Genomic DNA, 230,686 nt, shown 5'->3' on the forward strand with positions numbered 1-230,686 from the left:
ATTCGAATTCAACATTATTCAAGGGTATTGTTAAGCCAATGGGTACAGTTACGTTAACCCTAATGCACTTAAACCTACCCCTACCGCCAATGTAGGTTCCGTATATGAAGCCATTAGAGGCTAGGAAACCGGCAATAGCCCTAGCCTGCTTACTTAAAACCCTGAAGCTAACACCCTCCACGCTTAACCTCCCTTCATTTGATTCAAGGCTGTATTGGTAACCTAGGTCGATTGAAATGATCCAGGGTGCCTTAAGGAGAGGTATGATGTACGTATTATCCTTCTTCCTCGCCTTAAATAACTTAATTAAGTCACTTGGATTTGAGTTAATTAACTTCCTCAGTTGCTCAAAATCACCTAGGGTAATGGTTTCAACGCCCACGTGACTTTAGATATTTTAAATTTATTAGTATTACTATGGAACCTCTATGTTAGCGTGCATGTTTCTTAAATCCTCCTCAGTCTTATTCAACCTATGCATTAACTCCGCTATTACAGCGTCAAGGAAGACGATGGTGGTATCCTCAAATAACGTACCCAAGGGGGCTAGCGGCTCATGAAGACCAAGTATTTGCCTGGCGAAGTAATCATCAATCCTAGAAACCTTAGTCCTACCCGGTATGACAAGAACCATGTCAGCTATCTTAGCCAGTGGTGAATCCGGGTAACTGGTTATTGCAACAACCTTAGCCATCATGCGTTTAGCCGCATCAGCTGCAGCAACAACAATACTTGTTGTTCCACTTCCACTTATCGCAACAACCAAGTCCCCTGAACCAACACTTGGGGTTATTGTTTCACCCAATACGTATGACTTATACCCAAGGTGCATTAACCTCATGGCGAACCCCCTAGCAACTAAACCTGATCTACCAGCCCCAACAACCAGCACCTTATTACCCCTGTGGTAGAGCTTCTCAAGCTCATCGATAAACTCGTTGACTTGATCCGGGCGTATAACCTTAATCGCCTCCTCTATAAACCTACTTACCTCATTATACGCCATCATGAAGTATGGGGGGAAATCTAGATTCATTACTTAAGGGTTCTTTTTAAAAAATTTAAACATTTACCCTTTTTAAACAAGGGGGTGGGGCGTCCTTAAAATCACTTTAAATCGTCACCAGGCTCCTCGCCGTCGTAAAGCGACCTATCACTTATGTTAACGCTATACTTCTTAGCCTCAAGCTTTTGCGCAATGTACTCAAAGGCCACCATGGGGTCTGTATGGGGTCCACAGGTGTAAACATCAACAGTCGCATACTTATGCTCAGGCCAAGTGTGAACTGATATGTGGGATTCAGCCACAATAGCCACCACTGATAATCCACCACTTGGCGTGAACTTGTAGTAGAATAATGAGACCACTGTGGCGTTAGCCTTCTCAGCAGCTTCCTTAACTATATTCGTTAACTTCACTTCATCTCGAAGCACCTCCTCATTGCAGTCATATAAATTACCGTACACATGAGTACCATATACAACTGCCCCAATCCCCCTCACGTGTTTGGGAACTTCTTCTCCCAATGTGAGGGGATTGGTTTGGGTCTTCATTGCTTCATTTTTTAGTGGGTTTTTAAAACCATAATATTTCCTTGCTTAAAAACTTTACCCCCCGTTTAAACCCATATCCCCTATATTACGGCCACGTAGCTAACAATAGTTTACTATGACTTAATCACCAACAGTTATTACGAAATCCCCATTATCATTATTCTTCCCACCGCTAACCAGCTTCGCTAATAATGCGGCAATGATTATGATTACGATTATAAGTAGTATTGCGGCTAAGTAACTCCAGTTAATGTAATATAGTACGTTAACTGACGCAGAATTACCCACTATTGGCACTGTATAGGAGCCAATTGCCGCGTGTACTGTAACGTAGTTGACGCCAATTGGGACGCATATGGTGGCTGAGCCATTAATATTGAAGCTTAAACCACCTGCATCAACAACAGCACTTATTGGTGAGCCTAAGAGCCCAGTCACCTTAACATTAATCACCCTCACCGGTATGCTCACGTTTATTTCACTTGAATTAACCTTAATCATTGATGAACCTACTATAGAACCATTAATCACTGCGTTAATGAGTATACTGGACCCATATTTAACGTTACTTAAGGTAAACTTAAACACATTATCATTACTACTGATTAAATGCGCGGATGAATTCATAGTAAGCATTACATTGCTGCATGAGGGGGGTAATTGAGTTAAAGTAGTGCTTAAGTTAACTACGTGAAATAACGGAACCTTGACTATGGTTGATGATTGGTTTATATTAACCACAAGCCTATAATAACCTGAATCACTCATGATAACCATGGAATAGAGACCTGGGACTAGGCAGGTATTGTTTCTTAAAACACTGTATGCTCCATGGCCTAGGAGTAGTATTGTTGCGTTTAAAGGATATCCATCAAGTGTCTCAACACTAATTGAACTCCCAGTTATAATATTGTTTAAGGTAACTGTAGCCTTATTGTTGGCTAACCCAAGCACAATAAGGTTAACCACGGGTTCATTACCTACATAAAGCGTTTCATTGGATGGAACCGTTACTATTACGTTACCTCCACTGACCTGGGTTGGTATTAGGAGGTTACTGCACCATGGGTTCAAGGACACTGAGGCCGTGGATTCAATCCAATTAACTGATCCACTTAACTTAACTAATTCCTGCCCAGGAATGAATATGGGTATGGTTGCGTTTAGCCTCATTAAGGATCCAGTCAAGCTAACGGTGTAGTAGGCTGTGTCATTGCTTAATAGGGCTAAGCCACTCCAGGGAATGCTTGAAGTAGCTGGTATTGAGTATGTTGTGTTAACTGAGTAGTATACTGTGGCGTTATTAACCCTGAAGGTTGGGTTAAGGGTGTAAGATATGTAAACGTACTTATTCATCACTATGGGTATACCATTAGTATTAATAGTGTAGGTGCTTTTATTAACCAGGAACGTGAATGGTGAAGCCGGCTTCACTGATCCCCCAATGACCACTAACCCAATAATAGTATATAGGGGGGTTAACCCAAGGCTAACAGTATTATTAATCGTAAGGACACCGGATCCACTATAGCTACCGGTGATCACTGGACCATTGTAGAGGTAAAGCACTGGGGGTATTTTCATGTAACTGGAGACAAACACTATTACCCCGTATGTGCTCCTGCAGTTAACCCAAGTACTCATGTACTTAGGGGTGTTTAAACCAGTTACTGGGGTTATTGATCCATTGCTCAGAACCAGTGATGCTGAGGCTAAGCCTAACTGAGACCTTGGGTCTATTACAAGGGTTAAATTAACTAAGCCATTGCAATTCAACGGTATTATTGATGAACCATTAATAGGCAGCATCACTGGTATTGAGGAACCATTAATGTAGATTAAACCATAATTAACAATGTAGTTAGGTACGGCTGCCAACACAGGCATCATGGCTATGAATGCCGTTAAGAATGCGATAAGCCTCCTCATCACAAGGACGCCTTTTCATCCTGAAGCTATTTAACCTATTGTTTACTAAAGCATTAATACCAAGCATTAATGCCTCATTACAGGTTAAAATGAGTTAATGGATCCATGGGTTGGTTAATAATACTAATTACCTTACCTTACTTGCTTGAGGATTTTGACTGAGCCGCGGATTTAGCACGCCTTATTTTCCTAACCCAGGCCTGCTTCTGCGGGTTCTTACCCATTTTAACCATGCTTACGAAACACCTCCTACTGCAGAACCGTAGGACAACCCCATCAACCCTAACGTACATTATCCCATAGCCAGGCGGTATTGGTCTCCCGCAGTATGAGCAATTGTAAATCCTCACAATCCCCCTTAATTCCCTATTCTTTTAAATTTGACGCATTGATTATGTAATTACTGGCATTAACGTGAATAAGTATCATGCAGTGATGCTGATTAAGGCCCATAACATTAATTAGGAGTCGGGTTACGGTAAGTTTAACTTAAAAGCTTCCAGGCGTATCTAAGTAGTGGTGCAGGGTGTCTTCGTAACAGGACCACCTGGGGTTGGTAAAACTACCCTTATTGTTAAGGTGACCAGTAGACTTAAGGAGAGGGGTATTAGGATTGTGGGCTTCTATACAGTGGAGGAGAGGGAGGGGGGTGTTAGGGTTGGTTTTAGGCTGGTTAATGTTAGTAATGGTGAATGGAGGTGGCTGGCTCATGTTAATAAGGTGCAGGGACCAATGGTGGGTAAGTACCATGTTGATGTTAATTCAATTGAATGGGGCTTAACACTACTTAACCAGGAGGGTGACCTATACGTTATTGATGAGGTTGGTCCAATGGAGATGAAGCATCCCTCATTCCTAAGGAGAGTGGAGGACGTGGTTAACTCCAGGCGCTTTCTCATAACCATTCACGTTAAGATGAGTAACTGGGTTAATTCACACTTAAACCTAGGTAGCTTAATTAGGTTAAGCTACGTTAATAGGGATGCTGCGGTTGATGAGGTGCTTAACTACCTGAGGACTATACTTAATATGGCTTAATTAGTCCTAGCGGAGACCGTTAAAGTACCCCTACTGGCTGGCTTAAACTCAGGTAGCTTCAAGTAAGCCACAGCGGCTCCAGCCCTAGCGGCTGCATCAATCAACAGGAGGTACTTCACAGCCTCCTTAACCCCAACCATTAATTCAACTGCTGATAATGATGCACTACCTATGAGTGAACCAACCAGTGTCCCAGTACCGTAGACTGCATTATATATAGTTATTGCGCTTTTCTTATCCCTTGAATTATCGAAGAGGTAAGCCATGTAGGCTGTGTTTGATACTGAGTTAGTGAACCCAGACACCACGTTTATTATGAATAATTGATAGACACTGGTGCTGAACACGTACATTAATGGGAACGTTATAAGGAGGAATCTACCTAGGAACATCATTATCCTCCTATGCTTATCCACAAGTGAACCCACAGGCCTCTGTAGTATTAACGTTGATGCGCCACCCACTATGCTTAGTATGGCGACTTGCTCAGTAGTCATACTGAATACGTAGTATTGAGCCACTGGGAATATTGGCCATGCGAAGGACCAGACAACAGCGAATATGAATGTTGCACCCAGGAAATTCTCAATACCCTTAATGCTCTGCCTAAGGTTACTTGAATTCACTCCATCATACTTAACGTTATCCAGCCTCATCACCACAGTGAAGTTACTGGCAATGAGTAATGCAGCTGTTATGAAAACATACTTAGCTAAGGCGTAATTACCCCTAACCACTAGTCCAGCGGTTAACGTAGCCAGTAAACCACCTATTGACCCAAAGAAGCCGTATTCAGCAAGAACCCTACCCCTAGAGCCTCTGCTTGCCCTCTCTAGTAATAATGCCCATGCGTATGAGGAAACACCACCAGTGGCGGCAATGGATAGGTAAGTAACCACGTAGAGTATGGGATTAGTGTATGAGATGAACGCCATTAATAACCATAGGATGATTAATGATGCAGTTGATAGCTTAAGTAGCTTAACAGGTTCACTGAGTTTCCTTAATGGTAGCTGAGTCACCCCTGCGAAGAAGCCGTTGGCTGATGAAATTAAGCCTAAGCCAATATTAGGTACCCCGCTGGCAACCGCCAGAAAGCTCATGAATGGTTGCGTTAAACCATTAGCCAGGTTCTGAATTAGTACGTATAATCTCAGTTTATCCACGGTTAAACCGTATTAACCATTGAATATTTAAACCTATCTATACATTAAATTAAAGAATGATACTAGCATTCACGGTATTTACGCACATATTTCACACCTTTAATCATACACCTATGCTTCACCACGTATTCATGGCTTACATGAAGAATAATTAAGTTATCCTGGTTAATGCTTTAAAAAGTCCCACTCATTAACTAACGGTGAAGGTGAAATAATGACTCAGTATTACTTAGGTGTGGATGTGGGTGCAAGCTTCATTAGGATAGGGGTGGTTAACGTAAATGGTGAAATTATTGATAAGGTTAAGGTCCCCATGCCCCAGGAGGGTGATGAGGATACTGTGGCTAATATTATAATTAAGGGGGCTAGGGAGAATTTAGGCAAATACCTGCCCTCTATTTCAGCGGTGGGTATAGGTTCAATAGGTCCCCTTGACTTGAAGACTGGTAATGTTCTAATAGCCCCTAATTTAAGGTGGAGGGTTAAGCGGTTTAGGCTATATGCCCCATTAAGGAGGGGGCTTGGTTTACCCATAGTAATAGGTAATGATGCCATGGCGTCTGTTTGGGGTGAATACTTGTTTGGTCAAGGTGCTGGGAGGAATAACGTAGTCTACGTAACCTTATCCACAGGCATAGGCATGGGTGTTGTGGTTGATGGACACCTCCTAGTGGGTAAGGATGGTAATGCCCATGAAATGGGGCACGCTGTCGTTGATATTGAATCCGACTTACAATGCGGATGCGGTGGCTATGGGCACCTGGAGGCTATTGCAGGTGGTGGTAATATCCCTAAGAGTGCGCGGTGGTATCTTGAGAAGAGGTATAGGGGGCAGATGAGTGAATTAGCGTTAATGGTTAAGGAGGGTAAAGCCACTACGCCTGATTTATTTAATGGATTCAAGAGGGGGGACCCCTTTGCAGTGGAGTTCATTGATTATGTTCTTAAGGCAATCGCAGCTGGGGTGGCTAATGTCATAAATGCCTATGACCCTGAAGTAGTCATACTGGGTGGCAGCATCTTCCTTAATAACGTTGACGTAATAATGAATGGGTTAAACAAGTACGTTAAGAGGTATGTGGCTAATAGGATGCCTGAAATAACGGGAACACGCTTTGGGGATGATATTGGTATAATTGGTGCCGCTGCATTAGCCCTAAGGGTGCCTGAATCACTTAAACCATTCATTGAGTCACAGGAAAAATCACAGTAATCCTAAATTAGTTAGTAATTCAATGGCATTATTCTCGCTTGATAACCTTACGTAAGCCTTCTTCTCCCCCTCCATTGTTATTAATGTCCTCACATCAATGACCTTAACCTTATAGGCCTTCTCCACGTAATCCTTAATCACCTTCTTATTAACACTCCTAGGCACCACTATGGTTAATGTATTCTCCTTCTCAGCTAGCCTAATGGCCTTTTCAGTTAAAACAAACCTAGTTATAATTGGTTGAGTAGACATGCTCACTCACCCACTGTGAAGAGCTTTTCATTACTTAATCTTTCAATAGCCCCCTGGGTCCATAATGTTAACCTACCTGGCACACCCCCTGGCGCTAAGTGTAGTATGCTTAGGTTATCAACGTAGACGACGTCGACTCCAGCCATGTTCCTAACAGCCCTAATTACTGGTGCATCCTTCCTTGAAACAACCACAAGAATGCTCTTAGGCTCCTTATACCTCCTACCCCTCATCTTACCCCTCCCAGCCCTAATCCTTACATTACCCTGGGCCTTAACTACATCACTCCATACTCCAAGGGCCTTAAACACATTCTTAACGTCAGCAGCCTTACTGATTCCCTCAAATTCATTAACCACTACGAGCGGTATTGCCTTAACATCCCCCACCAAGTGTCCTCTCGCCATTATAAGCTCCCTAACCGCGGTGGCCGCTATGGCTGACCTAATTGCCAGAAGCCTCTCCTTCCTATTAATCCTCTCCCACAGCCTCTTCTCAACTTTAGGTGGGTGAGCCCTCCTTCCCTTAACCACATTTGGCGCAATCCTAGCCCTCGGCCACATGTTACCCTTAATCCTAGGAACCCTGGCTATACCTAAGCCAGTACCGAAGCTTACCGCAGACGTCCTTAACCCAGCCTCCTTATCAGTACCCTTTGGTTGAAGCCTAGCAGTTAATGCACTTAAGACAGCCCTCCTAATTAAGTCCAGTCTTATCGGTGTCTTGAAATGCTCAGGTAAGTCAACCTCACCAACCGCCTCACCGTTAAGGTTCAGTAACTTAGCCTTAGCTGGAACCTCATACTTATTCTTAAGTAATGGAGATAAGTCAATACTCACTTCAACTCACCCCACTAACACCCATTACGCTTACCCAAGTCACGCTTGGTGCCTGAACCTGCTTAAGATCATAGTTAAACGGCGGCCTAATGGGGTACCTGAAGGCTATAAGCCTCTTAACCACACCTGGTGTTGAACCTTCAATAAGCATGTAACCACTCCTTACTATGCCGTAGTGCTTAAACCCACCCTTAGGTGTTATTTCAGAACCATTATCACTTATTTTAAGTATCCTCTTATTATACTCAGTGCGCCTATGGAACCCCATCTGCCCCATCCTTGGTTGAGTATACATTACAGCGGGCTTAGGTCCAACGGTCCCAGTCCTCCTAGAACCCTTCCTATGCTTATGCCACCTAGGCAACTCCTTAACACCAAACCTCTTAATCACGCCCTGAGTCCCCTTACCCTTAGTGACCCCGATAACATCCACCAGTTGACCGGGTTTGAAGACGTCAGTGGGCTTAACCTCCTTACCCAATAAACCTGAGGCATACTTAAACTGCTCATCAATAGTTGGTACACCACCCACTGGTATTTCAAGAACCTCAGGGGTCTTCTTACCCACACCAGCCTTGTAGGGCTGGGTCATTGCAATAACCTTAATGTAACTCACTGAGTCGAGTAAACCCTGTAGGTCTGCAAGAGCCTTATCAGTATCAAACTTCTCAGGTAGTGTAGGTATCCTCCTCGCAATATACTTCCTCACCTCATTGGGGATGTTAACCCAAGCCTCACCAACACTTACTAATTCAGCCTTAAGGGGATTAATTGCGTAAGCCCTTAAACCAACCACGTAAAGTGGTGGAGTCTCCACCACTGTAACGGCCTTAACGAGTTCCTTACCGAAGAATGGACTCGTCTTCCTATCATCCACCACGGTAACGTGAACCATGCCTGCCTTATATCCTACGAATCCAAGGAGCGTTGGTTTACCTAAGTCAATTACAGGCCAATTACGTATTCTAGGCACTATGTCACTGGCCCTCTTCCTAGGGTAGTAGGCCATGGATCCTCTCCTAGGCCTATGAATCTTCAACCCCACTATAAGACACCTTAGCAGTGGGTTAATGAATGAGGCCTTTTTAAGCTTTATAGATGATGACCAGTGTAAGTTAAGTTCCCCTCCTAAGGCTCAGGGTTTAAACTTTAAGTCACCTATAATGATAAGAAATATTAAGCAATAGGACACAGCCCCCTTAGTGAATATTGAGGAGCTACCGCTACCAAGCTTGCTTAGGGATTTTCTAATAAGTAAGAGGGGCATTAGGACACTGTACCCGCCCCAGGAGGAGGCTATTAGGGCTGGTTTACTGAATGGTGAAAACATACTCATGGTTTCAGCCACAGCCTCAGGTAAGACGCTTCTAGCTGAAGTAGCTGCTGTAAATAATGTACTGGTTAATGATAAGAAGTCACTGGTGGCTGTTCCCCTGAAGGCATTAGCCTTCGAGAAGCTTAATGACTTCAACACGTACAGTGAATTAGGCATTAGGGTGGCTGCCTCAACAGGTGACTATAATAGTGAGGATAAGTGGTTAGGCTCTTATGATGTAATAATAACTACGTACGAGAAGCTTGATAGCCTACTCAGGCTTAAACCGAGTTGGATATGGAATGTTGGGCAATTAATAATTGATGAAATACACTTCATTAATGATGATGAAAGGGGACCAATAATAGAATCCATTGTGGCTAAGTTAAGGATGCTTAACCTTAACCCGCAGATCATTGGATTAAGCGCAACAATAGGCAACCCGGAGGAGTTGGCTAATTGGCTTAACGCTAAGCTGGTTAAATCAGATTGGAGACCAGTTAGCCTAAGGGAGGGGGTTTACCATAAGGGTGTAGTAACGTACGTTAATGACGGTGAAAAGAGGATCAGCGGGCAGGGTGATTCACTAATCAACCTAACAGTGGACACGTTGAATGATGGTGGGCAGGTACTGGTGTTCTCATCATCAAGACAAGGCGCAGTGAGGATTGCTAGGAAACTGGCTGAGTATATATGTTCATCCCCAGTCAGGTACATTGATCCTGGTGAGGCAGGTAAATTAGCTGAGGAGGTTAGGGAGACTTCATCATCAAGGATACTGGCTGAGGAATTAACAGGCTTAATAAAATGCGGCGTATCCTTCCACCACGCGGGCCTTGAGTTAGAGGTTAGGAGGGTTATTGAGGAGGGGTTTAGGAGGGGTGTATTAAGGGTATTAGCCTCCACAACGACCCTAGCGGCTGGGGTTAATTTACCTGCACGTAGGGTTATTGTGAATGAGTATAGGCGTTATGAACCAGGCTACGGCTTCATTGAAATACCTGTAATGGAGTATAAGCAGATGGCTGGTAGGGCAGGTAGACCAGGCCTTGACCCCTATGGTGAAGCAATAATAATTGTTTCCAGTAAGGATGAGGTGGATTACGTCATTGATAAGTACATTAAGTCCCCGCCGGAGTACGTTAAGTCAAACTTCATGAACCCTACATCACTTAAATTCCACACACTATCAGCGGTGGCAAGCCAGTACGCTGAAACCATTGATGAATTAGTTAAATTCACTTCAAACACCTTCGCTGGGTTTCAGGGTAAATTATCAGCAATGATTCAAGCTAATTCAGTGAGGAGGATGATCAGTAGGATCATTGATGAACTGGTTGATTACGGCTTCATAATAAGGAATGGGGATAAACTAGAGGCCACTGAGGTTGGTGCAGTTGTTAACAGGATGTACCTTGACCCAGATACTGCACACGTATTCATAATGGGTTTGAGAAACCTCAACAGTGACGCTGACTTAAACGCCTACTCACTGATGCTTGTGGTTAAGTCACCTAAGATACCTAAGGTTAAGGTGAGGAGGAATGAGCTTGATGAATTAGCTCAACAAGCAGCCTCAATGTGGTCCTCAATACCCCTTAAACCCAGTGATGTGGATGAGTTAGTTAATTACCCTGAGGATTACGAGGACTTCCTATCAGAGTTTAAAACAGCCATGGCGCTCCTTGAGTGGATTAATGAGAGTAATGAGGATCAAATTATGAAGACTTACGACGTCCAACCTGGGGATTTAAGGGTGCTTTCAGACCAAGCCGAGTGGTTAATAGGTGCACTTCAGGAATTAGCCAGGACACTGGGGTTAAGTGGGAATGTTGTGAATGGGTTGAGGGCGCTTAGGTATAGGGTGAAGTACGGTGTTAATGATGAACTCCTGGAACTGGTCGTTAACCTTGAGGGAGTGGGTAGGGTTAGGGCAAGGGCCCTCTATGCCGCAGGCTATAGGTCAATTGAGGACTTAGCTAAGGCAAATGTAAGTGACTTAACCAGGATACGTGGAATAGGGGATAAGATTGCTGGTTCAATAATTGAACAGGCTCATCAATTAGTTAAGGATGGCAGGGTAATTAAGTTTAATGAATCCACGGTTAAGGGAAAGACTAGGCGTGGTGGAGGTGGCTTACTTGACCACATGTATTGAAGCCATGCCTTGAATACTTAATCCCATTAAGCCTTAACCTTACTTATCCTTGATATGGTTGATAATACAATTATATTACTGGTTAATCATTGGATTACACTTTAAACCCGGGGATACGTAGTAGCCTTGATGGATTTATTCAAGCCATTAACATTAACTGACGGTGCATTACTGGTTAAGCTAGCCAGATATGCGATAGAGAGTAGGTTAAGGAATATTGAGAAGATTCCCATTACTGCCGATCACCTTAAGTCAATGAGCCTAGGCGTATGGGTGTCTGTGGAGAAGATTAAGGTGAGTAATGGATTCAGGTACAGGGAGCTTAGGGGTGATGTTGGTTCACCATACCCCATTAGGAACCTTTACGATGATGTCATAATGATAGCCAGGTATGCAGCCTTCAATTCACCTAAATATAGTCCATTATCTTTAAGTGAGGTTAAGAGAATAGTCATTGAGGTTATTGTTAATAATCAACCCAGGCAAGTGAGCATGGATAATTTAGCTAAGGTATTCATACCAGGTTACCATGGCTTACTAGTTAAAAGACCTGACGGTAGTATTGAGGCTTACTTGGCGCATAAGATTATTGAAGCCGCGGCTAAGTTCCATGAGGAGAAGGGTAAACCCCCATCAATGGATGAATTAATTTCACTAATATGCAGTAAGGGGTGTAGTGAAGTCAGGATCTTTGAGACGCAGATATTCTATGAACTTGAACCTGAGGGGGAGGTTATAGAGAGGTTACTCTACATGAATAAGTACCTTAGGGAAATTAACGCCGCCTCCCCCTTAGAGGGTTAATTCAACGCTTCACTACTTATGAAGAAGGCTTATTAAGGGTTTAGTGGACTCTACATGCTTAAACGTGTTGACGTAAGGTTAAACCCCTTGGCGAAAGATTTATAAAAGACTAAGGGATGATGGAGGTAGATGATAGATATATCAAGGGAACTGCAAGTTGTAGCTAATACAGGTAGGTTGACGATGGGTGTTAGGCAATCAATAAAGGCTATACTTAATGGTGACGCTAAGTTAGTTATAATGGCCGCTAACGTACCGCCAAGCATCAGGCAGGATGTTGAAAGATACGCTAAGTTATCTCAAGTACCAGTATTCACCTACGCTGGGACAAGCTGGGAACTGGGAGGCGCATTAAGGAGGAGTCATAAAATAGCAGTTGTGGCTATTATTGATCCAGGTGAGAGTAGTATAATGTCCCTTGCCGGTGGTGCCAATGTCTAAGAGTAGGGGTCGAATCATACTAACTGATGATGAGTTAAGGTACGCGGCGCTCTTCGAAAGCGTCACTGGGATAACGCCTAGGGATGCAATATATGATCCTGAATTCAATAGGATAATATTCATTGTTGATAAGAATTTCGCACCATTAGCCGTTGGTAAGGGAGGTATAAATGTTAAGAAGCTTAAGAATCTACTCGGTAAGGATGTTGAAATAGTTGAGTACGGTGATGACCCCGAGGAATTACTAAGGAATGCACTCTACCCAGCTAAGGTGGTGAACATAACCATTAATAAGCTTCCCAATAATGGTAAAGTAGCCATAATTAGAGTTGAGGAGGGGGAGAAGGGTATAGCATTAGGTAAGTACCATAGGAACCTTAAAAGAGCAGCCCTACTGGCTAAGAGATACTTCGACATTGATAACGTTAAGATACCATAACGCTTATTAAGGCTAACCCAGGGGGCACATTGTGAGTGGTAAAAAGAGCCCATTAGGACTATATGCCGCTAGGAAGCTTAGAAGAAAGAGACAGAAATTCAGGTGGAGTGATATTCAGTATAAGAAGAGAGCGTTAGGCTTTATTAAGAAGTATGACCCACTGGAAGGAGCCCCAATGGCAAGAGGAATAGTACTGGAGAAGGTAGGCGTAGAGGCAAGAAAACCCAACGCAGCAGTGAGGAAGTGCGTAACCCCAGATACATTAATTAATTTAACACCCAGGGTAGCAACTAGGATAATTAACCTCGCGGGTAATTGGCATGAAGTTTCAATAATCCACTTCAATAAGGGTTCTAAGGTAATTGAACCAACTAGGCTCATTGACTTCTTCCACATAGAGCCCGAGGAGTTTAGAGAGGATGGTGTGTATGAGTTGAGGACACTCTACGGTAGGAGAATAATAGCGAGTGGTGATCACCCAATATACACTGGGAGAGGCATATTACCCCTTAAGGAGGTTAAGCCAGGTGATTACGTAGCCGTATACCCAAGGGAGCCCATTGAGGCTTACACGCTTAATGATGATAGAGTAATACTAACTGAGGATGACATAAGAAGGGAGGCTCCACCAAACGCCAAGGTTGATCAAATTATTAATAGGCTTAAGGAGTTAGGACTGATACCACTTAAGTATAGTAATAGTAATATTTATAGGATTGCACGATTAGTCGGCCATCTATTTGGGGATGGGTCACTAAGCTACGTTAAGAGTGGCAATGGTTATGAGGGTAAAGTGGCATTCAGTGGAAATCCCAGTGACCTTGAGGACATTATAAATGATTTAATTGAATTAGGATTTAAACCATCAAAGATTAGGGAGTACCACGGCGAAAGCATTGTTACCTGGAGTAATGGATTAATGAATGTAATTAGCGGTAAGTCAAATGTTGCCTTCGTCACCTCAATAACGTTATTCACGCTACTTAAGGCATTGGGGATTCCCGTTGGTGATAAGGCACTGCAGGCATATAGAGTGCCTGAGTGGGTAATGGAGGCTCCATTGGACGTTAAGGCGGAGTTTTTAGCCGCGTACTTCGGTAGTGAGTTAGAGAGACCGCGGGTTGAGAATAACGGTAGAACATTCCAACCACCAACACTGGTAATACACAAGGCTGAGAACCTGGCTGGGAATGGTATTGAATTCCTAAACGATATTAGGAAACTACTTAGTGAATTCGGTATAGAGACAACACCCGTGAGCGTTAGCAGTGGCGTCATTAGGAAGAATGGCATTAGGACCGTTAGGTTGAGGTTTTCAATAATTAGTAACACTAATAACTTACTAAGGTTCTTTGGAAGGATAGGCTATGCGTACAATAAGGAACATGACTCACTGGCGGTATTAGCGTATGAGTATCTACGTAGAAAGGTTTTGCTTTGGCAGCATTACGCTGATGCTTATGAATTAACGAGGAAATTAATGAGCGAAGGCTACGACGGACCCAGTATAGTTAAGGCCCTTAGGAGCGCCGGGTATAGGGTTAGTAGGGCCACGGTGTATAAGTGGTTAAAGGGTGTTAAGAATACTAAGTACATAGGTAGAACAGCCAGAATACCATCATTCAGTGATTGGATTATTAAGGCCACACTAGGGCTGGGGAACTCGGGGCTGGTTTGGGATGTGGTCACTGAAGTTAAGCCCATTGAGTGGAATGATAGGCTTTGGGATGTGACCACTGAAAGCTCATACCATAACTTCATTGCAAACGGCCTGGTAACCGGCAACTGTGTCAGGGTCCAGCTTACGAAGAATGGGAAGGTGGTTACGGCATTCGTGCCGTGGGATGGTGGTTTAAACCTCATTAATGAGCATGATGAGGTGATCATAGAGAGGATCGGTGGCCCAGAGGGTAGGGCTTACGGTGACCTACCTGGCGTGAGGTTTAAGGTAACTAAAGTTAATGGAGTCAGTCTTAAAGCCATACTACTGGGTAAGAAACAGAAACCAGTTAGATAATTAGCCATTAACTTAAGTTACATTATTAATTCACTTAATTTAATAATAATAAGTATAAATGCGGTTTGCAAATGCCTAATTTCCCAGCAGTTAATGGTAGTATCACCTACCCTACTAGTCATTCGTGATCCTATGTTGAACACTATGTATGAATCCTATGAATTGATGGATAACAAATTCATGAAACCCAATGATAACTTCGTTCATGTGCCACAACAAACTCCTAGGATCAATGCAAGGATTAGGCGATCGTTGAGCGGGAACTACGTGGGTTTAGAAGAGGTAGCTTGATCCGCCTAGTTACTCCATGGATAAGTTATTCATGGATTACTTGGCCGGCGCATCATAAGCCTCTACACTATTGCCGTTAAAGGTGAGGTGCCACAACATAAGGGCACTGTATGAGCCAGGGATAAAGAGTATGATCAGCCTCAACATTAGGAGGTAGATTTAAGAAAAATAGGTAAATTACGCCTTAACTTACCCTAGCACACTTAACCTAATATTACCCAACGTAAAAATTCAACCTCACTGATACAGTACCATAAAGCCTAGCGAATCCAGTGGGTAAGATGTATGGTAGGAGATTAAGTGAGTTAATAAGGCTCAGAGTACTAGTTGATTAATAAATCAACTCAGTAAAAGGCTAGGTGGTGTAAAGGTTTCCGGAATAATTATCTAGCAAATAATTATAAATGAGTGCAATATGTGTATCTAGGGTTATGAATCCAATAGATGATTATATAAAGAACGAGGTCAAGGAGTTAATGGGGGAATCCGCATTCACATACCTGGCTAAGGCACGTGAGGTAAGTGAGAGGAAGGGCATTAGGGTAATCTCCTTCGGAATTGGGCAGCCGGACTTACCCACATTCCCCAACATAATAAATGCTGCTAAGAGGGCACTGGATGAGGGATTCACCGGCTACACCGAAACACCGGGCATTAAGGAGCTTAGGGAGGCTGTGGCTGATTACCTAAACCATAGGTACCAGGCAAAGGTGCTTCCCGAGGAGGTGATAGTGACGACTGGTACAAAGACAGCCATATTCCTAGCCCTGTCAGCCTATGTGAGGCCAGGCGATGAGGTGATAATACCGGATCCCTCATACCCAGCATATGCGGAGATAACGAAGTTCAACGGTGGGAAGCCCATTTATGTACCCCTAAAATTCAGCGTGGAGGATGGGTTTAGACTTGATGTTGAGGGTATTGAGGGGGCTTTGACTGATAAGACCAGGGCAGTGGTTATCAATAACCCGCATAACCCCACGGGTACTGTATTCGACGCTAGGGATGTGATGAAGGTTTTGGATATAGCGAAGGATCATAGGTTATTGGTAATTGTTGATGAGATATACGATAACTTCGTGTACGAGGATACCGTATTTAAGGGTATCCTCGAACTTGAGCCCGAGTGGAGGAAGTACATAATCTATACCAATGGCTTTAGTAAGACGTTCTCCATGACCGGTTGGAGGCTCGGTTACCTAGTCACTAGTAGGGATGTGGTTAAGTACCTGGAGAGGTTAGCTACAAACGTTTACAGCTGCCCACCATCCATAGCCCAGTGGGCGGGTGTGGAGGCCCTGAGGAGTGGGATGTCGTGGCGTGAAAGTAGGAGGATGGTTGAGTTATTCAGGAGGCGTAGGGATGTTATGTATGAGGAGTTAAGGAAAATACCCGGTATCGAGGTGTGGAGGGGTAATGGGGCATTTTACATGTATCCCAGGGTAGCCCCACTGCTTAATAAGCTGAGTATGGACGTAGAATCCTTCACAAACTGGCTCCTTGAGGACCACGGCGTGGTGGTACTACCAGGTACTGCATTCTCTGAAACACGTATGGGTAGGGAGTTTGTGAGATTTAGTTATGCACTGGATGAGGGAGACATAAGGGAGGGTGTAAGGAGAATCCTCAATGCGGTAATGCAGAGGCTAGGTAAATAAAGTGCTGCGTTGTGGAAATTAACAATATGGAGCATGTATACGTTGATGCGACAATATACGGGGAGGGAACCAAGAACCGTAAAAGCCCTTGTGGATACGGGCGCCACGTACACGGTCATACCCAGGAAACTGGCTGAGGAACTCGGTATAAGGGGTTTGGGAACCTTCATTAATGTACTCGCGGCAAAGGGGTATGTAAGGCTTGAGGAGGCCTTGGTCACCATGGAAATAATGAATGAAAGGAGGAATCAAGTGGTGCTGTTATCGGACAATGCTGACATGGTAATTGTGGGGGTCATAACACTGGAATCCATGGGGTTTATCGCGGATCCAACCACAGGTAAGCTCGAGAGATCAGGGGTCTTCCTACTCTAGCAGGGAAGGGCTTAAATACATGGTGGCTTTACACAGATTTGGTACGCCTAGCAATGGTTCACTAATAAAGGCTGTAAGGTTAGGAGCCAAATACCCAGGATACCATTAAAATTCAAGAAGAACCTAACCCCAAGACGCAGAAACAGCCGAAACTACTATACAAACTGGGCACTAACAGGCAGCATAATAAGTCCCGAGGATGTTGGCTACGCAGGTGCAGTTGGGTGGTTGTGTTGGGGTCTTGGTTCGTGGTTTGCTGTTTTGTGGTTAGTTTTTTAAGTGTTGGTTATTGCCTTGTGTGTGGAGTCTTTGTTGGGTGCCGTTATTGATAAGTCGCTTGAGGCTGTTTTGAGGAAGTTGGAGAAGGGTGAGAGGCTTAAGACTGAGGATTTGGTGGTTTTGGTGTTATCTACGGTGAGGGAGCAAAACAGGAGGATAGATGCGCTTAATGATCAAGTTAATAGGAGGATTGATGAGGTGAGTAAGAGAATTGATATGCTCAATGACCAGGTTAATAGGAGGATTGAGGAGTTGAACAAGAGGATTGATGCGTTAGCGGATCAATTAAATAGGAGGATTGATGAGACCAACAAGAGAATTAATGAGACCAATAAGAGGATTGACTCATTGAGTGAGCAGGTTAATAAGAGAATTGATGAAACGAATAAGAGGATTGATGCCTTGAGTGATCAAATAGGTAGGAGGTTTGAGGAGTTGAATATGAGGATTGATGGTGTGTATAATGTGCTTGGTAATATTCAGAGGACCCTTGTTGATATGAGTAAGATTCTCATGGATCTTCAGAAAGTCATGCTTAGTATTCAGGCTTCTATATCGTCTCAATCGCAGAGGCAAACCCACTAACGCCCAGGGAACCCATTATATCCCCAACCACGTGAGTACTAGGCTTCAGGAAAGCTAAAGCGAAGACCAACCTATCGAAACTCCTCCTCACGGGATCCTCTATAAGGCTCTGCCAATGGGGGATCACTGAACTCATTATAAGCCATATATCAGTAAACCCAACCTCCCCTCAATATACCTAGCCATGGAGGATATGCACTCCCCATAGGAACCCCTCCTGGAACCATGACCAACAATGATCACCGCAACATTACTCATTAACATATGATCAACATCCAATTAATAAGCATTACGAAACCAAAAACCACAACAACGAACCAGAAACACCCAAGGACCCACGCATGATCATTTAATGGTTCTGAAAAATTAGGGGATAATAATAGACATGCAAATTATCATTAAAATAACTAGACAGGATAAAGCCGTAGTCAGGAAGTACGTGGAAAATAATGACACCAATTAGTAATGAAACTCCGGAGTAAAATATACCACTGACAGTAAAATCTAGAGGAAACATCCATGCTACCCAATGCATGTCTATGCTAAGTAAGCTGGAATTTAAGATGGATGACCACATACAGCGCAATCATCACCATTGAGTACAATGCACCTAGGGCCTCAGTATATTTACCCCCTGTATTTAGTTCCTCCTCGCATTGAACTTATACTCTATTCCCCTTACCGTTTCTAGGATCCATTGCTTTTGAAACTCTTCGAAAGTCACGCACCCCGTGTCCCTGCATCCCATAACATTGGAATCCATGGAGATTCATCACAGACCCAGTGGTAGTGGCCGTGAGGCTTGCCAAGGGTGGGTTCAGGACCCCGGATACCTTAATTAATTTAACCCACTAAGGTTAATGAAGTTAACCTTAAAGCCATACTACTGGGTGAGAAGCAGAAACTATGGGTGTTTAGTGGGTTCGCGTGTTTTATGCTGCTTGTTGAGTTTTGTGGGAATGTTTAAAAGTAGGATAATTATCCTAATTCCGTGACCCTAATGACGAATGATCACTGGGGTGAAGCACACACCGTCGCATTCACGGTGTTTAGCCTAAGCACCACGATTGAAGCCTACATATACTCAATCTCATATCTAGCCACTGGCTGGGTGGTTACACCAAGGTACTTAACAGCATTATTAACGGTTTGGCCACCACTATGGTTACTAATCGGCGGCGCCGTGGCTGGTCCCCTCTCTGATGCGCTTGGTAGGAGGAGGGTACTTTACTTAACCCTACTAATGTATGTCGTCGGTGCCGTTGGCTTAATGATTAGTCAAGGGTATGTGATGCTTCTAATATTCCTAAGCCTACTACTGGTAGCCACTGGTGGTGAGTATAATACAGTTATGACTGCTGCCCATGAGTACTTCCCAAGTAGGCTTAGGGGTAGGTTAGTTTTCCTAATACTTAACTTCACTAATCTAGGTGGCGTATTGGCTGCAGCATTAACGCTACTTAACGTTAACCCGATGATGCAGAGGGTGGCGTTGGGGGCTACGTTAATAATCATACTACCTCTACTGTATGCGCTTAGGCGAATGCTCCCTGAATCCGTACTGTGGCTGGAGGCTGTTGGTAAGGTTAATGAAGTAAACACCATTGATTCACCCCATGAGTATACTGTGAGGATTAGGTTGCCTCCAACGTGGTTAAGGGTAATGGTGGGTGGGTTAATTGGATGGGCTTATACGGCTGGGTTCAGTTTACTGGCGTTAACCCTTGGACCATACTTCCTACCAAGCTTAACCAATTGGTTGATTCTCGTGTTTTCCACAGCGGCATTAGTGTCAGGGGTGGTGATAGGTTTATTGGCTGATTCAGTGAGTAGGAGAGTGATGCTTGCTGCCTCGTCACTGGGGTCAACACTCATTACCTTAATACTGGCGTTCACCACAAATACATGGATGCGTAACCTAGGCGTGTTCTGGGGCTTATTCACAGTATTCTCAATACTAATTAACGCATACTTCCTAACCGAGGACACGCTTAAATCAGAGTACTGGAGGGTGATTAGGAGGGGAACCTACACTGCATTGGTTAGGGTTATTTCACTGGGTGGCTCAATCCCAGTGTTATTCGCCTCAGCCTACATACCGATGAAACTATACCTACTTGTCGACTCAATAATACTGGGGGTTGGGGCTGCTGCAAGCATAGTCTGGTACATTGTGGGTGTGGAAACAGGTAAGGGTATAAGCGTGAGGGCTTGGGGTCTTGAGGATGCTTGATTTACTAGTGGTCTCAGACTGCGTCCTAGACATTTACTACAGGGTTAAGAGACTCCCCATAAAGGCATACGACATAGTGGTTACTAATGAACCAGTACTCTCACCTGGAGGCGCATGTAGTGTTGCTGTTGTAGCCAGTAAACTTGGCTTAAGGGTGGCTGTTGTTGATAAACTTGGTGATGACCCATTCTCAGTAATCCTCATTAACATGCTTGAGAAGGCCAATGTATACACAGGCTTTATAAAACGTATGAACGGCTCCTACACAACAGTCTCAAATAACATAATTGATGAATTAGGTAGATACGCCTTCCTAGGCTACCTAGGTGCCGGAGCCCATTTAACGCCCAGTGATATTGATGAGCAGGTGGTAAAGTCCTTTAAGGCAGTGTTCATAAGCGGCTTCAACATAGCGTACTCCAGTGATGTTAAGGAAGCTGTTATTAAAGTCATTAAGACTAGCGTTAATAATGGGGTAATGGTGTTCCTGGACCCAGGCCCCGCGGCTGGGTTTGTTAAGGAGTTGGTTACATTGATTAAGCCACCGGGGGCGGTCTTACTTAATAGTGATGAGGCTAAGGCCCTCTATGGGTTAAGCCTTAAGGATACCATTAAGGTAATGAGGAGGAGCGGGGGGAGCTTCATCATTAAGCTGGGCAGTAAGGGGGCCTTACTGGTTAATAATAATGTTAAACACTGCCCCACACGAGTGGTGAAGAGGGTGCTAACAACTATTGGAGCTGGTGACGCCTTTGATGCAGCATACATTACTGGGTTACTAAGGGGGCTTAGTGGCTATGAGGCGTGTAGGTTAGCTAACCATGTGGCCTCCTTAAGGTTAAACGTATTGAGCACCATGGATATGCCTGATATGAGGGGCCTCATTGAGCAATGGATTAAGGGATCCAGTGCGGATTAATCAGTGGTGAGGGCGTCGTCAATCATGGTGTAGACTAGGTAAAGTATTATTGATAAGGCGAGTACGTAATCCAGGATTAATGATGAGGATACAGCAACCATACCACCCACTGAGGTTGGCCTAGTACCCATTGTGAACAGGGAGAGTAACGCTAAGCCCTCCACCAGTGACGCCGTGACCGCGAATATTGAGTGCTCAGTACCCTTCACTATTGACCTAACCCCAGCAGCTGCAATAGCAACCACAACCAGTATTAAACCGGTTAATGATATTGAGTAACCGAGCAGGCTTAGTAGGCTGTATAGGATAAGCAGCATTAATACGTCAACAGTAATATTCAGTAGAACAGACCTAACCCTACCTGGCATACTCAACACCAAGAGTTATGTTGAATAAACCTAGGCCAAGCGTTACATTACTTAGTAATTGAGTTGAATTAATAATGAGGCATCCATACTGCCCCGGGTTAATTAAAGCCTCACTGGAGCCAGCCATTAATGTTACCTCCAGTGGCGTCTTATTGCTTACGCACACCTTAGTACTGTATATGTTACCTACCTGGGAGACTGTTAAGGTTAGGTTCTTCACTATAACCATTATTGAGAGAATTACGGTTAATACCTCAATGACCAGTATTAGCATTATGAACGCCTCAATGACCTTGCCCAACATAGGTTTGAACACCCCTAGCCATTATCATTGAACCAACCCACGCTATTATCACTATGAACACTGACTTATAGGTTACGTAGCCTATTAGATTAAGTACACCGCTAATGCTTGTGCTTGAGCCAAGGTACCTTGTTAATGGTGAAGCATTAACGTACTCTAGGTAAGCCAACACCACCGCAATTATCATTAGGATTAAGCCAATTACAATTAAAGCTAAGGCTAACCCACTCCCCCTACGCCTAGGGGGTTGTTGATAAGGGTAATTGTAGGGTGGTTGCATTGAATTAAGTTGACGTGGGGTGTTAAAAGGGTATCGTGAATTTAAACCATAGATACTTGTTCATTAAGCCGTTAGGTTTATAAGAGGTGCATTAATTAAGCTTCATGACTGCCTTCATATTCATTACAGGCGGTGTAATGAGCAGTGTGGGTAAGGGCATAGCCACAGCATCCATAGCTAAGATCCTCCAGGCTAGGGGGCTTTCAGTAACGGCGATTAAGGTGGATCCGTACTTAAACGTTGATGCTGGTACAATGAATCCTTACCAACATGGTGAAGTCTACGTCACCGCTGATGGTGGTGAAACGGACCTGGACCTGGGTCATTATGAGAGGTTTCTCGACGTTGAATTATCCAAGAGCCACAACATAACCTCTGGTCAAGTTTACTTAAGTGTGATTGATGGTGAACGAAGGGGAGTTTACCTTGGGCAAACGGTTCAATTAATACCGCATGTGACGAATGAGATTAAGGCTAGGATTAGGGCTATTGCCAAGGAGGGTTGGGATGCCGTGGTTATTGAGATTGGGGGAACTGTTGGTGATTACGAGAGTCTACCATTCCTTGAAGCCGCCAGGCAGATGAGGCTTGAGGAGAATGGTAACGTGGTGTTTGTTCACGTAGCCCCAGTGCCAATCCTAGACGTAACTGATGAATTCAAAACTAAGCCACTGCAGCACAGTGTCATGGAGCTTAGGAGGGTTGGTATTCAACCTGACATAATAATAATAAGGTCCACTAGACCAATAACCAATGATGTTAAGGCCAAGGTATCCTTATTCACCAATGTGCCTCAAAACCTAATATTCAACTCCTTTAACGTCGACACAATATACAGGGTACCGTTAATCCTTGATGAACAGGGATTAGGCAGAATGCTTACTGAGTTACTTAAGGTTAAGGTGAATGAACCCAAGTGGGATGATTGGGTTAACCTAGTGAACTCAATGGTTAACGCCACTGATGAGGTTAAGGTAACACTCTGCGGTAAGTACGTTAAACTAAGGGACGCCTACATAAGTATTGTGGAGGCTATTAGGCATGCGGCCGCTTGGCTGAGGGTTAAGCCTAGGATTATTTGGTGTGATTCAGAGGAGGTGGAGAAGGATCCCGACTTACTACCTAAAATGAATACTGACGCCTACATAATACTACCCGGCTTCGGAGCAAGGGGTGTTGAGGGTAAGATAATGGCCATTAGGTATGCTAGGGAGAATAACATACCCCTACTGGGCATATGCTACGGCATGCAGCTCTCAGTGGTTGAGTACGCTAGGGATGTTCTAGGCCTTAAGGACGCCCACACCACCGAGGTTAACCCAAACACCACCCACCCAGTGATAGACATAACCCCAGAGGAGAAGAGCATTAACAAACTAGGGGGCACTATGATACTTGGTGATAGGGAAATAAGTATTACCGAGGGGAGTATTCTTCATGGAATCTATGGTTCATTAAGGATTAGGGAAAGGCATAGACATAGGTATGAGGTTAACCCAGCCTACTTTAAGCAGCTTCAGGAGGCAGGCTTAGTCTTCTCAGCCATGAGGATTGATGTACCTAGAGTGGAGGCTATTGAACTACATAACCACTACTTCTTCATAGCAACCCAATTCCACCCCGAATTCAGAAGCAGGTTAACTAGACCACACCCATTATTCACCGCCCTACTAAAAGCCGCATTAGCAAGGAAAATGGGCCTTGAATCACCATACACCGGTGTTAAACCATAACCAAAACACATCCTAATTCCTTTACTTTCAATCCCTTATTCTTTCTCTTTCTAATCCCTTTTGGGATTTACATGCAAATTCCGAATCAGAAGCAAACATTAAAGAAAATACTAATCTTTCTAATCCCTTTTGGGATTTACAAGCTCAGGAAACCAGCCACGATTCAAGAACTCATTTTACTCTTTCTAATCCCTTTTGGGATTTACTGATTCATTAGCTTTTTTAGGGTTTTTAAGTTTTACTCCATGGTTTGCTTTGTTTACCATCAGCACAACCATTCCACCATCCCACACCCCCACATCACTGTGCTAATGGTGTAATGAAGCCCCTCAATGGTTGTGCTAATTGAAAGAAATGAAGAATGAAAATGAAACTGTGCCGATGAAAATATATAGACTATATAGTGGATGTGCTTTGGATTAAGAGGTGGGGGGTTCATTATTTTAGTGCGTTTGTTGATTATGGTTGAGGTAAAAATCTAGAGGGATGAAGGTTATTTTAAGTGGTCATTAAGGCTTTTCTTCAATAACTGGGTTTCTTAAAATACCTATGCCCTCGACCTCGGCTTCGACTAAGTCACCATGCTTTAGGAACTTGCCCTTGGGGAATCCAACACCAGATGGGGTGCCTGTGGATATGTAGTCGCCTGGTTTAAGTGTTATGCCTTGGGTTGCCCAGTGTATTAAGTCAGGTATCTTGAATATTAAATCCCTTGTATTACCATCCTGCTCCACTGATCCATTAACCCTGAGCGTTAACCTTAGATTATGTGGGTCATTTATCTCATCCTTAGTCACAATGTATGGGCCCACTGGCATTGCCCCATCCATGGATTTACCGTGTATCCAATCCATACCGAATTGATCCATTGAGGGGAATTGCCAATCCCTCATGGAGACGTCGTTAGTTACCACGTAGCCGAAAACGTGGTTGAAGGCATCCTTAACATCAATGTACTTACCCCTCCTACCTATCACGACACCAAGTTCCACCTCCCAATCCATCTTATTGGAGGCCTTAGGCTTAACTATGGGTTGTCCATTACCGATTAAGGCGTTACGGAACTTCGGGAAGAAGTATGGCCTCTCAGGGGGTTTAGTGCTACTTTCCTCGCCGTGAGCCCTGTAATTAACTGCAACGCACAGGATCTTCTCAGGGTCAGTGACTGGGGGGAGCCAGTTGATTGATGATGGGTTAAGCAGTAAATCCTCTCTACTTGACTTAAGGGTCTTATTAATTAAATCATTAACAATGCTTAATGCTGGTTCACCATTCTCAATTAGCTTCCTCATGGAGTAGAGGAAGTCTGGGGCTGATTCAGCCTCATAAATTGTGACGTATGCTTTAGGTAAATCAACAACACCCCTACCAGTGTATGCCCCAACCCTAACTACGCCGCCCTGTTCGAAGGTTAATAGTCTCATAGTTAGGCTTAGTTACCTGGATAAATAAGTATTAACCATACTTTAATTTGAATAATAGTTAAATACGGTTAAGTGCATTGCTTAACCGCATGATAAACCCATTGACCGCGGTGGTTATTGTAGTAACCGTATTGATGATTTACCCAATACTAATACTCATTTATGATATTCATAATTACTTAGCCTACAGGAGGAGGGGGATTAGGGATGAGGCGGTGGAGTGCATTAATGGGCTTGGAGCCTTAAGTATAATAATACCCACGTGGCATGAATCAATGGATGCCGTTGTGGATGCTGTTAAAAGGGCGTTGGGCTTTAATTGGCCTGGTCCAATTGAAGTAATAGTGGTTTCGGATGATGATGAGGATTACGTTAATGAACTTAAACGTAGGGTTACTGGCCTTGGGGATAACGTTAAGGTACTTAGGAGGATTAATAAGAATGCGGGTAAGGCAGGGGCTATTGATTACGGGTTTAGGCACTCCAGGGGTGATTACGTGTTAACCATGGATGTTGACTCACTCATAGACTCAAACTTCCCCCTTAAGGCCTGCGGCTTAATGACTAAGAGTAATGCGGCTGCTGTGGCTGGTAGATGGTTTGGTTATAATACTGATACACTAATCTCCGAAGCCGTCACGGCATCAATGAACCTAGCCGTAGACACTATACAGGGTGGTAGGAGGGCGAGGGGTTTACCTGCCTTAGTGGTTGGGACGGGTACGATGTTTAAGGCTAGTGCGCTCAGGGAGGTGGATGGGTGGAGTGGTAGTGGGCCTCAGGATGATATATATATCTGGCTTAAGTTAATATCAAGGGGTTTCGATGTAGGTTTCATTGATGGTAAGGTTGTTGGTGTTGAGAACCCGAGGACGTACAGTGTCTTTAAGTTTCAACAAAGTAAGTGGGCTTATGGTGTTGCTGATGCATTAAGGAGAATGATTAGAAGACTCATGAGTAGTGGTGTTAGTGCCAGGGTTAAGTTTGATGCCTTACTATTACTAACCCAATACGTAACTCCTGCATTATTCATTTTAAGTAGCCTAATTATTGGGGTTACTTCAATACTCCTGGGGGGTTTCATAGGCTTAGCCACACTACCCCTACTCACCCTATATGGTGCACTCGCCTTAGCCTACGGCTACATACCATTAAGAACAGGGAACGGGGGGTTGACGCCTTACTCTGCGGGTAGGTCGTCAGCCATGGTTATGGCTATGAGTCTGCAGGTTCTTTACTCATACATTAAGGGTTCCCTGGGACTAAGCTTTAAGGGGTGGGATGTTACACCTAAGGGTGGGTTAACGGTGATTAAGGCTTTACCCATTGAAACAATAATGATGATGACCTTCACGGTGCTACTAATCCTTAACCTAATCCACGGTTACTTATCATCATCACTATGGGTGGCTGTGGGTGATGCATCATACATATACGTTCACTACAGGTTCGCCAGGGAGATTCTTTAATTCACCTAGAGGAAAGCATTTAAGCACCTTTAACTTAAGCCTGCGTGTCGGATAAATTCAATGATGTTGTGGCGGAGTCAGGCTTCTACTGGCCTAGCTTCGACGTATATAGGGGTAAGGTTGAGGCCGGTGGATTCTACGACTATGGGTTGCTCGGCGTCTTATTGAAGAGGAACATTATTGAGAAGTGGAGGAGAATGTTCATACTACCTTACTTGGAATTCACATACGAGGTTGAAACCCCAGTGATAATGCCCAGTATAGTCTTTGAGGCAAGCGGCCATGTTGAACACTTCACCGATTACCTAGTAACCTGCAGTAAGTGTGGGCGTAAGTATAGGGCTGATCACCTAGTGGAGGAGGAGCTTGGTAAGAGGGGGATTAAGGTTAAGACGGAGGGGCTTAATGAAGTGGAGTTAACGGGCTTAATAAGGAGGAATAACATAAGGTGCCCTGCCTGTGGAGGTGAGTTGAGTGATGTTCAGAAGTTTAACCTACTCTTCAAAACCACCATAGGGCCGTATAGTGAGAACGTGGGTTACCTAAGGCCTGAGACTGCTCAAGGAATGTTCGTTAACTTCAATAGGATATACAGGATAATGGGGAAGTTACCCATGGCTATAGCCCAGGTTGGTAAGGTTGGTAGGAATGAGATTTCACCAAGGCAGGGGTTGGTTAGGCTTAGGGAGTTTTCCCAAATGGAGATTGAGCTATTCTTTGATCCGCAGGATTCATCATGCCCATACATTAATGATGTCAATGACGTTAAGTTAAGGCTACTCACAGAGGAGGATGTGGCTAAGGGGGTTAATGAACCCAGGGTTGTTTCAGCTGAGGAGGCTGTGAGGATGGGTTACGTGGCTAATGAATGGATGGCCTTCTACATGGCCCTCTCAGTTAAGTTCCTTAAAAGCCTAGGCGTACCCGAGGAGAAGCAAATGTTCATAGCTAAGCTACCTAATGAGAGGGCTCACTACGCCAGGATGGTTTACGACCACGTAGTCTACACTGAACGCTTCGGTTGGCTTGAGGTTAGTGGGCATGCCTATAGGGGGGACTATGACTTAAGTAGGCACTCATCATACAGTGGTCAGGATATTTCAGCGGTTAGGAGGCTTAAGGAGCCTAAGGTTATTGAGGAGCATAGGGTTTACCCTAACCCATCAAGGATAAGGGAGGTTTACGGTAATGAAGCACCCCTAGTCCTCAAGGCCTTAGCCAGTGTTAACCCGGAGGAGTTGGTTAGGGAATTAACCAGTAAGGGTGAGGTGGTTATTAATGGGTTTAAGGTAACTAGGGACATGGTGTTCATTAAGACTGAGTCAAGGAAAGTGAGTACGGAGAACTTCATACCCCACGTTATTGAACCATCATTCGGCATAGATAGGATACTCTACGTTACGCTTGAGAACGCATACGCATTAATTGATGGTAGGATTGTACTTAAGTTACCTAGGGATGTAGCCCCCATTACGGTTGCGGTACTACCAATAGTGAGTAGGGGGGAGTTGATTAAGGTGGCTAAGGACATTAGGATTAACCTAATTAATGAGGGTATCACAGCTGTTTATGATGATGGCGGAACCATAGGGGCTAGGTACGCTAAGTGGGATAGCTTAGGTACACCACTGGCAGTAACCGTGGATGCTGATACGCTTAAGGATAATACGGTTACAGTTAGGGATAGGGATAGTAGGGTTCAGGTTAGGGTTAAGGTTCAGGACCTTGTATCCATTATTAGGGAGCTCCTGAGGGGTAAGTCAATTAATGAGGTTGCTGTTGAAAGGAACCTACAACTCATAGTAAGAAGCCAGTAGACGCTATAGGCATAAATACAAGTACTGAGGAATACTTATAATTCACTGAAGACGCTTAGGCACTGTGGTTAATCTTCAAGTGAGGGAAATAGCGGTAATAGGTAGTGGAACCATGGGTCATGGGATAGCTGAGGTTGCTGCAATAAGCGGCTTCAGTGTTCATTTAAATGATCTAACACTTGATATACTTCAGAGGGCACTTAATAACATAAGGTGGAGCCTAGATAACCTTCATAGGAAGGGGCAGTTAAAGGAGGAGCCTAGTGAAGTAATGTCAAGGATAAGTGTAACCACATCACTTGAGGATGCAGTGAAGAATGCCGACTTCATTATTGAGGCTGTCTTTGAAGACTTCAACGTTAAGAGCAGCATCTTCAGGAGGATTAGTGAATACGCTCCACCTCATGCAATACTGGCCAGTAATACATCATCAATACCAATAAGTGAATTAGCCTCAGTGACTAATAGACCTGATAAAGTCATTGGAATGCACTTCTTCAACCCACCAGTATTAATGAAACTAATTGAGGTTGTTAGAGGTGATAGGACTAGTGATGAGACAGTTAACGTAACCGTTGAACTGGGTAGGAGGCTTGGTAAGGAGCCTGTTGTGGTTAATAAGGATGTACCAGGCTTCATATCCAATAGAGTATTCATGAGGCTTATTGAGGCAGCTTGCCTAATGGTTACTGGTAATGAGGCAACCATTGAGGCTATTGATAGTGCAGCCAGGTTTAAGCTGGGGTTACCGATGGGTGTCTTTGAGTTAATCGACTTCGTAGGCATTGACGTGGTTAACTCAATACTGAAGGCCATGGTTAACAGGGGCTTCAGGTTCAGTGGCTGTGGGTTAATTGATGAGAGGGTTAAGGAGGGTAAGCTTGGGTTAAAGACTGGGGAGGGCTTTTACAAGTACCCTGAGGTCGGGAAGTATAGTAGAGTTAATGTACCTAAGGAGGCTGGGGAGGGAGTTAACCCAGTTAGGTTAATTGCCCTGGCTGTTAATGAGGCTGCCTGGTTAATTAGGAGTAATGTGGCGTCCGCGGTTGACGTGGATACGGTGACTAAGCTAGGCTTCGGCTTCCCAAAGGGCCTACTGGAGTACGCCGACTCCTACGGTATCGGAGGCATCATGGTTGAGTTAATTAAGCTTAAGGAGAAGTACGGCACCATTGAAGTGGATCCATTAATAATGCAAATGGTGGCTGAGGGTAATATTGGGGTTAAGGCTGGTTCAGGATTCCACCAGTACGGTGGAGGGGGTTACGAAACCATTAAACTAACCATTGAACCACCAATAGCTTGGATTACCTTAAATAGGCCTGAGAAATTGAATGCAATAAATAGGAAAATGATTAGTGAATTAATGGAAGTAATCAATAGACTGGAAGCTGAACCATTCGATAGGGTTAGGGTTATTGTAATCAGGGGTGCTGGTAAAGCCTTCTCAGCGGGTGCTGACTTAACAATGTTCAGTGAGGAGGAGCCCACTGAGGCTTATTTAACAAGCAGGATGCTTCAGGAATTAACCAATAAACTGGAGACGCTTAATAGGCCTGTAATAGCCATGATCCACGGCTACGCCCTTGGAGGCGGGCTTGAATTAGCGTTAGCCTGTGATCTTAGAATAGCCTCAGAGGATGCTGTGCTCGGGTTACCTGAAGTTACACTAGGCCTAATACCGGGCTCAGGTGGCGCTAAGAGATTGGTTAGGTTAATTGGATTAGGTAAGGCTAAGGAACTAATCCTAACCGGGGCTAGGTTAAATGCAAGGGAGGCTGAGGAACTAGGTATTGTTAATAGGGTTGTACCAATTAGTGAATTAGAGAATGAGACTAAGGCCATTGCACTTAAACTAGCTGAGGAACCACCAATAACCCTCATGGTTGCTAAGGGAATCCTAAACATGACTGGTGAAGGATCATTAGAAGGCGTACTCACAGCTGAATCAATGGGCTTTGGCCTACTATTCTCAACAAAGGACTCAAGGGAGGGGATTAAGGCATTCCTTGAGAAGAGGCAACCCAAGTACCAGGGTAAGTGAGGGCTCTTATAAATTCATATAATGTTAAAAATTATCATAAGTAGTAATTAAAATAATAGAAATATTTAAAAAGAAGAAAGCTAAAGTTATTATTATGGCTATTTTCAGAATACTCAGGGTAAATTTATCAACCGAGACCTTTAATGAGGAGGTTGTTAAAGATGATTTACTGAAATCATTCCTAGGTGGTAGGGGTTTAGCGGCGTACTACGCCTTTAAGGAGATACCAAGGGGCATTGACCCCCTTGACCCCAGTAATAAGCTTTACATTTTCTCAGGCCCACTCAGTGGAGTCGCCACCTTATCCACAAGTAGGGTTAACGTTACCACAAGGTCCGTGTTGAACGGTGTCTACACGCACTCTAATGCCGGCGGCAACTTCTCCTACTGGTTAAGGAGATCTGGTTACGATGGGATAATTATTGAGGGTAAGGCTGAGGAACCAGTCTACCTAGTGGTTAAGAATGGGGAACCATCATTAAAGCCTGCTAAACATATTTGGGGCAAGTGGACTGGCTCAGCCACTAAAATAATCCTAACTGAGAATGGATTCCCACCTGATGAAACTAAGGCCGGTGTAGCCGTAATAGGCCCCGCTGGTGAAAACCTGGTGAAGTTCGCTGGTATCAGGTTCTCAGACTATGAGAGATTCGCAGGACGTGGTGGGGTGGGGGCTGTTATGGGTAGTAAGAGGCTTAAAGGCATACTAGTGTGGGGGACGAGGGATCTGTATAGGGAATTGGTTGATAAGAATGCATTCATGAAGGTTAATAATGAGATTGTGAAGAGACTTGTAACACATGATACAACTAAGGCTCTACACGCCTACGGTACCAATGTCCTCATGAATCTTGTTCAAGCCGTTGGAGGCCTACCCCATTATAATTTCGCAGGTACCGGGTTGATTAAGAATGTTGATGATGTTAGCGGTGAGTTAATTAAGAGTAAGTACGTTGTGGAGACCCACGGTTGCTTCAATTGCCCAATAGCCTGCACTCAAATAACAATGGTTAAGAGCGGCCCATTTAAGGTTCCTGGTGAGAAAATTAAGTACGAGTATGAGAATACCTGGGCACTGGGACCTAACATTGGTTTAACTAATGCTGAGCCTGTCCTTAAGCTTGAGAAGCTTGCCAATGAATTAGGCATGGATACTATAAGCCTAGGCAATACACTGGCTGTTGCAACTGAGTTAAGTAAAATGGGTAAGCTTAAGCTTGATGTGGATTGGAGCGATGCAGCCTCCTACATTGACTTAACCTACAAGATAGCCTACAGGGAGGGTATTGGTGATGAGTTGGCTGAGGGTGATTATAGACTTGCCATGAAGTATAATGCCCCTGAAACCTTCACTGGGGCTAGAGGACAAGGATTACCTGCATATGACCCAAGGGCGCATAAGGGCTTTGCACTTGCTTACTATACGGCAAATAGGGGTGGGGATCATTTAGAGGCCTACACGCCTACATGGGAGATACTTAGTACTGTCTTCGGTAAGCCAGGTAAGGTTGATCCACACGATGACTCACCTGCCGGTATTGATCTTCAAGCTAGGTTGGTTAAGTGGAACCAGGACTTATTCGCAGTGGTTGACTCCTCAATTTTCTGTAAGTTCGAGAACCTCGTACCCAATGTTAACACTGAGCAGGATATAGCTAACCTATATAATGCCGCCTATGGCTGGGATTTAACACCTGATGATGTTTTAACCATTGGTGAACGCATATTTAACATGGAGAGACTCTTCTGGGTTAGGGAGGGGAAGTGGGTTAAGGATGAGTTACCACCTAGGATGAGGGAACCAATACCTGATGGACCTGCTAAGGGTCATACAGCTTCAAGGATGTTTGATGAGGGTATTAAGAAGTACTATGAGTTAAGGGGATGGGTTAATGGTAAGCCCACTAGGGATACATTAAGGAAGCTTGGGCTTAGTGAATTTGAGTACGTACTTTAAACGAAGGGGTTACGCATTAAATTACTGCTAAGTTTTACCTAGTAAGTTACCTCAGTAATCCTGTAGTTTGATTCATAGAGAAGGTCCAATACATCATCCATTAAGCTTACGCTTCCACCCTGGTATATTGCGTGTATTTCACCCATGGCTTGATCAAACGTAATGAACATTACCTTAGATAAGTCGGGTCTTTCACCCTTCTCCGAATTAAGGAAATCAATCATGCTTTCCCTAAACCTAACACCCAGTACTATAAGGCTCCTTACCCCATAGTGTTTACTTATTATTGACTTATAGTGGGGTGTCCAGGGGCATAGGTAGACTACTAGGCTCCTTGAACTATAGGTGAACATGTAGTTGACACCGCAGTATATCTCCTTATCGAAAATGTACTTACCGTACATTGATAATGAATGCTTAATCACCCTAGCCCTAGTGTTCTTAGCCCTAGCTAACCCTAGTCTAAGGCTTCTTAAATCCATTAATGGGTTAACTAGGACTTCATCACCATGAAGCCTAGCCACTTGATTAAGTAAACCACTGGTTAAGGTATCTCTAATACCTTGACCGTAGAAGGCCCTTATGAAGCCTTCAATGGGTTTAAGGTTCCTTGCAATGGTTTCCAGGGTAACCATGTATATTGGGTTATCAATATTACCGTACACTATTGATGATGAATCCAACTGCTGTGGTGGATCCTCCTTGGATAAGTAACCTGCTAGGTATTCAGGTATTACTACTGTTGACTTATCAATCCTCATGAGGAAGCCACCCTTAACGTAATCATTAATGCTTACTTCATAACCAGCCAGGCTTAAGAGTACCCTAAGCCTATCTATGCGTTCACCATTACCAATGTAGTACCAGGTTATTAATATTGGGTTAAGGCTTAGGTTCAAGGAACTTAACCTAGCCTTAATGAGACCCTCAACCCTATACTCCATTTCATCAACTATGGTTCTCCTAACCTTAACCTTGCTGTCGAGGTCTAGGGAATACACTTTAAGGGCCTCATTAAGCATATGGCTCATTCTATCACCATACCTAATACTGAAGTCAAGCTCAAGAGCCTCCCTACTCCTAGCCACTGTACCCTGGTACTTAGCCTCAAGTAACTCCAACTCCTCCATCATCACTTCAGCACGTTAAGTACCTGTAGGTGAATTTATAAGCCTTGTTAATGCTCATGCATTAATTAAGGGCTAGAAAACCAGCCCCTTAACCCTACTCATTATTAACCAACCGTACTCAAACCTACCTAAGCTACCCTTACTGGCGTTAACCTCATTAAACGTTAAGCCATCCGCCTTAACCCTACTTGACTTCAACATTATCGGCACTGGGTCATCGCTATGCGCCTTCAGGGACCACGGGGTTGCATGATCACTGGTAACCAGTATTGAACCATCCCAATTACCCTTAATTAACCTAGCCACGTAGTACTCATCAATATCCTCTATAGCCTTAACCTTACCCTTCAAGTCACCGTCATGACCCGGTTCATCAGGTCCCTTTAAGTGAACGTAGGCTACATCAACCCTCTCCAGAAGCCTCATTGTGGCTTCAAAGCGTTCACTAAGAACCTCATCCTTAGGGGCGTTGTAGAGCTTAACCTCCTCAATATCCATTCCAAGCGCCCTAGCAATACCCCTCTCCACCGGCATCTCAGCCACTGCACCGAATTTAAGCCCATATAGTTGGTTTATTGGTGTTACCTTAGGTAATGAGTCACCGGCATCCCTCATTAGTATTACGTTAGCCTGAAGCAAACCCTTCCTAGCCCTCTCCTTATTTAATGGGTGATCCTTAAGTATGCTTATTACCTTATCAACAAATTCATTAGCTAACCTAGCCGTTAATGAAGACGCCTCATCCTGTGGGTTTAAGGGCCTTATCTGGGCTAACTTATTATCAGGATTCGGTACAGCAACGGATACCTTACCAACCCTAACGTAGGCTGGGTCATTATTGGTAACATCCCCACTGAGGCGCCCTGACTTAACACCAATAATCACCACAGCCCTATGACCAATGGTTGCCATAACCCTAGCATACCCTAAGCCACCCCCGAGTTCAATACCATCCACTGCCTTAGCTAATTCCTGGGCCTCCCAGGATTCAAGACTCCTACCAACCCTCCTATCAAGGATAATCCTTGATTCAGGATTAATGGTGGCGAAATTAGCCCTAAAGGCAACCTCATAACCCTCCTTAACCCTGTAACCAACCCCAAGGGCCTCAAGGGGACCCCTACCTGTATAGTATTTATCTGGGTCGTAACCAAGTATGGATAATACGGCTGCATCACTCTCAGGAGCCTTGCCTACTCCTAATGGGTAGTGTAAGCCTAAGGCTCCTTGAACAGCCAGTGAGTCTAAGTTAGGCTTCTTAGCCATGGATAACGGAGTCTCACCCCTCTCATTAGGCCTATCGGCGGCTCCATCCAGTACCAGGAAAAGCAGCTTCATACCTAGACATGGAGCCTATGCTTTTTAAGCGTTCGCAAATCCACTTAACTAGAATTAAGGGGAAAGGAGCACACCCTTTGAAAGAGTGAGGCGGAATTCACGTTGCCTTAACTTAAAACAGTAAATAGTGAATCAGTGGCTGGAATACAGTATTATTTAATTGCCTTGCTGGGGATGCTGCGAAAAGCATTTTTAGTCAAGTAATCTTAGGCAATTATGGCCACTGAGATTCCGCCAGCGGTTAGGAATGACTTGGATAGGTTAAGGCAGTTGGAGGATCAGCTTCAGGCAGTGCTGCTTAGGAAGCAGCAGTATGAGGGTGAGTTGAGGAATGTGGATAAGGCCCTTAATGAGTTGAATAAGCTTCCACAGGACTCGAAGGTGTATAAGGTTGTGGGAACCTTCCTACTTTCAACCACTAGGGATGAGGCTATACAGGACCTTAACCAGAGGAAGGAGTTACTGGACCTTCATCTTCAATCCCTTGTAAAGCAGGAGAATATGCTTAGGAAGCAGATAAGTGAGTTGGAGAATAAGGTTAAGCAAGTGCTTGCTGCAGGTCAAGGTGGGCAAGTTCAATAGGAGTTAAGCTTAATCAATAGTGATTTAAACACTTGCTTGAAATTACCCATAATTAACTTAAGCTCACTCATTAAAATGAGTCCTAAATTATGAGTAAAGCAATGTAAATCATGTAATGTTGATGCATGGGTTAATTAAAACACCTTAAGTTAATCCTCGGTTGAATCAGGATTGTTTCCAAGTAAGTTTTAAGTATTATTGGTTAATTTGCTTAAGCCTTAACCCCCTCATCCTTAATCGACTTAAACACCCCCTCCCTATAATACCTCTTAGACACCTCCGGTGGTATGTTGGAGAATTCATCATCTGGGAGAATGCTTAAGGCATCCCAGGCTATATCCAGCGTCTGTTCGAAGGTTCTCCTCTCATAGAAGCCCTGGGCTATGAACCTCCTCTCAAACTCATCAGCGAACCTGAGGTACCTCCTTTCACGCCAACTTAAATTACCCTCACCAACCAGTACTGCTAGGTTCCTGACGTCAAGGGCCCTTGAGTATGCTGATATTAATTGGTTAGCCACGTACTTATGATCATCCCTAGTCTTCCCCTCACCCACGGCGTCCTTCATAAGCCTTGATAGGCTCATTAAAACATCGAACGGTGGGTAAATACCCTTACCCCACATTGACCTTGATAGGACTAATTGACCCTCTGTAATGTAGCCTGTTAAGTCTGGTACTGGGTGGGTTATGTCGTCGTGAGGCATTGTTAATATTGGGAATTGAGTAACACTACCCTTCCTACCCCTAGCCCTACCAGCCCTCTCGAATATTGAGGCTAAATCAGTGTACATGTAGCCTGGGTAACCCCTCCTACCGGGTAATTCACCCTTGGCTGATGAAAGCTCCCTAAGTGCCTCAGCGTAATTAAGCATGTCACTTAGAATAACTAACACATGGTAATCCCTTTGCCAAGCCAAGTACTCGGCTATGGTTAAGGCAACCCTAGGCGTGAGTATCCTCTCAGCTATTGGGTCACTGGCCAGGTTCATTACCAGTACCAGCCTCCTCAAGGCACCAGTCCTCCTGAACTCATCAATGAAGAATAAAGCCTCCTCGGTCCTAAGCCCAATGGCCGCGAAGACTATTGCGAACTCCTCCTCACTACCCCTAACCGTGGCTTGTCTAGCAACTTGGGCTGCAAGCATATTATGGGGCAGTCCAGTGCCTGAGAATATGGGTAACTTCTGCCCCCTAACCATGGTGTAGAGTCCATCTATTGCACTAACACCGGTCTCAATGGGTTCCTCCGGGTAATCCCTGGCGTATGGGTTAAGTGGTTCACCGTTAACATCAAGGAAATCCTCCGCGGGAGGCATTGATAATGAATCCCTAGGCACACCCCTACCGCTAATTATCCTACCCAGTAAATCCTCTGATACCGGAAGCCTTAGGGTGGTTCCATAGAATCTAACCGTTGAGCCACTTGCCGGTAAGCCTAATGTGCCCGTTAGGACTTGGGCTATGGCGTAGTCAGGTCCAACCTCTATGACTTGAATAAGCCTGGGTTCACCATCAGGCCCAGTTACAACACCCATTTCACCGTAGGATATCCCCTTAGTCCTCTCAATAACTATTAAAGGCCCCTTAACCTCCCTAACAGTCCTATACTCCTGTATCCCCCTAATCTCAAGAAGCTTGGACATTAATTAAACCGTACAGTGATTAGTTTTTAACTATTAACACAAATACCGGTTAAATGAAGCTTAAGGATGAGTTAAAGAGCGTTATACCTCAGGATTTACTAAACCTAGTACCCTCCGGTTTCGACATAATTGGATCTAGATCCGGGGCAGTGGCCATTATTGAAATACCCAGTGAACTAGAGGATTATAAGTACGAGATAGCTAAGGCGATAATTAGGAATAGTAGGAATGTTAAGGCAGTGTTAAGGAGGATTGGGCCTAGGAGTGGTGAATTTAGGCTATACAATTACGAGAAGTTAATCGGTGACCTCACTGAGGTTATTCACGTTGAATCTGGGGTTAGGTTAATGCTTGATCCAACTAAGGTATTCTTCTCCCCTAGGGATCAGTATGATAGGCTTGATTTAGCATCAAGGGTTAAGGATAATGAGGTAATAGCCTACTTATTCGCTGGGATAGCGCCATACGCATTCATAATACTTAAACATAAACCCACGGTACGCATAATATATGCTGTTGAAATAAACCCTGAGGCCATTAAGTACGCTGAAATCAACGTGAAGCTAAATAAGGCTAGGGGTAAGGTAGTGCCCATTGAGTACGATGCCTCAGCCTTCTGTGAGAGAATGAGGGATAGATTCCATAGAGTAATAATGACCCTACCCCTGGGTGCTCACCAATACCTGCATGATGCAATAGGATGCGTGGCTAATGGAGGTGTGGTGAACTTCTATCACACTGGCCCAGAGGAGAATCCCTTTAAGGACGCTGAGGAGATTGTCATGAGGCACTGCAGTAATGCTAATGTTGACTGCAGGATAATTAATGAGAGGGTTGTCAGGGAGTATGCACCCAGGGTGTATAAGGTTAGGGTTGATTTTGAAGTGAGTAAGGTAAGGAATAATCTAAAACTTAATTAATTTTAATCAAGTTTTCACTCAGACTAAGTATTCATTAAAAACATGCCTACTTAATCACAGGAACCTAGGCATCTCCTCCCCTCCCCTCTGCTGCCCACCCTCCTGTGCGCCACCAATCCTATGCTCAAAGTACAGTCTCAGTATCTCCGGTACCTCACCAGCCGCATCATACTTCTTCAGTAAGTCAAGGTACTGCCCAGTGTGCTCAAGGTCAATCTTTATGAAGTTAACAGCCAGTTCACGCAGCTTAGCCTCAAGTTCCTTCAACATATCCGGCGTCATTATTGAGGTTATGAGGGGGTTGTTTAACCATGACTCAAAGTCCTTAGCGGTACGCTCTATGTAGTATATCATGGCCTGAGCCGAGAGCAGTAAAGTGTACCTATCCTGGCTCTTAACGTAGTCTGCGTACTTCTGTAAATCATCTATTAGTTTCCTTTGGCTTATTAACCAGCCATCAAGTCTATTTATTAATCCCTTTATGTGAGCCTTAACCTGACTCTCCACGCTCATGTTTAACACTGATTCTACTACATAACCGCTATATTTAAACCTTTGCCCCAGCATTATACGCTACTTAACCATAATTAGCGTTTATATAATGTAGTAATTAATCATGCATTAAGTTAAGAACCTAAACCTATAATATTAAATTTATTATAATTAATTCGCAGAATTAACACAACCACTGCCTATGCTGAATAAGCGCCGGCAGCTAACTTAGCTGCATTATAACCTGGTACACCAGTTACCTGTCCACCTGGGTAATTACCGGCACTCCCCTGGAATAGGTTAAGGAACTGGGTCCTGTACCCTGGCCTCCCATTAAGCACATATGGTGTCCTCATTGGTATATGATTAACGTCACCATTAGGTACATTATACGTAACCTCAGCATCCCTGGGTGTTAACTCATCTATTACCAGAGCCTTCTCACGGATGTCAGGCATCATGTCTAGTAATGAGCCTAAGTCACCCATAAACTCTAAAACAACCCCACCCCTAGTTTCATCAAGTATTGATGGTATCACCAATTCCCCAGCATCAGTATCTATTATTGAGTGAGCGTAGGGCCTTAATTCAGGGGGGATTCTTGGGTAATCCTTAAGCACGATATTATACTTCCTCCAACCAGGCCTAGGTATACGCCAACCACTCCCCCTACCCTTAATCCATTGATCAAGCAGTATTGGGCTAACTGAGGAGACAATTACATCACCCTTTAAGACACCTACATTCGTGGCAACGCCAGTCACTATGTCTCCCTTAAACTCTAATCCATTAACCCTAACCCCTAGGCGTATATTAACGCCGATGCTTAAGGCATACTTCAACATTACATCACCCACAGTACCCATACCTCCTTTCACAAAGGACCAGTCAGGTGAGTAGAAGTAGGCTATTAGGTATGCTGGGGAATTCTCCATACCCGGGTACATGAAGGTGTAGTGGAGGTCTGGGGATAAGTATTCACTCAGTACTCTACTGCATGATTCCTCAATAAACTCCTCAACACCAAGCTTAACAGCCTCATCCCTAATCTCACTCACTGAGGGTGGTTCATTAACGAACGTGAACTTACTCTCCATTAACTCCTTGAATTTAAGCAACTTATCCTCGAATTCAGGGAACTTAACTTCACCAGCCTTAACCAACGCCTCAACCCTCTTATCCCTATCCCTCCAGAAGGGTATTAGCCTACCGTCAATGTAAACTACTTGAAATGGATCCTGCCTAATCACGGGTATGTTGAATTTATCCACGAATCGCTTAGGCATTAGACCTAGTACGTATGAAGCCCTACTAACCTTCACACCCATAATGGTTTCAGTATCAGCCATACCACCAACCTTACCCCTAGCCTCAATTAATGTAACATTGAATCCACTCTCCCTAAGCGTTACAGCAGCCATTAACCCATTATGGCCACCACCAATCACTAAGGCGGTCTTAACCATGGTTAATGAACTATGCTGCAATATATAAGAGTATCCTCATGTCCACGGAAGACTTTAATATGCCGCTAATTAAACTGTAATTACCTCATGGTGAATATACTATTAATGCTTTACTCATGTACAGTGGTTGAGAAGCCTTGATTCTTCGTAATATAAGCATTATGCTAAATGTAGTTGGCGGATAAATTTATAATTCTGGGTTATTAGGTTAAGCTAATGAATCTAAGTGACGCCATTAATGCGGTAAATAGGGTAAAGGATATAATAAATAGTCATAATACGTGGAGGAGGAAGGAGACCATAAACCTTATACCAAGTGAAAACGTTATGTCACCCCTGGCTGAGTACTTCTACATAAACGACATGATGGGTAGGTACGCAGAGGGCACTATAGGTAATAGGTATTATCAAGGTGTTAAGTATGTTGATGAAATTGAGGCGTATTTAGTTGATCTCATGTCTAAACTATTCCACGCAAGCTATGTTGATGTAAGGCCTATTTCAGGCACGGTGGCTAACATGGCTGTTTACTTAACGTTAGCTAAGGGTGGTAAGATTGCTGCAGTGCCAAGGCAGTGTGGTGGGCATATTAGTCATGATGAAGTTGGTGCCCCAGGGGCATTTGGGATTAAGGTAATTCACCTACCTTGTGATGAGGAGAACTTCAGCATTAACGTTGACTCAGCGGTAAAGGTCATTAGGGAGGAGAAGCCTCAATTAGTCATACTGGGTGCGTCACTTTACCTATTCCCGCACCCAGTTAAGGAGCTTGCCCAGGTGGCTCATGAGAATGGGGCCTACTTAATGCATGATTCAGCTCACGTACTCGGGTTGATAGCTGGTGGTCAATTCCCCAATTCACTTAATGAGGGTGCAGACTTAATGACATCCTCAACACATAAGACCTTCCCAGGGCCTCAAGGTGGTGTAATATTCACTAATAATGAGTCTATCTTCAAGAACATTCAGAGAGCAGTCTTCCCACAGTTAACATCAAACTACCACCTGCATAGGTACGCCTCCACCGCGATAACGGCTATTGAAATGATGACATTCGGTGAATCCTACGCCTACCAAGTAAGGTTAAATGCGAAGAAACTGGCTGAGGAGTTAAGCAAGTACGGTATACCAGTGGTGGCTGAGGCTAGGGGCTTCACTGAGACTCATCAAGTTGTCTTCGATGCCTCTAAATTCGGTGGTGGAGCTAAGGTTGCTCAACTGCTTGAGGATGGTGGAATAATCGTTAACAAGAATATGCTACCCTGGGATAGGAGCGCAGTGAGGCCTAGTGGCATTAGGATGGGTGTTCAGGAAATGACCAGGGTGGGTATGGGTACTCAGGAAATGGCTGAGATTGCTGCATTCATGAAAGCGATACTGATTGATGGTAAGGAACCAAGCTCAGTTAAGGGTGAGGTTAAGGAGTTTAAGGCCCATTACACTGAGGTTAAGTACGGCTTCAAACTGAGTGACGTAGGCATTAAATGTGATTGCCTACCACTTAATTACTAGTTGCTTTTAAGTTAAGAAATGGTTTATTAAGCCTACTCACCATATGGTTAAGGTGTCTTCAACATTAAGCGTTAGTGAATTAAGGAGACTGGGCGAGGAGGCTCTTAGCGAGATTACTAGGCATGGTCAATTAGTGGTTGAACCAGTCTTCAAGACACTTAACAAGGACTTAGCTAACACGGCTGATAGGGTTAAGGTCTTCTACATGAACTTCATTGATAAGTATAGAAGGGGTAAGATAACCTTCGGGGAGGGTTTGAGGAATTACTTATCCATTGATGGCGTGGAGAACTTGGCTAGGTATCTTACGTTAACCGCATCAATACTTTCATCAATTAGGGTTGTTAGGGTTACTAAGTTCTATGATTCAATAAGTGGTGTTGCTGATTACATGGTTAAGTTCATTAATAATCCTGTTAAGGATAATGGGGTTAAGTTAGCTGAGGAGTTCGTTAAGAATTATGGGGAGGCTGAATTCCGGCAGGTTAATGATGCCGTTAAGAACTATGCCCTAAGCCTAAGGGCAGTTGCAAGGAGGGGTGGTTTAGCTAAGGAGTTCGCAGTCATTAGAAGTTACATTAACCTGGAGAACTTCATAAGGAACTTCATGACCCCCTACTCCACGGCTCATAGGAATAAGAGTGTTAGGATAATGATAAGGTGGATTGCCCATGAATCCGGGGCGCCGTTGGCACTTAAGGTAATGTTGAGGGGTCAGAATAAATTATACATACCCATTGGTGACATGTATACTGCCTCAGCGGTGATAAGGAGTGGGGCTTACCTTGTGCTTATAGATGATAATAGGGTTAAGACACTGTACGTTAATTTAAGTAAGGGTGAGGTTAAGATACCTTATAAGGTGGCTAGGGTTATTGCAGTTAAAACCATTAGGAGGAGCAGTGACCCAATAGCTGCTGAGAAGGGGGCCTATGACATCGGGTTCAACTGCTCAAATAACCAATGTACTGATTGCCCAATAGATGGGTACTGCTTCAAATTCACATCATTCACCATTAACCTTGATTAATGAATAAACTACGGGGTCCACCACTCGAACCCTATTAACTTAAGACTATTCATATGCTTAACAGCCAATACGAAGGTTTTCCTAACCGTATGACTCAACCTAGCCGCCCTGGTAACATCCAGTGCAGTTATGTTGCGTCCAGGGTCAATTAAGTGAACCAGCATTGGTGCATGATCAATACCAGGCCCCTTCTCATAAACTGCGTATAGTGAACCGAATTTTAAACCACTCCTAACCACGTAACCCCTATCCCTAAAGTACTTGTATAATTCGTAAACCAATTCCCCATGCTCATACCTCCCCTCCACAAACTCCTTAAGGGTACCCCTACCCACCACTGAACCATTATCAACAACCTCCAGTAGACCTAATTCAACTAGGTAAAGCGCCTCAAGCGGCGACAGGTGTAGTGGGGAATCCACTGAATCAACTTCCTCAATCTTAATCTTATCCTTACCTAGGAATTTACCGAAGAAGCCAAGCTTATAGAGTGCCCTGGATTCATCAATACTAGGTATAATAACCTTATCACCCTTAAGTACCCCCCTATACTTAGCAATAGTCCTCCCTCTAGCACCCTGAGCCATATAATTCAACTACCACTATAACATTTTATAAACCTATACTTAATCAGCAGCCTTAATTTGGAGTTGAATGGCAAATACTGGCTAGGGACTTTATCGGTTAATTTATTAAAAGGCATCAGTAATGTAGGAAGCATGGTTATTACAGGGGAGGAGCTTAAGGCAATACTTAGGAATTATCCAACAGGGGTCACTATTGTAACCACTGTTAATAATGGGGAATACTATGGATTAACCGTTAACTCATTTACCTCAATTTCCCTTAACCCACCACTGGTTCTAGTGGCGTTGGATAAGAGTGTGGCGTCGCATAAAGCCATTAATGAGTCTGGGGTTTACGCAGTTAATATACTGCCTTACGATATGAGGGATTTAGCCATTAAGTTCGCCACAGCCCCAAGGGAGGAGAGGTTTAAGGGGTTAAGGATCATTACCGCTAAGACTGGTTCACCAATTATTAATGGTTCAATAGCCTACCTAGACTGCAGGGTTGTGGCTAAGTATGATGCCGGTGACCACACTTTATTCATAGGGCAGGTTGAGGACGGCAGGGTACTTAACGCTAAGCCACCGTTAATATACTTGAATAGGAATTACTACACTATTCAATCCCCATAACCCTACATCCACACCAGGTGAAGTAATACTAATTTAAGGCACAATACTTAATTAGCTTAAGTAACGCCTCTACTATGGAGGATTGGTTAAGGGGACTTAGGGCAATTATGGTTAGGAGCCTAAACTACAATAAGTTACCCATACCCGTTGAGAGAAGCGTATGCAGTGAATGGGTTAATGGAGTGAATATTCCTGAATCAGGAGACACATTACTCTACACCTCATGCCTCTACCAACTCGTACCATACATAAACGCATTCACGGGCCTAATGGAGAAGGCGTCGCCTGAATCATTAGGCCCCCTAGTCAGTAGGTTTAGTGGCGCGGTTATCACTATGGCTAGGGTTATTTTAAAGCCACCTAGAAGTGAGATTGATAGGGTTAATGGGATTGTTAAATCCATCGCTAACCTACTCATTAAGAATGGTGTTGAATTCACCTTCATGCCTGATGAACCCTACTCAGGGGCGTTACTATATGAGTTGGGGTTTGAGGATGACTTCAAGGACTACTTCTCATCAATTGTACTTAATTACTTTAAGAGTAAGGGAATTAAGACAGTTATAACCATTGATCCGCACACTCACCATATATTAACGGTAGTGGCCCCTAGATTCTTCGGGGATCTGGGTATTAGGGTTGTGAATTACATGGAGTTAATTAAGGGTGTTGATAAGGCTAAGTTGAGTAGAGTGGTTATTCATGATTCATGCCTATACTCAAGGTACCTCGGTATGAGGGAAACCTACAGGAGATTACTGGAGCAGGCTGGGGTTGAGCATGTTGAGGATCCCTACGTAACAGGGATTTCAACATCAATGTGCTGCGGTGGTCCGGTGGAATCCATTAAACCATCATTATCAAATAAGGTTGCTAGAAACAGGGTTGAATCATTATCCAGGTTGTCAAATAATGTAGTTGTGGCTTGCCCAATATGCTACGCTAACCTATCCAGGAACAGTAACGGTAGGGTTAAGATACTTGACTTAGCTGAGGTACTAAGTGGTGCTCAGTAGCCTAATCCTCAATAACGTTAATACCCCTTGAGCGAGCATACTGCAGTAGCCTACTAATACTACTCCATGACTTAGCCTTAACCAGAACCACGTCACCAAGAACCTCACTGATGAGCCCAAGTTCCCTCACCTTATCTTCAATGAGCCTAAATACCTCAATACCCATAGCCACTGTGAAGAAACCGTCTGGTCCACGTATCTTACGGGCGTTAATTGAGTCAAGCCTTAAACCACGCCTCACTTAACCACCCCCATTTTAATTAAGGCGCTATTAATAATCCTCATAACCTCCACTGCCTTATCAATTAAGTCCAGGTCCTTGGGCATTATGGTGAAGTTCTCGTCACCAACAGCGTACTCCACATTGCATTCAGTGTCTTCACATAGTATTGATATGAATACTGAAAAATCCTCGGTTAACTTAACCATAATAAGCTTCTCTGATCCATAATCCTCAACGGTAACCTGCCCGTAATTCCTAATCTCATTAATTAATTTACCAATAATTTCATTAACATTAATAGGCATCATGATGCTTCCTATCCCAAGAATATAAAGGTTACTCACGCTTGTTTTAAAGGCCTATTAATGAGCTAACTCATGGTTAAGGTCACTTTAGGTAAACTTAAATACTGGTATTACATATTACTAAGTGCTAATGAATCATATTGGCATAATGTTTAACGTGAGGTACCTGGATCCCCTAAGGGATGGTGAATTGGTTATTTCCTTCTATAAGTCATTAAGTAGGCAGTCCATTAGGTCAAGATTCCTATGCATGATGAATGATGTTGAGGAGTGCGTTAAGTCACTATTATCATCGAAACCAATAATATATGGTGTTTACAGTAATGATGAATTAATAGCCGTTGGCGAGGCCTATAGGGTTAATAACGCCTACGAGATAGCCCTAGCTGTTAAGGATGAGTACCAGGGTAGGGGTATTGGTAAGTGGCTTGTGGGTTTAATGCTAAAAGACTTATTCAATAGGGGTGCAGTGAGGGTTTACGCATACATGAGTCTTGATAACATTAAGATGGTTAGGATATCCAAGTACTATGGTGGTAAAGTCTTATTCAATGGTGACTCATATAAGGTTGTTTTCGATTCAGTAAACCTAAGGCTTGAGGGAATTCAGCAACTCAGTAATATCGCCTGAAAGCCTCCTAAGTTCACCCACACTTACACTACCAGTTACTTCAAGTTTAATTAAGTAAGTTAACCCATTAGCCTTAAGTTCAAGGGTTAAGTAAACCTTATCCCTAACTAAATCCACTTCAATTACTGAGGACGAAGCCTTCTCATTACTTTCCCCACTCATAGATACTTTAATATTAATTATCTTACAGTTCAGTGATGAACATGGCCCCTCCTTAATCCTCCTAATCAACTCCTCAGCAACCACAGGGTTACATTAATTCGGACTTATTAGTGTGAGCCCTAAAACCAATGATTAGGCATTCTTCATAAAAGAAAAGCTTATAACCCATTCACTTTGATTCCTAGTCTAGGGCCGGTAGTCTAGCCTGGAAGGATGCCCAGGAGCCTAGCCCTCAGGAAAAGCCTGATCAGATGATGGCAACTCATAACTTTTAATCAATTCTTGAAGTTAAGTGTTTAAGATAATATTCTTAATATGATACCGCAAGGATACTTGCCAAGCTATTATGTTAATGACACTGACTCGCCAACATTTAAATTAACAGCATACGCAATTATAGTATCCTCCATTGGGTTATAGATTCCTGCTTTTTAAGGTGAGTGATGAGTTTTTGAGGAGATGTATACCCTGTGAGAAATTTAGCCTATTCCTTAATGAGAGGAGTGGAATGGAGCTGTTGTAAACTAGCCTAGAAACAAGCAAACCTAGCGAGAAAGGTGGCTTACAAGTAATGATAAACATATGTAGTTGCTGGGACTTGGGGAAATATTCATTACTAATACCACTAATTGTATAAGCATTCTACTCATTTTCACTACCCATTTATTAGTTTCATCGCATTTAATTCTAAATTAACTTATGGTCTCGGTAAATGTATCACACTAGTATTAATGCATTTAAGCCTAGTACTAGGCTTACTGCCTTAACGCTTTCTCATATACCATATACCTACCATAGTACTCATGGAAGCTGCCATCCTCGGTAGACATGGTCTCAAGCCTATTAGGTACCGTGGGTGGACCCACTGAGAACTCACCAAGTCCAATACCCTCACCAAGATACACTTCACTGATAATTGACATTACGTAATCCTCATTGGCCCTGGTGCATAACCAATGCCCCCTAGTGGTGCAGTAATACCCATTACTCCTTTTCAACGCCTCCCTAATTAACCCCCTTGCCTCCTCCCCACGTAACACATTAACCTTACTAGGGTTAGCAACACCAGTGTGCAGTGTGAGTACTTCCTGGAATCCCAGGGACTTAGCTAATCTACGGCTTGCCTCATTCCACTCAGCAATCATTAACATGACGTATCCTGCACCTAGCCTAATAGCCTCATTAATTACGTGTTCCGTCAATGCCCTACCAATTCCCCTCCTTCTGTAATCTGGGTGAACTCTAATGCCCTCAAGCCAAGCAATGCCCGTTTGTAGGGGCACCATATTAACCATACCCACAACCTTATCATCAGTAACAGCCACGTAAACTGAACCATCCTTAATCCACTCGTGAATAACACTAGGTATGTAATCACCCCATTGGTAAGTATTCTTAGTGAAGCTGATTATTTGATCAACATCACTTGAGACAGCTCTCCTAATAATCATTACACGGCGCCACTGATTCAGTGAATTTAAATCTAACACACTTCATGAATTATTCTCACATGGGCATTAAATATTCGTGAACATGCTGTGGATTGATTAATAGTGCATGATGTTCCACAATCCTTTAAACAGTATATTGAGGAATTAGTGAAGAATGGTGGACCGGCCGGGACTTGAACCCGGGATCTCCCGCGTGCAAGGCTTATGCGGAGCCTAGCCCTCAGGATCATTAAGTTTCTGCCTGTTTATTTTTAAGCTTTTCACACTTAAGCCTTAATCAAGTATTCCTGAATCATGCTTAACTATACTTCTCAATTAATTGCTCAAGGCTCAATACCTCATACCTAATCCTCCTACCTGACCCAGCGCTCTCCCTAAGACCCTCAATAATGTCATGGACTAGTAATGCATCGTAGATTGACTGCTCAGGTTTACGGCCTTCGGCTAAAACATCATCTATAAAATGCCTTACAATACCCTTAAAGGACTCCACGTAATCCACTGTCTTACCCATCATGAATGAGCCTGCTTGAAGTGATGCAACCACATCATCAAAGGAGTTAATAGTCACAGTACCCTTAGTCCCAATAACCTTGTCAAGCCACATGAATGGGTATGATGATAAATCATCCGCAGCCCAATTAGCCACAATATTGCCTAAAGCCCCATTCCTATACCTGAAGGTTGCCACAAAGACCTCATCACTCTTAACCTCCCTATAAGTTAACGTACCCCACATTGCCTGGAACTCAATGGGTGGTCCAAGGAGGTAGTTTGAGGTGTATATTGAGTGGTATGATTGAGTGAATAATGCGCCATGATGTCTCCTAGCCACTTCCTCACTTAACCTTTGGGTAACAATGAATAATGCGTAGGTTGGTTCACCAATAGCCCCACTCTCAATGAGTTCCTTAGCCCTCCTAACCTTAGGCCTAAAGACGTAATTATGCACAGGCATTAATACTTTATTAGTCTCAAGGCTTACCTTAGCCATGTCCGCAACCTCCCTGGCACTTAAGGCTAGGGGCTTCTCAACAAGCACATGCTTACCAGCCCTCATAGCCTCCACTGCCTGATCATGATGATGCTCATCGGCACTACATATTATTAAAGCATCAATACCAGGATCATTAATCAACTCCTTGAAGGAGTAGTATGGCCTAGTTCCCCAAGCCTTAGCCACCTCCTCAACCCTATTCCTACTATGACTAAACACACCGGCTAATTCACCATACCTAGTGCTCCTGAGAGCATTATAGTGGTTTAGAGAGACTTCACCAAGTCCAACAATAGCAACCCTAATTCTCCTAACTGAGCTACACATTGATTAAGATAAGGGCCAAGTGTTTAAAACTAATTACGCTAACGCTGTATCGTATATTAATGCATTAATATAACCATGAGTGAACACCCCCTGAATTAATATGAAATAGGTTTAAGGAAAGTTAAAAACAATAAGAATTTGAATCAACATTAACCTAATACCCAGTAGTCTTAACCATACCAGGGCGTCCACTTAACCCAACCGGCCGTATGCTCAAAGGTAGCTCCCACACCTATAATGTAGGCGATAAGCCCAGCTAGTATCAATATTACCATCACTACGTAACCCATGTACCTACCCATGCTCCTACCATTAGTCATGTACACTAGCGGTGACAGTAATGGTGCTAATCCAGTTAAAATGTATAATGCAGCCGCTAACGATGGTTCAGTGGTTAAATGATACTTAATTATATCAACACCATATACTATAGGTATGATGCCTAGGAACGCTAATGGTATTGAGGCTGCGTTTAATGAACCAGCGAAGTATAATGCTAGTCCAACTATTAATGCTGCGACACCGAATAGAGCCCATGGATCCATTAAAACTATATTATATGAACTAGGTAATGGCCATGTAGCTAAACCCCAAATACCGGTGGCTAATGCAAAGGCACCCACACCCATGTAGTAGAAGGATAATGCCTTAATGGTAGCAGGGCACTCAGTGGCGCTTCTTCTTGTAGTAACCTCACTCCTAGCTATAGCCTGCTCACTAGGTGGATCCTCTTCCTTAATCGGCCTTGTGGTTAACCAAACAGTGTAAGCTGTACTAAGTAGTGTTGCCCCCAGTATCATTAGGAATATATCCAGGGGATCCATGAAGAGAGCCATACCTCCTCAACACTAATGTATTTCACTTCACAAATAAAATTTACTAATGTGTAATTTATATCGAACTACAACATTGTATAGGTTTATAAATGCATCTTAATGCATCGTTAATACATTTTGGTATTTCACCTATACTACACTACTTTAATGTATTGCGTTATAATTGCTTAGAGTTAACTTAGTGGATTTACCTTTAACTTAATAATAATTAGATTCAATATAAGTTAACTAAGGGTAGGGCCCGCATTATGTTGAATTATGATTCCCGTAACTCAACACGTAGTACTTCACCTTCTTTTTTCCAACAACCTTAACCATAACAGTGGCTAAACCCCTGCTGGTTAATGAGTCCAGTGCCTTATATACTCCAAGTAGTGATCCCTCACCAATGGTCTTCCACACCCCATAGGCTGTTAATGGAACACCCTTAGGTACCCTTGTTAATATTACATCCTGGAGACCCTGGTTTCTACTAATTCTCCCCACCTTAGTACTGAGGCCAGCCTTAACCTTAGGTGAACCAGATACTACTGCCACTGATTCATGAATTTCCTTGGCTGCCACGTAGGCTGAGGCTGAAATCGGTCTGGCGAAAACTGAGTGCTTGGCTAATTCAACCACTGCGTTAATAGTGTCCTCAGGTTTAACACCCATGAATTTAATACCCAATTCCCTTAATTGATCACCTATTGGGCTTTTAAGTGGACCCACGTGGACGCCTATTATTTTAGGCATATTGCTGATAATGCCTTTATCCTCAAGCTCCATGAAGCCCTTAACTAAAGCAAGGGCTAATGCACCCCTCTCCACGGGTACTGTGACTGCCCTTAAGTCATTAAGCTGCTCAATTAATTCATAGGATATTGTCTTAAAACCCTCAATTAGGAGCGGGTCAAAGTAATCCACTGAAGGGTTCTTAACGCAATTAACGCACACCCTAGTGCTTAACTTAGCCAGTATGAGTAAGTCCCTTGGATCAACATTGGAGTCAACGCTAACAGTAACCTTAGCACCAACCATGGATAAGTATAATGCCAGTGACCTGGTTAAATCCTCCTCGAAGGTTAACTCAACATCACCATTATTACTGACACTGGCTAAGACCGCTGAACCCCTATCATAATACGTACCGGTGGGGTTATTACCCTCGTACTTAATTACTACACCATTAATCCTCCTAATCCTAGTGAAGCCTTCACCAAGGCTAATAAGCCTACTGGGCTTCGGTAACTCATTAATGTACCTCCACACCCCAGGTAGGTTACTCCTATGAAACTTACTGAAATCAACCCTATAAAGTAGTGGTAATCCACACCTTGGGCATACCCCGGGTTCACTACTCCTGTAGCCGCATAGTATGCATGTAAACTCCACGCGGTTACTGTATTGAATTTAGTTATATTAGTATTGCGTCGTAATCATCAACACTTATGGATTAATTATATAATGGGGTAGCATGAGGGGTGGCTGTGGCTTACGTATCCTTCGATATTGATGGTACGTTAGTGGATTCAACCAGTAGGCTTAAGTTATGTTACGTTAACGGCTTCATTGACTGGGATTGCTTCCTAGACTGCAGTAAGCTTCACCTTGACTCACCACTGGTTAACGCCATTGAGTACGCTAATTCACTGGCTAGGAGGAAACTGGGTATACTACTGTTGACTGGGAGACCTGAGAGAATGAGACAATGCACCGTTAAGCAGCTCACCGGCTACGGGTTACTGGGTTTCGTTGACTTAATCATGAGGCCTAACGATAATCATGACCCAGACCCAGTCTATAAGGCTCAGGCCTTAGCTAAAGTACTGAGTAAGTACCCTGTGGTGGTGCATTTCGACGATAACCCGGACACGGTGAGGGCAATTAGGGGTATAGGTGTTGATGCAGTATTAGTGTGAATCAATGAGGTTTTACAGCAGCATGAGGACTTAGGGTTAATTACAGTGCTCATTATGGTTCATAGCGTAAGAGATATTAAAGCATAAGACTTGTTATAAGTGTGTTTAAGCCGTATAACCTTGAACAGGGAAAATTCCTAGTTAGGTTAGCTAGAAGGGCGGTGGAGGAGTTCATAAGAAGTAAGCGTATTATAAAGCCACCTGAGGATACGCCCAGTAGGCTGCTTGAGGATAATTACGGGGTCTTCACAACTATAGAAACCATTAGGGAGGATGGATCAACTGAATTAAGGGGATGCATAGGTTTCCCAAGGGGTAATGTTAATACGGTTAAGGCTACTATAAACAGTGCCCTAGCCGCTGCCTTTGATGACCCAAGGTTTGCGCCACTTGATGTTAATGAACTTGAGTCCGTGATATTTGAAGTAAGTGTATTAAGTCCCCTTGAGGAGGCTAAGTTTAATTCCCCTAAGGAATTAGTTAACTTAGTTAAGGTTGGTGTCCACGGCTTAGTAATAGAGAGGGGGATGTATAGTGGGTTGCTTCTTCCTCAAGTACCCGTTGAGTACTGTTGGGATACAGTAATGTTCCTTGATGAGGCTTGTGAGAAGGCTTACCTAAGGCCTGAGTGCTGGGCTGAGAAGGGTACTAGGGTTTACACCTATGAGGCTCAAATATTTAGGGAAAAGGGGCCTAGGGGGGATGTTTATGAAAGGGATCTTATTGAGGAATTAAAGAAGTGTCACCTTGATGAGGCATAATTACCCACTAGTCTTTTAATTACATTAACGTCAACATTAGATAATGGTTTACTGGACACTATTATGGAGTACAGGGTGTCCTCAACAATGGGGACTACGTAAATACTGACCCCATCCTTAACTATGCTCATGTAGCTTAACTTATCCCTACTCACCATGGTTACGTAATCATTCAATGATTCAAAGGGGTAGTCGCCATCCCTCTCAATCACCTTGTGGCTAACTGCATCAACTAGGGCTAAGGCATCCACATTAACCATATCCCTAACCTCACTTAAGCTTGAGGGAGCATAACTAATCATCATCACTGGGGATTCCTGCTGAGTGAATTGACGTGTTGCTAATTCACTCACCCTCTTATTAATCTCACTGATCATTAACGTTAAGCCCTCTATCCTACTGATTAACTCATTCCTAAGCGAATCCACTGAGGATTGACTGGTTTGTTCATCAACCTGTTGGGTACCCATGCCCTGACCCCCTGGGTTTTGCCGTATATTTATGTTGCTTAAATTACCGGTTGAGGATGATGAATCCTTAACCCCGCCCCTCCTACCCCTTCTAACAGCCAGTAGGATGACTACTAAGGCCACTATTACTACAGCAGCTATCAGTACTATGTTTATTATGCTCATTGTGTGTTAGTTCACTGTATTAAATATAAAAATATTGCCCTACATCCTAATGGGGGTAATGGTTAGGAGGGGTATGAGGAATAGGCACATGATTGATAGGCCTAGGCCAATACTATGAATAACCTTACCGGTTAACATTGATGTAGTTAACGCTGAAGCCAGTAGTATTATTGATGGTACATGGTAATTGAAGGGTGAAGCCAAGGAGGCGTTAACTGCTGTTGCTGAGATTGTGCTATTTATGAATTTAAGGAACTCAATTAACGCAATGTAGTTAATGGGGATTAATAACCCGTAAACCACGTTATCCCTAAACATTACTCTAATTTGAAAAACCAGTGAATCAACCACCCTAGCCGCCCTGGTTACGAAGTATGGTGCACCAATACTGTAGGCTATATCCCTTATCCTCGAGAACTCGCGTTCAATAATTGATGAACCCGTAATCTCCCTTGGATTAGGATTCCACGTTAACTCAAGTATAGGCTCCATGATCTTCCTCTCCAGGTTAGTGATGAGTCTTATGAAGTTGAGGAATTGAGGCATGTATAGTATTGAGAAACCTAGGGAGAAGGCTAATATTGTGTAACCTAGGGAACGCGTACTTAAGTACAATATTAATGCTGATGCAAAGCCAATTACAGTGGGCTTAACGTAGTCATAATCATATAGCTTCAATTGATTAACATGAATAAGGGGTATTAGCATTAATGGAGCTATGACAAGTATTGAATCAGCTAACCCAGCACCTATTAGCATTATCATTAAGGCCTCAAGCATAATTAATGCCGTTGTCAGCATCAGTACGCTTAAATTAACCTCACTACTCATCCTCCTCCAATCCTCAACCATATTACTGAACCTCTGATTAAGGAATTCAAAGTAGGCGTCGTAGCTTATACCGCTTTGCTCATAATGCCTAGCCATTGTTAACAATGCCTTACCACCCTTAGTTAACTCAACATTATCACCAATCAACCTAATAGCCTCCTCATAACCAACCAAGGGTGACATTAAAACCAGTAGAGTTAAGTTGACTAATTCCCTAATTCTCACACCCTAATTACTGAGTATCTTAAATCCACATGCAGGCATGTAGGTTAATGTTTAAAACACCATAACCCTACATTACATTACGCTTATTAATATTGAATACCCATGAGACTTTAAGCGCAATGAATTTACGCATGCATCCTGGTTTAATTCAAGTTAACTTTAATAACATTGATTCAATACTAAGGATTAATGGTGATTTTAATTAGGCTTCACTTAGGAAGCGCCAAGACAGTACTATCCCTATAGCCGAGAACACGACTGCGAATATTGTTAAGTATAGGAAGTCCATGGGTACACTGAATGATGATGCACCCAGTAGTAATCCCCTGGTTACATCATTAACGTACGTTAATGGGTTTATGTAGGCTATTGGTCTAAGCCACCAGGGCATCATCTTTATTGGGTAGAAGGAGTTGCTTGCGAACATTAAGGGCATGTTAAGTAGATTTATTATAGCCATTTGGGACTGCCAATTAGTTGAACGAAGTGCTAGGGTTAGGTACAGTGATGAGAATCCTAGGGAAAGCAGCGTTAATGCAGCGTAGACGCCGACTACGCTTAAGGCGAATTCAAGGGGGGTTAACTTGGTGTTGAACTTCATGCCTAGGAGCACGGCTATTAGCAGCACTATGGTGGCTTGGGCAAGTGACCTTATCACTGAGTTAAGTACCTTACCCATTATTATACTACCCCTAGGCACTGGTGTTGTAAGTAACTTACCCAATACACCCAGTCTCCTATCCCACACTATACTCATTCCACTATTCATTGCTGTGAAGAAGGTTATTTGAGCAACCATTGATGCAGCTAGGAAGGAGAAGTAGTCCGTTGTCCCGAAGGTTGACTTTAAGTAGGCTTGGGCTATTTGATCAATAATCTGCTTAGGTATGTTTAATCCAGGTATGTTAACGCTACCGTTAGTGAATATTGAGGTCATGTTCATTGACTTACCGAAGAATGCTAACCAAACTATTGGCTGAATTAACGTTACTATTAGGACCACTGGCGCCTTATACCACTTCTTAAGTTCCCTATCAGTTAAAGCCCATAGACCATGGAGTGGATTACCCATTCCCCATCACCTCCTGGCAGTACTTATAATCCTCCTCATGGCCATAGCCTCCTCCCTACTACCCCACTCATCCCTTAGACTATGGCCCGTGTACTCCATGAAGACCTCATCCATTGACGGCTCCTTAATAGATATACTCATTACCCTAATCCCAGCCTTACTCAATATATCGAAGATTACAGGCACAGCTCTGCTCCCATCCTTAACCTTAAACCTAACGTAACCCTCAACAACCCTAACATCACTTAAACCATCAACACCTTGAAGCACCTTAACCGCAAGTTCAGGATTACCAGCGACCTGTATCGAAACAACATCACCACCAATACTCTCCTTTAAGTCCCTAGGCGTCCCCATGGCAAGTATCTTACCGTGATCAATTATGGCTATCCTATCACAGTACTGGTCAGCCTCCTCAAGGTAGTGGGTGGTGACGAATATTGTCGTACCCAATTGCTCCTTAAGCTTATAGACATATGACCATATTGCTGCCCTAGTCTGTGCATCAAGACCTAGTGTTGGTTCATCGAGGAACAGTATTTTAGGTGTATTAATTAGACCCATGGCTATCTCAAGCCTTCTCCTCATACCACCGGAGTATGTTTCAACCTTCCTATCCGCTGCGTGGGATAATTCAACTAGGTTAAGTAACTCAGTAGCCCTCTCCTTAGCCTCCTTCTTAGGTATCCCGTAGAGACTAGCTATTAGCATTAGGTTCTCCCAACCTGTTAAATCCTCATCACTAGTGTACTCCTGGGGAACAACACCAATTGATTCCCTTACCTTGGCAGGTTGCTTAACAATATCGTAACCATTCACTAATGCAGTACCTTCAGTGGGCCTAGTCACGGTGGTCAGCATCTTTATGGTGGTTGTCTTACCAGCACCATTGGGGCCTAGGAAACCGAAAACCTCACCGTACTTTACATCGAAGTTAATGTGATCCACGGCTAATATTGGGCCATAACGCTTAGTCAGGTTTATAGCCTTTATGGCTGAATCTGATGACATAGCTACTCGATATCGGTGCTGCAACTCAGCTTATAAACGTTTCTACTCAATTAATGCATGGCAGTTAACCAGCCTCCTTATTCTCAATCCCCCTTGAGCCGAATAGGTTAATATTCCTTATCCTCATCCTAACAGCACTATCAACCCAATGCCAATACATTACCTTAGGCTCATTGAATCTATAGCATAGTAAAGCATCATAACTACCCCTATATAGTGTTGGGAAGTGAATGATACCGAGCCTAGGGTTTATGCTGAAGCCAAGCCTGTGTGATAATTTAATCAACCATCTTGACTGTTCACGTATGATGCCTAGTTCACCCTCCTTATACGCCTCCATTAAACCCCCTAATACTGGTTTAATTTCCATGACTATTGCATTAGCCTCATTAACCGTGAAGACGTGGGTGCCTCTACCCATGACTTAACCTTAACTACGGCTGCATTTAAGCGTAATTAATCTAGGGATTACTGGGTTTATAGAGTTGACTAAAAGTATTAAACCAGTAATTAACATTGCAAGATTAGTGATCATAAGCAACGCTTATTATTCCCAGTCAAGTACCCCCACTTATGCTTAACGTTACTGATAGGATGATAGTGCTGCCTGGGGATTTAATTGGTGGGAGGAGTAATGATTACGTCATAGTTGGGTCAGTGTACTGGGAGGGTGATAAGGCGTACGCCTCAACAGTAGCTATGATTAATATTAAGGGTGACGTGAAGCCAATGGAGGTTCAAGTAATACCACTGAATGGAGCCTATAAGCCGAGGCAGGGGGATATAGTGATAGGCTACGTAATAGATATACTGGTTAACGGGTGGGAGATTGACATTAAGTCCCCGTACTCGGCCTACTTACCCATTAATGAAGCCACATTGAAGCCTGTTGATGTCGTCACCGCAGATTTAAGAAACATACTTAACATAGGTGATATTGTTCTCGCTAAAATAAGCGACTTCAATCTAGCTAAGGATTACCCAGTGACATTAACCATAAAGGAATCTAGGCTAGGTAGGATTGAGGATGGGACTGTTATTGAAATAGACCCAGTTAAAGTACCCAGGGTTATAGGGAAGAGGGGATCTATGGTGAATATGTTTAAGGATGAACTTAACTGCGACGTAACGGTGGGCCAGAATGGTAGGATATGGGTTAGGTGTAGGAATAAACGTGATGAATTATTCGTATCACAGACTATTAAATTCATTGAGAAGGAGAGTCATCAAAGTGGATTAATGGATAAGGTTAAGGCAATAATACAGAATTATAAGTCTACATCAGGGTTACCGTAACATACTCAATAACCATAGGTACGGTGGCTAAGGGTTAAGCACTTAAGTAAGTTTAAATACTATGTTACTCAGCAAGTTACTGAAATGGGTAAGAAGGATTACTGGGTGGTGTGGAGGATTAACATTGATTCAACAGTAAGTAGGAGTAATGGTAGGGTGGTGCCCAGGCAGTTGGCTGTTGATAAGCCTACATTAGAGGAAATAGCTAAGGCAGCCTCAATGCTTGGGCTTAAGTATGAAGCCCACCCTGAGAAGAAGCATCCTAGGCATTGGTTTGAGGAGGATTACGTAGGCTGCATATACGTTTACAAGGTTGATGACTATAGTAGGAGAAGCCTTATTAAGAAACTAGCCCAAATAGTGAAGAGTAGTAGGAGGGGTGGTTAACATTCTTGCAGTATTCATTACCGGCACAGCGGGCTCAGGGAAGTCAACCTTAACCTCAGCCCTAGCCGACTACCTGGAGAATCAGGATAATTACGTCAGTATACTTAACCTAGATCCAGCAGCCGAGTACTTACCCTACACTCCTGACATTGATATTAGGGATTACGTATCGGCTAGGAGCATAATGAGGAAGTATAAACTTGGCCCAAACGCATCATTAATAGCGGCCGTTGACCTAATGGTGACTAGGATTGATGACATTAAACAGCAGATAAGTGACCTGGACCCAACCTACCTAATAGTGGATACACCTGGTCAGCTTGAAATGTTCGCCTTCAGGGATACGGGGCCCTTAATTGTGGATAGGTTATCCATGGATAAGTCCATGGTCCTCTTCGTAATAGACTCAGTGCATGCAAGAACCCCACTTGGCCTTGCCTCAAGCCTACTCCTATCACTATCAGTGCAGTTAAGGATACAGAAGACCCAGATTAACGTGCTTAATAAGGCTGATTTACTTACTGAGGAGGAGATTGAGGATATTGAGAACATGATTGAGGACCCAGATTACCTGGAGGTTAAAGGTGGGTCAGAGTTAGTGTCAAGGATAGGTGGGGTGATTAGAAGCGTCAACATTCTGCCTGAGCCAATACCCGTGAGTTCAGTTAATGGGCAGGGATTAGATAGGCTTCACGCCATAATGGAGCAGGTACTGACCGGTGGCGATAAGCCCTCGTAGGATTACACCAGGCTACTGGAGTAATTCTGAGTGAACATGCAGTATGACTGCATAGCTTAATACCTGGGTTAAATGAACCCCTATGCTTGACTTAGTGGCACTGGGTGAACCACTGGTTCAGTTTAATGCAGTAACGGAAGGTCCATTAAGGTACGTGACGTACTTCGAGAAGCATTCAGCGGGTTCTGAAGCCAACGTATGCGTAGCAGTCTCTAAGCTCGGGCTTAGGAGCGGGTTAATAACTAGGCTTGGTAATGATGAGTTCGGGTTCTTCATATATGAGTGGCTAAGGGGGCAGGGCGTTGATGTGTCTAGGATTAGGTTCGACCCTGAGAGGCCCACTGGAATATACTTTGTTCAGAGAAGCTACCCGGTACCAGGGGTTAGTACTGTACTATACTATAGGAAGGGTTCCGCTGCCTCGGCTTTAAGCCCCAGTGACCTGGATGAGGGGTATATTGCTGATTCAAGGGTCTTCCACACAACCAGCATAACAATGGCTATAAGCGACTCAGCTAGGGAAGCGGTTGTTAAGGGGATTGAGATTGCCCATAGGCGTAACGTAATGGTGTCCTTTGATGTAAACATTAGGAGACTTCTCTGGCCAAGCATTGAGGATGCGGTTAAGGCTGTTGAGGGGGTGTTGAGGAATGTTAATGTACTTTTCCTTGATGAGAATGAGGCTGAGCTACTACTCGGAACTAAGGACCCACAGGTTGTTTTCAGAGAGGTGGAGGCTAGGTTTGGGATTAGTAGGGTTATCTTGAAGATGGGGATTAAGGGCTCAGTGGCTAGGTGGGATGGGGAGACCGTTAACTCAAAGGCATTCCAAGTACCAGTCAAGGATCCAATAGGTGCAGGGGATGCCTACGCAGGTGTCTTTCTAGCATCGGTACTTAAGGGGCTTCCACCATCTAGGGCTATAGTTAGGGCATCAGCCGCAGCGGCAATGGTAGTAATGGTTAGGGGCGATGAGGAAAACCTACCGAGGGAACAGGACTTGGAGGTCTTCCTACGTAACTATGGGTTAAGTGATGTGGAATTAAGGTGAAGCAACCCCTTAACTTTAACCCATATTTACGCCTCCCCTCACTTAATCACCTTAAGTTAGTGATGAGTTTAAAAAGCGTCCTCAGTTAAGAAGCCATGCTCAGTGTTCCGCAAACAGTTGAGTTGGGGTTGAGGATCATTAATTCAAGTGAGGAGAGGGGATTAACCGTGAGGCTACTTGGTGGTGTGGCAGTCTACATACTTGCCTCAGACGTATACCCTAAGGTGCCTTCATTATCAAGGGTCCCTAAGGACATAGACCTAGTGGCTCATGTTAAGGATTCAAGTAAGTTAACCTCATTAATGGAGGATATGGGTATTGAGGCTGATAAACGCTTCAACGCCCTTCACGGCTACGAGAGATTAATGTTTAGGAATCCTAGGGATGGTACTAGGATTGATGTATTCCTGGATGTGTTTAGAGAGAGCCATGTCATAAACCTTAAGGATCGGTTGGAGGTTTTTAAGCCCACGATACCGCCAAGTGATTTACTTCTAACGAAGCTTCAAATATGGAGTATTAGTGAAAGGGACATTAAGGATATAGTAGCCCTCCTGTTTAAATTCAGGATCAGTAATAATGACTCAATGAATGAACTAAACATTAATAGGTTAATTGAATTAACCTCAAATGACTGGGGATTATACAAGACCATTATGGTTAATTTAAGCAGGGTAACTGAGTACATTAGGAGTAAGGGGGAGTTAAGTAACATTAGTGGTGACGTAATTAGTAAAATTAATGATATTTCCCTCAAAATTGAGAAGGCGCCTAAATCAATGAGGTGGAGGCTTAGATCCATCATTGGTGAAAGGGTTAAGTGGTACGAGGAGCCTGAGGAGGTTAATTAATTTCTTAACCACCGGTGAATACTTAGCAATCTTTATAAACTAGTACTTCATGTAAGTATTATGAGTAGTAGTGAAACTGGTAGTTCTGGTAGTGAGGAGGAGAAGAAGCAAGTTACCATTAAGGGTGTTGATAAGGAGCTTTACGATAAGGCGCTTCAAATGTCAAGGGAAATGGGTATAACGGTTGGTGAGTTGATTAATAAGTCATTGAAGGCATTCATATCGCTGGCGGATGTCACTAATAAGGCTGTTACATCAATGGCGCAAGCAATATCTGAGTCAAGTAAGGCGTTCGTGGAGGGCGCCAAGGGTGCTAGAATAATATCTAATATTGATGAATTAATAGTCACTAGGGAGGATCTTGAGAACCTTGATTCGCAAGTTACCTTCAGGGGAATTAAACGCCTAGTCTTCAGTAATGATGTTACCTGGGAGTTATTTGATAGTAAGGTTAGCTCAATAGTAATGTGTGATGAAGTGGTTTTACCTAAAACCATACCTAAGCTTAAGGCTGTTGAGAAGATGAGGTTCGTTAAGAAGATAACAGTGACGCAATAGCGAACTCACCAATATTTTAAACACAATGTTTTATTAAAAAGTTAAGCCAGTTCCTAATAATGGAGACCCTTCAGTTAAGCCCATTAAGTGAACTTGTGCAAACGGGGATACCGTATGGTTACCTTATACTGATTAGAGGTGACTTAGGTATGGGTAAGACACTTATGGTTAAGCGCATTGCAAGGGAAATACTTTCAAAATACCCTGTACTATACATTACATTCGATGATGATCCTAATTCAATTAAAGACGAGCTTAGCGAATACGCGTCTAGATTATTCATAGTGGATGGATTCAACCTAGGTGAAACCACTGGTAGGGTAATGCCTAATGTTGTGGGTAATATAACTGAATTAGACCCAAGGCAGTTAATTAACGTAATGATGAGCACTTTACCTCAGACTAAGGCTAGGGGAGTAATAATAGATTCGGTTAATGACATGCTTATGAATGTTGACCCAAGGAGCCTCCTATTCCTCCTAAAGGAGATTAAGATGATTACCAGGCGTTATAATGCCGTAGGCGTCATAGTTGCCCACACGACCACTGAGGACTTGAGTGGGATGATTGATAATATGGAGTACGTGTTCGATGGAATAATTGAGATTGAACTTGATCCAAACCTAGCTCAATTGGGTGTTCCCGTTAGGAGACTCAGGATTAAGAGACTTAAGGGTACAGCCCACTCAATAGACTGGTTCTACTTCACAATATCTAAGGGCAATATGATGCCGATTAACATAGACGATATTAAGAAAGCCCTAAGCACCACACTTAACATGCAGGGGGAGAGGTAGGGGGTTAATGCCCGTGATTTTACATATATAAATATATAATAGTAGTGAAACTAATTAACTATTAAATGATAAGTGCTACCCCTTAGCTAAAAAGCCTATTAATGATAAATACTTTATATCGACTATTTTTAATACGTTAATAGGCGAAATAAATAAATACCCTAACTTGTCAAATATTCTATGAGCAACTCCGGTGAGGATCGAACAAGGAAGTGGTATGATACGTCAATTAAGGTTGCGAAGGAATACGGTGGTAAAATCTCAGTAATGCCTAAGGTTCCCGTTACAGGCCTAAGGGACTTCTCAATATACTACACTCCTGGAGTCGCTGGTGTATCGCTTGAAATAGCCAAGAACTCTGACCTATCCTTTGAATTAACCTGGCGCTGGAACGCAATAGCAGTATTAACTGATGGAACCAGGGTACTGGGCTTAGGTAATGTTGGACCTGAAGCAGCGTTGCCAGTAATGGAGGGTAAGGCGCTTATATTCAAGTACTTAGGCGGCGTGGATGCTGTTCCACTTCCAATTAGGGTTAAGTCAAGGGAGGAGTTCGTAGCCGTAGCCAAAGCCATTGAACCATCCTTCGGTGGAATAAACCTAGAGGATATTGAGTCACCCAAGTGCTTCTACCTGTTGGAAACCTTAAGGAAGGAGCTTAATATACCTGTGTGGCATGATGATCAACAGGGGACTGCTGGCGCAATCCTGGCAGGCTTGTTTAATGCCCTTAAGATTGTTGATAAGAACATTAACGATGTTAAGGTGGTGCTCTTCGGCGCAGGTGCATCAAACATAGCTGCAGCGAGAATACTCCATGCAGCAGGCGTTAATTACGGGAACATGATCCTCATAGATAGTAAGGGTCCATTACACGCCGAGAGGGAGGATATGGATAAGCTGATGCTTAATAACCCATGGAAGTACGACCTAGCCCTTAAGACAAACAAGGAGAGGAGTAAGACAATTGAGGATGCCATGAAGGGTGCTGACGTATTAATCTCAGCATCAACACCAGGGCCTAATGTAATTAAGAAGGATTGGATTAAGGCAATGAATAAGGATGCCGTAGTCTTCGCCTTAGCCAACCCAGTTCCTGAAATATGGCCATGGGAGGCTAAGGAGGCTGGAGCCAGGATTGTGGCCACTGGTAGGAGCGATTTCCCTAACCAAATAAACAATAGTTTAATCTTCCCATCAGTCTTCAGAGGTGCCCTAGATGTTAGGGCTAGGGGGATTTCAGATGAGGTTATTGTGGCTGTGGCTAGGGAGATTGCTAAGTATGCTGAGGAGAAGGGGATAACTGAGGATTACATTATACCAACAATGGAGGAGTGGGAGGTTTACCCAAGGGCAGCGGCTGCGGCAGCCGTGGAGATTGTTAAGGAGGGTTTAGCCAGAGTCACCACGACTTATAATGAGGAGCTTGAGAGGGCTAGAAGCATAATAGCTAAGTCCAGGGCATCAATGGAGAAGCTTATGAGGGAGGGACTTATAAAGGAGCTTCCAGCTGAGTTAATGAGGTGAAGGTGATGGTTAAGGTCAGGAAGGCGGAGGAGAAGGACTTAGAAAACGTGGTTGAATTAGTGGTTAGGTTAAAGAGACTGAACAGTGAATTCGACCCATTACTTAAGGTTAGGGATGATGTTTACGTTCAGGTTAAGAACTGGATAAGCGGGTACTTGAATAATAAGGGTAAGCTACTGCTGGTGGCTGAGTCTGATGATGGTAGGGTAATTGGAGCCTTAGTGTCTGAGGTTAGGGAGAGATTATTCTATGAACCACGCATGGAGGGCGTCATAATGGACTTCTACATTATGCCTGAATTCAGGAGGAGGGGTATTGGTAAAATGATGATGGATGAAGCCATTAGGATGCTCAGGGAAATGGGGGCGCATGTAATATCAGCGGAATTCCCAGCCCAGAACCAAATATCAGTAGCCTTCTATAGGAAGTACGGCTTCAGGCCAATGACGAATGTTTACGTTAAGGAGACTTAGGAGGCTAGGAAAACCTTAATAGCCACTAATTCCTTATTAAAAATGAATAAGTCCTGGTTCTCCATGCTTAAAACCCTTAAACCACTGGTGAATGAGCTTAGGGGTGTATCTTTTATCCTGCTTAAGCAGTCCTGTAGGTATGATGATAACTCCTTCAGCTTACCGGGTTCATTAACCTCAACGTAGGCTACCCACGTGAACTGCTGCCCATTATCAATTATAATAACCCTCTCAGCAGTATTCTTAAGTAGGCACTCAAGGGTGCTTCGAAAGCTGGCTTGAGTAGGTGTGGATACTTGACTAATGCACCTATCTAGTTGACACTCCTTCATGATTAACTACTCATCAACCCATTTATAATTATTACTAGTAAAGTAACCATTAAAGGTAATGAATGCCCCTAATCCTCAACACTTATTAAGTATAATTCACCATCATTAGCGGTAACCCTCCTAACCTTACCCATTACATACGCCAATGCAACTAAGGCGCATACGGCAGCATCATAGGCATCCTTACCTCCATTAATAACCAGCTTCCTCACCCCTAATTTACTGGATAATTGAGTTAAATCCATGTTAAGCCAGTGAAGTACACTCCATGGGTGAGTTTCAATGACCCTAATACCCAATTCCTCAAGCCTACCCTTAATTCGAATAGCCCTCTCACTTAACTTAATCATCCACCTCCAGTTAGCTGGCATAACCTTAAGCCCCATCTTAAGCATGAGTCTATCAACATCCCTATACTTACCTACCCCACTAAGTGGTGCATCAATAGCCACCACTGATGCATCATTCAACTCATTAATTACCTCATCATCACTCTCAACAAGCCTACTAACCAGTACCCCATCATTAACCTCAGCTACCCCACTCACCCTCTTCACTGATAAGTCAACACCACCAAGCTTCACTGCCTCTGCTGGCTCTGACACTGTTTAACCAATTCCTCGTACTTCCTTTTAATCTCCTCGAACTCGGCCTGCTGCCTCTTTAAGTGCTCAGCTTCCTCATCAAGCTTCTCCTTAAGCTCCACGAGCATACTCTCCCTAACCACAAGGGTCCTCTGGTAATTAATCAACTCCCTCTCCCTCTCCAGTAGCTTCCTCTCCCATTCAGCCAACCTCCTCTCCTCCTCAGTTAACCTAGTTACTAGAGGCTCCAACTTACCCTCAAGCTCCCTTCTCCTGGCGTCGAGTTCATTCTTAATGGACTCAAGTTCCTTCTCCCTCTTATTTAACTCATCCCTATAATTATTCAACTTAGCCTCAAGCTCACTGAGTTCCTTAGCCTTCCTCTCCCACTCAGCAGCCAACTTATTAACCTGCTCCTCCCTAGCCTTAATCTGGCTCTCCCTATTGGCTAATTCCTGGAGCCTAGCCTTAATCTCCTCCTCCTTCTTCTCAAGCTCCTTAAGCCTCTCTGAATTAGCCTCAATCCTCGCTGCCTCAAGTTGTAGCCTAGCCTCAAGGTTCTTTAGGTTAATTTCCTGCTCCCTGAGCCTAGCCTCCCTCTCCTGAAGGTCCTTAAGGGTCTTCTCGTAGTTACTCAACCTATTAACCAACTCACTTATGACGCTTCCCATGTTGTTGGATAAACTGGATAAGTCATTCATGAGTTTTGAAGCAGCATCAACTCTACGCTTCTCCTCCTCCAGGGTAGCCTCAATCCTACTTAACTCCTCCTCCCTCCTCTTAAGACTCTCCTCCCTAACCTTAAGCTCACTCTCCTTATTAGCTAACTCAATTATCCTACTTTCAAGCTCCCTCTGCCTACTAATGGCCTCATCACTGGCTGCCTGAAGCCTAGTGGCAACCTGCTCTATTTTAGAGAATTGATCAAGGAGTTGACTTGACCTCTGGGAGACGTCACTCAACTTACCATCTATTACACTCATCATGTTTAAGCCACCTTCAAGACCCTTACTCAATTCATTAATCCTAGCTGTTAACCCATTGGCAGCATCCTCCATCACCTTACTCAACTGCTCAACTCTACCGAGTAGCGCTGAGAGGGCGTTTAGGTAACTGTCCGTGGCCTGTGAGAACCTCTGGTATAATTCACTTATGTCATTTATCCTCTTATCCTGAACCGAGACAATATCCCTAATAATACCGCTTAAATCCTGAACAATCTTACTAAGCCTACTCACCTCACCCCCAATACCCTGAAGCATACCTCTAACGTTACTAACCTCATTCATCAACGCCTGCTGCTGCTTATTAAGGTTATCAACAGTTAAGGCAATCTGCTCAATCCTCTGCACAACACCACTCACCTGATCCTTTCTACCACCGAATAGTGACATACTTTATAAGCCTTGTTAATTATTTTAAACTTATCGCGTATTAACTCTTCCCACCCTGAGGGTGAACGTTCCCTGAGCCTTGGGGTTACTTACCTTTATGGAGACTGATAAAGTAATACTGCTTAAAAATTTATAAAGCAACTTAGTTATTCATGATTAAGTTTTTCCTCATCATTACGCTTAACCACAGGAGGCAAAGCATTAGGAGTCTCTTAGGTGAATGTTAAAGATCTTAACCGTAGTATCCATGTGCTTAGCGTTAATAGTATTGAACCTGGATTAAAAGGCGTAGAGACGGTGGTGTTACGTTAATTATCATGGAGTAATTACATCATGTTGAATGAAATCCAGTGAAATATGAGGGAGTAAAGTAGCCAAGGCACTTGATGAGACTTGGCGGGCCCGGTGGGATTTGAACCCACGCCCTACGGGTTAAGAGCCCGCCGCTCTGGCCAGGCTGAGCTACGGGCCCCTTTCATCTGCTATTAGCGGTGGGTTTATAAGGTTTTACCTTAAGTCTAATAAACTTAAAGATTAAAAACCCAACTTAAGATTACCTTTCTGTGAAGCTAATTGTTGTTGCCGTTCCTGGTGCTGGTAAGTCCACTATACTTGGGATTGTTAAGAGTAAATTACCTGACGTGACCGTTGTTAATTACGGTGACTACATGTTTGATGTCGCCAAGAGGCGGTATGGGATTACTCATAGGGATGAGATGAGGAGGAAACTACCCCTTAGTGAGTATAGGAGGGTTCAGGAAATAGCCGCTGAGGAGATTGCTAAACTACCCGGTGACGTCCTAATAGATACCCATGCCGCAATAAGGATGAGCGGTGGCTTTTACCCTGGCTTACCCAGTAGGATTGTGGAGAGACTAATGCCTGATGCAATAATTGTACTTGAGTTTAACCCAATGGATATTATTCAAAGGAGGATGAAGGATGAGGCCCTTAGGATTAGGGAGAAGGAGACCCCCCAGGAGATTGAGATGCATCAATTAGCTAATAGGCATTACGCCTTCGCTGCGGCTAATGAAGCTGAGTGCCCAGTTTACATACTTGACTTCCATAATAAGGTTCAGGAGAAGCCGTTTCAGCATGCTGAGGAGGCTGCAGCATTCATAGTTGACTTACTGATTAAGAATAGGCAAAGTAGCCTAAACCCACCTCAGCCTTAATAATGAGGGTATTAAATGATACACTAATAAAACGCCAGTAAGCTTGATTTAACGTGCCGATTAATGAGAGGAAGCTAGCCATAGTTTCAGGCATAGTGCTTGGGGAGGATTCTGAGACCGGTGTTAGCGTTAGGTTGAGTGAATTGAGGCAGGTCTTATCTAAGAGGATTAGTAATCCTGATGCGGTAATAGGGAAACTCGCAGAGGAGGGTGTGTTTAAAATAGAGAGGATTGGGGGTGGCTTCAGGGTCATTATTCAATACACACCCGAGGTAAGGGGCATATATGGTTATGTGATTGAATCCGTAATAACCTTCGATGACTTCATTAAGGAGTTAAATAACGCAATAATGAAATACGCCAACCCAGCAACAGGTTATGCAGACCTCGGTGTCGTTATGAAGCACGTATGCAGTAGACTGGGTATAGGGGATTTGGATTTCGATCAATTATTCCTTAAGGCCATTAGGATTAATGGGAGGAAGTATGTGTTGAGTTACGGTGGATCACATAGGGTTAAGGTTGGTTCAGGTTACTATGGGTTAATTAAGGTGATTCCATAATGCAGAGTAGGCTACTGGCCACACCGGAGAGGGCTAATATACTACTTGGGCCCTCCTGGAGGACTGTGAAGGAGAAAGTAATGGGCATGATTAATGATTACCAGTTAATGGCCCTAGTGGGTAGGGCTGGGTCGGGTAAGACTCACATGGCCTTGAACATATGCAGTGAACTTAGGAGGGAGTGGTTATGCATGTACCTTGATGCCGCCCAGTTAACCGATAAGAGACTTGGTCAGTTACTGGGTGTGGCGGTTAAGAATAATGAGGACTTCATTAAGGGAGTTATGAGGCTGGCTAAGTCAAAGAGGCTTAATGGCACTTTGTCCAGGTTCATTAAGCTAAGCATCAATGACCTCATATCAGCATCCCTAAACTACCCGGTGGACTTCCTAACAATGCTACATGACCTAACCCTAGCCGTTGGTTTAAAGGGCCTGGTGCTGGTTATTGATGAAGGTGCGTTAAGCCAGGATGACCAATCAATAGGAGGATTCATAACCGCGGTGCATACCTTGAGGAACACTATGCCTAGGTTAAGTGGATTAAGGGTTATTTTAACCATGCTCCCCGATGTGGTTGATTACATTGCTAAAAACGACCCACCACTCTTCGAGATACTAAACATGGGTGTAGTCAATATGCCTGACTACGTAACTGAGGAGGATTTAATGGAGGTAGCTGATGCATATGATCTGAACGGTGAATTACTTGAATTAATTAAAGCAAGTAACCTATCAATGAGGCAAGTAATATGCGTCGCCGAGTTAAAGGACCTTCAGAGGTGTGGGCTTCAGGGTGAGGTTGAGGTAACCATAACTTAATACTTTAAGTTAACTATAGGGAAGTATTTTACCTAATTCCCTTATAAGGCTCCCAGCTTAAACAGTATTAGGCATGCCATCACTGTTATCGGTCATTTCAACAGCCGTATCGGGGCAGGGGATTAAGGTAATCGTCAATAGGGATATACCTAAGGTTGAGGTTAATGAAATAACCTTCGGAGGTTACTCAACAGGTGACTTAGTCACATTACCAGTACCACTGGTTGAGAGACTTCTTAGGCGTAGGTACGTTTCACTAACTCAACAGGACCTGGTTACAGTGGATGATGTTAAGAGGATTCACTGGACTGAGGGTAAGGAGGCTGAGTTAACTAAGCTTGATAAGTTATTCTACGTTAAGGCTAGGTTAAGCGCATTAGGTAGCGGTCAAGGGAATTCAAGGGAATTAATGATTGCCCTAAGGGACCTAGTCTCCATTAGGCTTAAGAAGATACTAAACATGATTAGTGTATCACCATCAGGTCTACCTCAGGAAATCATGGATAAGTTAACCATTGAGGAGGAGCTACTCGTTAAGGAGTTGACTAGGGTTATTAATCCATGGTTCAACATGGTGATTAATAATGAGTAATGAGGAATTACTTCAACTGAGTAGGGATGAGTTGATTAATAGGGTTGAGAAGTTTCTGAGACAGGTTGAGAAGTATGATGAGGAGTTAAGCCTAGTAATAGTGAATAGGAGGAGGTCACTTGTAGTGGATTTCAATGATCTCCTACTCTACGATAAGCAGTTAGCCGACTACCTAATTGAGAAGCCTGATTTAGTGATTGAAAGCGCCTCAGAGGCCGTTGGTAGATTAATAGAGGAAAAGGACCCTGAGTACGCTAGGCTTGTTCAAAGATTCCACGCCAGGTTTAGGTTAAGCCCAATGGAGAGGATGAGCATTAGGAGGCTTAGGAGCGAACACTTGGGTAGATTCGTCTCAATTGAGGGTATTGTGCTTAGGCAGACACCGCCAATGCACTACGTTAAGATGGCTAAGTTCAGGTGTAATCAATGCGGATACGAGGTAACGGTAACCACGGACACCTATAATTCACTTCAACCACCTAAGAAATGCCCCCAATGCGGTGCAGTGAACTCAATGGTATTCGTAACTGAGGAATCAGTGATAACTGATTGGCAGAAGATACTTGTTCAAGAGAAGCCTGAGGAAACCCCCTCAGGTCAATTACCGAGGAGTATTGAGGCTGTCTTAACCGATGACTTAGTTGACACAGTTAAGCCTGGTGATAGGGTTATGTTGAGTGGGGTACTTGAGATAAATCTGTTTGAACCAAGGAGGGGTAAGTTACCTGTGTTCTCAAGGTTAATTAACGTTAATTACATTGAGAGCCTACAGAAGGAGTTCGCTGAAATAGAGATAACCCCCCAGGATGAGCAGGAGATAAGGAAGCTAGCCATGCTTCCAGACGTTAAGGAGAGGATTATTGCATCAATAGCACCCTCAATTTATGGTCTTGATGACGTTAAGGAGGCTATAGCCTGTCTACTCTTCGGTGGTGTGCCTAAGGAACTACCTGATGGGACTAGGATAAGGGGTGATGTCCATGTTCTACTGGTTGGTGACCCAGGTACGGCTAAGTCGCAGCTGCTTAAGTACGTGGCCAGGATAGCGCCAAGAGCAGTCTACACCACTGGTAAGGGATCCACTGCGGCTGGTTTAACAGCGGCTGTGGTTAGGGATGGGTTAACCGGTGAATTTTACCTAGAGGCTGGTGCATTAGTCTTGGCTGATATGGGGGTTGCTGTGGTTGATGAGATTGATAAGATGGATGCTAAGGATAGGGTTGCTATGCATGAGGCCATGGAGCAGCAGACCGTCTCAATAGCTAAAGCCGGCATATTAGCCACACTTAACGCTAGGGCAAGCGTCCTAGCCGCCTCAAACCCAGCCTTCGGTAGATACCTACCCAATAGGACTGTGGCTGAGAACGTTGACTTACCCGTAACCCTATTGTCTAGGTTTGATTTAATATTCATAATTAGGGATGAACCCAATATTGATAGGGATAGGACTGTGGCTGAGCATGTGGCTAAGCTACACTCAGGTGAGTTGACTCAAGGCTTCAGGAACATGATTAGGGTTGACTTACTTAGGAAGTACATTGCCTACGCCAGGAAGTACATTAAACCAGTCCTAACCCCTGAGGCTAAGGATAGGATAGTGGGCTTCTACACCCAAATGAGGGCTAAGTCAACCCAAGAGGCTGGTTCACCAGTGGCCATTACAGCTAGGCAACTTGAGGCATTGATTAGGTTAACTGAGGCTGAGGCTAAGATGAGGCTAAGCAGCATAGCCACCGCTGAGGACGCTGAGAGGGCTATTAGGTTATTCATGAGGTTCCTGCAGAGTGTTGGCATTGATATGGAGACAGGTAACATTGATATTGACGTAATCATGACTGGTAAACCCAGGAGTCAGCAGGAGAAGATTGCACTATTAATGAGTCTAATAGCTAAGCTTGAGGAGATTAATAATAATAAGCCAATCAAGGTTGAGGAACTTTACAGGGAGGCTGAGAACGAGGGGCTTGATAGGGCTACAGTGGATAAGATACTGAGTATACTTAAGAGTAATGGGGAAATATATACACCTAAGCAGGGTTACATTAAGAGAACCGTTTAATCAATCAGCCGGTACGTGAATACTTCACTCCTCCGCCACGAGGGCTCTCATCACTGTTAAATTAGGCTAAGGGCCTCTTTTAAAATTACCTAGGAGGCAGGTTAAGTACGGTTATAGGAACCAAGGGCCATTAACGCCGAGTGCACTTTACCGTTATAGAACCTCGTCTTAACCCCATTAATCCTCAAGGTTGCATCAACAATATCGCTACTTAACTTAATTGGGTTAACCCCCTTGGTCGCCAGTATGAAGCTTTCAGAGTACATGAATGATGGTACCCAAACCTGGTACTCAGTGACTAGAGGGAATATTAACTTAACAGTGTCGTAAACAAGCCCATATTCCCTAGGGAATAGGAAGCTTGAGCCAGCCTGTACGATCAAGGCCCCATTATCATTAAGCATACTGTAAATACCCCTAATCACATCAACTGAGTAAACCTTAGCACCAATCTCCGAGCCGTATGGGTCCGTTAAATCCATTATAACCACATCAAACTTCTCCCCAGTGGTTACGGTATTCCTAACGTAGTCAACGGCATCCTGGTAAATCTCCTTAACCCTCGGGTCCTTGAATGAGTCATTGTGGAACTCCTTAAGGTACTCCTTAACGTAATTAATCAACTCGTAGTCTATATCCACTGTAACAACCTCCTTAACACTACTATACTTCACAACCTCCCTTAAGGCAGCACCCTCACCAGTACCCAGTATCAGAACCCTCTCAGGATTACCAACAGTCACCATGGCTGGGTGAACCAGTGACTCATGGTAAATGTATTCATCAACCTGAGCCGACTGCAGGATACCGTCAAGGAAGAGTGCCTTACCGAAGTCCTCAAGCTCAACTATGAGAACATGCTGGTACTTAGTCCTCTCATTAACAAAAATCCTCCTAACACTCATGTAGACCCAGGTGTGGGGTGCAATGTATTGAACACATTGGAGAGGGTTGTGTATCACGTATCCATTACTCATAGGTTTAAGGTGAAGCAGTGGGTTTATTACTATACCTAAGCATCATTCATTAACCTACACTTATTATTGAACCATGGTTAACCACTAATACCCTCATCCCCTAGTATGGGTAATCAACGCCTCCTACTTAACCTAGCAAGCACCATTAGTGCCATTAGGAATTCCACAGCGGAAACCAGGAACATTATGAGTGATGGTAATGCGTATCCACCAATCATTATGTGGGCTATTATTAAGGCTGCTGCAGGTAAGCCTTCAATAATGATCATCACTAGGGCGTAGATAATCATCAATGAGACTGATGATACGGAACCCTCCCTAATATTTAACTCGAAGAGAATAGCCATGACTCCTGTGGCAGCCATGGGTAAACCGAAGGCTAATATCACTACTGCCTGGAGGCTAATCGGTAATCCATATATTATCATTAACACGGATATGGGTACCATGGCTACGTAGTAGGCTATTAATGTTACCAGGAGCTTACTGGCTAAGTTCCTTAATGGGGTTATGGGTAAGAGCCTAAAGACAACAGCACCCCTTAATTCGCTTAAGTAAAGGGCGTATGGTATAAACGCTATAATGGCACTAAGTTCAATAACGTAGGTTAACAGTAACATTGGGTTCAACCTAACACCCCCTGCAATCACCGTGAACACTATTATAACCCAGTAACTTACTGGGATTGCCCATATTCCAGCCATTCTTGATCTAAAGGATTGGGTTAAATCAACCCTAACAAGCGCCATGAGTGGGTTCCTAATCCTAAATCCCTTGAATTCACTAGCCTTAATGACTTGAACCTGCACATTGGATTCAAGAATCCTGTCACTAACCCTCCGCAGCATTAGGTATGCGGCTAGGGTGAAGGCAACAGTGTAAACTATGGTTAAGTAGAAGGATGCGTTAAGGCCATTAATGAATAGGCCACTGGTTACTGGTATTAGGGATAAGGCTGGGTTAAGTTGACTTGGATTAATGTTAACTGCGTAACCGAGAATTAATACCGCGAGCATTATTGGAATCATTCCAATAATCCTGGAGACACTCCTACTTATTGTGCTACTTGCCCTCTCAGTAATTATTATGAAGCCTGAAGCCACTATTACGCCTAAGGAAATTCCCTGGAGAGTACCTAGGAGTGGATAAGGTATACCACCCATTATTACTGATATTAGCGTTGATACTGCTATTGAGACGTAGGTCGGAATATCCATAATCATGAAGAGTGATAACGTTGAGGCCGACTTAACAATCCTTGGTTCAAGGGGTAGTGTAGCCAGTAGGCTTCTAACATTATCAATTTGCTGAAGTGAGAAGGCGACGTTTAATAGGGATGAGAAGATTATGAAGAATGAACCAGTTAAAGTCTCTATTAGACTTACACTGGGTCTTTTAAGGGCGTAGGGTATAATACCCATTAGACCCACGTAGAAGCCCATTAATGCGCTTAGTATTATCTTATTAATCCTAGCAGCCCTAACAGCCCTCTCAATGTTCATCGGCCTTAAGCCACTTACCCTAGATGCAGTGTAACCCTGGTACATTAACTCCTTGGATAAAACCGAGGCCAGCCTACGTACACTTACCATTAAAGACCCTCCAGTATACTTCTAATCTCCTCCTCAGCATGTATAGCCTTCAGGAACGCATCCTCCAATGTGCCTGCATTAGCCTCCTCCTTAATCCTACCTGGAGTACCCTCAGTAACCAGTACACCATCATTAATTATACCTATCCTACTACACACCCTCTCCGCAACCTCCATTATGTGGGTTGAAAATAATATTGAGCCCCCTGACTCAATATGCCTCTGCATTATCTCCTTAAGTATCCTAACTGACTTTACGTCAAGGAAGTTGAATGGTTCATCAAGAAGCAGGAGCCTTGGCTCATGCATTAACGCAGCCACTATAGCCACCTTCTGCTTATTACCAGCTGATAACGCGGCTATTGGAGTATTAATGTAATCCTTCAATTCAAAGGCCTCCAGAAGCGCCTCAACCCTCCTAGCATTGAATGTACCTCTAACAGATCCAAGGAACTCAAGGAACTCCTTCACAGTTAATGCCTCTAAGACAGCTGGAGTCTCCATAACAACCCCCACGTGATTCATGACCACTGGTGAAGGGGGGCCGAGGCCAAGTACATCTATTAAACCCTCATACTTAACTAAACCTAATACAGCCTTTATCGTTGATGTCTTACCGGCTCCATTAGGGCCTAGGAGACAGTAGACTTCACCATTATTCACAGTGAAGCTTATACCCTTAACGGCGGTTTTTTCACCATACTTAACCACAAGCTTCTCAACTTTAAGTACATCATTATTACTCATTAAATATGCGACTTGAATTAAGTCTTAAAAACTTAACTCACTGAAGACTAGGCGTAAGGTATTTGACTTAAAAATAAGCCTCAGCGTGGTTTATAGATTTTGTGCAGGAAATCTTGTCTTTCTGAGGTGGGGGTGAATGCGTAAGGTTTTTTAAAATCTGTGCAAAAATAATCTTAATGCCCACCTTGGGGTTTCGTTTTAGAGCTTACACTAGTGAATTAACGTTGAGGGCGTTAAAAGCCCAGTTGAAGTTAGCGTGTGAGATATATAATACCCTAAGGTGGGCAGACATCTACTTCTACCATAGGGATGGGGAGGGTTTAACACAAACTGAGTTAAGGCAACTGGCGTTAGATCTCAGGAAACAGGACGATGAATATAAGCAACTATATTCTCAGGTAGTTCAACAGATTGCTGACCGTTACTATGACGCAAGGAGCCGTTTCTTCAAAGACCTGGCGAGATTCCCCAGGGAGAAGAAGCCGCATAAGTACTATTCCCTAGTGTATTCTCAGTATGGCTGGAGGATAATCTCAGAGAGGGAGGTGAGGACAAGGAGCAAACATAGGGAGAGGTTACTCACACTAAGACTCAGTAATCTCGGCGTGTTTAAGGTTCTTGTGCATAGGGACTTCCCATTAGATGAGGTGAAGAGGGTGGCTGTTAAACTGACTCCATCAGAAAGAGTTTTCATAACTTTTATCGTCGAGAACGTTGCATTAGATGTAGGTATTGAGAAGATGTTAACGTCCAGTGATGGGTGGTTTATTGAGAACTTGAAACCTTACGAGAAGGCATTAAACAGGCTCAGAAGACTGCATAGAGCTCTCTCGAGAAAGAAGTTCCTCTCTCATAATTGGCAGAAAACCAAGGTGAGGCTTGCGAAGGCTTACGAACACTTGAGGAATCTGAGGAGAGATATTGCATTCAAATCAGGTGCCTTCCTAGCTAGGCACTACGACGTTGTTGTGATGGAGAATATTAACGTGAAGAAATTAGTGGGGGAATCAGTCAGAAAACTGAGGATGAGGCTACTTGACGTTGGTTTTCACGAACTAAGAGAAATAATACGCTACCAGGTGGAGAAGTATGGTAAAGAATTTAGGACAGCAAACCCAGCGTATACTTCGAAAACATGTGCTAAGTGTAGTTACGTTAAAAAGGACTTAACTTTAAAGGACCGCGTGTTTATCTGCCCCAAATGCGGTTGGACAGCCGACCACGACTTTAACGCCTCCCTTAACCTCTTGAGAAATGCGGGGTGGGAGCCACCCAAAGCGCCTGCTGAACCCCACCCCCTACCCCTATTGGGGCAAGGCGGGGCAATGAAGCAGGAAACCCCACCCATTAGGGTGAGGTAGCTCACATGGAGTCTATAAGAGTCATGAGGGTGCTCATATTATTCACCACTTCATTAGCCGCGTTTCAAACCCCCTTCAATTCAACAGTCCTATCCTTCATAGTTCCTGTACTTGGTAAATACTTCCACGCCTCATTGTACACGCTGGTTTACGTGCCTGTGGTTTACTTAATACCATTACCGACATTAATGGTGCTACTGGGTAGGATTGCTGATATTTACGGTAGAGAGAGAGTCTTCAGGATTGGTTTCGCATTATTCATAGTGGGTTCACTTATGGGTGCTTTTTCACCAAGCATCTATGTTTTAATAGCATCATCATTAGTGATGGGGCTTGGGTCATCAATACTATCACCAAGCTCCACAGCCATAGTTAGCCAAGTCTTCCCAGAGGGTGAGAGGGGGTTTGCCTTAGGTATTAACGCAATGGCCGTCTACATGGGCTTAACCTCAGCACCATTCCTAGGTGGGTTAATTACCCAATTCCTCGGCTGGAGATTCGTATTACTGGTTACCACATTACTCTCAGTAATTGGCTTAGCGGTATCATTCGTATCCATGAGGGGTATTGACTTACCTAGACGCGGCATCCCCATTGATGCAGCTGGCGCAGCCTCATTCTCAATAGCCCTCCTCTCAATAGTAATATTCATGATACTGGCGGCCACGGGTGATTGGTTAAATTACCTTTACCTACCAGTAATTAGTGCGGCTTCATTTGCTTTATTCATAGTGATCGAGGGGAGGGTTAAGGATCCTATGCTTAACTTAAGCTTATTCACCCGTAACATATCATTCATGGCTGGTAACGTGACTGCTTTACTAAACTACATAAGCACGTACTCGGTACCATTCCTGTTCTCACTCTACCTACAGTCAATACTCGGCTACACACCCTTTGAGGCAGGCCTAATACTAATCCCTGAACCAGTATTCATGGTAATACTCTCACCCATTAGTGGTAGACTCTCCGATATCTATGGTTCAAGGGAAGTGGCTGCATTGGGAATGGGGCTCATAGGCTTAGCGTTCATAATGCTACTTATCCTTAACCTAAGGAGTGTAGTTAACGTGGTACTGGCTTTATCGGTATTAGGCGTAGGCTTCGGCTTCTTCTCAGCACCCAACACTAACTCAGTAATGGGCTCAATAACACGGGATAAGTACGGTGTGGCATCGGGGGTATTGGGTACCATGAGGTTCACCGGCCAATTACTAAGCATAACCCTAGCCAGCGCGATACTGGCTAAGTACCTGGGTAAGTACACTGCATTATACCTATTCACTGGAGTACCATTAATGAGCACTATAGTGTATGGTTTATTCACAGCGGGGTTGAGGATAATGTTCATCATAGCTGCTGCATTAAGCTTCATAGGTGCATACACGTCACTACTTCGTGAAAGGTAAATGCATGCTTATGCTTAACTACAGGAAATGGAAAGATGAGTAATGAGTAGATGAAGGCACTGGTGCGGGGGGTGGGATTTGAACCCACGCAGGCCTACGCCAACGGATCTTGAGTCCGCCCCCTTTGACCAGGCTCGGGCACCCCCGCCATTAGGTAATGCACTATTGGGGCTTTTAAACTTTCACGATCTAGAGGCCATTAACCATTTTTAACCTGAATAATTCTATTCCACATATGAGGGATTTTAATTCAAATCCCAACTGGTTTACTGTAACCCTTCTATTATCTAAATACTAAATAATGCTCGCTGCGACTTATAACGCACTTAAAAGGTTTAAGGCAAGGAGGAGATTAGTGGAGAGTTTATATAATGAAGTGTAGTGTAATTTAATCATGAGTAGTATTGAGGAGCTGATTAAGAAGTTAACCAGCAGGGGGATTGATGTCACTGAGTTACTGCTTGATGCCCTCAGCATGCAGGATCCTGAGGAGAGCATGAGGGAGAGAATTGCCGTGGCTGAGAAATACCTAAGTGAGGCGAAGCAATACATTGATAAGGGTGATGCTGTTCAAGCCAGTGAGAAAGCCTATAAGGCTGCTGAGGAGGTTATTAAGGCCCTTGCCGAGAAGCATAGGACCCCAGAGTACCAGGAGTTTCTAAGGGAAGGTAGATGGTATACCTACATGCTTGGCATGGCTAGCAAGACCTTAACTAAGGAGTTAGGCTATTGGGTACTTGATGGCTGGAACACCGCATACGACCTACACGTATGGGGTTTCCATGAAGGAAAATACACAATCAATCATGTGAAGGTAAGCATTATGAAAATAGAGGAAATAATCAAGGAAGCTAAAAAGCTGTTCTAACTACTCCTCCACAAGATACCCATTTCAGTCATTAGAAACATAGTCACAATAATATACTTAAGATCTCATTATTTATGGTTTGTGTTTATTCATTGGGTTTATCATGGTTTGTATTTCACTTAAAGGGTTGTATTGAATAATCATTAATGAATGTTATGGGTTGGGGATTAAAGATGAAGGAGAGGTGGGTTTTTAATTAATATTATTATTAATTCATCCTCATCTTCTTCTTAATGCTATTACAGCAGCCACTACTGCTATGACTATTACTATTATTACTATTCCTGCTATTAGTGCTGTTGATATTACTGGTTTTGTGACTGTTACTGTGGATACGGCTGTGGTTGTTGCTGTGCTAGTCACTGTTGATACTGCTGTACTGGTTACTGTGCTTGTAACAGTGCTAACGGCAGTAGTGGTTGAGGTAACGGTACTAGTTGTTGTTGAAGTAGTCGTTGAAGTAGTAGTCACTGGTGTAGTAGTCGTAGTGGTTGTGGTTGAAGTAGTGGTTGATACTGGAGTATACGGTATATGGAAGTACGATGCCACAACCTCCTGCAGAGTAGGATCAGGAGTAGGTAAACCAATGAAGACAGCCCACTGATGCAGATACGGATTAGTCCAAAGACTACCATTAGCTATAGCTTGAGCAATGGGGGGTACAGTACCAGGTGGTGTTACAAGGCCTAGAATAACCATTGGCGCAAAGCCCATTGGAGACCACCCGGTGGTAAAGCCCCATACTGTGTAGTATGGTATTGATAATGCAACTAACCATGGGTAGTTATTGAGTATGTATGGTTGATACAACCATAATGGATCCATGGCATTCTTAGCGTACTCAAGTGATTGAATCTTGTATCCAATTGGCATTACTGGTACCCAGTAGTGATACCATGCGAAGATAACTTCTATTAATGTATCGTAGTCTGATGTACCTGGGTAGGCTTGATCGAATGCCCAGGCCCAATTAGTTAAGTTAATGTAGCCGGATGTTGAGTTAATGCACCAGACAATGGTCGCGTTAAGCGTTGGTATATCACCATATGGATTGTGAATATACGGCATATTCACTGGTGTGCATGTTCCATTAGGCCACTGGAATAGCCACGCTTTAGATGTATTAAATGTTGAGATGGCCCAGAATGGCCAACTTAAGAATGACCAAGCTGAGTAGTATGATTCAAGGTGATATGTCACCCACATAATAGCAGCCTCATACTCACCACTGGAGAAGGTAGAACTCCAAAATACACCAGTATCCTGCCCTATTAGGCTTGTTTTAATGCCGAATTCTGATAATTGCTCAGCAGCCACACTAATCATGGTCATCCAATCAGTCTCACCAGAGGGGCCGATTATTGTTAGTGTTAGTGGTGTTGCATTGGGTAGATACCATTGACCATGCTTATAGGTTAAGCCGTATGACTCAAGGATTTTAACAGCCTCACTTGTATTATATGAGCATGGTATTAGGAACTGCCTAATGCTGGATGGAAACTCATTAACAATGTATGGTTCTATGGGTTCTGGATAGTAATCTGGGTAGTTTAATCCCCATGCAGCCACAACTGTACTCCTATTAATAACATCACATAAGGCCTCCCTAACCTGAGGAATATTCCATGGGTAAGTATTAGGCTCTACTGCTATTCCAAAGGCAGTATAGTCAGGCCATAGGTATACGCCTACACCGCTCTTATTAAGAACAGCAACCTGCTGCTCTGATAATGCTACACCACCCCATGTAACCTTACCGGCGAGGAAGGCACTCATTGCCTGAGTATTACCGCCGAGGAAGAATGCTATTAATGTTGGGTTATAGTATTGCCAAGCATGGAATGGGAATACTTTACTCCAAGTAGCTAGTAATGGAACGCCATTAAAGTAATCAGGCTCCAATGCAACATCAATATATGTTGGACTTATGTACGTTAAGTAGTATGGATTTAAGCCCCAATAAGGTGGTGCATACTCCGTTATATTCTTCTGTCCAAAGGTATAAGCCTCACTGGTGTTCATTGCCTTTAATGCATCCACTATTGGTTTCCATACAGGGTATGGTGTTTCAATCATACCTGTGATCAAGTATATCCACTCTGTTGGGCTCCATTTCTGGAATAGGAATTGAATAGTGTAATTATTGATTACTCTAACATCATCATCAGCGTACTGAGGCTGCATGTATGGCCAATACCAGCTAAACGCCTTAACAGCAATATAGTACTGTGCGTACACGTCCCATGCCGTGAAAGGCATTACCGCTGAACCATTAAACCAGTATAAGCCAGGCCTAAGATAAATAGTCAAAATACCTGATCCATTAGGGAGAACTTGAATAGTCCAATTCTCAGCAAGAATAGGCCAGAATTGACCAGTAAATGGATTATAGAACGCCAAGGGAAGCCACGTACTAACAGAACCCAGTAGATTACTGGGTACATAAGGATTGTATACAGGTATTCCAGGGGTATATATAAGCGTACTTGGGATTGCATTAATAAGTTGTGGTGCTGATGCTGCATAAGTTACAACATTGAATATTACCATCACTGCTATTGATATTATTAATACGTACTTAACTGCATTCCTATTCATATTTGATCTGAGTTCATGCATGATCGCCCAAGGTATAAAAGTTTTACTGTACATGTAGTTATGTTATAATGCCGTATACTTCACTGCCTTCTGATTGAGCTGCTTCAAAGTTAGATTAATGCATCTGGATGTTGAATTAACGCATGTAGCAATGGGACCATTCGGTATAGGTGATGTAGTAATCATTACAAGTTAACAGTTCCATCCAGTTATCTGGCTATTACCTAATAATAGGCCGTATAAATGGCCAAGGCTTAGAGAAGTTAAATGAACCAAGTAACATAGAATTAATGGATTAAGCCGAACCACTAATTATGTTAACCTGGTTCTTAATCTAGGTACTGGCAATGCATTATACAGTGTTGATAAAAACATGAAGTACTAAGAACCACCTATGGGTTACTTTAATCAACCTAGGAGTGTTAATGCACGTTAATTACTGGGAAGCTAGGTGTTAGTAAAGTTGCATTACTACATGAATTAAGAAGCATTATATGTAAGTTGATGGTTAAGGAACTTATCAATGCTTTTAAACTCATGTATTCCTTAGCATTATGGTTAGTTTCCCCGTTAGCCTACCCTCTGGTCCCTTTGAGGCTGATTGGGAGTCCTTGAGGGGTTTTAGAATCCCTGGTTGGTTTAAGCATGGTAAGTTTGGAGTCTTCATACATTGGGGTGTTTACTCAGTACCGGCCTTTGGTAATGAATGGTACCCTAGGCACATGTATATTCCAGGTAGGCCTGAGTATGAGTACCACATTAAGCATTATGGGCCTCAGGATAGGTTCGGTTACAAGGACTTCATACCAATGTTCACTGCTGATAAGTGGGATCCCAATGAGTGGTGCAGCTTATTCAAGAGGGCTGGGGTGAGTTACGTTGTACCGGTGGCTGAGCATCATGATGGCTTCGCCATGTGGGATAGTTCATTAACCAGGTGGAACGCTAGGAGGATGGGGCCGCGTAGGGATGTGGTGGGTGAGTTGGCTAAGGCCTGTAGGGATCTGGGCCTAGTATTCGGTGTATCTTACCATAGGGCTGAGCACTACTGGTTCTTTGAGGGTGGTAGGAGGATTAAGTCTGATGTGAATGACCCAGAGTATCAGGATTTATACGGGCCTGCTGCACCAATTAAGGAGCCTCATGAACAAGGTAAGCTTTGGCCACAGCCTGTTGAGCCACCGGGTGAGGCTTTTCTGAATGATTGGTTGCTTAGGGCCATTGAGCTTGTTGATAAGTATAGGCCGCAGTTATTTTACTTCGATTGGTGGATTGAGTACCCGTCCTTCGAACCATATTTAAGATTCTTCACAGCCTACTACTATAATAGGGCTTACCAATGGGGCCTTGAGGTTGCTATTAATTACAAGCATAATGCAATGCCCTCCTGGGCCGGTGTGCTTGATGTTGAGAGGGGTAAGTTGGCTGGGATTAGGCCTACCCCATGGCAGACTGATACATCAGTTTGCTTAAACACATGGGGCTACACTAATGATTGCCAGTACAGGACCACTGAATCAGTAATAAGGGATCTTGTGGATATTGTCAGTAAGAACGGTAACCTACTACTTAACATCGCACCCAGAAGTGATGGTACAATACCTGAGGAGCAGGTTAAGATGCTTAGGAGTGTTGGGGATTGGTTAAGCATTAACGGTGAGGCAATTTACGGTACTGAACCATGGTTAACGTACGGTGAGGGGCCGACTAGGGAGCCTGCTGGGGAGTTTAAGGAGTCTGAGTGGCTTAAGGTCAAGTACACTGGCAGTGACTTCAGGTTCACTAAGAGGGGTAACTCATTATATGCCATAGCCCTGGAATGGCCGGGTGAGGAAGCCGTAGTACAGTCATTAAGCTTAAACCTAAGGTTAATTGAGGATGTTAAGGACGTTGAATTACTGGGTCACGGTAAAGTAAAGTTCAGTAGAGAGGGGAGGGGATTAGTAATTGAGATACCGGGTAACGTGCAGAGGCGGGTAATGCCCGTATTCAAGGTAGTAACGAGTTAATGCTTAAAGTGAATTCACTTAAACCTACTTAAAGTAATCACTTAACGCTTATCACAATGAATTAGCACCTGCGCTTAGATGAATGAATTCATTAATTTGAATCAACCCTACTCCCCACCATCATTCTCCAATACACCTAAGTAATCGTAAACCCACCCCTTCCTAGCGTACTCCTCGTAAATCCTCCAAATCCTCTTAGCGCTCACTAACCCAGCGTAGTAACCCCTCTCCTCAAGTACCCTCTTAACCTCATTAATGAAGTCAATGGGTTTAACGTAAGGCTTCTCATACATTACCCTGAGTATTGCCTGTGCAATATCCTTATTATGAGGGTAAGGTTTCTTACTCTTCATAGTGACCAAGTTCATAATAACGCTTAACTTATTAATAAACCTTAATTAGCCTAAGGGCATTAATACGCATGGCCACTAGGCCCATTGTTAACGGTAGGGTATACCACCTAGTGCTTAAACCCGGTGAAACCACACCATACGCATTACTCCCAGGTGACCCAGGTAGGGTTGATTTAATAGCCTCAATGTGGGATGAAGTTAGGCTTAAGGTTGAGAATAGGGAGTATAGGACCTACGTAGGCACCTACAGGGGTGTACCCGTGATGGCTACTTCAACAGGGATAGGTGGGCCATCGGCCTCAATAGCCATTGAGGAATTAGCATCATTAGGTGTTGGAACATTAATTAGAGTTGGCACCACTGGTTCACTGTGGGCTAGTGTCAAGGTTGGTGACTTAATAATAGCCAGAGGTGCTGTTAGGCTGGATGGGGCAAGCAGTAACTACGCACCCCCAGGTTACCCAGCGGTTCCTCACCCTGATGTGTTGAATGCCTTGATTACAGCCGCTGAGGGCTTGGGTGTTAGGTATCATGTTGGGTTAACTGCATCAACAGACAGCTTCTATGTTGGTCAAGGTAGGCCAGGGCTTGGTGGTTACTTACCCAGTTGGTTTAAGGGTATTATTAATGATCTTAAGGCTGTTAAGGTAATGAACTTTGACATGGAGACAGCTACAGTATTAACAATCGCCAATGTTTATGGTTTAAGGGCTGGTTCAGTAATGGCTGTGGTGGCTAATAGGGAGACTGATGAATTCAACCCTGAAGCCGGAGTTGCAGATGCTTGCCGTGTCGCCAATGAGGCTGTTAAGGTGATTAATGAGTGGGATAGACAATACCCCGATTATGAGGTTAAGTCTGGGGCAGTGTTGAGGAGGGCTTATGAATCACGTTGATTAAGGTTAATACTTAATTAATTCAGGCGTTATGTACCATTCAATAACCCATTGACCATTAGTTAAACTCAACTTAACCACGCCGGAGTACCTAAACTTAATTAGTTGAGTATTTGGGTTACCTGTAATTAGTAATGAGGCTAGTTTAGATAAGTGAGGCAGGTGACCAACAATCATTACCCTATCACCTAATTCACTTAACCTACCGGCGATTAGGCTTGGGTCATCATTAGGGTTCAAGCCCTCAATAGCCTTCACTGATTTAACACCAAGGTGCTTAGCCAGTATCTCAGCTGTTTGAAGGGCCCTCTTCTTACCACTATGCACTATTACATCCACTGAAACATTAATCTTAGCTAAGTGCAAGGCTATGGCGGTGGTTTCACTAATACCCTCTGGTGTTAGGCTTCTCTCAGGGTCGATCTTCTCGTCGAAGGCCTTACCATGTTGAATCAAGTAAATCGATTCCACGCTTCATTAATCCCAACTCAACTTTTAAACTTACCCAATTAAGCCTAGGGTAATTTAGTTAACTTAGCCATGAAGAAGCCTGGTGTATCTTGGATATGTGGGTGAAACCTCCTTGAGACTCCGTCAAACGCCCTCTGACCGGCAGGTACGTTAACGTACTCTAGCCTGAAGCCTAACTCAGTGGCCCATTTAACATTATCCTCATTCTCCATTGGTGGTAACGTACATGTGGAGTATATTAATGATCCATTAGGCTTAAGTAAACTGTAGGCAACCTTAATGAACTGCCTCTGGTAGGCCACTAGGTTGATTAAGTCAGTCATGGTTAACCTATAGTATAGTTTAGGCCTAACCCCAGCGTCACTGCAGGGTGGGTCAATGAGGACTTTATCAGCCTTACCAATAAACTCAGGGTGGTTTAAGTGAAGGAACCTACTATCCTCAATGTAAGTCATTAACCTAACCCCCAGTCTAGCTGCATTACCCTCAATTTGCCTAACCTTACTCCAACTCCTATCAACCGCAATGATGATTGCCTTATTACCGGATAATTGAGCCACGTGGGTTGCCTTACCACCTGGTGCCGAGCATAGGTCTATAATGGTTTCATTAGGCCCTGGGTCAATTAATCTACCAACCCATTGAGCCGGCAGGGACTGTTCATAGAATAAGCCGAACCTCCACTCATCAAGATCCCTTAACTTAGGTAACCTATAAACTGACTCAGTGGTTTCAACAACAATACCCCTGAACCCCCTCCTGAATTCTGATGCATTAATTTTAGCGACCCCTAAGGCAACTACGTCACCATTTGGGGATACTACGTTGACTTCATCACCGGCATGAATGTCATTAGGCATGTAGAGTACCCCTGGGCCGTATAGGTTGGAGCCTAGGTAAACGCTCTCTGAGGCGTACTTATCAGCAACAACATACCTCCTACTAGCCCCAACCCTATTAGGTCCCTCCGTTGGGAGCCATATGGCCTCATCAAGTACCTCATCCCTGTAAGCGGTTATGCCATGTTCCTTAAGCCTCCTTAGTAATTCATCGGTACTCACCTTCAGTGTATTAACCCTAACGTAGTATCTTCTCGGTGGCTTCCTAATGCTTTCAAAGTAGGAGTCTAATTCACCATCATCCATGTATTGAAGCAAATGCCTGTAAACCTCTTGGTCAAGCTCAATACCCCTAGCTACCTCAATAATCTTAACTCCTCCCTCAGTATGATGCTTAGGCATGGTTACTATGGTCCACTTAACTTAGCCCTATTCTTAAACCTCTCCAGTGACTTAAGGATGGCCCTGGTGGCATCCTCAGGGTTAACCTTTGATATTCTCCATAAGTCCATTTGATCATCAACCACATACATTATTGACTTAGCCCTAGATACCTTATCCTTGAACTCAATCTTAATAATCCTCTCCTTAGATAGTTTACTAAGCATCTTAGCTGCCTTAAGAATGTTCCTATGCTTCTCATCAAGGCCAGCTAACCTCACTAATGTGGCTGTCTTAATAGTAACCCTCCTACCCCTTGAGCCACTGATGAGCTTAACAAGGGCCTTAGCCAGCTTCTCCTCAATATTCACACTATCCGTAGCCACCACCCCCGTTTATAACCCTATTCACATTCTTATCGAAGGGTGGGTATATTATACCCTTCTCCGTTATTATCGCCGTAACGTACCTGGGGGGTGTTACGTCGAAGACTGGGTTATACACCTTAACGTCACTTAGAGTTATTGGAACCCCCCTAATTAACCTAACTTCATTAGGGTCCCTCTCCTCAATCTTAACATCATTCACATCACTGGTTAAGTCGAAGGTTGAGGATGGGGCAAGGGCGTAGAAGGGTATTCCCAATTCATGGGCTATCACAGCCTCCTTAAACGTACCCACCTTATTAAACACGTGTCCGTCCTTTAAAATCCTATCTGCCCCAACCATGACGTGGTTAACCATGCCCTTATACATAACTAACCCAACCGCTGTATCCGTGATTAACGTGGTGTCGATACCCTCCATCACTAATTCGTAAACAGTTAACCTAGCTCCCTGCAGCCACGGTCTGGTTTCAGGTACGAACATTGAAACCTCCATACCCATTAACTTAGCCAACTTAACAGGAGCCAAGGCAGTCCCTAAGCCAGTACCTGTTGCTAAACCACCTGCATTACACTGAGTCATAATTGAGTCACCATTGTTAAGCTTCTCCATGCCGTAGATACCCATGGCTATCTCGGCATCGTACTCCTCATTAAAGACGGCGTCAGCCTCGGCCTTAAGTGCATCCACCAATTCCTTAACACTCCTAACGCTACCATTACTTATACTTGACTTAGCCTTATTAAGCATCCTACCTGTAGCCCAGGGTAAGTTAACTGCAGTTGGCCTGGCAGCATCCATAATCCTCTTGGCATTCTCAAGAACCCTTAAGGCGTCATTAAGGTCACTTACCTTACTCATGCTGCTTAATAGGCTGAGTAACATACCGTACGCCGCCGTTATGCCTATTGCAGGCGCGCCCCTAACCTTCATTGACCTTATCGCATCAGCCACATCCTGCGGTGTATGTAGTTCAACGTAAATTGTCTCAAAGGGTACCTTGGATTGATCAAGGATGATTAACCTATTATCCCTCCACTCAATGGGTTTAACCTTAGGTTTATAAATCCTCTTAACCTCATCAATACTAATCCTCATTAATAATCACTAACCGTCACCTTCGAATTCAACTGGGTTTTAAAATTTACTCACAAATTGTTAATGCTGGAGGAATTGCCTAAGCAGGTCTGCAACCTCCCTACTCCTAGTCACCAGTAGGCTAACCCTTGGTTGCTCATTGATTGGGACATCATCGATACTGTAGCCGTCCATTGCTATTATTAATGAGTTAAGCTCCTTAGCTATAACGTAGGCTGCGGCTATGTCATAAAGCCTAAGCCTATTCCTAACATCAAGGAAGAAGAGAAGCTTCCCTAGGGCAGCCATGGTTATCTCCAGGCTGGCTGCACCAAGGCTCCTTATCTTAAAGCCATTAAGCCTCCTGTATAATTCAGCCAAGCCATTTAACACCCTCTGTTCAACAGTTGGCTCAATGTATATTGAGGCCACTGGCTTATCTAGGACGCTTGAGTCGAAGGAGGCTGGTTCACCGTTTATGAAGGCTCCCTTACCCCTCTCAGCATAATAAGTTACGCCACTGCTAACATGGTGAATAATCCCAGCCTCCACGTCTGATAGCGTTAGGTTGCTCTTAAACCTAGCCACTGCTATTGATATTGAGTAGAAGGGTACGTCTAGGACGAAGTTAAGGGAGCCGTCAATTGGGTCAACTATGAATAGGTAATCGGGTTCACCATCATTAACCTTAACAACACCCCTCTCCTCAGTAATAACTAGTGCCCTTAATCCCTCAGCCTTAATTCTATCAATTATGGCACCCTCCGCAACCCAATCAATACCCCTAGTCACATCACCCTTCCCTGACCTCATTATCCTCTTATAGGATGAATCCTTAGACTTCTCAATTATCATGGGGGATGTGTTCTTCACAATATCCATTAACAATGATTGAATATTCACTTCACCCACATTTATCGCAATAGGCTCAACTCCACGTTTTAATGCTTTTCCACAAGGCGCTAAGCTAAGCTGCAGGATCACCTATATCTCACTAAACCTAACTAATCTACTCAACTCACTGGTAACTTGATCAAGTAGCCATGGATCTATTCTACCGAATGGGCCACTCACAGTAACCCTAACGGTTGCTAGGGCGACAGCCTTAATGAAGGCGTCAAGTGGGTTAAGGCCCATCTTTAAGTAGCCTGTTAATGAACATATTAAGACATCACCCGCACCAGTTGGGTCAATTGCATTAACTTTAACGTTACCATCAAACCAGTAAACCTTACCATTAGTGTACATTTTAGCTAAGTTACCACCCATTGAGACCACAAGTACCTTATCCTTAACGCGCCTAATCCCATGGTTAACCTCATCTGCACTAACTTTAACGACATCGGAGTGGGATAGGGCTAATTCAATAATGTTACTGGGGCTATCATTAATGACTAATCCATTATCGAGGAACCTCCTCGTGAAGCCTTGAAGATCTATTGAAACCAACTTAGCCCTCTCCCTAATAGCCTCAACAAGCCTCCATGATACTTCACCAGCCACTGGATTAATAACCACTGCATCATCGTTCACAGTAATGTCACTGAGCTCAATATCCCTACACCTACTCAGTAACCATAGTTTCCTATTCATGAACTCATCATACCTTATCCTAAACCTAGTTGTCCTACAGGATTCCTCAATCTTAACCCCGGTTAAATCAATACCTAGTTCCTCATAGGGCCTTAAAGCCGGCTTAAAGTCAACCCCAACCACCGATATTGGCTTAGCAATGAACCCAGCCTGCTTCAGGTATGTGGAGCAGAAGGTTGGTGGCCCACCTGGACTTATCCTACTAACCCCCGGGAACTCCAATTCATCAATAGTCATGTGACCTATAACTAACACTCAACGGCTACGCGTGAATGCATTTAAGTATTTAATTTTGAGAAAGATTTATTAAAAAGTACCTGGCCAAGTGTTAATTTACATGGCTATAAAATTCTGCCCTAAATGTGGATCAATAATGAAACCATATAGGAACGGTAATAAGGTTACTTGGAGGTGCCCTAAATGCGGGTACGTTGAAGACTCCTCAACAACAGTCCCATTGGTTGAGAGGACTGTAATTGAGCATAAGCCTGATGAGAAGCCGGTGGTCTTAACTAAGGCTAATGATAATTTACCCAAGGTTAAGGTAACCTGCCCAAGGTGCGGCAACAATGAAGCGTACTTCTGGATTCAGCAGACTAGGGCGGCTGATGAACCACCAACAAGGTTTTACAGGTGCACTAGATGTGGGTATACTTGGCGTGAGTATGAGTAATGGTGAGTTTAATTGAGGATACTGGTAACCAATGATGATGGATTAACCTCAATGGGCATAGTAACCCTAGCCAATGAATTAGCCAAGGAACATGAGGTACACGTAGTAGCACCTGAAACTCAACTAAGCAGCATAGGTGCCGCCAGGACGTATAATAGGCCAATAAGGATATGGAGGTGGAACGGTGGCCTTTACAATGGTCCAGTGGACGTCTATGCAACAGACGGCACACCCTCTGACGCAGTCTTCATGGGTATTAATATGTTTAAACCGGAAATAGTGGTTAGCGGTGTTAACCTAGGTGAAAACGTGGGCCTTGAGTCACTGTTCATAAGTGGTACAATAGGGGCGGTGATTCAATCATCATTAATAGGTGTCCCAGGCATAGCAGCCTCAATAGAGGTACCGCCTCATAGTAAATTCATAATACCACAGATCAATGGAGATTACTTCAGCGGCATTGTTAAGGTGATTAAGGGTATTATTAATCACATTGAGGCTGAGGGATGGGTTAAGGGAGTTGATGCACTCTCACTCAATATGCCATCACCAAGTAGGTGGAGTGGGGGATACGTGGTGGTTTCACGTATGGCTAAGCGACTGTTTAAGGAGACTGTGATTGAGTCAAGTGACCCAAGGGGTAATAAGATATACTGGAGATGGGGTGAGGAGTTAATGCCGTTAGACACTGATACTGACGCCTACGCATTCTACAGGGAGGGAAAACTGACTGTGACACCGTTAATCCTAGGTGATTCAAGTACTGGGCTTAGTGATATTGTTAGGAGTATTGAGGAATTAATCAGTAAGGTTATTAGGGCTTAAGCCGTAAATGGATTCAACCAGTAATCAGGGTGAAATTTAACCCTGCTTACTTGAAGCCTCTGAGCCCTGGGGCTGCCCATTACTAGGCTTCACTGTGGTTAGGAAAACCATGCCGTTAAACTCCATTTCCCTAACCACACCCCTATTAATCAATTCTGCATAAACCCGGGGCCACTCACTTCCAGTCATCTTTCTCAGTAATTCCTCGAAGGCTGGCTTAGGCATGGGCTCCTTCAACTCACTTACAATGCGTTCAGCAACCTCATTCACGTTGACTGAATCCTCATTAACGGTTACTTGCCTAACCTTAACGTAAACCTCCCCTGAGGCTAAGTCAACGTAGGTGTCTATTAAGCCACGTCTACTTAATTCAAGTAGGTCATTGAACGTTAAGTTGAATGGAACCCTATACCTAATGCTTCTTAAACTAACCCACTTCCCATCACTCAATACCCTTAATGACTCAACTAAGTCACTAAGCCTACTCCTCATAAACTGAACCTACCCTAAACCCTATTTAACTTAACAGCCAATATAGAGCCATGTAATGCATTTAGGTATAACATTTATTAATTTCAGCTGATACACCATTCCGATGGTTGAGGAGGTTACTGTTGAGGAACTTATTAACAGGGTTATGGAGGGTAATAACCTTGAGATTATTGATTACAGGGGGGATTTAATCGTGGTTGATTCCGTTAAAGGTATTGTTAAGGGTGATGTGGGGGATTTAGGGGAACTTAAGAAGAGGAGACCCAGGGGAGGACCCACTAAGAGGCAGGTTGAGTTAATTGCAGCCATAGTTAGGGCGCTGGTTAAGTCTAGGGTTAAGTTTAAGGTTGTCTTTGGGCCCAGGGAGGCTACGGTTAGGTTTGATGAGGATAGGTACGTTAGGGTTACTGAGAGTGATTCAAGGGTTGTGGGCTTTAATTCAAGTAGTGAGGAGCCTTTAAGCATAATCTACGGTGAATTAAGTGGATACGGTAAGGTACTCTTCCTTAAGCCCCTTAAGTGACGTTACCATTGAAAATAATTAATTAGTATTAAAACCCTTAAACACTATGATTTAAACGTGATACCTAAGTTCATACTAACCCATAGGCATCACTGCGCCATAGTTAAGTCAAGGAGCGGTGACTTAGCCTTAACCATAGATAGGGGTGGGAGGTTAATTGTTAGTTCAAGCAAGCCCTGTACCGGTGACTACATTAAGCTTCAACCCTACCTCCGCATTGGCCCAAGTAGTGAGGTGATTAAACCATTCATGGTTTACGACTATGAGTACGTGCCAATCTACGTAATATACAGGGATGTAGTGGCGCTGAATCAATTAACAATATCAGGCGGTAGGGTAAGCCTACAGTTGGAGGATGCTGATGAAACCGTGTTAAGGGGCCTTGTGGTTAATAATGAGGATTACGTTAGGTACATGATTGATGTACTAATAAGCAAGTACCTTGAATCCCCAATACCCATCCTAGCAATGTCAGTTAAGTTAAGTAATAACCCTGATAAGGTTGAGGAGCAGGTGAAGGCTTTAACAGATGGGGATTACCACGTGGCTGGGGTTAAGATTTACCATAAGCCAGGCTTCATGGTTAGTATAAGGAGGATATCACCCTATAGGGTTAACGTAGCGTTAATGTGCAGCATAGACCTAGTGGATGACTTCAAGGGATTAACCAAGGCGCTATTACTTTCATCAACCATAATTCACGATCTAAGGCTAGGTAGGGTGGGGGAGTTACCCATGGGTATGGATGTCTTCTACCCAATAGCCAAGAGGAGCCTAAACAATACTGCATAATACTTTAAACACAGATTAAGGAGGGGGACTCATGGGTTTAACCTACAGTAGGGTAAGAGGTGGTGTATCCTTAACCATTGGTGAACTTAAGCTTGAGGTAACCTTCCCTGACACTAAGATTGCTAGAGTCCTCTATACGCCAGTGACCAGGAGTAGGGGGAGGTCCCTTGTAGTCACCAGTGCCTCATACGTGGAGCCAAGCCTAGAGGAGGTTAATGGAGCTTTAAGGCTAAGTACGGGGGAATTAATCATTGAGGTTAACCCGGATTACTCCATATCATTCATGAATAGTAAAGGTGAATTAATGGCTAGGGAGGTTAAGAGGGAGATTAATGATAATGGGCTCGGCGGCTTCTGGAGCAGCCAAGTGATTACCGCTAAGGGTAAGGGCTTTTACGGGCTTGGGCAGCATCAAGGCTTATTCAACTACAGGAACCATGAGGTTCACCTGCTTCAAAGGAATCCAACCGAGACCGCATTACCAATACTAGTGTCCAACGTGGGCTACGGCTTAATGTGGGATCACTACAGTTTATCCAGGGTGAAGGTAAGTGAATTAACCAGTGGTGAATCAAGGATTGAGTATTGGTCCGAGGACGTGGATGCAGTGGACTACTACTTCATACTGGGGCCCAGTATTGATGATGTTGTTTCAGGGTATAGGAAATTAACTGGTAAGGCACCCATGCTCCCAAAGTGGGCCTTCGGGTATTGGCAATCCAGGGAGAGGTATAGGACGCAGGAGGAGTTGATTAGCATTGTTAAGGAGTTTAGAAGTAGGGGGATTCCCATTGATGTTATTGTACAGGACTGGCTCTACTGGGGTAAGTATGGCTGGAACGCCATGAAGTTTGATGAGGCCAATTACCCTAATCCAGTTGAGATGACTAGGGAGATCCATAAATTAGGCGCCAGGGTCGTAATATCTATTTGGCCCATCTTCGGCCAGAGGACTGATGTATACAGGGTGTTTAAGGATAAGGGTTACCTAATACCTGGTTCACTGAACTATGACCCATTCAATGATGATGCGAGGAGGGAGTATTGGAGGCTTATAGAGGAGAACTTCGCCAAGGTGGGTATAGATGGGTGGTGGCTGGATGCCTCAGAACCTGAATTAGATAAGCCTAGGGATCCATCAACAGATAGGGGTACGTGGACCTTCTACACCGGGTTACGTGACTCCACCACGGCAATGGGTAGGGGGTCGAGATTCATGAACGCCTACCCATTAATGCACACTAAGGCTGTTTACGAGGGACAGAGGGGGAGTTTCAATAGGCGTGTGGTGATATTAACTAGCTGACCTCCTCCCCGTCTTAAAGGGTGGGGTTTCCCTTTGGGTGGTTCATTGGTTTGTGGTTTACCGCCTTCATCCTCATCGCTTCATTGCTGGTGGAGGATGACCTCCACCCCGCTCCGTTCGTCCAGCGGTAGACCACGGGCTGGGTCTTCAACCCAATTACCCCTATCCCTCCACGGGAGTAGCCCCCAACACCCGCCTCACTGGGACTTGGGGATATGTGCATGCGTAGTATGTTTACTGCCGCATTCAAGTCAGCATTAATTACCTTCCCCATGCGGGGACACTTGAATAAGCCACGGTGAATCCTACCATTTGGGTGAGTTTCCCCGCATAGGGTGCATGTTTTAGATGTGTACGCTTCATTAACCTCAATAACCTTAATCCCCAACTCCTCACCAACCTCTTTCAACCTTCGTATAATGAGCCTATAATTCCAGAAGTTCACAGTTAGTTTATTCCCATGGTTCTTTGTAATCTCCTTAGGGTAACCAACTCTAACCTCTATAACCCCCTCTTTACTAAGTATATTCATTATCCTCCTCACCATTGAATTTACTACGTGCCTCATGAATAGGCTTCTTTTCCTATATAACATGCTTAATCTCCTACTCCTCCTCTGCCCATGCAAGGCTAATTTCTTCTGTGTTATGGCTATCTTTTTGCTATAATACTCGTACTGTGAGAGAATAGAACCACCTTTGAAGAGAAACCATTTTCCATTCTCTATGAACATTGTTACTAAGTTCACTATCCCTAAATCAATAGATGCCTTTAATCCACTCTCCTTTGGTTTAACGTCCTCAACACTCATTGGTATGAATGCGTAAAACCTCCCCCTAACTTCATCATAATGTATTTCAAGTCTGCCTTGTTTCCCTTTCCATTTCAACTTACCGGCGTACTTTAACCTCATCTTGAAGTCCTTAAGGTAAATCTCACGTTTCTCCTCATCAATAGTGTACCTATCATTTCTAACAAGAATGATGCCTTGCTTCCAATAGCCCGGCGGTCTTGGCTTTAAGTTCTTGTTTTGCCTCTTCTCTTTTATTAAAGCGAAAAATGAACGCCAAGCCTCAGCATTCTTCCTAGTAACCTGCTGTGCATTGACTTTTAGGATTCGCTTAAACTTCTCATATGTTTCTTTCTCGGTCTCTCCGAAGCCCACTCTTTCATGGTTTTTAAACTGCTGCATCCTAAGCCAATTAACAGTATTCCAACAAGCCCTATACACTTCCAATAGACCAAGCAACCTCTTCTTAGTCTCTTCATCCACAATCAGTTTAACAATGTTACTCCTCTTCATTCTCCCACTATTTCCCTATAATACTTCTTAATTACCTCATCTGAAACTTTAAAAGCTTTACCCCGCCTTAGAAAGGTGAAACTTGTCGTTCATTTTGTCAGCCTTCCTGGGGCAGCAGAGGCACTCAGCCATAACCTGGTCAGGTGATGTGCATCATGATTGGGGTGTCTTAGCTGGGCAAATACCCGCTGGCCTAAACTTCAGCATATCCGGCATACCTTACTGGACCACTGATACAGGTGGCTTCTTCAGCGGTGACCCATCAACACCAGCCTACGGTGAAGTCTTCACCAGGTGGCTGCAGTGGAGTACCTTCTGCCCAGTAATGAGGGTTCACGGCACCTGGTACGCTAAGGAACCTTGGATGTTCCCTGAACCATTTTACAGTATTATTAAGCAGTACATTGAATTCAGGTATAGGCTACTCCCATACATATACTCAGTGGCCTGGATGGTCACCAGTAGGGATTACACAATGATGAGGCCCTTGGTAATGGATTTCCAAGATGATGAAGAAGTGCTTAACATAGGTGATCAATACATGTTCGGCCCATTCATAATGGTTAGCCCAGTTACTGTACCGGCTAGGAGGCGTAGGGTCTACTTACCTAAAGGAACACAGTGGTTTGACTTCTGGACTGGTAAAGCCTATGTTGGGGGCTCGTACATTGATGCTGATGCCCCATTGGATAGGATACCGCTTCACGTTAAGGCAGGCTCAATACTACCCCTTGGTCCTGTTAAGGCTAATTCCAGTGAACCGGAGAACCCCATTGAACTCAGGGTTTACGATGGCGGTGACTCGGAGTTCACGCTTTACTTCGATGATGGGGAATCATATAATTATGAGAATGGGGAGTATTGCCTAATCCCATTGAGGTGGCTTAGCGGTGAGGGGAGGTTGATAATAGGGGATGCGTCAGGTGGCTATTGCAGAAACCTTAATTCACTGCAGTTCAACGTGGTTTTGGTTTCAGAAGGCCACGGTACTGGTGCGTCACCATCAGGGCCGGATTACTCCATTAACTACAGTGGACGTGCAGTTGAGGTTAAGGTTAAGTGAAGGTTAATTAGCTGAAAACATTTAATATACTGAAGCATACTCCAACCTGTGGCAACAGAGTATACTCCAGAATACGTGTATGAGTTAATGAATAAGCTTGATGAGGAGGTTAGTGAATTAAGGAACACCGTGGGCTCATTGGTTAATACAGTGAAGGAACTGGATAAGAGGTATGGTGAATTAGCCCAGAGGATTGATGCAGTTGCAAACGCGTTAAGTGGGGGTAGGGGTCAGTCTGATATGGGGAGTGTGTTGAGGGAGATAGCCTACATTGAGACAACGCTACTGAATTACAGGGATCAATTGGGTAAGGTCAGGGATCAACTTAACGATATGCTTAATCAATTGAATAAGACAATGGGTGAGTTAAGTGACGCTAGGTCAATGATATTCGATGTTGTGAATAACCTAAGGAACCTACTCTCCAATTACCAGAGTAGGCTTGAGGAATTATCAATAACCATAACTGAATTATCAATAATGCTCAGCAGTAGGTTAAGTGACCTTGAGAGGGAGATTAAGGCCATGAGGGAATCAGTGTTATTAAGTAAAGGTAAGCAGTAGGAGGAGTCATGAATACTGGGAGGGAGGCTAGGCTTAGGGTTATTGAGGCAGTGTTCATGTTGACCTCAGAGGGTAATAGGGTATTCTCAGTAAACTCACTGGCTGTGATAACTCATGGTGAGTACGCTGAGGCCCTTGAATGGTTGATTGAGGAGGGTGTAGTGGATAGGGTTAATGATAAGTACCTTAAGGTAACTGTACCTAGGCTTCAATTACTAATGATGATGGGTAGTGAATCAGTGATTAACTACATTAATTACTTATCCTGGAGTGAATTCGAGGAATTCATCTCATTTATAATGAGGCAGGAGGGTTATGAGACACTTAGGGGGATTAGGTTAACTATGGGTGGTGTGAGGGGTGAATTCGACGTAATAGGGTATAGGGGTAGTGTTGTGATTGTTGTTGAGGCTAAGCATTGGTTAAGCATAAGTGGTAGCGAGTTGGAGACTATTGTGAGTAAGCATATTAGTAAGGTTAAGGCATTAGCGGATAATTGGGGTAAGTTCACTAGGAAGGTTAAGTTAAGTATGATCAATGCCTCAATATACCCATTAATCGTAACCCTTAAGACGCCTCAACTACAGTCGTACAGTAACGTACCAATAATTGCCTCACACCAATTACCAAGCTTCCTAGAGAACCTTGAGTCACTGAAGGATAATATCCTCTGCTTTAAGGCAAGTCAAGCCACATTGAGCACTGGTTAATTCACCTCCTTAATGACCTAGTGGGTGGTATAGTGTTAAGGTGCATTAACTCCTCTGGTATAGCCTTAGATTTAGCAATCTCCCTGTAAACATAGGCTGATGGCCTCCAGTACTGCTTCTTAGTGGAGTAGTCTACTTGAAGTAAACCAAACCTCATGCTGAAGCCTGAGGCCCACTCGTAATTATCAGTCAGGGACCAGTGTAGGTAACCCTTAACGTTAGCCCCCTCTTGAATAGCCCTATAGACTTGGTAAATGTGGCTAACTAAGTAATATGGCCTCTGGTAATCAGCCGCATCAGCAATACCATTCTCAGTAACGTATATGGGTAAGTGATAGCGGCTCCAGTACTTCATTATTACATCATAAAGACCCTCCGGGTAGAATTCCCAACCGAAGTCACTGCATGGTCTACCATCAGGGCTAATTGAATTCCTCTCGCAACCATACCCATACCCAGGTATGCTCACGTAGGATTTCTCACCAATAAGCTTAACCACTGTTCTAGAGTAGTAGTTTACCCCAATCCAGTCAAGCCTACCCTTCAAGTCATCCCTAGTAACCCCCATTAATTCACCCTTAATTATTGCATCGAAGAATATCCACCTTGAATCATACTCAGCCAACTCAACGGCCTTAGCATCCTTATCAGTTAGCGGTGTGAAGGATGAGTTAGCGTATATTATGCCAATGGGCTTCTTGGAAATAGCCTTAACAGCGTCATAAGCCCTAGCATGGGCCTGTATTAAATTAACCATGACTCTCCTTGATAATTCAAAGTTAAGGTAACTTGGTGGGAAACCTGACTTAACCCACATGTAGCCATTACTGTGAACTACATTGGGTTCATTCATTGTTGAATACTCATCGGCAAGGTCATCGAACTTCCAGGCAGTGTAGGCTGCAAACCTAGCGAAGTTAATGACGGTCTTAACATCAAGCCAACCAGTGGGTCCACTTAAGTCACCTTTCCTAACCCTGATTGGGTCATGGACCCAAAGGGGCAGTGGCCAATGGTAGAAGTTCAGTATGAAGTGTATTCCCCTAGCCTTAAGGTCACTGAAAATCTCCCTATAATGCCTCACAGCCTCCTGGTTAGCGGCTTCATCAAGCCTCTTGAGATCATTCTCATCAACATGCACGGCCAACACGTCATTACCCTTAACCTCCACGTTACCCTGCGGTGGGTCAGGCATTGGCTTAGGGAATATTCGAGACCACTCAACATTAATCCTAGCGATATCAAGCCCCATTTTAACCGCATTATCATGAAACATCCTGTAAAGCCCCCAGTAACCTGGCCCATGTTCAGGTAAATCACCGCTAACTAAGCCCGAAGCAATGTTCTCAGGATCATGAACCCACACGTACCAGTCGGTGTTAGGGTCCTCACTACCTGGAGTACCCATTTCAGACTGGAACCCCGCCTGGGACCAGCCGAACCTGAAGGATTTTGGAAATGAGATATCCATTAATTATTATCTAGTTTAGATACTTTTAAGCATTAAGGTTGAATGCCCCTTAAAAGTGTTGTTAAGGTTAAGTCCCTAATCAGGTTGACTAAGTCACCATTCCCAGCGAATCCAGTAACCTGCTGCTAATAATTCATTATTCCCGCATAGTAACCTTCACTTAACTGCATTAACGCATACGAAACCATATCTACCTGCATCAGAATTATTAATAACACTTGGTGCCTCATAATACTCACCCACACCCCTACTGAGGGTTGCCACGTACCCAGTAACCCTTACTCCAAGCCTTATAAGCGCCTCAGTAACCTGCTTAATAGTTAGGAACCTGGCCCTGGAGTAGTACGGGTGTCCCCTTGAACCAAGCTCACTATACAATGCCCCCCACTGGCTTTCCAAGGGTACTATGCAGGCCACTAACCTGCCATTACTTTTAAGCACCCTAATGCTTTCCCTCAGTATGGCTTCAGGATTCATCGCAAAGCATAATGTGACCACTATTATTACGTAGTCCATTGATGAATCCCTAATAGGCATCAACTCTCCAACCCCCGAGACCACGGCCCAGGTCCTATCCTTAGCTAGCTTAATCATTCCTGGTGATGGTTCAAGGGCAATGGCGTTAATTAGCCTTGTGAAGAAGCCGCTTCCAGCCCCAACATCTAGGCCTAGGCCACTTAATCCAAGCGCCTTAATAGTATCCTCCTCTGACTTAGCCAGTAACTGGTGTTTACTGTACCATGAGTCATATTCATTAGCCCTATTGTTGAAGAGGTCAATAGTGTACATGATTAATCACCTTAATGGGGTCTTTTATATGTTATCCACTTATTTAATCGAGGGCGAAAGGTTTATAAATTCCGATATCGGTAGTGTTATCGGTGACCGGAAATACTGGGTCGCGTAATAGCAATAGGTGAGTGGACGATACTGCAGGAGTTAAGTAAGGGGAGGAGGAAGATAAGTGAATTAAGGCAAGTCACACCACTATACGGTTCAGCACTGGACTTCGCGATAAGTGACCTATTGACCCTTGGATTAGTTAGGAGGGTTACTGAGGGTGGGGAGGAATACTTTGAATTAACTGAACTTGGTAAGAACATCACAACCGCACCCTGGCCATGGGGACCATGGGGTTGGAGAGGCCCAGGACCTGGACCATGGGGCTTCGGCCCCTGGGGCGGTAGGAGACGTGGTGCACCGCCTTATTGGCCTTGGTGAATTAGCCAACAACCTTGATTAAATCATTTAAAATCCTCCTTATTTTCTCCTTATCCTCCTGAGGTATCTTATCCCAATTATCAATTATGTACCTTGCAGCTGACACGAATTCATCAATATTAAATGGTGAAGGCGGTGGGGGTGGTGGATTAATACCACCAATTAACCCAATGGCCCTCTTCCCCTCCTCAGTGAGTGAGTAATACTTCTTAACACCATCAATCCTAGATATCTTAATTAAACCCTCCTCCTCCAAGTCATCTAGGAGTGGGTATATTGATCCTGGTGATGGCCTCCAGAAGCCGAAGCTCCACCTCTCAATCTCATCAATTATCTGGGCACCCGTTAACTCACCCTTGAAGGCTAGGATATAAAGTACAATATCCCTCAACGCACCCCTCCTCCTCCAAAACCAGCCCATGAAGTCATGAGGCATAGGCCCCCTTCTCCAATCCATTAACGGGGTTACTAATGCATGCAATTAAATTTTACTACACGGTATTAAAAATAGAATACACTAATATTACCGGTACCTGAAACCATGTAACTAACTTAACTGCATTAGGTGCGTCCAGCCCTACCAAGCCTCTCATGAGCCTTACCCAACTCCCTCCTATGCTGGGCAATGAGTAAGTTAAGTTCACCAGCAAGCACCGCTGCGGCTATTATTTCAGCAAGCTTTAATGCATTGGAGCCAGGTGGATCACCACCCCCCTGCACCCCAAGCATCTGCAATGCCTCCCTCTGGGTTGGTAAACCAGTACCGCCACCAACAGTACCCACCTCTAGGCTTGGTAGCGTTACTGAAACGTATAAGTCACCATTATCATCAACCTCAGCCCAAGTAATACCCATGCTTGATTCAACAACCTGGGCCACATCCTGACCTGTGGCTATGAACATTGCCGCCACTATGTTTGCGAAGTGGGCGTTGAAGCCGTAGGAGTGGGCGTAGGCTGAGCCAAGTAGATTCTTCCTAACATTAACATTAACAACCTCCTCCGGGGTTATGTTGAAGCGCTCCATTAGGTACCTCCTTGATACAGTGGCCTCACTGATAACCGTCTTCCCCCTACCCAGTAGGAAGTTGACTGCATTGGGCTTCTTATCAACACACATGTTACCGCTAACGGTAATTAACTTGGCCTTAGGGTAATTACCCTCAATCCACTGCGCAACTCTCTCAGAGGCTATGGTAACCATGTTCATACCCATGGCGTCCCCAGTACTGAAGACTAATCTAAGCCATGCATTGTTACCATTTATGAATGGTTGAATCTCCTTAAGCCTTAAATGCCTACTACTGGACTCAGCAACCTCCCTAATCTTATCAATATTAGTGTTAATCCAATTAATGAAATCCACAGCATCAGTGGCTGTGGGTAATCTGAATAAGGGTGCCCTAGCCATACCATCCTTAACAACAATACTCCTGGCTCCACCATTCTCAGTAATAACCTTAGCCCCCCTATTCACAGAAGCCACCAAGGCACCCTCAGTTGTGGCTAAGGGTACGTAGTATAAGCCATTAGCATAAACCCCCTTAACTAAAAGCGGACCAGCTACGCCTAATGGTACTTGAACAGCCCCAATGGTGTTCTCAGTATTCCTACCATAAACCTGGTTAAAGTCAATTACCGTTGAACCTATGGCATTAAGCTTAATACCAAGCCTCCTCTCAAGGAACAGCCTCCTAGCCCTAGTGGCTGCGTTAGGATCCTTGAGCAGGCCCTCAAGCTCATGCATCTTAACCTTACCCTCCTCAAGCATTTTAACCACATCCTCAAGCTCCATGCCCTTAAACCTAGACTCAATTATTAAACTTTATGACCCCTCCCATCTTGAGGAGAGTTTCATACGAGCCTATTCTTAAGTTAGCTAAGTAAACGTAGATGGAAAGCTTACCCTTAAGGTGAAGTGCGTTTCGATTTCTTCCATCAAAATGATCTAATACCTATACCTGATCAATCCATGCACATGAGGGTTGAAGCTGAAACACCAGTAATACCAGGTGTAAAAGTGATCTTGTATAAGGAATAAATATGCAGGAACCCAACAGAATCCTCACTCCCTCAGGGTGAGAGAAGGATTAATGCTAAGTTAAATCACCCTGTGACTCATTTTAGGTAATAGTTATAAGCCTTAAGGATTCGCCTCATTAATGGGCTTCATATCAAGTAGAGCAAAGGTAGATGAGGCTGTAATTGGATTAAACTCAGTGATACTGGGGCCATCGGTAATTGGTAGGGGGAGTTTCATTGATGATTACGTGACTGTAGGCTACCCTATTAGGCGGAAGATTAAGACCATTAAGCATATTAATGAACTTGATTCAGTTAGTGACGGTGCCAGGATTGGGGAGGGGTGTGTGATAAGGAGGGGTACGGTTATTTACGAGAGTGTTGAAGTGGGTAATAATGTTGAGACCGGGCATAACGTGTTAATTAGGGAGAACACGGTGATTGGGGATGGGACTAGGTTAGGTACTTTAACTGTGATTGATGGTGGCGTTAAGATAGGTAGGAATGTGAGCGTGCAGAGTATGGTTTACATACCCATAGGTACTGTAATAGAGGATGAGGTCTTCATAGGGCCAAACGCAGTGATAACTAATGATAAGTACCCACCCAGTAGAAGGCTTCAAGGCGTGGTTATTAGGAGGGGGGCTGTTATTGGTGCTAACGCCACTTTAATAGCTGGTATCGAGATTGGGGAGGGGGCTGTGGTGGCTGCTGGGTCAATAGTGACTAAGGATGTTAAGCCAGGAACTGTTGTCGCTGGTGCCCCAGCTAGACCCATGTACGGTGTTGATGTGTACGTTGAAAAGAGGAGGGCTTATGAATCAATGGGTTAAGTTACTTAATCTGCCTATGAGCTCCTTATGAAACCTCTCATCATCAATAATGCTCCTTATTATTGACTTAATAACCTCCATTCTAGACATCTCCTCACTTGTTAATACCCTTGATGATGACTCATAACTACTCAATACGTACTCATACATGCTTAAGGCTATTGACTCATAATCCTCAAGCTCCATTAACCTATTAGCCAAATCCTTAGCCACACCACCCCTAACCATTGCCGCACACTCCCTTATCCTACTAAGCCTCCCCTCCAGTTCCCTATTCATGGATACAACACCCTCAACGTTAAGTGAACCCTTAAGGCCACTGAGCAGAGTCTCCTCAATACCCTTCAATATATCCCTATGCTTAGCCGAATCCCTGCTTATTAACTGCAGGCTAATTCTACTTAATTCATCAGTGGCTAATTCACTTAATTCACCGTATAATTCAGCTAACTCATCCTCAACCTCCTCAAGATTCCTCAACATACTGATTAATGCAGCATTAAAATCCCTAGTAACCATAGGGCTTATGCATAAGCCGTGTTTTAAAGCATTCGATGATGAAAAGGACCGTAAGGTTAATTAATTTAAGGGCATTAACGCATTAATGAGGGTTAGCTTCCTAGGCGTCGGTGGTTGGGTTTCAATGCCCTGGCTAAACCACCCCTCAATACTTGTTGAGGCTAAGGGGGTTAGGCTACTTCTTGATGCCGGGGAGGGTTCATATAGGCAGTTAAGGAGGTGTACTGGCCTTGATGTTGACTCAATAGACGCAGTCATAGTTACTCATGGGCATGGTGACCACATCCTCGGCTTACCCTCATACGTACTAATGGCTGGTTCAAGGGGCATTAGGCTAAGTGTAATAGCCCCAAGGTACGTTATGGATGATTTAGTAAGCCTAATTAAGGCTACACACATTCAACAGTACGTGAATGCGCTTAACCCAATACCCGTTGATACGCCGAATGAGCCATCCTTCATAATGGAGTTTAAGGGTATTAGGATTTACGCTGTTAAGGTTAACCACACCGTGGAGGCTATGGCTGTTAAGTTAATTGACTCAGATGGATCATGCCTAACCTACAGTGGCGACACAGCACCCTCACGGTCACTGGTTGAGTTGGCTAAGGGCTGTGGTGTACTTATTCATGAGGCGAGCGGGAATCCAGGCTTTGAGGAGGAGGCTCATAGGCATGGCCACAGTACCGTTAGGGACGCCGTTAATATTGCTAGGGAGGCTGGTGTTAAGCAGTTAGTGTTAACCCACTTCTACACAGTTAACCCAATCATAAGTGAACTGGGTGAGGGGTTAAGCCTAATGATACCTTACGAATGCTCAACTATTGAAGTTAAGTAAGGGATCTTAAACACCACTATTCCTAATCTCCCTCAGAAGCCTCCTAAGGAACTCCCTCCTACGCCTAATCCCCCTCAGCCTACCCTCCACGTTACTCAACGGCACCCCCATCCTCCTAGCCTCAGCCACAGCCCCCTGGACATTAGCCTCCTCAATACGCAGCCACTCATACATAACCCTAATCCTCCTAACCTCCCCATAAGCATCATAGCCCTGCGGCTCAATATTAATGCCTAGGTAATCGCTAAGCCACTTAACCCTAGCCTCCTCATTATCCCTAAGCGCCCTTGATGCATCAATACCCCCAAGGAACCTAGAGTACTTGGTGGTAAGTAGCTTAATTAAAGGTGACTCACTGCTCATTAGGCATCAGCCTCTCCATAACCCTCTGCCCAAGGTACTTGTCCTCAACCCTACTTTCAACATTACCCACAACCTCATCATTAACCTCAACAACCTCAACTTCATTAACCTCAGCCACCTCATCATTAATGGGCCTAAGCCTACTCACTGCAGTGGCCATGTTTAAGTCAATAACCCTTAGTATTGAGTAGAGGGAGTACTTATCTATTTTATTATTATATGCGTAAATTAAGGCTAACTCAAGAATCCTCCTACTTGCATCATTAGCAAGCCCCAAGGCCTTAATGCTACTTAACAGTAACTGCCTACTCTTACCCATGATTACTGATTCTCATTAACTACATTAAAAACTAACGTGTAGAATCTGTACTCACCATGAGTTTAAAGTTTAAGCAAATAAGCTGCTACGTAAATTACGCAATAATTTATTGAGGTAACAAACATTAATTCTTAGTACTACCTGCATTAATAACTTGATATAAACCAATGCATAAAACTTAAAAAACATATATCGATGGGTAATACATGGATTATTCAAGTAAAAGAATGAGGAGGGGTATTGAACCCATAGTGGCCGCAATACTATTAATAGTGATAACTGTGGTGGCTGCAGTACTACTTTACTTCTGGTTCTCAGGATACTTATCGGCAACCACGACAAGAGTATCACAAATATCGGCACCGGAGGAGGCTCAAATAATTGGAGTTAACTACGCCCCCACTAGCAATTATTTAGTCGTATTCCTTCAGAATGTTGGGCAAATACCTATAACCATAGCGCAGGCATATATATTAAATAGTACAACACTCAATGTAGTATGTTCACTAGCAATAAGTGGGTATACGCCATTACCTAGTTCAGTCTCCAGTACATCGGGCCCAGTATCATCAGTATCCACTGTAACCATAGGAGGCAGTGGTGCGGTAGCTATATTTCTTGGTTTATCAGGCTGTAGCCTAAGTCCAAACACCATATATGTGGTTAAGCTTGTTACTGCTAGGGGTACTCAGATAACTTACGAGTTCTCAACGTAAAGGCTTAAATTTAAGCCTGTGTTTAAAATAATCATGGTTTCTTTAAGGCTTGGTTCAAGTGAAATAACTGGAGCCGTGCTTATTCTAGTAATCTCAGTGGTACTTAGTGTGGCTTTACTAGCCTTATTCATAAACTACATTAATAATTCACTGCAGAGCCTTTACAGTGGCCCATTAGGCTACCACTGTGAATTCACCGTGATTGGTTATGCAATGAATGATACGGCAGGTACATATGAAGTGGCCCTTGCCCTCTATAATTACGGTTCAGCGACATGCATTATTAATGGTGCAGCCATCATTAATGCAACAACCGGTAATGTGATAATGATTATACCCTACAGTAGCCCCATTAAGTTCAGTAAATTCACCATAGTGACCATTAAGGTTAATTCAATTAAACCACCCTTCATAATTAGGTTCTATGCAAATGACGGGTACACGGGTGACGCCATTGTCGAGTAGGCTTGGGCTTGGTGAAATATACGTATTCGCAATATTCATGGTGGCTGCTGTGGTACTTCTACTCTCAGTACTGTATATGGTTAATTCAGTGAGGGGATTCATTAGTAGGGAGGCCACCTACGCTGCATTAGCCTCATCATCAAGCATAAGCCTAATACCCCAGTCGCCACCACTGGTTAACGGTGGCTTCATCTACGTTAACGCATCCCTTGAGGGTAACTTAGGCGTATTCAGCATAGGCTCACTACCAGGCTACGCCCTCTGTACAGTTAAGTTGATTAATGGGACAATGTACTATGCCCAGGGCTCAGTATCATATGATTCAATGAATGGGGTAATTAATGTTCATGCTAAATGCCCACTATCAGTAAAGAATCCAAGCAACTTAACTCAATTAACCCTAACCCTGCCAACACCATTGGGTTCAAGCATTCAATTAACCTTCAACTACAGGCCAAGTATACGAGTATTCGAGTACCCACAGTACACTAGCCTAGGCTCTAATGCTACGATCAGCCTATACGTTTACAATAACTCCACTGGGTGGGTTTACGTTAACGCCTCAGTGATCAGCGGCGATGGTTACGTGGTTAAACTCGGTAGCGTAATGATACCGCCCGAATCCTCAACATTACTGGTTAACTACACGTTAATCAATTCACCCACAATGACGCTAAGCTACACCATTAATAACCTAGCTACAATTAATAAAACCATCACCATAACACTAATTAGCCAAACAACCACCACAACCTCAATACCAACATACTGCACACCCGGTAAAACCGCATTCGCTTACCTGGGTAACGGAACAAGTAACATGCTTAAATCCGGGGCTACAAGTGGCCTTTACTGGAATTACATGATTTATAATGGCACCATTAATGGGCTTGTTAACCCAATATACATGTATGCAATAAATACAGGTGGCTTAAGTAATACAAATGGGTATGTATTAATCCTTTACTATGATTTATCCACCCTAAACATCCACATATCTAACTACCCCATAGTATCAGCTGTTCTTTATCCAACCCAATACACGATTAATGGAACCTTATTCTTCATATTCATAGTAACCAGTAACAATAATCTCATAATGGTTTATAAGTCATCCAATGTTAATCCATCATCAACAGCCCCCAATACAAACGCCGCAACCAACGCCAGTAACCTAGTAGCTTCAATTCTTGGTACTAATAATAAAAATATATACATGATATCAAATGGTTCAATATTTAGTAATGCATTACTATATTACCATGTTAATTTAGCTAATATAATTAGTGGTAACCCTAAGTATAAGTATATCGGTATCGGTGTGTATCTTCCTAACTACTATTATCCTAATTATGGAATCGCCTATTGGGATTACTTATGTATTTCCAGTTCATAATTCATATTTTACCTAAATCTAGTGATTAATCAATTATGAGCCCCTAACCTATTTTCATGCCTGAACTTGGAATTAATTCTAAAATAGGATACGCCTAGATTCAAGGCTAGCCGGTAAGTAATGGAGTATTAATGTTAATTCAGTGAACATGATTAATGAGGCTTAGTGCTACATAAATTAGCAACTGGTATCACTGTTTAAGCATTTTTAAGGCGACTTCCCTTAACCCAAGCTTCCCCTCTCTAAATAACTCAGGTTCCATTTGCCTTATATTCCTTGACAACTGTGGTTTAAACTCCATTTTACTTAAAATATCCCTCTCAATATCCACACCTGGCGCATACTCCTCAAGTAGCAGGCCTTCAGGTGTTAACCTGAATACTGCCCTTTCAGTTATATAAAGCACCTCCTTGCCTGCCTTTAGGCCTAGTTCAGCGTTGAAGGCTATTTTATAGGGCTTCTTAACGAACTTAACAATATCACCATCCCTCCCAATTACTAACCTACCGTTCTCAATCCTAATATCCCTCTTACCTGCGGTGAAGGCTCCGGCGAAGTATATCCTAGGTGCTCCATGGACTATTGATGGGAATCCACCAGGTCCAGGTAGTCTCTCAGGTAGGAAGCTTGGGTTAACGTCACCCCTTGGTCCAACCTGCATGAAGCCCAGTGAAGTGGCGTTAATTGCCCCACCCTCGTATATAGTGAATTGATCAGGCATTGGTATTACTGCGAATGGGGCTATGGCTACGCCGAAGTCGTCGCCATTTAGGGCTATTCCACCCCATGGACCTGACTCAACTGTGGTGAATATTAAGTCCCCAAGCCCCTCCTCACTAATAATCCTAGCCACTGTTGATGGTATCCCAATACCTAGGTTAACTATGAGGGGTTTACCCACCTTACCGAGTAGGTTAACTAACTCAACCGTAACCCTCCTGGCTATAACCTTCTCAAAATCCATTTTACCATCCTGCTGGAGGCAAATGTTACTTGGGGTTACGCGTCCACACACCCTTGGATCATACTTTATGGATGCTGATTGAGTGTGGTACTCCATGGGTGCCTCAACAATGTAATCTATTAACGGCCCTGGGACGTGAACACCCTTAGGTCTTATTGAACCAGCCTTAGTAACGTACATTACCTGAGCCACCACCATGCCTGGGTTGGGCATTGCCTTAGTGGCCTGGGTTATGGCTAATACGGTGCCGTATATTGCCTCATCCTCCATGCTTAAGTTACCTAACTCATCGGCTGTTGAACCCCTTATTAAGGCGGCGTTGGGCTTTGGGCAATCATACATTAAATACTCCTCCCCCTTAATCTCAATTAACTCAACCCTACATGCCTTACGCTCCCTGGCTAATTCATTAAGGTAAATCCCATCCTGCCTGGGGTCAAGGAATGTGCCTAAACCAACCTTAGTGATAACAGGTAGGCCAAGGGCCTTACTCCTAAACCAATGCACTGATACACCTATTGGCCAGGTGTAGGCCTCAACCCTATTCTCAAGGGCTAGGCGTTGAAGCCACGGTGATTGGCCTAGGAATGGGAGCATGAAGCCCCTAATGAAGTTGAAGTCACCCTCATCATACATTGATTTAGCCACTAGGTCAAGACCATGGTTATTAGCTGCGGGCAATGTGTCTGATACTATGAATAAGCCACTGGGGTGCCCGGTCCTCCTGTATAGGTCGAAGAGCTTTATTATGAGGTATTCAGGCATTGTGGCTGCATTAAAGCCTGAAATAGCCACCACTGAATTATCCTTAATATTGCTTAACGCCTCCTCAGCATCAGTAATCTTAACGATAGTCACTTAACTCCCCTAGCTGGGACTAGATGTTCAAGCTTAAATCACCTATTTCATTTTATGTTAAGCAAGAATAAAACGCATATTAGGCAAATGTCGGATACTAAAAATTCAACTCACATTTACTCTAACCTAACTCTTAATAGAAGTACACTTTAAAAACCCTCCCATATGATTAAAACCCTACTACTCGAGTTTAATCTCATTAATGTTAATCCTCTCCGGAATCTTAGCTCTCTCAAATCTCCAGGCTTCCTTACTTAATGGCCTAGTGGCGTCAATACCCATCTTTGTTGTTAAGCCTATTGATTGATCAATGGCTGCTGGATCAAGGCTTGAACCCCTAACACCCTCAATGATCACCAGGTCCTCGTCAGCCCTAAACCTGGTTGCAATTGCCCACTCAACCTCATTCAAGTCATCAATGTTAACATCATCATCAACAACCACAACATGCTTTAAACTTGGGTGGGCGGAGAAGGCTGCCAGTATTGCGTTCTTACCCTCACCCTCAATTGTCTTCCTAATAGCCACAATGGCGTGAAGCCAACCCCCACCACCCCTCGTTAATCTAACGGCCTTAACATCAGCCACAGTCCTAACTGCATTCCATATCCTGGCCTCCTTCTCAAAACCCATTAAAATAGAGTTCTCAGCATCACCGGCGACAAGTACATGCACTATTGGGTTAGGTTTAACATAGATTGAGGTTATTTTAACCACAGGCTGCCTCCTAACTACATCGTATGTACTCATTACGTCAACGCACGGACCCTCATCATGCTCAGCATCCTTAAGAATGAAACCCTCCATAACCACTTCCGCATCAACTGGAACTGGAACACCGTTACTCAGCCTAAAAACCCTTAATTCACCGTTCATGAGCCTATTGGCGACACCTAATTCACTGACACCATACGGTGGGGAGGAGGCTGAGGCGAGGAGGAAGGCTGGGTGAATTCCCCAGACTATGGCTATTGGTGTATCACGCCCCTTAGCCTTATTATCATTAAAGATCCTGTAGAGGTGCCTTGGCACAAGCCTAATCACGAACTTATCCCTATCAATAACTGTAAGCCTATGGAAGGATGCATTAACGTAGTCACCTAAACCAAGAACCACACCACTGGTTAAGCATGGTCCAGGCTCCCTCTCAAAGAACCTCGGCACTGGGAGCTTACTTAAATCAACCTCACTTAGCCTAATGAGCGGGAAGTCATTAACCTCCCTTGGTTCAAGGGGATTAGCCTCAGCGTTAAGAAGCTTAATGTAAGCCTCCTCAGCATTACTGACCCCTAGGGCCATCATTAACTTAACCCTAGTATCCACTATGTTGGCCACAGCCCTGAAGCCTGGGTGATCCTTAATGTTATTGAAGAGTATGGCTGGCCCAAGGCCACTGAACCTATGAGCAATTAGCGGTATATCGAACTCCACCGCCATGGGTGAGTTAACTACCTTAAGTAAACCAGCCCCCCTTAATTCATTAAGGTAATTACTCAAGTCCATTAAGTACGCACCACCAGGCCCTTAATTAAGTATTAACCGTATTACCCCGGGTGATTAATTAGCTATATGTGCATTATTTGAGGCATGTATAGGTTAAGCACGTAGTTAAGCGCCACAGCGATTATAGTCATTATTGATGAGTGCATTAACCCAACGCCAAGATTCCTGTAAACCACCTTACCTATTATCATGCCTGTGAAGATTGATTGAATCATAATGCTGTAGACGAATAGGGAGTTTATGACGTTAATACTTAGGCTACCGAATGATATTAGGCCAGTGGGTAGTGAACTCACTATTGTTGAGGTTACTGAGATTAACCTAGGTATTAGTATAGCCAGTATCACTGAACCCAGGAACACGTATATTATTATTATCGTGTAGGCTAACGCAATGTATGGTTTAAGGGAATTAACCTTATCAAGCTCATTAACAACAACATTATCAAGCTCCCTATAGGCTAAGTCAAGAACCTCAGCAGCCTTAGTACCACTCCTCAGGGCTGATTCAAGAACTATTGAGGCTAATTCAAGGTACCTATTGTTAAGCTCATGGGCAAGGCCCATTAAGGCAGCGCTCAGTTCACCGGGCCCTACTACACTTAACCTAAGCCTACCACCAAGCTCCCTAGCCAATACACCACCCTGCTTAAAGGTTAAGTTAATGGTCTCAGTTATGGTTAAGCCTGTGCTTAACCCATCCCTAATCACCCTAATGAAGATGGGTAACTCACCTGTAATGTAATTATTAATCCTCCACCTACCGTATTCAGGTATTGATGCTATTAATATTACTAAGGCCGCTGAGGCTACGTACACCGATACGTAAACGTAGTTACTGGGTAATGGTATGTTAAGGGAGATATTCATGAAGCTTAAGGTAACTAACACCTTAGGTGCCGTTAAGTAACTGAGTGCAATAATTATTGTCACTACCAGTGCAGTGGTGTACTTAATAATTATGTTTAACTTAACCACACGGTGCATTAATTCTTAGAGCTTTTAAACATAATACTCATAGTCAGGTTTTTAAGGTAAGGGATTAAAATACTGTAATACTAGTGAACTTAATGCACGTTACTGATTACGCTGCATTAGATGGATTAGTCCAAGTATCGATACTAATGAGTAGGGATGGCCAATACATTTACTGGGTTGAGGAACCTAAGTTAAGTAAGGAGGAGGAGAAGCTACTCCTAAGGATTAGGGATGAGTTAGTGAGGTTAATGAGCGCTAAGAATGCGCCATCAATATACGATTACGGTAATGTTAAGGAGTACGTTAAGGGTATTGCTGAATCATTAATTAGGCGTTACGCACCCGGTATTAGCACTGAGGGGGTTAGGAGAATAATGTACTACATATTGAAGAACACTGTTGGCTTCGGTTCCATTGAGCCTCTTGTTAATGATCCTAGGGTTGAGGATATTCACATTAATGGCCCAGATAGGAGTGTTTACGTGTGGCATAATAGGTATGGTCATATTAAGACTAATATAAGCATCAGTGATGATGAGTTAAACAGGTTAGTGACCCTCCTCTCCCAGAGGATAAGGAGGAACCCCAGTTCAGCGTCACCAATACTTGAGGGACTTCTAATACCTGAGAACCTAAGGGTTGAGATACTGCTTAGGGATGTTGCCTCAATAGGCCCAGTGATTACTATTAGGAAGTTTAGGGAAGCGCCTTTAACCGTAGTGGAGATGATTAAGCTAGGTACCTTAAGCAGTAGGCTGGCTGCCTACCTATGGTTCATGCTTGACCACGGAGTCAGCATACTCATAATAGGACCCACTGGCGCAGGGAAGACCACACTACTTAATGCACTACTCTTCCTCGTCAGGAATGGGCTCAGGATAATTACAATTGAGGATGCTAGGGAATTATATCTGCTTCACGACCACTGGGTGCCCCTGGTGGCTAGGACCTCTGAGGCTCCCGGTGTAGCTAATGTTGATCTGTATGAATTGGTTAAGGTATCCATGAGGCTTAGGCCCGATTACATTGTTGTTGGTGAATTAAGGGGTGAGGAATCATACGTCTTCTTCCAGGCATTGGCAAGTGGGCACACTGGATTATCCACACTTCACGCCTACTCAGCTGAAATGGCGATTAGGAGACTGTTGTCTAAACCCATGGAAATACCTGCAACACTATTAACGTCACTGGGCGTTATTGTGCAGATAAGCGTCGTGGCTAAGAATGATGAGATAACCAGGAGGGTTACTAGGGTTGAGGAGGTTATTGATGTTCAGGAGGATAGACCTGTGCTTAACAGGGTTTTTGAATGGAGGAGGAGTGATGATAGTATAGTTAATGCGAATGATTCAGTACTAGTGAGTAGGATTATTGAGAACCACGCCCTACAACCTGATGAGGTTAAGGCTGAGTTGGATAGGAGGGAGAAATTCATATCACTCATGGTTAAGAACAACATAACATCCCCCAGCAGTGTCTTTGAAATAATAAATAAGTACTACATGAACCCTGAGGAGGCCTTCAATGAGTTGAATAAAGGCAAGACCAGTGAGGGTAAGTGAGGGTCAGTAACTTCATTACAGTACTTAGGAATTGGCTTGATTCATATTCACGCCAAGTCAGCGTTAAGAGCGGGTATACGATATCATCTGAGTTAATTAAGGTTAGTATGCTTTACCTATTCACCCAGGCAGTTGCATCACTTGCCTTAGCCATTATTCTAGTTAAACTGGGGCCTAGGATTTCACTACTCTTTATCCTGATCTCAGCATTATCATTAACGGCGATAGGGATGATTAACGCCTACATCGTGATTATGCTTAGGTCAAGAGCCAGGAAATTCGAGAAGTCGATGACCACAATACTGCTAACCATGATACCTTTAATGGCCAGTGGGGAACCATTAGTTAACGTATTCAATTACCTAGCTTTAATTAAAATTGAGCCTGAGGTTAATGAGGAATTCAGGAGACTGGTGAGCGAGGCTTACAGCGGCTTCGACATAGTGAGCGCAATTAAGAGGAGTATTGAAAGGGTTCCATCCAGGGTGTATAATGATGTAATGAGCATACTTGTTGAATCATATGGGGTAAGTGGGAGTATAGCCGATGTGCTTGCGCTTAAGTTGGATTCAATAATAAGGAGGGAGCAGTCGACGTTTAAGTCAAGGACCCAGGCCTTATCACTAATGATGGAGGTTTACGTGGTTTCAGCTCAATTACTGCCAATACTACTCATAATACTAACCATATCACTGGCCCCATTGGGCTCCGTTCCAATAAACCCGGAGGCCCTAATACTACTCATGTTCCTAATCTACGTACCAGCAATTGGCTCAGTCTTCTATATAATAATGAGTGGGTTACTGGATTAAGAGGTAACTCACTAGAATTTAGCCGTAGTCTCAAGTATGGGGGCCTCTTAATGCCTCTACAGGCTCTTTAATACCCTTAACGCTAGTTTATTCAAGCTAAGTTCCCAGAACCACACCCTAGGTAGGTTGGGGACGGTAAAGCATAAATACTAAGCCTAATAGCCATTAATATGGCCTACTGGGGTGTATTGGCTGCGGTGCTTTTCCTAGTATTCATAGGGCTTGTAGTGGATAGGTTAATACTACTTATTAGGAGGATAATTAAAGTTAAGGTAACGAACCCTGTTAAGGTCATGAGGTTTGAGGCTGGTAATGTACCTGTGGGGCCTGTTAAAAGCGCCTTACCAATGCAGTACGTTGGCTTCCTACTCATGTTCCTATCAGTGGAACCCATTACGGCGCTTCTACTAGCCTTATCAATAGCCTTCACGGGGCCCCTCAATACCGGTTACATAATGCTTTTCACAGCCTTCATAGTAACATACTCACCGTTAATCTACGTAGCCTACAGCGACGTAAAGTACATGGCCTATGAAGTCCCCCGTAGAGTTATTTTGAGTGGAAACGCTGAATAGTAATTTTTAAAAACGTAACAAGTCCAATAGGTTGTGAGTAATTATGGGTGATACAACTGTTAATACGTTGAAGATAACGTTAAAGTCCATTGGGATGGATATTAAGCTACTACCGGACTCATTGGCAAGCTGGGGTACTAAATTCTCAATATGGCCAGCCCACTTGGTTACCGCATGCTGTGGAGTGGAGTTCGCCCACGCATCAGCTCCAGGTTATGATGCGGAGAGGTGGGGGTTCCTGCCTATATTTGGGCCTAGGCAGACAAACTCAATAGTAATAGAGGGTACTGTAACAAGGAAGATGGCTAGGATTGTTAAAACGGCTTACGAGCAGATGCCTTACCCCAAGTTCGTGATAGCCATGGGTTCATGCGCCATGGAGGGTGGGGTTTTCTGGAACTCATACCACGTTGTTAGGGTTAATGAGATTGTTCCGGTTGATGCATGGGTCATGGGTTGTCCACCAACCCCTGAGGCTGTTATTAGGGCTATTAGGATGGTTCAGAGTAAGATTGAGGGTAAGGAGGTTAAACCCAATATAAGGCCAAACCCAGTTGACTTATCTAAGGTGCTTAAACCCGATAAACCCCAAAGGCCACCTAACCCACCCCATAGGATTGAGTTTGAGTTGATTAAGGATATTAATGTCTGTAAGCCGGCTGCTAACGTTAAGTGGGAGCTTGGGCAGAAGCTTATTGATGGGTTTAAGGAGTCTCTTAAGGATGGTGTTAAGAATACTGCAGTGAGGGGTGTTAATGACTTATGTGTAATGTTGAGTAATCAGAATCACCTTAAGGATGCTGTATTATCAGCCTTTAAACTAGGCTTCGACCACGTTAAGTCAATTAACGTAATAGACCTCATAAACGCCGGTGTCTTTAGGATGGAGTACGTGCTTGGCTCATACTCAAGCAAGGAACTTCAACCAGTCCTACTAGCAATATACTTTGATGTACCTAGGGATGAGGCTAAGGTACCCTCAATAATTGATATCTACCCAGGCGCCGATTACCAGGAGAGGGAGCTCCACGACTTATTCGGTGTCTGGTTTGATGGAAACCCATGGATGGGTAATAATTTCCTCCTAGACCCAGACACACCTGTTAAGTACCCACTTAGGAAGGAGTATAGAATCCCCTCACTTAAGGGGGTTGTGGTGGAGAGGTGATTAATGTGACTGAGCGTGAAGTCTCAATTAACGTACCCGTGGAGGTGCCTGCTGAGGTTAAGTCACTCTTCCTACCCATCCCCAAGAACATGGTTGAGGAGGCTTATAAGTCTGATGAGTACCTAGTCCTCATTGGCCCAGCCCACCCGGGTAGTGGGCATATGAGGATTATCCTAAGGTTGAAGGGTGATTATATTGTTGAGGCAGTACCAGACCCAGGTTACGTGCATAGATCCGTGGAGAAGCTTGCTGAGACGAGGCTCTTCGTGCATAATATACCGCTTGTGGAACGCCCCACAATAGCTGAGTCATCAATAATGGATCACGGTTACGTTAGGGCCATTGAAGAATTAGGCCAACTAGATGTACCTCCAAGAGCCCAGTACCTGAGGGTCATCATGGATGAGTTAAGTAGGATAGGTGACCACCTCTATGATACAGGAATACTAGCAGTATTCCTTGGCCACTCCACAGGATACATGTGGGGTTTCGGGCTGAGGGAACTCATAGTAGACGCCTTAGCCAGGATGACTGGAGCCAGGATAACAGTATCCTTCGTAATACCCAGTGGCGTAAGGTGGGATGTTCACCCAGATGTCTTAAGGTACATCTACAATATGACCTTCTTCATTGAGAAGAAGATTGATGAACTAGGCACAATATTCACCAAGAACCCAGTCACAGTAAGCAGGATGAAGGACGTGGGTGTTTTAACCAAGGACCAGTGCATTAAACTAGGCGCCGTTGGCCCATTCCTAAGGGCCTGCGGTGTTGAATATGATAATAGGAGAGCAAGACCATACGCCGTTTATGATCAATTAGAGTGGGAGATACCTGTGGCTGATGAAGGTGACGCATACTCAAGGTTCCTAGTTAGGGTTGAGGAGATTAGGCAGAGTCTTAACATAATAAGGCAGGCTGTTAAGAATATTCCTGAAGGACCCGTGATTGGTAATAAGTTAATGACCAGGGTACCACCTAAGGAAAGGGAGAAGGTTGCTAAGGACATTAGGAATTACTTATTCAGGCTATTAATAGGCTTAACGCTACCTGAGGGTGAGGCCACCACGTTAACTGAGGCCGCCAGAGGGACTTTACTCTATTCCCTTGTGAGTGATGGGAAGTCCAATGTACCCTATAGGCTTAGGATGATTACACCATCCTGGTATAACCTTAAGCCATTCATGGAAAGCCTAAGGGGGTATAGGTTAATGGATCTACCAGCCATATACGGTTCATGGGGCTACTTCCCACCTGAGGCTGATAGGTAACGTTAAACTAAGGGTTCTTAATTCCCCTCATAGTGTGGAAACACTTTAAAGGGGTATGTATAATTGGTGCTTATGGCCATTGAGAGGACGCTCGTAATAGTTAAACCTGATGGTGTAAGGAAAGGGTTAGTGGGTGAGGTTATTTCAAGGCTTGAAAGAGTTGGCTTAAAGATTGTAGCCATGAAGATGACTTGGGCAAGTAGGGATAAGATTGAGGGATTTTACCCAAGTAGTATTGACTGGTTTAGGAGCGTTGGTAATAAGACGCTTAATAGTTATAGGGAGATGGGTATTGACGCCAAGGCTGAGTTGGGTACTGATGACCCTGTGGAGATTGGTAAATTAGTTAAGAAGTGGCTGGTGGATTACATGACTGAATCACCCATAGTCCTAATGGTTGTTGAGGGTAATCACGCTGTTGAGGTTGTTAGGAAGCTTGTGGGTAATACACTACCATATAAGGCGGAACCAGGGACAATTAGGGGTGATTACTCAGTGGATAGCCCTGACTTGGCTAATAGGGAGAAGAGGGCTATAAGAAACATCGTACACGCCAGCGATAGCCCAGAGGAAGCTAGGAGGGAGATAGGCCACTGGTTTAGGGAGGATGAAATATACAACTATTAACCACATGAGTAAAATGAAATCGCACCCCTCATAATCCCTTTAAAACAACATAAAATAGATTAAAGCGCAGAAAGGGAAAAAGAACCCTATAGGAGGTGTTTACAGTTAAGTAATTACCTATGCCCAAAAACCGGCTTAGGCTTATATGGTTCCTCAAGGTACTTTACCTCATCGTCAGTTAACTTAATACTAATAGCATTCACAGCTTCTTCCACGTGCTCCGGCTTAGTGGTTCCTATTATTGGTGCTGTAACACCCTTATGCAGTAGCCATGCGTACGCTATTTGCGTTGGCGTCGCTCCCTTATTATTAGCAACCTCAATAACCCTCCTCAGTATCTCAGCGTTCTCAGGGGGTTCCACGTAAATCCTATAATCACCACTACCTGGCCTAACCCTAGTCTCGGTTTCAGGCACAATTATCTTACCATCCTTATAGTACTTACCTGACAGTATACCAGCTGCAGTTGGGCTCCATGGTATTATACCGATTCCATGAGCCTTGCAGAATGGTATCATTTCCCTCTCCTCCTCCCTGTAGAGTAGATTGTAGACGTTTTGCATACTTACGAACTTCTCGTATCCTTTCATTTCTGCTGTGTATATCATTTTTGCGAATTGCCATGTCCACATGCTTGATGCCCCAATGTACCTTACTAATCCTTGGTGTACTAGGTCTGTTAATGTGGATAAAGTCTCCTCAATGGGTGTATCGTAATCAAACCTATGAATCTGGTAGAGATCAATGTAACCAGTATTCAACCTCCTCAAAGACTCCCTAACCTGCCACATAATATGCTTCCTAGACAAACCCCTAGCATTAGGGCCATTACCCATTTGCCCAAAAACCTTAGTGGCGATAACCACATCCTCCCTCATACCCTTAACCAATTCACCAACAATCTCCTCACTCCTACCCCTCGAATAAACATTTGCAGTATCAATGCAATTAATACCAAGGTCCCAGGCCTTCTTCCAAACCTTCCTAGCATCCTCAAGCTCAACCATCCATGGTGCTGTATTACCGAATTGCATGGCACCAAGGCATATTCTTGATATTTTCAAACCCGAATTACCTAAGTTAACGTACTCCATACTAATTCTAAAAGGGTTGATTAAACCAGTTTATAAAAGTTGCCCATTAATTAGATTTAATGAGGTAATACTTATAAGTAGTGTTTAATTCAAGCCTTTAGATCAATTATGTCTACAGTATCCACCTCCACTGGGTCTCAGATTGTGAAGGTCGGTTTCGTGGGTTGTGGTGGTATTGTTCAGGGTGCTCATGCGCCTAGCCTGGCTCAATTACCTAATGTTAAGCTTGTGGCCTGTGCCGATGTTGATAAGGCCCGTGTTGCTGAATTCCTCGAGAAGTATAAACTCAACTTCTACACGGATTACAAGGAGATGCTTACCAAGGAGACCCCTGATGCAGTAATCATTGCAACACCCAATGCCCTACATGCTCCAGTGGCCATTGATGCCTTGGAGAGTGGGGCTCATGTGTTGACTGAGAAACCCATGGCTATTAGTGTTGATGAAGCTGTTAAGATGGTGGAGACTGCTAGGAGGAGGCAGAGGGTGCTTATGGTTGGGCATCACATGAGGTTTGAGAGGAGTATTCAGGTTGGTAGGAAGTTCGTGACTAATGGTAGGTTGGGTAAAATATACCACATTAGAGCCCTCCACCTTAGGAGGAGGGGTATTCCATCAACCGTAACCTTCCTTCAGAGGAAGTACTCCGGTGGTGGGCCTATGTGGGATATTGGTGTTCACACAATTGATGCAACAATGTTTATGACTAATTTCCCAAGGCCAGTATCCGTGGTTGGTAAGGTTTACTCAGCCTTCTCCGATAAGGCATACATGAGGATGAATTACCCAGTTCCAGTGACTTCGCAATTCGCCTATACGGCGCCCATGGATGTTGAGGACTTCGCAATGGGGCTTATTAAGTTTGAGGGTGATTTAACAATGTACATTGAGGCCACTTGGGCAACTTACATTAAGGAGGATAAACATGAGGTAGCAATAATAGGTACTGAGGGTGGTGTTCATTATGAGGGTGGTTCATTAAGCTACATTCATAGTATTGATGAAGAGTTCATAACATCAACACCCCTAATAGGTCAACAGCAGTCCGCCTATGCCCAGGAGGATAGGGCATTCATTGATGCCATAGTTAAGGGTGCTGTTAAGGCTCCCTACCCAGCGTGCACTGGTGAGCAGGGTGTGTTGGATGTAGCTATCATTGAGACTATTTACAAGTCCGCTGAGAGCGGTAGGGAGGAGGCTGTTAATATTCCTAAGTCAATCATTGATTCAATGGGGTGGTGATTATGGCTAGTTTAAAGATTGCCCTACAACTCTACTCACTTAGGGATGACATGCCTAAGGACCCATTCGGCACCGTTAAGGCTGTTGCTGAGGCTGGCTTTGATGGTGTCGAGTTCGCGGGCTTCTACGGTAAGTCAGCCTTGGAGTGGAGGGAGTTCCTTGATAAGCTTAGCCTTGAGGTTGCTGGAGCCCACATTGGTGTAGGTGGTTTCATTGGTGATGAGTTGAATAAGACCATTGAGTACAATAGACTACTTTGGAATAGGAACCTAGTAATACCTGGTGTACCGGAGGAGTGGAGGAGGGGTAAGGCTGGCTGGTTAAGGTTCGCTGGTATGCTTAATGACTGGTCCAGGGTGTTGAGGGCCTACGGCATGAGGATTGGTTACCATAATCACTGGCTTGAATTCCAGCCCATTGAGGGTGAATTACCATTCCACTTAATCTTCAGTAACACTGACAGCAGTGTCATGGTTCAAATAGACATAGGTCACGCCTACAGGGCAGGCTTAAGTAATAGTGATATTGTTGAGTTAATTAAGAGGTATGGTGGAAGGGTAGTTTCAGTGCATGTTAAGGATTACTCAAAGGAGAAGGGGTATAATTTGGCTGTGGGTGAGGGTGAATTAAACTGGCCTGAAATACTGAGTGCCTTAAGGAAGTATGGGGGAACTGAATGGTTAATAATAGAGAATGAGGAGTACCCGTATAAGCCACCCATTGAGACGGTTAAGGTGAGTATAAGGAATCTAAGAAACATATTAAGCACAGTAAGTTAACCCTAAGCTAGGTTAAAAACCACCACTTACTTCCTTAAATTAAGAACCTTATCAGCAACCCCAAGTTCACTCAGGATACTTACAATACCCTTAAAAGACTCCCTAGTCCCCTCCTCCTTACTACCACTGGGTGGTACGTAGTGTGTTTCCAGTGAGACCACACCACTATAGCCGCTGTCTATAAGTGCCTTGAATTGGCCACGGTAATCAATCATACCTCCACCCACTGGTTTCCAGGCATAGTGCCCATTCTCCACTGCGGCATCCTTAACATGGATATGCATTATTAAGCCCTTGACTGCATCATACCCATGCGGGTATGGGGTTTCACGGGCGAAGAAGGCGTTACCTGGATCCCAAAGAACCCTAACGTACCTGCTCCCAAGTCTATTAATGAATTCCTTAGCCTCCCTACCTGTACCAACTATGCAGCTGTACTCATTCTCAACAACTAGGTGGAAGCCCTCCTTCTCAGCTAATTCCACCGCTGGTTGGAAGCGTTCAATTAATTGATTCATGAAATTACTTAACTCTCCCTGCCACCAGAATGTGAATACCCTAGTGTACTTTAAATCAAGCTTCTTAGATAACTCAATTACCCTCCTTAGGATGTTAATGTGCCTCCTATGGGATTCTGAATCATTAATGTATATTTTAAACGCAGGTGAATCTAGATTAGATATCTCTAGGCCATACTTCTTAACCAGGTTACTTACCTCAGTAATCTCTGAGTCGGATAATTGTGATGCGTTCCTTCCCCAAATATCCCTAATCTCAACGTGTGTTGCCCCAAGTTCGGAAACAACCCTAAGCGCGTGTTCAAGATCCTGGGAAATCTCATCTGAGATTACGCCTAGCTTAAACATACTGACACTACTTTAAGTATGCGGTTCCGCTTTAAATAAACTTAGTCTAACAGTTTTTATAAGCATCATGTTTCAAACATCAAGTAATTATAATTAAGTGAACTTTTAGCCGCTGAATAATGCTTTAAAGTGAGTAAGGTAATTATTAGTATGCCCAGTAAACTAGGTGTTGGTGTCGTTGGACTAGGGGCAATTGGTGTGGTTCATGCGAGAGCCTTAAAGGAACTGGAGCAGGAGACTGGGTGGATTAAGCTCACTGCGGTTGTTGATCAAATTAAGGCTAGGGCTGATGAAATTGGTAGACAACTTGGGGCTAAGGCGTACTACACGTTGGATGAATTAGTGAAGGACCCTGATGTTGATGTAGTCACCATAGCCACCCCCTCATACCTGCACGCCCCCCAAGCCATATACGCAATGGAGTATCATAAACATGTGATAGTTGAGAAGCCAATGGCAGTTACACTTGCCGGGGCTAGGGAAATGGTGATGAAGGCTGAGAGGAATCACGTTAAGCTTGGTGTAGTCTTCCAGGAGAGGTACGCGCCCGATATTATTAAGGCTAAGTCAATAATCAGTAGTGGGGGTTTAGGTAAGGTGTTTCTGGTTGAGGCTAAAATGATGTGGTGGAGGGATGAGAGGAATTACTACAATAGGGATGAATTAGCCAGGAGTTGGAGAGGAATGTGGGAGACTGAGGGTGGGGGTGCCTTAACTAACCAGGGTATTCACACAGTGGACCTAATGTACTGGTTCGGTGGGGAGGTGAGCGATGTCATGGGTTTCTACGTAAATGCCTCACACCCAACAATAACAGTGGAGGATACCGCCGCTGCGGTTTTAAAGTATAGGAGTGGGGCCTTGGGTTCACTGGCGGCTTCAGTGTCAACTCAGCCAAGTGACTTCCAATTCAGGGTAATTAGGGTTTATGGGACTGAGGGGCAGTTGGAGATAAATGATAGGGTAATGACATTACTAGCAACAAACCAGGGTGGGGTTCAGAGAATTAGTCCTGAGGCTAAGAGGGATACCTTAACCCAGACTGAGAACCTTCATAAGACCCTCCTAAGGGACTTCCTCAACGCGCTACGTGATGACAAGGACTTTCCAATAAATGGTTATGAAGGTATGAAGAGCCTTGAGGTAATTAAGGCAATATACTTATCATCAAACACAGGTCAAGCCATTAAACTACCGCTTAACCAGGTGTACGTGGTATGAAGCTAGCCTTCACCAGCCTAGCCTACCCTGAATTAACGCTAAGTGAGGTTCTTGAGAGAGTTAGGAGGTTTGGCTTTGATGGACTTGAGTTAAGGGTTGCTGAGGATGGACAACACTTGAAGCCAATATACCCAGTACCTAAGCAGGATTACGAGTTAATTAAATCCTCAGGAATCAAGTTAAGTAACCTAGCCGGCTACGCCTCCTTCGCCATGCCTAATGAACAGGAGAGGGCTAGGAATGAGGAAACCCTGAGGACACTCATATTAATTGCCAGGGAATTAGAGGCCACTGGGGTTAGGGTTTACGGGGGTAGGGTTACTGATGATGTTGAAAAGGCCGCTGAGAGAATAATTACTTCACTTAATAGGGTTGTCAAGTTCGCTGAGGATAATGGAGTTGTCATAATGATGGAGACCCATGATGACTGGGTTAAGGCAAATAACCTCAGGAGGCTTCTCAATGGTCTTGATGAGGGCATAGGTATTTTACTCGACTTCGCCAACGTGGTTGCAGCTGGGGAGAATCTTGATAATGTCCTTGAGTTGGTTAAGGGGAGGGTAAGGCATGTTCATGTTAAGAACTTTAAACTAATTAACGGTAAGATCAGGTACACTACACCAGATGACCCAGCTGGATTAGTGCCGATTAAGAGGGTGGTTGATTACTTAAGGGGTATTGGCTTCAACGGCTACTTATCGGTTGAGTGGGAGAAGAAGTGGCACCCTGAATTAGAGCCTGCCGATGAAGTGCTACCCAAGTACCTAAGCTACCTGAGGAGTATAATTAACGCCTAAGTATTGCTTAATCCTTATAAGTTAAAGGTAGGCACAGTCGTGGGTTTAAATGAGGGTTGGTGTTTACGTTGGAGTACCATACGGCATAGACTCCGTTAGGCAATTCCTAAGTAAGCTTATTTCATTGACTCAGGGGGTTCAATGGCTTTCAGTGGATGATTCAGTGGAGACATTAAGTAGACTAGAGGATAGTAACGTGGACATGGTCATTGTGTTTGGTGGTGATGGATCATTACTAAGATTCATCCACACTCACCCTGAGTTAATGGGGAAACCTATACTTCACGTTGGGGCAGGTAGAATCAACTTCCTAAGTGAAGTATTAGTAACTGAGGAACCCTCCAGTGTCTTGAGGGTATTTAAGGGTGACTACTACATTGATGAAAGGGAGCTGCTATCAGCCTCATTTAGTAATTCAAAATGCTATGCGTTAAATGAAATAGTGGTTAGGTGCACTGATCCTGGGCGTATGGCTACAATAAGCGTCACTGAGGAGTATGGTGAGGAATTAATGAGCGGTAGAATGGATGGTTTAATAGTGGCTACACCAACAGGCTCAACAGCGTACAGCCTAGCATTAGGTGGACCTGTGGTGGATTATAGGGTTAAGTCTAAGTTAATAGTACCCATAGCGCCATTCTCAAGAACCCTCGTACCAATAGTTCACCCATATGATGTTAAGATTAGGGTAACTTCAATGGATGAATCCTACGTTATTTGTGACGGATTTATAAAGGGTAAGGCAGTGAACCTACTGATTGAGCCATGGCCAGAGAGGGTGAAGCTAGTGAGGTTAAGGAGAATCATGATGTACGAGAAGCTGAGGACAAGGCTACTAAGGCCATGATACTGGATTCAAGCGGCTTATTCCACATAAGGAACGCCTACATCATAGGTGAAATCTCTAATGGAGGCTACAGGTTAGTTACAACAAGCCTAGTTGCGGATGAGGTTAAGGACATTAGATCCAGGGCATTACTGGATTTAATAAACGTAGAGATCCTTGACCCAGACCCAAACATGATTAATGCAATTAAGCTACGTAACCCTAAGTTAAGTGATGCAGATGCCTCAATAGTAGCCTTAGCATCCTCAATGGCCACCAGTGGCGTTGAGGTTAGTGTAGTAACTGATGATGTAGGCCTCATAAAAGCATTAAGGAAACACGTGAAGAACACTAAGATTATTACAATTAACATTAAGGAAAAGAGTAAATAACGCACTTAGCTTTTAAGCACTGAGTAATTGATCTTATACACCAATACCCATCCATATGGCCTTGAAACGTAAACCAACTGGAAGCCTGGCGGTGAAATTAACCAATTACCGTAGAACCATGTGAAGTAAAGCTGATTCAACAGAGTAGTGTTAGTGCCAACAAACGGAGGCGGTACTAGGCTTTGACCTAGTATCGGCTGGAATGTCAATACTAGGTGAACTGCAGAGGATGAGGATGATGACTGAGAGTAGGTTGGCCAAGTATTGAATAACCACAGGGGTAGTGTTAATGGTGTCGCCGACGTGGTTGTCCTTATCTGAGTCAAGCACTGGTCAACGGTAATTGAGTATGCTGGGGCCTCTAAGTCAAAGAGGAGACGGTAAAGCGTGGTGTTGGTTAAGGGTACGTACAGGTTATATGTAGCTGTTCCACCACTGGGTGTACTACTGATTATCTCAGCGGCACTGAGTATGTGGGTGTTGGTGTATTCTGGTGAATTACCGGATATTGTGCTCATCCAGTAGCTCTTAACGAAATCACCACCAGTAGGGTACTCTGGGTAGAGGGCGCAGAGGGCTAACATGCTTTGGGATGATGAGCCAACGCTTAACGCTGACATGGGTGAGGGGACGGTTATGGGGAATGGGTAGTATGGTAGGAAGACAACAACGTAATCAGCACCAACACTACGCAGTAACTTAAGGGATTCGGTTACATTAGTTGACGTGAAGGCGGTGGCTATGAGCTTAATCTGAGTACCATTAACCGTTGAGTTATCGGCCAAGCTAGTCCTATTACCCATTATCGCCAACCAGTAACCGTAATCCCACCAGGAGGCTAGGACTGAATTATGAGGAGTATTGTATTGAATCCAGTAGAGTGCATCAAGCCAGTCACTGGATGGTATTGCAGGCTCAGTGGTTGAGACAATCTGCTGAGGCGCAGCAGCAATAGGTACACCTGATTGAGCAATAACTACAACCGATATTGCGAATAACGCAGTCACAACGGCCACGGTCAGTAGCCCAATAACATCAATACCACGTCTAGCCACGAACCTAATTACCAGGTAGAGGCCGTAGGCGGCCACGGGGAGCCAGGCAAACATGAGCATTGTTAACCAAGCCTCACTGGAGGCGAAGTATACTGATAAGACTGACGTAATGGATAACAGTAAGCCAGCCACGTCAACCGTGGATAAGGCGTACGTTAAGCCAGCAATCTCGAAGGGAAGGGTATAACCTGTTGTTGAGAGTAATTGATGAGCCGTTGATGGGGAATGCTCAGCGACGCTTTGAACCAAGGCACTGCGGGCTGTTGGGAATAAGGCAGCCAAGTACTTACCACCAGGTATATGTATGAGGACTGAAACACCGGATAGGGCTAAGGCAAGAATAATCACAAGGAACACCACTGCGGCAGCTATAATGTACTTGGATGCGGTAACTAGTTTACGTGCACCAAACCTCTCCAGCAGAACAACTATAATCGCCACAACAGCCAGTAAAGCCGCTAAAGTACCTAATGCACCAAGACTAAGTACTGCATGCAACTTATACCTCGGCGTCATGGCTAGGAAGGCTGCGAAGCCAAGGTAAGTTAACGTGTAGGTGCCTAGTGCATTCACTGGGTCAACTGAGATACCGTCAGTAATGCGGAGTGGAATAACCCTACCTCTATAAAGCCTGTAAAGCACATATATGGAGAGTAGTATGGCGTATGCACCATATGCGTTCAACACGAAGGTGAATGAACCCCAGAACCATACTAGTGAACCATTCACCACAGCGGCTAAGACCGCGTAGGGTATCCAATTCCTCTGCCTAAGTGCCTCAATGAATAGAGCCATGCCCAGTGGTGCTATGAATTGAAACAGGGTTGCATCAGCGTACCAACTGGCCTCACCCCTCTGTAGGAATATTAGGGAGAAGGCAGTCATTAATGCGGTTAAAAGACCCACGTACCTGCCTCCGAACCTTGAACCCAGGTAATACATGGATAAGACGGATAAGGCATTCACTATACCCGGTGTGTAGACGGCTATTGATAGTAGGGTTAAGTGAAGGTGTAGGTGCTTAACCAAGATATCGTAAAGTATTAGTCCAGTGAAGGATACGCCTGGGGATAGGGTTGTAGCCCAATTAATCCCCCATGGGTACCAGAAATGGGTGTTTATGTAAAGGTTACCATTAATTAAACCCCCGCTGAGCCACCATTCAATACCCTTAACCACCCCCATTTTAAGCATGAATTCCGTTAAGTAGTATCTAATGTATGGGTCAAACTCATTAATGTAATTACCCCATAGGAATGCTGGGTAAAGCCTAATGTAAAGCCCAGCAGTGAAGGCTGCGGCTAATGCTGCCAATAAGCCAAACCACTGAGTTGACCTTAATTCCCTCAACTCGGCATCAGTGAGGCTTACCCTAGTCTTAGTTGGCGCCTTAGCGGCACTACCTCTCTTCCCTCCCCCTGCCTTAACCATGTGGACGGTCTACGGCGCATTTTAATAAAGATTTCCCAAACGATGCAGTTGAGGCAGTGTCAACGCCTCCTCTCCCTAATCTTCCTTGTTAAGACTGGGAGGAACCTGTATAAGTCCTCGACAACACCGTAGTCGCAGTACTTGAAGAAGGGGGCGTTCCTATCATTATTAATCACAACCACTATACCTGACTCCATCATGCCTGCTAAGTGCTGTGGTTGCCCACTTACCCCAACCGCTATGTATAATCTTGGCTTAACCTTATGTCCACTTAACCCAACCCAATGATCCTCACTCAGCCACTTAAGGTCAGCCGCCAATGGCCTTGAGCAACCCAGTTGAGCACCTAAGGCCTCAGCTAACTCAATGGCAAGCCTTAAGTCATCTTTACTCCTAAACCCCCTACCCACAGTCACTATTACATCAGCCTCCTCAATCCTAACGTTACTTGTTGACTTACCTTCAACATTAATTAGCGTTAATGAACCAGGCTCAATGCTTACATTAGTGACAGTGACTACATTACCTTGGGCATACTGCTTAGGCTTAAACCTAGTAGCTTGAGCAACGATTATTACCGGTGGTTGAGTCTCCAATTCCTCAATAGCCCTATTACCAAGTGCATTAACTCTGAATGAAGGTGGCTTAACGTCAGTGGGGTTAATTACAACTGGTGTATTCATTAATCCACTTAAGTAACCGCTAAGTGACCTATATGCCTTATTATCCGGCATTACTATGTATTTGGCTTCCTTAAAATTACTTGAAATGAATCTGGCTAATGGAGCTGGGTCAATTAACCTACTGTTATTAATAATGTATACCTTTGACACACCATAATTACTTAGGTTAATTCCTTCACCGCTACCTAGGAGGATTGCATTCATCGTTAAGCCTGTGGCCTCCATCATTTCCTGGGCTAGGCCTAGGATGCTTAATGTCTCTTGATCAAGGATCACCAGGATCATTACCCTCACCTCAAAGCATTATCCTTAATTAAGTATTCAATGAGTTTATCAGCCTTCTCCTCAACACTGCCTGAATCAATAATAATACCTCTCCTACTTACTTGAATAGCCTTAATACCCTTAACGTTAACTACCTTATTAATCCTTACGCCAATGTCATTAAGCGTCAGTAACTTAATAGGCTTTTTGACAGCTAATCTTATTTGAATAACAGTGGGTATTCTAGGTGTGTTAATCTCCCTTGTTACTGAAACCACCAGTGGTACCTTTGAACCCACAACCTGGGTTTCATTATCTAAATCCCTCCTAACCGTTACGACGCCATTATCAACCTTAAGTTCCTTAACGTAGGTTACCACTGGTATACCTAACCTAGCTGCAATCATTGCTGGAACCTGGCTACTGTAACCATCAATTGATGCTTCACCAGTGATTACTAGGTCGTAGCCATTGGCCTTAAGTAACTCTGAGGCTACTATGGATGTTGCCATTGGGTCCGTTTGGATTAAGGCATCATCAGCAATCACGTAGGCTTCATCAGCCCCCATGGCTAGTAACTGCCTAATTAACCCATCAGCCTCCTTAACCCTATCCTTGAGTGGAGGGTACTTGAGCACTGTAAGTATGCTTACTTGTTTAGCAATACCCTTTTCCTTAAGTCTCACAGCCTCCTCAACGGCATTCCTATCAACATCATTTATCCTCAAGGGTGTTTCCTCAATTAGAACCCTATCCCCACTGAACCTAAGCTGGGACGTGTCTAGGGATAGCTTAACCAGGGCCCAAACCCTCATTACTATATACTTCTATTTAGTGCTTTTTAAACAATATGCTTCACCTATTAAAGAACCATTAAGCCGAGCTGTAATACTTAATTAACCAACCCAGTAATCCTCTAATGCTAAACGTGAATGACAGTAGGGTTAAGGAGATACTGAAGAAGTATGAACCAATCTGGGCCCTTGACCACGCATTAGCGTTAATGGGTTGGGATCTTGAAACCTACATGCCCAGGAGCGGTGTTGAGTATAGGGGTTTTGCAACATCTCAATTAATGCTGATGAGGCAGAAGCTGATGCTTGAGTTAGAGGGCTTAGTTAATAGTGTGGATGAGGGGGGATTGAATGATTATGAAAAAGGCATTATAAGGGTGCTTAGGCATGAGTTAAAGTTCTACACTAAAATTCCACCAAGCCTAATAGAGGAGTTAAGTAAAACCACAACTAAGGCTTCAGTGGTTTGGAGAGAGGCTAAGGCTAAGGCAGACTTCAACATGTTTAAACCCCACTTAGGTAAAATAATTGAATTAACAAGGCAGGTCGCGGATAAATTAGGCTACAGTGGCCATCCCTACAACGCGTTGCTTGACCTTTACGAGGAGAATTTAACCGTCAATGACCTGGACCCCCTCTTTAATAGGCTTGTCGGGGGCATTAGGCAGTTGATGAATAGGATTGATAGGGGAGTTTACCCTATTAAGCATGAGTTGGAGGAAACTAAGTATAATGTTGATGAGATGAGGATTATTAATGAGGAAGTGGCCTTCAATGTGCTTGGAATGCCGAGGGAGAGGTTCAGGATAGATACCTCAGCCCACCCCTTCACAGTAGGTGTAGCTCCAGGAGATGTTAGGATAACCACTAGGTATGAGGGGGTTGACTTTAAGGCGACATTATTCTCAGTAATACATGAGTCAGGGCATGCACTCTACGAGCTTCAAATAGACGAGTCCCTAGCCTACACACCACTGGCCAGGGGTGCTTCAACTGGTTTTCATGAGTCTCAGTCAAGGTTCATGGAGAATGTGGTTGGTAGGAGCAGGTATTTCGTTAGGTTAATTTACCCAATCCTTAAGTCAAGGTTAAGCATACTTGGGAAGTTTAATGAGGATGATGTATACGGTTACTTCAATGTTGTTAGGCCAAGTTTAATAAGGGTTGATGCCGATGAGGTAACGTACAACCTCCATATTGCCGTTAGGTATGAGTTAGAGAAGAAAATACTTGAGGGATCCATGGAGGTAGGCGACTTACCTGAGGCTTGGAACACGTTAATGGAGAACTACCTAGGTGTGAGACCGAGGAATGATAGTGAGGGGGTTTTACAGGACATTCACTGGAGCCAGGGTTCAATAGGCTACTTCCCAACCTACACCCTCGGTAACGTGATTGCGGCAATAATACTGAGTAGGATTGAGAAGGAACTTGATTTCAGGAACTTGGTGGAGCATGGGCACCTGGATCCAATTAAGGATTGGTTAAGGGATAGGATACACAAGTGGGGTGCTGTGTATGAGCCTAAGGAGCTTTTGAGGAGGAGCCTAAATGAGGGATACAACCCAGAGCACCTACTTAATTACCTGGAAAGCAAGTACGTTAAGCAAACCTACTGATGATTCAGTATGCCTTAACTAACTCAAATTAAACCAAGTCCCCTAACATGGATTAATTACCTGCCGCCATAATGCCTTTAACCTCATTAAGTACTAGGTCTAATGCCTCCGAGGCACTGCAATGCAGCACCACGTCCGCGTAGTCATCGTAATCAGTGGGTTCCAGGTTAATGATTATTAATCTACCACCATGCTCCTTAACCACGAGGGGTACGTAGGCTGCAGGATACACCGTTAATGATGAACCAACCACCAGGGCTACGTCACTTAAGGCAGCTATCTCAAGAGCCCTATTAATCTCATTAACTGGTTCACCGAAGAGAACCACATTGGGTCTAAGGATTCCACCGCATTTTGGGCACCTTGGAGGATTCTCACCCTCCTCATACTTTCTTAAGGCTAATGTAAACGGGTACTGGGTCTTACATCTCATGCAGTACACGGTTGTGTAGTTACCGTGAAGCTCGATTACATTGATTGATCCCGCTGATTGATGAAGATTATCAATGTTCTGAGTTATCACGTACTTAATAATACCTAGCTTCTCCAATTCAGCTAACGCTAGGTGAGCCTTATTGGGTCTCGCATTATTAAGTACACGGAACCTCTCAATGTAGAATTCCCAGAAGCCCTTGGGATCGGTGTTTAGGTAATCAATGGATGCTAATGCTGGGTCAAACCTCCTCCAAAGACCCTGAGGACCCCTGAAGTCTGGTATACCGCTTTCAGTACTTATACCAGCGCCAGTGAATGCTATCGCATGTCTACTGCTAGTAAGTATCACTGCAGCCTTCCTACCACCTTCTAAGCATTCCCCATTACCCATAATTATGAGTGGTGATTACCTTGATTTAAGTATTTCATTGCTAGGTAATACTTTAATACGTTATAATTAACCTAAAACTCATGGTTAAGCCCACTTTTAATGCAGGTGATAAGTTAGTCTTCATAGGTGATAGTATAACTGATAGTGGTAGGAGGGATGCAGCTCCTCCTCTGGGTAATGGTTATGTAGCCTTCTTTAAGGATATTGTTGATTCACAGCACCCTGAACTAATGCTTAATGTAATTAATAAAGGTATTAGCGGTAATACTATACGTGACCTTAAGGAGAGGTGGGAGGATGATGTGATTTCACTTAAGCCGAGGCTTGTTTCAGTGCTAATAGGTATTAATGATGCCCACAGGTTCCTGGGGGGTGACTTAGGGTTATCTCCTGATGATTACTATAAAATGTACAGTGAGGTGCTTGACTTAACAATTAAGAGAATTAACCCGGTGATACTGTTGATTGCGCCATTCTATGTGAGTAAGGCTAATGAGTTAGACACCTTTAGGAGGAAGGTGCTTCAACTGGTATCCGAGTACGTTAAGAGGGTTGAGAGGCTTAGCGCCGAGTACTCGACACTATTCATTAATCTTCATGAGGAGTTTCAAGCGAGGTTAAGTTACATTGAGCCTGAGGCTCTAGCCCCTGATGCAGTTCACCCAACTAGGAAGGGGCACATGCTCATTGCGTTAAAGATCTATGATAAGCTTCTTAGTTAACGTATTTACCAATTAACCTTAGCCCTCTCCTCAATTATTGTTTTATAGAGTTCATAAGTTTTCTTAGCTATAATATCCCAAGTGTACCCCTTCATTATCGTTCCCCTAGCCTCATTAGCTAACCTACGGGCTAAGCCCTCATCCTTAAGCAGCATCTCGGCGTAGTAGGCTATTTCATCAGGGTTATCTGGGTTGATTAATACCCCATTCTCCATATGTCTAATGAAGTCCGTTGGCCCACCCCTATTAGTTGCTATTAATGGTTTACCAAGCGCCATGGCCTCAAGTGCACTTATACCGAATGGCTCATATCTACTTGGCAATATGACTAGATTTGAGTGAGCTATTATGCTGTATAACTCATCGTCACTCACCTTACCTGTGAAGTAAACCTTACTACCTAACCCAAGTTGATTAGCCAGGTTAACTAAGTACTCCCTCATCGGCCCATCACCAATTATTACGAGTTTAATGTTACTCATCCTGCTCATTAACTTGGCGAAAGCCCTAATCACAGAGTCAGGACCCTTCTCGTAAACTAACCTACCGTAGAACACTATTAGTAATTCCCAGGGGTAAGCGTACCTGGAGCGGTCGTACTTAGGCTTAAAGCTGAGTAGCGCCTTATCTATGCCGTTAGGTATCATAACTATTTTATCATCAGGCACACCGAAGACGCTCTTCACCTCATTGGCCATGTAGTTGCTGCAGACTATGATCTTCCATGCCTCATAGGCAAGTAACCACTCCCACTCATGAATATGCTTGGACTCAAGGCTATGCAATCCACCCCTCCTGCCGTATTCCGTGGCGTGTATTGTGGCTATTAAGGGTATCTTAAACCTATGCTTAAGCACAATACCTGCCGGTGCAGTTAACCAGTCGTGAACGTGAATTGCATCAACCTCACTTATGTGGCTTAAATCCATCATCATGAATATGTTGAAGGAGTGAACCCATGATGAGAAGTCAGGTACCCTAACCTTGAATGCGTCGATTAAATGCACGTTAACACCCTCATCAATAACGTGGGTGTCTTCATAACCCACAGTGGCTACATCAATATTAACACCCAGTTTAATGAGCTCATGGGTTATGTAGTACACGTGCCTACCTAAGCCACCAACTATGTGTGGTGGGTACTCCCAGGAAAGATGAAGTACCCTCATTTAACCACCACCCTGGCTAACTCATCAATTGTTGGTACGTAGTCGGCGTTTATATTGAACCTATTCTTAAAATAATCCACAGTCCTCTGCTTAAGCCCATAAACCCTATCACACTGCCTAAAAACCCACCCCTCAATGCTTGCTATTGATGAACTAATAATATTTCCATCAGGGTCACCACGTTCATACTCTGTGGAAAGCGCTATGCAGTTAACATCAGCGTTTAGGCAGCATGGTTGAGTAACCTTAGCCAGTAACCCCATTACACAACCACCCCACTCGAAGCATATTACTTTATTGAATTCACCATTAACCCTATACCTCATGTTAGCTATGACTTGTACTGATGAACTGAGGCCGTACGACACCACGTTTGGGTAATCCTTAATGGGCAGGTCAAAGTTAATAACCTTAATGCCGTCAAAATCCGGGGTTTGGCCACCTCCCTGTGTAATAATTACTACTTCATGCCCCAGTGCCTTAAGGGCTGAGGAGACTGATGCTACTAGGTATTGAAGATCAGTTAACGGTGAACCTATCCTAGGATACTCCCATGAAAATCCTATAATGCGCATTCATTAGCAAAATCTATAGCCCTTTTTAAAGGTTTAAGCAAAATAAATATGCTCATAGGGCTTTGTTAACGGTATTAAAGTACTGGTTTAAATCAATGAGTATTAACTCTATAATAGTATTGATTATTCAATAGCGACCTCAGCTGTATTATAACCTGGTAGTTTAGTTAAGTGAACCTGAAGTACACCATCCTTATAATACGCCTTAACGTCATCAAGCTTCACGTTAAACGGTAACTCAACCCTCCTATGTAGCTTATAGTTACTAAACCTCTCAAGCAGTACTGGTTTCCCAGTGGCAATATAGGCGGTGGGTTCAACATTAACCTCAATGTAATTCATACCAATTCTAAGCTTAATCTGCTCCTTACGTACACCAGGCATGTCGAAGAGCACTATAACCTTATCCCCATCCTCATATATATCTATGGGTGGTTCCCTATCAATATCCTTACTACCTGTGACTACTAGACTACTTATTATCCTCCTCAGGGATTTCTCAAGTTCAGTGATTTCCCTACCTATGTTGGGTGGGTTATTAACTACCTGCTGCTCCTCCTTAACAATCTGAACCTCCATAATGTTTATTTAAACAGTGGTGGTAATAACCTCCTCGTTTAAAATAGGGCGCTGTGGTGTAATGTGTAATATTTAGGTGTAAGTTTTTAATATAAGTAAACGTTAATTATCAATTGGTAATTGATTTAGGGTATTAAGCATAAAGTATTTATAGGTGGGTGGGGTAGGTAATGTGACCTATAGTGGCGCTTGAGTCCGAGTCCAGGAGGATTCAATTAACAGGCGGCTCAACGTTAATAGTTTCGTTGCCTAAGGAGTGGGCTAGGCAATTAAACCTTCAACCAGGTGATGAGGTTGTACTACTGCCCCAGAGGGATATGTCACTTCTACTGGTTCCCAAGAAGGCTATTAAACCATCCTACACTGAGGCTAAGATTGAGGTCACTGAGGAGCTGGCTAAGGGGGATAGGTTAACCAGGGTAACCCTAGGATACTACCTAGCCGGCTACGATGTGTTTAGACTATTCTTTAACCAAAACGCTATAGGATTGAAGAAGGATATTAAGGATGTTGCCAGGAGGAAGCTGACTGGGGTTGAGATAGTTGATGAGGGTAGGAACACGTTAACGCTTCAAAACCTCATAAACATACCCGGTGACATAAGTATAAGCGACATAGTGTTGAAGATTATTAGGGTTATTGAGAGTATGCTGGATGATATTAAGGTTGCGTTAAACACAGTAGATAAGAATATCCTAGTCGACATAGTGGAGAGGGATAATGAGGTTGATAGGTTCTACTGGCTCCTTAACAGGATACTTAAGAAACTAACCACAAGCAGTTACTATGCCTCAATGTCAGGGATCAAGGATCCAAGAACAATACTTGACTACGCCTTAATAAATAAGTCACTGGAGAGGCTTTCAGACCACATAGTCCAGATAGCTAATGAACTAATACCGGTGGGTCAACAATACATTATGGGTATCCCCAAGGAGCAGAGGGATAAGGTTATTGAATACGTAGATAAGGTAATGGAGTTAATAAGCGTATTAAGTAAGCCTATTTCATCCCAGGTAACCAATAGTGTTAATGAGATAAATAACCTAATTGACTTAGCTAGGGAGAAGGCGCATGAAGTTCGTGGGCTTCAGGGGAGTTTAAGGGAGTATGAAACATCACCAACAATAATAGCTGCATTCGATTCAATACTATACAGCATAGCCAGGATGCTTGAATATATTTCAGACATTGGGGAGGCACTGTTAAACATTATGATTGAGGTGGCTTAATTTCAGGCGTTAAATGCACTGTTACAGTATCCTCAAAAAACATATGACTATTGAAGAGTAGGTCAATGAAGTACAGTGGCCTAATACTCCTGATTAATGATATTAAGTACTCTAACCCATCACCACTAATGGTGAGGATGAATTCACAGCAGCCAGTCTTAATAACGTTAAGTAAGTCTACTAAAACATCACCCCTGTAATTCCTGCAGATGGACACGTAAGCTGGGTCACCGCTGTTTAACTCATCATCACTGCAAGTTAAGTATGGTGTATTGAACACTATTAACGAGTTATTAAGACTCCTTAAGCAGTCGGTAAGGTTGCAGCAGACTGCATCAATATGAAGACCCTCATCCTCAGCATGCTTAATCGTCTCCCTAACCGCGGTGCAGTTAACATCAGTGGCTATTAACCTCTTGAATGAATTAAAACTCCTTGCTACGTTAATTATTATGTAGCCTGAACCACTACCCACCTCAATGAAGTAATCATACCTACTCCTTAATTTAAGTAGGGTTAGGGTGACGTTAAGTGTTTGATAAGTGTCGTCTGATGGAGTATAGGTGAAGTTTGGGAAGTAGCCTATCATCCTATGGGTTCAGAGAGCTTAAGCTTCGGGTATATGCCTAGGCTTATTAACTCCTGTAGCAGTAGCTTGAAGGCGTAGGGGACAATGACCTTGGCTATCCTCCCCTTATCACCGTGTATTGGGCATATTGGCCTCTTCTTGAAGTCATCCCACCAAGCCATCATACCACAGTCCTCGCACACGTACATCACGTACTTATCACTTGACTCAACCATCCTCTCGTGAAGCAGCGCTGCGGCTCCATGGGCTATTAAGACATCCCTCTCCATTTCACCAAGCCTCAACCCACCCTCCCTGGATCTACCCTCTGTTGGTTGCCTGGTCAGTATCTGCATTGGTCCAGTTGCCCTGGCATGTATCTTATCAGCAACCATGTGGTGTAGCTTCTGGTAATACACTACTCCAATGAATATATCTGCATCAAGCCTAGTACCCATTAACCCACTGTACATCGTCTCCCTACCACTCCACCTGTACCCAGCCTTCATTAACATGCTTCTAATAGTGCCTTCAGGAACACCCTCAAAGGGTGTTGCATCAACCAGTGTACCGTATAGTGCAGCAGTCTTACCTGCTATGGCCTCAAGCAATTGCCCAATGGTCATTCTGCTTGGTAGTGCATGCGGATTAATAACCACATCCGGTGTTATACCGTTCTCAGTGAAGGGCATATCCTCCATGGGCACTATCATACCCACTACACCCTTCTGCCCATGCCTTGAAGCGAACTTGTCACCTAATTCAGGTATCCTAAGTTCCCTAACCTTAACCTTAATTAACTTAAAGCCCTCACTGCTTTCAGTTATTAGGACTTGGTCAACAATACCCTTCTCACCCCTCCTCACTGTTATTGAATTATCCTTCCACTCACCGGCAAGTTGACTCTCAGCCAATGCACTGTAGAACCTTGGTGGGCTTATCTTACCTATTAAAACCTCCTTACTTGATACAAAGACCTCTGGAGGCACTATGCCGTCCTCATCCAGGTGGGCGTAGGCCTCAGCACCCCTATAATCCCTAACTGTGGGTGGTGGTATGGTTATCCTATCGTTCTCACCCATGGGGTACCTCATGGCTTCGGTTTCATATGACCTGTAGAAGATGCTTCTAAACATACCCCTCTCTATGGCTGCCTTATTAATCATGACTGCATCCTCTATACTGTAACCCATGAATGACACTAACGCAAGCACTGCATTTTGACCTGATGGCCTCATACTGTAGCCTATTAGCTCAAGACCCCTTGTGGTCACCAGGGGTCTTTCAGGGTAGAGTAGTAAATGACCCCTACTGTCAATCCTATACCTGTAGTTAGAGTAGGGGAATCCTAGGGATTGCTTAGCCATGGCTGCCTCATAAATGTTCCTGGGTGATTGATTATGCTCAGAGTAAGGTATTATATGCGCCACAGCGCCCAGCATTATGCTTGGTATAATCTCCATGTGCGTGTACTTGCTTAAGTCAACATCCTTAGTATCACCTATGGTTACCATGGCGTTCTCCTCCTCATCAGCATCAAGGTACTCCACTATACCATTCTTAACCAAGTCGTCCCAAGTCCACTCCCCACTCCTCAGTTTCTCGATATGCTCCTTAGTTAACCTTAACTTACCATTACTTATAATCAACAGTGGCCTCCTTAACCTACCACCGTCACAGTTAACCCTAACCTCATTAAGCTTCTCAATGTAACCAACGTTAACCTCACCATTAATGTCACCCCTCCTCCTGGCCTCCCTAATGGCGTTTACGAGGGCTTGTGGATCCCTATGAATACCTATTAACCTACCGTTAAGCAGTACATTAGCCCCCTTAATCTCATTCCTTCTGGCGTCAAGAACATTAATAACACCCATTTCCCTCAACATAGCTTCCACGCTGGCTTCATCAACACCCACTGTTACAGTGGCCATAAGGGCCATGTTCTTAACTAAACCACAGTTCTGCCCCTCAGGGGTCTCTATGGCGCATAACCTACCCCATTGAGTTGGGTGAAGGTCCCTTGCCTCAAAGTGAGGCTGAGTCCTGCTTAATGATGAAACAACCCTCCTTAGGTGGCTTATTGTTGAAACATAGTTAGTCCTATCAAGCATCTGCGTGACCCCAGTCTTTCCACCAACCCAATTACCTGTGGATAAGGCGTGCTTAAGCCTATCACTAATTATATCAGCCCTAACTATTGTCCTTAATTCAGGTATCTTACCCCTTGAGTACTGCTTCTCCAATTGATTCCTAAGATCCTGAACAAACTGGGCGAATATTGACCTAAATAATTGGGCCAGTAAGTCACCGACAAGCCTAACCCTCTTATTAGACATGTGATCCTTATCATCAGGCTGCCTCCAACCCTTGTAAAGCTCAATAACACCAGCCACTGCTTGACCAAGCTCAATGGCCTTGCTTAACCTAACCTTATCATCAGGCGTAGTGCCCAGGTGAGGTAGGAAGTACTTATCAAGGTATTCAAGGGCCCTCTGAATCCTTATCTCCCTGGGATGACCAAGCACAATCCTCCTACCTATGTAGTCCCTAGCCTCATCAACGGTTGGCGCTATTTGAATAGCCATCTCGAATGATGCAAGCAACTCCCTTTGAATCTCATCATTATCACTCACAGCTAGAGCAATGTCCTGATCCTTCTCAAGGCCGAGGGCCCTCATGACCACTGGGAAGGGCATTCTAGTGGGTATCTTGGGTATCTGGACGTAAATTACACCATCCTTATGGTACTCAACAACCACCGTAGTCCTGTAGCCTGGACCCATGGATATTATCTTAGCCCTAGGTATCCTTGTGGCCCCCCTCTCATCGTAATCATATATTGGCTTATTAAGAGCCAGGTCCTCCTGGGAAACCACAACCCTCTCGCTACCGTTTATTATGAAGTAGCCACCTGGGTCATTTGGGTCCTCAAGCTTCTTAACTATGGCCTGGGGCTTTAAGCCGTATAGGTTACAGTACTTTGATTTAACCATAATAGGTAAGTCACCTAGGGGAACAGTCTCAGTGTATTCTTCACCATTTATGTAGAGCATGACCTTAAGCCGCATGGGTGCTGCGTAGGTTATGTTCCTTAACCTAGCCTCCATTGGGTATATTACATTCTCCACCCCAGTGGGTTCCTTAAACCTCGGTTTCCCAACCTCAACATCAATGAACTTAACCTTAACGTCACCCAGATCTATGTTAAATTCCTGAACTATCTCCTTAAGCTTCCTATCCACGAAATCATTAAATGAATCTATCTGATGCCTAACCAACCCATAACTCCTCACGTATGATTCAACAAGAGTCCACCTATCCTCACTGGCTATGTATCCTCCTGAATCCTCCGCTCGGAGTATCGGCAATGGCAGTAATGACGTTTGAGAATCCCTCCTAACACTACTCACAAGGCTGCATCATCACTGAGTAGGTTTATAAACTTTCATCTCCAGTGGAGTGGGCTTGGCTTGTAGTGTAATGAGACAATCCTCTATGCAATCTGAGAGACAACTCTCATTAACCCTAACGTCATTATCGTAGCACTCAGCCACGCAATGTCGAACACATTCCTTATTCATAGACTTCTACATTCAGCTTTAGTATTTTTATATTTTTCTCCCCGGAATGACAGGTATGATACTGGGATCACCGTGTAGGAACCCTGGATCCCCATTTACCGGTTAATTGATGTTAATGATCCTTAACCGTGTTTGATGCATCATTACCTATGTGGATACTTTTAAATAATCAGCACCTACGTGAACCGTTGAATGAGTAGGAGGTTTGAACGCGGCTATGGGATACTCTTCGGCATACATGCAGGTGGCTTAATTAGGTTAATAGGATTAGTGCTAATGGTGATTACCCCACCGTTAATCCTTAGTAGAGTAGGGTTGAATCCACTATACGCCCTCCTGGTCTCAACCTTCTATATTCTGGCTTCAGTGGCATTAGCCTTAATAACAATGAGGATGACTAGCGTGGGTTCATTCAGGATATACTACACGACAGTGTTAGTAATAATGATTGAGTCAATAGTAATAGACTCAGTAATGAGTATTATTGAAGGTAAACCAGTGGTCATGGCCGGTGCCTTAGCAGCATTGGCGCCATTATCATTAATGGTATCTCTACTTAAAGATCCTGTTGGATCAAGATCAACGATAGGTTACTTAACGGACCTGGCGTTGCTCCTAGTCATAGTGATAATTATTCAATTACCCGTTTACCTAATCATAGGTGCCTTAACCCATGACACCATAAGCATGCCCAGGGTGCTATTGCTTGACTTGGTTCTCTTCATAATATCCATACTGATAATGCTCTCCATGATAATCATACATAAGGTTAAGGGAACATTATATTACTTGAAAATGTTTGGAGCCTTCATATACACCATGATAACGGGTGATGGATCATTCATGGAGTTTCATCTCCTAAGGTCGTCAAAGGATTCTGACGTCAGGATCCACGTGATACATGTAATTGGAGATAATGGTAATGACTCATTCATAGTCGTGCCATATATTCATGCAGGACCATTAAGCCACGTGGGTGGGGCAGACTTAATACCCATTTTAGTCAAGGTCGCTAAGTCAATGAAGACTAGGTTAGTGTATTTACATGGTGTCGGTGGTCATGAGGTTGATCCAGCTTCATACGATGACACCATTAACGTGGTTAACAGTATTAGGCAAGCCATGATTAAGCTTAGGTCCAGTAATCACACAGAGGTTATTAGGGCTAAGCCAATTATGAACGTGGAGTCAGGGGATATTAGGCTTATGGTTCTACCAATAGCTAACGGTAAGAACCTGGTCCTGGTATCCCGTATAAGGAAGTCCATGGATGATATACCATCATATGTTTACAACAGTGTTGCTGAGGAATTGGGTGATGAAGTTAATAGATTCATAATAGTTGACTCGCAGAACAGCTTCAGTAGTGATAACTCCTGGAGTGATGATGATGTACGGGATTTAATTAATGGATTAAGAAAAGTACTGAATACCCCTGACGTTGAGGGTGAGTTGAGGTTAAGTGTTATTCACATACCTAGGAGTAAGGTGCCTGGCTCATTCATGGAGATTGGGGATAATGGAATATACGTATTATTAATGAATTTCAACAACACTTCATCAGCCTTAGTGGTTATTGATGGTAATAACATTAAGCCGGACCTAGCTGACGAAATTAGGAGGAGACTAGGGGAGGTGGGTTACCTGGCTGAAGTAGTGACGACTGATAACCACCAGTACACTGGCTTCTTCGGTAAGGTTGGTTACCATGTTGTTGGTGATTGGGTTAGCAAGGATGATCTAATAAGGCTAATACTGGATGCTGTTAATAATCCTAAAATCCCAGTGGTTAAAGTCAGTTACACGGAGGCTTCAAGTAGAATACGCGTAGTGGGGTCTGATGGATTCTACGGCATGGTTAAGGCAGCCTCCAGTGCCGTTAGTTTAACACCAATACTCGCATCACTACTATTCATCGCCCCAATAGCACTATCAATAATAGCAACATACATAATACTTTAACCCCATAATAACACTAAGGGTTGCTTACCCCAGCATAATTAATGGAAGTAATGAGCAGTATTAAAAGATAAGGGAATGCGAGAAAAAACAAGGTGTTGGGTTTATTTAATTAAATTACGGTAACATTTACTTACTGCTCCTATCAACAATAGTCTTAGTGAAGGTCTTGGGGTTAAGTTGCTTTATAATGTAGTCGTAGGCGTCCCAAGGTCTTGAATGCTCACCACAGGTGTAGACATCAATTGTGGCGTAATTATATGCAGGCCAGGTGTGTATTGCTATGTGTGACTCCAGTACTAAGGCTATTACTGATACCCCACCCTTATCCCCACCTCCAAAGCGCCAAACCTTAACATCAACAAGATGCATATTAGCAACCTCAGCTGCTTTAATCACAAGGTTCTTCAAGTATTCGTCATCCTGAAGCAACTTATCATTAACCCCCCATACTTCACCAAATACATGTCGACCAACCACACCCTCTTCCCCAACCCCCAGTCGGGGGATTGGACTTTCCTGCTGTTGCAACATTTTTCCAATTGCCCGATTAATCAAGGAACTGACCTGTTTTTAAACATTTCCCACCATTAACCACCGCTATATATATCTAATTTATTAATTAACATAGGTAAGTTAGCCCTAGTCAAATCTAGGAAACGTAATTATCATGAGTGAAGAAGTATATAGATAATTCACAAATCGAGTGGGATAATGTAATGAACCCAACTGATTATGGGTATTACAGCATTGATGCTGAGTTAACCATATTAACCACTACTTGGGGTTAGGCTTAGTGATGAGGAGGCATTTGCATGAGTGAGTGATTACTGCTGGAACTGCTGATTCAGTAGTAGGCTTAACCATAATTGAATTAATCCTTAAGGTGTGCAATAATAACCATGTTATGGGTAACCTATAGTAGTGTTTATTAAGGTGATTAACCACCTTTAAAACATGGCGGTTAAGTTACCCAAGGCATTAACAATAGCAGGCCTGGACTCAGGGGGTGGGGCTGGTATTACGGCTGATTTAAAGACATTCCACGCCATGGGGGTTTACGGCATGGTTGCGTTAACCGCTGTCACCGCTCAGAACACGCTTGGTGTTAAGGCAGTTCAGGAGATTGAACCCAGTATTGTTGAGGCCCAGATTAACGCTGTTGCTGAGGATATTGGTGTTGATGCGGCTAAGACCGGTATGCTGAGTAGTTCACCTATAATGGAGAGCGTGGCTAAGGTAGTTAGGAGGTGGGGATTCCCATTAGTTGTAGATCCTGTAATGTATGCTAAGAGCGGGGACCCATTAATGAGGCAGGATGCCATTGATACCTTAAGGAGAACCATAATTCCCCTAGCCAAGGTGGTAACCCCAAATATCCCTGAGGCTGAAGCCTTATCTGGAGTCAGCATTAGGAACCTTAATGATGCTAAGGCAGCGGCTAAGAGGATTGCGGAGGAGTTTCACCCCGAAATCGTTATAGTTAAGGGTGGGCACCTTACGGGTGCTGAGAGCATTGACGTGGTTTACTTTAGGGATAATGGTGAATACAGGGAATTGAGCGCACCCAGGATTAGTACAGGAAACACCCACGGTACTGGATGCAGCTTCTCAGCAGCCATAGCTGCTGGTTTAGCTAAAGGTATGAGTCCTTGGGACTCCATTAAGCAGGCTAAGGAGTTAATAACAATGGCTATTCAGTACTCCCTACCCCTGGGTCATGGTCATGGTCCAGTTAACCCAATGTCATGGATTGAGTTAAGGGCTTATAGGTATGATGCTGTGATGGATTTAAGCAATGCAATGAGTATTATTAAGAATAAGGTAGGTGAGTTAATTGACTCTCAGGATAATGGTGGCATAGCCGTTACTCCACCACAACCCTACGCCATTGATCCAAGTAATGTGATTACAGTAACCTGGAGGAGTATTGAGGAAGGGTTACCAATCAGCATAATTACGCGTAGCGGTGGTGGTCGCCTAGTTAAGTACGCCTTAGGCATGGTTAACAGTAATCCGGAGTTAAGGGCGTTACTGCTCATAAGTGGTTTAAGTAACCTAATAAGTAGGGTCAAGAGAGTGTTAAGTACGTATGAGTATGGTTTAAGCAGAGATGAGGCAAGACTCATTAGTAGCGCGCTCACTGAGGCTTTAAGGTCATTGAATAGAGTACCTGACGCCATTCACTTAACCAGCTTTAATGATCTCGTTATAATGGGTGAATCAGCCACCGCTGTGGTTAATAAGTTAATGAAGGCGCTTAGTTAATGGCCTGCCGGCTCCCTATTGGGGAGACTCAGAGAACCCCTCCCATTAACATTAGATCTCCAATCGCTTATTTAAAAATCACGAATAATCATGCCTTATTCCTAAAGGATAAGAACTTCCATCACTCAGTGTGCAGTTAATCCAAGGGAGTAATGGGAAATGTGCAGTGTATGCGAATACTACTTGCCCTAAGTATAGTTTGCTGTTCTTGACTGTGTACGTAAAAATCTATGACTCAGTAATTTATTAAACCAGAAGCCGTGAATTAGGCTAGTGAATGTATAGAAGTAGAGACTATAAGGATGTTAGGAGATTATTGGTTTGGCTGCTTTACGCGTCTAGGGGTGGGGAGACTAGGCTTAAGATACTTACATTGCTTAAGCAGAATGGCCAATTAAACGCCAGTCAATTAGCTAAGGCACTTAAGGTTAATTACAGAACCGTGACTTACCACTTAGATATTCTTGAGGCCCATAATTTAATTGAAAGAGTCCAGACTAGTCATGGAGTATACTATAGGTTAAGTAGCGCCGGATTAACTAACTGGGATTTAATAAGTAAATTACTTAAATACAGTAAGGATAATAAGAAGAATTAAGAATTAACCCTTAATATAATTCCTCATTCCCGTTCCCCACTCTATTAAGGTGACCAGGCAACCCACACATAGATAGAAGTGAAACCATGCGTATGTGTGGCCTCGGGAATCCGGTTTCCGGCTGATAAATCTCCTCTTCACAAATCCAAAACTAAGAACTCAATAAGCAATATAATAATTTAACCCTACTCACTACGACAGTAGAAATAATAAGAAAGCAAGTAATCCTAAACGGCTAGAGGGTTAACCTTGAATTAAGGATTACCCATTAGCCTTCTCATTATGGAGTTAAGCATCCTCAGTGTTCCCTTATCCAATACAGTTGATCCAGCACTTTCAATGAATGCCTTTAACGCATTAACATCATTCCTATAATTCACCGTGAACTCATCCCTGTAACTCAACACAGTGGCTCCACTCCACCCTAATGCAGTCAATATTCTCATTATTTTCAAGTAGTCGATGGGACCATTCATTATTGGGTAACCACCCTTGCCATTCTTAATATTATGAGCATAAATGAAACTCACAATATTAAGATTAGGTAAGAGGAACTCAAGTAGTTTCCTTAAACCCTTAAATGATGGTACATCAACTGTTAAACTAAACCTATGGGGTGGAGGAACAGGAGGTATGTCTGACTCAGTCTTCACGAACCATGATAATACAATATTATACTCAGCAGCTATATTAAGGAAATCATCCAGGTTTCCCCCCGGGGGCCTTATTATTACTTCATTTAAGTTTAGGTAATTGGCTAATTCCATTATCCTAGTGAAATCCCTAATCCTCCTTGGTGTTGGTACCCTAATCGTTAATGGCTCATATTCCTCCAGTTCAATGGCTAATTCAGGCAGTGACTTACCCCAATTACCCTTAATGTAATCCACTGTATTCAAGGTTACCTGCAGTCCACTAACCTCCTCAGGCTTAACCCTTAATGGATTAACCTCAACTAACACATCCATTGATGCTTAATTCAAGTTAACGTTAATTAATGTTTCCCTAAACTAACCTAATTGACTCAAGGTGGTTAAGCATTACTGTATCTATCTTATACTTTAACTCTATGCTTAAAGCCAGGTTCATTAACTTACTTGGTTCACCGTGAACAAGCATAACCTTATGTGGCTTAGGCTCAATCCTACCCACGTAGTTCATTAACTGCTTCCTATCGCTGTGACCTGAGAAGCCTGGTTCATGGAATACATTCATGTTAACATTAACGGTGATATCCTGGTCATAGTACTTTAAGTTAACCTTACGCTCACCTTGAATAAGTCTCCTACCCAGGGTCCCCTCCCCCTGGTATGATACGAATATTAGACTGTTCTTGGCGTCATCAGCCATATGGACGAAGTAATCCATGGCTGGCCCACCACTAAGCATACCATGCGGCGCCAGTATTATTGATGGTGGACCCTGCAGTATATCCATGACTTGTTCCTGCCTCTTATCAGGGTTCCTAGCCCTCTCCACTGGTTTAACGTACTCTGAGATAAATGGGTTAACCCCATCGTATATCAACTCCTTAACATTATTATTCAAGTAATCCGGGAACATTAAGTGGACGTTAAGTGTCTGAAGAACCATACCATCAACGTATATTGGGGCCTTAGTTAACTTACCCGCCTGCATTGAATCATTAAGTAGGAATAATATTTCCTGAGCCCTACCTGTACTGAAGACTGGTATAAGCACCTTACCACCGTTTTCAAGGGTCTTACCAACCAGTTGAATTAACTCAGCCTCAGCCTCCTCCCTAGGCTTCTGAACATCATCCTTACCACCGTAGGTTGACTCCATTATGAGTAATTCCACGCGCTTAAAGATACTGTGGGCTGGGTTAAGTAACCTAGAGGGACCGTACTTGAAGTCACCGGTGTAAACTATGTTATATAACCCATTACCAATGTGAAGGTGGGATAAGGCTGAACCAATCTCATGACCAGCATCATAGAGCGTTAACTTAATGTCAGGTGAAATATCAGTAACATCACCGTAATCCACCGTGACGCTGTGGTATAGGCTTGAAGCTAATTCACTTAACCCATAGTAAGAGTAACCACGCTCAGAGGATAAGTCTATGTAATCAGTTAAGAGAATCTCCATTAGGTACTTGGTTGGCTCAGTCATGTATACTGGACCCTTGTAACCATACTTGTATAGGTAGGGTAGCATACCTATGTGATCCAGGTGAGCATGGGAAATCACCACAGCGTCCAGGTTATCAACATCTATTACGTCAAAGAACGGAGCCTCATCCATACCCCCACTGGGCTTAACACCCGCATCAAGTAGGACCCTGCTTTCACTGGTCTCAATAAGCAACGCACTCCTACCCACCTCGAAGCATGCGCCTAGGCAAGTTACCTTAACGTACTCATTCTTATACACCGGTAGCCTATGTATCCTTAAACCAATGCTCTTCAGGAACTCCGCCCTCTCCTTACTCATCAACATATCCACATTGTTAACAGCATCAATGTCATCCCTAGGTAAACCCTTAGACATATCTAGGGCTGTTGTAACTATTACTGGTCTCCAACCTGTTTGAGATAATATAGCTTTATCAAGACCCTTAATTACCTGGGGTTTCCTAAGGAATATGTAGACATCACCTAATTGATCATTGAAGTAAATTTTATCAACCTCATTACCACCATCAGTTATCATCTTTCTAATAACCTTCTCAACCTCCTCCTTAGGTGCCCTAGCCTTCTCATCACCCTTAATTATAATGTGCTTCTTAAGCTCCTTAGCAAGCATCTTTATTAACTCACTATTACTCATGATGTAGCCTGGGTTAAGTGAGTATATGGATACGTGAGGCCCCTCAAACTCAATCCTAGTTACCTTAGCCTCCTCAGGCAGCATCTTAATAATCTTCTCCTCTATATCAGGTCTAAGCGCCATTCCATAAACACCCTCAAGACATGTCTCATTACCCTAAGGTATTTATAAACGTTATGCAAAAGCTAACTCAACACCCTTCTTTAACCCAATACACCCTATCGCTTAATCCCATTTATTAGAGTAATGAATTAATTGCCTCACTTATGAATCACGTTAATTAACCCAGTCCTTACCTAGGAATACCTTACGTATGCTGCATTATTTATATTTAAAATGCATCGGTAATCAGGAAATTAATTTAGGAATAATGATCCATGAGCCTATTTTTAGAGGGAACTAAGATTAAGATAATGATTTAATTATGAGATAGGTATTTCCCTAGGTGGTTAAATACTTAAATACCCATTATGATTAAGATAACGCCGCGGTGAAATAATGCCTGATTTCTCAGACACGCCGTGGATTAATGGTAATCAGCTTGTTGTAGCTCATAGACTAAGAATGTGGTATACTGTGCGTACAGGCTTATTCTCAAAACCCAGGTACGTTAAGGCTGTTGATGATGTAAGCATTAGTATCGGTAATGGTGAAACAATGGCAATAGTTGGCGAATCAGGCAGTGGTAAAACAACGTTAGGCAGGGTCCTCATTAGGCTTCTTAAGCCCACTGGGGGTGAATTATTCTTTGATGGCAAGGATATTGCCCATGAGGATGATCATAACCTACTTTGGTTCAGGAGAAGAACCGCGATTGTTCTCCAGGACCCATTCTCAAGCCTTAACCCCTACCACAATGTTAAGTTCATTGTTGAGGAACCATTAATAATTAATGGTATAGACCCCAAGGAGAGAGATGAATTAGTCCGCAGGGCTCTTGAGGAGGTTAAGTTGACACCAGTTGATGATTACCTATACAAGTATCCTCATCAACTTTCAGGGGGCCAGAGGCAGAGGGTTTCCATAGCTAGGGCCATTGTCACTAGGCCCGATTTCATAGTTGCTGATGAGCCTGTCTCAATGCTTGACGCCTCAGTGAGGGTTGAGATACTTACCATTCTTAAGAGTATTCAGGAAAGGGATAAGATTGCCTTCGCCTACATTACACACGATATCTCCACCGCAAAGTACTTCAGTGATAAGATACTGGTGATGTATGCTGGTAAGATGGCTGAGATTGGGTCCTATAGAGATGTGGTAAAGGAACCTCATCACCCTTATACTCAAGCCTTAATTGAAGCTATACCTGACCCGGACCCCAAGAATAGGTTTAGTGAAAGGAAGGTTGTTACAGGCGAGCCGCCTAATTTAGCTAACCCGCCTCCGGGTTGTAGGTTTCATCCAAGGTGCCCATTCGCCATGGATATTTGCCGTAGGGAGGAGCCGCCCATGATTGAGGTTAAGAAGGGTATATACGTTGCCTGCTGGCTATACGCCAAGAGGTAAATGAGTACTCATTGGGCTTGAGCCTTCCAGGTGCTTCTAAGCTTCATGAATTCCTCAAGTACCTCAACTTCATCACTGCTTAAGTGATCCTTATACTGCATTATTAATTTAACAGCATGCTCCAATGGTACGTTAACGTAGAGTACGTCACCCTCCTTAATGTGCCTACCAACAATTACATTACCCTCTATTGAAATCGCCACACTCATACCCTTCTTAGCCACTTGAATCGGCTTACCCTTATCCTGAATCTGCATTATGACGCCGACCTCCTTCCCATTAGCCTTAACCAACCTGTAACCTGGCTTAATTAAACCACCCAACACCTCAACACCCACTATTGCTGGGTCACTTCTCCTGAATACGTAGCCTGGTATTATGGCTATTTTACCTGGCCTAACGTACTTACTTAACTCACTCTCAATAAGCCTACTCTTCTCCTCGTTAAACCACTTGGTGAATTCCTCAACAAGCCTGTAAAGGATATTGTTTTGGAATATTGTAACTAATTGAACCTTAGCCTCCTCCTCAACCTCCTTAGGGACCTTAACGTTAAACGCCAGTACTACACCATATAGTGGATTCTTCCTCCTAACCACTGAGGCATCTATAATATCCCTCCTTGTTACTGGGCCAATATCAGCCTTCCTAACAGGTATTCCCTGTGACCTTAGGTAAAGCACCATGGCCTCAAGCGTACCTAGTGTGTCTGCCTTAGCCACAACACCTATTTGATCAGTTTCAATTTTAACTGATGCAGCATCCTTAACAACCTCATCAATGTACGGCTTAGGATCACCCTGAACCACGTACACTGATGAACCTGGCACAACATCATCCAACCCATCCGCAATCACCTTAACCCCAGCCGCTGCCTCAACCTCATTAATATGCATGTACTTATCCTCCGGGTCCCTCATTTCATCAAGCGGCTTAGGCATCACCATCATTCTAATCCTAGTAACCACAGGGCCGTTAAGGCCCATGGCCACTATGGTGTCTCCCTTCCTCATGACACCATCGTAGAGGACCACATCCATTGTGGTTCCAAGCCCCTTCTCCTCCTTAACCTCCATTACAACACCCTTACCTGGACCACCAACTAACCTTAACCTATCTTTAACCAGTCTTTGGGTTAAACCAGCCATTAGAACCAGTAAATCCGGGATACCCTCACCTGTCACTGCACTGGTGGGCACTATGGGTACTTGCCTACTGAAGTCAGTTATCCTATCAAACCTCTCAGCCTCAAAGCCCTGCTTATTAAAATCCATTATTATATTGGCTAAAGCCTCCTCAAGCCTACCCTGGGTCTCCTCATCCTGGGCATTATAGGAGTCTAGTATTGAGGCATTGGGTATTGGCTTCCACCCATATATCCTATCAACCTTATTAGCCGCCACAACGAAGGGTATATTCCTACTCTTAAGCAGTATTAGGCTCTCATAAGTCTGCTCCTCAAAACCCCTAGTTAGGTCGATTACAAGTATGGCTAAGTCAGCCACTGAACCACCCCTACGCCTAAGGTTAGAGAAGGCTGCGTGACCTGGGGTATCAACCATTAGGAAGCCCTTAACCCAAACCTTACCCTTCAACCTATACCTCTCAATAACTGGGGCAGCGTACTTCTCAATGATAGGCCAAGGCAAGTAGGATAAGCCAATGTGCTGGGTAATCATACCTGGCTCCCTGTAGGCTACCATGGTGTTCCTAATCTTATCCAACAGTAATGTCTTCCCAACGTCCACATGCCCAACAACAACCACTATGGGTGCCCTATAATTCTCAGACATGGTATCAGAAGTAAGGGTTAATCCTATTTAATAAGCTTTTCACAAAAGGTTACTCGGTAGGGGGAATGCTCGAGTTCTTGAAAGCTTGATGGGATTCATACCAGTTGATAAATGTATAGTGAGTTTACCAGCAACTGCGTTTAACTTAAGTAGCATTGGAGTCCTTAGGACAGTATCCATCATGGGCCCCGGCTAAATAATAATTGGTTTTTCACGAATCCAAGTTAACTTTTAATACTATGAGCGCCTACATGAGGGTAATTTAGAATACTGTGAATAAGGTCATTAAGCTTCTCTCTAAGCGAGGATACTTGACTAGTTTTAATACGAGGAGGATAATGAGTAAACTTGTTTAAGCCTGTACTTCCCTATACCCAGCCTCCTTAGTTATGGTTATGACGTCAACACCCTCTCCACTTCCTGGGTCATGAAGCATCGCCGCTCTAACCGCCCTGGTGGCTAGCTTAACAGCATCATCAAGGCTCATGTCATCCCTATAACCATCCTCAAGCACACCGAAGGCCGTTGGTGAACCACTGCCCGTTGACATGAAGCGTTCCTCCCTTGTGAAGCTACCGTACCAGTCAACCGCATATAGGACCGGCCCCTCCTCATTATCCACTCCACCTATTATCATGTGGGCTATGTATATCATCGGCCTGCTGTAGAACATGACTACTGAGGCATAGTTAGCTAGCGTCTTAATTGGTACTGGGGCTTGGTGCGTTATCCTATAGTTCATTGCTAAGTGGGTTAATTCATTTAGTATCATTTGTACATCAGCCACTGCCCCACTCATTGTTGCTGCCGCGTGGTTATCAATCTTCCATATCTTCCTACCCTTCCTATGAGCTATGTAGTAGCCTGCGGTAACCCTCCTGTCAGTGGCTAATACAACACCCTCCTTAGTAACCACACCCACTGTTGTTGTTCCAGTTAATAGGACCTTTGGATCATTATGAATCCTACTCACTGGAACCACCCTGAGTCTGCTGAATCTGCTGCGGCTGTTGTGCAGCCGCCTGTGCCTGTTGAGCCTCCTCCTGAGTAGCCTGTGGTTGCTGGGTTTGCTGCTCCTCCCTTGATACCTCAAGTTCCTCCACGTACACTATCTTCTTGACGTCAGTGAACCTCTGGGCTAATTCCTCAGCTATCCTGAACTTAACGGTGCCGATGCCCTCAATGAATAGCACCTCTGAGGGTAGCTTTATGGTTACTTGACCATTCTCATGCTTAGCCTCAACCCTACTCATGTCTAACCTAGGTAAGTACTGTCTAACTATCTCCTTAACCTTCTCCTCATCAGTGGTAAGCCTCTTAACAACCTTAGCGTTAACCACAATCACCTTACCCGCCAATGGGTGATTGAAGTCCAGGATAACCCTACCACTTGAGACTGAAATAACCCTAGCCCTCTGATTATTGTACTCAACAATGTCACCAACCCTAGGCACCTTACCAGCCCTGTAGAATTCTCTAATTGAAACAACCTTAACCTTACCTTGATCCCTTAAGCCAAAGGCCTTCTCAGGGGGAACCTCCACAGTAACCTCAGAGCCTTCGTCACTCTTCAGTAGGGCCTCCTCAAGGGGTTCGAAGATCTTTGTTTCACCAAGTATTATTAACCTTGGGCCGTAGGCTTGATTAGGGTCATATATGTTAGCCTCCTTAGCCTTCTCCTCAATAGTGGTCTCAATAACCTTACCATCCTCCTTCGTAAGCATGGTGTAGTCCAGAAGTATGTAGTCACCCTTCTGCAGAACCATTAGGAACCACCCTCACTACTGGTTTTTACACTTTCACTTTCCTCAACCTCTTCCTCCTCGCCAGCAGTCTTAATGCGCTTAACCTGTGATGTTATGTAGCCTGCAATCCTATTCCTAACCTTCTTCGAAACCCCCTCAACTAATTGACCCACCACCTGCTTATTATGCTCAAAGTCCTCAGTAAACCTATCAGGGTACTGCTCCATAAGCATTCTACCAACCCTCTTAATGTAAGCTGGCCTAACCTTACCCATTAAGCAACGATGTTGAGTCGGTGGTTTTAAGCGTTTCTTAGCATGAGGATTAATTCTAAACACCCCTTAACCTCAAAATCATTCCACCTAACCTAATAACCCTTAGGTGGTAAGTAAGCCTGCGTGATTCCTAATTTACTGAATGCGCTAAGGTATCTCCACTACTTCGCTTAAAAGCTCATTAACATCCTTACCCTTGTACTTACCTATTACATCACTGACGTAGCTTATTAACCTCCCGTAGAGCCAGTGATTACTGCAGGCTGAGGAGTCGAATACTGCATCAGTTACGCTAACTTTACCATTATCAACAACCACGTAGCCACCCCTCCTCAACTCCTCAACAGTATCCAGGAAGTCTTGACTAACCGGGAAGTAATCCTCAATACTCCAGGTGAATACTGAGAAGCCGCTTTGCTTATCCACTATGTACATTAATAAGGCTAACTTATCTATGCTGCATGATCCATCAAGCATCCTAATTGAGTCAAGCAGTATGCACTTCCTTATATCCTCCATCACTGTAAATATGCGTAACCCCCCTTTAATAGTTATCCTCATAAACCTCATTAAAGCATCCATGTGGTTGAAAGCCTTGTTAACACGTAGTTAAGTTTATAAAGGGCTTAATTATTGAAGACAGGCATGTCAACAATCGACGAATTATACTCTTTAATTAGGGATGGTAAATTACCCTACCCACCCCGAATAACTAAGTACGAGTTCGCTAAGATAATTGCAGTTAGGACTAGGCAATTAATGGATGGTGCACCACCATTAGTTAACCCAAAGGAGATAGGGACCTCAGACCCAGTGGCAATAGCCTTCGAGGAGCTTAAGAGGGGTTTACTACCCTTCATAATAATTAGGAGACTACCCAACGGTAAGAGGGTTGAGTACACGCTTAAGGAGCTGCAGGAACTTGAAAGAAACGTTATGACATATTAAACCACAACTCCACGCCCTAGATGCAGTTACTTACCGGGGACCTTACCCATTAATTAAACAATAATGCACTTACCGATTTGTAAACAGTGGATTAATTATTACTTAACCTTAGTCCTAGCGATTAAGGCTACTATTATTATTAATACAATGACCCCCACAGTAATAGCCACCACTGTGGACTCGGGGATAATGCTCCTAATGATGGTTGACGTTAATGTACTTACCTCAGTACTTACCACAGTACTAACCACCGTGGTAGTCACCACAGTAGTCACCGTGGTAGTTAGGTTAACTGGAACAGTGACCGTGGTAGTGGTTACTGGGGGAGGCTTAGCCATTATTAATACGGCATACTTGCTTAAGTTAACCCCTGTTACTGAGGGTACCCAACCATAGGGGGTTAATGTGGAGTTAAGGTTCACGTTAAGTAAATATGATTCACCGTTGATTACATACCCATCACTAATAACGTATACGTTAAGCACTAGGGTATAGCTATTAAGCATCAATTGATACATGGGTACTTTAAGGTTGATGGTGAAGTAACCACCATTACTAGTAGCCTCACCGGCGGCAACCGACTCATACACTAGGCCATTGCTTGTGAATTGCATACCTGCTTGAGTTAAATTGGGGTGTATTAATGCAATAATCAGGTAATCACCCTTAGGTGAAATTAACCCATTAATATTAATGTTGAAGACCCCGGTATCGTAATTGTAGCTTGCGTTAACGCTACTTACATTAACAATAATGTTAACCGGATTAACGGGTATTATACCCACCATAACTGCACTCTGGGTGTAGTATAGGTTAATGTTGAATGAAGCCAAGCCTCCAGTGGTTACGTTAATTAGGTCGCCGCCATTAAGGTTAATTACAGCGTACGTGCCGTTGCGTAAGCCTAATGCTGTTAAGTTAACGTTAACGTGAAGCGTGTTAAGTGGATTACCGTAATTATTTAGGGCTAGGAATACTGAGTCATTGTTAATTATTGGGAAAGCCTCCACTGAGGCGTTAGTAGTTATTACCGGTTCCTCAATACCACTGAGGGCACCACCTAGGCCGCTGCTTAACCAGTTTGAATTAAAGGGTATTAGGACACCACCCCTACTTCTCCATTGATTAATAATACCCCGCACACTACTTGGGATTAGTTTTTCAGGCACCATTAATATAATGTACCTGTAGTTGGATAGGTTAACTAAGCCTGCGGCTAATTCATTAACGGTTATTATGTTGAATGGGTAGTAGGCGTACTCATTATTCACGTTGAATAAACTAGTGGGTATTAGGCCTGTTTCATGAACTAAATAGCGCCAATCACTGTAAGTACCCCCGAACATGGTCATGTACAGTAACGCAACCTTAGTGCTTGGGTAAGTTCCATTAATTAACTCATAGATTCCAGTGGCCATGGTATTTAATTGGACTGTTGGGTAGAACCAGTCTAGGCTCCTTATGAAGACGTAGTAATCACCGCCTATTAACCATGGGTAACCGAGGATTAGGTGGGATATGTATTTACCGTAGTATGAACTTGAACTGGGTACAGGCGTCCACTCCATCATTAAGTGAACATGGTAAACCCTGGCTAGGTTACCGAAGAACACTGCAAAGTTAGTCCAGTCAGCGTCATCAAGTACAATGGTTACGTTGTACCTTTCAGCTAATTGGAAGTATAATTCAGGCATCTGTAGGCTGTAAATATCATCTATTGAACCACCCCAGTAGAATAAGAGTAACCTATTGGGCCCAATAATGCTCCTAATCATACTGAATAATTCACTGTAGGTCTCATTAATGCTCCAAACCCTGAACTCCTGGAAGTAACGCCAATCACCAATGAATGGCAGTGTAGGTGGATTCACTTGACTAAAACTCCTGTAATCAGTCCCCCACTCCATATTGAGTAGAGTTATGTTATCGTGGTAAACCTGCATTAACCAATGCTGAAACATCACTATATCACTCTTAGCATAGCCTGGAGGTAAGCCATTAACACCAGGACCCCAGTCATCGTCAAGCCAACCATAGTCCACAAGTACGCCTAGGAAGTTACTGTAGTTAACGTATCTTGAAACCACGGTCTTAATGAAACCGAAGTAATACTGCCTATCAGTTTCATTCCACCAAGCCAAGGCCGGTGGAGACTGGGGGTGGCCATTTGAATTCACCTCAAGTTCACCATTATTAATAAGCCAGGGCGGTGTGGCGTTAAAATCACCGGTGGCGGCTGGCACTGAGTAGAAGAAGACTAAAATGACCCTAATGCCTAATGCCCTAGTGTAATTCATGTACTGGTCAAGCACATGGAAGTCATACTCATTAGGCCCATACTCAACAGCACCCCATGGAACAGTTAGGAAGATGGTATTAAATCCAAGCTCCTTAATATCCATGAAGTACTTGAAATCATGAGGTGCACCACTGGGATTCAAGTACGGTACCTGAGTTGACCAAACCATTGGCGGTGATTCCCCGTGAACAGGCGGAGTAAACTCAATTAGTATTAATAATACCGCAGCCACCAGTAGTATTTTTGAGATCCTCACATTAATTCATGATGCATTCGCGCTTTTTAATTTTACGGTATTAAGGAGGGTAAACATTATGCAGTGTTTACGATTACTAGACTTAATTAGCATGAAGCCTTTTAGGAAATTCATAGGGAATAATTTAAATATTGTTTAATACCTTGCCGTTAACCTACCTCCTCCTAACCAGCAGCGCCGCAATGACTGCTATTACGATTACTATGATTACTATGCCCACTATTACGCTTGTCCCAATAACCTCCTTAGTAACTGTTAAGGTACTGGTTAAAGTGCTTACCAATGTTGCGGTACTAGTGGTGGTTAAGAGTGATGTGGTTGTTAACGTTGTCGTACTAGTCACAGGTGAAGTAACAGTGGTAGTGCTAACTGAGGTTGTGGTTGAGGTTACAGTGGTAGTGGTTGTGCTGGTTACTGTTGATGTTACGTAGGTTGTTGCCGTGGTGGTGACTGTGGTTGTTGTTGTGTTGGTTACCGTGATTATCGGTATTAATGGCTTAGTTAACTCAAGGTAATACTTATATACTGTTATGTTCTCGAAGACGTTACTTAATTGACTTGATGTACCGAAGTCGTTACCAAGCTGGAATAAGTAGTAGTTCAGTAACCCAGTGAAGTTCCACTGCAGCGGCCAATTGGTAACTAGTATATTGAATAAGTCGTAGAGCATACCAGTTATGTTTAATCCAACGTAGCCGCTTGGCTGATTAATACTTGGTACAAACCAAGCTATAGTCCACATGCTTGATCCACCGTAGTAAACCCAAACCTGCCAACTCTCATCAACAATACTACCGTTAACAAACGTAGGCACAGTTATAGTACCCATATTTGAACCACCCGGGGCCATATTATGCGTATAGTAGTATATTATCACCTCTAAATCACCTGGCTGGGCTCCACTGGTCTCATTAGGCGTTGCCCCCAGCCAAACCTGTAGTGATAAGTCAAACTGCAGGTTACCGGGAGTGAACTTAACCGTACTGTAGTTCACGTAAGCCCAAATACCTGGAAGCGATATGACTTGAGCTGGAAGCATTAGTAATGGACTCATCTTAGGATATAAGCCACCCCACTGTGAATGACCATAGAATATTGCAGGGTAACCAAGAGTGACATCGTATGAATATGTAGGCTTAATGAAGGTGTAATTCCGTATATAATATGCCACTCCCTCAGCAGCATTATACATTAAGATAGTTGAACCCGAGGTACCTGAGCCCATGTCCCAAAGATTAGTAAAGAATAAGGCGTAACCAAGAAGCTTTGAGACGTATTGACTAGACATATTGCCAATAACCACTACGTTTGACGTAGTGTTAAAGGCTGGAACCAGCGGCACCACTTGCTGGGCATATGTAACTAGGAGACTGGCTGCGATCATTATTGCTAATAAGAACGTAACCCACTTACCTATTGCCGGCATATGTTATGTGGCTTAAGGTTTTTTAAGTTTACCCTATAGCTTACTTAACACTAAAATTAGCGATAGTATTTTAATTCAAGTATATAAGCATCTTACATACATTTTATTAATCATTTTAAACCAACTACGGTACTATACGTACTTGAATGCGGCTAATCAGTTGCATAGTAAGTTAACATACTGAGTTATAGGGGAAGCAAAGAAAAGCCTTGTTAATTTAGAGTTAGTGAAGGGAGAGTTTTAATCATATTTTCTAACTTAAGGATCCAGTTGACGCTGGTGTGTGAGGTATATAATACCCTAAGGTGGGTATGCGTTTTCATAGTAGGATGGTGAAGAAGTAATGCAAAGTGAGTTAAGGCAATTGGCTCTGGATTTAAGGAAGCGGGCAAGGGGATTAACGGCGTTGGCTAAGTATCCTAGGGAAAGAAATCCACAACAAGTACTACTCGCTTATTTACATTAAATGTATACTCATTATTAATGAATATATGATTAGGTGCATAATGCTTAAAAGCCGTTAATCCAGGTAATTAACATGGTTGTTAAAGTGGGGATACTTGGTTCAGGCTTCGCGGCTGAATTCCACATGCAGTCATACGCCGAAATACCCAACGCTAAGGTTGTTGCAGTTGCATCCAGGAGTAGGGCCGTTGAATTTGCTGGCAGGTGGGGGATAGGAAAGTACTATACTGGCGATGACTTCATTGAGAAGCTGTGCAGTGATAAGGAGGTGGATGTTGTTGATATTATTTTACCCAACTTCCTACACCTTAAGGCTGTTCAATTATGTGCTGAGAATAGGAAGAACATAATTATTGAGAAGCCCCTGGGTAGGAACCTAACTGAGGCTAAGGAGATGCTTAACGCAGTTAATAGGTATGGTGTACTCCACGCCTATGCTGAGAACCAGGTCTTCATACCCCAGATTGATAGGGTTATGAACATGGTTAGGAATGGGGCTATTGGTAAGGTATTCTGGGTTAGGAGTAGGGAGGCCCACTTCGGGCCCCATAGCCCGTGGTTCTGGGACAAGGACCTATCCGGTGGTGGTAGTTTACTGGACATGGGGTGCCACTCCATTGAGGTTACCAGGAAGTTGATTAACGGTAAGGCAAGTGAAGTTTTAGGCTGGGGTGACTTGCTTGTCCACAGGGATAAGACTAAGGCCGAGGATAACAGTATAGTTCTAGTTAAGTATAATGGGGGTGAGTTGGGGCAGGCTGAGAATAGTTGGGCAGCCCACGGTGGCTTGGACCTGAGGTATGAGATATACGGTAGTGAGGGGGCAATCTTCGTTGATGTAACCAGGGAGACTGGGATAAGGGTATTCACCACGGCCCCAGAGGAGAGGGTTGGTTACGTGGTTGAGAAGGCTGAGGTGGCTAGGGGTTGGCTTTACCCAATTTGGAGGGAATTTGAGCTATATGGTTACTTATATGAGCTTAGGCACTTCATAGACTCCTTTGAGAGGGGTGAGTTACCGAGGGAGAACTTTAATGATGGTGTTGAGGTTAATAGGATAATTGATGCAGCCTACAGGTCCTTTAAGAGTAAAAGGTGGGAGCCTTTGAGCGATTAATGAGTTAACCGTGAAGTTTAATTTAAATAATTAAACTTAAATTATTCAAATAATGAGTGAGTTTAAGCAATCCATAGTGGTTAGGGGGGATTTAAGGATGAGCAGGGGGAAGTTGGCTGTTCAAGTGGCTCATGCAGCGGTCTCCGCGGTGCTTGAGGCGTTGAGGAATAGGGGGGATTGGGTTAATGCCTGGGTTTCAGGGGGTCAGAAGAAGATTGTCCTAGTGGTGGATAGTGTTGAGGATTTAATTAGGCTTAAGGCTAAGGCAGAGTCCCTAGGCCTACCCACAGCCTTAATTGAGGATGCAGGCTTAACTGAACTACCACCAGGTACTGTGACCGCATTAGCCATTGGACCTGGGCCAGAGGAATTAGTTAATAAGGTGACCGGTAGCCTCAAGTTACTTAAGGATTAGGACTAAGGCATTAAGTCCATGATTAATTAACACCAGTGAAACAGTACTCAAGGCATATTAACCAGGGCGGCGTGAACTTGAGGAAAAATTATTTAACCAGTTAAGTGGTTTTGGTGCAATGGGTAGGTTAACCCTTAAGTGGCTTGGATTATTCATAGCCTTCTCAGTGGTTGGCGTATTCTCCTCAGGGGTAGTGTTATACACATACTACTACATCCACAATGCACCCCCATTATGTACACTGAATGGGGAATCCACACCATTCCCAGGGGTTACGGTTAACTGCATAAGGGTTCTCTCAAGCCCCTACGCGGAGGTGGCTGATGTACCCCTTGATGTACTCGCTGTTTTCTGGTTTATAATAAACATAGTAATGGCCATAGCATACGATAGGAGCGGAGAAGCGGTGGCTAGTAGGCTTTTCAGGGTTTTAATGTACTGGAGGTTCATTGGCCTAGCAATAATACCTTACCTACTTTACGTTGAATTCGCCATACTGCACGCGTTATGCCTATACTGCACTATAATGCACTCAATGATTATAGCAGACTTCATAGTGGTAACAGTCTACGCCTACTTTAACCATAGGGCTAAGGCTAAAGTGGCGGCGGTGGATTAAACCAGGGTTAATGAGGCTGCCCTTATTGAACCAGGTTCCCTAGCCCTATACCTAAACCTAATTAAGGCGGTGTACTCATTAATACCTAATACAGTGGTTCCACTACTCAATGCTTGACTCCTGGCCTCAACCCAATTACCCTCAGTGAAGTACTCTATGGTTAATTCACCACCTGGTGCATTCATGATAAGTGTCTTCTCGCCAATACCAGGTAACGGCTGAGAGAGTAATTCAACCCCAGGGTTAACGGTTAAACCAGCCCAAGTCTCCTCTGAACCATCCCTATAGAGCCTAATCCTCACGGGTTCCTCGGCATCACCGTTGGATACCCTTAAACCCCATGGGTTTAGGCCCTGCCAATGAAACTCAACCTGCGGTGCAGCATCAATATCAAGGAGTACTGCCAATTGAGGTGAGGGTGCGTCAGTGATCCATGATGCAATGTAGGGTGGCTTATCGTAAACTACCCCACCATCCTTAACATCACCATTACTTATTGAGGCTAATGCCCTGAGTTTACCGTCAATGTACCATAAAGCCAAACCCCTCCTGTACACTATACTGAACCAGTGATACTTCTCTGAAACATCCTGGGGTAGAAACCTGGTTAAGTCCATTGAAACAAGCTTAGTTATCCCACCAATATTCGCAGTTAATGCACCTTTACCTGAAAACCAGCAGTAATGCACAGCACCCCCAGCGAATAAGTCATCGGTCTCGAAGCCGAACCAGAGCATTGGCCCACCCTCAACCCTAGGTAACTTGGTCATTAGCGTGAAGTGACCGTAAGTGAACGTGACCCTGGACCTCATGGAGACCGTTTGAAGACCCTTAGGCTTGAAGTAGTCGGACTGCGAGAAGTCAGTGTACTTAATCTCATCATAATTAACCCTCCAATACTCACTGGCTTTACAAGCCTGAAACTCCTCCTCAAGTCCAGGCCTAGTGGATGGAACCCTCCTCCAACAGTAGAATAGGGAGTCTACACCACCCTCTATTGCAGGGGAAGGCCTAAGTGTTTCACTAACCATGCATTATCCTTCACTGGTGCTTATTAAGTATTGAGTTAAATAGCCTTGGTTCAACCTACGGTGAGGCTGCATCTACATGATTACTTAAGGCTAATCATCTTAGCCCAGGTCATCACTTAATCAGGCCTTGCAAGCCTAATCACTCTAAGGGGGCCTAATCAACTTAAGCCTTTTAAAGTGAACGCCCCTTAATTATGAAGTTAATACCAAATGCCGCATGTGAATTTCTAAGCCCAAACTATTCTCAGGCGTATTAACTAGTTCATTCCCAACGCCACCAGAAGTATGTTGAGGTGGGAACCCTATCACCGTGCTTAATTATGAGCTCACCGTAATTAGCCCGTAGAAGGAGTAACCTTCATTACTTCATGGTCATGTTAAAGGTATTAAATGGAAATGCATTAGGGTGGAATGCATCCTAGTGTTGAAGTCTTCATAAGGATCCTATGGGCTATTAACTACCGCTTTATTAATCCTACTGCGTAATGGTCTTGATAAGAAGGCTATCAACGCAATTACTAATGCCACTGCGGATAACAGTATTAGGCTCAGTCTATATCCAAGTGATGCTATACTATAGCCCATGCATAGTGGGGCTATTATGTTGGCTAATGGGAATACTGAATTATATATTCCATAGGCTAGGCCCCTATTACCCCTACTTATTAGTGGCGCAATCATTGAGCTTGAGACACTGTATGATGCCCAAACTAATGAATACGAGGCCATCGCCGCAAACGCCGATAACGTCCCCCTAACCAATAGTGCATTTGCAACTAGGTAAAGAGACCCTAATGCTAGGCTTAGGCTTAGGGCAGTCCATGAATCAGCCTTATTCCTCCTTATTAATTGAACGAACATTACTATAAATGGAACCTCAAGGAAGGCTTCAACACTTAGCGTTGCAGTTGCGTAGGCCATATTAACGTTTGCCTCATAAACGTAGAACATTGGCATGTATAGGTTCTTAACTGCATCAATGAATAATAGTATGAATACTGAGACAATGTATAATGCACTTAAACTCAATGTGAATGATTCATCGTTAGTATTCAGGGGAGTAGCGTGATCACTGGGTTTGCGGTGTGTTGAGTAGTTAACTATGTTTAATAGTATAGCCGCTGAGGAGACGTATATTATGGCTGATATTATGAATAGCGGCCTTATACCCATGTGCTCAAGAACGTAACCAGCGAAGCTTGTGGTTATGGCGTAACCTATGGATCCACCAGCCCAGAAGTAACCCATATGCTCAACACCACCGGTCTCGCTTATCAATGTCATTACTGTTGGGTAAATCCCACCTGCAATAATACTCAACACCACCAGTGCCGCTATTATTGTTAATGTGCCTTTAATGTAGGCTAACGTTAAGTACCCTAAACCACCTCCAATGGTACCTATTAATACGGCTATTCTCCTATTCTCAGGCCTATTAATCACCCTACCCCACATTATTGATGATGCAAAACCAGCAATATTCATTGAAGTTAACGCATAGCTTGTGAATTCAACATTGAGGCCACTCATCCTTAAGTACAGTGGGAATGATGGGTATATTAATCCACTTACTAGGCTGTAGAGTACATTAACCATGAAGTAATTGAACCCCCTATTATCCACCATTAACACACCACTCATTAATATCAATAAAGTACTTGATTAAATGCATTACTTTACCCCAAGTTCCTCAAAAACCTTCCTGGCTATTGATAATGCTGTGCTTGCCGTTGGCCAACCTGAGTAGAAGGCTAGGTGTGTTATTAATTCAATTAACTCATCTTTACTTACACCATTCTCAATAGCCCTCCTTAAGTGAAACGGTAACTCATTAACCCTATACAACGCCACAAGTGCAGCCACAGTTACTAGGCTCCTATCCCTTGGTGAAAGACCGGGCCTATTCCAAACATCACCGAAGAGAACATGGTCAGTGTAGTGGGCTAGGGCTGGTGCTATGTCTGAGAAGGGGGTGACTTGGCGTTGCGCAGTGGTAGGCCCATGTTTAGAATACTCTTCATCACTAACCCTCTCCATTAACTCAACAACCTTACCATTAAGTGGCTCAGTAACCTCAATGTAGCTTACCGGTGAATTAACGGTTGCACCCTGCCAATGCTTCTCCCCTGGTTCAACCCAAATAACATCACCTTGATTAACCTCACTAATTGACTCACCCCAACGCTGCACTAAACCACGCCCATGCATGATCACAATGACTTGGCCAAGAGGGTGAATGTGCCAAACAGTCCTAGTACCCGGCTCAAGGGTAACCATGGTTACGTTAATCCTCAACGCATCAATGAGCTGGTACACGTGTGCGCTTCCAGTAAAATACTCCACTGAACCCTGTTCCGATACCTGGGAACTACTGTGTTTAATAATCATGAATAACCCCATCTAGTTAACTGGGTTTACTACATGGGTGGTGGAGGTATGTGAAGTACTGGCTTAGGCTTATATGGTTCCTCAAGGTACTTTACCTCATCGTCAGTTAACTTAATACTAATAGCATTCACAGCTTCTTCCACGTGCTCCGGCTTAGTGGTTCCTATTATTGGTGCTGTAACACCCTTATGCAGTAGCCATGCGTACGCTATTTGCGTTGGAGTCGCTCCCTTATTATTAGCAACCTCAATAACCCTCCTCAGTATCTCAGCGTTCTCAGGGGGTTCCACATAAATCCTATAATCACCACTACCTGGCCTAACCCTAGTCTCGGTTTCAGGCACAATTATCTTACCATCCTTATAGTACTTACCTGACAGTATACCAGCTGCAGTTGGGCTCCATGGTATTATACCGATTCCATGAGCCTTGCAGAATGGTATCATTTCCCTCTCCTCCTCCCTGTAGAGTAGATTGTAGACGTTTTGCATACTTACGAACTTCTCGTATCCTTTCATTTCTGCTGTGTATATCATTTTTGCGAATTGCCATGTCCACATGCTTGATGCCCCAATGTACCTTACTAATCCTTGGTGTACTAGGTCTGTTAATGTGGATAAAGTCTCCTCAATGGGTGTATCGTAATCAAACCTATGAATCTGGTAGAGATCAATGTAACCAGTATTCAACCTCCTCAAAGACTCCCTAACCTGCCACATAATATGCTTCCTAGACAAACCCCTAGCATTAGGACCATTACCCATTTGCCCAAAAACCTTAGTGGCGATAACCACATCCTCCCTCATACCCTTAACCAATTCACCAACAATCTCCTCACTCCTACCCCTCGAATAAACATTAGCAGTATCAATGAAGTTTATGCCTAAATCCCAAGCCCTCTTAAGGACTTTAAGGGCTTGATCCCTACCGGCAACCCAACTGGAGCTACCATGACTCTGTAGGTTGGGGTCACCGATGGACATTGCACCGAATGCTATTTTAGAAACCTTAAGACCAGACCAACCAAGCTTAACATACTCCATGCATACCCACTATGCTAGCTCACTTATAAGCATTACTAGAATTACAATAATTTACTGGAGGAGTTATGAATAATCATTAATCATTAACATTGCTTTTATTATTAATTTAACTGAGACCACCTTGATTAGTCTTCCTCTGGCTAACTGATTAGCTTACGCGAGTCCTTGTTCATTATGTTAATTTCCCTTGCAACCTCCTTACCTTAAACCTCAATTAACCTAAGTGTGAACTCAAGCTCACCTCTGGCTAAGGGCCTTCACTCGAATAGAGCGCTTGCAATAATAAGCACACTGGGGATTACGGTGCATTAAGTGCCTAAAGTAATGGATGTTAGCATTGTAGAACCACTGCAGCTACTCCATGGGCTGCTGCATGATGCCTATTGAAATCCATTACCCTACCCCAGTTATCAAGGTATAGATCTTATAGTTAATGCTGTGTAAATGGTAAGGTGATGGTTAATTCATGGTAATTAATTACACCTATTGTTAACTTTCCTTGAAATAAACCCCGTTTCAGCTTAAATTTATAAAGTGGTGAATAGTAGTTACTCATGGAATATTCAATCCTTGGTAATGACTTACAGTTGGTTAGGGTAGTTATGGGTGAGGGGGAGAGCATTTATGGTGAGGGTAGTCACCTACTTTATAAGACCCCCGCCGTGGGTTTAACCACTAAGGCTAGTGGTGGTATATTGGCCGGCTTGAAGAGGACTTTAACAGGTGCATCATTCTTTGTACTTGAGTTAACTGGCCCAGGTGAGGCTGCCTTCGCTGGTAGTACGCCTGGTAAGATTACTCAAGTGACTCTTAATGAGGGGGAGTCCATAATGGCTGAGCATGGTTCATTCCTATTCGCTGAGAATAGCGTTAAGTATGATGCAAGCCTCACGCGTCTATCAGTGGGGTTGTTTGGTGGTGAGGGCCTCTTCTTAGCTAAATTCACTGGTCTAGGTAATGTGTTTCTTCATGGGACTGGACATGTCCACATGATTCAACTTAATGAGAGTGAGGAGTTGAATATTGAGGCAGGTCACTTACTGGCCTTTGATGCTGGAATGCAATACACGGTTGGGAGGGTTGGGGGCTTAAGGACAATGCTACTGGGTGGTGAGGGATTATTCTTCGTTAACATTAAGGGGCCTGGTAGAGTTTGGGTTAGGAGCATTAGCCTAGCGGCCTTAGCCTCAGCGCTATCACGTGACATGCCTTGCCCAGCCAGCTGCCGTAACAAGGAGGGTGAGGCTAATGTACGCTTCGGCTTCACGTAATGTGGGTTAATTGCTCATAAAACGGGTCACTGAATTACATATATGCCTTAATTATTTAATTACCTTACCTCCCCTTGTTTAGCGTCTTGTAGAATATTTTCTCGTTTAACCAATTAATGTTGTTAGCTACGTAGTCGACTTTCTTCCTCATTTCGAAGTCCCTGAACTCCATGTAGAGCATGTCTAGGTAAATATCCTCCATGGTTTCCTTAGCCTTAAGGGCGTAGTCCAAGTTATCCCTAATCAACTCCTCAGTGGCCTTCCTCGATAATTCACCCGTGAACTCCATTAACCCGTTTAAGTAGGCTAATTCATCAACCCCAACCTCCTCAATGGTGGGTATTTTACCATTCTTATTGAACTCATACATTATGTAGGCCTCAGCGTACTCCTGGAAGCTTACTGCAGCCTTATCGTAGTAGAATGGGTACTGTTTAATTAAGCTCATTAATGACTCTAACTCCCTCCTCATGTCATTTAAGTACTTGTCCGCTGCCTCCCAATCATTCCTAATAACCGAGTATATTACTGATTTAGATAACCTATTTAACCTAATGCCAGTGTTAATCACCTTATCCCTGGCGTCCTCATACTCCCTTAACTTAGCCTTAATGGAATCCCTATTAGGCAGCATGATTCCCAGTGGGCCACTGGGGCTTACTTAATATAAGTTGCTTAACGTTGACTTAATGAGCCTCATCCCTCGTACTTAACCCCATATGTTTCCTCAATTTCATTAACCATAATTCTAAACGCATCATCTTCACTCAATAGGCCTTGGTTCAAGGCATTATTAATCCTACTCAGTATCCTCCAGGGTGGTATAACCATACCTGGTCTCCTTGGGTCATCAGCGTAATCACTCTCAACCACTAGGGCCTTAGTTAACTTAACAGCCTCCTCAAACTCACCCCTCCTACCCACTGGTATTGAGGGTTTTAGTTCATTATCCACAGCTGGCTTAACCATGCTTGGTGAGGCGTGGTGGAGGATGATCCTCCCCTTATCCTTAACCCCAGCCTTATTAGCCAACTCCACTATTGACTTAACAGTGGCCTCACCCTTCCTCTCAAGGTGTAGGTGAATAATGGCGTTGAGGTCCCTTGCAGTACCCATGGCGTACTCAATGATCTCATTACATAAGTCAACTACACCCTCATTAACGCTCCAATGAGGTCTACCAATCTCCCCAATACCCACTGCCTCACCCCTCCTAATGTACTGTGCAGCTAAGTCAATTGTCTTAATCATGAATTCCTTAACTTCACTGAAGCCCCAACCTGATTCAAGCAACTTAACGCACTCAGCTGGGTGCACGCCAACTACGGCAACTGCCTTAACTCCCTCCCCTTGAATAATCTTAGTTGACTCAATGGTTAACCTATACATTTTATCAACATTACTCAAGTCACCTGGGTTTAAGCCTAGGTCCCAGGTTAATAGGGCTACAACACCCATGAACCAACCCCCAGTTCTCTTAAACCTCCTAGCCACTTCCCTTGGTCCAAGACCCTTAACCGGGTTAACGTGGGTGTGGTTATCAGCTATTGGTAATGCCTTACTCATCCCTGAGGCACCTCAAGCCTATCCTCCTTAAGCCTACCCTCCCTACCCGGTGGTGGCTTAATTATGCTGTTTCCAGTAGGGTCCTCTATGATTAATGTGAATTCCCTGAACCCATTAAGGGCCTCATTAGCCTCCCTAATGAATGCCAGCCTCCTTGCCTCAGCCTCCCCCTCAAGCCCACGCATGGCTTCAGCATACTGTATTAACCTATATATTAGGCCCTCCAGGGGCGTTATCATGGCCTCACCCGCTGATCCTGGAGCCAGTGTGAAGCCTAGGTCGGGGGAGTAGACCTTAGCCTCAGCTGACCTAATTACCCAAGTCCTCTCAACATCAACCCTATCCGTAACCCTGTATGTTAATTTAACAGGCCCCTTACTGTCAAGGTAAGTAATGTCCATGTACCTGAAACCGCAGGTTGAGCAATTCATCACCTCCAGGAGGAGCCTACCGAAGTAGGGCGTATTATAAACCACACCCCTAATGGTTAGTGTCCTATTACCGCAGACTGGGCACTTATCCGTAACCTCATAGACTCCCTCAGCATAACTGCTTAAACCCTCTAAACTCTCCATGAATCCCTTTAAAGGTGATTAAGTAAATAAACCTTAAGCGTTGATTCGCTTTGAGGATTAATCCTTCAATTAGTCTTCCTCATTGAACTTAAGGTCTCAAGCAATGCCTGAACCACCTGCCTATAATCACCAACTATGCCGTAGTCAGCGTACTCGAAGATTGGGGCATTGGGGTCACTGTTAATGGCGACTATTATCTTAGACTCCTTCATACCGAAAATGTGCTGAATAGCCCCACTGACACCAACACCAATATACACAGTGGGCCTAATCGTCTTACCGGTTTGCCCAATCTGCCTATCAGCAGGTAACCAACCAGCATCAGTAACCTTCTTACTACCGCCAATAGTGCCTCCAAGGGCCTTAGCCAACTCAATAAGCAGCTTAACACCCTCAGGCCCAGCCACACCCCTCCCAGCCACAACCACTAGGTCAGCCTTCTCCACTGGTGGTAAGTCACTATCCCCCTTAATTACTGGTTTAACACCCAGTAATGAACCATTGGGCTTAGGTAATTTATCCAGGGACTCCCTAATAACCTCACCCTTACGGTTAGTGTCCCTTGGTGGTGTTGGGAATACGTTAGGCCTAACGCTCGCTAATTGAGGCCTCCTGTTGGGTGTCCTAATGTGGGCTAGTATATTGCCTCCATATGTTGGCCTAACTTGATCAAGATCCCTCGTCTTAACGTCAATGTCTAAGTCAGTGCAGTCAGCGGTTATACCGGCTCTAAGGGTGTTAGCAACGTATGGGGCTAACTCCCTCCCCCTCTTTGTTGCTGCGAATAAAACCACCTCAGGCTTATACTTATTAACAAGGTTAACTATTACTGAGGCGTAGAGGTGAGGTATGTAGACTGATAGGGCCTCATCATCAATGTAAATAACCCTATCCGCCCCATAGTATATTGGTTCCTTAACCAAATCCCCTAGGTTATGTCCAATCATTACTGCTGAGACATCCACATTAATCTTCGCGGCTAATTCCCTAGCCTTACCAATCAACTGGAGGCTACCGTCCTTTATTACACCATTCTGATGCTCAATGTAAACCCAAATACCCTTATACTCACTCTTATTTACCTGAGGCCACTCTGGGCATATTCTTGCACTACTCATAGCCTAATCACCCCCTCCTTGGTTAAGTTCTCAATAAGCCACTTAGCCGCCTCCCTTGGATCACCCTTGAATATCTGCTTCTTCCTAGGTATTGGCTTAGCGTCTTCAATCTTAGCCACTATTGTTGGTGAGCCCCTTAAACCAACGCAAAATGGATCAAGCTTAAGCTCATTATTAGTCACCGACTTAACTAGGTTGCTTAACTTAGCCTGAATCTTACGGCTTAAGCTAATGTCCCTGGGTGGGTTACTGTCCTTGTAGACGCTGATTATAACTGGCATATTGTACTCATATTCCTCGTAGACTCCCTCATCCTCAAGGTAACGGGTTAACCTAATGGTCCCCTTCTCCAGGTTAACTTCACCGTCAACAACGTAGTATAGGTAAGGTAGGTTAAGCCACGAGGCCACTTGGGCAGGCATGTGGGCTGTTGTAGAGTCCGTGGTCTCCTCACCCATGACTATTAGGTTGAAGCTTGGGAAGAATTTCTTAACAGTCATGGCCACTGTGTAGGATGTGGCTAAGGTATCTGCCCCAGCGAAGACCCTGTCTGTTATTAAGTACGCCTCATCAGCACCCATGCCTATTGTGGATTCAAGGAAATCCTTACCGCTGGGTGGAGCCATGGATAATGTTACGACTCTCCCACCGTACTTGTCCTTAAGCCTAAGGGCGAATTCAAGGGCGTTCCTATCATAGGGGTTAAGCATCAGTGGGACACCCTCCCTAACTAAATTATGGGTGACTGGATCAAGCCTAACAGCCGTTATATTGGGTACAGCCGCCTTAACGGGCACAATAATTGTTAACTCCTTACCCATGGTTAAGCCCGCATTTGCTGAACTTATAACAGTGGCGCCCATGAATCATCACCCAAACCTGTACTGAACACCGTAACCACTCCTCGGGTAAGTCCACTCAATTGCATTATGTGGGCAAACAATCCTACAGGTCCCACACTCCAGGCAGCCTTCATGTGAGAAGAGCACTGTTCCATCTGGTGATAAGGTGTAGCACCTTGCTGGACATAGGTGGGTGCAGGGCTTTGCCTCGCATTTACGGCACTTATCAGGGTCAATTATCCTAATATGCGGCCTCTGGCTAACATCCCAGGCGTTTGAGTTAAGCCTCTCCTCAATGGGTATTCTCCTATTATCCATACTCATAGGTTCATCACCAGGCTTAAGGCGTCCTTAGTTAAGTCAACTAGGGTTAAATTACCCTTAGCCTTCATGAAAGTGTCCCAAATCCTCCTAGGTGTCCCATCAACATCAAAGTACCTGCTCATGAATGCGTTAGCGAGCATAACGTAGTCACTGTACAATCTGGGGTTATTTAAGACCTTGTGGGCATTCTTAAAAGTGTTGAACTCCCTGAGTACGAAACTTTCATTAAGCAACTGCTGGTAAACGGATAGGGCCTCCTCATCATATTTACCCTGGTCATGAGCCTTAATAACCGCCTCAGCGGCAAGTCTACCACTCTCCATTGCGAAGTCAACACCCCTAATTAAAACACCCAGATGAAGCAGGAAGCCTGCGGCATCACCGACCACTAGGTAACCGTTACCGTATAGCCTAGGCGGCATCGCCTTTAAGCCTGCTATGGGCGTTAAGTGCGCTGAGTACTCCAGTAATTGACCACCCTTAAGTAGCCTACTTATGAATGGGTGTAGCCTAAACTCCTCTATTAGGTCGTAAACAGGCACGTCAAGTTTATTACCATGCTCAAGGTAAACAACAATACCCAGTGTTACCGCATCCTTATTAGTGTATAGGAATGCTCCACCGGGTACGTAGTGGGTTGGGTACCCTGCCAGGGCCCAGGCTAGGCCCTCATCCTCATCTAGGTTAAACCTCTCATTAATCTCACCCCTACTCAACTTAATAACCTCCTTAACCCCAAGTCCAACCACGCTTGGTTGAAGCTTCGGGGCTAGGCCGCTTGATTCTAGGACAAGCCTATTAATGCCCTCAGCCACAATAACTACGTCACCGTAGACCTCATCGCTCCCGGACCTAATACCAATGACCTTACCATCCTTAGTGATTAAACTATCCACAGGGGTTTCAGTAACCACAAGTGCCCCAGCGGCCTCAGCCTTCCTATCCAGCCACTCAGTGAAGCTGGATAGGTATGCTGTGAAGGACTTATGCTCAGTGGCCTTAGTCTCAAACTCAACAGTTACCCCACTATCCTTAGTCAGCATTGTTAAGCGCTCCTTCCTAACCCAACGCTCCACTGGAGCCTCCTTAACGTACTCTGGGTAGAGTTTATCGAGGACGTGGGCGTATATTCTACCACCGTAGACGTTCTTACTCCCAGGCCTACGACCCCTCTCAACCACTAGAACCTTAAATCCCCCTGAGGCCAACCTCTGGGCAGCCGTTAATCCACCTGGCCCGGCGCCCACAACTATGACGTCAAACCTTTGACTCACAATGACCCCTCATCACTGGTTGTTATTAAGCATTATTTATAACAAAATCAACATTTGACTAATATGAATTCGCTTAAACTAAAACAAGTAAACCTCTAATCAAGTACCATAAGCCGGAGGCAATGGCAATACTGGTTAAAAACCAGTCAAACACCCCTTAATATTTATTAAGACCCTGCATGATTACGTATTCAGTAACCTTAATCGCAACATGCTTAATTAACCCAATAATCTACATTATCTACACCATGATGCATCATTTAATTGCGGGTACTTTAAATACTAGGCTAGCTAATGTAGGGTAATGTTACCTTACTCATTATCCTATGTTTAATTACCTTAAAAATCATTAAGAGTTAAGGCAATGTAAGATAATGCGTAAATTAACATTAATTCACATTCATGTTGATTTTAAAGGTCTTGGTTCCATTGTTTCACGTCCTAATTGATTAGGGGTTTGGGTTTATTGGCCACTTCTCCATCCTGTAGGCACTGTCCCAGAACATGTACTCGTATATTGAGGCTAGTCTGAATGCCTTAATCATGTCATTTAATTGACTCTCAGTAACGTTCATTGAGTCTACTATACTCAATACCTCCCTAACGGATGCCCTATACTCCTCCCCACTGTACGTTGAGACCCATAGCCTGTAATTCTCATTACTAACCTCATGCTTAGATAACTCAACCCCAACCTTCTCGTAAATCCAGTAGCATGGTAACACTGCCGCAATGGCCTCGTAGTAGGGTTTAGAGTAGGCTTCAGTTATGAGGAAGCTTGTGTACGCCCTATTAGTGGGTGACATTACGTACTCCGCTGGGTTAAGGTTCCATATCCTCATGTAGTGTTCATGAAGCCTCCTCTCAACCTCAATGGCACCTATTGAGTGTCTTAGGAATAATTGAGCCTCCTCAATCCTAGGTGCCTTGGCGGCTATTATTGACAACGCCTTAATGTACTCCCCAAGATACATGTGGTCTTGGATAATGTAGTACTTGAACATATCCTCACTTAATGAACCATCAGCTAAACCCCTAATGAATGGGTGCTTAATTATTGCGTCATAGACATCCCTAATACTTGACCAGAGGACTTCACTTAACTTAGTCATTATTAGGAAGTATTAGGTTGCCTATAAAAGTGTTATTGCTGGGCCGCGTACTTAAGGGGTTAGTTATGCATTAATTAAAGTATCATTAATTTTAGGCTTTGAATTTTCAAGTACATTATATATAATTAAAATTATACTAACTATGAGACAATACTTAAAAATACCTAAATTGAGCTATTTATGTGATTAATCCCTTAATAGCATACGCCTTATTGGCCGGTGACCCAATACCTGCGGTAGTGTGGGCGGTAATATACTTCGTAGTCACTGTAATAGTTGGGTACATTATAGCCCTCATAGCCGCAGTAATACTTAGGAGACTACTACCTGGATTAGCTAAGCAGATTGGTTTAAGCATGGATATGGTTAACACATCCATAGGTGGGGTTGAGGCAACAATAATGTTAATATCCATTGCAATAGCCTTAACCTACATAACACCCTACCTGGGTATGGCTTCAACCTACGTCACGATGATTGCTGATTACTTACCGTACCTAGCAGGCCTAATAATACTCCTAACCCTAGGCCTACTTCTTGTCGACGCCTTAACCCTCTATATTCAGAGGAGGGTTGGGGCTGAGGAGTACATAAGCCTAGTAATGAATATTCTCAGGTTCGGGCTCTACGCAGTGTTAATAACCATTGCAGTGACGTGGGCTATATTCCACTGGATTACTGCAATTAATCCATACTTATTCTACGACATAATAATAGGCTCGGTGGTTCTTTATGCGGGCATAAGTATTGTTAATAAGGCTGTTTCAGACATTTCCAAGGCTCACCCTGAAATGAGCGGGATGCTGGATTACGGGAAGCTGGTGCTTTACGCGGTGATAATACTCGTGGCAATAGCCATAATTGTTCAACCCTTCCCCAATGTTACTCAAGTCCTCTACGCATTGGCCTGGGGTTTAGCAATTGCCTTTGCAATAGTGGTTGCGCCATTAGCCTATGCAATGGCTAAGAAAGCGTTAACGTAAGCAACGTCTTTACCGTATTTGAATTAAAATCATTATATTTATTGGTTCATGAAGATTGAGAATCTACTTCATTAGTCATAATTAAACATCAATTATTCTATGGAGTATGCTTTAAATATGGTTAAGCAGATACTCATACTATGTCTGAGTCAATACCCCTTAAACCCCTTGGTAAGGAGGATATTAGGAAACTTGAAAGCGCCCTACTGGCCATGGTGTTATTCTCCCAGGAGACCCTTGAAGCCTTAAAGAACCCCCATGAGAGGTTAACCTGGGTTGACAGCCTATACACGGCTGCAGCCGCCTTCGCCAGGGAGAAGGCTGGTATGCCCGCCTCCCAGATAGCTGATGAGATCGGTGTTACTGAGGCTACTATTAGGAAGCACATTAAGGGTGAGACTAAGGCCGGTCAATTAGTCCTGAAGGCCTATGAGAGGCTTTCCAAGGAGGGCTTTAAGGTGGATTTACCACCTGAAATAGCCGCAACATCAATGCAGGAGTTAAGTAGGCTGAGGGAGAAGGTGGAGAGGGTTAGGAGTCTTCTTAATGAAGCCTTAAGCGAATTAAGTTCATGATGGGGATTAGTTATTTTTATTTTTAATTAAAAACTAAGCAGGTCTTAATCCTCCTCTTCCTCCTCAACACCGCGGGTTGGCTTAACCTCCTTACTGGCCTTCTCAGCCTCCTCCACAGCCCTCCTCATCTCCTCAACCTCCTCCTTACTTAATGGTTGAGTCTCCGCTGAGGTTGCGGTTAACTTAAGGTACTTATCCCAGTGAACCACAATGCCTTCATCAGTTATGTCCATTGGGTGCCTAACCATGGATATCTTAGTGTCCCTCATTTTCCAAACTATAAGCGACCTGTAGAGTTTACCATCAACCTCATCTAAGTCAAGTCTAATTATACCGTCAACAGCATGCTCAACACCAGGTCCACCGAAGCCCCTCTCCCCAACTGATACCTGGCTTATGAAGAACGCCGTAGTACCTAAGCCGGCGATAACCCTCTTAAGAAGCATCACAGTTGACCTGGCTATTGACGGCTTAGTTAGGTAGAGTGTACTCACTGAGTCAACTGTTATCCTCCTGGCCCCTGTATCCTTTATGGCTTGCCTAAGTACGTCGATTAACTCATGGACGTTATCAATATCCTTAACCACATACCTCTCCCTCTGGGACGCTGAACCAATACCCGTAGTGAAGGCGTCAATGATAGCGAACTTACCCTCCCTCTCAAACTTAGATACATCCCAGTTAAAATGCCTAAAACTCCTCCTAACAGCCACAGGATGCTCCTCAAGGGTAACGAAAACAGCCCCCTCACCCCTAGTTAACCCATTGAATAGGAATTGCTTACCTAGAATGGACTTACCTGTACCAGGGCCACCTGAAATAAGTACAACACTCCTCTCCGGAACACCACCGTAAAGCACTTCATCAAGGCCCGGTATATAGGACCTAACCCTAGGTATTGTCATTACTTAAAGAGTAAACTAAAATCCTTAAAAACTTAACAACATTAAACAGCAATAAGTGATGAACAACCCCGTCACCGAATAAGTGAGGGTGTTTTAGGGGAACTGATGAATTAAACCTTAATCAACCTTACTTAGCATAACACGGTATTGTGGGGGAAGCCTAAGTACAGGAAGAGAGTAAGGAGGAGTAAAGGGTACCGGTAAGTAAAGAACCCAACCACGTTGATTAAATCATTACTTGGTGGACCGGCCGGGACTTGAACCCGGGATCTCCCGCATGCCAAGCGGGCATCCTTCCAGGCTAGACTACCGGCCCAGTCACCTAAGCTGAATACCCCTCCCTTTTTAAGCCTATTTATCATTCTCACTGCACTGAATTATGGTAATGTTAAAATACTTGACTGTTTAAGTTAAACAGTGATGAGTTGAACCACCGGGTGAGTTAATGATCTAATCCTGCAGGTCTGATTACAAGTTAATTACGTAAACAGTATTTCACGAGAGTGAGCTTAATAAGCTTTTCCATCATTAATCCCCATATTTGCTTTACAATAGTTACCTTTCTATACTGTAACTCTATTTCACATTTGACCAGTATGGGAGGTGAAAGAATAAGTATGATTGTCTTCTCGGGTACAGATGATAGGTTAATACCAGTTGGCGTAATAACCCAGGCCGCCGCAGCCCTGGGTTACGAGGTTAACATATTCATAACCGGTTGGGCCCTAATGAAGGTCCTTAGGAAGCCGACACAACCCACTTGGCCTAAGGAGTTTGAGCAAATGGTGCCTGCCCTGCAGCAGGGTATGGCTAGGATTAAGGCACCGAGTTGGGTTGAGATGGTTAAGCAGGGTAAGCAGTTGGGTAGTGTTAAGGTTTACGCATGCTCAATGATGGCTGAGGCCATGGGGCTTAAGAAGGAGGACTTTGACCCAAGTATTGTTGATGATGTGGTTGGTGTAACAACATTCCTTGAGACTGCTAAGGGTGGGCAAATACTCTTCATATAGGTGATCCACATGGCTCAGGGTGGTAAAATAACCGTGGATGCAAGGGGCATTGCATGCCCAGGCCCAATAACGGAGTTGATTAAGGCTTATAGGAACGCTAAGAATGGTGACTTAATAGAGGTCTGGGCCACTGACCCAGGCTTCGAACCTGACTTGAAGGCTTGGATTAATAGGACTGGTAATCAGCTTGTGGAGCTTAGGAAGGAGCAGGATAAGATAATCGCCGTAGTTAAGGTTACGGCCAAGAGGTGAGTAGGCGTGAGTGATGGTAGAAGAAGAGTTATCATTATTGGTGGGGGGACTGGTGGATTAGTGTTGGCTAATAGGCTACCTAAGGATGAGTTTGAGGTTACTGTTATTGATAAGCAACCCTACAATTACTTCCTACCCTGGCTACTCTACATTGCCTTTAAGGGATCTAGGAGGAATATTAAGAGGGAGATTAGGGATCTTATTAAGCCTTGGGTTAACTTCATTCAGTCGGGAGCCAGGTTAATTAACCTTAATGATAGGTACGTTGAGTTGGATAATGGTAAGAGACTGAGTTACGATTACCTAGTAGTGGCCACTGGGGCAACGGTGGATTACTCTAAGGTACCTGGATTAGACCAGTTAACTGAACTCTACGGTGACTACCATAGTAGTGAGGAGAACGCATGGAGAGTGTGGAGGACTGTGAACAGTATTAATGAGGGTACGTTAGCCTTCATACTATCCTACGAACGCTACAGGTGCCCTCCAAGCCCACTTGAGGGGGTTCTTTTAGCTGATGAACTCCTCAGGAGAAGGGGGGTTAGGGATAGGGTTAACTTGGTTTACGCAACATCATACCCAAGGCCATACCCAGCTGAACCAATGAATGAGGTGGTGGAACCCATACTTAAGGAGAGGGGTATTGAGACTGTTACCTTCTTCACCCTAGATCACGTTGACGCTAAGGATGGTGTAGCCTACTCCCTTGAGGGTGAGGAGCTTAAGTTTAATGCAGCCATAGTAATACCACCCCACGTTGGTGTGGGCATAAAGTATAACCCAGATAATGTGCTTGACCAGGATGGATTCGTACTGGCTGATAACGCCACCAATAGGATTAAGGGCTTTGATGATGCCTTCGTAATAGGGGATGCGTCAGCATTACCAGTGGCTAAGACTGGTGTAACAGCCCACCTGCAGGCCACCGTTGTGGCTAAGATACTCACCGGTGAGGATGCCTGCAACACAGGTAGGACTCATTGTCCCTTCGACATGGGTTATGGATTAGCAACCTTCGTGATAAGTGATAGTAAGCATGGTGTAGTTAAGTATCCGCCCAATAGAATTAACCACTTCCTTAAATTAACCTTCGCTGCATCATACTGGAGTATGCTGAAGTACCCTGAATTATGGGACCCATTAATGGAAGCTTACTTTGAAGCCACATCCCCTGAGAGGTTAATTGGTTTATTCAGGTGATTGACATGAATGGTTTAAAAACTCAGGCGGGTGAACTGATAATGGTTAATGAAACCAGTGAGGATAAGTTAGCGAACCTAATTAGTATTGAGAACCTCGACTCAGTGACTAAGTTGGTTTCAATAGCCAGGAGGCTTAATGAACTGGGTTTACTTGACCTAGTAAATGACTTACTTAATGACGAGGACTTCATTAAGGAATTATTCAATCAACTACTAACCACGGACAATGTTATGCTTCTAGCCAACTTAGAGAACCTCGTTAGACTATTGGTTAAGTTAAGTGATAAGAGAACCGTGGAGAATACCATTAAGTTAATTGACTTAATCAACACAATAGGTGGCAGTGGGTTAGCTGAATCACTAGGCGCCTTCCTAGGCAGTGAGGATAACGTGAAGATTATTAACGAAATTATCCTAAACCCAACGTTAAGGAACCTACTTAAGTCATTGAACGAATCATTGAACCTAATTCAGGATATTAGAATTAATGAGGCTGTTAAGGCCGCGGTAGAGGCCACTAAGACCGGTGAATCAGCATCAACAGTGAGCTTAATTAGGAGGCTTATGACTGATGCAAACGTTAAGAGGGGGTTACTCTTCATTATTGGGTTACTTGAGGGAATTGGGAAGCAGCTTAATCAAACTAGCTAAAGTCAGTTAAACATTAAACATACTGGTTATTAATCCCTTTTATGCAGAGGATTGTGCTCTACGATGAATTCTCAAGGGACCTGGGGCCTAACGTAGCCTCCAGGATTGGGGCTGAGGCCAGAGAGATTACACGTAAGGTTTTCCCCGATGGTGAACAATACATTAGGGTTGAGGCTAATGTGAAGGGTAGTGATGTACTTTACGTAACTAGGCTTTACCCCAATCAGGACCAAGGGCTAATTAGGGTTATGCTACTGCTTGACGCTGTTAAGGGCCTGGGGGCAGCCAGGGTGGGCTTATTCATACCCTACATGCCCTACGCCAGGCAGGATAGAAGATTCCTTGAGGGTGAACCCATTAGCATTAACGTAATACTCAACGTGCTTAAGGGCCTTGGGGTTGATTACCTATACGTGGTTGATATCCATAAGCCACAAAGCCTTGAGGGTTACCCAGGCTTCATTAACCTTAAGCCATTTAAACTATACGCAGAGGGACTTGGAGGCTTAAGTAAACCAGTTGTAATTAGCCCAGACTTAGGCTCCCTATGGAGGGCTGAGGAGTTGGCTAAGGCGCTTGGCGTTGAGTATGATTACCTCGAGAAGCATAGGGATAGATACAGTGGGGAGGTTTCATTCACCCTAAGGAACCTTAACGTTAAGGGTAAGGACGTGGTTATTATTGATGATATAATATCAACAGGAGGCACAATAATAGGCGCAGCAGGAATGCTGAGAAGCATGGGGGCAACCAGCATTAATGTGATAGCCACCCACTGCATAATGATCGGTGACGCCGAGGCTAAGTTAACTAAGGCAGTTGATAAAATACACTGCAGCAACAGTATACTGGGCAAGTACTCCCAATTCGATGTCTCACAATTAATAACCAGTAATGGTTAGTTAAGAGTAATCTTGAATTAACTATAAAGCTTATTAACCATTTGCATAAAGCTAAACTATGGAGCCACGCAGTGAACCACTTAGCAGCGTCCTTAGTGAGGTTGGTAATGTGTTTGGGCATGTGTATAGGAGTATTTTGTCTTCTCCTAGTGGTGTGTTCATATTCTTCATCACATTACTCAATAGGCCCGGTGCTTTGGCTAGGTTGGCTGCTGCTTTGGCTGAATTGGGTTTGAATCTAACATTAGCCTACTTATACACTATTAATGAGGAGTTAGCCATGGCACTACTAATCTACGAAGCCAAGGAAGGCTACTTCCAAAAAGCCATAGAAGAATTAAGAAAAGGAGGAGCAGTAGTAAGAGAAGCATACGAAGTAAAGGTTACAGAGAGGCATTAAGTGGGAGTTAATTAATCCTCATCAGTATCCTTAAACCATATATGAAGATTAATACAGGTACTATAATAATCGATGCAAAGTACACTAATGATAACTCAAGTACTGCACTGTAACTGTTAATAATGCCGTATAATACGGCTGAATTAAGGTATGCATTAAATGAATCCATGTATACGTGGGCAGTGATGGTTACGGCTAATCCCCTTAACCCATGCTCACTAGCCTGCATACCCCTCAGCATCATTGATGCCCCTGGGTGAAATAGGAAGGAGACCAAGGGCTGCAATAATAGGCCCACTAGGCTAATAACCCCAACCATGGTAATGGGGGCGGAGGCACTGGGGTTAAGGCTGCTGGGTATTATTGATATGACCAAGATGTCGATTACAGCCACTGCAATGTCAATTAAGGCAAAGCCGTAGCCTATGTACAATGAAGCCTCCACAGCTCTATCCTTAACCGCAAAGTACCTTGCCACCTCCTGAAATACACCTGCTAATGAGCCCACGTATATGGAGACTAAGAATATGTTGGACTTAATGATACTGGATACAAGTTCATTAAACTTCATTATATCCCTTAAGTGACCCAGCAGTAACACTATGAAGGGGGCTTGCTGCGCCAGGTACTGAAACACCAGGGCTAGAATCATGTAACCAATCCCAATGAAAACCCAGTCACGTTTACCACGCCACAGTAGCCTGCTTAGAAGTATGTAGGCTATGATTGATGCCACCACCAGGTAAGCTACTGATAATTCCGCTTCCCCCTGCATTTAATACACCTTAATCAATGGTAATGCCAGCGCCTCCACCTGCCTCAGGTTGAACTACTACGGCTGTGCCGTAGGCTATTATTTCATCCATGTACTCACTAATCTCATTTGAATCCAGCCTAAAGCTGATTATGGCATTGGCACCAAGTTCCTTGGCATGCTGAATCATCCTCTCAATGGCCTGCCTCCTAGACTGCTCAGCAAGCTCCGTGAACTCACTAATCTCACCACCAGCCAGTGATCTTAAACTAGCTAGGAACCTACCACCAAGGCCCCTTGATCTCACTGTGACCCCAATGGCTACGCCAAGGACCTTAACAACCCTATAACCTGAAATATACGGTGCAGTGGTGATTATTACGTCGCCTTCCCGAATAGCCATGGTTACTCTTCATTAATTTGGTTTATAAGTATTACAATTATAAATCTTCATTAAGGATCATTAATTATTTACTTAGTTAGGTTGATTAAGGTTTTTTGTTTTGGGTTTTTGTGGGTGTTGGGGTTTATTCATTGGCTTTGCTTAGGGTTGGTGGTGTGTTGGGTGGGAGGGGTGTTGGTTTTGTTGTTGTTGGTAGTTTGATTCTTCCACTTGCCTATGGTGTTGATTGGGTTGTTCATGATGTTGACTTATTCCTAACTAATAAGAGTACTTTAACTGATGCTGAGTTCTTTGAGGGTATTGCTAGGGAGTTTGATTGGGATTACGGCTTCAATGCCTTTGGTGGAATGTATTATGAGGTTGTTGTTAATGGTGAGGTTGTTAGGGTTGATTTAATGGAGAATCTACTGGACGTCTACATACCTGAGGCAATAATTAATGACTCATTAAGCTTCAGTGTTAATGGCAGCGTCTTCAAGGGTATTAGGATTGAGGCATTAATAGTACTCAAGGCTAGGGAGGCCACTGATGAGGCTGAGGAATTCCTAGAGAGGCTAGCGGAGAAAATAATAGACCCAAGGACAGGAATAGAATTAGACAAGGCAAGAATAATAAACTACATAAACCAATACCCAGAGGAGGAGAGGGAAAGCATAAAACACAAAATACAAACAACAGGAATATACATAGAATAATGGCTTAAGGTAAAGGTGGCCTTATGCTCAGCAGCATTGGTGCTGTTAAGGGTTTCCTAGGGTAACCCTTGGTTTCCTCATTTAGCCTATTCAGTAATTCCTCAATACTCATACTAACCTGACCCACACCCCTAACCCTAACGCTTAATGAACCAGTCTTAGCCTCACGTTCACCGAAGACTACAATGTAGGGTACCCAGAGGGTTTCAGCATCCCTAATCTTCCTACCAACGGTCTCATCCCTATCATCAACCTCAACCCTGAAGCCAGCCTCCTCAATTCTCCTAGCCAACTCAATGGCCCCCTCATTATAACCACTGGACACTGGTATAACCCTGACTTGAACTGGGGTGATCCAAGTTGGTAAAGCAGGTACCTTACCATTAGCCTCATTAATTGCCGCTGTGTCCAGTAGGGCGAATATGAATCTCTCAATACTGCCTAATATGGCTGTATGTATTATTACCGGGTACTTAATGTTATTGCCCTCATCCCTGTACTTGATTCCAAACCTCTGGGCGTTACCAATGTCGAATTGGAATGTGGCTATCTCCCTAGGCCTCTTAAGCTCATCAATAATATGGTACTCAACGTTAAGCACCCAATAGTACTTCGCCCCCTCAAGGACCCTAACCAGTATTGGCTTACCCTCCCTCCTAGCCAACTCCACTAGGTAATCCTTATTCTGGTCGAAGAACTCCTTACTAACATTGTAAAGGCTTACGTAATCCCTCCCAATCCTCCTAATCTCCTCAAAGATCTTGGCGTGAAGCCTTAAACCAACATCCATGGCCTCCTTAAGATCCTTAACGAATATGTGTAGGTCAGGCATGTAGAAGCGTCTAAGCCTAAAGCATAACACTGTTTCACCAGGCTGCTCATACCTGTAACTATCAGCAATCTCAAGCATGCCCAAGGGTAGGTTCCTGTAGCTTAAGACCCAGTCCTTAATCATTGCGAATTGCTGGAAGCATGCGGCGTACCTCATGACAAGCTCCTCATCAGACTCGGTAATGTACATCCTCTCCCCGAATAACCCAGCATGCTCACTAATCGCCTTATCCGAGAGCCTAAACATGTTGGTTCCCTTAACCTTGAAGACGGGTATGCCCAGTGACTTAGCCACTTGGTATGAGTAATCATCAAGGAGCTCAAGCATAACAGTGGCGTAGGGCCCATACCTCATATGACCCACATCCGATAAAGGCTCCCACTCGAAGCCGAATTTAAGGCAGTAGTCAATGTACCTAGGCTGCTCCTTACCCTCAAGCTCCCTCTTGAAAACCTCCTTATCAACAAGAACCTTCAAGTCAGCATCCCTCTCACTGAAACTGTAACTGGCTGGGTCATGGATTGAACCATCCGGTGAAACAATAACGTAGTAATCCCTAGTGTAGGGCTTCCTCTGTGGGGCAGACTCCTGTGGTGTAATGGTTCTACTCAACTCTGATAATGGGTGACCTAGGCAACTTATGTTAAAGGCCTTATACCAACCGAAGGGAGCCCTGTAGACAGGTATACTGGCCTTACCCTTAAGAGTCTCATAGAGGGCGTTAAGTATGGTTATGGCCTTAGGCGGCGGCGCCAGGTTGGGGCTTAGGTGGGCGTATGGGTATAGGAAGACTGAGGATGCCTTAACCTTACCTGCAACATCAAGTACATCATCAGCAACCCTCTCCAGGAAGCTTGGTGAATCATTATCATTCTCCTCAACCGTAGTGAATACAACTAAGGTATTATCAGCACTACCCCTCTTCAACTCCTCCGTCAATGGCTCAGGGTTCTCAACCGCCTTATCCCTAACCTCGAAGGAAAAGGACCTTGCATGTATTAAGAGCAGTCTCATAACAAACCCCCCGTGGATTACTTTTTAAATTAAATGTGCGTTCCACCACTTAATGGTTGGCTTAAACCAGGATTATGAGCTAATGCTCCTTAAAAACCCTACCACCCCAGTAAGGTGTAGTTTATTAACCGGCTAAGGTTAAATAATGGGACACAGTTGGTAAGAGGAACGTGAGGTATAGAGTACTTGGGGGAACTGGGTTAAAGGTGTCTGAGATCGGGTTGGGGGCATGGTTCATAGGCGGCATGTACGGTGACGTTACTGTTGATGAAGCTAGGGCCATTATTAAGAAGGCTATTGACCTGGGTATTAATGTCTTCGATACCGCCGATGTGTACGGTAATGGGTTAAGTGAAAGGATTCTTGGGGAGGAGTTAAGGGGTTATGATGCGTACGTGTTCACTAAGGTGGGTTATAATATTTATGAAGATAAGGGGAGTAAGCATACTCAATTATTCACGCCTAATTACATTAAGTACGCTGCCCTACAATCAATTAAGAGACTGGGTAGGAGAGTGAGTCTGCTTCAGTTACATAACCCACCCCTTGAGGTGATAAGGAGCAGTGGTATTCATGAGACCCTACTGGGATTGGTTAAGGAAGGTTACGTTGATCATATTGGTGTTGCCCTTGGGCCTGAGGTGAATGTGCTTAATGAGGGCTTAGCCGCTATTGAATCCGGGTACGAGTCAATAATGTTTGTTTTCAATATTCTTGAACAGGAGCCAGCTAGGACACTGGTGAGGCTGGGTAATGGTAGGGTTGGTTTAATAACCAGGGTGCCACATGCATCAAACCTGCTAACCAGTGGCTTTACGCTTAACTTTAAGCCCGGGGATCATAGGAACTTGAGGAATCGTGAGTGGTTAATTAGGGCTAAGGCCATTGTTGATAATTACATTAAGCCTATTAGCGATCAATTAGGGTTAACGTTAAGTCAACTGGCCTTGAAGTACGTTCTCTCATACCCAATCTCCACGGTAATGGTTACCGTAACTTCGGTTAATGAGCTCGAGGAGTATTGTGAGGCAGCGGATGGCTCCTACCTTAACTCAAGTTTAGTGAAGAGCCTTGAGGAATTGTACGATAATGTTATTGCCAAGACGGCTTCAACATAATCATATCTTGCCTTCAACATAATCCTTACCCTTACCCAATGCATTAAGTATCCTAGCAATCATAATCTCATCGGCCCACTCCATTAGGTAAATGCTCCATTTATCTAAAGATAAGTTATCGTTAACACCTAGATAACTATGCCACCATGATACGCTTTCACTGAGGAGATTCCTGATGAACTCCTTATTATACTGATTGGTTTCAACATCATCACTAACCTTAAATATAATTACCATGTACTTCTTACCCGTTAACACACCCCTTCTACTCAACCCCATAGTGGTTAGTTACCTAGATTACGCTTAAAAAACATACTAACTAATTAATTAAATCGAACTTAGGAGTTAATGAGAGAGCGGTAATGAATCAGTGTGTATTTTAAGCACTAATCATTATATTATTTACCCGGTAAACATTGGAAGGGTGATGAACTACCTGGCTATATTACCGGCTGCAGGCTCCGTGTTAATGGCCTACTACACCTACGAGAACTCAAGGAGAATTAACGCATGCTTACCCGGTGTCTTCAATTGTGAATTATTCAGCTTTCTAGTCCCCAGGAGAATTAGGTTAGCTATGGCTGTTGGAGCCATGGTTACCCTAGCCCTAATGGCTTTCCTAATATTAATTAACCTATACCTCTACGTCATAGTGCTATCATTAATAGGGCTGGTTATTGGCATGTATGGTGTTTACCTACAAGTCCGTAAGGGTGCCTACTGCCTCTACTGCTTAACCACAGATGTAATACTATTCGTAATGTTTATTTTATCTGTACTTAGGGTGGTTTAACGCTCTCCTTACCCTCCTTACCCTGAACCGCAATTAACCAATTATGCCTCTCAACACTGCATGCATCCCAGTCCACGTGATTCATATACTTCTCAACCCTGTAATCATCCATGGGTACATCACCCTTAATTAATAATTCAGCCAACCTCCTTGCTAAGGCCGGGCCACTCATTGAACCATAGCCATCTAAGCCTCCTAACACATATAAATTATCCTTAACCATACCGTAGACTGGGCCACCGCTTGGTGAAACCTCGCATGTACCTGACCTAGTGAATATTGGTGCAGCCCAACCAAACCTACTTGAGATTAACCTAGCTATACGCTGGCCGTAATTAGGAGGCGGTTTCTCATTAGGTTTACCGCACCCGTCACCGGCTATGAATAGTCCAGGTATGAATGGCCTACTATACCAGCCTAATACGTCATCACCAATGCTTAGGTTCATTACCTTAACTGGACCAGTCATAACTGAGGCATAGCATTGGTAGCTCTTCAAGGGTAGTTTAATACCTACCTGCATGGCTAATTCCGTGTTTCCAGGTCCAGCGGCCAGTACTATTGAGTCCCCTATGTATCTCTCACCATTAGCCACCACTGTTAATGACCCGTTGATTAGCTTTAAGGATGCCTTAGCCTTAATCACATTCATCCTCCTCCTTAACTCACCCACTATGCGCCTAATGGGTATCATGTAATCCGTGGTCACCACCATGAACTCATCCCTACTTAACCTAACCCAATCAGCCTCCTCAATAATCCTGTACTCAACACCAGCGGTTTTAAGAGGGTTTAGGTTAATCCACCTGGGCATAATGTCTATTGAGGTTACTGGCTTAGGTTTAGTGAACCTCCTATACACTTCGAGGCTTTCCCTAGCCAGCAGTATGTCGTCAACATAGGGCATTGATTGGGTTAAGACCAGGGAGGCAAGGGGGTACTTGGGTTCCTCCCCAATAACCACTACATCAGAACCCATGGACTTCAGGAAGTAGGCTGTAAATAATGCAGCTATACCGCCGCCTACTACCACTACCCTCATTGAATGATTCCTGGACTTAACCCTAATAAATTTTAATTATGCGGCATAGGGAATGCTTATTAACGTATAATTAACTCTCATTAACTGTGCCTGATGAATCTAAGATTGAGAGGGATAGGATTGAGAAGAGGAGGTTTAGGATAAAGGATATTGATCAACTTAAGTTAGTTGACGATGTATTCAATGAATACACATTGAAGGCGCTTTATGAAATAATGAATAGGAGAATTGTGCTGGAGGTTTATGGACCCATTGCCCAGGGTAAGGAGGCTAAGGTAATATGGGGTAAGGATTATGATGGTAAGGACCTGGCCCTTAAGGTTTACTATACTTTGGCTAATAGGTTCGTTAACAGGAACCCATATATAATAGGTGATAGGAGGTTCAGCGGTAAGCCCAGTAATCCATTTAAGTTAGCAAGCATGTGGTGTAGGAAGGAGTTTAGGAACATGAAGAGGGCCTATGAGGCTGGGGTGCTTGTCCCAAGGCCAATAGCCTTCTACAGTAATATACTGGTTATGGAATTCATAGGTGAGGAGGGTGTACCAGCACCATTACTGAAGGATGTGCCCCCAGATGACGTACAAGCGGCTTACATTGATGTAATACTCAATGTGGAGAAGGCGTTCATAATCGGTAAGCTTATTCACGCTGATTTAAGTGAGTATAATATATTAAATTGGAATAATAAACTATACATAATTGACTGGGGTTCAGCTGTGGATTCATCTCACCCAAACTTCATGGACCTCCTGTACAGGGATGTTAGGAACATTAACAGGTTCTTCAGTAAACTAGGCGCATCAGTGGTGGATGAGGGTAAGATCACTGAGGCGTTAATTAAGAGGAGTAAGGGGAGTTACATTGTTAGTGATGGTAGGGTTATTGTTGATGGTAAGGACCTATTAGGCTACTTGAGTATAAACTAGGCTTATTCCTTAATTGAATACGGGTAAGTGCAGTTAGCTTAAATCTAATAGTAACCATTAACCCACTCAGTATTTCACTTTAGGTAATACAATATGCAGTAGGTTTAAGTAAATTCGCAATACCATAATAAATATATTATAGTTATTGATGAGAAGTACAAATTTTCAAGATATGTTTCTCTTTAAAGGAGTAATGTTTAAAAGGATTAAGTTAAGTGAGGCGTAATGGCTAGGAAGTACGTATTAACGTTCGAGGAAGCCAACCCTGATGATGTTAAGCTCCTTGGCGGTAAGGCAACTAGCCTCGTACTAATGACTAGACTGGGTCTACCTGTGCCGCCGGGCTTTACAATAACCACAGTGGCCTGTAAGGAGTATTATAAGAGTGGGGAGAAGCTCCCTGAGGGATTAATGGATGAGGTTATTGAGGGTGTAAGGTATCTTGAGTCTAAGACAGGTAGGAAATTCGGGGGAGGCGATACACCATTACTTGTTAGCGTTAGGTCAGGTGCCGCGGTATCAATGCCAGGTATGATGGATACTGTGCTTAACGTGGGTCTTAATGATAAGACCCTTCAAGGCTTCATAAAGTTCATAGGCAGTGAACACGCAGCCTACGACGCCTACAGGAGGTTCCTGGCAATGTTCGGTAGGATAGTTCTAGGAATCCCCGAGGAGGAGTTTAATAAGCCTCTTGATGAGATAAAGAGGAAGTACGGCGTTAAGGAGGACCCTGAAATACCACTACAGGGCCTTAAGGAGCTTGTTGACTTGTATAAGCAGGTTTACATAAGGAGGGTGGGTAAGGTTATTGATGATCCATGGGAGCAGTTAAGGCTATCAATAGACGCTGTGTTTAAGTCCTGGAACTCACCTAGGGCTAAGTTCTATAGGGAGGCTAATAAGATAACACCCGACATAGCTGACTGCACTGCTGCATCAGTGGTAACCATGGTTTTCGGTAACGCTGATTGGAGGTCAGCAACAGGTGTGGTGTTCTCAAGGAATCCAGCCACTGGTGAGGATGAGTTATACGGTGAGTACTTACCGTATGCCCAAGGTGAAGATGTGGTTGCCGGTATTAGGACGCCTAAGCCTATAAGTGAACTTAAGAAGGAAATGCCTGAAGTCTATCAGCAGCTTTACGAGGGTGTTAAGAAGATTGAGAGGTATAAGAAGGCTGTACAGGATGTTGAATTCACCATTGAGAAGGGTAAGCTTTGGTTCCTCCAAACCAGGAACGCTAAGATGAATCCACTGGCCATGATTAAGGTTACTGTGGATATGGTTAAGCAGAATTGGATGACTAAGGAGGAGGCCATAATGACCATTAAGCCACAGCATATTCTACAGGTCCTATACCCGAGGATTGATGAGGCTAAGGCACCTAAGCCAATTGTTAAGGGTATCGCCGCATCACCCGGAGCAGTTAGTGGTCAAGCAGTCTTTGACCCAGATACGGCTGTTGAGTGGGCTAAGGCTGGTAAGAGGGTTATATTGGTTAGGGAGGAGACTAAGCCTGATGATGTTCACGGATTCTACGCCTCAGTGGGTATATTAACCAGTAGGGGTGGTGCCACAAGCCATGCAGCGGTTGTAGCTAGGGCAATAGGTAGGCCAGCTGTAGTGGGTGCTGAGGGCCTTAAGATCGATTACTCCACTAGGACTGCTAAGGCTGGTGACGTGGTGATTAAGGAGGGTGATTGGTTAACCATAGATGGATTCACTGGTAATGTGTATGTTGGGCAAGTCTCAACCATTGAACCAAAGCTACCGCCTGAATTCTACGAGCTACTTGACATGGCTGACTCAGTCTCAGTCTTCGGCGTTAAGGCTAATGCCGACACACCTGAGGATGCCACAATAGCCAGGAGGTTTGGGGCTAAGGGCATAGGCCTACTTAGGACTGAGAGAATGTTTAGAGCCCCAGGTAGGCTTGAGTTATTTAGGAGTGTAATACTGTCCACTAACGCCAATGAGAGGAGGGATGCCTTGAATAAGTTAGCTGAATTAATGAGGAGGGACTTTGAGGAGATATTCGAGATAATGGAGGGTTACCCAGTGACGGTGAGGCTCTTCGACCCACCGCTTCATGAGTTCCTACCCAATGTTGAGGAATTAGTGGCTGAGGTCACTAGAGCTAGGACACTGGGTAGGCCTGACCCCGAGAAGGAGGCTTTACTGGCTAGGGTTAGGGCTTTAATGGAGGCTAACCCAATGATGGGTCATAGGGGTGTTAGATTAGGCATAACTTTCCCAGACATATACATGGCGCAGGTTAAGGCTATTCTAGAGGCTGCCCTTGAATTGAAGAAGAGGGGTAAGAATGTTCAGGTTCAGATAATGATACCGCAGGTGTCGGAGTATAAGGAGCTTGAGTACGTTATAAACAATGTTGTTAAGCCAACCGCCGAGGAGGTGTTTAAGAATTATGGTGACCGCATTGACTTTAAGATAGGTACAATGATGGAGACCGTTAGGGCCAGTTTAACCGCTGATAAGATAGCCAGTGTTGTTGACTTCATGAGTTTCGGAACCAATGATTTAACACAGGCAGTCTTCAGCTTCAGTAGGGATGACGTGGAGAATAAGTTCATGAGCCAGTACCTTAACCTAGGCATACTGCCCTACGACCCATTCGTCACCATTGACCGTGACGGTGTGGCTAAATTAATGAAGATTGCCGTTGACTTAGCTAGAAGCGTTAAGCCCAATATAGAAATCGGCATATGCGGTGAGCATGGTGGTGACGCCGACTCAATAAGGATACTGGCTGAGGTGGTTGGTAGGGGATTAGACTACTTCAGTGCATCACCATACAGGGTTCCAGTAGCTAGGCTTGTGACTGCCCAGGAGTCACTTAAGATACTTGGTAGGGCACCTAAGGTTGCTGAGTACTAACCCGTTAAAGAATTCTTATTCTTAAACTTGGTTCTTATTCCCCTCAATGAGCTTAGTTAAGGGATCCTGCAGGAAGTCGATAATGCCTGCGAAGACTTCACCACCCCTTATTGATGCCGTTATTGCCCTCGCTTCACTCATGTAGCCCATGAATAATCTATAAGCCTCCTTAAGCGGGTCACTGAAGCCCTCCGCTTTAAGTGCATCAATTACGTTAACGTCAACGCTCCTTAAGCCCTTTGGATTATCCTTATCTAAATTGAGGTAATCTATTATGTCGTCCCTTATCTGGTACGCTGCGCCAAGCTTCTCCCCAAGGGACCTAAGTAGATTAATCGTGTTGCTATCGGCGTCAGCCACGTAACCACCCAGCACTATTGCGGCTGAGATTAGGGATGCTGTCTTATTCTCAATGATCCTCATGTAAATATTCATATCCACTTTACCGTTCAGTTTATACTCAAGTTCATAGGATTGCCCTATGGCTAGTCTTAAGGCTGCGCTGGTTAACTCCATTGTTATCCTCCTAGTCTTGGATTTCAACGAGTACTCAATTGCCTTAGCAATCAATAAGTCACTGGCTAATATAGTGTACTCGGTTCCATACCTCTTGAAGGGTGTTTCAGAGCCCCTCCTCATTAAGTGCCCATCGATTATATCGTCTTGAAGCAGGGTAGCTACATGAACCAGCTCCACTGCAATAGCTGGGTTAACGGCATCCATTAGGTTACCGCCCAGGGTGTGTGTTGTTATCAGGGTTAGGAGTGGCCTAATCATCTTACCCTTATTATGAATGTAATGCATTGCTGATTCCCTTAAGTTAGGAGGCATGTTGACTCCATTAAGTAGATTACCAAGCTCATTAATGATAAGGCTCAACACGTCGTTTATTTCCTTAGGTAGCTCAAAAATGAAAGCCATAGTTAACTTCACTAATCACCGTGGGTTAACCATTTTTATAGTTTTTCCACGAATCATTTTAACTAATTTAACCACTAATACACCCTATAGCCTGACCTATAATTCTTAAGCAGATACCTGACGTCATCCCAGGTGTAATCCTTCAGTATTGGTCTTATTGACCTATAATTATCCACTAGGCCTGGGTCAATTTCAGCAACCACAGTGTCCTCCTCATAGTACTTAGCCTTAGCCACAACCTCCCCCAGGGGATCCACTATGAAGCTTCCCCCGAAGAAGCCTAAACCATCGTACTGACCAATGGTGTTTACGTAGATTACGAAGGACACGTTCTCCATGGCCCTAGCCCTAATGAATGTCTCAAAGTGAGGCCTTGACATATCCGGGGCCGCACTTATGTATACTTGAACCCTAGCACCCTTAAGCATTAGTGACCTGGATACCTCTGGGTAGAAGGCGTCGTAACATATTGCTAACCCAGCCTTAGTTCCATTCATTGAGAAGACCGGTGCATCACCCCTACCTACCCCGAAGTACCTTGACTCATCAAATACACCGTAACTGGGTAGGTGCCTCTTCCTGTAGAGTGCCATTAAGCCGTTCTCACCAATAGCCACTGCTGAATTATAAACAACCCCAGTGTCCTTATCCCTCTCAGCAATACCAGTGATTATGGTGCACTTACCCTCCCTAGCTATCTCCGTTAACTCACCTATTGACTTACCATCCAGCGGCTCAGCTATCTGGAGGAGGAGGTCCCTAGACATGTAGCCTGGGATATATAATTCAGGGGTGATTAAGACGTCGTTACCATCACCCCTGCAGTTGGCTTTAGCGTAATTCCTTAACCTATCTATATTATACTCAGGATCACCCAGCCTACTGGCGTACTGAATTAAGTGTACTCTCAGCATTGAGGAAGGCTTAATGAGGAAGTTAATAAGTGTTATTCAATGGTTGATTAACCTTGGCCACCCTCCCCTCCACCGGCTCCAGTGGGCGTTCTCCTACGTTGAACACCAGCCACCGGCCCAAGCCTACCCGTTGTCCTAGTCCTCTGCCCCCTAACCTTTAGGCCTAGGTTGTGCCTAATTCCCCTCCAGGATAGTATGCGCCTCTCCCTCTCTATATCATTCCTAGCCGTTAATATTAAGTCAGCTCCTATTAGGTGTATGTTTCTTCCTGTTTCAGGATCCTTAGGCCTATTAACGAACCAGGCTGGGGCTGCTTGGTGGAGGTTCCTAACCGCCCAATCTATTTTCCTAATCATCTCCTCATTCAATTCCCCCAACTTAACCAATGGATTAATACCCAGGTTCCTGCATATGGCTACTGCAGTGGATACCCCAATACCCTTAATCCTAGCTAACGCGTAGGCAACGGCCTTAGAGCCATCTAGGTCAGTATCCCCAATATGCACTATTTGCCTACCTTGACTAGCCTCAGACATTAGGGAGCAGGCTAACCTCCCTTTATATGCATTTTCACTTCATTTAACCTTCTTCTCAACCTCATTTAATGCAAGCCAAAGAATAATCATAACCACTATAGCCAGTATTAACGTGGGGGGCTTCCTAAGAACCAGGGTTATTAAACCCACGTACTGCATGCTTAAGCAAACAACCCCATACACTTGATTAATAGGCGTCTCCCACGGGTCAGCAACTTGGTTTGCATCACCCTTAGTAACCACGTAGTAGGTGTTGGCTGATGGATAAACCTCAATGACCCTATGTATTATATACTCACCGTAGTGATCATAAACAACCACGTGGCCGAGGAGCGCAGTAACATTACTTGGCACTGGGCATAGGACAACCAATGTACCAGACTCCAGGGTGGGTTCCATGCTGAAGCCACCCACTGTGGCCCAGGGTATCTTAACGATGCCGGCTATGCTCAACACTAGGTAAATTAAGATTACTGTTAAGGCAACGTAACCAGCAATATTTAATACCTTGCTAGAGTCCATACAGGACCCGTGAAGGCGCATTATTAAGTGTTTTTCAAATAATAGCCACCTGCCTCCTAGACTTAACCCTGGTGAAGACCATGAATACTAGTATTGATACGGCTGTTAGGAAAGCCTCAATTATAAGGGAGTTAGTTAAATTAATGGTCCTCAGTAGTTCAGCGAATACTACACTACTTATTAGGGCTGATACGAATTTACCATTGTAAAGTATACCGAATAGGAAGGTTGAGTTAACTGTACCGTATTCATCACCCACAAGGGATGCGAATAACGTTATCACCGAACCCCCGAAAATACCTGTAATTACTGTTGAGGCCATGTAAGCTATGGGTGAGTGAATAAGCAGAGTGAGCATTGAGACCGTTAAGGCGACACCAGTTACGAGAATAGTCTTCCTCCTACTTAACTTATCTGATATTGAACCCATTATTGGCCTACCAATACCACTGAATAGGGGAAGTAGTGACGCCGCAGTGGCAACTATAATGTAACCGTAACCCTCACCCAGTATTGAGAGACTGGAGGAGAGTAATTGAAGTGGAATACCCATTAGTGAGAATGATGCGAAGACAAGCCAGAAGCCTGGGGGTATTTTAGTAAGCCTCATAGCCTTAACCTGGCTTGGAGGGTACTTGGCCGTCGCCATTAAGGGTATGACTACGGCCAGTATTAATGCGCCTATAAGCATCATCGGGTACCTGTACTCACCCTTAATAATTAATAGCGATATTAACGGGTTGAAGAATGTCGCCCCAAGTCCAAAGCCCATGTTTATTATACCTGTGGCTAAGCCCCTAGTCCTACTAAACCACTTAACCCCCAGGTTTATTGATACACCGTAGATTAAGCCAACGCCAATGCTCCCCATTGACCACAGGGCGTAGAATTGATTAACCCCATTAACAAGTGGTGAAGCCACCATACCTAAGCCAGCCAATACACCACCGGTTACGCCAACTAATCTAGGCCCTCTCCTATCAGCAATGTAACCCCCAAGTACCTGTGAAATAGTGGAGAATAGGACGAATAATGAGTAGGCTACTTGAATTGCAGGTAAATCAACGTTGAGACTCCTCATTAATGGTGTTATGAGTAGGTTCCAGCTGTATTGGTAGGCTGATATAAGCATCATTGGTAATAGTCCTTGGATTATTATGAACCAGTTCCTCATTGTTAAAACCCCAGCCTAACCCTATTAAACAGTATTCACTCAACAGCCGGTATTAGGTGAATCAGGTTGGGTGGTATGGTTAGGGTAAGGGAATCACCCTTACTGGGCTTTGATTGAGTAATAGCAGTGAAGAGTACTCCATCAGCGTTAATCATTACCCTAAAGCCCACGCTAGTCCTCTCAACCTCAATCACTGTGCCCTTAATCACATTACCCTCATCCCCATTATCCTCCCTAAACCACTCAGGCCTAATGCAGACGTAAACCTTACCCTCGACACTCTCCGTTGAGTATAGGGTGTGATTCCCAACACGCACCATTGAGCCTTGAGGAGCCTTAACTGCTGTTGCAGGTATTATATTGCTGAAGCCCACGAATTGAGCTGTGAAGAGCCTACTGGGTCTTGTGAATATTACCTCAGGTTCATTCTCCTCAATTAACTGTCCATTATTAAGCACAAGTATCTTATCGGCTAGGGCGTAGGCCTCATTCCTATCATGAGTCACATGCACAACCACAGTGTTGAACTTACTCGGTATACTTCTTAGGAGTGGTATTAGGCTCTCCCTGGTGCTGACATCCATCATTGACATTGGTTCATCAAGTAGGAGAACCTTAGGCTTAATTATGAGCGCCCTTGCTAAGGCAACCTTCTGGCTCTCACCACCACTTAATCCCCTAACCCTCCTGTTAAGTAGGTTAAGAATACCTAAATCCTCGGCAATCCTACGCACCTCAATAACCCTAATCCTCCTAGGCACACCCCTAACCTTAAGCCCATACTCAATATTCTCGTAAACAGTCATGTGATCGAAGAGGGCGTAACCCTGGGGAACGTAGGCTATCCCCCTTAATTCAGGGGGCTTACCTGTAACATCCTCCCCATTAATGATCACTGAACCTGAATTAGGCCTATAGGCTCCAGCAATCACTTTAATTAAAGTTGATTTACCACTACCCGTCGGTCCCATAATCACATTGTATGTTCCATTATTCATTGATGTTGTTATTGGGCCCAGTTTAAAGGAACCAAGCATCAACTCAACGTTAATTAGCTTAAGGGCAACCCCCACTTAATCACCCCTCCTTATGTTTAAAATAACCCTGTAGACTATGAATATCACTAGTACAACCACCAGTAGGGCTGCTGAGTACTTGACTGCATTACTTAACCCAATTCCAACGTAACTCTCATAAATGTAGACTGAGGCTGGGTAAATGTACTTACCGTTGAAGTATATGCTGTACGCCACTATGAATAATGCGCCCGCCTCTGATACTGAACGGGCCCATGATAATAAGGCGCCATTAGCCATTGCCCTCCACACCTTAGGTAACGTTATTGATATGAATACTCTACTTGGACTAGCCCCAAGGGTCCTGGCAACTATCTCCATTTCAGGATTAACCATGGATACTGCAGCCTCAGTAACCCTAATGTAGTATGTTGATGATAGGAAAGCCACAGCCGCCACCGCACCCCAAAGCGTATTAATGAATTTAATACCCACCACTGTTGATAAGGCGTATATTAACGCATCAACCATAGGTGATAGGAGGACGTGGAGGAGACCATAATGGAGTAGTGTTGAATTAAAGGCCCTTAGGTGCAGGATCACTGTGTTAAGTGAATTAAATAATGCACTATACTTAGATGCAAAGGCTAGGACTATCATTATGCCGACTATCACGTGAGGTATCATTATTGGTATGTCTATTATTGAGTCAAGCAACTGCTTAAAGCGGAACCTATACCTAGCCAGTAGGTAGGCTAGGGGAGTGCCCATTATTATTGCCACTAGTGCTGATAACGTTGACATGATTACTGTGATCTCAATGGACTCTAAGAAACTACCCACTGATAGGGCTGAGGTAACTTGAGTTGATCCTAATGCTATGATTAGTATTAATGGGTAGATTATTAGAATGGTTAATATAAGTAGTGAGACTGCTAAGGCTACTTTAAGGGGAAGCTCACCCATGTAAACCATATTAAAGGCACCTAAAAGTCATTATTTTAATAGGGGTTTAAAGTTAACTAAGCAGCTCAGGCTTATGGGAATATTGGAGCATACTGCGGGTACTGGCTGACTGGTGCCGTGAATGGTCTTAAGATGGCTGGTACATTACTGTAGTTACCGTACACTATACCCGGCACTATTGGTTGAATACCATTCTCCTCAAGTATCTTCTGCCCTATTGGACTGTAGAGTAGTGTTAGGAAGTATAATGCGGCTGTTGGATTAGGTGCATTATTGGGTATAGTTATCGTGTAAACCACTGGGTTGCATTTGAAGGTTTTAGTGACACCTACCTCAGTCCAGGTTGTATTAACCTGGTGGTAGTAGGGTACGTAGCTTAAGTTACCTAGGTTAATCATGAAGGGTAATGTAATGTAGGCTGTCCCCTTATACTCCTGGGTCTGCGGTATTGCATTACTTAAGTAAGCTGATAGTATGAATTGAACCTGGCCGGCATCCATTAACGTGAATAAATCCACCTCAGTATTCCTCATGAAGTACTTGCTTGGATTACTGTAAATAGCGTCATATAGATATGAGGCATTGTTGAAGAATGTTAAGCCAGCTAACTTAATCATGCACTGCGCTTGGTAACCTGACGGATCAGTGAATGGGTTTGAGACACCCACCACGGTGCTTGAGTTTAAGGCTATTATAGTGAATATCTCCCTCCAAGTGTTGTTCCACTGAGTTGATAAAGGTGGGTAACTCTGCGCCTCCTGCCAAAGCCTATAAACCTCCTGTCCAGCTGTTGTATTTAAATCAACTATAATAACCATTTGAGTTACACCGAAGGCAATCTCATAATCAGTGTAATTATGAGCGAAGAGCACTGATGGTATTGTTGTGGTGTCCGCTGAGGCCATTATGCTGAGTTGATTCGTATCAAGCTCATACTGAGCCACGTCGCCACTACCCTTGAAGTATGGTTGACCTATGTTTAAGTTAGGGTACATGCTCTTCATTATGTTTAGTAAATCAGTGAAGGCGAACTTCAATGTTCCAGCGGCACCAACTACGAAGGGTTGGCTAAGTGATGAAGCATAGGTTGCAGTAACCGTTACTGGTGAAGTGGTCGTTGTTGTAACTGTTATTGTTGAGGTTAACGTCGTGGTTACTTTACTTACATGTGTTGAGGCGACTCCATATCCAGCGGCAATACCCACTATTAAAGCCACAACTACGGCTGTGGCTAGTATTGAGTTTGATGCCATGCGTTATCCGTAAAATAATAATGCTTAAAAATTTTACCCTATGAAATCAACAGCAAATACATCTTCTCCCTAATACTCCTCGGTGCATTACTCCAAACAATGTTATATATTGATGATAGTACCTGCGCCTCAAGGTCCCTTAAGTGAACCATAGCCAATGCCGAGGCTGGGGAAAACTCAGTACCCATGTTAAGTATGGTTGAGGCGAATCTCCTATATGTTGTGAAGTAGGATACGTGAAGATACCTTACCACGTCGCTTAACTCATTGAATCCACTAGACAGTATACGCGACACTATTGGGTCACCTGCAAGGTACTCAAGTATCCTAGGTGTATCCTCCTGAAGCCTTCTCTCTAACTCAACCCCAATCCCACTCGATATCATTAAGGCCCTACTCACCTGTACCGGTAGGTTCCAGAGCTTGCTCCTTAAGGCTACATTAATGTTGAAGAAATCAACCATGAAGCTGGACACTTGCGGTATTGGATCAGCAGCCTTCAGGAGGGGTTCAAGCCAGGACCTGTCCAGCATCGTCTCAAAGATAACCTCATCGAAGCCTGGGTTATTCCTAGCTATGTCCATTGCCTTAAGCAAGTATTCATGAGACTGATGCCTCAATGCGGCTAGGCGACTGGCTAATTCATCCACGTTACTTGCATTCAATAGATCCACTAGGATGAATCTCCGACCTAATGCATCCTCAAAATACCACCTAATCACCTTTTCAGCCCTCTCGCGGCTGAATTGGCCAGATACCATTAACCTAACCACAGCCTTAATGTTCTCTATCTCGTACTTGAGTAGGTAAGTCTTCAAGGCATCCTTAACCTCAACAGGCATTGTGGATGCCATACCCCATAACTCATTAACGACTAATCCCTGTATTAATTCAGAAGCCACCTCAGGTGGTGTTTCCCTAGTTATCTTATCGGCAATACCCCTGTATGATGTTTGAGCCAGTAGGGATAGGAAATCATCCACACTGGTTGAGAAAATCATGTTCCTTAATTGATCCATTGAAATTAACCTAGCCTTAACACCCCTAACCCTGGGTCCAATGTAAGGGTTCCTTACAACCCACATCACGTACACTACGCTTTATCGTTTATTAAGCATTAGCACTTAATCGAAACATTAACCCAAGCCTTAAACCTACTTAAGGCTGATGCCGCTTAACTTAAAGTTATCTACTCATTGATTAACTGGAGTAGACTGAATCATGATGCCGCCACTTTCCTCCTAAAGACAAAGCCGCAGACTGGGCACGTTATTTTACTTGATGTTGATGGTACTATCACTGCCCTGCATTGAGGACACCTAGTTTCAACAACACCGAGTAATGGGCCCCTTAGGCTTATGTGGTATGGTGGCTTACTTGATAAAACCCTCGCCTTAATTAAGTCCCCTAAACCCACCGCATCATAAATAGTGCTTAACCTCTCCTCGGAGGCATAAGTTACGTAAAGTATACCCGTCTCAGCTTGAATCCTCCTAACCCCATCCTGATGTTGAACAGCGAAGATCCTAACCATGGCGACCTTATCGTTTGGGAAGTAGTACACCTTACCGTACACTATTTGCCCAGGCCTAATTAGGCTTAATTTAAGTGGCTTAACGTTAACCACGTGGTTAACTCTATCCCACTCAGCAATGCCAAGAACCATTGATTTAACGTAGCCTGAATCAACGTACGCATTATCGCCTGGAAGATACTCCTCCTCAACACCCAATTCCTCACCAGGTGTGACTAAGGCTTTACTTACTGAAGACCCCTGCATCGTTCTGCTAAACTAAGCACTATTAATAACACTAACCCTAATATGAATGCGCCGTGGATTAAGGATCCAGTACTCATCTTCTACCTGACCTTGTAGTTATGGTTACTGCTTCATCGAACTTCCTGGCTATGTAATCCCTCTTCTCCCCCTCACTTGAGAAACTCCCCCTAACCACGTGGGCCATGTTGGCTAAAACCTCCTTCTTAAGGTCACTTAAGGCAGGCTCCCTCCTCTCTATCCATGCCTTAGCCATGGTGTTGGCTAAGGCGTATATTGAAGCCCTTATGCTTGGTGAAACCTCAATTATCCCGTCCTGATTCATCAACGTTATGAAGTTTGTTAAAACCTCAGTCAACATGCTTGGAGTCTTAACACCAATGTGGCTTAAGGTTAAGTTAGCCTTCCACTCCAGTATTGCCTTAAGCAACTCCCTGTCAGGGTACTGAATCTCAACAACCTTCATTCTATCGGCCAAGGCTTCACTAAGCTCATAAACACCAGAGTACTCAGCTGGGTTTGATGTTGCTATCATCAGGAAGTCACTCCTAATCCTGAAACCTCTAATGTAGACGTAGTGCTCTTGAAGAACCTGGAGTAATGATGCTTGACTATATGGGTTAAGCCTATTTATCTCATCCATTATAAGCACCTTACCATGGGAGAGAACAAGGGGACCAGGTATGTAGGCTAGGGGGTGGTCTAGGCCTGCTTGAAGAGCCACAGCTATATCAATATCCCCAGTGAGCTCGGTAGCCGTCATGTGGCTGTGGCAAGCCACCTCAATGTAAGGTGGGTTGTCTAGGGCTAGGATACTGGCTATCTCCTCAGCTAGGGTTGTCTTACCAACACCCACGGGGCCCATTATCATCACATGCCTACCCACTGATAAACCGCTTAAAACATCAAGAGTAGCCTCACCAAGACCCCTAAGGCTGGATTCAAGTGACTTAAGTATATTATTAACACCCTTCTCCCTAATCGCCTTAACCACCTTAGTCTCCATGCTTATTGGATCACGCTTAAGCAGACTGGATAATGTCGGTAATGATCCAAGTAAATCCTTGGAATTACTTTGCATCAGCATTCTCCTAAAACCACGGAATATAAACCTCTCTCAGTACGTGTATTACCCCCTTCCCTCACTCCTTAGAGATGAGGAATCATACTGAGGAGTCTTCTTTAATGGCTCACTTAAGTGTGGGAACAAGGGGAAGTACCTAAATTAAACCCAACAACCATTAATAACGAGGCTTCAAGTACATCACTGTAAGTTTATATTTTCAAGGAGGGATGGGGAACGTGTGGTTAAGTACCATGGTGGATTAGCTAAGCAGGGTGAATTAGACTTCAGCTCCAACATTAACCCCCTAGCACCCCCGGGCTTCGTCATTAAGTTGATTAAGGGGTGTGAGTACTCAATGTACCCGGACTACACCTACGCCAACTTAAGGAGGACTGTGGCTGCTTTTAATGGGGTAAGTGATGAAGAGGTTACTCCAGTTAACGGAGCCTCTGAGGGCCTTTACGCATCACTAATGGTTGCTAGGTTACTTGGGATGAGGAGGTGCCTGATTGTTTCACCAAATTACGGTGACCTTGAGTTTGAGGAGTATTGCAGGTTGATTGGGCTTAGGGTTAATCACCACTTAATGCCTCACAGCGACTCATCATACATGCTTGGTGATGTTAAGGCAGAGGGAAGTGATGTTGTCCTCCTCAGTAACCCAAGTAACCCAACGGGTATCCTGCATAGTAGGGGGGAGTTAATTGACGTGATTAATAATGCAGGCCTGGTGATTGTTGATGAAGCCTACATTAACTTATCCGTAAACCCATCAATGAGCCTAATGGGTAGTGGGTACGGTAACCTAATTGTGGTTAGGTCCTTAACTAAGGAGATTGGGTTACCTGGATTAAGGATAGGCTACGTCTATACGCCTAATGCCCAAGTAATGAGGTTAATGCGGACGGTACTGCCTTCATGGAACGTCAATAGTTGCGCAGATGAAGTGGCTAGGGGGGTTTACGGTAGGTATAGTAGTGAGTACGTCTCGTTTCTTGAGGAATCTAGGAGGGAGGTGGCTAGGTTGAGGGATTACTTGGTTAATGGTCTTATTGAATTAGGGTTTAGGGTTTATGAATCAGCAGTCAACTTCATACTGGTTGAGGCACCTATTGAGGCTAATAGGCTTTACGAGGCCTTACTTAATAAAGGCATAGTGGTGAGGGTGCCTAAGGGCTTTGTGGGACTTGGGGGTAAACACGTTAGAATAGCAGTGAGGGGGATTAATGATGAGGAGAGGCTTATTGAGGAGATTAAGAGAATTCTCAATGGGGTTTAGGGGGTTAATCTCCTTCCTAACAATAATACCTGCAGGGGGTAAGTTTGAGTACGCACCCAGGTACTTCTACCTAGTCCCCTTAATTGGCTTAATTGAAGGGCTCATAGCGGCGTCACCACTACTCATCAGTAAGCCCATTGGGGCTGCCTTATCCACTGCATTAACCTACTTAATTAACGGGTTCCAGCACATGGATGGATTCCTAGACTTCGGTGAGGCATTACTAACAGGTAGGAGGGGTGAGGAGGCTGTGAGGGTTCTTAAGGATCCTCATAGGGGGTCCTTCGCATTAACCCTAGGCCTAATTGATGTCCTGCTCGTCTACTCATCATTACTATCAATGGGTAAGGAGACGTTAATTACTCTACCCATTACTGAAGCTGCGGCAGCCTACGTAATGTTCACCACAGCCTACTTAGGTAAGCCAAGTGAGGGTGGGTTGGGGCGATTATTCATAATTGAGGCTAAGGGGAATGTTAAATTAACCTCATCCACTCTACTGTATGCAGCCATTATAGTGGCGGTACCGTTGCTTTACCATTGGGGTGCATTAATCATCCTCATCACTATTACCGTTAACGCACTGATAAGTGAACTAGTAGCCCTTCTTACAGTTAAGCTAAGTCACTCTAGGTTAGGGTTTGTTAATGGTGATGTGTTAGGCTTCTCCTTTGAGTTAAGTAAGGTTACTTTACTCACAATTTACTCCGCACTGGGTTACCTACTTACTGTGCATTAACCCTCCTAACAAGTCTCCTAAGCCCCCTGGGAGTCACTAGTATTATGCAGTTGTTTAACCAAACGTAGTACCTGCATGACTTAACCGGTATAATCAACACCCTCCCAGTCTCAGTGAGGAGCCTAATGGTGCCTTCAGTTTGCCCAATCACTAAACCCCTTAACCCATTCATGTTACTGTTCCTGCAGTCAACCAACTCAACCCTAAGGGGCATGTTAACTTAAGCCACTTACCCTTTAATATGCGTTAACTTACCTCAAGGAATGTACCCCGCCCGGAGGGGCTGGGATCATGGGTGGGGTTAAATCCCCATCTCACCCTTACCCACACCTACGGGGCATTTTAAATTAATAAACTTAACCTTATAAAGATTCCCAGTAATGGCATCCATAATGAGTCAGCCTCGATACGTGGATACGTGGTTTAAGTAAGCTAAGACCTTAGGTAAAGGTTATAAAGGTGAACCTATATTGGGTTAGTAATGTCTAAGAAGCCTGAGGGCAAGGTTGAGGCTAAGCCAACTGCTAAGGCAACTGAAGCCGCCGCGGCAGCTGCGCCTGCGGCTGCTGGTGCGGAGGAGGAGAGTAGTGCTGAGGCTGGTAGGAGAGGCTGGATAATGCCTACTCCAATCCCCCAGGAGGAGTGGAAGAACTTTAAGTACAGGGGGTTTACCTTCGATGAATTAATGAAGATGCCTATGAATGAGTTCATTAAGCTCCTCCCAGCCAGGCAGAGGCGAACCCTTAAGAGGGGGTTGAGGCCATGTCACAGGCAGTTGCTTGAGAAGATTAGGAAGGCTAAGGCCTTCGCGGCTAAGGGTAAGAGTATACCAGTTAGGACTCATTGCAGGGACATGATTATACTGCCTGAGATGGTTGGTTTAACCATATTTGTTTACAATGGTATAACCTACATTCCAGTACCAATATCACCATGGCATATTGGGCATTACCTAGGTGAATTCGCAATAACCACTAAGATAGTGCAGCATGGTGAACCAGGTTTGAAGGCAACTAAGTCAACACTACACATAGCTGCTAAGTGAGGTGAGTGCCCATGGCTCAATCCAGTAGACTCGTGGTTGAACTTCAGGAGAGACCGAGACCAGGGGAGGTTATTATGCTGCCCAATGGTGAACGGGTTAGGGTTAGGCACATTGGGGTGCCGTGGCTTCTCCCGCCCAAGGCGGTTTGTAATGATGATAAGTGTCCATGGCATGGTCACGTTAAGGTGAGGGGAACAATACTTGAGGGTAGGGTTGTGAGTGTTTACATGGGGCAGGTGGTTATTCAGCATGAGTGGCTGCATTACTCACCCAAGTATAAGAGGTATATTAGGAAGAGGAGGAATATTCATGCTCACCTACCGTCATGCATTAAGGTTAACGTTGGCGACTACGTTGTAATAGGGGAGACTAGGCCACTGGCTAAGTTCATATCCTTCGTTGTACTTGGTAAGAGACCTGATGACGTAACCTCAGTTAACCCAGAGGTTAAGGAGATCCAGCAGCAGTAATGTTAAACCTTAATTCAACCGGCTAATCTCCTCAACTCCTCGGTGTAATCAGGTAGAGGCTTCATACCCTCGCCGCTAACCCCCTTAGCCAACTCCCTAATTGCCTTATTTAACCCAGGTATGACTAAGTCTGGTTCAAGCTCAAGTAAAGGTAGGGTTAGGAAGGGCCTACTACCTATCTCCGGGTCAGGTAAGGTTAATTCATTACTCTTAATTATTAAATTACCGTAAAGTATTAGGTCTAGGTCAATGACCCTTGGGGCATACTTATCACTCACCCTAACCCTACCCATCTCACTCTCAATCCCCCTTAACGCGCTCTTAACCGATACTGGGCTTAGGGCTGTTTCAGCCTCTAATACGCAATTGTAATAGGGGGGTTGGTTATCTGGTATTGGTTTAGTTAAGTAAACCGTGGATACCCTTAATGGACCGAGAATCCTCCTAACCCTAATAACAGCTTCCCTAACATTGTACTCGGGATTAATGTTTGAGCCAACGGCTATGAATACCTTAGCCAATTTACTCATCCTCCTCCTAAAAACCTCCACTGCAGCCGCCTCGGCACCGGTTAATGCACCCGGTTTCTCAACCCTAACCTTAACCATCCTAACCCTATGATCCTGCAGGCAAACCTTAGCCAACCTATCAGCAAGGGTTTCAATTAATTTAAAATCACTACTACTAACGTATGAGATTAACTCATCCTTAAGAACCTTATAATCAACCGTGCATTCAATGGAATCCTTAGCAGCCCCCTCACTTAAGTCAGCCCAAGCCTCAACATTAATAACCACAGGCTGGGGCCTTGCCCTCTCACTGGGCTTCACCCCAATGATTGTATTAACCTTAAGCCCCCTAATCTCTATCTTGAATAAACCCATGCTCATTCATAAACCACCCTGGGCTTAAGATGCTCCCCACCGTCAACATATATTACTTGACCAGTTACGTAACTACTCTTAAGCAGAAACACTACGGCGTGGGCGACATCATCAGGTGATCCACGTCTCCTTAAGGGGACTTGATTAACCATAGCCTCTATGCGTTCAGTATTCTCATCCTTAGCTGGAAGTATAATGCCGGGGGCGACGGCGTTAACGGTTATCCTTGGGGCTAATTTAAGGGCCAGGGATCTTGTTACTGCATTAAGCATGATCTTGCTTAGGTAGTAGGCGTACCTCTCGAAATTATACCCATCCACTATTGAGTCCAGTACATTAACTACCTTACCTTCATTAACCATACTAGCGAACCTCAGGGTAAGCATTAATGGTGCCCAGGCATTCACCTGCATGATCCGATTTAAGTCACTAATGCTTAAGTCGCTTAACCCTATCTTAGGGAATACTGAGGCATTATTAATTAGGAAGTTAACCTCACCGGCCTGCTTAAAGGATTCATTAATTAATTCATTAACCTCACTGGGCTTGGATAAATCCGCTTTAATAATCCATGATTCAACCCCTAAACCATTAATCTCCTCCTTAACCTTAAGGGCCTCCTCCATGGATGAATTATAGTGAACCACCACATTAACCCCCTCCCTAGCCAGGTAATTACAAATCACCCTACCTATTCTACTTGAGCCACCAGTCACTAGGGCTGTCTTACCTTTAATTGAATCCACCATAACCAAGCCTACTAGGTGTACTCATATTTATTCCGCTACTAGTAATGCAGTAACTAGATGCTGCTTCACAATGAGTTAATTCATCATTCAAATATACCCCTTGACAATGCATTGAATAATGGGAATAGAAGGGAAATGTAATGAGGCATTTAGCTATTGTGAGAAAGGTTTTTAATCCCTAACATTACATGAAGCATATGGATTGGGAGTTGGTTAAGCTTAGGTTATCCATGGCTGGTGTAGCAGTAGTCATAATAGGACTTGGATTAGCAATAGCCCTGGGAGTATTGGCATCAGTCACCAGGTCTTTTGCAGCCACAGTATATACAATAACCGGTATACTGATATTCATAATGTTCATAAATATCATACAGTGGCTCTTCGGCCCATACATTATAAACGCCATGTACCATGCCAAGGAGGTTAGCCCAGATGACCCCAAGTACGGTTGGTTAGTTGACATAGTTAATGAGGTTGCTGAGGCTAATGGCATTAAGACACCTAAGGTCTACATTGCTGAGGCACCCTTCCCAAACGCCTTCGCCTATAGTAGCCCAATAGCAGGTAAGAGGGTTGCTATAACCGCTCCATTGCTTAAGATACTGAATAAGGATGAGATTAAGGCTGTCCTAGGCCATGAGTTAGGTCACCTGAAGCATAGGGATGTGGAGTTCCTAATGTTCATAGGCCTAATACCAGCGTTAATATACTGGCTTGGCTACAGCCTGTGGTTTAGTGGAATATGGGGCTCATGGTGGGGTGGCGGACGCAACTCTGAATCACCATTCATATTAATGTTAATCGGCCTAGGCCTATTAGCAGTAAGCTTCGTCTTCAACCTCTTCCTACTAGCCCTCAACAGGATGAGGGAAGCCTACGCTGACGTAAATTCAGCGATAACAATACCAGGCGCCGCTAGGAACCTGCAGAGGGCTTTAGCTAAAATATACTTAAGCGTTGACCCAAGGGTTAGTAAGGTTATTAGGAGTAATGCTGGATCTAACCTAAGCCACATGCTATTCTTCTCACCATTACCGAAGGATTGGAAGGAGATTCCTGAATCAGATGTTGATGAGTTAATCGAGTACTGGAGGAATTATAAACCATCGGTGCTTGAGGAGTTATTCTCAGATCACCCGCATCCAGCTAAGAGAATTAGACTCCTTGATAAGTACGCTACTGAGGGTTACTGAGTTTAAATTCATTTTTTAAAATCCACGTTTCCTCAAATCCTTGATATTATTACGGCTAGTAGGAATAGTAGTAGGATTGGGCTCGTGGCCTTGAACATTGTCCTGAAGGATTCATTACTCGGCTTAATAAGGGCCTTAATGGTTACTATGATTCCTGCAAGTGTAGCCGGTATAACTAGGATATAGCCTATTAACTTAGCCATGTATAATTGGTAAAGCACCAGCATGTATATTATAGATACTAGGTTAAGTATGGATATTATTCTTACGCTTGCCTTCTCATTAACCATGGTGGGTAGCATGGGTACGTTAACCCTCTTGTAATCATCCCTAGCGTAGTAGGCTAGTGACCAAATATGGGCTGGGATCCAAACATATATCACCATTGATAGTAATATAGACTCCAGGTCAATGGGCTTAGCCATAATCCACCCTGAGAGTAATGCGGCATTCCCCGCGAAGCCGCCGATCACTATGTTTAACCATGTCCTCCTCTTAAGCATTATGGTGTATAGAACTGCGTAGAAGAACCAACCTAGTGCAATCATTAAGGTTACCCATGATCCAAGCCAAAGGTAAGATAAGGTAAAGCCGCTGAGGCTTACGGCTATTGAGAACGTTAAGGCGTTTAATGGAGTCACTTTACCACTGGGTATTGGACGCTTCATTGTCCTAACCATTAGGCTATCGATATCTCTCTCATAATACATGTTGAAGGCTGCTGAACCACCCGTGGATAGGAAACCCACCACAGTTAATTCAATTAACTTAATGGGGTTCACCAATGGGCCTGCAGCAGCAATGTAACCAACTAATGCCGAGAGCACCAGTAGCCATATTACGTGGGGTTTCATTAGCTTCAGGTACTCGTTAATCATACGTCTAACACTCATGCGGGTTATTAAAATACCTTACTCGATTGAAATAGGTGAATTAGATTACTCATGTGAGGAATTTATTAAGCCTAAATGGCCTAATGTACTCCAGGAACTCTAGTCTAAGTGAGGAATCATTGAACTTACCCTTATAGGCCATTGAAACAAGGGGTGATGCACTCCTAACACCTCTAATCATCATGCAGGTATGGTATGCCTCGGTGAGAACCATGACATCCCCAGAACCTGTGGCTGAGGAAACCTCATTCATTATCTGCCTAGTCAACCTCTCCTGTAGTTGAAGCATCCTGGAGTACTTAACCACTATTCTAGGTATTTTACTCACTCCAATAACCTTATCACTAGGTATGTATGCTACGTGAGTCACCCCAAGCATTGGCAGTAGGTGATGCTCACAGAGTGTTGAGAACCTTATACCAGCCACAATAACCATGTTACTAGACCCCTCAAAGAGAGTGTACTGGACATTTTCCTCACGGCCGTTAGTCAACTCCTCAAGCATGTTGGCAACCCTATCAGGCGTCCTCCTCAACCCCTCTCTCTCAGGGTCCTCACCAATGGCTACAAGTATCTGCTTAACTGCCTGCTTAATCAAGGCCTTATTAACACCCATAGAATCAAGCCTTCACAGTATTTCTTTAAAAAACTCACCAGCAAATGAATTTCAATCTATTACTGCTCAGCGAGTTTAAGTAATTCCCTCCTCTTAGCCTCAATGTACTCAATAATCCTACCCTTAGCGTCCTGAACCCTTACGCTAACCTGCTTCTTAGCCTCCTCAAGCCTACTATTAGCCAACTCCTTAACCTTACTTGAAACACTCATAGGTGGCTCCTAAATGGGATGCTTATATAAATTACCTTAATTAAGCTAACATTAGAGTTAACCTAAGCCCCATTACCCCAGTGCTAATAGTTATAATGTATTCTAAATTAACTTAAACCCATGGATCCCTGCATGATTAGTAGGGGTGTAAGCCTCGTTGACTTAGCGGATAAGTACGATACCCCATTAATAGTCTATGACCTTAACTTAATTGAGGGAAACTACAGGTCCATTAAGGATTCCCTCAACGCTAAGGTCCTCTACTCCATTAAGGCTAACCCAAATCTAGCCATACTTGCATTCCTCAGGAGGCTTGGTTCAGGGGCTGATGCAGCATCACCAGGTGAAGTATTTTTAGCGCTTAAGGCTGGTTTTAAGCCAAGTGAAGTACTCTACACTGGTGCATACTTATCGAACAATGATATTAAGTACGGTATAGACTCAAGGGTGGTACTTAACTTCGACTCGGTGAGGGCTTTTGAGAGGGCTATGGCTTTAGGCTATAGGCCTAGGTTAGTTTTCTTTAGGATTGACTTAGGCTATGGGGAAGGCTTCACACCCGGTGTCACATTGGCTGGTGAGGAGAGTAAATTCGGCATGTTCCTTAATGACGCCATTAAGGCCTATAGGCTAGCTAAGTCAAATGGCGTTAAGGAATTCGGCATACACGCAATGATGGGTAGTAATGTGCTTAACCCAGACTACTTCCTTAAGATAGCTGAATTACTTAAGGAGCAGGCCAAGGTAATAGAGGGGGAGGTTGGCATTAAGATAAGTTACTTCGACATGGGCGGCGGCTTCGGTATACCTTATAAGCCTGGTGAGAAGCCCCTTGACCTTAATAGGTTAAGTGCACTTAGGGGCTTCTTCCCCGGTGAACTATGGGTTGAGCCTGGTAGGTTCATTGTGGGTAACGCCGGTTACTTATTAACAAGGGTTACTGAAGTTAAGAAGAAGGGGAATCGGACGTATATTGGTGTTGACGTAGGCATGAATGTTTTAATTAGGCCAATGCTCTACAATGCATACCACCACATAATTACATGCAATGAGGGTGAGGGCAGTGAGATTGTTGATGTGGTTGGGCCAATATGCGAGAACACTGATAAACTAGCCATTAATAGGGAGTTACCTAGGGTTAAGGAGGGGGACTTACTGGTGATACTTAATGCTGGAGCCTACGTGTACTCAATGAGCAGTAACTACAATGGTAGGTTAAGGCCGGCGGAAGTAGTGGTCTATAATAATGAACACGCAGTGAGCAGGTTTAGGGAGACCTTGGATTCATTAACCATGCTTCAAGTCATCCCAAGCTTCATTCAGCAGTAGAAACGAACCCCCTTTAAACCCTGTATTCTTCATATAGATAGGGGAGACCCATTAAATAGCCTACTAAGCATTCTTAAAGTGCAACCAATGACGATGGAACAGATAATGAGAATAATTGAGAGGAACAAGTTAGACGCAGAGATCCTGGATTCTTTAAAGGGAATGACTAAGGAAGTGGTCTTCCATGATATTAAATACCTCGTCTACTCCGGTGATCAATAACTTCAAGGCATGATCGCAAGCAATATATTAGACCATGAATTAAGTTAATCATTAACTTAATCCATAACAATAGTAATGACACTTGTGATACTTATCAGCGTGAGACAAGGCTCCTCACTACTCAGTTGCTGCCACGCATCATCACTCATCAACTTACTAACCCTTAATGCTTATAAGTCTTTAGTGTATTAAATATGATTATTCATTCCTAGAGAGCCCTTCCCTTACTCCTCCAATCACTGCAAACCCATAAGGAAGCAATGAGCCCTACCCCTCTAGGGAGGTTTTAAGGAGTCGCTGTTCATTATGTTGATTATCCTTTCAACATACTAGTGTTAATCCATCATTCATTAACTCAACCCCTCATGCCTAAGCAACTAGTAATCCCATGTCCATTAGGCAGCACACTACAGGACATTAGTAATGACTGACTCATATACACTATTACTACAATCCATACCATTACTAAGGGTAATTAGTCAAATAGACTCCTCCTTGATATTGGCTAGTGTTCAATTCCTTAATAATTAAGTATTAATGTGGGAGGAGGATGGTTTATTGGTAGCCGGGCCCGGATTCGAACCGGGGTCAGTGGGTCCAAAGCCCACCATCCTTGGCCGCTAGACGACCCGGCTCACTGAAGACAATGAGCAAGCCTTTATAAACACTACCCAATGAAAACAATGGTTTTAATTGAATGATGAAGACAACCATGAGCAGGCATATTCATTCAGTGCGGGTTAGCGGCAAATCCTTTTTAAGTAGGCGCCTTAATGAAGTTGAATACATGGGGATTGGTCAGGATTACGGTTACTTTGAGCAGTTCGACGAGAATGTGGCTAAGTTCTACAAGTACTTTGATTTCATCTTCTATTGGGCATATAGGAGGGTGTTTAAGTTACTTAGGGAGACTGTTAAGAGTCCGGCTAGGGTGCTTGAGATTGGTCCTGGTACAGGTAGGTTAGCCAACATGGTTAGTGGCCTAGGTTACCATGTTGTGGGTGTTGATGTGAGCTTACCTATGGTTAAGCAGGCTAGGAGGTTTTGGAGACCAGACTTCATTAATGGAGGTAGCTGGAGGTTACCGTTACGGGGTGGTTCCTTTGATGCTGCCGTGGCGGTCTTCACAATGCATCATTGGGGTAATAATGAATTATCAGTGGTTGGTTTACGTGATTCCCTTAAGCCGGATGGAGTATTCATTGTTGCTGAGGTTGATGGGGATAGAATAAGCGCCCATGGTCATTCATGCACCGTTAAATGCATTAACAACACCCTATCACCGTACTTCACGCTTAATATTAAGAAATCCTTCCCACTAGTACTGGCTGTAGCTAAGAGGAGGTAGGTACTTAACTGCATTCACCCTTAAGCCCCTTAGGTGGTGTTACGCCTCTTTGCCCAAGGTACTTGCCCTGGTACTTGGCTTCACCTATGGTTTTAGCGAGAACCACGTGGAGGAACCTCATACCTGGTCTAAGAACCACATAGTTTCCACTATTGTTAATGACCTCAATGGTTATGTTACCCTCAAACCCAGTATCTATTATTGTGGGTGGTACCCCTAGGCCGTATCTGGCTAGGGTTGAGCGTAGGTTGCAGAAGCCTATTACATCCCTTGGGAATTTAACGTACTCCATAGTTGTCAGTAAGGCGAAACTCCTGGGTGGTATTATTATTCTACCGTCCTTAGCCTCCACAATACTGAATAAGTGCCTAGTGGATTCAAGCTCACATGGATCAATTACCTGGTTCTCGAAGGCGTATATTGCGTACTCGTTACCAACCCTTAAGTCGAGGCCATTCTCCCTAACAACATCCTCAGTGAAGGGTTCAATACCTAAGGAACCATCCTTAATAAGCTTAAGTATCTCTCCCCTGGCAAGTATCATTAATGCACCTTAACTGGTAGGTTATTAAAAGCTATTACTCAACGTGAGCTTAATGTTAAAAGCACTAAGAGTAATAGATTAATCATGGTTAACTCCACTAATCCTGAGCGTAGAAAAATCCTAGCCTCATTAGCCCTCGGTGGTGGTGCATTATTACTGGGCGCCGTGAGCGAGTACATGAGTAATAAAGCGTTAATGCAGGTTAATGAATTGAAGCCTCATTTAAGGCAAGTTGAGTCAACAATCCAGAACTCAGCCTCATACATAATTTACCAAGACCCATATGGTAGGGTTTACGCAAAGAATGGAAGTAATGGGAATGTAGATTACGAGGGCTTAGATGCCAGTAATGTTATTCAAAGCGCAGTAAACACCATAACCAGTGAAAACACCCAGGGTGTAATATACGTGAAGGCCGGGCAATACTCACTCTCCAGACCCTTAACATTAAGCCCAGGGGTTTCTATAATTGGCGTCTACCCAGTGAGGAGCAACGTGTACCCAGCCCCGCCTGACTGGCCTAATAGCGTTATTTACGGTGGCACAGTATTCACTGGAGACGGCACCTTTGATGCCTTAGTTGGCAATAACGTAATAGGTGCAGCCTTAATTAACCTGGGTTTCAGGAACTTTAGGAACGCGATTAATTTAGGTTCCCCTGACTCGCTTGGAATTTCCTTCTCAGTCATAAGTAACATATTCATTGACTACCCCAATGAGGATGGGTTAAGGATAATGAACTTTGAGCACTTACTAATAAGTAATGTACAAGGTATACTTAACCCAAGCAGTAAGCTACTTCATTTAATAAACAATAACAGTAATTGGGACGGAGGCAACTCAGTTATTACCGAGGTTTACGCAGTTGGGAACCCACTGTACACTGAGGGTGTTATTCACCTTGAGGCCGTGGAGAACGCCCTCGGGTTCATGGTTTTCATAAGGCCTCAGGTTAATATGCTTAATGCCGGTGGTAAGGGTATTGGTATACTTCTTGAGAATAAGACCAGTAGGAGTGATGGGTTATCTAAAATATCAATGTACAGTATTGATGTTGAAGGACCTGTGGAGGAGGCATTGAGACTTGTGGGTGTTCAGGACAGTTACTTTAACTTCCACTTCTCCTGGTCTGGTCAAGCCTGGACGGTGCACTTCATGGATAATGATAATGGTGTACCATCAATCTCAAACATAGTTACTGCGCCATTCGGCAGTATACTAAGTGATAGTGCTTGGGAGAACATAATCATAATGCCTTGGATAACTAGGATAAGCGCAACCCCTCCTAAGACCGCAGGCATTTATGGTTTAACAATAGTTAAGCACCCTTTAACTGGAGCCACTAGACCAGCCATATACGCTGGCGACGCATACTCTGTTTTCGACAACATGTACTCAATGTATGAGCCAGGTAGGGGCATTAAGGGCTACGTCACAATACCTCCCGGTCAGGTTAGGGTCACGGTTAACCATGGGTTAAGGTTAAAGCCAGCATACGTGTTATTAACCCCCCATGTAGTTAATGGAACAGTACCTAGGGTTGCTGTTGATAATGTTAATGATGAATCATTCGATGTAGTTCTTAGTGAACCACAGGCAAGTGAAGTTAAGGTATATTACTACGCTGGTACATTCCCGCAATCAACCTAACTACATGCAGAAGCCTACTTCCTTAACCTTGATGTTAATAGCCTATTAGCTGTGGCTTCAATTAATACTTATTGTTACGCATCACGGGTATTGAACCATCTATGGATTACTCATATTAGCTAGTAGTTTAGGTAACTCCGTTAAGTTACCTATAATGTAGTCTGGCTTAACCGTCAGGTTAATTTTCCTCCTATTCACGAAAACCGTCTTTATTTGACTCAACTTACCTCCTATTATATCCTCAATTAGCCCACTCACTATTAATGCATCATCCTTACTAATCTTAGCCCTATATAATGCTGCATTGAATATTCTTGCATTAGGCTTACCGGCTCTCGTTAAGTCTGAGCTTATTACGCCCTTAAAGAACCTTAGTAGACCATTCTTGAGTAGAATCTTCTTAGCTATGTCATTATCCAGGTTAGTTAATATGTACATCTGAACCCCAAGATTACTTAACTCATTTAAGGCTGGCTCAACATCATCATAGATCTTAGCCACGGTAACGAAGGCGTTGGCTAAGGCATCACCCCAGTACTCAAGCTCCCTACCACCTAGGCCTAGGGAGTATTTTCTAGTGACCGTTAGCATTACGTCCCTGGCAAGGCTTCTAAGCGACCTATAGTTGCCTGAGGTCACTAATTGATTATATCTACTTGACCACTCATTGGCTATTAGGGCGGCTACCTCATCCTCATTAGCCTTAATATCCACCTCCCTCTTAATTAGTGAGGCCATTTCCTGGGCGAAGCCCTCTAGGCTTGCTAAAGTGTCCATAACCTCCATGAATAATACTACCATATGTTAGATCACTGATGGCTTAATTTATAAAATTATTCCCTCAATAAAACTTAGGATAATAATCAGCACTCGGCAAATTCGCCACCAATCCGGCGAGGTCTCCCACTCATCATTCCTTAGTTAAAGTACCTGGGAGTTTATTAAATTAACTAGCTTTAACTCAAGGTAAGTTTAAATTAATGAGACAAGCAGGGGGACTAGTGTGCGGTATTGTAGGTGTAGCCGGTAGTATTGGTGAGAGGCTTGGTTCAGCGCTTAAGAAGTGCCTTGAGAGACTTGAGTACAGGGGTTATGACTCAGCAGGTATTGCCGTGACTGGGACTGGGGGGATTACTGTTAGGAAGGGTAAGGGGAAGATTAATGAGGTTGACGCTAGATTCAACTTCACTGCATTAGATGGCTTAAGCGGCATCGGTCACACTAGGTGGGCAACCCATGGTAAGCCAAGTGACGAGAACGCCCACCCCCACGTTGACTGCACCGGTGAGGTTGCGGTTGTACACAATGGCATTATAGCCAATTATAGGGAACTTAAGGAGCAGTTAATGGCAAGGGGACATAGGTTCATCAGTGATACTGACACTGAGGTAATAGCACACTTGTTTGAGGATTACGTTAAGGCTGGTTTACCAGCCCTAGTGGCACTGAGGGAGACTATTAGGAGACTTAAGGGTTCATACGCCATAGCCCTACTATACTCCCATGAGCCTGATAAGGTTTTCTTCGCTAGGAATGTTTCACCATTAGTAATAGGGGTGGGTGAGGGCTTCAACTTCCTGGCAAGTGACATACCTGCATTCCTAAACTACACTAATAGGGTCATAACGCTTCACGACGGTGAGTACGGTTACTTAACACCAAGCGGCATTTACGTTGAGAGGAATGGTGAACCAGTTAACGTGGAGGATAGGGTTAGGGTGATTAATTGGAGTCCTGAATCAGCGGGTAAGGAGGGTTACCCACACTTCATGCTTAAGGAGATTCATGAACAACCCAGGGCCCTCAGGGAGACTTGGGCTGGATTAGACATGGATTACGTTAGTAAGTTGGGTAAGGCCATTGCTGAGGCTAGGAGGGTTTTCATAACGGCCAGCGGTACATCATACCATGCTGGGTTAATTCTGGATTACCTACTGGTGAGTTTAGCCGGTTTAGATGCTCATGCATTCAATTCCTCCGAGTACAGGAAGTACATTAAACTGGTTAAGGAGGGTGACATACTCATAGCCATTTCTCAATCAGGTGAAACAATAGACACACTAATGGCTACAAGGGTCTTTAGGGAGCGGGGCGCCAAGGTTCTGGCTGTTTCAAACGTGGTGGATAGTACAATACCCAGGGAGAGTGATTACCAATTATACACCAATGCCGGGCCTGAGATAGGCGTCGCAGCCACTAAAACCTTCACTACTCAATTAATGATCCTCACCGCATTAGCCGCTAATGCAGCATTACACAGTGGGGGTATGGGTAAGGAGGCTTATAGCCTAGTGTTGAATGAGCTTGAGCAGGCGCCTGATCTCGTTAACACAACGATAATTAATGTTGAGGCCAGGGTTAGGCACATTGCCGGTAAACTCGCTGTTAAGACCAATGCCTACTACTTGAGTAGGGGAATTGGATTACCCATAGCCATGGAGGGGGCGCTTAAGATGAAGGAGGTTGCATATGTCCACGCCGAGGCTTACCCAGCGGGTGAAAGTAAACATGGCCCAATAGCCCTAGTTAACCAGGAATTCCCAGTAGTATTCACTGTGACTGATGATGATTACCTAGACCCCCTTGAGGGTAATGTAATGGAAATGACCGCTAGGGGGGCTTACACAATAGGTATCTTACCAAGCAGGCACTACGCTAAGTTGGGTAAGGTTTTCACCGAGGTTATTCAAACACCTGATGCTTCACCTTACCTACTCACCATTATTCAATCCATACCACTCCAATTACTAGCTTACCACACTGCAGTATTAAGGGGTTATGACCCTGATAAGCCAAGGAACCTGGCTAAGACAGTTACCGTGGAGTAGCTTAAGGAGGCGTAATATTATTAAGACTTAAGCAGCTTAATGCGTAATGAAGGGGAGTCTAATAGGAGTGGTCTTTGCACCTAATGGAGGTGAATTAAGAAGCTTAAGTAATGAACCTAAACCCATGGTTAACGTTATGGGTAAGCCTCTTCTAATCCACGTTGCGGATAATTTAAGGTCAATTGGCGCTCTTAGAGTCATCGCGGCTGTTGAAGATAATGTTAATGTCGAGGGGGTTGAATTAAGTAGGTTAAGCAATGACTACTGGGGTACATTAAAGCTAATCATTAAGGAGACCCCAAGGGGATCCACTGTAGTATTCTCCTCAACGGAGTATTACGTACCAAGGGAAGCCTACGAGGCCCTACTTAACACACACTTATCAATGGGCTATGACGCAACAATGCTTGTTACAGCAGTTGAGGATACCTCCAGTGGAGTAGTGGTTCACGTTAATAGTGAGGGTAGGGTTACGGGCCTAAGCAGAGGCATGGGGCCTGGTTACCTATTCCTAAACCTAATGGTGATTGAACGCAACGTATTTGAAGATTATGGTGAGTTAAACTGGGGTAGCATTAAGGCTGGTGTCCACCTGTGGAATGGCTGGTTCACTAGGGTTAACTCACCGTGGAGTTTACTTGACTTAACCAGGAACCTGCTTTCAGGCTTAAGGGAATCCACAATATCCACTAAGGCTAGGATATCACCGAAGGCATCAATAGAGGGCTTAGTGGTGATTGATGATGATGCTGTACTTGACCATAACTGCACACTAAGGGGACCAGTGTACGTTGGTAAGGGGGCTTACGTGGGTACTGGGGCCTTACTTAGGAACCACACCTCCATTGAAGAGGGAGCGGTAATAGGCGCTAACGCTGAGGTAACTGAATCACTGGTGGGGCCTAGGGCAACTGTGGGCAGGGGGTCATTCATAGGTGCATCATTAATAGGCCCAAGGGCTGTCGTGGAGCCAGGTGTCGTAACTTTAACAACAACAGTGGATAGGAAAATTGGGGCAGTAATAGGTGGAGGTGCTAGGGTTGGTGCTAATAGCGTCATTAAGCCAGGTAGTGTGGTTAAGCCGAGTGAATTAATTAACCCTCTAACGTACTATGGTTAAGGAACCCTTAAGTATACTTCGGTTCACTTAACTACCTCAACGCAGGCACGCAGTTGTTAAAATCCCTAAAGCCAAATGCGTTACCCGTGAGCAGTATTGGAGTAGTCTTCAGGGTAACCACCTTCGGTGAGAGTCATGGACCAGCGGTGGGTGTGGTCATAGATGGTGTCCCTGCGGGTATTCAGTTGAATGAGGATTACATTAGGAGGGAACTTAATAGGAGGAGGTTCTGCCACATACCTGTCTTAAACCCAAGGTGTGAGGATGAGGATTTTCAAATACTTTCAGGGATTAAGGATGGGTTAACCACAGGTACGCCTATAGCAATAGTGGTGTGGAATAAGAGGGCTGTGTCGAATTACTACATGGATATTTGGATGAAGCCAAGGCCAGGTCATGCTGACTTAGCCTGGTACCTGAAGTTCGGTAAGCTATACGACTTCAGGGGTGGGGGTAGGGCAAGTGGTAGGGAGACTGTTGCAAGGATTGCTGCTGGGGCTGTGGCTAAGGCGATACTTAAGCAAACTATTGATGTTGATGTTTCAAGTCACTTAATTGAACTTGGGGGTGTATCCATTAGTAGGGATGATTACACGTTCAATGATGTTGCTAAGTCCTGGGAAAAACCCCTACCAATGATTGATGATGAGGCCATTGAAAAGGCAATCAAGGTATTAATTAATGCCGCCACTGAGGGTGATAGTGTCGGGGGTATTGGTGAAGTATTAACCACTGAGGTACCTCCTGGACTTGGTGAACCAGTCTTCGATAAGCTTAAGGCTGATTTAGCTAAGGCAGTAATGTCAATACCAAGCACCACAGGCATTGAGTTCGGCCTAGGCTTTAAACTAGCTAGAATGAGGGGTAGTGAGGCTAATGACCAAATAGTGCTCAGGAATGGTAAGCCAAGGCTTGAGACCAATAGGGTTGGCGGTATGCTGGGTGGAATGAGTATTGGGGAACCAATTAGGTTTAGGGTAGCCTTTAAACCAACCCCAAGCATTAGGAGGCCTCAAAGGACTGTTGACCTTGAGAAAATAACTGAAACAACAATAACCTTCACAGGCAGATACGATATATCCACAGCCCCAAAGGCAATCCTAGCCGCTGAGGCGATGACGGCAATAATCCTAGTGGATCATGCAATAAGGGCAGGCCTAATACCCAGGATTATAAGGAAGTAACCCTTAAGACTAAGTACATTATAAACTCAGGTTAATTACTTAATTCTTAAATCTCAATGGTTAATCTTAGTTAATTACAGTCACTTAGTTAAGGAACATGAAGCCTCATGTACTTCATTCACGTATAATCAATATTTAATCTCACTCAATCAATGGGATGCTGACGCTAGTATTTTCTCAGCTTCCTTAATCATCTTCTCAACCTCACTCATATATACAGCTACATCATCCACAGATAACTTAGCTTCATGAAAACCATACACATGAAGAAAATACGCACTACCCCATCCACTCAATACCCAATCGCCTAACGCCTTCAGCTTACTAACAGCGGAGCCTAATCGGTAAGTGTACCATCTACCCTCCCTCACGGCTGATTGGTGTTCAGGTAAATTATACTTCTCAGCTAATGCTTTCACAGTCTCCTCAGCAGCCTTATAGGCTTTCTCACTGGCTTGAACAGCATCACCCTTAGCTAAATACTCCCTAGCTTCACTAATGTATTTCCTAGCCAAGTCTAGTCTTATCCTCATGCTCTCTGACGGATCACTTTTAGATATTTCACTTAGCACTAAGTCAACTATATTAATACCCTTCTCCTCAGCTATTCTTATTAACTCCTTAGGTATTTCCACGGTTATTAAACACCTTGGGAAGTTATTAAGCTTTCAGTATTAATGTATTAATGATTATTAATTCATATCGCATGAACGCTGAAGAACTCCTAATTTTCATTTACCTTAAATGCACTATATAATGCATAAGTAGACTTTACTCTGGATTAAGGCTATTGAATATGACTTAATTGATGCTGAGATAAATGCTTAAGGCGCCGTTCTTCATTATACATGGAGAAACACCGCCTAAGAGACATAATTTTCACACCGCTAGTAAAGTACCATACTATCATGCGTTATCCCGATGTGGTAAATGGATTACTCAGCGAACCTGTTGATTAGTTTAAGACCGAGGAGTCTTAGAGTTTGGCTAAGAGAATGGTTAAGTATGAAGCAATACACCTGAGGAGGTTCTTAGAAGACATTGAGGCATTCTTGAGGGAAATTAATTAAGGAGCTGGTTAAGTATGAGCGATTTAGTATAGTTTCCAGGGATTTTGAGGTAATGAGTTTCTTGAATAGTCTTTTATGTCCCTAATAAGATTCGGTGGAATTTTGGACTTATGTATTTCATTGAGGTAATTCCATTAACGTAACTGGAATTCCTAGAGAGACTATAGGACTAGTTAGACTGAATCTATTGAAGGCTTAATTATTGATTTATGCACGGTGTTAGGTGTTCATCTACTTAAGTAACTCCTCCTTAGCCCTAATGATCATTTCCTCAACATCCTTAATATACTCCTTCACTGAATTAACATCGAGTTTACCCTCATGAAAACCCCAGACGTGGAGTAGGTATGTTGAGGACTATCCTCTCCTACTCCACTCATATTTTGAAGCAACAGAGGATAAGTGATAAATGTACCATTCACCCTCCTTCACGGCCATTTGATACTCAGGTAGGTTAAACTTCTCGGCAATAGCCTTGATAACCTCCTCAGCGGCCTTATACGCCTTCTCTGAGGCTTGAATTACGTCACCGGCATTTAACCTTTCTCTAGACTCCCTAATTGATTCCTCAGTGATACGCATTAACTCCTCTATAGGATTACTCATAAAGGATTCTAATGCCTTTTCTTAAAAATACTTTCCACATGAATCCGTATTCACCTAGGCATAGTTTTAAGGCTGTGAGTCACATTCTTCTAATCATCTTAATGAGCGCCTTAACAGCCTTATTATACTCCCTGCAGTTTATTGGTTCCCCAGCATATACGTGTCTCTCGTAGGTTGAAATTACATTAAGCACCAATTCACGGTCACTGGTGTAGTAGGATATGTATTTAAGTAATTCACTTCTCGTTAAGTCAGGCTTATATATTTGAAGAAACTTGTTCAACCTATTAACCACCCTCCTCATTCCGTTAACGGCGCAGTCCTCATTAGTACTTAATTCACTAATGGTTAGGACGATTAGGATTATGGAAATTAAAGCTAAGGCAATTAATACTATTAACTCAGGTGAGGCGAATTCATTAACCACACCGCTTACCGTGGTGGTTACTGTGACTGAGGCATTAAGGTAAGGCTCACCACCATACCTATTTGCGCCAGGTGGTAGAAAGTGACCAATCATTGTTGTGTTACCGAGGTAAGGATTAATAGGATTCAGTGGGTTAACTAACTCCTCACTGGTTTCGTTTAATGAACCTGAGGGTAAGGATTGATTAGCCTGGGGACTTGCTGGTTGCTGAGTAGGCTTGAGGGGTGAGGCTAAGCTAATGTAAACTATGAGTTTAGTTAAGTTAACAGCCTCATGCTCAACCTCTATTACACCATAGGCTAGGTACGGCTTATTATTAAGTATCAGGAATCCACTGAATTCCACTGCCTGAGTGAAGTTAATTGTGGAGTAGGCTTGAGCCTCATTAATTAGGCTTGAGGCAGTTGGCTCAGTTAATATGAGGACCCCCATGGATCCATTATACTTAACGCTCAGGGGAATGAGCTTAATAAGGGAGTAGTTAAGGGGCGTTAACACTACACTGGTCTCATTCTGAGGCATTAGTAGTGGTGAGGAGGCTACACTGATGGCTAATACCACTGTAATAAAGTATATATAACCTTTCTTAACGTTCACACATTAGGTGACTGAAGAGGTGTTAATATTACTTTCCCTAAAGCTCATGGCTTACGCCCTATTATCCATCATGGGTAACGCCTCATGCGTAATGGTTCCCAGTATAAATAATACTGTAATTAACCTAACCCTTAACGGTACAGGCTTTGAATTAACATTAATTAAAAGTAATATTACTGTTACCGGCCTTAATTTAACTTTAAATAATTACTATAACGTATCAATAATGGGTAAATACGCTGAGGAGTTCATGAAGCTTGGTGAAGCCTATTGTGAGGGATCCTTCGGTAAAATGTACATTATTGGTAATAATGCTTACTTTATTAATTCAACAAGCAGTGGATTAATCGTCGGCGTCACAGGTAACTTAACCATTAATGAGGTGTCGATGACCTGCCCCATGGTACCTGCCTTGAATACTCCATATATTAAGGTTATATATATTAATGGAACTGGGTGCCTAATTACTACTAAGTTAGGTGGAGGCGTGCACATGGCGCGTAATATGACTTCAGTTAATTTAATGCTCAATGGTTTCATGCCAATACCCTTTAAGGTCACCTTCAGTGGAATCTTCAATACATACACCTACGGGGGTGGGTTGGGGCTTGGGAACGCTTTCCCAACAAGCGTACTACTGGTAACTAAGTCCGCTGAATTAGTGGCTAGGGTTGAGTCAAGTGCACCGTTTTACCTCAGATTCTATGTTTTCGATAATGTGACTAAAGGCTATAGCCTTAACTATACATTGAAGCCTATAGTTTCCTTCGAAACCATACCTTACACAGTGGTTATGTTCACTGGTAATGTAACAGACTGCAGGGTGTATAATGTTACCGTCTACTTAATTCACCCTGAAAACATTATACCTATACCGATACCTGTTAATGAAAATGAGTCATTTGTGGTTGCACGCTATGTTGAAATCGAGTACACTAATCCTCCCTCCAGTCTACTTTACTTGATTGAACCCGGTAAGGTACTTATGGTAAGTAACCCAGTAAGTGAAGTAGGGTATAGTGTTGAGGCTTGTAAAGCAACTAGTGTGGAAGCTGCAGCCATTAATGACCCATATGCACTCCTATATAGGTCCACGGTTAAATTACCCGTAACCATTAACGCTACAACACCCATGAAGGGGGCTTTAGCCATATTTAAATTATTCAATAATGATACTGTTAAGGAGTTATTAAGTAATGCCTTAAATTACCCATGGAGCCCACTGGTGGCTAGTGCCGCAGCCATGTACCTCTATAGGGCCTCAGGGTACCCGGCTAGGGTTATCCTAGGCACTATACCCGTTAAGTATGATGGGGAATACTTAGAGTACGGTTACTTGCCTTGGGTTGAATTATACTACGGTGGTTGGATTGACTTCAAACCCTACAGGGGCTTACCAGTATCACCCAATGGTGGTGGATTAGGTGCATTATTCACTAAGTATGGTATAGTTAACTACGTGGGTGTTAGCGTACTTTTAGTGCTACCGGCGTTACTAATTTATTACCTATACCTTTACTTAACAGCGAGGGGTGTTTACAGTGAGTGATACTCAAGCGGTAGGTACGGTACTTAGTAGGATGTTGACTGAGTTATCTAAGGTTATTGTTGGTTATGAGGAGGAGGCCACAGTAATGTTCGCCACACTACTGGCAAGTGGCCATGTCCTACTTGAGGGTGTGCCTGGGGTTGGTAAAACAACGCTGGCTAAGGCATTCGCCAAGACCCTTAGCCTAAGCTTCAGTAGGATTCAATTCACCCCTGACCTTCTTCCAAGTGATGTTGTTGGTACTGTGGTTTATAACCCTAAGATTAATGACTTCGAGGTTAAGCTTGGGCCAATATTCGCAAACATAGTGCTTGCCGATGAGATTAATAGGGCTCCACCTAAGACCCAGGCTGGTTTACTTGAGGCAATGCAGGAGGGGCAGGTAACCATTGGTGGGAAGTCCTTTAAGTTACCTAAACCATTCATGGTTATTGCAACCCAGGACCCAAGGGAATTAAGCGGCACTTACCCACTCCCTGAGGCTCAATTAGACAGATTCATGACTAGGATTTACTTAACTTACCCAAGCTTTGATGAGGAGGTTCAAATAAGCATAAACACTAACCTAGGTAGGGTTGAGTTAGTTAGGCAAGTTATCTCAATTGAGGAGTTAAATAAATTGATTGACCAGGTTGATGGAGTTAAGTTAACGCGCCCAGTGGCTAATTATATAGTTAACGTGGTTAGGGCAACAAGGGAGTATAAGGGTGTTAGGCTTGGGGCCAGTACTAGGGCTATTCAAATGCTTAGTAGGTTAGCTAGGGCCTGGGCATTGATTCATGAGAGGAATTACGTAGTCCCAGAGGATGTAATTAAAGTTGCACCATACGTGCTAGCCCACAGGATCTTCTCCTCATCAGTTGATCCGGAGAAGGTTATTGAGGATGTTTTAAAGGGTGTTGAAACCCCTGAGGCTAGTTTAATAAGGAGGTAAGGTAGGTAAGTAACCGTGGTAAGTGCAGCAAGTAGGGTGAAGGCAGTATTAAGGACATTAACCAGGCGACAGGTAATTGACCAGATTAGGGCTGTGGCTCAACCGCTGATAATGGTTGTTGTGTCCTACATCGGCTTCATTAATGGTTCACCTCAATTAACCATAGTAGCCTCCCTAGCCCTACTCTTCTACACATCCTACGCGCTCTCATGGTATGTGTCGCGTACAGTGGAGTTAAGGAGCATTAAGGTTGAGTTACCATCCCATGCAATACATAGGGGTGAGGGTATTAGGGTTAAGGCGCCTATTGGGGTTGAGGTTAAGCCTATTGTATCAAGGCACGTGGTCGTTAAGGGTGATGAATTAATCTTTAAGTGGAGTGGTGTCGCTAGGCTGCTTGGCTTCCTATTAACCGCTTACGACTCCCTAACTGGGTTAACATTATCTAGGTTTCAGCAATTGAAATCAACAGTAATGGTTCTACCAGGGCCGTTGGAGGGGGCTGGGATTGGGGCCTCAAGGCTTCTTGAAACTGGGGCTGAGGAGTATAGGGGTCTTGTTGAGTATGATTACTCTAAGCCAGCCTCAAGGATTCACTGGCCATCCTCAGCTAAGGTTGATTCACTCATAGCTAAGGATTACAGTGAGGAGGCGGCTAGGTTAACCGTATCCATACCCGCCTTACCTGAATTATTAACTGGAGGTGATGTTAGGCCTATTGATAGGGTTCTCATGGTTCTTGAGGAATTGGCTAGGCAACATGGGTTAATTAGGGTTCTTTTAATTGGACCAGGTATATCGGAGAGTATTAACGTGAGCGTTAATGAAGTACCCATTATTGAGGGCTTACTTGTTGACGCCTACTCATGGGCTAGGGATGAGAATGAGGTTAGGCGGCTAAGTAGGTTAATTAATGCGCCAAGTGAGGAGGCTGCCTGGGTCGTGTACCCTAACCCTAAACCTAATGAGGAGGGGTGGGATTACTTCATAGTTAATGCCACAGGTCACTTAGCGATAATACCCGGTGAAGAGGCTAAATACGCTGTTCAATTAAGGAGGAGAGGTATTGAGACCCTGGTGGTTTAACATGGATTATTGTAGACTTACGTTAATTTTAATGATTATTACCGGTATGGCCTTAATAATAACCACCGGTTACCTACCGTTAATACCATTAGCGGCATTACTACCGCTCCTACTCCTTATTAAGCCCAAGTACTGTGAATACACCACGCTTAGCCTAGCTGCATTACTACCCCTTGCCCTACTTCCCTCACAGGGCCCACTGCCCTTAAGCCTAGGCTTAATCGAGGAGTTACTCTACGCTTCACTGCTTATTACTAGGTTAACTAGGGCTGGTGAATTAACCATGATACTTAACATGGTCTTATCCATAGCCTTATTCACACTATACTACTTTACTGATGCCTGGAAACCGCTTGTGGATTACGTTGTTAGCCTAATACCCTTAACCAGTGGTCAAATTATAGGCATATCATTGCTAAACTCAATGATGTTAACCGTTGTGAGCATAATCATAATTGATTACGCATTATTAAGGGTGTGGCTTAAACGTACTATATAATGCTTAATCATTCACTAGCACATTACCTCCGCCTAACCGTAGTAACCAATCCATAGGGCTGTGGCCAATACATGATTCTTAATCATACTTACTAATTGAGCGTAAGTGTATTTACCATCCTTAACATTAATCGTTGAGTTTAATGCGTAAACTATTATAATGTACATGTGCCTGCTGGGTGGGCAAGGTCCATTGAAGCCCACGTTACCGAAGTCATTAATCAACTGTTCACCGAAACTAGTGTTAAATGAGTGAGGTAGGTTAGGGGGTATTAATGATACTGGTGGCGCGTTTACTAGGGCCCAGTGTATGAACATGTTGGCGTCGACATCAATCATAACAACCATGAGTGACCTAGTGCCTGAGGGAATGTTACTTATGATTAAAGGGGGTGATGATGTGAAGTTAACCCCGTTGCAGGCGTATGAACTGGGTATTGTTGATTCATTACCGTAGATAGGTACCTTAATGCTGAAGCCCCCTAAGCCTAGATTAGGCTCATATACAGTAACCCCACCACCAGAGCCCCCGCTAAGGGTCATTATTACTACTAACGCCACCATTATTATCACCAGTATTACCGTAGTTATTATATACGAGGGCTTTATCCTCATCCTAATCTTTAACCCGGTGCTGTTTTTAATACCTTATCCTAGAACGATTTATTAATCCCCACAGTAATCAGTAATGCGTGAAGGAGGCTGAGCTACAGCGCAACTTAAGTGGAGGAGTAGTAATGTGTACTGCATGTGCTAGGCGGTGTAGGCTTAATGATGGACAAGTAGGATTCTGTGGAGTTAGGGCTAACTTCGGTGGTAGATTATTCCTTGTTGTTTACGGTAAATTATCAGCCATAGCTGTTGATCCAATTGAGAAGAAGCCCCTCTTCCACTTTAACCCAGGCTCAAGCGTCTTATCAATGTCCACCTACGGCTGCTCCTGGGCCTGTCAATTCTGCCAAAACTTCGATATTAGTCAAAGACGCCTATGGGAGGGTTTCGAGGTGACGCCTGAGCTTATTATTGAATTAGCTGAGAGTTACGGGGTACAGGGCTTAACCTATACTTACAATGAACCCTCAGTCTTCGCCGAGTTCGCGCATGACGTTGGCTTATTAGCTAAGAAGAAGGGATTATTCAACACATTCGTCACCAACGGTTACTTAACTGATGAGACTGTGGACTACTTATCAAAGTTCCTTGACGCAGCCACGGTTGACATTAAGGGTAATGCGAATAAGGAGTTCCTGAGGAAGTACTCAATGGTTCCTGACCCTGAGCCAATATTCCAATCGATCAAGGAGATGAGGGATAAGGGGATTCACGTGGAGATAACTGACTTAGTTGTCCCAGAGATTGGGGATAGGCTGGAGGACGCTGAGGTAATGCTTAAGAGAATCATGGATTACCTAGGACCCGACGTATCAATACACTTCCTCAGATTCCACCCAGACTACAAGCTCAGTAACCTACCTCCAACACCTGTTAAGACTCTTGAGAAGCATGCTGAGTTAGCGAGGAGGATGGGGTTCAGGTACGTTTACCTAGGTAATGTCCCCGGGCATAAGCTTGAGAACACCTACTGCCCTAACTGCGGTAACGTGGTTATCAGGAGGTATGGATTCCAGATACTTGAGGTTAACTTAACTGAGGATAATAGGTGCAGGTTCTGTGGGGCTAAGATCAACATTGATGGTAAAGTTTGGCCAACGTGGAGGGAGGATAGATTCGCCTACGTCCCAATCCACTTATTCACAAAGTACACTAAGGTTACTAAATCAGACGTGGAGGCTATTAGAGGTAGGTTAAGGCAGGGTGAGTAGCTTACCGCTACTGCCTAAGCTTAATGTAGTACCTGTACTTCCTATCAGTGCTAACGGTCACTAGGCCATTTAACTCAAGCCTCATAAGCACCTTAAGTACCTCACCCTCATCCACATTATCGTAACCGAACGCCTTTAAAGCCTGCATCAGGTCCTTAATTGATGACTCCTTCTTCATCTTAAGGTACTGGTATATAACGTAGTGAAGCGGGAATGATGGCTTACTCATTCATGCTAGTGGAAAATAAGGCCTTATTAAAGGTTTTGCAGATTAAATGAATATTTCAGCCTTCCTCTGCTCCCTAGCCCTAACTTGACTAGTCTTAAACCTATCCCACCATGACTCATAGAACTTAATCATCTCAGGGGTTAAAGTAGCCCTAATCTTATTCATTGCCTTGGAGAAGTCCTCCATGGTAACCTCGGTTGCATTAGGGTTCTCTCTAAGAGCCGTTAACGCCGCCTCCCTAACCAGTAGTTCAATGTCGGCTCCAGTGTAGTACTCAAGTAAGTCAGCTAACCTCCATAGGTCAACATCCTTAGCTAAGGGCACATTCCTAGTATGCACCTTAAGTATCTCAAACCTACTGGGCTTATCCGGTGGTGGTACGTATATTATTCTGTCGAATCTTCCTGGTCTTAGTAATGCTGGGTCAAGCATATCAGGCCTATTGGTGGCGCCTATAACAACAACATTCTCCAACGCCGCTATTCCATCCATCTCAGCCAATAATTGAGCCACAATCCTATCCATCGCAGATGTATCCAACGTATATCCTCTTGCTGGTGCTATTGCGTCTATTTCGTCGAAGAATACTACGCATGGTGCTGCCATTCTGGCTTTCTTGAATATTTCCCTAATAGCCTTCTCACTCTCACCAAACCACTTACTCAGTATTTCAGGGCCGCGGACGGCTATGAAGTTTGCACCACTCTCATTGGCAACAGCCTTAGCCAAGAGAGTCTTACCAGTACCAGGAGGACCAAACAACAAAATACCCTTAGGCGGCCTAATGCCCATTATCTTAAACCTATTCGGGTACTTGAGAGGCCACTCAACAGCCTCCCTAAGCTCCTGCTTAGCCTCCTCTAATCCGCCAACATCACTCCAGCGAACCTTAGGAACCTCAATGTAAATCTCCCTCAGGGCACTTGGTATTATCTCACGCATAGCATCCATGAAGTCCTGCATAGTAACCTTTATTCTACTCAGGTTCTCATCAGTGAAGGTGTTAGGGTCATCTGGGTTAATTATGCCTTGTTGAAGAGCTCTACGTAAAGCCTTCATTGCGGCCTCCCTGGCTAATGCAGCTATGTCGGCTCCAGTGTAGCCGTACGTTATCTCAGCGAGCTTCCTTAAGTCGACATCCTTCTCAAGGGGCATATTCCTAGTGTGGACGAGCAGTATCTCATACCTACCCCTAGTGTCAGGTGGGTTAATCCAAATCTCTCTGTCGAATCTTCCTGGTCTTCTTAATGCTGGGTCCACTGCATCCGGCCTATTCGTTGCTCCTATAACAACTACTTGACCCCTCTCCTGTAAACCATCCATTAGTGTTAGTAATTGGGCCACTATGCGCTTCTCCACCTCACCGGTTACTTCCTCGCGTTTTGGTGCTATGCTGTCTATTTCATCAATGAATATTATTGCTGGTGCATTACGCTTAGCCTCATCGAAAATCTCCCTCAACCTAGCCTCAGACTCACCGTAATACTTACTAACAATCTCAGGACCATTAATGGAGACGAAGTACGCATCAGCCTCATTAGCAACAGCCTTAGCCAAGAGAGTCTTACCAGTACCAGGAGGACCAATTAGTAAAACACCCTTAGGGGGCTCAATACCAAGATGCCTAAACAACTCAGGATGCTTAAGAGGCAACTCCACAAGCTCACGAATCTTCTGCTTAGCCTCCTCCAAATCACCAATATCCTCCCAAGTAACACGAGGTATCCTAATATTCTCCACAGGCTTCTCAAGCACCTTAACCTGGGTCTCATCATCAACAATAACCGGTGTATTACTTGGCTTAACTTGAATAGCCTGGAATATTAGGGACTGCCCAAGCACCAGTATTTGTATTAAATCACCCTCCATTAGCACGTAGTCTTTAAGCCTCTGCTTAACGTAATTCTCGAAGTTCTGCTCAATTGATAACGTCATTGAGACTGGGGCTAGTTTAACCAATTGAGCCTGCTTAGCTTCAGTTACCTTAACCTTAACAGTATCATTAACGCTAACGTCGGCGTTCTTCCTAATGATTGAATTCATCCTAATAACCCCTCTACCATCATCCTCAGGTAAACCATACATTACCTTAGCTGCCGTTAGCCTCTTACCCTTAATGTAAACCACGGTACCTGGCTCAATACCGTAATCCCTCATAATAGTTGGGTCAATGCGAACAATGGGTCTACCAGCATCCCTCTGCTTAGCCTCAGCCACCCGAAGCTCAATCCAACCCTCCTCACCGGACATAGGTGAGAATTAAACTATGGGTTTATAAAACTTTTAATGCCCCGCAACCTTAGGCATGAGGCTGCAAAGGCTAATCCAAGGCTAGGGCTGGTTGTGTTTTTAGAAGCTAACCCTGGTGAAGTACTCGAGCTCAATGCCTCCAATGTCCTCTATCTGGGATAGTATGTTCTCAATCTCATCACTAGTGTACTCATCGGACTCAGGCGTAACTATGTGTATTTTCAAGGCCTTAATACCGAAACCAATCTCCTCCTCCTCAATACCCTTAACAGGGTACTTCGGCTCAAGCTTACCCTTAATAACCTGCTTAAGCTTCTCGTAGTCAACATCCTCCCTACTTGGGGTAACCCTGTACACGTAGTATATTTGAG

General features: G+C 43.9%; 236 protein-coding genes, 4 tRNA genes and 1 pseudogene (2 of these 241 only partly in view). 114 read left to right on the forward strand and 127 right to left on the reverse strand.

All coding sequences use genetic code 11. The features are described from left to right. From CMAQ_RS01575 to CMAQ_RS01595, 5 genes are all read right to left on the reverse strand, one after another. Nucleotides 1-382, reverse strand: the 5' portion of a protein-coding gene (locus CMAQ_RS01575; RefSeq protein ID WP_012185375.1) for a hypothetical protein. The gene continues 170 nt to the left of window position 1, outside the view; only the first 382 of its 552 coding nucleotides appear in the window; the start codon lies at nt 380-382; the stop codon falls past the left edge of the window. 33 nt (nt 383-415) lie between these two features. Then, nucleotides 416-1,036 carry a 6-phospho-3-hexuloisomerase gene (gene hxlB, locus CMAQ_RS01580; protein ID WP_012185376.1) on the reverse strand — a complete coding sequence of 207 codons (621 nt, stop codon included), beginning with the start codon at nt 1,034-1,036 and terminating at the stop codon, nt 416-418. A 71-nt stretch (nt 1,037-1,107) separates the two neighbouring features. Beyond that, nucleotides 1,108-1,554, reverse strand: a complete 447-nt coding sequence (gene speD / locus CMAQ_RS01585) for an adenosylmethionine decarboxylase (protein ID WP_012185377.1) — start codon at nt 1,552-1,554, stop codon at nt 1,108-1,110. A 120-nt stretch (nt 1,555-1,674) separates the two neighbouring features. Then, complete coding sequence (locus CMAQ_RS01590; RefSeq protein ID WP_048062606.1) at nt 1,675-3,486, reverse strand: hypothetical protein; 1,812 nt, start codon at nt 3,484-3,486, stop codon at nt 1,675-1,677. 134 nt (nt 3,487-3,620) lie between these two features. Continuing rightward, nucleotides 3,621-3,833 (reverse strand): 50S ribosomal protein L24e, encoded by a 213-nt coding sequence (locus tag CMAQ_RS01595; RefSeq protein ID WP_012185379.1) that lies wholly within the window; start codon nt 3,831-3,833, stop codon nt 3,621-3,623. Nucleotides 3,834-3,999: 166 nt separating this feature from the next. Between CMAQ_RS01595 and CMAQ_RS01600 the strand changes: the two genes are divergently transcribed. Then, nucleotides 4,000-4,521 (forward strand): nucleoside-triphosphatase, encoded by a 522-nt coding sequence (locus CMAQ_RS01600; protein WP_012185380.1) that lies wholly within the window; start codon nt 4,000-4,002, stop codon nt 4,519-4,521. On the opposite strand, the gene CMAQ_RS01605 is transcribed toward CMAQ_RS01600, so the two are convergent. Beyond that, nucleotides 4,518-5,687, reverse strand: a complete 1,170-nt coding sequence (locus CMAQ_RS01605) for an MFS transporter (protein ID WP_012185381.1) — start codon at nt 5,685-5,687, stop codon at nt 4,518-4,520. The two genes, CMAQ_RS01600 and CMAQ_RS01605, sit on opposite strands and share 4 nt — an antisense overlap. Before the next feature lie 214 nt (nt 5,688-5,901). On the opposite strand from CMAQ_RS01605, the gene CMAQ_RS01610 reads away from it, so the two are divergent. Then, nucleotides 5,902-6,900 (forward strand): ROK family protein, encoded by a 999-nt coding sequence (locus tag CMAQ_RS01610; RefSeq protein ID WP_012185382.1) that lies wholly within the window; start codon nt 5,902-5,904, stop codon nt 6,898-6,900. On the opposite strand, the gene CMAQ_RS01615 is transcribed toward CMAQ_RS01610, so the two are convergent. The 3 genes from CMAQ_RS01615 to CMAQ_RS01625 are packed head-to-tail and all read right to left on the reverse strand — an operon-like array spanning nt 6,892 to nt 9,036. Then, nucleotides 6,892-7,152 (reverse strand): 50S ribosomal protein L23, encoded by a 261-nt coding sequence (locus CMAQ_RS01615; RefSeq protein WP_012185383.1) that lies wholly within the window; start codon nt 7,150-7,152, stop codon nt 6,892-6,894. The two genes, CMAQ_RS01610 and CMAQ_RS01615, sit on opposite strands and share 9 nt — an antisense overlap. Before the next feature lie 2 nt (nt 7,153-7,154). Further along, a complete protein-coding gene (gene rpl4p, locus CMAQ_RS01620) occupies nt 7,155-7,991 on the reverse strand; it encodes a 50S ribosomal protein L4 (RefSeq protein WP_012185384.1) in 837 nt (278 codons plus the stop codon). A 1-nt stretch (nt 7,992) separates the two neighbouring features. Next, on the reverse strand, nt 7,993-9,036 hold the full coding sequence (locus CMAQ_RS01625; RefSeq protein ID WP_012185385.1) for a 50S ribosomal protein L3: 1,044 nt from the start codon (nt 9,034-9,036) through the stop codon (nt 7,993-7,995). Nucleotides 9,037-9,193: 157 nt separating this feature from the next. Here CMAQ_RS01625 and CMAQ_RS01630 point away from each other — a divergent pair, with 157 nt between their 5' ends. From CMAQ_RS01630 to CMAQ_RS01665, 8 genes are all read left to right on the forward strand, one after another. Then, nucleotides 9,194-11,464, forward strand: a complete 2,271-nt coding sequence (locus CMAQ_RS01630; RefSeq protein WP_012185386.1) for a DEAD/DEAH box helicase — start codon at nt 9,194-9,196, stop codon at nt 11,462-11,464. Nucleotides 11,465-11,593: 129 nt separating this feature from the next. Continuing rightward, the gene (locus CMAQ_RS01635; RefSeq protein ID WP_012185387.1) at nt 11,594-12,268 is read left to right on the forward strand and encodes an AMMECR1 domain-containing protein; all 675 of its coding nucleotides are present in this window, start codon (nt 11,594-11,596) and stop codon (nt 12,266-12,268) included. Between the two features lie 129 nt (nt 12,269-12,397). Beyond that, the gene (locus CMAQ_RS01640; protein ID WP_012185388.1) at nt 12,398-12,709 is read left to right on the forward strand and encodes a 50S ribosomal protein L30e; all 312 of its coding nucleotides are present in this window, start codon (nt 12,398-12,400) and stop codon (nt 12,707-12,709) included. Beyond that, nucleotides 12,702-13,148 carry a NusA-like transcription termination signal-binding factor gene (locus tag CMAQ_RS01645; RefSeq protein WP_012185389.1) on the forward strand — a complete coding sequence of 149 codons (447 nt, stop codon included), beginning with the start codon at nt 12,702-12,704 and terminating at the stop codon, nt 13,146-13,148. The genes CMAQ_RS01640 and CMAQ_RS01645 overlap by 8 nt, the downstream gene beginning before the upstream one ends. 31 nt (nt 13,149-13,179) lie before the next feature. After that, complete coding sequence (locus tag CMAQ_RS10635; protein WP_012185390.1) at nt 13,180-15,165, forward strand: intein-containing 30S ribosomal protein S12; 1,986 nt, start codon at nt 13,180-13,182, stop codon at nt 15,163-15,165. 722 nt (nt 15,166-15,887) lie between these two features. After that, on the forward strand, nt 15,888-17,114 hold the full coding sequence (locus CMAQ_RS01655) for a pyridoxal phosphate-dependent aminotransferase (protein WP_048062607.1): 1,227 nt from the start codon (nt 15,888-15,890) through the stop codon (nt 17,112-17,114). A 45-nt stretch (nt 17,115-17,159) separates the two neighbouring features. Continuing rightward, nucleotides 17,160-17,489, forward strand: a complete 330-nt coding sequence (locus tag CMAQ_RS01660; protein ID WP_232203784.1) for a retroviral-like aspartic protease family protein — start codon at nt 17,160-17,162, stop codon at nt 17,487-17,489. 300 nt (nt 17,490-17,789) lie between these two features. Beyond that, on the forward strand, nt 17,790-18,353 hold the full coding sequence (locus CMAQ_RS01665) for a coiled-coil domain-containing protein (RefSeq protein WP_048062608.1): 564 nt from the start codon (nt 17,790-17,792) through the stop codon (nt 18,351-18,353). Between the two features lie 135 nt (nt 18,354-18,488). Here the strand turns inward: CMAQ_RS01665 and CMAQ_RS10900 are convergent, their stop codons facing one another. Then, nucleotides 18,489-18,611: a hypothetical protein gene (locus CMAQ_RS10900; protein ID WP_269479083.1), complete on the reverse strand. Its 123-nt coding sequence runs from the start codon at nt 18,609-18,611 to the stop codon at nt 18,489-18,491. Between the two features lie 742 nt (nt 18,612-19,353). Between CMAQ_RS10900 and CMAQ_RS01675 the strand changes: the two genes are divergently transcribed. Continuing rightward, nucleotides 19,354-20,586 (forward strand): MFS transporter, encoded by a 1,233-nt coding sequence (locus CMAQ_RS01675; protein WP_012185394.1) that lies wholly within the window; start codon nt 19,354-19,356, stop codon nt 20,584-20,586. Next, the gene (locus tag CMAQ_RS01680; protein ID WP_012185395.1) at nt 20,579-21,505 is read left to right on the forward strand and encodes a carbohydrate kinase family protein; all 927 of its coding nucleotides are present in this window, start codon (nt 20,579-20,581) and stop codon (nt 21,503-21,505) included. The genes CMAQ_RS01675 and CMAQ_RS01680 overlap by 8 nt, the downstream gene beginning before the upstream one ends. Here the strand turns inward: CMAQ_RS01680 and CMAQ_RS01685 are convergent. The 3 genes from CMAQ_RS01685 to CMAQ_RS01695 are packed head-to-tail and all read right to left on the reverse strand — an operon-like array spanning nt 21,502 to nt 22,457. Further along, on the reverse strand, nt 21,502-21,873 hold the full coding sequence (locus CMAQ_RS01685) for a hypothetical protein (protein ID WP_012185396.1): 372 nt from the start codon (nt 21,871-21,873) through the stop codon (nt 21,502-21,504). The genes CMAQ_RS01680 and CMAQ_RS01685 overlap by 4 nt on opposite strands. Then, nucleotides 21,863-22,177 carry a hypothetical protein gene (locus CMAQ_RS01690; RefSeq protein WP_012185397.1) on the reverse strand — a complete coding sequence of 105 codons (315 nt, stop codon included), beginning with the start codon at nt 22,175-22,177 and terminating at the stop codon, nt 21,863-21,865. Before CMAQ_RS01690 ends, CMAQ_RS01685 begins: the two co-directional genes overlap by 11 nt. Next, a complete protein-coding gene (locus CMAQ_RS01695) occupies nt 22,158-22,457 on the reverse strand; it encodes a hypothetical protein (RefSeq protein WP_012185398.1) in 300 nt (99 codons plus the stop codon). The genes CMAQ_RS01690 and CMAQ_RS01695 overlap by 20 nt, the downstream gene beginning before the upstream one ends. 104 nt (nt 22,458-22,561) lie before the next feature. Here CMAQ_RS01695 and CMAQ_RS01700 point away from each other — a divergent pair, with 104 nt between their 5' ends. Further along, on the forward strand, nt 22,562-24,190 hold the full coding sequence (locus tag CMAQ_RS01700) for a CTP synthase (RefSeq protein ID WP_012185399.1): 1,629 nt from the start codon (nt 22,562-22,564) through the stop codon (nt 24,188-24,190). A 509-nt stretch (nt 24,191-24,699) separates the two neighbouring features. On the opposite strand, the gene CMAQ_RS01705 is transcribed toward CMAQ_RS01700, so the two are convergent. Further along, a complete protein-coding gene (locus CMAQ_RS01705) occupies nt 24,700-25,614 on the reverse strand; it encodes a fumarylacetoacetate hydrolase family protein (protein ID WP_012185400.1) in 915 nt (304 codons plus the stop codon). Between the two features lie 89 nt (nt 25,615-25,703). Between CMAQ_RS01705 and CMAQ_RS01710 the strand changes: the two genes are divergently transcribed. The 4 genes from CMAQ_RS01710 (at nt 25,704) to CMAQ_RS01725 (ending at nt 32,901) form a co-directional block, all read left to right on the forward strand. Beyond that, the gene (locus tag CMAQ_RS01710) at nt 25,704-27,083 is read left to right on the forward strand and encodes a glycosyltransferase family 2 protein (RefSeq protein WP_012185401.1); all 1,380 of its coding nucleotides are present in this window, start codon (nt 25,704-25,706) and stop codon (nt 27,081-27,083) included. A 44-nt stretch (nt 27,084-27,127) separates the two neighbouring features. Next, the gene (glyS, locus tag CMAQ_RS01715) at nt 27,128-28,900 is read left to right on the forward strand and encodes a glycine--tRNA ligase (protein WP_012185402.1); all 1,773 of its coding nucleotides are present in this window, start codon (nt 27,128-27,130) and stop codon (nt 28,898-28,900) included. Between the two features lie 64 nt (nt 28,901-28,964). Beyond that, nucleotides 28,965-30,944 carry a 3-hydroxyacyl-CoA dehydrogenase/enoyl-CoA hydratase family protein gene (locus CMAQ_RS01720; protein WP_012185403.1) on the forward strand — a complete coding sequence of 660 codons (1,980 nt, stop codon included), beginning with the start codon at nt 28,965-28,967 and terminating at the stop codon, nt 30,942-30,944. 94 nt (nt 30,945-31,038) lie between these two features. After that, nucleotides 31,039-32,901, forward strand: coding sequence for an aldehyde ferredoxin oxidoreductase family protein (locus CMAQ_RS01725; RefSeq protein WP_012185404.1), 1,863 nt, complete (start codon nt 31,039-31,041; stop codon nt 32,899-32,901). A 38-nt stretch (nt 32,902-32,939) separates the two neighbouring features. On the opposite strand, the gene CMAQ_RS01730 is transcribed toward CMAQ_RS01725, so the two are convergent. Both CMAQ_RS01730 and CMAQ_RS01735 read right to left on the reverse strand, forming a co-directional pair. After that, the gene (locus CMAQ_RS01730; RefSeq protein WP_156769812.1) at nt 32,940-34,037 is read right to left on the reverse strand and encodes a hypothetical protein; all 1,098 of its coding nucleotides are present in this window, start codon (nt 34,035-34,037) and stop codon (nt 32,940-32,942) included. Between the two features lie 66 nt (nt 34,038-34,103). Beyond that, nucleotides 34,104-35,369 carry a BPG-independent phosphoglycerate mutase family protein gene (locus CMAQ_RS01735; RefSeq protein WP_012185406.1) on the reverse strand — a complete coding sequence of 422 codons (1,266 nt, stop codon included), beginning with the start codon at nt 35,367-35,369 and terminating at the stop codon, nt 34,104-34,106. Between the two features lie 216 nt (nt 35,370-35,585). Between CMAQ_RS01735 and CMAQ_RS01740 the strand changes: the two genes are divergently transcribed. Further along, nucleotides 35,586-35,951 carry a prefoldin subunit beta gene (locus tag CMAQ_RS01740; RefSeq protein ID WP_012185407.1) on the forward strand — a complete coding sequence of 122 codons (366 nt, stop codon included), beginning with the start codon at nt 35,586-35,588 and terminating at the stop codon, nt 35,949-35,951. A 211-nt stretch (nt 35,952-36,162) separates the two neighbouring features. On the opposite strand, the gene CMAQ_RS01745 is transcribed toward CMAQ_RS01740, so the two are convergent. Then, nucleotides 36,163-37,596, reverse strand: a complete 1,434-nt coding sequence (locus CMAQ_RS01745) for a V-type ATP synthase subunit B (RefSeq protein ID WP_012185408.1) — start codon at nt 37,594-37,596, stop codon at nt 36,163-36,165. A 53-nt stretch (nt 37,597-37,649) separates the two neighbouring features. Between CMAQ_RS01745 and CMAQ_RS01750 the strand changes: the two genes are divergently transcribed. Beyond that, nucleotides 37,650-38,516 (forward strand): class I SAM-dependent methyltransferase, encoded by an 867-nt coding sequence (locus CMAQ_RS01750; RefSeq protein ID WP_012185409.1) that lies wholly within the window; start codon nt 37,650-37,652, stop codon nt 38,514-38,516. Between the two features lie 54 nt (nt 38,517-38,570). Here CMAQ_RS01750 and CMAQ_RS01755 read toward each other — a convergent pair whose 3' ends face one another. Next, on the reverse strand, nt 38,571-39,029 hold the full coding sequence (locus CMAQ_RS01755) for a DUF2153 family protein (RefSeq protein WP_048062862.1): 459 nt from the start codon (nt 39,027-39,029) through the stop codon (nt 38,571-38,573). A 179-nt stretch (nt 39,030-39,208) separates the two neighbouring features. Then, a complete protein-coding gene (locus CMAQ_RS01760) occupies nt 39,209-40,474 on the reverse strand; it encodes a phytoene desaturase family protein (protein WP_012185411.1) in 1,266 nt (421 codons plus the stop codon). Between the two features lie 216 nt (nt 40,475-40,690). On the opposite strand from CMAQ_RS01760, the gene glyA reads away from it, so the two are divergent. Together glyA and CMAQ_RS01770 are read left to right on the forward strand one after the other, a co-directional pair. Then, entirely contained in the window at nt 40,691-41,986 is a 1,296-nt protein-coding gene (glyA, locus tag CMAQ_RS01765) for a serine hydroxymethyltransferase (protein ID WP_012185412.1), read from the forward strand. A gap of 43 nt (nt 41,987-42,029) precedes the next feature. Beyond that, a complete protein-coding gene (locus CMAQ_RS01770; RefSeq protein WP_012185413.1) occupies nt 42,030-43,016 on the forward strand; it encodes a hypothetical protein in 987 nt (328 codons plus the stop codon). A gap of 8 nt (nt 43,017-43,024) precedes the next feature. Here CMAQ_RS01770 and endA read toward each other — a convergent pair whose 3' ends face one another. Next, nucleotides 43,025-43,603 carry a tRNA-intron lyase gene (endA, locus tag CMAQ_RS01775; RefSeq protein ID WP_012185414.1) on the reverse strand — a complete coding sequence of 193 codons (579 nt, stop codon included), beginning with the start codon at nt 43,601-43,603 and terminating at the stop codon, nt 43,025-43,027. A 132-nt stretch (nt 43,604-43,735) separates the two neighbouring features. On the opposite strand from endA, the gene CMAQ_RS01780 reads away from it, so the two are divergent. Both CMAQ_RS01780 and CMAQ_RS01785 read left to right on the forward strand, forming a co-directional pair. Beyond that, the gene (locus CMAQ_RS01780) at nt 43,736-44,218 is read left to right on the forward strand and encodes a flavin reductase family protein (protein WP_012185415.1); all 483 of its coding nucleotides are present in this window, start codon (nt 43,736-43,738) and stop codon (nt 44,216-44,218) included. 74 nt (nt 44,219-44,292) lie between these two features. Beyond that, nucleotides 44,293-45,234: a heterodisulfide reductase-related iron-sulfur binding cluster gene (locus CMAQ_RS01785; protein WP_012185416.1), complete on the forward strand. Its 942-nt coding sequence runs from the start codon at nt 44,293-44,295 to the stop codon at nt 45,232-45,234. A 1-nt stretch (nt 45,235) separates the two neighbouring features. On the opposite strand, the gene CMAQ_RS01790 is transcribed toward CMAQ_RS01785, so the two are convergent. Then, the gene (locus CMAQ_RS01790; RefSeq protein WP_012185417.1) at nt 45,236-45,475 is read right to left on the reverse strand and encodes a hypothetical protein; all 240 of its coding nucleotides are present in this window, start codon (nt 45,473-45,475) and stop codon (nt 45,236-45,238) included. Beyond that, nucleotides 45,472-45,765 carry a hypothetical protein gene (locus CMAQ_RS01795; RefSeq protein WP_012185418.1) on the reverse strand — a complete coding sequence of 98 codons (294 nt, stop codon included), beginning with the start codon at nt 45,763-45,765 and terminating at the stop codon, nt 45,472-45,474. The genes CMAQ_RS01790 and CMAQ_RS01795 overlap by 4 nt, the downstream gene beginning before the upstream one ends. 127 nt (nt 45,766-45,892) lie before the next feature. Here CMAQ_RS01795 and CMAQ_RS01800 point away from each other — a divergent pair, with 127 nt between their 5' ends. After that, nucleotides 45,893-46,393, forward strand: coding sequence for a GNAT family N-acetyltransferase (locus CMAQ_RS01800; RefSeq protein WP_012185419.1), 501 nt, complete (start codon nt 45,893-45,895; stop codon nt 46,391-46,393). On the opposite strand, the gene CMAQ_RS01805 is transcribed toward CMAQ_RS01800, so the two are convergent. From CMAQ_RS01805 to CMAQ_RS01825, 5 genes are all read right to left on the reverse strand, one after another. Continuing rightward, on the reverse strand, nt 46,352-46,639 hold the full coding sequence (locus CMAQ_RS01805) for a hypothetical protein (RefSeq protein WP_012185420.1): 288 nt from the start codon (nt 46,637-46,639) through the stop codon (nt 46,352-46,354). The two genes, CMAQ_RS01800 and CMAQ_RS01805, sit on opposite strands and share 42 nt — an antisense overlap. A 671-nt stretch (nt 46,640-47,310) precedes the next feature. Then, nucleotides 47,311-48,006: a GNAT family N-acetyltransferase gene (locus CMAQ_RS01810; RefSeq protein ID WP_012185421.1), complete on the reverse strand. Its 696-nt coding sequence runs from the start codon at nt 48,004-48,006 to the stop codon at nt 47,311-47,313. 298 nt (nt 48,007-48,304) lie between these two features. Next, nucleotides 48,305-49,330 (reverse strand): Gfo/Idh/MocA family protein, encoded by a 1,026-nt coding sequence (locus CMAQ_RS01815; RefSeq protein WP_012185422.1) that lies wholly within the window; start codon nt 49,328-49,330, stop codon nt 48,305-48,307. Nucleotides 49,331-49,500: 170 nt separating this feature from the next. Beyond that, nucleotides 49,501-50,166, reverse strand: coding sequence for a DUF981 family protein (locus CMAQ_RS01820; RefSeq protein ID WP_012185423.1), 666 nt, complete (start codon nt 50,164-50,166; stop codon nt 49,501-49,503). A 246-nt stretch (nt 50,167-50,412) separates the two neighbouring features. Next, nucleotides 50,413-51,540: a pyridoxal-phosphate dependent enzyme gene (locus CMAQ_RS01825; RefSeq protein WP_012185424.1), complete on the reverse strand. Its 1,128-nt coding sequence runs from the start codon at nt 51,538-51,540 to the stop codon at nt 50,413-50,415. 89 nt (nt 51,541-51,629) lie between these two features. Here CMAQ_RS01825 and CMAQ_RS01830 point away from each other — a divergent pair, with 89 nt between their 5' ends. Next, nucleotides 51,630-52,067 carry a phosphatase domain-containing protein gene (locus CMAQ_RS01830; RefSeq protein WP_012185425.1) on the forward strand — a complete coding sequence of 146 codons (438 nt, stop codon included), beginning with the start codon at nt 51,630-51,632 and terminating at the stop codon, nt 52,065-52,067. Nucleotides 52,068-52,168: 101 nt separating this feature from the next. Further along, complete coding sequence (locus CMAQ_RS01835; protein ID WP_012185426.1) at nt 52,169-52,828, forward strand: TIGR00296 family protein; 660 nt, start codon at nt 52,169-52,171, stop codon at nt 52,826-52,828. Here the strand turns inward: CMAQ_RS01835 and CMAQ_RS01840 are convergent. From CMAQ_RS01840 to CMAQ_RS01860, 5 genes are all read right to left on the reverse strand, one after another. After that, nucleotides 52,810-53,463, reverse strand: coding sequence for a hypothetical protein (locus CMAQ_RS01840; protein WP_012185427.1), 654 nt, complete (start codon nt 53,461-53,463; stop codon nt 52,810-52,812). The genes CMAQ_RS01835 and CMAQ_RS01840 overlap by 19 nt on opposite strands. Before the next feature lie 39 nt (nt 53,464-53,502). Beyond that, nucleotides 53,503-54,519: a hypothetical protein gene (locus CMAQ_RS01845; RefSeq protein WP_012185428.1), complete on the reverse strand. Its 1,017-nt coding sequence runs from the start codon at nt 54,517-54,519 to the stop codon at nt 53,503-53,505. A 202-nt stretch (nt 54,520-54,721) separates the two neighbouring features. Further along, the gene (locus CMAQ_RS01850) at nt 54,722-55,591 is read right to left on the reverse strand and encodes an ABC transporter permease (protein WP_012185429.1); all 870 of its coding nucleotides are present in this window, start codon (nt 55,589-55,591) and stop codon (nt 54,722-54,724) included. A gap of 6 nt (nt 55,592-55,597) precedes the next feature. Next, on the reverse strand, nt 55,598-56,602 hold the full coding sequence (locus tag CMAQ_RS01855; protein WP_012185430.1) for an ATP-binding cassette domain-containing protein: 1,005 nt from the start codon (nt 56,600-56,602) through the stop codon (nt 55,598-55,600). A gap of 64 nt (nt 56,603-56,666) precedes the next feature. Further along, nucleotides 56,667-57,023 (reverse strand): DUF2203 domain-containing protein, encoded by a 357-nt coding sequence (locus CMAQ_RS01860; protein WP_012185431.1) that lies wholly within the window; start codon nt 57,021-57,023, stop codon nt 56,667-56,669. A gap of 152 nt (nt 57,024-57,175) precedes the next feature. Between CMAQ_RS01860 and rrp4 the strand changes: the two genes are divergently transcribed. From rrp4 to CMAQ_RS01905, 9 genes are all read left to right on the forward strand, one after another. Next, nucleotides 57,176-57,898, forward strand: coding sequence for an exosome complex RNA-binding protein Rrp4 (gene rrp4, locus CMAQ_RS01865; protein WP_012185432.1), 723 nt, complete (start codon nt 57,176-57,178; stop codon nt 57,896-57,898). An 84-nt stretch (nt 57,899-57,982) separates the two neighbouring features. Continuing rightward, a complete protein-coding gene (locus CMAQ_RS01870) occupies nt 57,983-58,285 on the forward strand; it encodes a signal recognition particle subunit SRP19/SEC65 family protein (RefSeq protein ID WP_012185433.1) in 303 nt (100 codons plus the stop codon). Continuing rightward, the gene (locus CMAQ_RS01875; protein ID WP_012185434.1) at nt 58,278-59,024 is read left to right on the forward strand and encodes an ATP/GTP-binding protein; all 747 of its coding nucleotides are present in this window, start codon (nt 58,278-58,280) and stop codon (nt 59,022-59,024) included. Before CMAQ_RS01870 ends, CMAQ_RS01875 begins: the two co-directional genes overlap by 8 nt. Before the next feature lie 82 nt (nt 59,025-59,106). Next, complete coding sequence (gene kdgK / locus CMAQ_RS01880; RefSeq protein ID WP_012185435.1) at nt 59,107-60,075, forward strand: bifunctional 2-dehydro-3-deoxygluconokinase/2-dehydro-3-deoxygalactonokinase; 969 nt, start codon at nt 59,107-59,109, stop codon at nt 60,073-60,075. A 95-nt stretch (nt 60,076-60,170) separates the two neighbouring features. Continuing rightward, on the forward strand, nt 60,171-60,926 hold the full coding sequence (locus CMAQ_RS01885) for a nucleotidyltransferase family protein (protein WP_012185436.1): 756 nt from the start codon (nt 60,171-60,173) through the stop codon (nt 60,924-60,926). A gap of 60 nt (nt 60,927-60,986) precedes the next feature. Then, a complete protein-coding gene (locus tag CMAQ_RS01890; protein ID WP_012185437.1) occupies nt 60,987-61,484 on the forward strand; it encodes a hypothetical protein in 498 nt (165 codons plus the stop codon). A 59-nt stretch (nt 61,485-61,543) separates the two neighbouring features. Beyond that, complete coding sequence (locus tag CMAQ_RS01895) at nt 61,544-62,281, forward strand: RAD55 family ATPase (RefSeq protein ID WP_012185438.1); 738 nt, start codon at nt 61,544-61,546, stop codon at nt 62,279-62,281. Between the two features lie 180 nt (nt 62,282-62,461). Continuing rightward, a complete protein-coding gene (locus tag CMAQ_RS01900; RefSeq protein ID WP_012185439.1) occupies nt 62,462-63,808 on the forward strand; it encodes an NAD(P)-dependent malic enzyme in 1,347 nt (448 codons plus the stop codon). A 5-nt stretch (nt 63,809-63,813) separates the two neighbouring features. After that, on the forward strand, nt 63,814-64,281 hold the full coding sequence (locus CMAQ_RS01905) for a GNAT family N-acetyltransferase (RefSeq protein ID WP_012185440.1): 468 nt from the start codon (nt 63,814-63,816) through the stop codon (nt 64,279-64,281). On the opposite strand, the gene CMAQ_RS01910 is transcribed toward CMAQ_RS01905, so the two are convergent. The 4 genes from CMAQ_RS01910 to CMAQ_RS01925 form a co-directional block, all read right to left on the reverse strand. Next, the gene (locus tag CMAQ_RS01910) at nt 64,278-64,613 is read right to left on the reverse strand and encodes a hypothetical protein (RefSeq protein ID WP_012185441.1); all 336 of its coding nucleotides are present in this window, start codon (nt 64,611-64,613) and stop codon (nt 64,278-64,280) included. The genes CMAQ_RS01905 and CMAQ_RS01910 overlap by 4 nt on opposite strands. Nucleotides 64,614-64,681: 68 nt before the next feature. Beyond that, nucleotides 64,682-65,218: a DUF429 domain-containing protein gene (locus tag CMAQ_RS01915; protein WP_012185442.1), complete on the reverse strand. Its 537-nt coding sequence runs from the start codon at nt 65,216-65,218 to the stop codon at nt 64,682-64,684. Beyond that, nucleotides 65,194-66,591 (reverse strand): chromosome segregation ATPase-like protein, encoded by a 1,398-nt coding sequence (locus CMAQ_RS01920; RefSeq protein WP_012185443.1) that lies wholly within the window; start codon nt 66,589-66,591, stop codon nt 65,194-65,196. The genes CMAQ_RS01915 and CMAQ_RS01920 overlap by 25 nt, the downstream gene beginning before the upstream one ends. A gap of 394 nt (nt 66,592-66,985) precedes the next feature. Further along, nucleotides 66,986-67,063 (reverse strand) — tRNA-Lys (locus CMAQ_RS01925). 91 nt (nt 67,064-67,154) lie between these two features. Here CMAQ_RS01925 and CMAQ_RS01930 point away from each other — a divergent pair. From CMAQ_RS01930 to mcm, 5 genes are all read left to right on the forward strand, one after another. Further along, nucleotides 67,155-67,769 carry an adenylate kinase gene (locus tag CMAQ_RS01930; RefSeq protein ID WP_012185444.1) on the forward strand — a complete coding sequence of 205 codons (615 nt, stop codon included), beginning with the start codon at nt 67,155-67,157 and terminating at the stop codon, nt 67,767-67,769. 53 nt (nt 67,770-67,822) lie between these two features. After that, entirely contained in the window at nt 67,823-68,332 is a 510-nt protein-coding gene (locus tag CMAQ_RS01935) for a hypothetical protein (RefSeq protein WP_012185445.1), read from the forward strand. Continuing rightward, on the forward strand, nt 68,332-69,153 hold the full coding sequence (locus tag CMAQ_RS01940; protein ID WP_012185446.1) for an ATP-binding protein: 822 nt from the start codon (nt 68,332-68,334) through the stop codon (nt 69,151-69,153). Before CMAQ_RS01935 ends, CMAQ_RS01940 begins: the two co-directional genes overlap by 1 nt. 73 nt (nt 69,154-69,226) lie before the next feature. After that, the gene (locus tag CMAQ_RS01945) at nt 69,227-69,745 is read left to right on the forward strand and encodes a DNA replication complex GINS family protein (RefSeq protein ID WP_012185447.1); all 519 of its coding nucleotides are present in this window, start codon (nt 69,227-69,229) and stop codon (nt 69,743-69,745) included. Next, nucleotides 69,738-71,804, forward strand: coding sequence for a minichromosome maintenance protein MCM (gene mcm, locus CMAQ_RS01950; protein ID WP_012185448.1), 2,067 nt, complete (start codon nt 69,738-69,740; stop codon nt 71,802-71,804). The genes CMAQ_RS01945 and mcm overlap by 8 nt, the downstream gene beginning before the upstream one ends. A gap of 101 nt (nt 71,805-71,905) precedes the next feature. Here mcm and CMAQ_RS01955 read toward each other — a convergent pair whose 3' ends face one another. The 3 genes from CMAQ_RS01955 to CMAQ_RS01965 form a co-directional block, all read right to left on the reverse strand. Further along, a complete protein-coding gene (locus CMAQ_RS01955) occupies nt 71,906-72,781 on the reverse strand; it encodes a spermine/spermidine synthase domain-containing protein (RefSeq protein WP_012185449.1) in 876 nt (291 codons plus the stop codon). Between the two features lie 113 nt (nt 72,782-72,894). After that, nucleotides 72,895-74,373 (reverse strand): hypothetical protein, encoded by a 1,479-nt coding sequence (locus tag CMAQ_RS01960; RefSeq protein ID WP_012185450.1) that lies wholly within the window; start codon nt 74,371-74,373, stop codon nt 72,895-72,897. Beyond that, nucleotides 74,373-75,119: an ABC transporter ATP-binding protein gene (locus CMAQ_RS01965; RefSeq protein WP_012185451.1), complete on the reverse strand. Its 747-nt coding sequence runs from the start codon at nt 75,117-75,119 to the stop codon at nt 74,373-74,375. The genes CMAQ_RS01960 and CMAQ_RS01965 overlap by 1 nt, the downstream gene beginning before the upstream one ends. Before the next feature lie 176 nt (nt 75,120-75,295). Here CMAQ_RS01965 and CMAQ_RS01970 point away from each other — a divergent pair, with 176 nt between their 5' ends. Together CMAQ_RS01970 and CMAQ_RS01975 are read left to right on the forward strand one after the other, a co-directional pair. Further along, nucleotides 75,296-76,480 carry an RNA-guided endonuclease InsQ/TnpB family protein gene (locus tag CMAQ_RS01970; RefSeq protein WP_012185452.1) on the forward strand — a complete coding sequence of 395 codons (1,185 nt, stop codon included), beginning with the start codon at nt 75,296-75,298 and terminating at the stop codon, nt 76,478-76,480. 5 nt (nt 76,481-76,485) lie between these two features. Beyond that, nucleotides 76,486-77,889: an MFS transporter gene (locus CMAQ_RS01975; RefSeq protein ID WP_012185453.1), complete on the forward strand. Its 1,404-nt coding sequence runs from the start codon at nt 76,486-76,488 to the stop codon at nt 77,887-77,889. A 60-nt stretch (nt 77,890-77,949) separates the two neighbouring features. On the opposite strand, the gene CMAQ_RS01980 is transcribed toward CMAQ_RS01975, so the two are convergent. Continuing rightward, a tRNA-Leu gene (locus CMAQ_RS01980) sits at nt 77,950-78,037 on the reverse strand. A 255-nt stretch (nt 78,038-78,292) separates the two neighbouring features. Here CMAQ_RS01980 and CMAQ_RS01985 point away from each other — a divergent pair. Then, nucleotides 78,293-78,757: a PaREP1 family protein gene (locus tag CMAQ_RS01985; RefSeq protein WP_048062865.1), complete on the forward strand. Its 465-nt coding sequence runs from the start codon at nt 78,293-78,295 to the stop codon at nt 78,755-78,757. 219 nt (nt 78,758-78,976) lie between these two features. On the opposite strand, the gene CMAQ_RS01990 is transcribed toward CMAQ_RS01985, so the two are convergent. Next, entirely contained in the window at nt 78,977-81,376 is a 2,400-nt protein-coding gene (locus CMAQ_RS01990) for an ABC transporter substrate-binding protein (RefSeq protein ID WP_232203787.1), read from the reverse strand. 533 nt (nt 81,377-81,909) lie between these two features. Between CMAQ_RS01990 and CMAQ_RS01995 the strand changes: the two genes are divergently transcribed. Further along, nucleotides 81,910-83,364, forward strand: a complete 1,455-nt coding sequence (locus CMAQ_RS01995; protein WP_012185456.1) for an alpha-L-fucosidase — start codon at nt 81,910-81,912, stop codon at nt 83,362-83,364. Nucleotides 83,365-83,471: 107 nt separating this feature from the next. On the opposite strand, the gene CMAQ_RS02000 is transcribed toward CMAQ_RS01995, so the two are convergent. After that, entirely contained in the window at nt 83,472-83,732 is a 261-nt protein-coding gene (locus CMAQ_RS02000) for a hypothetical protein (protein WP_012185457.1), read from the reverse strand. A gap of 53 nt (nt 83,733-83,785) precedes the next feature. On the opposite strand from CMAQ_RS02000, the gene udp reads away from it, so the two are divergent. Further along, nucleotides 83,786-84,613, forward strand: a complete 828-nt coding sequence (udp, locus tag CMAQ_RS02005) for a uridine phosphorylase (RefSeq protein WP_012185458.1) — start codon at nt 83,786-83,788, stop codon at nt 84,611-84,613. A 6-nt stretch (nt 84,614-84,619) separates the two neighbouring features. Here the strand turns inward: udp and sixA are convergent, their stop codons facing one another. The 6 genes from sixA to CMAQ_RS02035 all read right to left on the reverse strand — a co-directional run bounded on the left by sixA (nt 84,620) and on the right by CMAQ_RS02035 (nt 89,616). Beyond that, complete coding sequence (gene sixA, locus CMAQ_RS02010) at nt 84,620-85,084, reverse strand: phosphohistidine phosphatase SixA (protein WP_012185459.1); 465 nt, start codon at nt 85,082-85,084, stop codon at nt 84,620-84,622. A gap of 44 nt (nt 85,085-85,128) precedes the next feature. Further along, nucleotides 85,129-86,325 (reverse strand): RsmB/NOP family class I SAM-dependent RNA methyltransferase, encoded by a 1,197-nt coding sequence (locus CMAQ_RS02015; RefSeq protein WP_012185460.1) that lies wholly within the window; start codon nt 86,323-86,325, stop codon nt 85,129-85,131. 5 nt (nt 86,326-86,330) lie between these two features. Next, a complete protein-coding gene (locus tag CMAQ_RS02020) occupies nt 86,331-86,675 on the reverse strand; it encodes a hypothetical protein (protein ID WP_052290679.1) in 345 nt (114 codons plus the stop codon). A 1-nt stretch (nt 86,676) separates the two neighbouring features. Beyond that, on the reverse strand, nt 86,677-87,789 hold the full coding sequence (locus CMAQ_RS02025; protein WP_012185462.1) for an S-methyl-5-thioribose-1-phosphate isomerase: 1,113 nt from the start codon (nt 87,787-87,789) through the stop codon (nt 86,677-86,679). A 60-nt stretch (nt 87,790-87,849) separates the two neighbouring features. Continuing rightward, complete coding sequence (locus tag CMAQ_RS02030) at nt 87,850-88,680, reverse strand: inositol monophosphatase family protein (RefSeq protein WP_052290680.1); 831 nt, start codon at nt 88,678-88,680, stop codon at nt 87,850-87,852. 72 nt (nt 88,681-88,752) lie between these two features. Continuing rightward, complete coding sequence (locus CMAQ_RS02035; protein WP_012185464.1) at nt 88,753-89,616, reverse strand: PfkB family carbohydrate kinase; 864 nt, start codon at nt 89,614-89,616, stop codon at nt 88,753-88,755. A gap of 82 nt (nt 89,617-89,698) precedes the next feature. Between CMAQ_RS02035 and CMAQ_RS02040 the strand changes: the two genes are divergently transcribed. After that, nucleotides 89,699-90,034, forward strand: coding sequence for a transcription factor S (locus CMAQ_RS02040; protein ID WP_420805658.1), 336 nt, complete (start codon nt 89,699-89,701; stop codon nt 90,032-90,034). 12 nt (nt 90,035-90,046) lie between these two features. Then, complete coding sequence (gene surE / locus CMAQ_RS02045; RefSeq protein WP_012185466.1) at nt 90,047-90,859, forward strand: 5'/3'-nucleotidase SurE; 813 nt, start codon at nt 90,047-90,049, stop codon at nt 90,857-90,859. Between the two features lie 36 nt (nt 90,860-90,895). Here surE and CMAQ_RS02050 read toward each other — a convergent pair whose 3' ends face one another. After that, complete coding sequence (locus CMAQ_RS02050; RefSeq protein WP_012185467.1) at nt 90,896-91,351, reverse strand: GOLPH3/VPS74 family protein; 456 nt, start codon at nt 91,349-91,351, stop codon at nt 90,896-90,898. A gap of 103 nt (nt 91,352-91,454) precedes the next feature. On the opposite strand from CMAQ_RS02050, the gene CMAQ_RS02055 reads away from it, so the two are divergent. Genes CMAQ_RS02055 through CMAQ_RS02065 form a run of 3 tightly spaced genes read left to right on the forward strand, consistent with a single transcriptional unit; the run spans nt 91,455 to nt 93,972 of the window. Beyond that, the gene (locus tag CMAQ_RS02055) at nt 91,455-91,874 is read left to right on the forward strand and encodes a hypothetical protein (RefSeq protein WP_012185468.1); all 420 of its coding nucleotides are present in this window, start codon (nt 91,455-91,457) and stop codon (nt 91,872-91,874) included. Nucleotides 91,875-91,931: 57 nt separating this feature from the next. Then, nucleotides 91,932-92,666: a hypothetical protein gene (locus CMAQ_RS02060; protein ID WP_012185469.1), complete on the forward strand. Its 735-nt coding sequence runs from the start codon at nt 91,932-91,934 to the stop codon at nt 92,664-92,666. 31 nt (nt 92,667-92,697) lie between these two features. Beyond that, entirely contained in the window at nt 92,698-93,972 is a 1,275-nt protein-coding gene (locus tag CMAQ_RS02065) for a TIM-barrel domain-containing protein (RefSeq protein WP_052290681.1), read from the forward strand. 13 nt (nt 93,973-93,985) lie between these two features. On the opposite strand, the gene CMAQ_RS02070 is transcribed toward CMAQ_RS02065, so the two are convergent. Next, nucleotides 93,986-95,275: an RNA-guided endonuclease InsQ/TnpB family protein gene (locus tag CMAQ_RS02070; RefSeq protein ID WP_012185470.1), complete on the reverse strand. Its 1,290-nt coding sequence runs from the start codon at nt 95,273-95,275 to the stop codon at nt 93,986-93,988. Nucleotides 95,276-95,357: 82 nt separating this feature from the next. Here CMAQ_RS02070 and CMAQ_RS02075 point away from each other — a divergent pair, with 82 nt between their 5' ends. Genes CMAQ_RS02075 through CMAQ_RS10330 form a run of 3 tightly spaced genes read left to right on the forward strand, consistent with a single transcriptional unit; the run spans nt 95,358 to nt 97,612 of the window. Continuing rightward, the gene (locus CMAQ_RS02075; RefSeq protein ID WP_052290682.1) at nt 95,358-96,338 is read left to right on the forward strand and encodes a glycoside hydrolase family 31 protein; all 981 of its coding nucleotides are present in this window, start codon (nt 95,358-95,360) and stop codon (nt 96,336-96,338) included. A gap of 48 nt (nt 96,339-96,386) precedes the next feature. After that, entirely contained in the window at nt 96,387-96,902 is a 516-nt protein-coding gene (locus CMAQ_RS02080; protein WP_012185471.1) for a hypothetical protein, read from the forward strand. A gap of 8 nt (nt 96,903-96,910) precedes the next feature. Then, nucleotides 96,911-97,612, forward strand: coding sequence for a restriction endonuclease (locus CMAQ_RS10330; RefSeq protein ID WP_012185472.1), 702 nt, complete (start codon nt 96,911-96,913; stop codon nt 97,610-97,612). A gap of 1 nt (nt 97,613) precedes the next feature. Here the strand turns inward: CMAQ_RS10330 and bgaS are convergent, their stop codons facing one another. Then, nucleotides 97,614-99,083, reverse strand: coding sequence for a beta-galactosidase BgaS (bgaS, locus tag CMAQ_RS02090; RefSeq protein WP_012185473.1), 1,470 nt, complete (start codon nt 99,081-99,083; stop codon nt 97,614-97,616). 156 nt (nt 99,084-99,239) lie between these two features. After that, nucleotides 99,240-99,872: a class I SAM-dependent methyltransferase gene (locus CMAQ_RS02095; RefSeq protein ID WP_012185474.1), complete on the reverse strand. Its 633-nt coding sequence runs from the start codon at nt 99,870-99,872 to the stop codon at nt 99,240-99,242. A gap of 237 nt (nt 99,873-100,109) precedes the next feature. Here CMAQ_RS02095 and CMAQ_RS10795 point away from each other — a divergent pair, with 237 nt between their 5' ends. Further along, the gene (locus CMAQ_RS10795; protein ID WP_012185475.1) at nt 100,110-100,304 is read left to right on the forward strand and encodes a hypothetical protein; all 195 of its coding nucleotides are present in this window, start codon (nt 100,110-100,112) and stop codon (nt 100,302-100,304) included. A 1-nt stretch (nt 100,305) separates the two neighbouring features. Here the strand turns inward: CMAQ_RS10795 and CMAQ_RS02105 are convergent, their stop codons facing one another. Then, nucleotides 100,306-100,761, reverse strand: coding sequence for a PadR family transcriptional regulator (locus tag CMAQ_RS02105; RefSeq protein ID WP_232203789.1), 456 nt, complete (start codon nt 100,759-100,761; stop codon nt 100,306-100,308). Between the two features lie 104 nt (nt 100,762-100,865). After that, complete coding sequence (gene hmgA, locus CMAQ_RS02110; RefSeq protein ID WP_012185477.1) at nt 100,866-102,098, reverse strand: hydroxymethylglutaryl-CoA reductase (NADPH); 1,233 nt, start codon at nt 102,096-102,098, stop codon at nt 100,866-100,868. A gap of 367 nt (nt 102,099-102,465) precedes the next feature. Here hmgA and CMAQ_RS02115 point away from each other — a divergent pair, with 367 nt between their 5' ends. Further along, nucleotides 102,466-103,158, forward strand: coding sequence for an acyltransferase (locus CMAQ_RS02115; RefSeq protein ID WP_012185478.1), 693 nt, complete (start codon nt 102,466-102,468; stop codon nt 103,156-103,158). On the opposite strand, the gene CMAQ_RS02120 is transcribed toward CMAQ_RS02115, so the two are convergent. After that, on the reverse strand, nt 103,147-103,677 hold the full coding sequence (locus CMAQ_RS02120) for a hypothetical protein (protein WP_012185479.1): 531 nt from the start codon (nt 103,675-103,677) through the stop codon (nt 103,147-103,149). The genes CMAQ_RS02115 and CMAQ_RS02120 overlap by 12 nt on opposite strands. Nucleotides 103,678-103,762: 85 nt before the next feature. Between CMAQ_RS02120 and CMAQ_RS02125 the strand changes: the two genes are divergently transcribed. Next, on the forward strand, nt 103,763-104,515 hold the full coding sequence (locus CMAQ_RS02125) for an MBL fold metallo-hydrolase (protein ID WP_048062614.1): 753 nt from the start codon (nt 103,763-103,765) through the stop codon (nt 104,513-104,515). Nucleotides 104,516-104,521: 6 nt separating this feature from the next. On the opposite strand, the gene CMAQ_RS02130 is transcribed toward CMAQ_RS02125, so the two are convergent. Further along, complete coding sequence (locus CMAQ_RS02130) at nt 104,522-104,878, reverse strand: hypothetical protein (protein WP_012185481.1); 357 nt, start codon at nt 104,876-104,878, stop codon at nt 104,522-104,524. After that, nucleotides 104,868-105,197, reverse strand: a complete 330-nt coding sequence (locus CMAQ_RS02135) for a hypothetical protein (RefSeq protein WP_012185482.1) — start codon at nt 105,195-105,197, stop codon at nt 104,868-104,870. Before CMAQ_RS02135 ends, CMAQ_RS02130 begins: the two co-directional genes overlap by 11 nt. A gap of 206 nt (nt 105,198-105,403) precedes the next feature. On the opposite strand from CMAQ_RS02135, the gene CMAQ_RS02140 reads away from it, so the two are divergent. The 3 genes from CMAQ_RS02140 to CMAQ_RS02150 are packed head-to-tail and all read left to right on the forward strand — an operon-like array spanning nt 105,404 to nt 107,774. After that, nucleotides 105,404-105,913, forward strand: a complete 510-nt coding sequence (locus tag CMAQ_RS02140) for an archaellin/type IV pilin N-terminal domain-containing protein (RefSeq protein WP_012185483.1) — start codon at nt 105,404-105,406, stop codon at nt 105,911-105,913. Between the two features lie 33 nt (nt 105,914-105,946). Continuing rightward, nucleotides 105,947-106,378, forward strand: coding sequence for a hypothetical protein (locus tag CMAQ_RS02145; RefSeq protein ID WP_012185484.1), 432 nt, complete (start codon nt 105,947-105,949; stop codon nt 106,376-106,378). Further along, nucleotides 106,368-107,774 (forward strand): hypothetical protein, encoded by a 1,407-nt coding sequence (locus tag CMAQ_RS02150; protein WP_156769813.1) that lies wholly within the window; start codon nt 106,368-106,370, stop codon nt 107,772-107,774. The genes CMAQ_RS02145 and CMAQ_RS02150 overlap by 11 nt, the downstream gene beginning before the upstream one ends. Before the next feature lie 190 nt (nt 107,775-107,964). Here the strand turns inward: CMAQ_RS02150 and CMAQ_RS02155 are convergent, their stop codons facing one another. From CMAQ_RS02155 to CMAQ_RS02165, 3 genes are all read right to left on the reverse strand, one after another. Beyond that, nucleotides 107,965-109,596, reverse strand: a complete 1,632-nt coding sequence (locus tag CMAQ_RS02155; protein ID WP_012185486.1) for an acyl CoA:acetate/3-ketoacid CoA transferase — start codon at nt 109,594-109,596, stop codon at nt 107,965-107,967. 180 nt (nt 109,597-109,776) lie between these two features. Further along, on the reverse strand, nt 109,777-111,099 hold the full coding sequence (locus CMAQ_RS02160; protein ID WP_012185487.1) for a UbiD family decarboxylase: 1,323 nt from the start codon (nt 111,097-111,099) through the stop codon (nt 109,777-109,779). 62 nt (nt 111,100-111,161) lie between these two features. Continuing rightward, nucleotides 111,162-112,076, reverse strand: a complete 915-nt coding sequence (locus CMAQ_RS02165; protein WP_048062616.1) for a hypothetical protein — start codon at nt 112,074-112,076, stop codon at nt 111,162-111,164. Nucleotides 112,077-112,168: 92 nt separating this feature from the next. Between CMAQ_RS02165 and CMAQ_RS02170 the strand changes: the two genes are divergently transcribed. From CMAQ_RS02170 to CMAQ_RS02195, 6 genes are all read left to right on the forward strand, one after another. Then, entirely contained in the window at nt 112,169-113,638 is a 1,470-nt protein-coding gene (locus CMAQ_RS02170) for a type II/IV secretion system ATPase subunit (RefSeq protein WP_012185489.1), read from the forward strand. Continuing rightward, on the forward strand, nt 113,635-114,450 hold the full coding sequence (locus CMAQ_RS02175; protein WP_012185490.1) for a type II secretion system F family protein: 816 nt from the start codon (nt 113,635-113,637) through the stop codon (nt 114,448-114,450). The genes CMAQ_RS02170 and CMAQ_RS02175 overlap by 4 nt, the downstream gene beginning before the upstream one ends. A 170-nt stretch (nt 114,451-114,620) precedes the next feature. Beyond that, nucleotides 114,621-115,025, forward strand: a complete 405-nt coding sequence (gene ndhC / locus CMAQ_RS02180) for an NADH-quinone oxidoreductase subunit A (RefSeq protein ID WP_012185491.1) — start codon at nt 114,621-114,623, stop codon at nt 115,023-115,025. A 43-nt stretch (nt 115,026-115,068) separates the two neighbouring features. Next, nucleotides 115,069-116,193 (forward strand): NADH-quinone oxidoreductase subunit NuoB, encoded by a 1,125-nt coding sequence (nuoB, locus tag CMAQ_RS10955; RefSeq protein ID WP_012185492.1) that lies wholly within the window; start codon nt 115,069-115,071, stop codon nt 116,191-116,193. Continuing rightward, nucleotides 116,190-117,464: an NADH-quinone oxidoreductase subunit D gene (locus CMAQ_RS02190; RefSeq protein ID WP_012185493.1), complete on the forward strand. Its 1,275-nt coding sequence runs from the start codon at nt 116,190-116,192 to the stop codon at nt 117,462-117,464. The genes nuoB and CMAQ_RS02190 overlap by 4 nt, the downstream gene beginning before the upstream one ends. A 72-nt stretch (nt 117,465-117,536) precedes the next feature. Continuing rightward, entirely contained in the window at nt 117,537-118,091 is a 555-nt protein-coding gene (locus tag CMAQ_RS02195) for a nucleoside-diphosphate kinase (protein WP_048062617.1), read from the forward strand. A 113-nt stretch (nt 118,092-118,204) separates the two neighbouring features. Here the strand turns inward: CMAQ_RS02195 and CMAQ_RS02200 are convergent, their stop codons facing one another. Further along, nucleotides 118,205-119,185, reverse strand: coding sequence for an aldo/keto reductase (locus CMAQ_RS02200; RefSeq protein ID WP_012185495.1), 981 nt, complete (start codon nt 119,183-119,185; stop codon nt 118,205-118,207). Nucleotides 119,186-119,293: 108 nt separating this feature from the next. On the opposite strand from CMAQ_RS02200, the gene CMAQ_RS02205 reads away from it, so the two are divergent. Further along, the gene (locus CMAQ_RS02205; RefSeq protein WP_012185496.1) at nt 119,294-120,427 is read left to right on the forward strand and encodes a Gfo/Idh/MocA family protein; all 1,134 of its coding nucleotides are present in this window, start codon (nt 119,294-119,296) and stop codon (nt 120,425-120,427) included. A gap of 2 nt (nt 120,428-120,429) precedes the next feature. Then, nucleotides 120,430-121,206: a sugar phosphate isomerase/epimerase family protein gene (locus CMAQ_RS02210; protein ID WP_012185497.1), complete on the forward strand. Its 777-nt coding sequence runs from the start codon at nt 120,430-120,432 to the stop codon at nt 121,204-121,206. A 26-nt stretch (nt 121,207-121,232) separates the two neighbouring features. Here CMAQ_RS02210 and CMAQ_RS02215 read toward each other — a convergent pair whose 3' ends face one another. After that, complete coding sequence (locus CMAQ_RS02215; RefSeq protein ID WP_012185498.1) at nt 121,233-122,072, reverse strand: sugar phosphate isomerase/epimerase family protein; 840 nt, start codon at nt 122,070-122,072, stop codon at nt 121,233-121,235. Nucleotides 122,073-122,222: 150 nt separating this feature from the next. On the opposite strand from CMAQ_RS02215, the gene CMAQ_RS02220 reads away from it, so the two are divergent. The 4 genes from CMAQ_RS02220 to CMAQ_RS02235 are packed head-to-tail and all read left to right on the forward strand — an operon-like array spanning nt 122,223 to nt 125,308. Then, on the forward strand, nt 122,223-123,293 hold the full coding sequence (locus CMAQ_RS02220; RefSeq protein ID WP_012185499.1) for a Gfo/Idh/MocA family protein: 1,071 nt from the start codon (nt 122,223-122,225) through the stop codon (nt 123,291-123,293). Continuing rightward, nucleotides 123,290-124,090, forward strand: coding sequence for a sugar phosphate isomerase/epimerase family protein (locus CMAQ_RS02225; protein ID WP_012185500.1), 801 nt, complete (start codon nt 123,290-123,292; stop codon nt 124,088-124,090). Before CMAQ_RS02220 ends, CMAQ_RS02225 begins: the two co-directional genes overlap by 4 nt. 49 nt (nt 124,091-124,139) lie before the next feature. Continuing rightward, nucleotides 124,140-124,937 carry an NAD(+)/NADH kinase gene (locus tag CMAQ_RS02230; protein ID WP_012185501.1) on the forward strand — a complete coding sequence of 266 codons (798 nt, stop codon included), beginning with the start codon at nt 124,140-124,142 and terminating at the stop codon, nt 124,935-124,937. Beyond that, entirely contained in the window at nt 124,856-125,308 is a 453-nt protein-coding gene (locus CMAQ_RS02235; RefSeq protein ID WP_052290684.1) for a PIN domain-containing protein, read from the forward strand. Before CMAQ_RS02230 ends, CMAQ_RS02235 begins: the two co-directional genes overlap by 82 nt. A gap of 5 nt (nt 125,309-125,313) precedes the next feature. On the opposite strand, the gene CMAQ_RS02240 is transcribed toward CMAQ_RS02235, so the two are convergent. Genes CMAQ_RS02240 through CMAQ_RS02250 form a run of 3 tightly spaced genes read right to left on the reverse strand, consistent with a single transcriptional unit; the run spans nt 125,314 to nt 129,556 of the window. Further along, nucleotides 125,314-127,794, reverse strand: coding sequence for an STT3 domain-containing protein (locus tag CMAQ_RS02240; RefSeq protein ID WP_012185503.1), 2,481 nt, complete (start codon nt 127,792-127,794; stop codon nt 125,314-125,316). A 59-nt stretch (nt 127,795-127,853) separates the two neighbouring features. Further along, the gene (locus CMAQ_RS10810) at nt 127,854-128,762 is read right to left on the reverse strand and encodes an electron transfer flavoprotein subunit alpha/FixB family protein (RefSeq protein ID WP_012185504.1); all 909 of its coding nucleotides are present in this window, start codon (nt 128,760-128,762) and stop codon (nt 127,854-127,856) included. A 5-nt stretch (nt 128,763-128,767) separates the two neighbouring features. Continuing rightward, a complete protein-coding gene (locus CMAQ_RS02250) occupies nt 128,768-129,556 on the reverse strand; it encodes an electron transfer flavoprotein subunit beta/FixA family protein (protein ID WP_012185505.1) in 789 nt (262 codons plus the stop codon). Nucleotides 129,557-129,660: 104 nt separating this feature from the next. Between CMAQ_RS02250 and CMAQ_RS02255 the strand changes: the two genes are divergently transcribed. Further along, nucleotides 129,661-131,154 (forward strand): carboxypeptidase M32, encoded by a 1,494-nt coding sequence (locus tag CMAQ_RS02255; RefSeq protein ID WP_012185506.1) that lies wholly within the window; start codon nt 129,661-129,663, stop codon nt 131,152-131,154. A 52-nt stretch (nt 131,155-131,206) separates the two neighbouring features. Here the strand turns inward: CMAQ_RS02255 and cobB are convergent, their stop codons facing one another. Further along, nucleotides 131,207-131,980, reverse strand: coding sequence for an NAD-dependent protein deacetylase (gene cobB, locus CMAQ_RS02260; protein ID WP_012185507.1), 774 nt, complete (start codon nt 131,978-131,980; stop codon nt 131,207-131,209). Nucleotides 131,981-132,060: 80 nt separating this feature from the next. Between cobB and CMAQ_RS02265 the strand changes: the two genes are divergently transcribed. Further along, entirely contained in the window at nt 132,061-132,702 is a 642-nt protein-coding gene (locus tag CMAQ_RS02265) for an SGNH/GDSL hydrolase family protein (RefSeq protein ID WP_012185508.1), read from the forward strand. Between the two features lie 5 nt (nt 132,703-132,707). Here the strand turns inward: CMAQ_RS02265 and CMAQ_RS02270 are convergent, their stop codons facing one another. From CMAQ_RS02270 to CMAQ_RS02280, 3 genes are all read right to left on the reverse strand, one after another. After that, on the reverse strand, nt 132,708-133,871 hold the full coding sequence (locus CMAQ_RS02270) for a glycosyltransferase family 4 protein (RefSeq protein ID WP_012185509.1): 1,164 nt from the start codon (nt 133,869-133,871) through the stop codon (nt 132,708-132,710). Then, on the reverse strand, nt 133,868-134,446 hold the full coding sequence (locus CMAQ_RS02275; protein WP_012185510.1) for a glycosyltransferase family protein: 579 nt from the start codon (nt 134,444-134,446) through the stop codon (nt 133,868-133,870). The genes CMAQ_RS02270 and CMAQ_RS02275 overlap by 4 nt, the downstream gene beginning before the upstream one ends. 123 nt (nt 134,447-134,569) lie before the next feature. After that, nucleotides 134,570-135,025, reverse strand: a complete 456-nt coding sequence (locus CMAQ_RS02280; protein ID WP_012185511.1) for an Hsp20/alpha crystallin family protein — start codon at nt 135,023-135,025, stop codon at nt 134,570-134,572. A gap of 182 nt (nt 135,026-135,207) precedes the next feature. On the opposite strand from CMAQ_RS02280, the gene CMAQ_RS02285 reads away from it, so the two are divergent. Continuing rightward, entirely contained in the window at nt 135,208-136,257 is a 1,050-nt protein-coding gene (locus CMAQ_RS02285; protein WP_012185512.1) for a phosphate signaling complex PhoU family protein, read from the forward strand. On the opposite strand, the gene CMAQ_RS02290 is transcribed toward CMAQ_RS02285, so the two are convergent. Together CMAQ_RS02290 and CMAQ_RS02295 are read right to left on the reverse strand one after the other, a co-directional pair. After that, nucleotides 136,238-136,846 (reverse strand): class I SAM-dependent methyltransferase, encoded by a 609-nt coding sequence (locus CMAQ_RS02290; RefSeq protein WP_012185513.1) that lies wholly within the window; start codon nt 136,844-136,846, stop codon nt 136,238-136,240. The genes CMAQ_RS02285 and CMAQ_RS02290 overlap by 20 nt on opposite strands. Continuing rightward, on the reverse strand, nt 136,843-140,238 hold the full coding sequence (locus CMAQ_RS02295; RefSeq protein WP_012185514.1) for a DNA-directed RNA polymerase subunit B: 3,396 nt from the start codon (nt 140,236-140,238) through the stop codon (nt 136,843-136,845). Before CMAQ_RS02295 ends, CMAQ_RS02290 begins: the two co-directional genes overlap by 4 nt. A 363-nt stretch (nt 140,239-140,601) precedes the next feature. Between CMAQ_RS02295 and CMAQ_RS02300 the strand changes: the two genes are divergently transcribed. Further along, nucleotides 140,602-142,371 (forward strand): DUF2070 family protein, encoded by a 1,770-nt coding sequence (locus CMAQ_RS02300; RefSeq protein ID WP_012185515.1) that lies wholly within the window; start codon nt 140,602-140,604, stop codon nt 142,369-142,371. A gap of 126 nt (nt 142,372-142,497) precedes the next feature. Here the strand turns inward: CMAQ_RS02300 and speD (CMAQ_RS02305) are convergent, their stop codons facing one another. Then, complete coding sequence (speD, locus tag CMAQ_RS02305; protein WP_012185516.1) at nt 142,498-142,902, reverse strand: adenosylmethionine decarboxylase; 405 nt, start codon at nt 142,900-142,902, stop codon at nt 142,498-142,500. Between the two features lie 423 nt (nt 142,903-143,325). Between speD (CMAQ_RS02305) and thiD the strand changes: the two genes are divergently transcribed. Next, on the forward strand, nt 143,326-144,636 hold the full coding sequence (gene thiD, locus CMAQ_RS02310) for a bifunctional hydroxymethylpyrimidine kinase/phosphomethylpyrimidine kinase (RefSeq protein ID WP_012185517.1): 1,311 nt from the start codon (nt 143,326-143,328) through the stop codon (nt 144,634-144,636). Between the two features lie 277 nt (nt 144,637-144,913). Further along, nucleotides 144,914-145,234, forward strand: coding sequence for a MarR family transcriptional regulator (locus CMAQ_RS02315; RefSeq protein ID WP_012185518.1), 321 nt, complete (start codon nt 144,914-144,916; stop codon nt 145,232-145,234). A gap of 254 nt (nt 145,235-145,488) precedes the next feature. On the opposite strand, the gene CMAQ_RS02320 is transcribed toward CMAQ_RS02315, so the two are convergent. After that, nucleotides 145,489-146,202 (reverse strand): hypothetical protein, encoded by a 714-nt coding sequence (locus CMAQ_RS02320; RefSeq protein WP_012185519.1) that lies wholly within the window; start codon nt 146,200-146,202, stop codon nt 145,489-145,491. Between the two features lie 37 nt (nt 146,203-146,239). Continuing rightward, entirely contained in the window at nt 146,240-148,150 is a 1,911-nt protein-coding gene (locus CMAQ_RS02325; protein WP_012185520.1) for a beta-CASP ribonuclease aCPSF1, read from the reverse strand. Between the two features lie 375 nt (nt 148,151-148,525). Between CMAQ_RS02325 and CMAQ_RS02330 the strand changes: the two genes are divergently transcribed. Then, the gene (locus CMAQ_RS02330) at nt 148,526-149,533 is read left to right on the forward strand and encodes an ABC transporter ATP-binding protein (RefSeq protein WP_012185521.1); all 1,008 of its coding nucleotides are present in this window, start codon (nt 148,526-148,528) and stop codon (nt 149,531-149,533) included. Nucleotides 149,534-149,541: 8 nt separating this feature from the next. On the opposite strand, the gene infB is transcribed toward CMAQ_RS02330, so the two are convergent. The 5 genes from infB to CMAQ_RS02355 all read right to left on the reverse strand — a co-directional run bounded on the left by infB (nt 149,542) and on the right by CMAQ_RS02355 (nt 153,868). Further along, complete coding sequence (gene infB / locus CMAQ_RS02335) at nt 149,542-151,326, reverse strand: translation initiation factor IF-2 (protein ID WP_012185522.1); 1,785 nt, start codon at nt 151,324-151,326, stop codon at nt 149,542-149,544. Nucleotides 151,327-151,678: 352 nt separating this feature from the next. Beyond that, nucleotides 151,679-152,299 (reverse strand): Ntn hydrolase family protein, encoded by a 621-nt coding sequence (locus CMAQ_RS02340; RefSeq protein ID WP_012185523.1) that lies wholly within the window; start codon nt 152,297-152,299, stop codon nt 151,679-151,681. Further along, the gene (locus CMAQ_RS02345) at nt 152,292-153,092 is read right to left on the reverse strand and encodes a peptidylprolyl isomerase (RefSeq protein WP_012185524.1); all 801 of its coding nucleotides are present in this window, start codon (nt 153,090-153,092) and stop codon (nt 152,292-152,294) included. Before CMAQ_RS02345 ends, CMAQ_RS02340 begins: the two co-directional genes overlap by 8 nt. Further along, nucleotides 153,092-153,346, reverse strand: a complete 255-nt coding sequence (locus CMAQ_RS02350; RefSeq protein WP_048062619.1) for a 30S ribosomal protein S17e — start codon at nt 153,344-153,346, stop codon at nt 153,092-153,094. The genes CMAQ_RS02345 and CMAQ_RS02350 overlap by 1 nt, the downstream gene beginning before the upstream one ends. A gap of 147 nt (nt 153,347-153,493) precedes the next feature. Further along, complete coding sequence (locus CMAQ_RS02355; protein WP_156769814.1) at nt 153,494-153,868, reverse strand: hypothetical protein; 375 nt, start codon at nt 153,866-153,868, stop codon at nt 153,494-153,496. Nucleotides 153,869-153,991: 123 nt separating this feature from the next. Between CMAQ_RS02355 and CMAQ_RS02360 the strand changes: the two genes are divergently transcribed. Continuing rightward, entirely contained in the window at nt 153,992-154,294 is a 303-nt protein-coding gene (locus tag CMAQ_RS02360) for a DNA-directed RNA polymerase subunit K (RefSeq protein ID WP_048062620.1), read from the forward strand. Nucleotides 154,295-154,392: 98 nt separating this feature from the next. Here the strand turns inward: CMAQ_RS02360 and CMAQ_RS02365 are convergent, their stop codons facing one another. Together CMAQ_RS02365 and CMAQ_RS02370 are read right to left on the reverse strand one after the other, a co-directional pair. Continuing rightward, entirely contained in the window at nt 154,393-156,849 is a 2,457-nt protein-coding gene (locus CMAQ_RS02365; RefSeq protein WP_012185528.1) for a beta-galactosidase, read from the reverse strand. Nucleotides 156,850-157,003: 154 nt separating this feature from the next. Further along, nucleotides 157,004-158,275 (reverse strand): glycoside hydrolase family 12 protein, encoded by a 1,272-nt coding sequence (locus CMAQ_RS02370; RefSeq protein WP_012185529.1) that lies wholly within the window; start codon nt 158,273-158,275, stop codon nt 157,004-157,006. 343 nt (nt 158,276-158,618) lie between these two features. Here CMAQ_RS02370 and CMAQ_RS10905 point away from each other — a divergent pair, with 343 nt between their 5' ends. The 4 genes from CMAQ_RS10905 to CMAQ_RS02385 all read left to right on the forward strand — a co-directional run bounded on the left by CMAQ_RS10905 (nt 158,619) and on the right by CMAQ_RS02385 (nt 160,891). Continuing rightward, nucleotides 158,619-158,741 (forward strand): hypothetical protein, encoded by a 123-nt coding sequence (locus CMAQ_RS10905; RefSeq protein ID WP_269479084.1) that lies wholly within the window; start codon nt 158,619-158,621, stop codon nt 158,739-158,741. A gap of 72 nt (nt 158,742-158,813) precedes the next feature. Next, the gene (locus tag CMAQ_RS02375; RefSeq protein WP_012185530.1) at nt 158,814-159,857 is read left to right on the forward strand and encodes a Gfo/Idh/MocA family protein; all 1,044 of its coding nucleotides are present in this window, start codon (nt 158,814-158,816) and stop codon (nt 159,855-159,857) included. 52 nt (nt 159,858-159,909) lie between these two features. After that, nucleotides 159,910-160,272 carry a peptidyl-tRNA hydrolase Pth2 gene (pth2, locus tag CMAQ_RS02380; protein WP_012185531.1) on the forward strand — a complete coding sequence of 121 codons (363 nt, stop codon included), beginning with the start codon at nt 159,910-159,912 and terminating at the stop codon, nt 160,270-160,272. Between the two features lie 118 nt (nt 160,273-160,390). Next, entirely contained in the window at nt 160,391-160,891 is a 501-nt protein-coding gene (locus CMAQ_RS02385) for a vitamin K epoxide reductase family protein (protein ID WP_012185532.1), read from the forward strand. Here the strand turns inward: CMAQ_RS02385 and CMAQ_RS02390 are convergent. The 4 genes from CMAQ_RS02390 to CMAQ_RS02405 all read right to left on the reverse strand — a co-directional run bounded on the left by CMAQ_RS02390 (nt 160,888) and on the right by CMAQ_RS02405 (nt 165,353). Then, the gene (locus tag CMAQ_RS02390) at nt 160,888-161,922 is read right to left on the reverse strand and encodes a LamG domain-containing protein (protein ID WP_012185533.1); all 1,035 of its coding nucleotides are present in this window, start codon (nt 161,920-161,922) and stop codon (nt 160,888-160,890) included. The genes CMAQ_RS02385 and CMAQ_RS02390 overlap by 4 nt on opposite strands. Before the next feature lie 444 nt (nt 161,923-162,366). Continuing rightward, nucleotides 162,367-163,563: an MFS transporter gene (locus CMAQ_RS02395; RefSeq protein ID WP_048062621.1), complete on the reverse strand. Its 1,197-nt coding sequence runs from the start codon at nt 163,561-163,563 to the stop codon at nt 162,367-162,369. Between the two features lie 30 nt (nt 163,564-163,593). Further along, nucleotides 163,594-164,310, reverse strand: coding sequence for a cupin domain-containing carboxymuconolactone decarboxylase family protein (locus CMAQ_RS10765; protein ID WP_012185535.1), 717 nt, complete (start codon nt 164,308-164,310; stop codon nt 163,594-163,596). A 29-nt stretch (nt 164,311-164,339) separates the two neighbouring features. After that, nucleotides 164,340-165,353: an aldo/keto reductase gene (locus CMAQ_RS02405; RefSeq protein ID WP_012185536.1), complete on the reverse strand. Its 1,014-nt coding sequence runs from the start codon at nt 165,351-165,353 to the stop codon at nt 164,340-164,342. A 554-nt stretch (nt 165,354-165,907) separates the two neighbouring features. Here CMAQ_RS02405 and CMAQ_RS02410 point away from each other — a divergent pair. Next, nucleotides 165,908-166,624: a TIGR00266 family protein gene (locus tag CMAQ_RS02410; RefSeq protein ID WP_012185537.1), complete on the forward strand. Its 717-nt coding sequence runs from the start codon at nt 165,908-165,910 to the stop codon at nt 166,622-166,624. Between the two features lie 64 nt (nt 166,625-166,688). On the opposite strand, the gene CMAQ_RS02415 is transcribed toward CMAQ_RS02410, so the two are convergent. The 8 genes from CMAQ_RS02415 to tenA form a co-directional block, all read right to left on the reverse strand. Then, nucleotides 166,689-167,258: a translin family protein gene (locus CMAQ_RS02415; RefSeq protein WP_012185538.1), complete on the reverse strand. Its 570-nt coding sequence runs from the start codon at nt 167,256-167,258 to the stop codon at nt 166,689-166,691. Nucleotides 167,259-167,320: 62 nt separating this feature from the next. After that, on the reverse strand, nt 167,321-168,190 hold the full coding sequence (locus tag CMAQ_RS02420; protein ID WP_012185539.1) for a TatD family hydrolase: 870 nt from the start codon (nt 168,188-168,190) through the stop codon (nt 167,321-167,323). Then, nucleotides 168,187-168,765: a ZPR1 zinc finger domain-containing protein gene (locus CMAQ_RS02425; RefSeq protein ID WP_012185540.1), complete on the reverse strand. Its 579-nt coding sequence runs from the start codon at nt 168,763-168,765 to the stop codon at nt 168,187-168,189. Before CMAQ_RS02425 ends, CMAQ_RS02420 begins: the two co-directional genes overlap by 4 nt. 65 nt (nt 168,766-168,830) lie before the next feature. Further along, nucleotides 168,831-169,883, reverse strand: coding sequence for an electron transfer flavoprotein subunit alpha/FixB family protein (locus CMAQ_RS02430; RefSeq protein ID WP_012185541.1), 1,053 nt, complete (start codon nt 169,881-169,883; stop codon nt 168,831-168,833). After that, the gene (locus CMAQ_RS02435) at nt 169,880-170,746 is read right to left on the reverse strand and encodes an electron transfer flavoprotein subunit beta/FixA family protein (RefSeq protein WP_012185542.1); all 867 of its coding nucleotides are present in this window, start codon (nt 170,744-170,746) and stop codon (nt 169,880-169,882) included. The genes CMAQ_RS02430 and CMAQ_RS02435 overlap by 4 nt, the downstream gene beginning before the upstream one ends. Nucleotides 170,747-170,752: 6 nt before the next feature. Next, nucleotides 170,753-171,049 (reverse strand): ferredoxin family protein, encoded by a 297-nt coding sequence (locus CMAQ_RS02440; RefSeq protein WP_012185543.1) that lies wholly within the window; start codon nt 171,047-171,049, stop codon nt 170,753-170,755. After that, nucleotides 171,046-172,323 carry an FAD-dependent oxidoreductase gene (locus tag CMAQ_RS02445; protein WP_012185544.1) on the reverse strand — a complete coding sequence of 426 codons (1,278 nt, stop codon included), beginning with the start codon at nt 172,321-172,323 and terminating at the stop codon, nt 171,046-171,048. Before CMAQ_RS02445 ends, CMAQ_RS02440 begins: the two co-directional genes overlap by 4 nt. A 449-nt stretch (nt 172,324-172,772) precedes the next feature. Next, nucleotides 172,773-173,435, reverse strand: a complete 663-nt coding sequence (gene tenA, locus CMAQ_RS02450; RefSeq protein ID WP_012185545.1) for a thiaminase II — start codon at nt 173,433-173,435, stop codon at nt 172,773-172,775. 182 nt (nt 173,436-173,617) lie between these two features. Between tenA and CMAQ_RS02455 the strand changes: the two genes are divergently transcribed. Then, nucleotides 173,618-174,418: a hypothetical protein gene (locus CMAQ_RS02455; protein WP_012185546.1), complete on the forward strand. Its 801-nt coding sequence runs from the start codon at nt 173,618-173,620 to the stop codon at nt 174,416-174,418. A gap of 140 nt (nt 174,419-174,558) precedes the next feature. Continuing rightward, nucleotides 174,559-174,993, forward strand: coding sequence for a helix-turn-helix domain-containing protein (locus CMAQ_RS02460; RefSeq protein WP_012185547.1), 435 nt, complete (start codon nt 174,559-174,561; stop codon nt 174,991-174,993). A gap of 44 nt (nt 174,994-175,037) precedes the next feature. Here CMAQ_RS02460 and CMAQ_RS02465 read toward each other — a convergent pair whose 3' ends face one another. Both CMAQ_RS02465 and CMAQ_RS02470 read right to left on the reverse strand, forming a co-directional pair. Continuing rightward, nucleotides 175,038-175,898: a KaiC domain-containing protein gene (locus CMAQ_RS02465; RefSeq protein ID WP_012185548.1), complete on the reverse strand. Its 861-nt coding sequence runs from the start codon at nt 175,896-175,898 to the stop codon at nt 175,038-175,040. Nucleotides 175,899-176,137: 239 nt separating this feature from the next. Next, nucleotides 176,138-176,214: transfer RNA gene (locus CMAQ_RS02470), tRNA-Ala, on the reverse strand. A 301-nt stretch (nt 176,215-176,515) separates the two neighbouring features. On the opposite strand from CMAQ_RS02470, the gene CMAQ_RS02475 reads away from it, so the two are divergent. Genes CMAQ_RS02475 through CMAQ_RS02500 form a run of 6 tightly spaced genes read left to right on the forward strand, consistent with a single transcriptional unit; the run spans nt 176,516 to nt 180,315 of the window. After that, nucleotides 176,516-176,908, forward strand: coding sequence for a DsrE/DsrF/DrsH-like family protein (locus tag CMAQ_RS02475; protein WP_012185549.1), 393 nt, complete (start codon nt 176,516-176,518; stop codon nt 176,906-176,908). Nucleotides 176,909-176,917: 9 nt separating this feature from the next. Continuing rightward, nucleotides 176,918-177,160 carry a sulfurtransferase TusA family protein gene (locus CMAQ_RS02480; protein WP_012185550.1) on the forward strand — a complete coding sequence of 81 codons (243 nt, stop codon included), beginning with the start codon at nt 176,918-176,920 and terminating at the stop codon, nt 177,158-177,160. A 6-nt stretch (nt 177,161-177,166) separates the two neighbouring features. After that, on the forward strand, nt 177,167-178,360 hold the full coding sequence (locus CMAQ_RS02485; protein ID WP_012185551.1) for an NAD(P)/FAD-dependent oxidoreductase: 1,194 nt from the start codon (nt 177,167-177,169) through the stop codon (nt 178,358-178,360). 41 nt (nt 178,361-178,401) lie between these two features. Continuing rightward, the gene (locus CMAQ_RS02490) at nt 178,402-179,013 is read left to right on the forward strand and encodes a helical membrane plugin domain-containing protein (RefSeq protein ID WP_156769815.1); all 612 of its coding nucleotides are present in this window, start codon (nt 178,402-178,404) and stop codon (nt 179,011-179,013) included. A 41-nt stretch (nt 179,014-179,054) separates the two neighbouring features. Next, nucleotides 179,055-179,915 carry a ribose-phosphate diphosphokinase gene (gene prs, locus CMAQ_RS02495; protein WP_012185553.1) on the forward strand — a complete coding sequence of 287 codons (861 nt, stop codon included), beginning with the start codon at nt 179,055-179,057 and terminating at the stop codon, nt 179,913-179,915. 58 nt (nt 179,916-179,973) lie between these two features. Continuing rightward, nucleotides 179,974-180,315: an ACT domain-containing protein gene (locus CMAQ_RS02500; protein WP_012185554.1), complete on the forward strand. Its 342-nt coding sequence runs from the start codon at nt 179,974-179,976 to the stop codon at nt 180,313-180,315. 7 nt (nt 180,316-180,322) lie between these two features. Here CMAQ_RS02500 and CMAQ_RS02505 read toward each other — a convergent pair whose 3' ends face one another. Together CMAQ_RS02505 and CMAQ_RS02510 are read right to left on the reverse strand one after the other, a co-directional pair. Next, entirely contained in the window at nt 180,323-181,090 is a 768-nt protein-coding gene (locus tag CMAQ_RS02505) for a hypothetical protein (RefSeq protein ID WP_012185555.1), read from the reverse strand. A gap of 10 nt (nt 181,091-181,100) precedes the next feature. After that, nucleotides 181,101-181,472, reverse strand: a complete 372-nt coding sequence (locus CMAQ_RS02510; protein ID WP_012185556.1) for a YbjQ family protein — start codon at nt 181,470-181,472, stop codon at nt 181,101-181,103. Between the two features lie 110 nt (nt 181,473-181,582). Between CMAQ_RS02510 and CMAQ_RS02515 the strand changes: the two genes are divergently transcribed. Then, nucleotides 181,583-182,167 carry a nucleotidyltransferase gene (locus CMAQ_RS02515; protein WP_012185557.1) on the forward strand — a complete coding sequence of 195 codons (585 nt, stop codon included), beginning with the start codon at nt 181,583-181,585 and terminating at the stop codon, nt 182,165-182,167. Between the two features lie 4 nt (nt 182,168-182,171). On the opposite strand, the gene CMAQ_RS02520 is transcribed toward CMAQ_RS02515, so the two are convergent. Continuing rightward, complete coding sequence (locus tag CMAQ_RS02520; RefSeq protein WP_012185558.1) at nt 182,172-184,013, reverse strand: threonine--tRNA ligase; 1,842 nt, start codon at nt 184,011-184,013, stop codon at nt 182,172-182,174. Between the two features lie 170 nt (nt 184,014-184,183). Between CMAQ_RS02520 and CMAQ_RS02525 the strand changes: the two genes are divergently transcribed. Further along, complete coding sequence (locus CMAQ_RS02525; RefSeq protein WP_012185559.1) at nt 184,184-185,131, forward strand: aldo/keto reductase; 948 nt, start codon at nt 184,184-184,186, stop codon at nt 185,129-185,131. Here CMAQ_RS02525 and CMAQ_RS02530 read toward each other — a convergent pair whose 3' ends face one another. Continuing rightward, nucleotides 185,132-185,410 (reverse strand): hypothetical protein, encoded by a 279-nt coding sequence (locus tag CMAQ_RS02530; protein ID WP_012185560.1) that lies wholly within the window; start codon nt 185,408-185,410, stop codon nt 185,132-185,134. Between the two features lie 148 nt (nt 185,411-185,558). On the opposite strand from CMAQ_RS02530, the gene CMAQ_RS02535 reads away from it, so the two are divergent. Beyond that, nucleotides 185,559-185,924, forward strand: a complete 366-nt coding sequence (locus tag CMAQ_RS02535; protein ID WP_012185561.1) for a hypothetical protein — start codon at nt 185,559-185,561, stop codon at nt 185,922-185,924. Here CMAQ_RS02535 and CMAQ_RS02540 read toward each other — a convergent pair. Beyond that, a complete protein-coding gene (locus tag CMAQ_RS02540; RefSeq protein ID WP_012185562.1) occupies nt 185,911-186,966 on the reverse strand; it encodes an NAD(P)/FAD-dependent oxidoreductase in 1,056 nt (351 codons plus the stop codon). The genes CMAQ_RS02535 and CMAQ_RS02540 overlap by 14 nt on opposite strands. 86 nt (nt 186,967-187,052) lie before the next feature. Between CMAQ_RS02540 and CMAQ_RS02545 the strand changes: the two genes are divergently transcribed. Continuing rightward, nucleotides 187,053-187,895 carry a serine protein kinase RIO gene (locus tag CMAQ_RS02545; protein ID WP_012185563.1) on the forward strand — a complete coding sequence of 281 codons (843 nt, stop codon included), beginning with the start codon at nt 187,053-187,055 and terminating at the stop codon, nt 187,893-187,895. A gap of 225 nt (nt 187,896-188,120) precedes the next feature. Then, nucleotides 188,121-190,796 carry a pyruvate, phosphate dikinase gene (gene ppdK / locus CMAQ_RS02550; RefSeq protein ID WP_012185564.1) on the forward strand — a complete coding sequence of 892 codons (2,676 nt, stop codon included), beginning with the start codon at nt 188,121-188,123 and terminating at the stop codon, nt 190,794-190,796. Nucleotides 190,797-190,817: 21 nt separating this feature from the next. On the opposite strand, the gene CMAQ_RS02555 is transcribed toward ppdK, so the two are convergent. From CMAQ_RS02555 to CMAQ_RS02605, 11 genes are all read right to left on the reverse strand, one after another. Further along, nucleotides 190,818-191,717, reverse strand: a complete 900-nt coding sequence (locus CMAQ_RS02555; RefSeq protein WP_012185565.1) for a polyprenyl synthetase family protein — start codon at nt 191,715-191,717, stop codon at nt 190,818-190,820. Nucleotides 191,718-191,791: 74 nt separating this feature from the next. Beyond that, on the reverse strand, nt 191,792-192,631 hold the full coding sequence (locus CMAQ_RS02560; protein ID WP_012185566.1) for a carbon-nitrogen hydrolase family protein: 840 nt from the start codon (nt 192,629-192,631) through the stop codon (nt 191,792-191,794). 47 nt (nt 192,632-192,678) lie between these two features. Further along, nucleotides 192,679-193,167 carry a 30S ribosomal protein S13 gene (locus CMAQ_RS02565; protein WP_012185567.1) on the reverse strand — a complete coding sequence of 163 codons (489 nt, stop codon included), beginning with the start codon at nt 193,165-193,167 and terminating at the stop codon, nt 192,679-192,681. A 39-nt stretch (nt 193,168-193,206) separates the two neighbouring features. Next, nucleotides 193,207-193,689, reverse strand: coding sequence for a signal peptidase I (locus tag CMAQ_RS10340; protein WP_012185568.1), 483 nt, complete (start codon nt 193,687-193,689; stop codon nt 193,207-193,209). A 34-nt stretch (nt 193,690-193,723) separates the two neighbouring features. Further along, entirely contained in the window at nt 193,724-194,863 is a 1,140-nt protein-coding gene (locus tag CMAQ_RS02575) for an MFS transporter (RefSeq protein ID WP_012185569.1), read from the reverse strand. A gap of 35 nt (nt 194,864-194,898) precedes the next feature. After that, nucleotides 194,899-195,936 carry an ABC transporter ATP-binding protein gene (locus tag CMAQ_RS02580; RefSeq protein WP_012185570.1) on the reverse strand — a complete coding sequence of 346 codons (1,038 nt, stop codon included), beginning with the start codon at nt 195,934-195,936 and terminating at the stop codon, nt 194,899-194,901. Next, nucleotides 195,937-196,854: an ABC transporter permease gene (locus CMAQ_RS02585; RefSeq protein ID WP_012185571.1), complete on the reverse strand. Its 918-nt coding sequence runs from the start codon at nt 196,852-196,854 to the stop codon at nt 195,937-195,939. Nucleotides 196,855-196,916: 62 nt separating this feature from the next. Continuing rightward, complete coding sequence (locus tag CMAQ_RS02590) at nt 196,917-198,098, reverse strand: substrate-binding domain-containing protein (protein ID WP_012185572.1); 1,182 nt, start codon at nt 198,096-198,098, stop codon at nt 196,917-196,919. A 38-nt stretch (nt 198,099-198,136) separates the two neighbouring features. Further along, nucleotides 198,137-199,183, reverse strand: coding sequence for a V-type ATPase subunit (locus CMAQ_RS02595; protein WP_012185573.1), 1,047 nt, complete (start codon nt 199,181-199,183; stop codon nt 198,137-198,139). A gap of 134 nt (nt 199,184-199,317) precedes the next feature. After that, complete coding sequence (locus CMAQ_RS02600) at nt 199,318-199,878, reverse strand: exosome complex RNA-binding protein Csl4 (protein ID WP_012185574.1); 561 nt, start codon at nt 199,876-199,878, stop codon at nt 199,318-199,320. A gap of 73 nt (nt 199,879-199,951) precedes the next feature. After that, nucleotides 199,952-200,956: an AAA family ATPase gene (locus CMAQ_RS02605; RefSeq protein WP_012185576.1), complete on the reverse strand. Its 1,005-nt coding sequence runs from the start codon at nt 200,954-200,956 to the stop codon at nt 199,952-199,954. Nucleotides 200,957-201,179: 223 nt separating this feature from the next. Here CMAQ_RS02605 and CMAQ_RS02610 point away from each other — a divergent pair, with 223 nt between their 5' ends. After that, complete coding sequence (locus CMAQ_RS02610) at nt 201,180-202,220, forward strand: pyridoxal phosphate-dependent aminotransferase (protein WP_012185577.1); 1,041 nt, start codon at nt 201,180-201,182, stop codon at nt 202,218-202,220. Continuing rightward, complete coding sequence (locus CMAQ_RS02615; RefSeq protein ID WP_083755277.1) at nt 202,168-202,959, forward strand: adenosylcobinamide-GDP ribazoletransferase; 792 nt, start codon at nt 202,168-202,170, stop codon at nt 202,957-202,959. Before CMAQ_RS02610 ends, CMAQ_RS02615 begins: the two co-directional genes overlap by 53 nt. Here CMAQ_RS02615 and CMAQ_RS02620 read toward each other — a convergent pair. Further along, nucleotides 202,946-203,173 (reverse strand): ribonuclease P protein subunit, encoded by a 228-nt coding sequence (locus CMAQ_RS02620; protein ID WP_012185579.1) that lies wholly within the window; start codon nt 203,171-203,173, stop codon nt 202,946-202,948. The genes CMAQ_RS02615 and CMAQ_RS02620 overlap by 14 nt on opposite strands. Before the next feature lie 402 nt (nt 203,174-203,575). Here CMAQ_RS02620 and CMAQ_RS02625 point away from each other — a divergent pair, with 402 nt between their 5' ends. Together CMAQ_RS02625 and CMAQ_RS02630 are read left to right on the forward strand one after the other, a co-directional pair. Continuing rightward, nucleotides 203,576-204,004: a 30S ribosomal protein S19 gene (locus CMAQ_RS02625; RefSeq protein WP_048062885.1), complete on the forward strand. Its 429-nt coding sequence runs from the start codon at nt 203,576-203,578 to the stop codon at nt 204,002-204,004. Nucleotides 204,005-204,015: 11 nt separating this feature from the next. Then, nucleotides 204,016-204,474, forward strand: a complete 459-nt coding sequence (locus CMAQ_RS02630; protein ID WP_012185581.1) for a 30S ribosomal protein S17 — start codon at nt 204,016-204,018, stop codon at nt 204,472-204,474. Nucleotides 204,475-204,488: 14 nt separating this feature from the next. Here CMAQ_RS02630 and folK read toward each other — a convergent pair whose 3' ends face one another. Together folK and CMAQ_RS02640 are read right to left on the reverse strand one after the other, a co-directional pair. Continuing rightward, complete coding sequence (folK, locus tag CMAQ_RS02635; RefSeq protein WP_012185582.1) at nt 204,489-205,364, reverse strand: 2-amino-4-hydroxy-6-hydroxymethyldihydropteridine diphosphokinase; 876 nt, start codon at nt 205,362-205,364, stop codon at nt 204,489-204,491. Next, nucleotides 205,361-206,107 (reverse strand): SDR family oxidoreductase, encoded by a 747-nt coding sequence (locus CMAQ_RS02640; RefSeq protein ID WP_012185583.1) that lies wholly within the window; start codon nt 206,105-206,107, stop codon nt 205,361-205,363. Before CMAQ_RS02640 ends, folK begins: the two co-directional genes overlap by 4 nt. Nucleotides 206,108-206,304: 197 nt before the next feature. Here CMAQ_RS02640 and htpX point away from each other — a divergent pair, with 197 nt between their 5' ends. After that, complete coding sequence (gene htpX / locus CMAQ_RS02645; protein WP_048062627.1) at nt 206,305-207,300, forward strand: zinc metalloprotease HtpX; 996 nt, start codon at nt 206,305-206,307, stop codon at nt 207,298-207,300. Between the two features lie 32 nt (nt 207,301-207,332). On the opposite strand, the gene cyoE is transcribed toward htpX, so the two are convergent. The 3 genes from cyoE to CMAQ_RS10650 form a co-directional block, all read right to left on the reverse strand. Continuing rightward, nucleotides 207,333-208,175: a heme o synthase gene (gene cyoE / locus CMAQ_RS02650; protein ID WP_048062886.1), complete on the reverse strand. Its 843-nt coding sequence runs from the start codon at nt 208,173-208,175 to the stop codon at nt 207,333-207,335. Nucleotides 208,176-208,242: 67 nt separating this feature from the next. Continuing rightward, nucleotides 208,243-208,809, reverse strand: coding sequence for a GTP cyclohydrolase I (gene folE, locus CMAQ_RS02655; protein ID WP_012185586.1), 567 nt, complete (start codon nt 208,807-208,809; stop codon nt 208,243-208,245). 59 nt (nt 208,810-208,868) lie between these two features. Beyond that, a complete protein-coding gene (locus tag CMAQ_RS10650; RefSeq protein ID WP_012185587.1) occupies nt 208,869-209,021 on the reverse strand; it encodes a hypothetical protein in 153 nt (50 codons plus the stop codon). A 120-nt stretch (nt 209,022-209,141) separates the two neighbouring features. Here CMAQ_RS10650 and lysA point away from each other — a divergent pair, with 120 nt between their 5' ends. Together lysA and CMAQ_RS10910 are read left to right on the forward strand one after the other, a co-directional pair. Continuing rightward, nucleotides 209,142-210,350 carry a diaminopimelate decarboxylase gene (gene lysA, locus CMAQ_RS02660; protein WP_012185588.1) on the forward strand — a complete coding sequence of 403 codons (1,209 nt, stop codon included), beginning with the start codon at nt 209,142-209,144 and terminating at the stop codon, nt 210,348-210,350. Nucleotides 210,351-210,437: 87 nt separating this feature from the next. Continuing rightward, entirely contained in the window at nt 210,438-210,572 is a 135-nt protein-coding gene (locus tag CMAQ_RS10910) for a hypothetical protein (protein ID WP_269479085.1), read from the forward strand. A 559-nt stretch (nt 210,573-211,131) separates the two neighbouring features. Here CMAQ_RS10910 and CMAQ_RS02665 read toward each other — a convergent pair. Continuing rightward, nucleotides 211,132-211,207: transfer RNA gene (locus tag CMAQ_RS02665), tRNA-Gln, on the reverse strand. Between the two features lie 152 nt (nt 211,208-211,359). On the opposite strand from CMAQ_RS02665, the gene CMAQ_RS02670 reads away from it, so the two are divergent. Further along, nucleotides 211,360-211,920 (forward strand): class I SAM-dependent methyltransferase, encoded by a 561-nt coding sequence (locus tag CMAQ_RS02670; protein WP_012185589.1) that lies wholly within the window; start codon nt 211,360-211,362, stop codon nt 211,918-211,920. 4 nt (nt 211,921-211,924) lie between these two features. On the opposite strand, the gene dcd is transcribed toward CMAQ_RS02670, so the two are convergent. Continuing rightward, entirely contained in the window at nt 211,925-212,464 is a 540-nt protein-coding gene (gene dcd, locus CMAQ_RS02675; protein ID WP_012185590.1) for a dCTP deaminase, read from the reverse strand. Nucleotides 212,465-212,548: 84 nt separating this feature from the next. On the opposite strand from dcd, the gene CMAQ_RS02680 reads away from it, so the two are divergent. Beyond that, entirely contained in the window at nt 212,549-214,114 is a 1,566-nt protein-coding gene (locus tag CMAQ_RS02680) for a pectate lyase family protein (RefSeq protein ID WP_012185591.1), read from the forward strand. A 99-nt stretch (nt 214,115-214,213) separates the two neighbouring features. Here CMAQ_RS02680 and CMAQ_RS02685 read toward each other — a convergent pair whose 3' ends face one another. Next, nucleotides 214,214-214,915, reverse strand: a complete 702-nt coding sequence (locus tag CMAQ_RS02685; protein ID WP_012185592.1) for an HAD family hydrolase — start codon at nt 214,913-214,915, stop codon at nt 214,214-214,216. Nucleotides 214,916-215,115: 200 nt separating this feature from the next. Between CMAQ_RS02685 and glmS the strand changes: the two genes are divergently transcribed. The 3 genes from glmS to aroC all read left to right on the forward strand — a co-directional run bounded on the left by glmS (nt 215,116) and on the right by aroC (nt 219,246). After that, on the forward strand, nt 215,116-216,942 hold the full coding sequence (glmS, locus tag CMAQ_RS02690; RefSeq protein WP_048062628.1) for a glutamine--fructose-6-phosphate transaminase (isomerizing): 1,827 nt from the start codon (nt 215,116-215,118) through the stop codon (nt 216,940-216,942). A 46-nt stretch (nt 216,943-216,988) separates the two neighbouring features. Beyond that, the gene (locus CMAQ_RS10345) at nt 216,989-218,062 is read left to right on the forward strand and encodes a nucleotidyltransferase family protein (protein ID WP_052290686.1); all 1,074 of its coding nucleotides are present in this window, start codon (nt 216,989-216,991) and stop codon (nt 218,060-218,062) included. A gap of 86 nt (nt 218,063-218,148) precedes the next feature. Beyond that, nucleotides 218,149-219,246, forward strand: coding sequence for a chorismate synthase (gene aroC, locus CMAQ_RS02700; RefSeq protein WP_012185595.1), 1,098 nt, complete (start codon nt 218,149-218,151; stop codon nt 219,244-219,246). Between the two features lie 149 nt (nt 219,247-219,395). On the opposite strand, the gene CMAQ_RS02705 is transcribed toward aroC, so the two are convergent. The 3 genes and pseudogenes from CMAQ_RS02705 to CMAQ_RS02715 all read right to left on the reverse strand — a co-directional run bounded on the left by CMAQ_RS02705 (nt 219,396) and on the right by CMAQ_RS02715 (nt 221,910). Beyond that, nucleotides 219,396-219,875: a PaREP1 family protein gene (locus tag CMAQ_RS02705; protein WP_048062888.1), complete on the reverse strand. Its 480-nt coding sequence runs from the start codon at nt 219,873-219,875 to the stop codon at nt 219,396-219,398. Nucleotides 219,876-220,547: 672 nt separating this feature from the next. Continuing rightward, nucleotides 220,548-220,922: pseudogene (locus CMAQ_RS02710) on the reverse strand (PaREP1 family protein). A gap of 79 nt (nt 220,923-221,001) precedes the next feature. After that, complete coding sequence (locus tag CMAQ_RS02715; RefSeq protein ID WP_156769819.1) at nt 221,002-221,910, reverse strand: hypothetical protein; 909 nt, start codon at nt 221,908-221,910, stop codon at nt 221,002-221,004. Between the two features lie 55 nt (nt 221,911-221,965). On the opposite strand from CMAQ_RS02715, the gene CMAQ_RS02720 reads away from it, so the two are divergent. The 4 genes from CMAQ_RS02720 to CMAQ_RS02735 are packed head-to-tail and all read left to right on the forward strand — an operon-like array spanning nt 221,966 to nt 226,014. After that, nucleotides 221,966-223,495 carry a transglutaminase-like domain-containing protein gene (locus tag CMAQ_RS02720; protein ID WP_012185598.1) on the forward strand — a complete coding sequence of 510 codons (1,530 nt, stop codon included), beginning with the start codon at nt 221,966-221,968 and terminating at the stop codon, nt 223,493-223,495. Next, on the forward strand, nt 223,488-224,429 hold the full coding sequence (locus CMAQ_RS02725; protein ID WP_012185599.1) for an AAA family ATPase: 942 nt from the start codon (nt 223,488-223,490) through the stop codon (nt 224,427-224,429). Before CMAQ_RS02720 ends, CMAQ_RS02725 begins: the two co-directional genes overlap by 8 nt. Before the next feature lie 15 nt (nt 224,430-224,444). Continuing rightward, nucleotides 224,445-225,515: a DUF58 domain-containing protein gene (locus CMAQ_RS02730; RefSeq protein WP_012185600.1), complete on the forward strand. Its 1,071-nt coding sequence runs from the start codon at nt 224,445-224,447 to the stop codon at nt 225,513-225,515. 1 nt (nt 225,516) lies between these two features. Further along, on the forward strand, nt 225,517-226,014 hold the full coding sequence (locus tag CMAQ_RS02735; RefSeq protein ID WP_012185601.1) for a hypothetical protein: 498 nt from the start codon (nt 225,517-225,519) through the stop codon (nt 226,012-226,014). Between the two features lie 32 nt (nt 226,015-226,046). Here the strand turns inward: CMAQ_RS02735 and CMAQ_RS02740 are convergent, their stop codons facing one another. Next, nucleotides 226,047-226,628, reverse strand: coding sequence for a YbhB/YbcL family Raf kinase inhibitor-like protein (locus CMAQ_RS02740; RefSeq protein WP_012185602.1), 582 nt, complete (start codon nt 226,626-226,628; stop codon nt 226,047-226,049). 77 nt (nt 226,629-226,705) lie between these two features. Here CMAQ_RS02740 and amrS point away from each other — a divergent pair, with 77 nt between their 5' ends. Then, nucleotides 226,706-227,836, forward strand: a complete 1,131-nt coding sequence (gene amrS, locus CMAQ_RS02745) for an AmmeMemoRadiSam system radical SAM enzyme (protein ID WP_012185603.1) — start codon at nt 226,706-226,708, stop codon at nt 227,834-227,836. A 7-nt stretch (nt 227,837-227,843) separates the two neighbouring features. On the opposite strand, the gene CMAQ_RS02750 is transcribed toward amrS, so the two are convergent. The 3 genes from CMAQ_RS02750 to CMAQ_RS02760 form a co-directional block, all read right to left on the reverse strand. Then, complete coding sequence (locus CMAQ_RS02750) at nt 227,844-228,065, reverse strand: hypothetical protein (protein ID WP_012185604.1); 222 nt, start codon at nt 228,063-228,065, stop codon at nt 227,844-227,846. Nucleotides 228,066-228,107: 42 nt separating this feature from the next. Next, nucleotides 228,108-230,315, reverse strand: a complete 2,208-nt coding sequence (locus tag CMAQ_RS02755; RefSeq protein ID WP_012185605.1) for a CDC48 family AAA ATPase — start codon at nt 230,313-230,315, stop codon at nt 228,108-228,110. Between the two features lie 99 nt (nt 230,316-230,414). After that, nucleotides 230,415-230,686, reverse strand: the 3' portion of a protein-coding gene (locus tag CMAQ_RS02760) for an elongation factor 1-beta (protein ID WP_012185606.1). 4 nt of this gene lie beyond the right edge of the window; only the last 272 of its 276 coding nucleotides appear in the window; its start codon lies beyond the right edge, outside the window; its stop codon occupies nt 230,415-230,417.

It is taken from the genome of Caldivirga maquilingensis IC-167 (assembly GCF_000018305.1).
In the GTDB taxonomy this organism is placed as follows: Archaea; Thermoproteota; Thermoprotei; order Thermoproteales; family Thermocladiaceae; genus Caldivirga; species Caldivirga maquilingensis.

Bases quoted from the DNA above. Each gene is read 5' to 3' on its own strand.
- CMAQ_RS02170 (WP_012185489.1), top strand. From the start codon at position 112,169: ATGCACGTTACTGATTACGCTGCATTAGATGGATTAGTCCAAGTATCG.
- CMAQ_RS01970 (WP_012185452.1), top strand. From the start codon at position 75,296: ATGCCCACCTTGGGGTTTCGTTTTAGAGCTTACACTAGTGAATTAACG.
- CMAQ_RS10905 (WP_269479084.1), top strand. From the start codon at position 158,619: ATGCAAAGTGAGTTAAGGCAATTGGCTCTGGATTTAAGGAAGCGGGCA.
- CMAQ_RS02420 (WP_012185539.1), bottom strand. From the start codon at position 168,190: ATGAGTAAGGCATTACCAATAGCTGATAACCACACCCACGTTAACCCG.
- CMAQ_RS02375 (WP_012185530.1), top strand. From the start codon at position 158,814: ATGGTTGTTAAAGTGGGGATACTTGGTTCAGGCTTCGCGGCTGAATTC.
- CMAQ_RS02270 (WP_012185509.1), bottom strand. From the start codon at position 133,871: ATGAGGGTACTTCATCTTTCCTGGGAGTACCCACCACACATAGTTGGT.
- speD (WP_012185377.1), bottom strand. From the start codon at position 1,554: ATGAAGACCCAAACCAATCCCCTCACATTGGGAGAAGAAGTTCCCAAA.
- CMAQ_RS02535 (WP_012185561.1), top strand. From the start codon at position 185,559: ATGAACTACCTGGCTATATTACCGGCTGCAGGCTCCGTGTTAATGGCC.
- cobB (WP_012185507.1), bottom strand. From the start codon at position 131,980: ATGGGTAATGGGGAATGCTTAGAAGGTGGTAGGAAGGCTGCAGTGATA.
- endA (WP_012185414.1), bottom strand. From the start codon at position 43,603: ATGGCTCAGGGTGCTAGAGGGAGGACTATTGCTAAGTATAGGGGGGTA.
- CMAQ_RS02405 (WP_012185536.1), bottom strand. From the start codon at position 165,353: ATGGAGTATGTTAAGCTTGGTTGGTCTGGTCTTAAGGTTTCTAAAATA.
- CMAQ_RS02195 (WP_048062617.1), top strand. From the start codon at position 117,537: ATGGCCATTGAGAGGACGCTCGTAATAGTTAAACCTGATGGTGTAAGG.
- CMAQ_RS10330 (WP_012185472.1), top strand. From the start codon at position 96,911: ATGAATACTGGGAGGGAGGCTAGGCTTAGGGTTATTGAGGCAGTGTTC.
- CMAQ_RS01610 (WP_012185382.1), top strand. From the start codon at position 5,902: ATGACTCAGTATTACTTAGGTGTGGATGTGGGTGCAAGCTTCATTAGG.
- CMAQ_RS02370 (WP_012185529.1), bottom strand. From the start codon at position 158,275: ATGCCGGCAATAGGTAAGTGGGTTACGTTCTTATTAGCAATAATGATC.
- CMAQ_RS02325 (WP_012185520.1), bottom strand. From the start codon at position 148,150: ATGGCGCTTAGACCTGATATAGAGGAGAAGATTATTAAGATGCTGCCT.
- CMAQ_RS02685 (WP_012185592.1), bottom strand. From the start codon at position 214,915: ATGGTAGTATTATTCATGGAGGTTATGGACACTTTAGCAAGCCTAGAG.
- CMAQ_RS02145 (WP_012185484.1), top strand. From the start codon at position 105,947: ATGGTTTCTTTAAGGCTTGGTTCAAGTGAAATAACTGGAGCCGTGCTT.
- pth2 (WP_012185531.1), top strand. From the start codon at position 159,910: ATGAGTGAGTTTAAGCAATCCATAGTGGTTAGGGGGGATTTAAGGATG.
- CMAQ_RS02000 (WP_012185457.1), bottom strand. From the start codon at position 83,732: ATGAACTTGGTCACTATGAAGAGTAAGAAACCTTACCCTCATAATAAG.
- CMAQ_RS02490 (WP_156769815.1), top strand. From the start codon at position 178,402: ATGGTTAATGAAACCAGTGAGGATAAGTTAGCGAACCTAATTAGTATT.
- CMAQ_RS01795 (WP_012185418.1), bottom strand. From the start codon at position 45,765: ATGATGCCTATTAATGTTAATGAAATTATTGGTAAATTAATTAATGAG.
- CMAQ_RS01735 (WP_012185406.1), bottom strand. From the start codon at position 35,369: ATGAAGCTGCTTTTCCTGGTACTGGATGGAGCCGCCGATAGGCCTAAT.
- CMAQ_RS02240 (WP_012185503.1), bottom strand. From the start codon at position 127,794: ATGGTTAAGGCAGGGGGAGGGAAGAGAGGTAGTGCCGCTAAGGCGCCA.
- CMAQ_RS02115 (WP_012185478.1), top strand. From the start codon at position 102,466: ATGGGCTTCATATCAAGTAGAGCAAAGGTAGATGAGGCTGTAATTGGA.
- infB (WP_012185522.1), bottom strand. From the start codon at position 151,326: ATGTCTGAGAATTATAGGGCACCCATAGTGGTTGTTGTTGGGCATGTG.
- CMAQ_RS02135 (WP_012185482.1), bottom strand. From the start codon at position 105,197: ATGGGTAAGAGTAGGCAGTTACTGTTAAGTAGCATTAAGGCCTTGGGG.
- CMAQ_RS01945 (WP_012185447.1), top strand. From the start codon at position 69,227: ATGCCATCACTGTTATCGGTCATTTCAACAGCCGTATCGGGGCAGGGG.
- CMAQ_RS01660 (WP_232203784.1), top strand. From the start codon at position 17,160: ATGCGACAATATACGGGGAGGGAACCAAGAACCGTAAAAGCCCTTGTG.
- CMAQ_RS02280 (WP_012185511.1), bottom strand. From the start codon at position 135,025: ATGGAGGTTCAGATTGTTAAGGAGGAGCAGCAGGTAGTTAATAACCCA.
- mcm (WP_012185448.1), top strand. From the start codon at position 69,738: ATGAGTAATGAGGAATTACTTCAACTGAGTAGGGATGAGTTGATTAAT.
- CMAQ_RS02235 (WP_052290684.1), top strand. From the start codon at position 124,856: ATGGCCAGAGAGGGTGAAGCTAGTGAGGTTAAGGAGAATCATGATGTA.
- CMAQ_RS02320 (WP_012185519.1), bottom strand. From the start codon at position 146,202: ATGGATGTGTTAGTTGAGGTTAATCCATTAAGGGTTAAGCCTGAGGAG.
- CMAQ_RS02130 (WP_012185481.1), bottom strand. From the start codon at position 104,878: ATGAGCAGTGAGTCACCTTTAATTAAGCTACTTACCACCAAGTACTCT.
- CMAQ_RS02615 (WP_083755277.1), top strand. From the start codon at position 202,168: ATGATGAGGAGAGGCTTATTGAGGAGATTAAGAGAATTCTCAATGGGG.
- CMAQ_RS02205 (WP_012185496.1), top strand. From the start codon at position 119,294: ATGTCTACAGTATCCACCTCCACTGGGTCTCAGATTGTGAAGGTCGGT.
- CMAQ_RS02070 (WP_012185470.1), bottom strand. From the start codon at position 95,275: ATGAAGAGGAGTAACATTGTTAAACTGATTGTGGATGAAGAGACTAAG.
- CMAQ_RS01840 (WP_012185427.1), bottom strand. From the start codon at position 53,463: ATGAGCATAATAAACATAGTACTGATAGCTGCTGTAGTAATAGTGGCC.
- CMAQ_RS01750 (WP_012185409.1), top strand. From the start codon at position 37,650: ATGAAGCTTAAGGATGAGTTAAAGAGCGTTATACCTCAGGATTTACTA.
- CMAQ_RS02095 (WP_012185474.1), bottom strand. From the start codon at position 99,872: ATGTACACTATTGACCTCTTCAACAATAGGGCTAATGAATATGACTCA.
- CMAQ_RS01890 (WP_012185437.1), top strand. From the start codon at position 60,987: ATGAGTAGTAGTGAAACTGGTAGTTCTGGTAGTGAGGAGGAGAAGAAG.
- CMAQ_RS02015 (WP_012185460.1), bottom strand. From the start codon at position 86,325: ATGCCTAAGCATCATACTGAGGGAGGAGTTAAGATTATTGAGGTAGCT.
- CMAQ_RS02050 (WP_012185467.1), bottom strand. From the start codon at position 91,351: ATGAGGAGTAGGCTTAGTGACTTAGTTGAGTCATTAAGGGTATTGAGT.
- CMAQ_RS01995 (WP_012185456.1), top strand. From the start codon at position 81,910: ATGGTTAGTTTCCCCGTTAGCCTACCCTCTGGTCCCTTTGAGGCTGAT.
- CMAQ_RS01820 (WP_012185423.1), bottom strand. From the start codon at position 50,166: ATGGCTCTCTTCATGGATCCCCTGGATATATTCCTAATGATACTGGGG.
- folE (WP_012185586.1), bottom strand. From the start codon at position 208,809: ATGGGTGTTAATAAGGCCTTGATTAAGCAGGCAGTTAAGCAGATACTT.
- CMAQ_RS02600 (WP_012185574.1), bottom strand. From the start codon at position 199,878: ATGCAGGGGTCTTCAGTAAGTAAAGCCTTAGTCACACCTGGTGAGGAA.
- CMAQ_RS01655 (WP_048062607.1), top strand. From the start codon at position 15,888: ATGAATCCAATAGATGATTATATAAAGAACGAGGTCAAGGAGTTAATG.
- CMAQ_RS02440 (WP_012185543.1), bottom strand. From the start codon at position 171,049: ATGAGTATGGATAATAGGAGAATACCCATTGAGGAGAGGCTTAACTCA.
- CMAQ_RS01850 (WP_012185429.1), bottom strand. From the start codon at position 55,591: ATGGGTAATCCACTCCATGGTCTATGGGCTTTAACTGATAGGGAACTT.
- CMAQ_RS01760 (WP_012185411.1), bottom strand. From the start codon at position 40,474: ATGGTTAAGACCGCCTTAGTGATTGGTGGTGGCCATAATGGGTTAATG.
- CMAQ_RS02105 (WP_232203789.1), bottom strand. From the start codon at position 100,761: ATGGATTGGAGAAGGGGGCCTATGCCTCATGACTTCATGGGCTGGTTT.
- CMAQ_RS02160 (WP_012185487.1), bottom strand. From the start codon at position 111,099: ATGGACTTGAGTAATTACCTTAATGAATTAAGGGGGGCTGGTTTACTT.
- CMAQ_RS02575 (WP_012185569.1), bottom strand. From the start codon at position 194,863: ATGAGGAACTGGTTCATAATAATCCAAGGACTATTACCAATGATGCTT.
- CMAQ_RS02430 (WP_012185541.1), bottom strand. From the start codon at position 169,883: ATGAGTAGTGCAAGAATATGCCCAGAGTGGCCTCAGGTAAATAAGAGT.
- CMAQ_RS02555 (WP_012185565.1), bottom strand. From the start codon at position 191,717: ATGGCTTTCATTTTTGAGCTACCTAAGGAAATAAACGACGTGTTGAGC.
- CMAQ_RS02330 (WP_012185521.1), top strand. From the start codon at position 148,526: ATGCCTGATTTCTCAGACACGCCGTGGATTAATGGTAATCAGCTTGTT.
- CMAQ_RS02415 (WP_012185538.1), bottom strand. From the start codon at position 167,258: ATGCTGCCTAATAGGGATTCCATTAAGGCTAAGTTAAGGGAGTATGAG.
- CMAQ_RS01975 (WP_012185453.1), top strand. From the start codon at position 76,486: ATGGAGTCTATAAGAGTCATGAGGGTGCTCATATTATTCACCACTTCA.
- CMAQ_RS02250 (WP_012185505.1), bottom strand. From the start codon at position 129,556: ATGAGGGTTTGGGCCCTGGTTAAGCTATCCCTAGACACGTCCCAGCTT.
- CMAQ_RS02510 (WP_012185556.1), bottom strand. From the start codon at position 181,472: ATGGCTATTCGGGAAGGCGACGTAATAATCACCACTGCACCGTATATT.
- CMAQ_RS02120 (WP_012185479.1), bottom strand. From the start codon at position 103,677: ATGGTTACTAGGGATTTTAATGCTGCATTAATCAGTATGTTGAGGAAT.
- CMAQ_RS01745 (WP_012185408.1), bottom strand. From the start codon at position 37,596: ATGTCCAAGCTTCTTGAGATTAGGGGGATACAGGAGTATAGGACTGTT.
- prs (WP_012185553.1), top strand. From the start codon at position 179,055: ATGCAGAGGATTGTGCTCTACGATGAATTCTCAAGGGACCTGGGGCCT.
- CMAQ_RS02315 (WP_012185518.1), top strand. From the start codon at position 144,914: ATGTATAGAAGTAGAGACTATAAGGATGTTAGGAGATTATTGGTTTGG.
- CMAQ_RS01755 (WP_048062862.1), bottom strand. From the start codon at position 39,029: ATGAGCGTGGAGAGTCAGGTTAAGGCTCACATAAAGGGATTAATAAAT.
- thiD (WP_012185517.1), top strand. From the start codon at position 143,326: ATGGCGGTTAAGTTACCCAAGGCATTAACAATAGCAGGCCTGGACTCA.
- CMAQ_RS02670 (WP_012185589.1), top strand. From the start codon at position 211,360: ATGGGGATTGGTCAGGATTACGGTTACTTTGAGCAGTTCGACGAGAAT.
- CMAQ_RS02200 (WP_012185495.1), bottom strand. From the start codon at position 119,185: ATGGAGTACGTTAACTTAGGTAATTCGGGTTTGAAAATATCAAGAATA.
- CMAQ_RS01870 (WP_012185433.1), top strand. From the start codon at position 57,983: ATGGGTAAGAAGGATTACTGGGTGGTGTGGAGGATTAACATTGATTCA.
- CMAQ_RS01695 (WP_012185398.1), bottom strand. From the start codon at position 22,457: ATGCAACCACCCTACAATTACCCTTATCAACAACCCCCTAGGCGTAGG.
- CMAQ_RS01815 (WP_012185422.1), bottom strand. From the start codon at position 49,330: ATGTGTAGCTCAGTTAGGAGAATTAGGGTTGCTATTGTTGGACTTGGT.
- kdgK (WP_012185435.1), top strand. From the start codon at position 59,107: ATGCTTGACTTAGTGGCACTGGGTGAACCACTGGTTCAGTTTAATGCA.
- CMAQ_RS02465 (WP_012185548.1), bottom strand. From the start codon at position 175,898: ATGACAATACCTAGGGTTAGGTCCTATATACCGGGCCTTGATGAAGTG.
- CMAQ_RS02520 (WP_012185558.1), bottom strand. From the start codon at position 184,013: ATGAGACTGCTCTTAATACATGCAAGGTCCTTTTCCTTCGAGGTTAGG.
- CMAQ_RS02735 (WP_012185601.1), top strand. From the start codon at position 225,517: ATGGATTATTGTAGACTTACGTTAATTTTAATGATTATTACCGGTATG.
- CMAQ_RS01990 (WP_232203787.1), bottom strand. From the start codon at position 81,376: ATGCATGAACTCAGATCAAATATGAATAGGAATGCAGTTAAGTACGTA.
- CMAQ_RS01680 (WP_012185395.1), top strand. From the start codon at position 20,579: ATGCTTGATTTACTAGTGGTCTCAGACTGCGTCCTAGACATTTACTAC.
- CMAQ_RS01645 (WP_012185389.1), top strand. From the start codon at position 12,702: ATGTCTAAGAGTAGGGGTCGAATCATACTAACTGATGATGAGTTAAGG.
- CMAQ_RS01960 (WP_012185450.1), bottom strand. From the start codon at position 74,373: ATGGTAAGTGTACGTAGGCTGGCCTCGGTTTTATCCAAGGAGTTAATG.
- CMAQ_RS01780 (WP_012185415.1), top strand. From the start codon at position 43,736: ATGGTTATTACAGGGGAGGAGCTTAAGGCAATACTTAGGAATTATCCA.
- CMAQ_RS02225 (WP_012185500.1), top strand. From the start codon at position 123,290: ATGAAGCTAGCCTTCACCAGCCTAGCCTACCCTGAATTAACGCTAAGT.
- CMAQ_RS02220 (WP_012185499.1), top strand. From the start codon at position 122,223: ATGCCCAGTAAACTAGGTGTTGGTGTCGTTGGACTAGGGGCAATTGGT.
- CMAQ_RS02595 (WP_012185573.1), bottom strand. From the start codon at position 199,183: ATGTGGGTTGTAAGGAACCCTTACATTGGACCCAGGGTTAGGGGTGTT.
- CMAQ_RS01685 (WP_012185396.1), bottom strand. From the start codon at position 21,873: ATGCCAGGTAGGGTTAGGTCTGTTCTACTGAATATTACTGTTGACGTA.
- CMAQ_RS02565 (WP_012185567.1), bottom strand. From the start codon at position 193,167: ATGTCTGAGGCTAGTCAAGGTAGGCAAATAGTGCATATTGGGGATACT.
- CMAQ_RS02500 (WP_012185554.1), top strand. From the start codon at position 179,974: ATGGAGCCACGCAGTGAACCACTTAGCAGCGTCCTTAGTGAGGTTGGT.
- folK (WP_012185582.1), bottom strand. From the start codon at position 205,364: ATGAGCATGGGTTTATTCAAGATAGAGATTAGGGGGCTTAAGGTTAAT.
- CMAQ_RS02265 (WP_012185508.1), top strand. From the start codon at position 132,061: ATGGTTAAGCCCACTTTTAATGCAGGTGATAAGTTAGTCTTCATAGGT.
- CMAQ_RS02065 (WP_052290681.1), top strand. From the start codon at position 92,698: ATGGGTTTAACCTACAGTAGGGTAAGAGGTGGTGTATCCTTAACCATT.
- udp (WP_012185458.1), top strand. From the start codon at position 83,786: ATGGCCACTAGGCCCATTGTTAACGGTAGGGTATACCACCTAGTGCTT.
- CMAQ_RS01640 (WP_012185388.1), top strand. From the start codon at position 12,398: ATGATAGATATATCAAGGGAACTGCAAGTTGTAGCTAATACAGGTAGG.
- CMAQ_RS02560 (WP_012185566.1), bottom strand. From the start codon at position 192,631: ATGCTGAGAGTACACTTAATTCAGTACGCCAGTAGGCTGGGTGATCCT.
- CMAQ_RS02625 (WP_048062885.1), top strand. From the start codon at position 203,576: ATGCCTACTCCAATCCCCCAGGAGGAGTGGAAGAACTTTAAGTACAGG.
- glyA (WP_012185412.1), top strand. From the start codon at position 40,691: ATGAATCTAAGTGACGCCATTAATGCGGTAAATAGGGTAAAGGATATA.
- rrp4 (WP_012185432.1), top strand. From the start codon at position 57,176: ATGCTTAACGTTACTGATAGGATGATAGTGCTGCCTGGGGATTTAATT.
- CMAQ_RS01700 (WP_012185399.1), top strand. From the start codon at position 22,562: ATGACTGCCTTCATATTCATTACAGGCGGTGTAATGAGCAGTGTGGGT.
- CMAQ_RS02640 (WP_012185583.1), bottom strand. From the start codon at position 206,107: ATGGTGGATTCAATTAAAGGTAAGACAGCCCTAGTGACTGGTGGCTCA.
- CMAQ_RS10345 (WP_052290686.1), top strand. From the start codon at position 216,989: ATGAAGGGGAGTCTAATAGGAGTGGTCTTTGCACCTAATGGAGGTGAA.
- CMAQ_RS01965 (WP_012185451.1), bottom strand. From the start codon at position 75,119: ATGAGTAATAATGATGTACTTAAAGTTGAGAAGCTTGTGGTTAAGTAT.
- ndhC (WP_012185491.1), top strand. From the start codon at position 114,621: ATGGCCTACTGGGGTGTATTGGCTGCGGTGCTTTTCCTAGTATTCATA.
- lysA (WP_012185588.1), top strand. From the start codon at position 209,142: ATGGATCCCTGCATGATTAGTAGGGGTGTAAGCCTCGTTGACTTAGCG.
- CMAQ_RS02055 (WP_012185468.1), top strand. From the start codon at position 91,455: ATGGTTGAGGAGGTTACTGTTGAGGAACTTATTAACAGGGTTATGGAG.
- CMAQ_RS01895 (WP_012185438.1), top strand. From the start codon at position 61,544: ATGGAGACCCTTCAGTTAAGCCCATTAAGTGAACTTGTGCAAACGGGG.
- CMAQ_RS02435 (WP_012185542.1), bottom strand. From the start codon at position 170,746: ATGGGCGCCACTGTTATAAGTTCAGCAAATGCGGGCTTAACCATGGGT.
- nuoB (WP_012185492.1), top strand. From the start codon at position 115,069: ATGGGTGATACAACTGTTAATACGTTGAAGATAACGTTAAAGTCCATT.
- CMAQ_RS02540 (WP_012185562.1), bottom strand. From the start codon at position 186,966: ATGAGGGTAGTGGTAGTAGGCGGCGGTATAGCTGCATTATTTACAGCC.
- CMAQ_RS02755 (WP_012185605.1), bottom strand. From the start codon at position 230,315: ATGTCCGGTGAGGAGGGTTGGATTGAGCTTCGGGTGGCTGAGGCTAAG.
- ppdK (WP_012185564.1), top strand. From the start codon at position 188,121: ATGGCTAGGAAGTACGTATTAACGTTCGAGGAAGCCAACCCTGATGAT.
- CMAQ_RS01785 (WP_012185416.1), top strand. From the start codon at position 44,293: ATGGAGGATTGGTTAAGGGGACTTAGGGCAATTATGGTTAGGAGCCTA.
- CMAQ_RS01900 (WP_012185439.1), top strand. From the start codon at position 62,462: ATGAGCAACTCCGGTGAGGATCGAACAAGGAAGTGGTATGATACGTCA.
- CMAQ_RS02345 (WP_012185524.1), bottom strand. From the start codon at position 153,092: ATGGTTCTGCAGAAGGGTGACTACATACTTCTGGACTACACCATGCTT.
- CMAQ_RS02025 (WP_012185462.1), bottom strand. From the start codon at position 87,789: ATGAGGATTAGTATTGATGAGGTTAAGAGGATTTATAAACCTAAGGTT.
- CMAQ_RS02350 (WP_048062619.1), bottom strand. From the start codon at position 153,346: ATGGGTAAGGTTAGGCCAGCTTACATTAAGAGGGTTGGTAGAATGCTT.
- dcd (WP_012185590.1), bottom strand. From the start codon at position 212,464: ATGATACTTGCCAGGGGAGAGATACTTAAGCTTATTAAGGATGGTTCC.
- CMAQ_RS02620 (WP_012185579.1), bottom strand. From the start codon at position 203,173: ATGCCCCTTAGGGTTGAGTTGGTTGACTGCAGGAACAGTAACATGAAT.
- CMAQ_RS02275 (WP_012185510.1), bottom strand. From the start codon at position 134,446: ATGCGCATTATAGGATTTTCATGGGAGTATCCTAGGATAGGTTCACCG.
- CMAQ_RS01615 (WP_012185383.1), bottom strand. From the start codon at position 7,152: ATGTCTACTCAACCAATTATAACTAGGTTTGTTTTAACTGAAAAGGCC.
- CMAQ_RS02360 (WP_048062620.1), top strand. From the start codon at position 153,992: ATGTCAACAATCGACGAATTATACTCTTTAATTAGGGATGGTAAATTA.
- CMAQ_RS01725 (WP_012185404.1), top strand. From the start codon at position 31,039: ATGGCTATTTTCAGAATACTCAGGGTAAATTTATCAACCGAGACCTTT.
- CMAQ_RS02140 (WP_012185483.1), top strand. From the start codon at position 105,404: ATGGATTATTCAAGTAAAAGAATGAGGAGGGGTATTGAACCCATAGTG.
- CMAQ_RS02425 (WP_012185540.1), bottom strand. From the start codon at position 168,765: ATGGAGAGTTTAGAGGGTTTAAGCAGTTATGCTGAGGGAGTCTATGAG.
- CMAQ_RS01905 (WP_012185440.1), top strand. From the start codon at position 63,814: ATGGTTAAGGTCAGGAAGGCGGAGGAGAAGGACTTAGAAAACGTGGTT.
- CMAQ_RS02585 (WP_012185571.1), bottom strand. From the start codon at position 196,854: ATGGTTTACATGGGTGAGCTTCCCCTTAAAGTAGCCTTAGCAGTCTCA.
- CMAQ_RS01860 (WP_012185431.1), bottom strand. From the start codon at position 57,023: ATGGGTAGAGGCACCCACGTCTTCACGGTTAATGAGGCTAATGCAATA.
- CMAQ_RS10900 (WP_269479083.1), bottom strand. From the start codon at position 18,611: ATGAGTAATGTTGCGGTGATCATTGTTGGTCATGGTTCCAGGAGGGGT.
- CMAQ_RS02385 (WP_012185532.1), top strand. From the start codon at position 160,391: ATGGGTAGGTTAACCCTTAAGTGGCTTGGATTATTCATAGCCTTCTCA.
- CMAQ_RS10650 (WP_012185587.1), bottom strand. From the start codon at position 209,021: ATGAGTGTTTCAAGTAAGGTTAAGGAGTTGGCTAATAGTAGGCTTGAG.
- CMAQ_RS10340 (WP_012185568.1), bottom strand. From the start codon at position 193,689: ATGGACTCTAGCAAGGTATTAAATATTGCTGGTTACGTTGCCTTAACA.
- CMAQ_RS02215 (WP_012185498.1), bottom strand. From the start codon at position 122,072: ATGTTTAAGCTAGGCGTAATCTCAGATGAGATTTCCCAGGATCTTGAA.
- CMAQ_RS02290 (WP_012185513.1), bottom strand. From the start codon at position 136,846: ATGATAGGCTACTTCCCAAACTTCACCTATACTCCATCAGACGACACT.
- CMAQ_RS01740 (WP_012185407.1), top strand. From the start codon at position 35,586: ATGGCCACTGAGATTCCGCCAGCGGTTAGGAATGACTTGGATAGGTTA.
- CMAQ_RS01675 (WP_012185394.1), top strand. From the start codon at position 19,354: ATGACGAATGATCACTGGGGTGAAGCACACACCGTCGCATTCACGGTG.
- CMAQ_RS01920 (WP_012185443.1), bottom strand. From the start codon at position 66,591: ATGTCACTATTCGGTGGTAGAAAGGATCAGGTGAGTGGTGTTGTGCAG.
- CMAQ_RS10810 (WP_012185504.1), bottom strand. From the start codon at position 128,762: ATGATCCTGGTGATCCTTGATCAAGAGACATTAAGCATCCTAGGCCTA.
- hxlB (WP_012185376.1), bottom strand. From the start codon at position 1,036: ATGAATCTAGATTTCCCCCCATACTTCATGATGGCGTATAATGAGGTA.
- CMAQ_RS02230 (WP_012185501.1), top strand. From the start codon at position 124,140: ATGAGGGTTGGTGTTTACGTTGGAGTACCATACGGCATAGACTCCGTT.
- CMAQ_RS02460 (WP_012185547.1), top strand. From the start codon at position 174,559: ATGTCTGAGTCAATACCCCTTAAACCCCTTGGTAAGGAGGATATTAGG.
- CMAQ_RS01635 (WP_012185387.1), top strand. From the start codon at position 11,594: ATGGATTTATTCAAGCCATTAACATTAACTGACGGTGCATTACTGGTT.
- CMAQ_RS02480 (WP_012185550.1), top strand. From the start codon at position 176,918: ATGGCTCAGGGTGGTAAAATAACCGTGGATGCAAGGGGCATTGCATGC.
- htpX (WP_048062627.1), top strand. From the start codon at position 206,305: ATGGATTGGGAGTTGGTTAAGCTTAGGTTATCCATGGCTGGTGTAGCA.
- CMAQ_RS01690 (WP_012185397.1), bottom strand. From the start codon at position 22,177: ATGTTGGGCAAGGTCATTGAGGCGTTCATAATGCTAATACTGGTCATT.
- tenA (WP_012185545.1), bottom strand. From the start codon at position 173,435: ATGACTAAGTTAAGTGAAGTCCTCTGGTCAAGTATTAGGGATGTCTAT.
- CMAQ_RS01710 (WP_012185401.1), top strand. From the start codon at position 25,704: ATGATAAACCCATTGACCGCGGTGGTTATTGTAGTAACCGTATTGATG.
- hmgA (WP_012185477.1), bottom strand. From the start codon at position 102,098: ATGGAGCTTGAGGATGTGGTTAAAATGCTTGAGGAGGGTAAGGTTAAG.
- CMAQ_RS02590 (WP_012185572.1), bottom strand. From the start codon at position 198,098: ATGGCATCAAACTCAATACTAGCCACAGCCGTAGTTGTGGCTTTAATA.
- CMAQ_RS01810 (WP_012185421.1), bottom strand. From the start codon at position 48,006: ATGATTATTAGGAGAGCTGTCTCAAGTGATGTTGATCAAATAATCAGC.
- speD (WP_012185516.1), bottom strand. From the start codon at position 142,902: ATGTTGCAACAGCAGGAAAGTCCAATCCCCCGACTGGGGGTTGGGGAA.
- CMAQ_RS02210 (WP_012185497.1), top strand. From the start codon at position 120,430: ATGGCTAGTTTAAAGATTGCCCTACAACTCTACTCACTTAGGGATGAC.
- CMAQ_RS02395 (WP_048062621.1), bottom strand. From the start codon at position 163,563: ATGAGTGGTGTGTTAATGGTGGATAATAGGGGGTTCAATTACTTCATG.
- CMAQ_RS01885 (WP_012185436.1), top strand. From the start codon at position 60,171: ATGCTCAGTGTTCCGCAAACAGTTGAGTTGGGGTTGAGGATCATTAAT.
- CMAQ_RS02740 (WP_012185602.1), bottom strand. From the start codon at position 226,628: ATGAGGATAAAGCCCTCGTATATAATAACTACGGTAATACTGGTGATA.
- CMAQ_RS02390 (WP_012185533.1), bottom strand. From the start codon at position 161,922: ATGGTTAGTGAAACACTTAGGCCTTCCCCTGCAATAGAGGGTGGTGTA.
- CMAQ_RS01705 (WP_012185400.1), bottom strand. From the start codon at position 25,614: ATGAGACTATTAACCTTCGAACAGGGCGGCGTAGTTAGGGTTGGGGCA.
- CMAQ_RS10765 (WP_012185535.1), bottom strand. From the start codon at position 164,310: ATGATTATTAAACACAGTAGTTCCCAGGTATCGGAACAGGGTTCAGTG.
- CMAQ_RS01800 (WP_012185419.1), top strand. From the start codon at position 45,893: ATGAATCATATTGGCATAATGTTTAACGTGAGGTACCTGGATCCCCTA.
- CMAQ_RS10910 (WP_269479085.1), top strand. From the start codon at position 210,438: ATGACGATGGAACAGATAATGAGAATAATTGAGAGGAACAAGTTAGAC.
- CMAQ_RS02125 (WP_048062614.1), top strand. From the start codon at position 103,763: ATGAGGGTTAGCTTCCTAGGCGTCGGTGGTTGGGTTTCAATGCCCTGG.
- CMAQ_RS02255 (WP_012185506.1), top strand. From the start codon at position 129,661: ATGCTAAACGTGAATGACAGTAGGGTTAAGGAGATACTGAAGAAGTAT.
- CMAQ_RS02750 (WP_012185604.1), bottom strand. From the start codon at position 228,065: ATGAGTAAGCCATCATTCCCGCTTCACTACGTTATATACCAGTACCTT.
- bgaS (WP_012185473.1), bottom strand. From the start codon at position 99,083: ATGGATATCTCATTTCCAAAATCCTTCAGGTTCGGCTGGTCCCAGGCG.
- CMAQ_RS02040 (WP_420805658.1), top strand. From the start codon at position 89,699: ATGGCTATAAAATTCTGCCCTAAATGTGGATCAATAATGAAACCATAT.
- CMAQ_RS01855 (WP_012185430.1), bottom strand. From the start codon at position 56,602: ATGTCATCAGATTCAGCCATAAAGGCTATAAACCTGACTAAGCGTTAT.
- CMAQ_RS02630 (WP_012185581.1), top strand. From the start codon at position 204,016: ATGGCTCAATCCAGTAGACTCGTGGTTGAACTTCAGGAGAGACCGAGA.
- CMAQ_RS02410 (WP_012185537.1), top strand. From the start codon at position 165,908: ATGGAATATTCAATCCTTGGTAATGACTTACAGTTGGTTAGGGTAGTT.
- CMAQ_RS02475 (WP_012185549.1), top strand. From the start codon at position 176,516: ATGATTGTCTTCTCGGGTACAGATGATAGGTTAATACCAGTTGGCGTA.
- CMAQ_RS02505 (WP_012185555.1), bottom strand. From the start codon at position 181,090: ATGCAGGGGGAAGCGGAATTATCAGTAGCTTACCTGGTGGTGGCATCA.
- CMAQ_RS01955 (WP_012185449.1), bottom strand. From the start codon at position 72,781: ATGAGTAATGGATACGTGATACACAACCCTCTCCAATGTGTTCAATAC.
- CMAQ_RS02680 (WP_012185591.1), top strand. From the start codon at position 212,549: ATGGTTAACTCCACTAATCCTGAGCGTAGAAAAATCCTAGCCTCATTA.
- CMAQ_RS01910 (WP_012185441.1), bottom strand. From the start codon at position 64,613: ATGAAGGAGTGTCAACTAGATAGGTGCATTAGTCAAGTATCCACACCT.
- CMAQ_RS02300 (WP_012185515.1), top strand. From the start codon at position 140,602: ATGAGTAGGAGGTTTGAACGCGGCTATGGGATACTCTTCGGCATACAT.
- CMAQ_RS01770 (WP_012185413.1), top strand. From the start codon at position 42,030: ATGGTTAAGGTGTCTTCAACATTAAGCGTTAGTGAATTAAGGAGACTG.
- CMAQ_RS02605 (WP_012185576.1), bottom strand. From the start codon at position 200,956: ATGCAAAGTAATTCCAAGGATTTACTTGGATCATTACCGACATTATCC.
- CMAQ_RS01940 (WP_012185446.1), top strand. From the start codon at position 68,332: ATGCAGAGTAGGCTACTGGCCACACCGGAGAGGGCTAATATACTACTT.
- CMAQ_RS02530 (WP_012185560.1), bottom strand. From the start codon at position 185,410: ATGGGGTTGAGTAGAAGGGGTGTGTTAACGGGTAAGAAGTACATGGTA.